Here is a 230,686-nt window from a genome sequence, read left to right on the forward strand (position 1 = left end):
GGTCTGGTACGCGTGGCACCCCGGTTCTGCCCGAGGATGATCGCGTATTCTGGCTGGAGGATGTTTGGAGGCGATGGGAGACGACGGCACGGCGATGATGGTATCGCTTGTTCGGAGCCACGAACAAAAAGACGCGGAAGCTGCGTCGCAGGAAACCTGAACCAGGAGGAAAACCATGCACGTTGTTGCACTCATCCCACATCCTAAAACAGCCCTTTCCAGCCTGCTCATCGCCGACGCTGCATCAGCGGTCGAACCGGGATCAACAATCACGGCGCTCCATGTTTGCGTCGATCCCGCCAAGATCGGAGGCAGTGTAGAGGAAGTCGACATGCAGGAAATGCGGATCCGCGATGAGGGCACGGCCTTTCAGCGACGGAACGAGGTCAGAAAGATCTTCGAGGAGTGGTCGGCAGGGCGTGAACCGTCGCCGGCTGGCGCCAAGGTCGAGTGGGTGGAAGCTGATGGTGGAGAAGAAGACGGTGTCCGCAAACATCTTGGATCAGCCGATCTTGTGACCATCGCCCACCCGCAATCGATGGACGGCGGCGATGCCCTGCATGCGGCGCTCTTCGATCACCATAGGCTGGTGGTTTTTACGCCGGATACTAACGGCACTCCGGTTTCTTTCGGCCGCTCAATCGCCATTTTCTGGAGGGACGATGACGGAATACGTTCTTGCCTTCAAAAGGCCAGAGCTTGGCTCCGCGCTGCTGATACGTTGATAATTATCGCAGCACACGAGAACGACATCTCAGAGGCGGTTGCGTTCTTTCAGACATTGCATGTCAGCGGGACAGGGCGGCTGCAGACCTCCGTGGCGAAAAACGCCGACGATTTTCTGGAGAAGGCCAATAGGGGCGGCGCGGATACGCTTTTGATGGGCGCCTACCGTCATGGCCTATTCCTCGAGACCGTCTTTGGCGGGGCCACGAAGACAGTGATGGATCACACAAGTTTGCCCGTGTTTCTCAGCCATTAGGCCTACGTACGACACATCCTCCTGTAGAACTTCGCCCTTGGAATCCGTTCTACCAGCCAAAGGGAGTTCAATATCCTTGAGCGCGGTGAGCGAGGAAAAAATTATTTTGCTGCCGGGTGGAATAACGCGTGATTGCCAGCGTCTCTCTCCTGTCATTTCAACAAGGAGATTATACTATGCGCAAAACAGCTCTGATGGCTCTGCCGCTCGCTTTTCTCATGTGCACCGGTGCAGCCTTTGCTGGTCCTGCCATGGACATGGCCAAAACCCGTATCGAAGCAATCGCCAAGGGCGATGTCGCGACAATCACCAAGGACTACGGTAAGGATCCTTCCCTTGCCTGGATTGGTGGTCCGCTCGACGGCACATATGCGTCGGAAAAGGCGATAGCTGAAGTCTGGACCAAATTCTCGACGGCACAGGGCGAACAGACCGCCACAGTCGGCGAAGTCTGGGAGGCAGCCAATCCTAAGGGCGCGACCGTTGCAGCAAATGTTGTCTTTGCCGGCAAGAACAAGGTTCCCGTTCTCTATATCATGACCTATCGTGACGGAAAACTTGTCGACGAAATCTGGCAGGTTAACCCGCCTGCAAAGTAAGCCGAATGGTGGCCATGCCAGCATCCCCGGTATGGCCACCGATCCGAAGGGCTGATGATGTCGACAATGGCGATGCGACTGGAGGCGGAAATACCGGCATTGCGACGCTATGCCTTCGCGCTTCTGCGCGATCACAACCGCGCCGACGATCTCGTGCAGGATTGCCTCGAGCGTGCGATATCACGCTGGTATCTGCGTCGGACCGATGGCGACCTGCGGGCATGGCTGTTTACCATCATGCGAAACCTGCACATTTCGGCTGGACGCCAATCCCAGCGACGGGGGCCACACCACGAGCTCGATACCGTCACGCTCCCCGGATCACCCGCCGAACAGGATCATGGTATCGCCGTACGCGATATACTCGAAGCGCTCGATAGGCTTTCCGACGATCAAAAATCGCTTCTGCTTCTGGTTGGCGTCGAGGATCTGTCCTATGAGCAGGCTGCCGCCGTCATTGGTGTTCCGGTCGGAACCGTGATGTCGCGGCTGTCGCGCGCCAGGCAGAAATTCCGATCCATTCTCGACAACAAGACGCCCGTGACCTTGCGAAGGGTAAAATGATGAACACCGGTTCGCCGATCGGCGAAGATGATCTTCAGGCTTACATCGACGGAAAGCTACCGCCTGACCGTCAGGCGCTTGTCGACGCCTATCTTGCTGGTCATCCTGAAGTGAGCGCAAGGGTCACGCAACAGCTTGCGGACCGGGAAGCCTTACGTGTGCGGCTGTCTGAAAAATTCGCAGAGCCCATTCCAGCGCGGCTGCGCATCGCCAACCTTCAGTCCAACGCAGCTTTGCGAAGACAAGTCTGGTATCGCTCCGCCATGACCGCTTGCATCTTCCTGGGAATAGGCCTGGCCGGTGGCTGGTGGCTAAAGCCTGAAGGCGTGCAAATCAACGCAGCGCGATTGTCCGAGGCGGGTTTTGCCGCGAATGCATCTGACGCCTATCGGACCTTCGTGGTCGAAGTAGCCCATCCGGTCGAAGTTGGAGCGGATGACGAGGCACATCTGGTCACATGGCTGTCGAAGCGATCCGGCCGGGCACTGACGCCACCGAACCTTTCGGCATTCGGGTATAAGCTGCTCGGCGGACGCGTCCTTCCGGGCGGTGGCGCTGCGGCTGCACAACTCATGTACGAGGATGACAAAGGCGAGAGGCTGGCCGTTTATCTACGCGCCGGCCAATCAGCGCAGACAGCGTTCACGTTTGAAGAGAAAAACGGCGTGTCCAGTTTTGTCTGGGTGGATCAGGGGTTCGATTTCGCGGTATCCGCCTCGGTCGATCGGGCAAAGCTCCTTCCGATCGCAACTGCGATCTATCAAGGAATGATTTGAATCCGGTCAATCTCAGTGCGGTGTCAAAAATGACTGCGGCATTGTAAGAACGCCGCAGTCAGCTTGGTTTGGGGTTGCCCATAACAGGTAGTCAAACTGTTAGTTGCTCTGCAAGACCGCATTTGCGGACGGTTCTGTTCCCTCAACGAGGATAACCTTAGGTGTCTTGGAGGCTTCGCCCGGTTTAACGATGGAGCGGGTCGGACTGGTGGCAGATGCCGTCGCGGCACCTTTGGCATCCGTCTTGAACGCCACGATCGGTTCCGGCTGACCTTCGAACAACAGGGCATAGGCCGTGTCCGGCTTCAATTTCGAAACGCTGAGATCTACGATATCGATCAGGCCAAGATTGCGCGAGACGACCATTCCGCCGCCTTGCGCATCTGCGGCAGGCTTCAGCATGAGTGTGATGTTCTCCGGCATGTCCTTGCGTGATTCAAGGTTTTGGCGGCCATCGCCTGTTGGGACCGCATCCGGAACGTAGATCAGCGCTTGTGGGGCCTGGCCGGAGGGGATATGGGCGATCTTCTCATTCTTCTGAGTGTCGATCACGTCCACCGCGTCGCCATTTTCGAGGCCAACAAAGACGCGGCTGCCGTCGCCCGAACCCCAGACACCGTGCGGCAAGGCGCCGACGGGAATGGTGGCTATCAGCTTAGCCTCGTCGTCCAGCGTGTAGACTTTCACGACGTTCTCGCCGCCGATGGTCACATAAGCCAGAGTTCCGGCGGATGTGTCGGCGAACGCCAGATGGTTGGTGATCGGACCGCTATCGATCACGCCCTTGACTTTCAATGTCTTGGTATCAATTCGCGTCACCTTGCCGACATCCTTGTGGGTTAGCCAGGCTTCCTTTCCATCTGGCGTCACCTGAATGAACGGCGAGAATGGCGATACCACCGGAATGGATGCAAGCAGCTTTTTCGACGCGACATCGAACACCTGAACGACCGGATTGAAGCTGTTGGCCACAAAGGCGCGCTTGCCGTCTAGCGTAAAGATCGTCATGCCGGGACCGCTCTCGGTCTTGATGCGATCGGTCTCCTTGAATGTCTTCGCATCAATGACCGAAAGGTAATCCTCGCCACGCACGGTTGCCCAGACGTGTTTGCCATCCGGCGTGAAGAAGGCCTCGTGCGGGTTGCGGCCGATATAGGCGACACCTTTGATCTTGTTTGTCGCGGTATCGATGAAGGTCACGGAATTGGTCACCGTCGAGACGGCGACGATGGTACGGTGATCCGGCGAGAAGCCAAGGCCGTGGACGTTGACCTCACCCTTGTAAAGCGGGCTCAAGACATTCGGGCGTGGGTCGCCGAGCTTGATCAGGCCGAGAAGCGTGTTGGTCGATGGATCGATGACAGATACGGTGTTGCTGTTCTGGTCAGCAGCATAGACCCGGTCCTTGGATTCGGGCAGGGCAAAGGCTGGCGTGCTCGCCATCAAGGCGATCAGCAGGGCTGCGGAACGTTTCATTTCGAAGTCTCCGGGTTGGCGGCGACGGAGCCGCGCTGTTGTGTGAGCATCGAATTCATCAACTGAATTTCGTAAGCCTGCTCTGTGATGATCGACTGGGCGAGGTTTCGGATTTGCGGATCTTGGGTGGTGAGCAACACTGCCTTGGCCATGTCGATGGCGCCTTGGTGATGCGGGATCATTTGCGCCAGAAAATCGTAGTCTGGATTGCCTGTTTCGGGTACCGCCATCATGCCGGTATGCATTTTGTCCATGGCCACTTTCATGCTTTTGGAGAACGCAGTTGAAGGGCCGCTATCCTCCATGCTCATCGCCGGTTGGTGGTCGTGGAACTGCTCAGCAGTTGCACTTCCCACAATGGCAAAACTGGCAACAAGTATGAAACTGTAAACGCGCATGGCGGAATCCTTTTGGCTTTAGTGGATAAGAACGCTGTGGGTCGCCGTTTATTCCACTGCTCATCCGTATTTGTTCTCACGTCGGCGTGAGCGGTTGGCACGCGCGGTGCTATGCCGGTCTGCGCGAAGAACGACGGAACGCGGATGGTGACTCGAGGCGTGCCGAAATACGGCTTGTTCATATGCCGCCAAGAGGATCACGCGCGTTGGATCCAATCTGCCTGTGAACGATGTCTGAAGGACGATACTCGCAGCGGATTGCGGTATGGAGAATGAACGGCCGGTTGGAACAGGGCGAAAAAGCAGACATTCTAAGCCGTTCGACGACGGCGCCCAGTCGTCTGTCTTTTCAGAGGAAAACCAGCCTGGTCGATCGTAGGAAAACTTCCTACAGGGAATTCCGCCACTCTCAGATTTTGGTTTCACTCCAGGCTGGCGGTGGCTTTCATGACTGCTTTGGCGACCTCGTTGAAACTCATTTTAATCCGAACCTGTTGGCCGTTGACGAAAAACGATGGCGTGCCGGCGACTCCGAATTTTTTGTTCGCTTCGGTTGTCGCAGCATTGAGCTTGTCGAGATAGGCCTGATCGGCGACAGCGCGATCGAAACCCGTGCGGTCGATGCCCATGCTACCGGCGATCTCGCGCAATGCATCCTCGGCATTGGCGGCGCCGGCAATCTCATCGAATTTCGTCATGAAGGACGATACCGTCTCGTCGAATTTGTCTCGGCCCCGCGCATTCGCCAGCATGAAGATGACGGCATCCACCGAGTTTCGCACGAAGGGCCGGTACGCGATCTTCAACTTACCCGATGCGACATATGTATCCAGCAGTTTCGGCAGGTCTCGTTCATGGAAGTCGACGCAGTGGCTGCAGGTTGGGGAGGAATAGACGACCAGCGTGACTGGAGCGGTCTTCTGCCCAACGAAGCTGTCCTGGAATACGGCCGGGGTCATCAAATCCTGCACGGGTTCGGCCTCGGCCGATGTCACGCATCCTAAGGCAATGCCGACGATCACGGCCATCATACGAAACGTCATGTCTTCTCCTGTTCGGTTACAAAAAAACACTCCGCCATGAGCACTGCCGGAGTGTTTCGATCATCAGTCGGCCTTGAGGCAGGGCGAGACGAAGAGCGAGCGGTCGAGAGTGCCCTTGATCGTCTTGGCCGCGACCAGCAGCCACATGCAGACAAGTGCTATAACAAGAACCGCGCCAAGGATTGCGATAGACGACATCGGCACCATCGTTGAGAGACGAAGCGTGGCGACGGCAAACACGCCAAGCGGGAAGGTATAGCCCCACCAGCCGATATTGAATGGCAGGCCCTCGCGAAGGTAGCGCAGGGTGATCAGGACAGCAGTCGCCAGCCACCAGATGCCGTAGCCCCACAGGAGGATCGCGCCGAGGAAGCTGGCGCCACCGAAGGCCGGAGCAACGCTCGCCAATCCATTCGCCGACAACACGGCGGGTCCGGTCTGGCTCATGACGAGAAGACCAAGGGCACCGGTTCCGATCGGGCCGAGAGCCAGCCAACTCGAGGCGGCCATGTTGACATGCGGAAGCTTGTGGACCGCCATGCGCAGGAAAAGGATCACAAGCACGCTCATGGCCAGCGGAACCGAGCAGGCCCATAGCACCAGGCTGGTCATCAGCACCGTCAACTGCGTTTGAGCGTCGGCGATGTGGGGCAAAAGCAGGCCACCGCTGACGGCCGCCACCTCGCTCGCCACGATCGGCAGCAGCCATACCGCCGTCATTTGGTCGATCGAGTGCGATTGGCGCGTGAACATCATGAACGGGATTGCAAGACCGCAGGCCAGCGACAGTGTGACGTCGATCCACCACAGCGTCGTTGCGATTGCCACCGCCGTGTCGCCGATATGCGGGATGCCATAGATCAGGAAGCCATTTATAATCGTGGCCAGTCCCATCGGGATGCAGCCAAAAAACATCGACACGACAGAATGCGAGAAGACGCGGCTTGCCTCATGAGAATAGAGCAGCCAGCGTGCAGTGTAGAGCGTTGTGCAGATGGCAAACAACAGGATATTGAAGAGCCAAAGCGCCTGACCGATCGCGAAAAGCCACGGATGCCCAGGAAACTGTGCGAGAGCGACCGAAAGGATGCCGGTGCCCATCGTGGTCGCGAACCAATTTGGCGTAAAGTTCCGTATGACATGGCCTTGCATAGGAACATCCGGAGCTGGCGCTACCGGCTTCTTGAAGGCAACAATCTTGTGCATCGAATTTCTCCTGATCGTTGAGGAGAAAATACGTGGGTACATCGATCAGTTCCAACGTATAGTTCAGGATATTTCGATCGCCGTTTTCGATCGATCGAGTTTTGCGGCGGCAACTTCGAAAGCCGCGTGAAGGCGGTCGCGCAGCGTCGGCGAGGTATTGATCAGCGTCGGACTCGGATGGGGGCAGAGGATCACCTCGAGGCCGGCATCCACCAATACCCCTTCAGCACCGCTCGCCACCGCGCCCGCCAGGATGGCGACACGTAGGTTCGGCAGCAGCGGCAGGAGGCCTGCAAGTCCCATGATGCCCTCGCGCCGCTCGCTGGCCACGATCGAGCTTCGGGTTGCGCGGACCCACGGGACCGTATTCCACAGAACGATGTCTCGGCGCGATATCCCTGCGCCAGTCAGTGCCTTGCGCAGGTTCTTCGCCGTGCCGGTCGGGTTATCGATCGAAACGAAACGCTGGCCGCGTTCAACCGGACTTAGTCCAGGCGTCTCCAAAAGGATCAGCAGTCTTGCGCTGATACCGCCATCGTAGGGATCGAAGTTCGGCATATCCCGGTCGGAGTTAAGCTGAAGGTGCTCCCGGAAGGCGTTCAATGGCTGCATATGCGCGCTGTCAAGCGCGGCCAACCGCTCCTCGCGTCGATGCTCGTGCCAGAGCGTATCAGGTCCGCGATAGGTCATCGTGTCTATTCCGACAACAGGGCTTCGAACGCATCGGCCGCCTTGGAGCGATACCGCTCCTTATGCCGGAGCAGGAAGAATGGGCGCGGAAGCGGAGAAGCATTGGCCTCGACCAGCAGGCCGCTGTTGAGTTCGGTCTGGGCAGCACTTCGCGATGTCAGTGTTGCCCCCATGCCGGCCTCGACTGCGCCGAGCACGGCCTCGTTTCCGGGCAGGACAATTGCAACGTTCAACGCCTGCAGCTTCAATTTCTCTTTCGTCATCATCGTCTCGAAGGCGAGCCGTGTTCCCGATCCGGGTTCGCGAAGAACCCATGTCGCGTCTTCAAAATCGGCCTTTCCGAGCTTTTTGCCTTTGGCCCATGGATGAGTTGGCGACACGACGAGGATCATCTCATCCGTGGCGATCATGCGCGACGACAAGGCCGGTCTGTCGACCGCGCCCTCTACAACGCCGAGCTCAACCCGCCCTGCCTCAACCGCGTCGCCTACCGCCTCGGTATTGCCGATCCCGACGTCGAGACCGAGACCAGGATAGCGTGTGTGAAACTTCGCTAGCCTGGAGGGCAGCCAATAGGCGCCAACAGTCTGGCTCGCCATAACCGACAATTCCCCGCGCAAAAGTCCCGCCAGGTCGCTTAGTGCAGACTCGGCGGCTTTCGCTTCGGCCAAGACCTGAAGTGCATGTTCGAGAAAGATCGTTCCGGTTTGGTTTAGGACGATAGAACGTCCGATCCGGTCGAACAAAGCCACGCCGTGGCGCTCCTCAAGCGCGATGACCGCAGCACTGACGGCCGACTGCGTCATGTTCATCGCTTTGGCAGCCTTGGTGATATGCTGTTGGCGGGCGACTTCGGCGAAGATGCGCAACTGGTCGAGGGTCATGAGGATAGCAGCCTTGAATTTGCTCCGAGTTATAATCGATTTTTCCGAATGTTCGTAGCAAAATTATGCGATGGAACTGATGCTGGATCCCGCTAGTTTCCTTCCAACCAGACACGGAGGAAATACCATGCTGAAATCCATCATCACCGGCGCGGCGATGCTTTTCGCCACGACAGCACCAACGCTTGCCGCCGATATCCACGTCTATGGTCCCGGTGGACCATTCCCTGCCATGAAGGAGGCGGCAGCCGCCTTCGAGAAAAGCTCCGGCAACAAGGTGATCGTCACCGCCGGCCCGACGCCGCAATGGATCAGCAACGCTAAAGACAACTCTGACCTGATCTTCAGCGGCTCCGAGACGATGATGTCGGATTTCGTGAAGGCGATGGACGGCCAGATCAAGGACGCTGATGTCGTGCCGCTCTACCTGCGCCCATCCGCGATCCTGGTGCGTCCGGGGAACCCGGAGAAGATCACCGGCCTCGCTGATCTCTTCAAACCCGGCCATAAGGTGCTTGTCGTCAATGGTGCCGGGCAGAACGGTCTTTGGGAAGACATGGCCGGCCGGACCGGTGACATCGAGAAGGTGAAGGCCCTTCGCGCCAACATCAGGACCTTTGCCGCCAACAGTGCCGAAGCCAAGAAGGCCTGGACCGAGGACAAGTCCTTCGATGCCTGGATCATCTGGAATATCTGGCAGGTCGCCAACCCAGAACTCGCAGACGTCGTAGAGGTCGAACCGGACTATCGCATCTACCGAGACACCGGGATCGTGCTGACCGAGCGCGGAGGCAAGAATGCCGACGCCAAGGCGTTTTCGCAATTCCTTCAGGGCACCGAGGCCAAGGCGATCTTTGCCAAGGCCGGCTGGACCACGCCCTCGAAATAACCCTATCCCGTCTCCGGAAAGATAATGACAATGCAATCCACTCCCAAAAAGATCGCCGTGACCGGTGCTGCCGGCCAGATCTGCTATTCCCTGCTGTTTCGATTGGCGAATGGCGACCTTTATGGCAAGTCGCAGCCGATCGAACTGCGGCTGCTCGATTTGCCTCAAGCCCAGGACGCCGTACGCGGCGTCGTCATGGAACTGGAAGACTGCGCCTTTCCGCTGCTGCACAACATCGTCACGACCGACGATCCTCGGCAAGCGTTTGACGGTGTCGACGCAGCGTTTTTGGTCGGGTCCCGGCCGCGGTCAAAGGGAATGGAACGGCGAGACCTGCTTGCAGCGAATGCAGAGATCTTTAAGGTGCAGGGGAGGGCGATCAACGAGGTCGCCGGACGACAAGCTAGAATTCTGGTCGTTGGCAATCCGGCCAACACCAACGCTTCCATCCTGATCGCCAATGCGCCAGACTTTAACCCAAGGCAGGTCAGCTCGATGATCCGGCTTGATCACAACAGGGCGTTGACCCAACTGGCGCGCAAGGCCGGCTGTGGCGTCGGCGACATCGACAGGCTCGTGGTCTGGGGCAATCACTCGCCGACCATGTTTGCCGACTGGACCTACGCAACGGCTGCCGGCAGGCCCTTATCCGAGACCATCGGCGACGACCATTGGTACAAGGAGGTGCTGATCCCTGAGGTCGCAAGGCGGGGCACTACGATCATAGAGGCGCGGGGCGCGTCCTCTGCAGCATCTGCCGCCAATGCAGCGATCGATCAGATGCGTGATTGGATGTGTGGTACAGATGGGCGCTGGACATCGATGGCTGTTATATCGCAGGGGCAGTATGGCATACCGGAAGGGCTGGTGTGTGGCGTACCTGTGATGTGCAAGGACGGTGACTATAGCGTCGTTGAAGGTCTCGATCTGGACGGGTTTCAGAAAAGTATGCTGGACAAAACGATAGAAGAGCTTGTCGGCGAGCGCGACGCTTTATCCTGATATCGCGGGATGCGGAGGCTGGCACAAAAGATGTGCGGAGATTGCACGCCTATTCTCCGCCTAATTTTGGAGAATAGGCGCCAGCCTCAGAAGAGGCGAATGCCACCACGACGATCAGCGAGCTGCAGTTTGACGGGCCGGTTCGATTTTATCTTTCATAATCCGCTTTGACCGCCGAATGGGAAGGACGAAGCCCTCATCCAGATAGGCGTCGTCGGGAATGAAGCGCTCGAACAAGCGTATCCGGCTGGAAACCGAGTCGGTAGAACTGCGATCAAATCTCGTCGCCAAGGCCATTTCGGCGGATTGTTCGTCGCAAGGATATTCGCCACTGTACCGATAGAACGATTGATTATCTGTTCAAAGTATTGCGCTTCAATTGTCACCGGCACCTTGGACGCCCGCCGCAGGTCATAAGCGCAAGAGGTGCAGACATGCTGGCCGACAAGCCGTGGCTGAGCGAAGGCAGTAATTCCGCGGTGGCACGTGGGCAACGGTCGCGTAATCCGCACCCGTGGATAAACCAGGAGATTCTAGTCGCGTGTCGCCATCGCCTCCGAAAATATGGGGCTGATCAGAACCGAGGCACGCAGGACAGAATTGCAGCCACGTCGAAGCAGCACGACGGGCTTTGATGACCATTGGTAGCGGCATGTGTCTGTAATCACATGGCTGCAAGGCCATTGACGACAATCGGTCTCTCGCAAATCCAATGAGGCGTGGCCGTAAACAGCCATATTTTCCTGGCGGCGAATCTCACATTAAGTGCCAAAGAGAAGCCAGAGTCTCAAATTAAATGCCAAGTCTCAAATTAAGTGCCGGGCTATCTTACTGAAACTGTTAGGACTGGAATCTCACGATTAAATGCAAAACGACACCTTCAACATCGTGCATTCCTCCCCCTTGAAGTTTTTTGACGGTCTTAAGCCCTGTAGGCGACGAGCACGGCTCCTCCCGCGATCATCACGACACCGAGCCAGTTCGGCAGGGTCAGACGTTCACCGAGGAACAGCACAGCGAAAATGGACACGAACACCACGGACAGCTTGTCGATCGGCGCGACGCGGGCGGCGTCACCAAGCTTCAGCGCCCGGAAGTAGCAAATCCAGGATGCGCCCGTGGCAAAACCGGAAAGTACAAGAAATAGCCAGCTTCTGGTCGAGACCGTCGACGGCTCCTGCCAATTTCCGGTGATATAGACCATCGCGCCAGCGGCCAGCAGGATGACGATGGTGCGAATGAAGGTGGCGAAGTCGGAATTGACGTTTTCGACGCCGATCTTGGCGAAGATCGCCGTCAGGGCTGCAAAGCCGGCCGAAAGGAGGGCCCAGAACGGCCAGCTTGTAAGGAAGATTTTCATGCGGCTTGTCCATGTCCGGCCATCCGGATCAGCATGAGGCCGACAAAAAGTCCCGCCATCGACAGGACCAGCGAAAGAGCGACATATCCGGCAGCAACATCCCATTGCCCGCGTTCCCACAGGGTAACGGCATCTAGCGAGAAAGTCGAAAAGGTGGTGAATCCGCCAAGTAGCCCGGTTGTCAGAAACAGGCGCAACTCCTGCGGCAGGCCAGAGCGAAACACGAAAAATTCCGTGAGCAGGCCCATGACGACGGAGCCGACAACATTGACGGTGAGTGTGCCGTAGGGAAAGCCGAAGCCGAACAGGCGCGCCGCTCCCATGTTGACGGCGTGCCGGAAAACACCACCGATACCTGCGCCAAGGAAAACGATCAGATAAACCAAGATCGCGCCTCCTTCAGGATGTCGTGACCTTGAGCGCTTCTGCCGCCTCAACGTCGTGATGGACGACATCCCACTGTTCCAGGTGCTTGTAGACGATCACCTTGTGTTTCAGCAGCGCGCCATGGGTCCGGCAGAATTCCTCAAGCTGGTCGCGTGATGCAATCATCTCGACGCACATAGTCAGATCCGGATTGGGGATCTCGAAGCCCTCGTCCTGAAGCTTACCGCTGTTCGAATAGCCAAAATGCGTATGGTGCGCGACGGCATTCATGATGCCGGCCGACTTCGCCTGCAGGACCAATTCCCGGTAAAGAGGCTTCGATCCGAACCAACCGCCCTTGCCGGGCGCCTTCTCACGCGGCTTCATGTAGATACGGACCATGCCGATTTCGGTAGAATGCAGCTTGTGTTGCGTCACGACGGCGGGCCTTTCATTGAGTGTTGCGGTGGTAGCAAGTGACCGTAGACGGACCTTTCCGACGAGATCGCCGAGGCTCTGAGTCTGCATGTCACGCATGTGGCGAACCGAGATGTCGGGAGGAATATCGTTGGCGGCAGCCGTTTTCGGAACGCCGACGCGCTGCGACAGGTAGATGCTGGAATGGCCACTGCACAGATAGGCAACGAAGCAGGCGACAGCGAGGTAGACCGAATAGGTGGCGCCGAAGAGCTCAATCCCCATGATCATGCAAGCCAGCGGCGTATTAGTGGCGCCGGCGAAGACGGCCACGAAGCCAAGCGCCGCAAAAAGATCGACCGGTGCGCCGAGAACACCGGCCAGCGCACTGCCGAGACCTGCGCCGATGAAGAACAGCGGTGTGACCTCGCCGCCCTTGAAACCGGCGCTTAATGTGACGATCGTGAACAGCGCCTTCCAGGCCCAGCTCCAGTAATCCACGTGATCGGGAAGGAAAAAGCCAAGGATCGTCGCATCGTCGGGATTGGGCGACCAGACACCCAGACCGAGATATTCCCGCGTACCGAGCATGTAGACAAGGCCCAGCAATATCGCGCTGGCGAGCACCGGACGCAGCGGCGCATAGGGCAAGATCGCCTTGTAAGCTGATGATGCCAAATGGGAAAGCTCGGCGAAGAAATGCGCGGCCAGACCAAAAGCCACGCCGGCAATGACCACCTTGAGCAGTAGGACCGCATCGAGGTGGAAGCCGACAGCTTCGCCAACGCCGCCGAGATAGGCGATGGCATAATGGGTGTGGCCGATCCCCCAGGCATGACAGGTCCAGTCGGCAACAATGGCGGCAAGCAAGGCGGGCAACAAAGCCTCGTACTGCATGCGTCCGATGGTCAGCACCTCCAGCGCAAAGATCGCGCCGGCGATCGGCGTGCCGAAGACAGCGCCGAAGCCTGCGGCAATCCCTGCCATCAAGAGGATACGCACGTCGCCGGGCGCCAGTTTGAAGACTTTGCCAAAGGCGCTGGCAAGGCTGCCGCCGAGCTGGACTGCCGTGCCCTCGCGACCGGCCGAGCCGCCGACCAAATGGGTGAGCACCGTGGTCACAAGGATGAAGGGCGCCATGCGCAGCGGCACACCACCGCCCGGCTCGTGGATCTGGTCTACAATCAGGTTGTTGCCGGCTTCAGCCGACTTGCCGAATTTCTGGTAGGCCCAGACCATCGCAAAGCCTGCGACCGGCATGCCGTAGATCAGCCAGGGAAATTCGAAGCGAAGCTCGGTTGCCCTGTCGAGGCTCCACAGAAACACGGCAACGAGCGACCCGACGGCAACAGCCATCGGGACGACGATCAGGATCCATTTCGCGAGGCCGCGAACCTGGGCGATACGAAGACCGAAAAATGCAGAAAACGCCATCAGATGGACGCTCCCGCAAGGTCACATTTCGTCTTGGAGGACAGGTACAGAATTCTAGGCACGACTCTACTCCTTCGCGTGTTGCGCGTTGAGTAGGAGTCATCAGCTTCATCGGGGAAGCGGTTCGGCGTAATGCCCGGCAGAATCCATTACCGTTGTCATTTCAATAGCCAATTGATCCGAATAATGTCAATCCCACTCACCATGGTGAGCGGGATTGCTTGGCACGCTGGCCACATCTTCGCCTGAACGCAGTTTTTTAAGTGATACCGATTTATCTCAGCACATATCCTTGCCCCGTTATCCGAGGATTAGGGCCGTTGGATTCGATCCATGACAAAAGACGTTATCACGGATAGTCAGCGTGATAGATATTTTAGGAATTGTAGGTTGCGGGTTCGTTTCCTTTCAAGAGCAATGAGAGGTCTGCAACTGTCTTGTAGATGGCTGCCGGATGGGTAAATAGCGGGCCCGTGCGGCCCGTTATTCATGACGAGATTGATGGCTAGAACTCTATCACCGAGCGGATCGATTTGCCTTCGTGCATCAGCTCGAAGGCCGTGTTGATTTCCTCAAGCGGCATCTTGTGGGTGATCAGGTCATCGATGTTGATCTTGCCATCCATGTACCAGTCGACGATCTTCGGCACGTCAGTGCGACCGCGCGCACCGCCAAAGGCCGAGCCCTTCCAGGTACGGCCGGTGACCAGCTGGAACGGTCGGGTGGAGATTTCCTTGCCGGCCTCGGCGACACCGATGATGATCGATTCACCCCAACCGCGATGGGCAGCTTCCAGAGCCTGGCGCATGACATTGACATTGCCGGTGGCATCGAAGGTGTAATCGGCGCCGCCGTCCGTCAGGTCCTGGATCGCCTGGACGACTTTGTCATTGCCGACCTCAGAAGGGTTGATGAAGTCAGTCATGCCGAACTTCTTTGCCATCGTCACTTTGGCGGGGTTGAGGTCGACACCAATGATCTTGTCGGCGCCGACCATGCGAGCGCCCTGGATCACGTTTAGGCCAATACCGCCGAGACCAAAGACGACGACCGTCGAGCCTGGACGAACCTTGGCAGTGTAGATAACCGCTCCAATGCCCGTGGTGACGCCGCAACCGATATAGCAGATCTTGTCGAAGGGCGCATCTTCGCGAATTTTCGCGAGCGCGATTTCTGGCAATACGGTGAAGTTCGAGAAGGTCGAACACCCCATATAGTGGAAGATCTCGCCACTATCGCAGGAGAAACGCGACGTGTTGTCAGGCATCAGACCCCGGCCTTGGGTCGAGCGGATCGACGTGCACAGGTTCGAGCGCTGTGACAGGCAGGTTTTGCATTGCCGGCATTCTGGCGTATAAAGCGGGATGACGTGATCTCCAACCTTGAGCGACGTGACGCCTGCGCCGACTTCCCGTACGATGCCAGCACCCTCGTGTCCGAGGATCGCAGGAAATTTGCCCTCGGAGTCGAGCCCGGACAGCGTATAGGCGTCGGTGTGGCAAACACCTGTTGCCATCACCTCAACCAGCACTTCGCCGGTTCTTGGACCGCCGATCTCGATGGTCTCGATCGTGAGAGGTTTGTTGGCCTCCCAAGCGACTGCGGCTCTGCTCTTCATTTTGCATATCCTCGTTCGGCTGCTGCCTATTTGAGATAGGCCCGCAGGATTTTCATGATGTCGTCCATCTGGTCGTCGGAGACCGATGGTTGGTGCGCTTGCTCGGGAGAGCCCATCGTTTCGCGCAGGTGGATCTCCAGGACCTCAGCCATCAGTCCGCCGGCAGCACCCCGCATCGCAGCGATCTGCTGTAGGAGAAGCCGGCATTCCGTCCCAGCCTCAACGGCGCGTTCCAGTGCTTCGACCTGGCCCTTGATCCGCCTCAGGCGGGTCGTTGCCTTCTTTTTGTCTTCCATCGAGTACGGCATGCGCTCTCCTTGAGCTGAACTCTCATACTGGGGGGAGTATGTCAACATACTGCTGGCAGTATGCCGGTGATAGCGAGCATACATGGGGTTACCCTTGAATGCAGGCTGTAATGGAGAAAGCCCCACAAGAACCAGCGCAAGGGCCAGCCAGTGTCGGAAAGATGAGCGCATTGTATCCTAACGTTACAGTGCCCCATGCCCATCATTCACTGTGACAGTGGCTATGCTGAGTAGGAGATTCCGTACGAGGAAAGGCGACATTGGCCACTGAACTAACCGAACTGTTAGCGTGAGTATTTACAGGTCGGCGGTTCAGCTCCCTTCAAGGCGAAGAACGATTGAGCGGCCCGGACTAAGCTCCTCATCTATATATGATGTAGGATATTATCACATATATTCAGCACCTTGGTGTCAATTATCCAAACTGGTCGTAGGTTCGAGTCCCTTCAAGTCGGTATAATGCCTTCTTCCGGGATCCTTACTCTGATCGCGAATGAGGTAACTCTGAGAAAAAACAAGTTGCCAGCCAGATACAGACGAACCGTAATAGTCGCTTTGAACGCAAGGACGCTATTGACGGTATCCTTCGCCTGGATCGATCTTTCCGGGAAAGACCCAGTGGGGCGTAGGGGCTAGTAGCAACGGACGGTAAAACCTACACAAAGTTCATCTTTTCCGTACCGAAGACGCGTCACACGACGAGAGATTGTTGAACAGGCGGCTACATCAGCTCGATGGATGATACCATCCGGGCCAGAGATATACGCGAGCATTGTTCCGCATCGGGGCCGGCTGGTATCAGCTGCGGCGAGCCCTTCACTTCCCACCCCGCCCTCTCAACCCGCGCTGACATGCTGTGATGCTTGGACGGTCAAGTGTTGTTGTTGATTGAATTATCGCGAATTTCAGGCATTATTGCCGCAAATAGGGAGGGATGCAAATTGCTGGAAAGTGCGCTGCTTTACGATGCGCAAGGCCAGCCGCTCCTAAGCGGAAAACTAAACTCTTCCAGGGAGTGGGCGGATGTAAATGCCTTCTGCCAGCGAGTCTATATGCCGCTTTCCACGCGGCCTTTGGTTGAAGGTTCCGATCCGAATGCCACTTTGCGCACACTGTCGGTTGGCCAGATCGTTCTGAGCCGGTTCTGCTTCGGAGTGCCGACGAAAGCAGATGAATTCGACCCGTCCTCAGGCAACATCATCGTGGTCAACACCATGCGCGGAAGTGTGTGTCATCCTCTGAGCGATGGCTCCAGGGTCGACACCAGACCCGGTGACAGTTATGTCGTCGACTGCAGCCGCACGGAGTATTGGAACGTGGCGGATGGTGACGATCTCCAGTTCAACCTGACCATACCCCACGCGATCATGGAGGAAACGGCGCAACGTTGGTACGGTTTCGTGCCCGAAGACGATCTTTGGAAAAAGCGTCTGATCTTTGGTCGCGGCCAGTCAGCCTGGCTTTCGCTTCTCGACTACGCGACCCGATCGGTGGACGCCCGGAGCGATAGCGTCGCCAACCCGTTGATCGAGAAACGGATCGAAGAAACCTTGTGCCTCGAGCTGCTGCGCGGCTGGGCTGAGTGTTCCGGTCTCAACCTTGAAACCGGCGCGCGCAGTGCTGCACCTAGATATGTGCGCGAGGCGGAGCGGTTGATGGAGGAACATGCCCATGAAGCGCCTTCAGTCATGGAAGTTGCTGCGCAACTCGGTATTTCGAGTCGCAGCCTTTCCGAGGGCTTCCGGCGGTTTCGTGGCATCACGCCGCATGACTACCTCACAGCCTGCCGTCTCGATGGCCTTCGTACGGCGCTCAAGGAGGCTGCGCCTGGACAGACCGTTTCCTCCATTGCGGCTGGGAGGGGATATGTCAACCTCACCGTGATGAGCGCCTGTTATCGACAGCGGTTCGGTGAAACACCCCATCAGACATTGCGCAGCCGACCCGGGCGCATGTGACGCCAATCCGTTCATGTGCAGTCTCCACAGACGCTTTTCGATCCGGAAGTGAGATGGCTGATCCGTTTCGGCAGCTGATCTGAGGATACAGGGCGATTTCTTCCGATTACGATCACCGACTTCCTGGAAGGATCACGCATCACCTAGCCGGTTCCCGCAATACTCGCTTAGACTGACGGCGGATGCCGATTAGCATCTCGCTATCCGGACAGGAGACGGGTTTGTGTGATCTCTGCAACAACATGCTCAGGGGTATGACCCCACGGGAGGATCTGATGAAGGCGCTTGTTTACTACGGACCGGGCAAGAAGGACTGGGTCGAAAAACCGAAACCGGTGGTCCAGGAGGCAACAGATGTCATCGTGAAAATTATGAAGACGACGATCTGTGGCAGCGACCTGCATATTCTGAAGGGCGATGTGCCGAGTGTCACCGAAGGACGTACACTCGGCCACGAAGGTGTCGGTATCGTTGACGATGTGGGCGGTGCGGTCCGCAACTTTTGCAAAGGTGATGCGGTGCTCATTTCGTGTATTACGTCCTGCGGTTCCTGCCCGAACTGCAAACGGCAGCTTTATTCCCATTGCGATGACGGCGGTTGGCAACTCGGCAACACGATCGACGGCACCCAGGCCGAATATGTCCGAATTCGCCATGGCGATAACTCCTTGTATCCGATCCCGCAAGGCGCGGATGAGGAAGCGCTGGTGATGCTATCGGACATCGTGCCAACTGGACTGGAAATCGGGGTACAGGCGGGTGGCGTTAAGCCGGGCGATACCATCGCTATCGTCGGTGCGGGACCTGTCGGCATGTCGGCGTTGCTGACGGCGCAGTTTTATTCGCCCGGCCAAATCATAATGATTGATATGGATCCGGCGCGTCTGGCCCTTGCCCGGCAATTCGGTGCAACCGACACGGTTCAGGTCGGCGAGGAGGACGCAGCGTCACGGGTCTTGGAGCTGACCAAAGGCCAAGGCGTCGATGTGGCGATCGAGGCTGTTGGTGTTCCAGCGACATTCGATATTTGCCAGAAGATCGTTTCGGCTGGCGGCAATATCGCCAATGTCGGCGTTCACGGAAAGCCGGTGGAGCTCCGTATCGAAGACCTCTGGATCAAGAATATCAAAATCTCGATGGGGCTGGTGAACACCAACACGACGCCGATGTTGCTGAAAACCGTAAAGACCGGCAAGTTCGACCCCAGCAAGCTCATCACGCATCGCTTCAGGCTCGATGAGATTCTCGACGCCTACGAAGTCTTCGGCAATGCCGCACGCGAAAAGGCAATGAAGGTTATTTTGGCCGCTTAAGAACTGGTAGGGTCCCCGCCCACGACATTTCGACGCCAGAATTACGAACATGCGGCCCGGCACGCGTCGGGTCGGAGAAAACGCGCCGCGTTGGTGGTGCCAATCACCTCACATACTTTCCACCGGTTTTTGGCTGTAATGATTAAAGCAGTTGTCTCAGTTGAAAAAAATCACTCCGACGATCTGAATAAGGCCTCAATCAACGAACTTTCGCGATATTCGGCACCAATTCCACTTGTTTCACTTTGACCTATCCTCAGCCCAGCCCGAAACGGTAAAAAGGTGACGCGACCATACTCAAGCGGACCAGATCGGAGCAGTTCGGTTTGGGCATGTTCATTGATTCCATCGATAGCGCGTGGCTCGCCAAATCCTTTTGACGCAGCAAAATTTTGCTCGACCGTCCCAAAAATGCCGAGACCCCGCATCCAGTGGCGAAACAGACATTACCACCATGACAGACGGTCGCGACGTCGGCCATCCCCTGCAGGAAAGTCAGCGCCTATTCGCTGACAACACGCCGGGCGCTCGCCGCGATCGGCTAAATGTTGCTGATCCGCACCCTCGTTCTTGACATCATGTCTGAAACACGTCGTTGGTCAGTATCATGACTTTTCCGCCGAGATTTCAGAACGCTCGTTATGGGTTATTTCTGCCCGAAACTACTTTTACCAATGACGATTTCCAAAAGCACCGGCAAGCCGCTAAATGACAGAAGTTGAGATCGGCATGGTTGTCATGAGCGGTCGAGGTTGTCTTTTTAGACATAAAACACATTCTGGCAAGCACATGAGCAGGTCACCTTGGTAGGGTGAAACCAGAAGGAGGAGGGTCAAGTAGTTATGCCTCTATTACGCTTAATATCCTCGCGCTTGGTCTCAGAGATTTACTGCGGCTTTTGATACCCGGTCTTTGCGGACACTTTGCGTCGTCTCTACATTCAAGCCATCCAAACCGAGAAGACATAGTTTGAGGCTACCGAAGAATGGGGTGAACCACTTGTGGAAGTGGCGCAAGAAGGTACTAGCTTCCGCGCTCCGATTTGGCCGCGTTGGCTAATGATACACAGCAGGTTATTTGGGGCAGATATTAGGTTTCGGACCCGCGCCGTCAGACAAGACGTGGGTTGTAATTCGAGCTATTTTTTGAGAAATCGATACGTACGACGAGACGGTGCTGAGTAAGATTCGCTCGACCCATAAAACGTCCCAACTGCTGAGGCTCCGATCACCTCAACAGTATCTGGTCACTGGTCGAAAATACCTGTCTGTACTGCGACTTGCCGATAGGCGGCGCCAGCGGTAAAGCCGCCATCGATGACGAAATCCTCGCCGGTGATGAAGCTGGATGCGTCGGACGCCAGAAACAGCACGAGTTCGGCAATCTCTTCCGGTTTTCCGCTGCGCTTCATCGGCGTCATCTCGATCATCGGTTTCAAATGCGGGCTGCTGGCGTTGAGGCCGGTGACCACGAGGCCCGGGCAGACGGCATTGACGCGGATGTTTTTCGAAACCAGCTCCATGGCCGCACTGCGGGTCAGGCCGCGCAGGCCCCATTTACTGGCGGTATAGGCGGGGTCGTAATGGCCGGAAAAGCCGCTGTTGGAGGAAATGTTGATGATGGAGCCGCCACCGCTTCCCGCCATGCAGTCGGTTACCGCCTGAATGCCGAGGAATGCGCCCGTCAGGTTCACCTTCAGCACGCGTTCCCATGCTTCCAGACCAGTTGTGGCAACTGTCGAACGATTGATAATACCCGCATTATTCACAAGAATGTCGATGCGGCCTTTCCACTCGGTAGCGAGAGCAACCACGCCCGCCCAGCTTGCGGGATCGGTCACATCCAGATGGACGAAGCGGGCTTCGAACCCGTCATCCTGCAAGGCCTGCGCCAAGGCGCGGCCTTCGTCGGCCAGAACATCGGCGATGATGACGGTAGCGCCTTTGGAAGCGAACAGCCGTGCTTCGGCTTCGCCCTGTCCGCGTGCACCGCCGGTCACGATGGCTAGACGGCCTTTGAGATTGCTCATGGTCAGTCCCTCGCTGCTATGGTCGTCTGGCGCTGCTCGCCCAGACCTTCGATTCCGAGCTTCATGACCTGACCGGCTTGCAGGAAGACGGGCGTTGGCTTGATGCCCATGCCGACGCCCGGCGGAGTGCCGGTGGCGATGACATCACCCGGCATCAGCGTCATGAACTGGCTGATATAGCTGACGAGATGGGCGACACCGAAGATCATGGTGGAGGTGTTGCCGGTCTGGCGGCGCTGGCCGTCCACATCGAGCCAAAGCGACAGGTTTTGTGGATCGGCAACCTCATCACGGGTGACCAGCCATGGGCCGATGGGGCCAAACGTATCGTGGCTTTTCCCTTTGGTCCATTGCCCGCCGCGCTCCGACTGGAAGGCGCGCTCGGACACATCATTGACCACGCAATAACCGGCGACATGGGATAGCGCATCGGCTTCGCTGACATATTTGGCGCGTTTGCCGATGACCACGCCAAGCTCGACCTCCCAGTCGGTCTTGGCGGAGCTGCGGGGTATCTCGACATCGTCATTCGGGCCGACAACGGCGGTCGTTGCCTTCATGAACAGGATCGGCTCTGGAGGCGGCTCCTTGCCGGTCTCCTTGGCGTGATCGGCATAGTTCAGGCCGACGCAGATGAACTTGCCGACATTGCCGACGCAGGCACCCACGCGGTCAGCCGATACGAGCGGCAGGCTTGCGGGATCGATGCTGCGGATGCGGTTTAGAGCCTCATCATCCAGCGTTTCGCCTGCAATGTCGGAGACGATGCCGGAAAGATCGCGCAATGTGCCGTCATCAGCCAGAAGTGCTGGCTTTTCAGCGCCAAGGGCGCCTAGTCTCAACAGTTTCATTCTGCTCTCCTGAAGCCAACCAGAGCACTGTCGTCAACGTCGGGCAGATTGACCACGATATTGTCGGGCGTGCGCGTCGTCAGCCAGACCAGTTCCTCTGTGGTGGACATGTTGACTTCGATATGCGGCCAGTTGGGCGGCACGAAGATGAAGTCGCCTTCTTCCATGTCAAGAAACTCCTGCCAGTTCTCGCCGAAATAAATGCGGGCCTTGCCCTTCAGCACGTATCCGCCGGTCTCGGCCTCTCCGTGGTGGTGGGGAAAGGAACGATAGCCGGGATCGTTCGAGACCTTGCCGAACCAGATTTTGGTGGCAGGCGTGTGCTGTGGGCTGACGCCGGATATGCGCACGCAACCGCCGGACTGGCCGGTTCCTGTGTCTTCCTGTCCCTTGCGGGTAATCACGGGCATGACTTTGCTGGTCATCGAATTCTCCTCCTCTTTGAACTTGAAATCAGTCGGGAACCACGGCGAGCGACTGGATCTCGATCTTGGCGCGATCTTCCATCAGCGCCACGACTTGTACGGCGGCCATGGGCGGAAAATGACGACCGATGATCTCGCGGTAGACGGCACCGATGTCCCGCATGCGGGATTTGTAGGCTTCACGATCGGTGAAGTACCATGTCATCTGAATGAGATGCTCGGGCTTGGCATTGGCGGCTTCCAGCACGCTGACGATGTTCAAAAGCGTCTGGCGGACCTGATCAACGAAGTCATCGGAATGGAACTGGCAATGCGCATCCCAACCAATCTGTCCGCCGACCTGAACGATGCGTCCACGGGCGCTGATGCCGTTCGAATAGCCGATGGGCTTTGCCCAACCGTCGGGTTGGATGATTTCATGCATCATGTCTTGGCTCCAGATAACGTGTCAGGCCTGCGCGAATATCGTCGGGCCAGGGATGGGATTTATGGTCGGTCAGTGAGGTCATCACGATGCGCTGGCGCACTGTCCAGATGATGTCGCCGCGCACCGTGACGAAAGTTTCCAGATCGAGCGAGGCGCGACCTATGGAGCGCACATGGACGGCGAAATCCAGCACATCGCCGTAGACGGCGGGTTTCTTGAATTCGAGGTTCATGGTCACGGTCGGCAAGCCCAGTTTGCGCTCGAACATGATTTCTTTCCATGTCACGTCGAAGGACGCGAACATGGCTTCGTTGACGTCGACCAGCATGGAGAGATAGGCCGGATGGTAGGCGATCCCGGTCAGATCGCAATCGCCAAAACGCATCGGCTTGGAATGGGTAAAGGGCATATGTCTTCTCGCTTCTTTCTCGCTCAACCAACCATGACTTCGCCGCCGGCAACCGCAATGGCCTGCCCGGTGATGGAACCTGCCCCAGGTGAGGCAAGCCAGAGCACGGTATCGGCCACTTCCTGCGGCTGGATGAGGCGGCCTTGCGGGTTCGACTTGGTGAACTCGGCCAAAGCCTCATCACGGCTGCGGCCGGTCTTTTCCATGATGGTTTCCAGCGAGTGCTGGATGATCGGGGTGTCGGTAAAACCGGGGCAGACGGCGTTGACCGTCACACCCTTCTTAGCCAGTTCCAGCGCCAATGCCCGCGTCATGCCGATGACGCCATGCTTGGCGGCGCAGTAGGCAGAGACATAGGCGTAACCCGTCAAACCCGCCGTGGAGGCGATGTTGATGATGCGGGCACCGGTGCCATGGCTTTTCAGATCGGCAAGCGCTGCCTGTGTTACGTTGAACACGCCGGTGAGATCGACAGAGAGCACATGGCTCCACATGTCGAGAGACGTCTTCTCGAAGGACGCACTCGGCGCTTCCCCAGCATTGTTGACAAGGATGGAAACAGGCCCGAATGTTGTGTGTGCTGTCTCCATGCCCTTGGCAATCGCGTCGGGCTGGGTGACATCGAAACCATCCAGCACCAGACTGTTACCGCCAATGGCAGCGGCCACATCCTCCAGCGGCTGACGACGACGACCGGCGAGTGTGACCTTGGCCCCCGCCTTGGCCAGCGTCATGGCAATGGCCGTGCCGATGCCGCTTCCGGCACCGGTGACGAGCGCGTGATGTCCTCTCAAGGGTTCAACACTCAACATCACGGCCTCATTTTGCAGTTGTTGCGCGGTCAAGATTGGCTTCGTACTGATATTTCGCTGACATATACTGTTTAGGCCAGGTCACGGATTTCAGACCAATTTTTGCCGCCTCGTGTAAAGCCCACGCGGGGTCTGCAAGGTGAGGTCGGGCTATTGCACAAAGGTCAGCTCGTCCTGCCGAAATGATTGAATTGGCATGATCTGCTTCTGAAATCGCCCCAACTGCGATTGTCGGAACGCCAATCTCATTGCGAATCTTGTCAGAGAACGGTGTCTGGAACAGACGACCGTAGACTGGCTTCTCTTCCTTGGAAACCTGACCGGATGAGCAGTCGATGAGGTCAGCGCCAGCATCCTTGAACATTCGGGCAAATATTGCCGCGTCTTCCGGCGTATTGCCGCCATCAGTCCAGTCGTGGCAGGATAGACGCACAGAGATCGGTTTGTCCTGCGGCCAAACCTCACGCACGGCAGCAAACACTTCCAATGGATAGCGTGCGCGGTTTTCATAGCTGCCACCATACTCGTCGTCACGCAGGTTTGTCAGTGGCGACAAGAAGCTGGACAGCAGATAACCGTGGGCACAATGGAGTTCCAGCCAGTCTGCGCCTGCTTCTGCGGCTCGTCTGGTGGTGGCAATGAAGTCGGCCTTGACACGATCCATATCTGCACGGTCCATCGCTTTCGGCACGACGCTGTGTTTCAGATAGGGCAGGGCGGAGGCAGAAAGCAGCGGCCATGCATTTTCCTCAAGTGGCTGGTCTATGCCTTCCCAGGCGAGTTTCGTCGCACCCTTGCGCCCCGCATGACCAATCTGAATTCCCACTTTTGCCGCACTGCTGGAATGGGCGAAATCCACAAGACGCTTCCAGCCCTTAGCCTGCTCATCGTTCCAAAGACCGAGGCAGCCCGGGGTTATGCGGGCGTCTGGCGAAACGCAGGTCATCTCGGCAAATACGAGGCCTGCACCACCCATGGCGCGAGCACCCAAATGCACCATATAGAAGTCATCCAGCATGCCATCCGTTGCTGAATACATCGCCATAGGCGAAACCACGATACGGTTGGCCAGAGTGGTGCCGCGAAGCGTATACGGCGTGAACATGGGCGGGAGGCACCGCTCGTCATCCTTGACTGTAAGGCCCGACTGTCGTGCGAACCAACGTTCATAGCCTTCGAGCCATTCTTTATCGCGAAGTCGCAAGTTCTCATGACTGATGCGTTGTGATCGTGTCAGCATGGAATACATGAATTGTTCCGGCGGCAAAGTATCGGCATAACGTTCGCCGACGACCTCGAACCATTCCATCGCATTACGGGCAGCATTCTGAATGCGTGCTACATCGACCCGGCGGATTTCCTCATATGTCTTGAGAACTCCGGGAATGCTCTCTTTACGATGGTCGGCCTTGTTGAACTGATTGGCAAGCTCTATGGCGTCGTCTATGGCAAGCTTCGTGCCTGAGCCGATGGCGAAGTGGGCAGTATGGGCAGCGTCGCCCATCAACACCACGTGGGAGTTGCCGTTAAAATGGCTCCATTTGCCACAGATCAGCCGGTTGAAGTTCAGCCAGGCGCTGCCACGCAGATGGCGGGCATTGGTCATCAGTTCTGAGCCTTCGAGAACCTCGGAGAAAAGGTTCTGGCAAAAATCGATGGATTCCTGCTGGTCCATCTGACCAAGCCCGTGTTCCTCATAGGCCTTTTCGGTGGTTTCCACGATGAAGGTGGACGTGTTCTCGTCGAACTTGTAAACATGAGCCTGAAACCAGCCGTGATCCGTTTTGCGGAAGTCGAAGGTGAAGGCGTCAAAAAGCTTGTTGGTGCCAAGCCAGATAAAACGGTTAGGGCGGGTGACGAGATCGGGTTCGAAAACTTCGGGATAGCGGTTGCGAACTTTTGAATTGAAACCGTCTGAAGCAATTACGAGGTCTGCATCGGGGAAATCCTGGTCGCCGCTCGCCTCTGTTTCAAAGACCAGTTCGACGCCAAGGGCTTCACAACGGCGCTGAAGGATATTCAGCAGCTTTTTACGACCGATGCCGACAAAGCCGTGACCGCTGGTGCGTTGGCGCGTGCCTTTGAACAAGACTTCGATGTCGTCCCAATGATTAAAGGCCTGCTGAATTTCGTCAGCACTTTCCTTGTCCCATGCCTGCATGGATGCCATCGTTTGGTCTGAAAAAACAACGCCCCAGCCAAAAGTGTCATAAGGCCGATTGCGTTCGACCACGCTGATGTGATGGTCGGGGTGAAGTTTTTTCATCAAAAGGCTGAAATAAAGGCCAGCCGGGCCTCCACCGATACAGACGATACGCATGTAACCCTCCGTGGTTATTTCATTTCCACAAGCGTGGATTTTTATTTGAAGGTTAAAGTAATTTTCAAAGTGCATGCTGTCAATCGAAAGACCGCCTTTTCTGAAAATATTTTATATTTAAAGCAAACTGTTGCGGGTATCGCCCGCGACGATAGAAATCAGTCGGCAAGCGCCTTCTACCGCCTCGCGATAGAGCGTCTAATTCCAGCCAGTTCTAGCCGCGGTGATACTGCGTCTCTGAAGTTGGGGGGATTCTTGGACGTAATCGACAAAGGACAAGGTGGTGCCTGAATGTCCGGCATCAGCGCTTTTTAGACAGATGTGGTTTAATCTTTCAAAGCCCCGAAAAGGCTCAAATCATTCGACCACGGACAGGAGCCGTGACCGCTTCGGATCATTGCTACACGCTCGATCCGTCCGGCTGCGCGGGTGAACGCCGAGAGCGTGCGTCGTCGTAACTGATCGGACCTGAGATCAAGACTTTCGGACATCCGAGGACACCGGCGAAAACTGCAATAGTTTCATCGAGGTTGGATACGGTGTGTCCTATATGATCGATGCCGACCAGGTCAGGCAGAGTTTTCGATGCGTTTGGTGTCATGCGTATTTTACCCTGCAGCCTGGCTTATTGGGTTTTCGGAAAGCCAGTCAGAATCGATTTCCGGCAGCGGTATCGCATCCAGCAAATGGCGGGTGTATTCGGAATGGGGATTGTCAAAGATGGTAGCGCAAGGACCTTCTTCCACCACTTTTCCAAAGCGTAAGACATAGACCCTGTCGCAGATTGCGCGAATGACGGATAGGTCATGGCTGATAAAGGCCATGGCAAGGCCCATTTCACGCGACAGTTCTTTCAAAAGATTGAGAACCATCGCCTGTGTTGAGACATCCAGTCCCGAAACGATTTCATCTGCCAATACGAAATCCGGTTTCAGCAAGGCTGCACGGGCAATCCCGATCCGCTGCCGCTGGCCTCCAGACAATTCATGTGGACTGCGCTCCAATACTGCTGAAGGTAAAGAGACACGATCCAGCATCGCCTTAACCTGTATCGTTGCATCATGCCTGTTTTCAGCAAGGCCGTGCAACAGCACAGGCCCGGACAATATTTTACCAATTGATTGGCGTGGATTGAGCGAGGCCATGGGGTCCTGGAAGATCATTTGCATTCGCCGTCTCAAGGGACGCATATGATGTGCCGGAAGCGTCGTAATATTCTGTCCGTCAAAGGTGATAGTTCCCGCTGAAGCGGGAACGAGACGTAACAACGCCCGACCGAGTGTCGTCTTGCCAGACCCGCTTTCGCCGACGATTCCGACGGCCTCGCCCCGGCGGATGGCAATGTCGACGCCGTGAAGGACACGCACACCACCACTTTTCGCGCCAAACAGACCCTTGCCCGCGCCATAGGTGACTTCAATGCCGCGGGCGTCCAGAAGAAAGGCGTCTTTCGTTTCACTCATGTCAGCCTCTTTCGGACATACCGATTTCACGGCGTAATTGACGGAAAATCTCTTCCGGAACGGGCTCAAGTCCTGCATTCGGTTTGTCGTATCGCGGACCAGCGGCGATCAGAGCGCGTGTATAGGAGTGTCTCGGATTTTGAAGAATGCTCGCTGTCGGGCCATCTTCGATCACTTTTCCCGCATAAAGCAGGGTTACGCTGTCACATATTTTTGCCACAACACCGAGATCGTGCGTAACGAAAATCACTGCGGTTCCATGTGCCTGCTGCATGCGCCGAATAAGGCGCAGAACTTCTTTTTGGACTGTTACATCAAGCGCTGTGGTTGGCTCATCGGCTACGACCAGTTTCGGGCCGAGTGAGAATGCCGCAGCAATGAGAATACGCTGCCGCATGCCGCCGGAAAGCTGATGCGGATAAGATCGCATCACCCGGTCTGGATCGCGTATCTGTACCTCATCCAACAACTCCAAAGCACGTTGATGTGCCTGCTTTTTGTTCATGCCCAACCGTAACCGTAAACCGTCCGTCAGTTGGGCTTCAATCTGACGGGCAGGGTTAAGAGCAGTTTGTGGATCCTGAGGAATAAGCGTGATGTCGCGGCCCATGATGTTACGCAGGTCACGAGGGGCGAGCGTCAGGAGATTGCGGTCTTCGAAACGTATCGAACCACCCGTGATCTTCACTGTTGCGGGAAGTATGCCAAGCAAGGCTTTGGCAATTGTGGATTTGCCCGCGCCGGATTCGCCGACGAGGCCCCGCACTTCGCCCGGTCTCAGATACAGCGTAACATTGCGCAAAACCGGCTGGTTCGCATCGCGAGTTGAAATGGCGTTGAGCGATTCAATGGAAAGAAGAGAGGTCGTCATCGGCGCATCACCGGATCAAGCGCTATTCGTAGGCCATTGCCAAGCTGGTTGAAGGCTAGCACGGTTGCGAACAGTGCAGAGAGAGGAAAGACCAGAACCCACCAGCCCTGATAGATGATCTGGCGACCCTGCGCAATCATGCCGCCCCATGTGGGCGTGTCTGAAGACAGGGACAGACCGACAAAGGACAGAATGGCCTCGACGGTTACCGCTATCCCCATTTCCAGACTGACAAGTGCCACAAGCACAGGAGCCACATTCGGAAGGATTTCCTTGAGCAAGATATAGATACGGGAAAAACCAAGCGTTTCCGCGGCAGTGACGTAATCGAGGCTGGCCTGCCGCATGGTTTCGGCGCGCACGACGCGGCAGAAGCGCGTCCAGTCGATGATGACGATGGCGGCGATGACCGAATGCAAGCCGGATCCAAACACCGCGACCAGCAACACGGACAAGAGGACAGGTGGAAATGCCATCCAGATATCGACCAGCCGCGACACGATCCTGTCCGTCCAGCCACCGTAGAAACCTGCGGCAAGACCGAGCGCGGTGCCGATCAGGGCAGAGAACGTGGCAGCGACGAAAGCCACAGTGAATGCGATGCGCGTACCGTAAATGATGCGGGAGAGCACATCACGGCCCAGATCGTCGGTGCCGAGCCAGTATCCGGGTTCTGCACCCTCAACAGTGATGGGCGGCAATGTGCCTAGCATCAGATCCTGCTCAAGCGGGTCTTTGGGGGCAATCATGGGGGCAAAAATAGCGATGAGAATTAGAAGCAAGATAAACCCACCGCCGATGACAACCCGCGGCTCGCGCAGCAGGCTGCGCACTGTTTTGGCAATGGGTGTTGTGTGAACAAGTGTAAGAGTTGTTTCAGCCATGAGACTGCCTCGGATCGAGAAGAGTGGCTATTTGGTCTGTGATAATGTTGATTGCGATGAAAAGCGTGCCGAATACCAGAACGATCCCCTGTATCAACGGCAGGTCACGATTGACGACCGAATCGATGGCCATATTGCCAAGGCCCGGATAGGAGAAAATCCGCTCCACGATCACCGTTCCGCCGATCATGAATGTGAACTGGACGCCTGTTAACGTCAGTGTTGGGCCGACGGCATTGCGCAATGCTTCCTGAAAAACGAGGCACAATGACGACATGCCTTTCAGCCGCGCCAGAAGAACATAGTCCTGAACCATCGTTTCCGTTAGCGATTCTTTCAATGTCCGCGCAATGACCGAAGCAAGCGGTAGCCCCAGTGCCAGAACAGGCATCGTCATATGTGCGACAAGGTCTGTGAAGGTATGGAGATCAAGCCTAAGTAGGCTTTCCACCAGATAAAATGAGGTGGTGAACTCAAGGGAACTTGATGGGTCAAGCCTTCCCGAAAGCGGCAGAATGGGAAAGAAAACGCCGAGCAAAAGAACAAGTGCCAAAGCCCACACAAAATCCGGTACGGCGAGAAACAGTCCGTTAAAGAACTCCAGAACCGGCTCCAGCCAGGTGCGGCGACAGAGTGTTGCTATAACCGCAATCGTACCACCTGAAATTGTGCCAAAAATCAGCGCTGCAAAAGCCAGTTCAAGCGTGGCAGGCAGGCGTTCTACGATCAGTTCCACCACATCACGACGCAATGAAATCGATGTGCCGAAATCTCCCTGTACGATGGATTGAAACCAGATGAGAAATTGCTGGAAGAGGCCCAGATCAAGACCATAAGTTGCACGCAGGGCCGCTATGTCGCCCGGCGTCGCACTTGGTGAGATCATCATCGCGATAGGGTCACCTGGAACAATGCGGAGCAGACAGAAAATGATAACACCGACGCCGAAAAGCGTGAATACCGCCGACAGTATCTTGTTGAGCAGACGAATTAAGGTCATTGGGCACCCGGCATGGCAGCACGCCACAGCCTTTTATGAATGGGAAAAAGTCCGGGACGGCAGAGCCGCCCCGGCAGCTGGGAAAATCAAGCCTTGCTGATCAGCACCGGTTGCAGGGCGCTAGACACATTGGGGGCAATTTTCAAACCGGATTTGAAAACGATAGGCTGAACATATTGCAGAAGCGGAATGACGTAACCCTCGTCAGCAATGTACTTGTCCACCGCCTTCCAGCCTTCGATCCGTTTCGCTTCATCCTTTTCACCCCACAGCGGACCGATCCTTGCGTCGACATCGTCGCTTTTCCACGCTGAGTGGGGAGACTTGGAGAACATGGCAAAGCCGGTCGAGGTCGTCGGATCGCCGATGGCATTTCCCCAATTGTAGAAGGCGGCTGGCGCGAGCTTGTGAGAGGCACGCAGCTCAAAATGCTTGGCCACCTCGTAAACTTCGATCTCGGCTTCAATTCCGATCTTGCGCCACATACCGACAATGGCCTGGACCATTTCATAATCCTTGGGCTTCAATCCGCGTGTGGTCTGTATCGTGAACTTTGCCGGTTTGTCCTTGGAATAGCCGGAAGCCGCGAGCAGTTCCGTGGCTTTCTTCGGGTCGTACTCGACTTTGATGGAAGGATCGTAAGCGGCGTATTGTGGCGCTTCCAGCGTGTTGATGGGGATGCCGTAACCGCGCAGCAGCCTCTTGATAATCGTTTCCTTGTCGATGGCATGATGCGCAGCAAGGCGAACGTTCTTGTCCAACATCACGCCCGAATTGGTGATGAAAATCATGCCAATGTCAGAGATGGGCGTGGAAACGCCAGAGAGGCCGGATTTTGATTTGAGCCTGTCGAATTCCTCGTAGGGAACTTCAAGGGTCACATCGGACGAGCCGGATTCGATTTCTGCAACGCGACTGGTAGCATCGGTGACGAATTTGAAGATAACCGTCTCAAAAGCCGGTTTGTCTCCCCAGTAGTCGGGATTTGCCTTGAGCCTGAGAAATGCGTTACCCTCATAAGCATCGATCATATATGGTCCGGTGCCGATCGGTTTCTTTTCAAAGCCCGATGCTCCGACCTTTTCGTAATAGGCTTTGGGCAGCACATAGCCGGTCAGGAATGCCATCCATTTGAATATGGTGGGATCGAAATTTTTGACATCGGCGGTGATACGTTGACCATCGATACCGAAATTATCCATGGAAGCCCATACGCTCGAAACCGGATTTCCCGTTTCCGGTTTGGCGGCCCGTTCCAGTGACCAAACGATATCGCCTGGCGTCAAAGGCGTGCCGTCATGCCATTTTACGCCGGAACGGACGTCCATCCAGACCTTCGTTTTGTCGTCATTCCAACCCCATGCTGTCAGCAACCCCGGCTGAAAGGAAAGATCTCGTGCCTGTCCAATATATTGGTCGAATATGGACCTGTAGATGGCCTGAATGGCCGGGTTTACAGCCGAAGGCCCGACGGTTCCATCAAATGAAGGTAGGTTAGAGTTGAATGCTATCGTCAAAGTCGTCGGGCTGGCCGCCTCGACCTTGAGATGCCCACCCAGAATAGCAGTCAATACGGTACCTGCACCGAGCCCGAGCGCCCCGCGGCGTGTGAAATCAATCATGTCAAGACTCCGTAGTTCCCCATGGTGAAGATGTCCGGGCATTGCCGGTTATAATGTTTGAAACTTAAAATGAAATTGTGGCGTTCGGCAAGTGCTTTTTCATTCGATATACCGAAAGATGCGCAGAAATCGAAACTTGCGCAATAAATATGCAAATGCACAAAGATGAGGGCGCTGAGTCGTGCAGAAAACGCAAGGCTTCGGGCAGGATTCTGCGCAAAGCAGTTTATTTTAGGCTTAAATCTTTAAGTGTTGACATCTACTCGAACTTATAAATATGGTTCTGCATATAATTTATCGTTCATTATAAAGGGGAACGATTATGGCAGAACGGTCATTTGCGCGTGAAGTTGAAGATCTGAAACTGGGTGAGGGTCAGATATTCAGCGGTGAGGGCATTTTGGCAATCACCAAAGCGCTGCTCCAATCCGGTGTATCTTACGTTGGCGGCTATCAGGGATCACCCATATCCCATCTGATGGACGTTCTGGCCGATGCCAAGGACGTTATGGCCGAGTTAGGTGTGCATTTCGAATCCTCCGCATCTGAGGCCGCAGCCGCGGCCATGTTGTCTGCTTCGGTGATGTACCCGGTGCGCGGGGCCGTAACCTGGAAGTCGACGGCCGGGACGAATGTTGCCTCTGATGCCCTTTCCAATCTGTCGTCCGGCGGCGTCACCGGCGGCGCTCTTATCATCATCGGCGAGGACTACGGTGAAGGTTCCTCAATCATGCAGGAGCGAAGTCACGCTTTTGCAATGAAGTCGCAGATGTGGCTTCTCACGCCTCGTCCTAACCTTCCTGCTATCGTCGATGCGGTGGAAAAAGGCTTTGAGCTTTCGGAAGCCTCAAACACGCCTGTCATGTTGCAAGTGGGCATTCGCAGCTGTCATGTCCATGGCCAGTTCACCGCAAAGGACAACAAACGGCCAACCTATACCCTTAAACAGGCTATGGAAAATCCGGTGCGGGATTTAAGCCGCATCGTGCTGCCGCCAGCATCTTTTCACCATGAAAAGGAAAAACTGGAGAAGCGCTGGCCTGCTGCTGTGGAGTATGTGAAAGAAAACCGTCTCAACGAGTTTTTCGGTCCTGAAGAGGGAGACGTTGGACTCATTCTTCAGGGCGGCCTTTACAACAGCACCATGCGTGCGCTCCAGCATCTTGGTCTAGCCGATGTTTACGGTAATAGCCGGGTTCCGATTTATGTGATGAATGTCTCTTATCCTTTGATCGATGACGAGATCGTTGCGTTCGCTGCCAACAAGAAGGCGGTATTGATGATTGAGGAGGGAGCGCCAGAATATATCGAGCAGGCACTGCACACGCTGATGCGCCGCCGCGATATCCAGACGAGAATATCTGGCAAAGATTTGCTGCCGATGGGCGGTGAGTATACGACGCAGGTCCTGATTAAAGGACTGGCTGGATTTCTTGATGCCAATGCAGCAAACCTGCTTGGAAATCGCCCTCCTGTTCCCGATCCATCGCATGTTCTCAATCACCCGAAAGTCAAGGCATTGGCTGAAGTCGTTCCTGCACGGCCTGCCGGCTTTTGTACGGGCTGCCCGGAACGTCCGATTTTCGCTGCCATGAAACTGGTAGAAAAGGAACTTGGACCGCATCATGTTTCGGCAGATATCGGCTGCCATTTGTTCTCTATCCTGCCGCCATTCAACCTCGGCGGAACGACCATGGGTTACGGCCTAGGCCCGGCGTCTGCATCCGCCTTTAATGTCGAGGCAGATAAACGTTCGATTTCCGTTATGGGAGATGGCGGCTTCTGGCACAACGGGCTGACCAGTTCGGTTGGAAATGCAGTCTTCAATAAGCACGATGGCGTTACCCTCATCGTCGACAACTTCTATTCCTCCGCAACGGGTGGTCAGGATGTTCTCTCGTCTCGGGCAACCAATCCTCGTCGCAAGACCAACAATTCTATCGTGGATGCCGTCAAGGGTATCGGTGCAACCTGGGTCCGCCAGATCGACCATACTTACGATGTAGCGAAAATGCGTGACATTCTAAGAGAAGCCCTGACAACGGATGAAAAAGGGCCGAAAATCATTGTGGCCTCTTCCGAATGTATGCTCAACAAACAGCGACGCATAAAACCGCAGATAGCCAAGGCAGTGAAAGACGGCAAGCGTGTTGTCAAGGAGCGGTTTGGTGTCGACGAGGATGTCTGCACGGGGGATCACGCCTGTATTCGTCTCTCCGGCTGTCCATCCCTTTCTGTGAAACATACCGATGATCCGCTCAGGGACGATCCGGTGGCAGCGATAGACAATTCCTGTGTTGGCTGCGGCAATTGCGGTGAGGTGTCGGAAGCAGCCGTTCTTTGTCCGTCCTTCTATCGAGCAGATGTCATTCACAACCCAACGCGTCTGGACAGGGCTCTTTACCGCCTCCGTTCTGCGGTCATTGGCTGGTTGCAAAAGCGCAGATCTGCGTCACGCATCGTTTTCACGGCATAAGAGGAGGATCGTTATGATGGATATTTTGCAGAACCATTTTTCCTCAACGCTTTCGCCAGACAAGCCGTTGTCCATCGCCATTCTGGCGATGGGTGGACAGGGCGGCGGCGTACTTGCTGACTGGATCGTGGGATTGGCCGAAGCACAGGGATGGGTCGCCCAAACAAGCTCCGTTCCTGGCGTCGCTCAACGTACTGGTGCAACGATCTATTACATAGAGCTTTTGAAAAGCCGAGAAGGCGAAACCCCGATCCTCTCACTGATGCCCACACCGGGCGATGTGGATATCGTCATAGCCGCAGAGTTGATGGAGGCCGGACGCTCCGTTATCCGCGGGCTGGTAACCCCCAATAAAACCCAGCTAATTGCCTCCACTCATCGCTCCTATGCCGTGGGTGAGAAAGAAAAGCCGGGGGATGGAATCGGAAATCCTGTCGTGGTGATTGACGCCACCGATTTTGCAGCAAAAAAGACTATTGCCTTCGATATGGACACCCTGGCCACCAAGAATGGCAGTGTTGTTTCTTCTGCTCTTTTTGGTGCCTTGGCCGCGTCCAACGCACTGCCTTTCTCAAAAGAAGCGTTCGAGGGAACGATCAAGTCCGGCGGCAAGGGTATCGAAGCCAGTTTACGCGCTTTCAACGCTGCGTATGAACGCACGAAGAAGGGCGACAATGACAAGCTGACGGCGCTTCCCGTCAAGAAACTTGAAGACTTACCAACGTCCGGCGGGCATCCGGCCTTGGACCGCCTTCTTGCGCGAATTCGTAATGAGTTTCCGGAAAACGCGCACTCCATGCTTTACGCCGGTGCGAAGAAACTCACCGAATTTCAGGATCCTGCCTATGCCGACGAATATCTTACCCGCGCAGCCGCGTTAAACAAGGCTGATATCGCTCATGGTGGCGCGGACAAGGGCTTCACTCTGACTGCTCAGGTTGCAAAATACCTTGCGGTGGCGATGGCCTATGATGACGTGGTCCGCGTCGCTGATCTAAAAACACGGGCTACTAGATTTGAACGGGTCCGCAAAGAGGTTGGTGTGAAAACCGATCAGCTTCTTTACACCACGGAATATATGCATCCGCGTTTGGAAGAAGTATGTGGAACGCTTCCGAAAGCAATCGGCAGTTGGATCGAAGCCAGTCCCAAACTCTCCGTTTTCCTCAATCGACGCATCGACAAAGGACGCCGGGTCAAAACTGGAACGATGTTCTGGTTTCTTGGGCTTTATGTGGTGTCCAGTCTTCGCCGTTTTCGCCGTTCGAGCCTGCGTTACCACATGGAAGTCACCCATCGTGACGCCTGGCTTGAAAAGGTGTTGGAGATCCTTCCGGTCAACTACGATCTGGCGGTTGAGGTTGTCGGCAACCGCCGTCTGGTCAAGGGCTATTCCGATACACATTCGCGAGGGCTTTCAAAATTCGATCGGGTGATGTCGGCCTTACCTCTGCTCAAAAATCGTGAAGATGGAGCAGCCTGGATGCGTCGTCTTCGCCAGGCCGCCCTGCTCGATGAGGAGGGTATTGCGCTGGATGGTGCTTTGAAAACCATTTCTACGCTTTAGAAAAGCGTGGCGTGGTGCGCCCAGCATCAATGGTCAATCTCGTGCAGTATGCGCAAACCGAGGTTTGCGCATCGAGGAGGTTTCTATCATGACGCACTCGATGAAAATTGAAACATTCACCGGGACGAACCCGCCTGAAGTATCCAGACGCAAAAGCCTGCTGGTTGTTGCGCTTTGCTGGTTGGCGATTTTCGCAGAAGGATACGATGTCGGTGTGTTGGGCGCTATATTGCCTTCTCTTGCAGCAGACCAGGTCTGGGCGCTAACTCCTCTGGAGCTGGGCGCAATGGGCAGTTACACGGTTGTCGGAATGATGCTTGGCGGCATCCTTGTGGGGACCATGAGCGAGCTTTATGGTCGCAAGCCACTGTTTATTGGCTGTCTTAGCCTGTTTGCAGCATGTATGGTTCTGACATCGCTTGCACCAACACCATTTTGGTTTGCGGTAAGTCGTTTTGTCGCGGGTCTTGGTTTGGGCGGCATCATTCCAGTGGCTGCGGCTCTGACCGTAGAATATTCGCCCAAAAGCCGTAAAAGCTTTAATTACGGACTGATGTATTCCGGTTATTCAATCGGCATTCTTGCTGCTGCGCTTTGCAGTCGCACATTTCTTGCCGACTATGGATGGCGCATGATCGTGCTGTTCGGCGCCGCCCCCTTGCTGGTTGTGCCTCTTTTCTACTTCCTGCTGCCTGAATCAGTCGAGACCCTTGTTTTGCAAGGTAAACATGAGCAGGCTGCCAAAACCGCCAAACGTATGGGCATTGGTGTTCCCCAAAATATAATAGGCAGTTCCAATGCTCCGGGCTGGAATGCCGTGTTGCGCGCTATCTTTTCTCGAGAGAAAGCATTCGAGACTGTCTGCTTCTGGGGTGGTCTCTTTCTGGGGCTACTTCTTGTCTACGGTCTTGCGCAATGGCTTCCGCAGATCATGCGCCAAAATGGATATGATCTCGGAGATAGCTTGCTTTTCCTCGCTGTTTTTAGCCTGAGTTCCGCTATCGGCGGTATCACATTAGGAACATGGGCGGATAAGTTTGGCGTGAAGCGGACTGTGGCGTTATCGTACTTGGTGGGTGCGGTCGGCATTGCCGCGCTTACCATCAAGAGTTCGATAGTGATGAACTATGTCTTTGTCGCAGTCGCGGGCTTCGGCACCGTTTCCGCATCATTGATCTTGACCGGGTTTCTCGCTCAGCGGCTTGATCCGACAATCCGCTCCGCCGGCATTGGCTTTGCGTTGAGTTTTTCGCGGATTGGTGCTTTGACGGGCCCGTTGCTCGGCGGCCTTATTGCCAGCACAAGCCTTGCTCCTGCATGGAATTTCTATATTTTTGCCGCTGTAGCGGCAGTGGCTGCTCTTGCTACAATGCTCATACCCTCAGCCAAACATTGACGGACACACGATCGGCGTCTGATTGAGCAGATGGCGACAACACGCTGTAACGCCTGGGTGATAGAACCGTAGCGAGGAACATCGCTATTTTTTGCCGATCAGCCGGGTGTGCTTTCGGCTCAGGCTCAGGTAATCAGCGCCAATATCCGATCTAAGAGCATTATTGAAAGTGATTTATTGAAAACGACTTTACTGATCCTGTTCCACCAAGACTACGCTCGTGGTTTCGGCGATAAGTCGCAGTACCCCTGTCAGTCACGATCGAGCAGCCACCATCATATGTCGTGCTTGCGTATACTCCGCAGGATCTTGTGCAAGGTCGTCACAAAAGCGCGATACTCGTCGTCTTCGATATCCTTGAACATTCTGCGCAAATCGCCATACATGATGGGCCAGAGATCCTCGAAGATCGCCCGCCCTTCTTCGGTAATCGAAACATCCCGTACACGCATGTCATCCGATCTGGTGGTTCTCCTGATCAATCCCTGCTCTTCAAGGGAATCGACAGTGCGACTCATGGTCGACTGCTCGGTAACTGCTAAAACGGAAAGTTCGTTGATCGTCAGTGAGGCCGAGACATTCAGCACTGCAAGAGTTCGCATCTTGACTGTCGTTATATCTCTCGCCTTCAGGTCCTCCGCAAGATTGGCATTCCACCGTGCCATGATCCGGTTCATCATATATGGTGCGAAATTGTGAAGCCCGATTTCGCCCATACTTGGAATACGGCCGTTCTGATCGTCAACATTCCCGATAACTTGGCCAGAAAAGCCGTCTTCCATCTGCAAGCGTCCTTACTCGTTACTTCAGGGAAGATGCCAGCAAAAAGCCGGACCCCCCTGCCAAGCCGGGTCCTGGATGGGTTGAAGCCCCGATGTGATGGAGCCCGGAAATATGTGTCTTGTGATTAACGGTGGTTTTGAAAGGACGCCAGAGGAAAAATTGATCAAGCCCGCAGAAGCCGCCGTAAGGATCGCCGCCAACGAGGTTAACATTCATCGTCTCAAGATCACTCGGTGCATAACAACGACGGGCAAGAACGATATCATCGAAATTTTCAATATGTGTTCGCAGCATCAACTCCACGCGGTCCGCGTAAGATTCACGCAGGTTGTCAGTCCAGCAACCATCAGCGGGGCATTCCAGCACGCCAGCTGCGTCACCCTTGATGTGGCGGGGCGTATCTGGCAATTGCAACCATAAGATTGCGCCACCATCGGGAGCACGGCTCGGATCCAGTGCCGTGGGTTGGCCCAGACACACGGTTGGTTCGGCAGGCAGAAGGCCACGTTCGGCTTCGTTTGCAGAGCGCGATACGCCATCCAGACCAGGTGTCAGATGCAAAAGGGCCACTTTGCCGAGATCATCGCCACCCCTCCATCGCGGAGGTGCCTTCAACGCATAATGGATTTGCATATTGCCTTTACCATAACGATACGAAGCAAGTCCCTCATGAATATCCTGTGCAAAGGTTTCACGGGACGAATGAAGCAGACGTTCATAAAGTTGGTGCGGAGTGACAGAAGCGATGACGCCCTGTGAGGCATTGAATTGCCGACCGTCTGAAAGGGTTATGCCCGTCGCCTTGTTCGAACCGTCGACATTTATACTGTGAACATCCGCACCCGTCATGATCTCGCCACCCTGGTCGCGGATCAGCTTCTCAAAGGCGCGCACGAGGTTGTCCGCACCGCCTTTGACAATAGGAGCGCCAGCCGCCTCAATTGCAAAGCCGATAACACGGGTCATCTCCGCAGAGTAGCTGCTTTCAGGACCCAGACCGCAGTGCAATGCCCAGGGTGCCCAAAGGGCCTTGATCTCTTCCGAACGATATGTCTTTTCAAGATAGCTTCTGGCCGGCGAGACAGCTTCACCGAACCAAGCCATCAGGCCTTTGATGCCTTTTTTCCACACTTGCCGAACAAGCAGTTTGGCTGTTGCGAAAGACAAGAGATGGCCACCTATCAATCCGAAGACAAAACCCGCATTGTCTGCGAATTTGGTCATGTCACGATCAAAGGCCGCGCCATCTCCAGCACCTTTTGCCTCGAAATGTGTGATGTTCCGCTGGCGATCCATGGAAAGTATGGCGTGGCTGCCATCAGGCCGAAGCGTCCCGGTTGGAAGCGAGGAATGGCAAAATTCCAATCCCCTCGCTTCGAGATCCTTGCCGAGGGCGGCATAGGCTGGGGATGTCAGGAATAGCACCATCGTAGTGGCCATAACATCATGCCTAAAGCCCGGCAGTGTGATCTCTTCCGTTCGGAGACATCCGCCGATCCGGTTGTTTCGCTCAAGTACCAAAACTCGCCTGCCTTTTTTCCCAAGCAAGGCTGCGGCGACGAGAGCATTTATACCGCTCCCAACGATGATGTAATCAGGGTCGGCCATAGGCACACTCCGTAAGATGCGCAGGCCTCGGCTTCATTAGCCGAGGCCGTGCGTCATTAGACAACCAGCGCCAACGCACGGACGGGTGAGCCGGTGCCTTTGACCAACTTTAGTGGTGCTGCAATCAGTATCGCACCCTTTGCTGGCAACTGATCCAGATGGCTGAGACTGGCAAGACCATACTTGTTGGCCTTATGCACGAGGTTGTGAGCAGGGAAAGGTGGGTTCATGCCGCCTGCCGATCCGGCATCGGTGCCAATCGTTTCCTGACCCCAGCCAATGATCCCCTTTGATAAAAGATACTCGATGGCTTCGGGAGTTGGACCTGGAGAATGTGGCCCAGTCTCATCCGCATTGAGGAAGGTATCAGTTGAGCCGTTGCGCTTGTACCAGTCGGTGCGCAAAAGGACCCAGGTGCCAGCTTCAATGTCGCCGTGCTCGGCTTCCCATTCTTTGATGCTTTCGACGGTCAGCAGGTAATCCGGATTTTCCGCAGCCTCGCTTGAGCGGTCGATGACATTGACGGGCGCTACGAAATTCTGGGGTGCTATTGTATCCGTTGTGTTCGAAGGATGGTCCTTGCCGGTAATCCAGTGGGCAGGCGCATCAAAATGCGTTCCCGTGTGTTCACCAAGTTCTAACCAGTTCCATGCCCAGAAGGGGCCATCCTGATCGTATGTAGAAATGGTGTGAACTTTGACCTGAGGAGTATTCTTGCCAAATTGAGGCGGAAGATAGAGCACTGGTGTGTCGGGTCCAAGCGGCGCGGTAAGGTCTACCACCTTCACTTTGCCCGAGAGCAACCCATTCGCAAGACCTGCGATGATCGAAGCGTCTGTCATTCGTAATTCCCCTTTTTTGCCGTTTATCCCGACGATTCTCATGCGCTAGAAAAAACCTATGCGGATAATGAAAGAAAGCCTATGACCAAAAAAATGATTGCGCAAGAATTTTGTTTAAGCTTAAATTATATTTGTATTGGCAGCAGAGAGTGCTCTTTATCAGCGTTGAAACCATGTGATTTTCACCAGGTGACATCGTTGCTCGGCACCTGTTAACCGATCATGGAAGAAGGTCAGCGGGAAATGAATCTGTAACTGCGTATGTCTGAAAACAATTTGGGGAACGAAATGCCGAAATATGATGCCGTGGTAATTGGGGCTGGTCACAATGGACTTGCTGCCGCAGTTCATCTTGCCTCAAAAGGCTGGCGCGTTGTTGTGGTCGAAGGCAATCTAGAGGCCGGTGGCGCGGTAAAGACCGGTGAGGTCACGGAGCCGGGGTTCCGGCATGATCTATGTGCAATGAACCTCTCTATGTTTGCAGGGTCGGCATTTCATGCTACTCATGGTGATGCGTTGGCCAGACATGGTTTGCGCTTTGTACCAGCCGACCATTGTTTCGCCAGTGTTTTTCCCGATAATACATATTTGGGCGTGGGGACAGATCGCGTCGAGACAACGAATGCGATCGCTTCGCTTTCTCAAAGTGATGCACGCCAATGGTCAGCGATGATTGAAGACTTCGGACAAAAAGCACCGCATCTATTTGCCTTGCTCGGTTCACCTATGCCATCGGTCCAAAGCGCGAAGGCGGTCTGGAAAGCTTGGCGTGCCGGCGGGTTTCCGATGCTTTACGATCTAGCCAGGCTTTTGCTGGCTTCACCTCGCAGCTTTCTCGACAGCAATTTTGAGAACGATAAACTCAAGGCCATGATGGCGGCATGGGGTCTGCATCTCGATTTCGCGCCCGATGTGTCCGGAGGAGCCGTGTTTCCCTATCTAGAATCCATGGCCAACCAGGTTTTTGGCATGGTCATCGGAGAAGGCGGTGCCGACACGATTATAAAATCGATGATATCCTTGTTGAAGGAGAAGGGCGGAGACGTTCTGTTGTCTGCGCCGGTCGAAAAGGTGCTTCTGGAGGGCGGCAAAGCAAAAGGTGTGATACTGGCGGATGGCCGCATCCTAAAAGCCTCACGGGCGGTGATATCCAACGTGCATCCCAAGCTTCTCTTCGGCTCTATGGTGCCGCCTGACCCCGCTCGCACCGGTTTTGACGAGGCGATTTCGAAATACAGGGCGGGTCCTGGGACGATGATGATCCATCTTGCTTTGGATGATCTGCCGAAGTGGACGGCATCCGACGTATTGCGACAGTTCGCTTATGTTCACATTGCACCGAACATGGCGATGATGAACCGCGCCTATTCAGAGGCGATGGATGGGTTGTTGCCCGCTGTGCCTGTGATTGTTGTCGGGCAGCCAACAGCGATCGATCCAGACAGGGCACCCAANGATTACGTTCTCAAAAGTAGACAATGCATCTCTCTACGCCTTTGCAAGGAAAATGTAAAATGCACTCTGGCGGCATGCAGGTTCGGCTATCGTACCCACAAATGCAAAGCTTAAGCGGGCATTGCGGATGAGCGTGAACTTGACGTTTTGCAGTGGGGATGGCTGCGGTGACACGACGTGCCATGTCGGCAGAAAACGCGGCGATAGAGGCCAGTGCTCTGTCGCTTTTGCGGCTCAACCGAGGTGTAAATCGCCAGCAGGCTGCGTAGGCCAGATCTCACAGTTTGATTGATGCAGGGTTAACGTTACAGTGCCCCATGCCCATCATTCACTGTGACAGTGGCTACTGAGTAGGAGATTCCGTACGAGGAAAGGCGACATTGGCCACTGAACTAACCGAACTGTTAGCGTGAGTATTTACAGGTCGGCGGTTCAGCTCCCTTCAAGGCGGTCGACTTGGAAATGCCCGGCCATCGGTTCGATGCTCATCAAGAACTACAATTGCGGCCTTACCGTCGGTTTGACAAACTTTGCCATCAGGGGGTATGTTGAGACATCAAGGAGAGTCAAATGGCGACGATGAATGTATCCCTGCCAGATCCCATGAAAGATTGGGTAGAAGCACAGGCCAAGACGGGTCGATACTCGAATGCGAGCGATTATGTTAGGGATTTGATACGCAGAGACCAAGCCCGCACGGACAAAATAGCCGAGATGCAGCGCTTTGTCGACGATGGGATTAGAAGCGGAATTGGGAGCCGTTCAAGGGACGAGTTGTTTGCTGCAGCCACCGCTCGAGCCGAGATTATCAGCGGGCGCGCTTGATGCCATTCAGCCTTTCGGTCCAAGCGGAAGAAGATATCGTTTCCATTGCGGAAGAAGGCATTCGCAACTTCGGAGGACTCGTTGCCAAACGATATAACGATGAGCTTTTTGCCTTGCTCGAGCTTATCGCCGCCAACCCAAGAATGGCGCGCGAACGACATGAGATTTCTCCACCTGTCAGGATTCATCCCTTCAAGGCTCACCTTGTCGTGTATCGCATCATTGAAGACGGGAGCATATTCGTGATCCGTATACGGCACTGCCATGAAGATTGGGCGGGAGATTCTTTCTAACCGCTGAATTCATAAGACACTGGTCGTGAGTGCGTTCCCGATCAGGCGTTGTGTTCGAATGCCAGACCCAAGGTCAGCCAACTCTATTTTTGGCATGATTCTTCTGCCAAGCCACACCCCATCAAAAGTTCTTTTGACCCCATCGCGAGCGGCATCGTGTAGGCAGCTAACAGGTACAAAGTAGTCCGAAATGGAGAGCTGCGGAGGCCTTGCTAAAATGCTGAGTGTGCTCATGGACCTGTCAAAGATCAAAATGCTGATAGATTTCGTCGGACGGACGAATGTCACCGAGCTGAATGTTTCGGAAAAGGACGTCTCGGTCTGTATTTTTCAAACGACAGAAAAGGCACGCGCAGAAATAGATGTGCCGAATACAGGTGTAGCAAACGATACATTCAACGACCCAACAACCGCTTTGACAGTTGCTATAAAAGCTCCGGTGTTCGGAGTTCTGCATCGCGCCTCCGCGCCCGGACAGGCGCCTTTCGTCCGAACCGGGGACATCGTTGAACAGGGGCAGACCCTTTTCATCATCGAGGCGATGAAGGTTTTCAACAAGATTGCGGCACCCAAGGGTGGGCGTATTGCCTATCTCACCGATATCGATGGCGGTGAAATAGAGACGGGTGATCTTCTGGCGGAGATCGCGTGATGACGGAACGCTTGAACGATCATGCCTTTGGTAAAAGACGCTTCGATACGGTGTTGATTGCCAATCGGGGAGAGATCGCCACACGTATTGTGCGTGGCTGTCGTGATCTCGGTTTGAGGACGGTGGCTATCTGCTCTGAAGCCGACATACAGGCATCTCATGGCGAAACTGCCGACAGTTTCCTGTGCATCGGTCCATCGAGTACCGCCAAGAGCTACCTTAACAAGGACGCGATCCTGCTTGCAGCAAAGTTGACCAATGCTGGCGCAATCCATCCCGGTTATGGCTTTCTATCTGAAAATGCCGAGTTTTCGGAAGCTATCGAGAAGGCTGGGCTCGTCTTCATCGGGCCTGATGCATCTTCTATTGCGACCATGGGCGACAAGATCGCCGCCAAACGCGCGATGATCGAAGCAGGCGTTCCCTGCGTTCCGGGACCGGATACAGTCCTTCCCGAAGAGCCAGAGATTATCGAGCATATAGCGCAGGAGATCGGATATCCCGTCATTATCAAGGCAGCCGGCGGTGGCGGCGGGCGCGGAATGCGGGTAGTGCCGAATGCAGATGCGCTTCATGAAGCGGTGGCCACGACACGCGAGGAAGCGCGTCAGGCTTTCGGCTCCGCCGCCCTCTATATGGAAAAGTTTCTTCAGCATCCAAGGCACATCGAAATACAGGTGCTGTGTGATATGCATGGCAATGCCGTTTGGCTTGGGCATCGCGATTGCTCGATGCAACGCCGCCACCAAAAGGTGGTGGAAGAAGCACCGGCACCGGGTATCCCGGATGACGTCATCAATGCTGTTGGCAGGGCTTGCGTCGAGGCATGTCAGCTGATCGGTTATCGCGGCGTTGGCACGTTCGAATTTCTTTATGAGAATGGCAATTTCTATTTTATCGAGATGAATACCCGCCTGCAGGTGGAGCATCCGGTCACGGAGATGACCAGCGGCACCGATATCGTTCAGGCCCAGGTCAGAGCCGCACTGGGCGAGGTTCTGGAACTCGTGCAGGAAGACATCCAGTGCGACGGCCATTCCTTTGAGTGCCGTATCAATGCCGAAGACCCGGAGAGTTTCATGCCGTCAGCCGGGACTGTGACTGCTCTCGCGCTGCCGCAAGGACTTGGCATTCGTGTCGATACCCATATTTATGAGGGGTACCGCATTTCTCCCTATTACGACTCCCTGATCGCCAAGCTCATCGTCCATGCCCCTACACGCACAGAGGCAATGGTGAAGATGCGGGACGCGCTTTCCGCGACGCGCATTGAGGGCATCTCGACCAACTTGCCGCTTCTGCGGGCGCTGTTCGAAGACGGCAATTTCGCCACGGGCGAGACGGATATTCACTATCTTGAACAATGGCTCAAACAGCGGATGACGGCATGAGCACGCTTGATTTAAGCGATCCGGTCACCATCGCAGCCCTGATGGATGCGTTGACGACAGCGGGTGTGGACGGCCTGGAAATCACAGGCCGCGACGGGCATCTGCGTATCGTCATCGCCACGAATAAGAGCGTAAATCTTGATCGGGTACCAGTGCAGAATGGCCATTCCGCAGTTCTGGTCAAAGCACCGATGGCAGGCATTTTCTGTCCTTCGAGTACTTCCTCGGACGAACCTATGCCCATCCCGCGAAAGGTTTCAGCCATGGATGTCATCGGCTTCCTGCGTATAGGTCCCGTGCTGCTGCCCGTTGCTGCTGGCCGCCTTGGCTTATTGAGGAAACAGCTTGCCGAGACCGATGCGCTGGTAGGCTTCGGCGATTCTCTGTTTGAAATAGAGCCCGCATTATGACTGCCACTTCAAACCTCATGGCGCAGCTGCGCGAAATCGTACCCGCCACCAAGGGGAAGGCTCGTATATCCTTCATCGGGTCTCGATCCTTTCTTCTGGAAGCGCCGGGCGAATTCGATCTGCCCGCCCAACGCTGGATTTGGGCTTTGGCACAGACGGTGAGTGCTTGGGCAGATGTCGCGGAAGTTATTCCCGGCATGACCAATATGCTGACGATTTTGCATGAAACGGCTGACGATCCAGAGATGATGGTAACCCGATTGCTTGACGCCTGGAATGATGCCCAGAGCCTTGACCTTGCGGGCAAGACGCTAGAGATCCCCGTTCAGTACGGCGGCGAGCATGCAACAGATCTTGCGGCTCTTTGTGATCTCTCAGGACTGAGTGACCGCGAAGTGGTGCGCATCCACCATGAAGCCACCTACCGCGTTTTCGCGCTGGGCAGCGCGCCGGGCTTTGGTTATCTCCATGGTCTCGATCAGCGGATCTACATGCCAAGAAAGACCGTTCCATCAATCAGAATGGAAAAAGGCTGCGTGACGATTGGCGGAATGCAGACCGGCGTGGCCATGCTGACGGGCCCGAACGGCTGGAACTCCATCGGTTATGCGGACATGCAGATGTTTGATCCCGCGTCCTCAACACCGGCGCTGATGGCACCGGGCGATATCGTCCGATTCGTGCCGGAGAGGATCGAGCTATGATCGAGATCATCGAAACAGGTCCCTTCAACACAGTTCAGGATCTCGGTCGGCCCGGCTATCGAGATATCGGCGTATCCGCCGGTGGCGCCATGGACCCCCTCGCCGTCAAAATCGGCAATATTCTCGTCGGCAACGCCGATGATGCGGCTGTGATCGAGGTTCAGACATTTCCCTTTAATCTGCGGTTTGACGCGAAGACGGCTTTTGCGGTCACGGGCTCCGATGGCAACCCCGTTCTGGATGGCAGGGACATTCTCGGGTGGTGTGCGCATATCGCAACCGAAGGCCAGGTGCTGGAGCTCACCCAGCCACCCAAACTGGCACGCGCCTATATCGTGGTGGCGGGCGGTATCGATGTGCCGGTGCTGATGGACTCGCGAAGCACGGCGCTGCGCGGTGGCTTTGGCGGCCATGCCGGGCGGCCTCTTGTGAAGGGTGACAACCTTTCGATTGGTTCATTGACAGACGCGCTGCCGCTACCTCAAAACGGCATTGCAGTCGTTGAGCCTGCCACAGCCCTGCGCGATGTCTTTGCCGCGCCCATTGATGGTGTATTGCCGATCCGCGCCATTGCCGCTGGTGAACACGGCTTGTTTGCACAAAACGGCGAAGCATTCTGGAGCCAGACGTGGCGGATATCGTCGCGCAGTGACCGAACGGGATATCGCCTGTCCGGTGACCCTATCAAACCGACGGAGACCATCGAAATGCGCTCCCACGGGGTCGTTCCGGGTGTCGTGCAGGTGCCGCCGGGTGGGGAGCCAATCATTCAGATGAGCGACGCCAATACCGCAGGCGGCTATCCCAAAATTGCCGGTGTCATAGAAGGCGACCTCTGGCGGCTGGGCCAAGCCCGTATCGGCAGCCGTTTGAAATTTGTGCGCTGCGACCACGCTGAGGCGCGAGCGGTCGAGCAGGCCGTCGCTGGCTATGTCGAGGACGTCAGGCAGACATCACAAATGGTCAAGCGTGCGCTGAAAGCGATGGCCTGACAGCATTGAGGCGAAAAGGAGGACGCGATGAAAATCGATCTGAATTCCGACATGGGCGAAGGGTTCGGCCCTTACCGGCTGTGTGACGACGAGGCGATGATGAAGATCGTTTCGTCTGCCAATATTGCCTGCGGCTTTCACGGTGGCGATCCCGATACGATGGCGCGCATGGTGCGTCTGGCGAAAGCCAACGGCGTTGGCATCGGCGCGCATCCCGGTCTGCCGGACAGAGCCGGCTTTGGGCGGCGTGAAATGCCGTTTCAGCCTGACGAGCTGCGCCAGCAGATGCTGTACCAACTGGGTGCGCTGACGGCGATTGCCAAAAGCGAAGGCACGACGGTCGGCCATTTCAGCTTTCATGCGGCCATGGGCAATATCGTCAATCGCGACCCCAGACTGGCCGATTTGATGATGAGCGCCATCTGCCTTGTCGATCCAAAGCTTGTCATGTTCGTGACGCCAGACAGCGAAATCGAAAAGGCCGCAAAGCGATCGGGCCTCAAGACGCTGGCGCTGTTTCTGGCCGACCGCGCCTATGACCGCGAAGGAAAGCTGGTGGCACGCGGGCGTGAAGGCGCGCTCGTCAGTGATGAAGTTTCGGTGCGCGCCCGCGTTCGCCGCTTCCTGACCGATGGCACCGTGGAGGCCATCGATGGTGCGATCCTCACCATGCCGGCGCGGTCTATTCTCGTGCACAGCGATACGCCGGGTTCTCTGGAGCTCGCCCGCATCATTCGCAGTGAAATCGAAGCCACTGGCGCAACGCTCACCCCTGCGGCGGAACTCGCTTCCTGAGCTAATTGCTGTTTGTTGTTTGTCCAATATCACCGAAAGAACATCTCATGCCCTCCACAGCCGACCGTCTAAAAAATGTCTCCATCTCGGCCTCCGCTGCCATGACCCAGCGCGCCAGAGAATTGGCCGCCAAAGGTGTGAAAGTTGTCAGCCTTTCGTCCGGCGAACCGGATTTTCCCACACCTGCACATGCCGTTGAGGCCGCGCACGCGGCGGCGCTGAATGGTGAAACAAAATATCCGCCGATGGACGGCACGCCTGCACTGAAGGCGGCAATCATCCGCAAGTTCAAGCGCGACAATAATCTCGATTATGATGCCAGCCAGATCGTGGTCTCCGCTGGCGGCAAACAGGTCATTTTCAACGCCATGCTGGCCACCTGCAATCCGGGTGACGAGGTTGTCATCCCGACGCCATCATGGGTCAGCTATGCCGATATCGTCAAATTTGCCGGCGGCGTTCCGATTTCTGTGCCGTGCTTTGAGCAGGCTGGCTTCAAACTGCGCCCGGAGGATCTTGAGGCAGCGATTACGCCCCGCACCAAGTGGCTCTTCCTCAACTTCCCAAGCAATCCGACTGGTGCGGCCTGCTCGCGCGCCGAGATGGCGGCAATTGCCGAGGTCATGTTGCGCCACCCCCACGTTTGGATATTGACCGACGATATCTATGAGCATCTTGTCTATGATGGGTTTGAATTCGGCACGATTGCTGATGTTGAGCCGCGCCTTTACGACCGAGTGCTGACCATGAATGGTGTTTCCAAGGCCTATGCGATGACGGGTTGGCGTCTAGGCTATTGCGCCAGCGGATCGAAAGAACTGATTTCTGCGATCAGCAATGTCAACGGCCAGAATGGCGGCGGTATCGCCACCGTCACACAGGCAGCAGCCATTGCAGCCCTTGATGGCCCGCAGGAGCTGCTTAAGGAGCGCGCTGCGATATATCGGGAAAGACGCGATTTCGTGCTCGACAAGCTGGCACAGATTGATGGCCTGCGGTGCCACAAGCCGGAAGGCGCTTTCTATATCTACCCAAATATTTCGGGAATGATTGGCAAAACGACGAAAGGCGGTCGCAAAATCGAAAGCGATGTCGATTTCGTCATGGCACTTGTAGAAGAACACCACGTCGCCACCGTACAGGGTTCCGCCTATGGCATAAGCCCGTATTTCCGCATTTCCTATGCCACCAGCATGGAAATGCTCAATGAAGGCTGCGCACGTATTGCTGAGTTCTGCAAAACAATGCGGTAAGTATGGTTCCTGACCGGCCCGTTTTTTGGGCCGATTACAGCTTCAGCGTCTCAGTCAGCTCCACCAGAATATCCTTCACCGCGAACGCCGGTTCCGAAAGCGTATTCTGGTCTGACGTGCATAGCGACAGGGTCTCTTCAATCCGCGGAGACAGAAGTCTGCAAACAAGCGGCTCACTCGATTCCGAAACGATACGGTCGGCAATGGCCTTCGGCATGATGGTCGCGCCCAAACCGGTTGCGACTGCCCGGGCAAGCGTTCTGACGATCTCGACCTCCGCTACTACCTTCAGATTGATGCGGCTGCGGGTGAATGCAGTCTCCACGGCCCGGCGCACAAAGTTGTAGGTTGGCGGCAAAAGCATCGGCAGCCCATCCAGCGCGCCGATGGGCACCGGCTTCACGTCTGCCTCAATTGCAAAATTGCGGTGGACGACCAGATAGAATTCTTCGCTGAGGACAGGTTCGAACCGCACGCCCTTGATCGGGCCGACACCGTGGATCAGCGCCATTTCGAGGCGGCCATTCATGATCATCTGGCTATAGGTCTGGCCCACGCTTTCAGTGAGATGGATCAATATTCCCGGATGCCGCTTTCTGGTTTCCGCAAGCAGTTCGACGGAGAGTGTCGCCGCGCTGCTGAATGGGACAAGCCCCACAGACACGCGTCCTGCAAGGGAGTTGCCAGCCGCTGCCGCATCCACTTGCGCCTGCTCCATCTGGCGCAAAATGATTTGTGAATGGCGATACACGGCGTGGCCGGCGTCCGTCATCGTCACGCCCTGCTGGCTGCGAATCAGCAATTTCTGGCCGAAATGCTCTTCAAGAGCCGCCAGTTGCTGGCTCAGCGCCGGTTGCGCCAGATGCAGAATATCGGCCGCACGCGTGATGCTGCCGCTATCAACGATAACGATGAAAGATCTAAGACGTCTGATATCCATTGCAGCAATAATGATTTCATATTTGGAAGGCGTGATTATTCACATCTTCTACCGGTAAAGGTTAGAGCCGGCACCGCAATCATGCAAGCGTGTGCACTTAGGATTTTCGCTGGTCTCACTACCAAAAACCTTTGCAGAGGGCATCCATAAAACTTCCTTATTACTCCAAAAGTAATCGGTCTTAGGCAAGCAGGAAAAGCTTCGTTAAGCTCCGTGACAACAATAAGGGGATCAGAATGCCATTCTCCGATTACAACACCGCATTGGTCACCGGCGCATCGTCCGGCATCGGCGCCGCAATTGTTGAGCGGTTTCGCCGCGAAAACATCGAAGTCCACGCCATTGCACGCAGCGCCGAAGCCTTGAAGCAGTTGGCACAGCGCACGGGCTGCATTGCCCACGTTATCGACGTGACGGATCGCGCCGCCATTGCCGATCTGGCCAGCCGCGTGCAGTTCGACATTCTGGTCAACAATGCCGGTGTGGATCGCCCGAAGAAATTTCTGCAAGCCGATGCAGACGATATCGATCTTCTGGTGGATGTGAACCTGCGTGCTGTCCTCCACATATGCCGTCTCATCGTGCCGGGCATGGTGGAACGAGACCGTGGACACGTTGTCAATATTTCCTCGATTGCCGGAAATTACAATTTCGGTGGCAACTCAACCTACCACGCCGTCAAGGCTGGCGTTGCCATGCTGTCCAACCAGCTACGCCTTGATGCGTTCGGCAAGCGGGTTCGGGTCACCGAAATTTGCCCGGGCCGTGTTGCAACCGATATTTTCAATCACGTTCATGGCAATGACCCGAGCATTCGCGAACGCTTTATCGATGGCTTTGAACTGCCGAAGGCCGAAGATATTGCAGAAGCTATCGCTTTTGCCATCGCCGCGCCGGTAGCCGTCAATATCGGGCACATGGAGATCACGCCGACGCTTCAGGTGATGGGTGGTCTGCAAACGGCCAGGCCGCAGGATGCCAACGAGGCTGGCGCATCGAAGGAGCAAAAGCCGTGAAGGGCTTCGACCTTTGGGCCATCCTGAGCAATCAGGAATATATTGCGATGCTTATCCATGGCATCGAGATGACATTCATCATCTTCCTTGGTTCATGGTCGCTGGCGATGTCGCTGGCACTCGTCCTGCTCTGCATCCGCTTCTCACCATCCCGCTTCGGCGACCGTCTAGTCGCTGCCTATGTTTCCTATCATCGTAACGTGCCGACGCTGGTGCAATTGATGCTCTGGTACTTCGGCATTTTCACCCTATTGCCGTCCGGTCTCACGAACTGGCTGACCGACCATAACGCCGAATCCATTTTCGCCATCGTGGGCCTGGGTCTTTGTCAGGCCGCCTATTTCAGCGAGGATTTGCGTTCGGGCCTTCGCTCTGTCAGCGCGGGCCAGATGGAAGCCGCCAAGGCGCTGGGGCATGGCTACATCTCGGCAATGCGCTTCATCATCATGCCGCAAGGCGTGCGAAACGCGCTGCCACCGCTCATCAATCACAGCGTTTCCCTGTTCAAGAACAGTAGCCTTGCTCTCGTTATCGGCGCGTCAGAATTGACCCATGCGATCAAGGAAATCGAGAATCTGAGCTTCCAGACGTTTGAAATCTATCTGGTCGGCACCGTTCTCTACCTCTGCTTCTCCCTGTTGATCATGGGAGCCGGTGCCTATCTTTCGATGCGCCTCGATCCGGTGTGGAGGGCGCGCGCATGATTGGCGAAATGATCACCATCGTTCAGGACAACTGGCTGCTGCTGTTGATCGGTCAGTATCCGAATGGCCCGCTCGGCGGTCTGGCAAACACCATTATTCTTTCAGCACTTGCCATCGTGCTCGCCTTCCCGATGAGCATTCTCATGGCGCTGGCACGCCTGTCCAAGTGGCGGCTTCTGCGCGTGCCGGCGACCGTCCTTGTCTATGTCACGCGCGGTGTTCCGCTGCTGATGCTCATTCTCTGGGCCTATTTCCTGATACCGCTCTGGACTGGCGCAGACGTTCCAAGCTTTGCAATCATGCTGGCAACTCTTGTTGTCTATCAGGGCGCGTTCCTTAGCGAAGTGGTCAGAGGCGGTATCGTTGCACTGGGTGCAGGACAGATGGATGCCGCACGGGCGCTCGGCCATGGCTACATGGGTGCGATGCGGTTCATCATTCTGCCGCAGGCGCTCTACAACATGATCCCCAGCATGATCTCCACCTTTGTCGCGACCATCAAGGATACGACGCTCGGTTATGTCATCAACGTGCCAGATCTGACCTTTGCGGCGAGCCAGGTGAACAACCAGCTTCTGACGCAGCCCTTCCAGGTGTTTCTCATTCTGGCAATCGTCTACTACGCCATTTGCTGGAGCCTGACCTATTTCGCCAATTCCTTCGAGCGTCGCATTTCACGTCGCCGCGCCGGTGTTGTCAGCCGAGCCCAACAGGCTGCGCTGACGCAGGCAAAAATCTTAACGGAGCAGCCATGACCACGAGAGCATCATCGACGCCCCAACAGACGATCCTTATCTCCAAGGTCTGCAAGAGCTATGGCGATTTTCAGGTGTTGAAGAACATCGATGCCGAGGTGACGCGTGGCGAAGTGATTGTCATCTGCGGCCCCTCCGGTTCTGGCAAATCCACACTGATCCGCACGGTGAATCGTCTGGAAGAAATCAACAGTGGCTCGATCACGCTGGATGGCCAGGATATCCATGCCGCGACGCGAACACGGGAACTCAACCTGCTGCGCAGCAGGGTTGGCTTCGTATTTCAAAGTTTCAATCTTTTCCCGCATCTTTCCGTCGTTGAAAACATTACGATTTCCCCCATTCGCGTCAAAGGCGAGGCGCCTGATGTCGCCAAGCGAAAGGCTCTTGCATTGCTGGATCGCGTTGGCCTTGCCGACAAGGCCGGAGCTTATCCGGGCCAACTATCCGGTGGCCAGCAACAGCGTGTGGCAATTGCCCGCGCGCTTGCCATGGAGCCTCCCGTCATGCTCTTCGATGAGCCAACTAGCGCGCTTGACCCGGAAATGGTTGGCGAAGTGCTGGCCGTGATGAAAGGACTGGCGGCGGAAGGCATGACCATGCTGTGCGTGACCCATGAAATGGGCTTTGCCCGTGAGGTGGCTGATCGCATCTGGTTTATCGACGCTGGTGAGATCCTGGAAAAAGCACCCCCGGAAGAGTTTTTCAAGGCACCCCGCCATCCGCGCGCGCAGCGGTTCCTCGCCGATCTGCGTCACTGATACCAACCAATAATATAAAAGGAGAACAGCAATGAACTGGAAATGCCTGACACTGACTGCCGTGCTTGCCGGTACTGCTGCTGCTTCGCCAGCAATGGCGGATCAGCTCGACACCATCATGGCCAACAAGACGCTGCGCTGCGCGACCTTCGCAGACGTCGTGCCATTTGCAGCACCAGATCCGAAAACTCGCGAAATGGCTGGTTTCGATGTCGATCTCTGCAGCGCAATCGCAAAGGAACTGGGCGTCAAGGCAGAGGTGAAGCCGGTTTCGGTCGAAGCCCGTGTGCCTGAAGTCAAGCTTGGCCGCGTCGACATCACCGTTGCGAACCTTGCCTATACGCAAAGCCGCGCCGAACAGATCCAGTTCAGCGACCCCTATTATCTGGCCAAGGAAATGTTGATCGTGCCGGTGGATGATGCCGGCACAAAGAAGTCCGACTTCGAAGGCCAGCGGGTTGCCTCCACCAAGGGTTCGACCTCTGAAATGTCGATCAAGCTCAACAAGTCCGATCCGCTGACATTCCAGGATACGGCTTCCGCTTACCTCGCCGTGCAGCAGGGCAAAGCCCGCGGCATGGTGGCCAACACCATGACGACCACGAAGTTCGTCAATGAATCCAAGACCAAGGGCAAGCCAATGCGCATGATCGAGGAGCCGATGCTGTATCAGCCAATCGGCATCGGCATGGCGAAGGACAATCCGCAGCTGACCGCAAAGATCAACGAAGTTCTGCGCAAGATAGATGCAGATGGCGAGATCAACAAGATCTGGAACAAATGGCTTGGTCCAGACACGGAATACAAGATGACACGCACCGACAAGGTGGTGCCGCTGTCTGAACTGAAGTTCGATCCAATCCCATAATTCCTGCGGGAATTTATTCACAAACACAAAAACATTGCGTCAATAGACGCCAGCGGCGGGTGCACCCCGCCGCTGTACTTACCGTGGGAGGTTTTTATGATCCACATTAAAGATATTGCAGAACGGCCAAGCAAAGCCGACATCGAGGCACTGGCAAAGTTTTCACCAGCCACCATCCACGAGGCGCAGGGCCGCAAGGGCGCTCTTTCCTCACGATTGAAGCCCGTCGATTACCGCATGAAACTGTGCGGTCCTGCCTTTACGGTCAAATGTGCACCGCGCGACAACATCATGTTGCAGCTTGCCATCAACTACGCCAAGCCGGGCGACATCATTGTCGTCTCCGCAGGAGAATATGAAGAAGCAGGCTCTTTCGGCGACGTGCTGGCCAATGCCTGCCTTGCAAAGGGCATCGGCGGACTGGTGACGGACACCGGCGTTCGCGACACGCTCCAGCTTCGGGACCTCGGCTTTCCGGTTTTCTCTCTCAGCGTCTGCATCAAGGGCACTGTCAAGGAAACCATTGCCGCCGTGAATGATTCCATCGTGGTAGGTGACGAAATCATTAATCCAGGCGATATCATCGTCGGGGACGCAGACGGGCTGGTCGTCGTGCGCCGTGCCGAAGCACAGGAGGCCGCCCGGCTTTCGCAAGCACGCGAAGATGCCGAAGCCGGTTTCATCGAGGCTTACAAGCAGGGCAAGTCGGTGATTGAAGTCAGCAATCTTGAGCCCGTGCTGAAAGCCAAAGGTCTCGTTGTCGATATGTAACCGTGCATGTCGAACCATCGGAGTTTGCTTCGATGTACAACCATGTAGGCTAAGAGCGCCCGCGCTCTGACCGACAAGCGCGTCCCGGTGGGGCGCGGGCCGATTGGCGTTCTCGCCATCATCGTCGCCCGCGCCCACGGTGCCCGTGAGATTCGACAGACATGATGGATGCTGTCTTCCACGAAGCGCTCGACACCGGTTTAGATCGCATCATCAACGTCGAAAACACGCCGAAAGGAAGAGTGGCCCACTTGGTGAAGGCTATTTCGACGTTCAGGTCGAAGCTGTCTGTAATCAAAGCGCGCTGGGAGCTGGGCTCGAGGTTTTAAAGCCGCGCAGGGTCTTGTGCGAACGGCGTTCGTAGAACCTGCTACAGCCGTTATGCGCTTCCTGTTTAGGACGCCACTGCCCAAAGACCCAAGAGTTGGTTCGCGCTATCGACAGCCATCACTGCCGGGGCAAAATGCGCCATCAAACGGAGTAAATTTTGGGACGTGAGTTCGACTTCTTTCAAGGCGTTCGGTACTTTGCTTCCATCCCATCAGGTCTTAAACCGCGCGAATAGGTCACGCTGTCCGTCCACCACTCGGACGATCTCGATGGTATCAATAGGGCCGTCATCGGCGTGGGGCCTTATCTCACAGAGAATCACACAAGTGGTGCCGCCGGCCAACGGTTTGCTCTTGATCGGCGAATTATCCTGTAATCAACAAACGGCAACAACCTCTCGCCTTTTAAGATCGTCTTCCGCGGACGAGCCGAGGTCTCGACGCTGATTGCAGGTCAAGACGCTTGGGTTAGTTGATGTGGATAACAACCAAAACTTAACCGTCTCCATTCCTTGAGGCTTAACCCAGATGATCTAGGTTCCCTCTGATGAAAAGGCAGATGTCGCATGATTAAGCAGTCACAGTGGTTCTTGAAATGGCTCATTCCGGCAGGTGTATCGGCCCTGGTCGGAGCGATGTTACTTGGCGCCCTGTACTGGGCTGCAGCCAAAACCGACGAGGTTGCCGCGGAGCGGCAGAAGGGTCTCGCCACCCTGATCGTAGCCAAAATTCAATCTTCCGTTGCTCATGATCAAGAGAGCGCCACCGTGTGGGATGACGCGGTCACCAAGACCAAGGACGATGATCACGATTGGCTTGACGTGAACCTCGGCCGCTGGATGAACACCTACTTCGGCCATGATGCCGCTGTCGTTTTATCGCCAGATGGACTGCCGATTTACCAGTTTCTAGCAAAATCATCCAGCGGGGTGTCACCTGAGGACCTTCGTCTGGCATATAGTCCGCTTGCGAAACGTCTGCGTGAACGGCTTGTCGCTGGAGACCAGGAAGGCATCTCGGACAAGGTCCTCTCAATCGGTGAGAGTGATCTGACCTATGTGGGGAAACGACCTGCTGTGGTCAGTGTCAAACCGATTATGTCTGACACGGGCGAGATCGAACAGCAGGCGGGAGAAGAAAATCAGCATGTGGCTGTACGGTTTCTAGATCAAGATTTTCCGGCCGAAATAGGTAGTGAATACCAATTCGCCGAGATGCAGTTCACGACTGAGATGCCTCGCGACCAGCGCCACTCCCATATCGCTCTTGCCTCGAAGTCCGGACAGACAATTGGTTACCTAAATTGGCATCCGTTCGAACCGGGAACGAGCGTGTTGCACGCAACAATCCCCGTCGTCGGACTGTCCATCATTGGCATATTCATCGCCGCAAGCTTGGCCGGGCATGCGATCTGGCAACGCTCCGTCAAGCTCAATTCCAATCGCCAGGAGCTTCAACATCTGGCACTGCGCGACAGTCTGACGGGTCTGGCTAACCGGGCTCATTTTAACAGTGAGCTCGCGGCACGGCTCAGGGAGGCATTGCCTGAGGATCTATTCAGTGTACTTTTAATTGACCTCGACCGGTTCAAGGCTGTCAACGATACCTATGGACATCCAACAGGGGACAAACTCATCGCCTTAGTTGCTGCGCGGATGCGGGACATTCTTCCGGACGCTCTCATTGGGCGTATCGGGGGTGATGAGTTTACGGTCTTGGTTGAAAGGATGAACCCGGACGACGTCGTCGCCATTGCAGAAAAAATCGTCGTGGGCCTGCGCGAGCCTTTTGAGATTGACGGGGCATATGGCGCTATTGGTGCGAGCATCGGTGTGGCGATTGCATCAGGTGCGAATGCAGATGCTGTCGAACTGACGAGGCAGGCGGATATCGCCCTATATCACGCAAAAGCTGCGGGACGGAATGCATATGCGGTGTTTGGCAATCACATGGACGAACTCCTCCGCACCCGCCGGAAACTAGAGCATGACCTGCGCGAGGCCTTGGCAACGGGGACGCAGATCGAGGTTGTCTACCAGCCGGTCTACTTTGCTGACAGCGCGGTCCCGTGCTCGCTCGAGGCTTTGGCGCGGTGGAAGCACCCGGAGCTAGGCTCTATTGGTCCAGATATGTTCATCCCGCTCGCGGAAGAGATCGGCGTCATTAACAGGATTGGAGCGCATGTTCTGGAAGACGCGTGCAGCCTGATCGCCGGGTTGCCTTCCATAAGTGTCGCCGTGAATGCTTCAGCGTCCGAACTCGCTTCCGCTGGCTACCCGCTACGGGTTCTTACCACGCTGGCCAAATGGGGGATTAAACCAGCACGATTGGAAATCGAGATTACAGAGAGCTTGGCCATCAGCGGTGAGGAGACTGAGCGAAACGTCACCATGCTGAGAGCGGCTGGCGTAAGGTTTGCAATCGACGACTTTGGCACCGGATACTCTTCTTTCTCAAGGGTTCAGAATGTCACTGTCGATAGGCTCAAGATCGACAAGTCGTTTATCGCTGGGATGGGAGAAGGCCAAAACAGCGCGATCGTCGGAGCGATCATCAACCTGGCTCGGGCGCAAGGGCTACAGACAACGGCTGAAGGGGTCGAAACCCAGGAGCAGAGAGATGCACTGAAGTCGTTGGGCTGCGATAACATCCAAGGGTTTTTGATGTCGCGCCCAATAGCTAGGGACGACATCATCGCGCTTCTGCAAGTAGGCCACTTTAATAAAGAGCACGGCTGACCAGCCGGCTGGGCTCATAACCTCCAACGCGGCGCGACGAACAATTTGTTTTTGCGCTAGAAACGGGTCGTCGACTAATGACCCAGTCACCTATGGCTATGGACGACTATGGCACCGGTTACTCTTCGATGTCTAACCTCAGGCGCTATCCGTTTGACAAGATAAGATAGACCCCAGTTTTGTCGCGGCAATTGGAGAAGATCCGGTGGTGGAGGTCATTATAGAGTGCGCCTTGGCATTAGAGAAAAGCCTTGGAATGACTGTGGTTGTCGATGGCATCGGGACCGAACAACAACGCGCACGGTTGGACTACAAGACACCAGACCTGTTGCAGGGCTTCCTCTTCGGCTACCCTGGAGTGATCACCGCACACCTTGCTGACCCGGTCAACGTAGTTCATCTTCCCAAGCATCAAAACCACAGCTTACAGTTCGTTAACCATATCTTGGTCAGGCCGACGCAAATCTCAACGTGCTTCGAATGTGACATCGTATCCTGCCTTTTCGTTGACAATCTATCATTGCGGCAGCGTCGGTCGCTCCAGCTCCAACACCTCGGCTTGATGTAGCAGCTGTCGGGCAAGTTCCCGGCATTGTTGCGCAGTAACCGAGACCTGGACTGAGACCGGGATCCCGTCTTCCTGCTGAAAGTCGAGCTTCACTACAGCCAAGACGCCAAGAATATTGACCACCTGAAAACCTATCAGTGGTGTGTTCTGGACCTTCCCAGTTTCGTCGCGTAGCAAGTCCATACAGGTCTCCTCGGAGTCAACATTGCGCAAGCCTAAATGGATCAACAGCCAGCCGATGCCATCTGACCTGAGACTCTGATGATCCTCCAGAATTGGGTCGTTATATCCGATCGCCGAGGACGTTCCTCATTGTACTATCGACGCCAAGTTTCCCACTTTTAGGGCGGAACCGCAAGGGTCAGGAACCAATGGGCGTTTAGGCATTCCAATCTGATCTTGCTTTTGAACGCTTCGATGAAGCCGTATCGGTCGCCTTGCCAGGCCGTCAGAAGTCCGGGGTGACGTTGCTGGCATAGCCTTACTGCACTCTCGTTTCGACAATCTCCTTGATTAGTCTTTCGAGATGGGCCTGTCTGGTGCGGCGGGATTTGTAAGGGTAGGTTGATGTGTCGACCCTCACGACCGATGCGAGTCCGCGTTGAATCGACGGGCTCTAAAACTCTTCCCAGCTTTCCTGAACCGCTGCAGCAGCCGAGGCGTTTGGCGTCCGGCGAGGGGCCGTAACGTAGGACGAACGTCGGACTGGGGCGTTCGCAACAAGTGATGGTGCAATTTTAGTCGTCGCCTGCCGTTTGGTCTCAACAGGGTTTGTCGATTGCGAGCGTTTCACAACTTCGAAACGGAACTGATCAAGTAATTCGAACAACGCAGCGGCCTCCTTGGCCAGTTCATGGCTGGCGGCTGTCTGTTCTTCCACCATGGCGGCGTTCTGCTGTGTGCCCTGGTCAACCGAATTAATGGCCCTGTTGATTTCGCTCAGCGCAGTCGACTGCTCACGGGAAGCTTCTACAATGGCTGTGATATCGCCATTAATGTTCTCGACGTGGGAGGCAATCTCCTGCAGAGCTGTCCCGGCTTTTGTCACCAGCGTTACGCCGTTGCTGACATATGAACCAGATGCGGTGATGAGGACTTTAATCTCTTTTGCCGCGGTCGCTGAACGCTGCGCAAGTTCGCGCACCTCTTGGGCAACCACAGCAAATCCTTTTCCAGCCTCCCCCGCGCGTGCCGCTTCGACACCTGCGTTGAGTGCCAGCAAATTCGTTTGAAATGCAATTTCGTCGATCACGCCGATGATGTTTGAAATTGCCTTGGAAGATGCGTCGATTTGATCCATAGCGCTGATGGCTTCACGCACGACATTGCCTGAGTGGTTGGCATGATCCTTGGTGCGAGCGACGAGACGGCCAGCCTCTTCAGCGCGCTGGCTGGAGTCTTTCACGGTCGTCGTAATTTGTTCCAAGGCGGCAGCCGTCTCTTCGACAGAGGCCGCTTGTTGTTCTGTACGCTTTGCCAGATCGTCTGCAGATATGCGAATTTCGTTGGAGCCAGAGGTGATGGCCTGTGCATTTTCGGCAACTGCGGCCATGGCGAGCTTTAGCTTCTGAGATGCAGAATTGAAGTCCGTTCTAAGTCTCTCCAGCGATGGAATAAAAGGGCGATCGATTTGCTGAGATAAGTCGCCATCGGCAAAGCGCGTTAACCCTAGCGCAAGCTGCTCGACATTTTCCACCCGCCCGGTGACATCAGTCGCAAACTTGACGATTTTGATGATCTTTCCGCTTGGATCGAAAACCGGATTGTAGGACGCCTGGATATGAACATGACGCCCACCCTTGCCGATGCGCAGGAATTCATCCGCGACGTATTCGCCCATGCGTAGCCGGGTCCAGAACTCCATATATCTTTGGGAGCTTGCCTCGGTAGGCTCCACAAACATGCGGTGATGCTGACCGACGATCTCGTTCAGCGAGTATCCCATCGCCTTTAAAAAGTTTTCGTTTGCGGTCAGAATCTTGCCTTCAGGCGTAAATTCGATTGTCGCCTGTGCGCGAGAAACCGCTGCGAGCTTTGCGCTGCTATCAAGTCCACCCATCTTGGTCTGAGTAATGTCGTTTGCAAATTTGATGATCTTGAGGACTTTGCCACTGCTGCTTTTGACAGGATTGTAATTGCCCCGGATCCAGATTTCGTCACCGTTTTTTGCGACGCGCTTGAACTCGCTGCACTCGAAAGTGCCGCCTTGAAGTTTTCGCCAGAAAGCGGTATATTCAGAAGAGCCGGCATATTCTTTATCGATGAAGATACGGTGATGCTGTCCGACGATCTCTTTCTCGGTGTACCCCATCAAATCGCAAAAGTTCTTGTTCGCTCTGAGGATAGTGCCGTCCGTTTCGAATTCGATGATGGCAAAGGAGAGATCAAGTGCGGAGAGGACCTGATTGGAGTTGGAAGCAAAAAAGTCGATCATAGCGCGCGCCTGGTTTGATGGGATTTGCTGCCACCACGATAATCTTAAATGATTAATATACTGACTATAGTAACCAAAGAACCGATGGCCATTTTCGACGCCGCGAGTGGCGTGCGAGCGCACTCAATGACTGCTAATACATTGTCTCGGAGATAGCTTCAGGTTTTTCAAATCATTGACGATGTCAGCGACACTGGCTTCGCATAACTAAAGCACACTGACTTTTTCGGCCTGCAATTTACCGGTATCGCGATCCTGGCCAATCTCAAAGCTCACTTTCTCTCCTTCTCGTAACGTGCTGCGTTGTTGCAAAGACGAAATGTGAACGAAGACATCGTGACCGCTTTTCTCAGACGTGATGAAGCCATACCCTTTCTCGTCATTGAAAAACTTAACTGTACCTGTTGCCATTATCGTTCCTCGGTACCTAGCAGCCGCTGCCCTTTTTCATTTTACAGCGTGGGGCGGGACGAATCAATCGCCGCTGAGGTGTGCCTGTAGAACGAGGGCGTGCGGAAGAGAAGGGCCATCATCTTCCTACAGTTTTTGCGGATTGCTTGTATCGTAGCAAAAGGTGTCGAGCTATCACAACGCTCACTGTCAGCGCACACAACGCCACTCCAATCATGACTGCATGAAGCAAATGGAAGGTAACAATGTCCTGGGTGCGGGAAGTGTTAGCGCTTTCGCCAAACGCGTAACCCTGCCAGATTTGGCTGGCAGTAAACGTCATTATGCACGGGCCGGCAATGACCACGGTCATTTCAGCCAAATGACGTTGAAACCTCATGAGCAGGTTAGATTTACGAGGCGACTCATCCATGCGTATAAAACTAACACCAGACCACGCCTGCCAACAATCTCCTATTCCGGGTCTGTCAGAAATCGCCACTGCATCCCCGTTATCGGACGCGACGACGCTGGTGTCGTTCCTTAAATGCAGGGACATAGCGTGCGTTGCAAGATTACCCGTTCTTCGGCTCCGGGTTCCCACAACGAGAAGCGCCGAACGACAGAGCATCGGCCACTACGGATATGCGGCCCGCGTCAAACGTAACGGCGTCTAAATGACGTCCTTTGAAATCCCGTATTGTCGGAACAGAGCAGGTTCTGCCGAGTTTGTTCTATTGAGGACTTGGAGGATATACAATGTCGGGAACTGGTAGCGGCCGCAGACAAGACGAAACACGTGTAGCAGATAGTCAGGATCAAGATGCTCTGTCTCGTCCCGTCCGGGAGATAGATAACATCTCCCGACTGTCTTAACATCACTTGACCCGCCAACTAAAGACTGAGGCGAGAGACCGGGAACATCTGACTTCAAGCCATATGGTGCGCTTTGCCGCAAGCCGGCTTCTCTCTTTCAAGCCGGTCAGTACAGAAGAAGATTTCAAGCTTTTGTTGGATCGGCTTGTAGCCGCTGAGAGAGCGGAATGAGCCTTTTAGCTTGGAGGAGGGGAACTTGCCCCTGTTCAATATTCGCATCACAATGGACACCCAGTCCTAGAACATATCTACGCACTGCTTTCCCTGGAGGCATCGACCCCACAATTCTTAGGGCCGCCCTTGCCTAGGCCCTTCTTTTCGCGGACTGTTTCTATGGGCGAGGCGACTTGCCACTGAGCGGTGACGGAGCGGTAAAGTTCTGCAGAAACTCGATTTCATCGCGTGTAAGGGGTGCTCCGATAAGTGTCGCAGCTTGATAGGCCTGCTCACCGCGCGAGGTGGGAAATAAGGTCCGTGTAAGTAGATAAGACGGTGCTGAGGCCGACAGATGGCTTCGGCCTTGCACACCGAATGCGAGAAGGCCAAAACCGCGCGATCATCAAACTGGCTCGGGCGCAAGGACTACAGACAGACGTTCTCTTGTCTGCGCCGGTCGAAAAGGTGCTTCTGGAGGGCGGAAAAGCAAAAGGTGTGATACTGGCGGATGGCCGCATCCTAAAAGCCTCACGGGCGGTGTATCCAACGTGCATCCCAAGCTTCTCTTCGGCTCTATGGTGCCGCCTGACCCCGCTCGCACCGGTTTTGACGAGGCGATTTCGAAATACAGGGCGGGTCCTGGGACGATGATGATCCATCTTGCTTTGGATGATCTGCCGAAGTGGACGGCATCCGACGTATTGCGACAGTTCGCTTATGTTCACATTGCACCGAACATGGCGATGATGAACCGCGCCGATTCAGAGGCGATGGATGGGTTGTTGCCCGCTGTGCCTGTGATTATTGTCGGGCAGCCAACAGCGATCGATCCAGACAGGGCACCCAATGGCAAGCATGTGCTTTGGGTCCAGGTGCGCGTTTTGCCAGCAGAAATCCTAGGAGATGCGAAAGGCGAAATCACCAGTACCGACTGGGATGAAATGAAATATGCTTACGCTGATCGTGCGCTTGAAATAATTGAAGACTATGCACCGGGTTTCAAAACAAAAGTCCGTAGTCATCATATTCTTTCGCCATTAGACCTTGAGCGAGGAAATCCCAATCTGATCGGCGGAGATAACCTCTCTGGTTCCCACCATTTAGATCAGAACTCTATGTTGCGCCCTGTTGCTGGCTATTCTCGTTACAAGACACCTGTGCAAGGATTGTATATATGTGGTGCCGCGACTTGGCCTGGTGCAGGAACTGGGGCAGGGTCAGGTTTTATGCTGGCGAAAATGCTGGCTGGCTAAAGCTCTACCGACTGTTCCTTGAAAGCCGAATGTCTTGACTTGAGATCTGCGAATGGTGTTTGAGACCTCAGAGTTTAAATAAGGGACCGTGAATGTCGGCGATTGATCTTGAAGTTGTCATCAGAGACACGCAAGAAGGTAAAAAGCAGGAGCTTCGCCTTTGGCTTCGGCTGCTTTCAACGACAAAGTTAATGTCCCAAGAAATACGTCGCCGGTTGCGACGCGAATTTGGTGCCACACTTCCTCAATTTGACCTTCTTTCGCAACTCGACCGTGAGAAAGATGGTTTGCGACTTGGCNGGCTTCGGCTGCTTTCAACGACAAAGTTGATGTCCCAGGAAATACGTCGCCGGTTGCGACGCGAATTTGGTGCCACACTTCCTCAATTTGACCATCTTTCGCAACTCGACCGTGAGAAAGATGGTTTGCGACTTGGCGAGCTATCCAGACGCACAATGGTGACGAACGGCAACATCACTGGGCTGGTAGAACGATTGGAAACGGATGGGCTTGTCGTCCGCGAGAAGCTGCCAGGTGACCGCCGTGTCGTCGTAGCCTGTTTGACGGCAAAAGGCCGCGCAACATTTAAAGCGATGGCCAAGGCCCATGAGGGATGGCTGAAGGACATGATGGCCGATATCGATCCGATAGTTCTCTCAGGACTGCTGACCCACGTTGGCCAGGTTAAGCAATCAGNGGCTCAAGGACATGATGGCCGATATCGATCCGATAGTCCTCTCAGGACTGCTGACCCACGTTGGCCAGGTTAAGCAATCAGCACGTAATCATCTCTCAGGCGATGAAATAGAGGAGGAATGATACGCACCCTGCATTCTCTTTTCCTTGCGAAGATGTCTAGAATACGCGGGTGATCCCTAAGTGGTAAGCGCCGCCCTTTAGCGGTGCTCACGGCGACAGGAAGAAAGACCATTAACGGGCCAGGCTTTCCTCAACGAGTGTGCCGATGGCTTTCAACGGCCTGACAGGCGACCTTGGTATCGTTGTCGAAGCGCCGGATCATTGCTGCGTCTGGCTCAGATTTAACTGACTTAGTCTGCAAAAGAAGCGTTGTTGTAGGACGCAGAAAAGTATGGTCCGATGGATTTGTTCAACGTCTAAGGACGTGCAAGTGCTCCGGCAGCCAGTACTTGATCTAACCATAGTTGTAACGGAGACAGTCCATGTCACTATCTCGNGACGTGCAAGTGCTACGGCAGCCGGTACTTGGTCTAACCATAGTTGTAACGGAGACAGTCCATGTCACTATCTCGCCGAGGTTTCATGACCTCTACGGTTTTTGCCGGAATGGTCGCTACCAGCAATCCCCAGCCAGCTTCTGCGGCAGCGCCATTCTCTACAGCCTTGGTGCCACGTGCGATCCGCCGCAAGGTCGGTGCAATTGAGGTGACGGCATTGCTGGACGGATTTTTCCAACTCGACACAAAACTTTTTATTGGTCTGCAAGAGGAAGAAGCTGCCAAGCTTGCCGAGGAGGCCTATCTGCCCACCGGCTTGCGACGTGCACCGGTGAGCGCGTATTTGATAAATCTTGGCAATAAGCTAATCCTCATCGACTCGGGCATGTCCGGGGCTATGGGAAATAATCTCGGCCACATCCCAGCGGCACTGGAAGCGACCGGTGTTCAACCGGGCCAAATCGATGCGATACTTGTGACGCATATGCACGCGGACCACATCAACGGTATGCTTGGATCAGATGGAGAAGCTTTGTTTTCAAATGCCGAGTTCGTCGTTTCTTTCAAGGAATTCGCGTTTTGGCACGACGATGCCAATATGAACCAAGCGGCCGAGGAGGCGAAAAAGACATTTATTGATGCTCGGCGTGCTGGCGCTGCCTATGCAGATCGAACCCGCTATATCAATGGGGTACAGGACGTTTTTCCATCGATACGTGCCGTTCCTTTACCGGGGCACACGCCCGGACACACAGGCTTTTTGGTCGAGTCTGAAGGAGAGAAGCTGCTAATTTGGGGTGATATTATACACATGGCCGCTTATCAGTTTTCGAACCCAGATATTAGTGTCGTCTTCGATTCAGATCCCAAGGAAGCAGTAGAAACCCGAAAACGAATACTTGCGCAAGTATCGCGGGATCGAACGATGGTCGCTGGCATGCACATGCCTTTCCCAGGCTTTGGACATGTTCGCCGCGAGAACAATTCCTACCGGTATGTTCCTGCTGAGTGGTCCTACGAACCTTGAACGGTCTTGCTTAAATATCGGTTTCGGAATCGTTCATGGAATGCGATTAGAGCGGCTGGGGAACCCGGTCAGCGCAGACCAGCCATCCGGCGTTTTTATTTTTTAACGGCGGATGAGGTTCGGGGGGTAATCGGTCGACACGAAATCGAGATGGTACGCATGAACAGATATTCGACTGTAGTTGGTGCAGGTGGCTAGCAAGCCGGAGTTGTGCATAAGGCGTATTTTTGTTCGCGGGAGTTGGGCTGCGGTGTCACTTGCTCCTGCGTGCTGATGACTATCCAGAACCGTAACCGCTGCGTTACGCACGTTGCCACCGGACCTCAACTAGCGCGAAATATCTATGATAGAAAAGGGTGTGTTATGGCGATACTTGTCGTTTTTGAATTCAAGTTTGATGGCCCGTGGGGCGAAGAGATGACCCGAGGACTGGGTGGAATGGCCCTCAGTATCGCAGAGGAACCCGGACTGGTCTGGAAGATGTGGACCGAGGCCCCAGAACGAAACGTCGCTGGCGGCGTTTACTTGTTCGAGACTAAAGACCATGCAAAGACCTACACCGAGAAGCACTCCGTACGCCTGAAACATTTAGGCGTTACCGACATAACCGTCCTGTCATACGCTGTGAATGAAGCACTTTCCGTCATCACACGTGGACGATGATCCACATCGACGGCACCCATCGCGCTTGATCCGTCCATAGGCTGTAATGTCTTAAATCATCCGATGGAAGTCTTCAGGTCTGTTAGCCGCTGCCTGCGTGGTTTGGCGGATAAGAGCTTGTGACCTTCTGTGGCTGCCTCATGAATCGGCTCCCTGTGGCGGTCCGCTGATTGCTTTTTGCTGTGAGCGTCAAAGGCGTCGAACACACGGGCTGAATAGGTCAGTGCCCCGCCAGCGTTGAGAGCAATTGCCGTTCCCAAGGCTTCAGCGATTTCTTCTCGAGTAACTCCGAGATCCAGGGCCAGCCTCTATGGCGCGCGATACATCCATCACAGCGCGTCGTGACAGCAACCGCCAAAGCAATCAACTCATGCGTTTTCGCGTCGAGCTTCCCGGATTTCTCCGCACTTATTTCGATAGCCTGAAGCCCGCGCATTGCATCCGGGTTGAGCTTGAAGAATTCGCCGACACGGTTGAGCAAGGCCATGCCATATGCCTGGGCCGTTCTTTTCACGAACGCGAGCCGCTACAGAGAGAGTTTCCGAGCGGCCTTTTCGGCGGCAGCCTTCGCATCGTCCATCGCGGGTTTGCGTATTTTCAGAAATGCCCTCGTTATTTCTGGTCCTGCTTTTTCCGGGCTGCCGGCGTCAAACGGCGGTTGCGGATCGTACTCGATAATAAGCTGAATGCGCTTCGCAGCATCTTCCCCTTTCAGTCTGGCCACAATCGAGAGCCCAAAATCGATGCCCGCGGTCGTTCCGCCTCCAGTGATGAGGTTACCGTCTTCAACGACACGATCATGAACCGGAACCGCCCCGAATGTCGGCAGGATATCGCGGACATTCCAAAGGGTGGTCGCCTTCTTGCCCTTCAGGAGGCCTGCAGCTCCGAGTATCAGCGATCCGGTGCAGACGGCGGTAACATACTTGGCTCTTCCTGCCATCTCCCTCACGAATAACAGGGTTTCCTCATCGTCCATGAGTTCCGTCGAGCCAACGAGCCCGCCGGGAATGAAAAAGACATCGACGTCGCGCGGGCAATCCTTGAACGTGGTAGTGGCGGCCAGTGGAACACCGACATCGGTCGAGACCGGTGTCTGGTCCTTCCAGACCAGATGGACCTTGCCCCTGGTCATGTTGAACACCGTCATTGGCCCCAGCAGATCAAGCAGGATCATTTTGGGGTAGATCAGCATTGCAAAAACAGGCCCGTCAGTGGACGGAGCCAGCGCCGATGCGGAACTATTAAGTGTGAGCAGCGTCGCTCCCGCAGACGCGGCGAGGACATTGAATTCTCGGCGGTTCATGGTCAAATCCTCACGACACTCAATTGCGATGCATGCTGTGGTCGTCGTGCTTCATCTCAGGCGCACCACCCGTCGCAGCCCCGACCTTGAATTCGACGTCTACCGGTCCGGCCTTTTCGAAAGTGAGCGTAGCCTTGATCATCTCGCCTTCCTTGAACGCCTGGCTCACATTCATGAACATCACGTGGTAGCCGCCGGGTTTCAGTTCGACCGTACTGTTTTCCGGCAGTGCGATCCCGTCCTTCAATTCGCGCATCACCATTGTGTCGCCATCCATCTTCATCTCGTGCAATTGAACGGTCGCGGCACGGTCGGATTTTGCGCTGACCAAACGGTCAGGCGTTCCACTGTTGGTCAGTTTGAGATAGCCACCGCCGACCTTGGCTCCCGGCAGCATCGCTCTTGCATAAGGGTGACCGATTTCGATCTCGCCCACTTTGAACTCGTGCGCATTTGCCGTTCCGAGAAGCGCACCGGCACACGACAGGCTAAGAGCTGCAATAACAGTCAGTTTTTTGAGTAGATTGTTTTTCATGATCATTCCATTCTAGGTTTTTTAGAAATCAGCTGAGTGCGCGCTTGAGAGGTTTCACATGCCTGATAGCCAGCATGTCGAGCGCCAGCACGGTGACGAGAACAATTCCTGTCAGCGGGAACAGCAAGGATACGCCGACCATGACGAACGCCCCGGTCTTCCAGATTGACATCTTCTCGGGGACGACTGGAGCGACGAGACGGCTTGCGCCGGCGGGTCGGCGTTTCCACCACATCACGAAGCCGCTGACAGATAGGAAGATGACTGACAGGCAGAAGATCGTGTTGAGAGCCACGTTCCAGCCGCCGGCAAGATCACCTTCATGCAGTGCGATGCCAACTGCCATAGCCTTTCCGGCCGGGCTGTAGTCTGCAAACTTGACATCGGCCAGAACCTTGCCGGTGTAACGGTCTATATGGACGGTCCGGTCAGAAAGCGGGTCGGCGCTGTCATTGCTCATTGTGTCGCGCGCAATCGTCCATACGCCTGTTTCGCCATTTGGAAAGGAAAGCTGGAAGCGGCCGTCGAAACCAAGAGTGCGTGCCTGCGCAACGATAGCATCCACGTCACCCGCACCGTTTTGCGTCATCGTCGCGCTGCCGTTGTGGGCAGCGTGAGGGTCGGAAGCGGGCATCGGCGTCTGCTCCAGTGCCCACGGCACCTCTTTTACGCCGCCGTGGTTCATGCTCGCATGGGTCAGATCGGAAAGCGGAACATTGTCCCATTTCTCAGCTGGGAACGTGCTCCAGGCCTGGGTCATTTTTTCGCCCCAGACACCCGCCCAGGTCAATCCGGAAATGAGGAAGAAGAGCAGGAGAACGGCCACGTAGATGCCGACAGTCTGATGGAGGGACTTCCACACCTGCCGACCCCGGCCAGACAGCTCAGGCTTCAGGGATTTAGCAAAGCCCCGGCCGTCACGAGGCCACCAGAGGTAGGTTCCGGTGATGATCAGCACGACCCCAAAACCAGCCGCGATCTCGATCAGACGGTCGCCCAGCGTGCCGATTAACAAAGCACCATGCATGAGGTTTGCCACGTCATAGACGGCGTTGCGACGTTCCCATGTCCCAAGGACCGTGCCGCGATACTGGTCGACCGCAACCATGGTCGACTGTTTGTTGATATCGACACGAAACACCGAGGGCTGAGTTTCAGTACGTGGAACGATGTACTGGACAAGCGAACTGCCCGGGACCGCAGCTACGGCGACGTCCGCCTGGGTGGAGACCGCAACGGTTTGTTGTGATGGCGCGACGGAATAGAACTTCTCGCCGTCGCGACCGACAAGAGTGGATGACCACAGCATGACAAGCCCTGTGAGGGCCAGCATGATCAGGAATGGCGCGACATAGAGCCCTGCGTAAAAGTGCCATCGCCATGCGGTGTTATAGAACGACCTTGCCAGAGTTTTATTGGTGTTGCGGGGCGACGATGTGTCTGCTGTTATTGTCATTGGTGGTCTCCGTGAAGACAGAAGGGTTGGTCAAAGGCGGCGATCTCCAGGCGTGGATGCCCCATCGGAACACGCCAAAAGCGCTTTCCGTTCGCGAGAAGAGCCGATCTGATTTGGGTAAGCGTCACTGTATGCCTGCGCTCTGGCACCTGCGCGCGAGAACTCGGGAATGCCTGACGTTCGAGATTGACGTCGCGCGTACGATTAAGAGCCACACATGAGGTGGCGGTATTTTCGATGATCATGAATGTCGATCCGGCACTGTACCGGATGATCTCCACTTATATGGAGCACCGGCTCGGACTGAAATTGCCGCTCATGGGAGCGGCGGTTCAGGCGATCCGGCCGGAAGGAGGTCCGCGTGGTGAGGTGTTCGGGGGAAAGAGCTGCCGATAGGTCGCCTCCTCACGAACAGGAACGAGGTCCTGGATTTCGCGAAGTATCGGTTGGCCGAACGTGTCGGCAGGATCTGGCAGAGTAATGGAAGCCGTCAGACGACACGCTTCGCAGCCTGAGCCTGCATCATGGTTGTCGTGCTTTGCCTTACCATCTTCGGACGGCAAACACAGGACCGCGAACGTTCCATCTGGAAGGACGTACTGGGCAAGTTCGCTTTGAGGTATCGGAATACTGGCAATGACGGGTGGCTTATGGGCAAATCCTACGAAAAGCAAAGCGAGTGCGCAAATCATGCGCACCGTATATTGCTTTGCAAATCCCCACTGACCGATCATCGATTCCCCCGGCAGCTTACCCCCACCGATGTGATCATACCCGGATCACACTTTAACCACAATGACGCAATCTCACCCCACCCCCACGGGGTCAGTTCTCAGTGAAAATCAACAGGCAGGCCATACTGCGTCGCTTTATCTGCAGTTGTAACGTTCAATCATTATCAGCATTCCCGACATGAAAAAACTCCCGGTCACAGTCCTCTCAGGCTTCCTCGGAGACGGCAAGACGACGCTGCTCATCCACATCCTTACCGACCGCGACTGCACAAACATGTGCGGTGCGTAAAGCTGCTGATCAGGCCATAGCCATTTGCTGGGAACTTCCTCGAAGCGGTAATTTCTGTCCCCAGATGACAAGGGCATCAATCAGGGGCTGTAACCCCATTCCCACTTCGGTGAGCGAATATTCGACCTTAGGTGGGACCTGAGCGTAGATCTTCCTGTGGATGATGCCACCGGCTTCTAATTCTCTCAGCTGCGCAGTCAGCATTTGCTGGGTGACGCCGGGGATAGCGCGGTGAAGTTGGCCGAAGCGCATGACATCGCCCATCAAATGATAAATGATGTGCAGCTTCCACTTGCCGCTAAGCGCCCCTACTGCACGTAGGACCGGACAATCCTCCCCAAGCGGAACACATTTACTTTCGTCGCTCGAGCTCTCGTGCCGACTTGCAGTCACATTTTCCATCGTTTCTATGCCTTTTATGCGTACTTATAAATAAACAACGCACGATCTATATCCTGCTTCAGGCTAAGAGGAGACGTTGGAATGAAAAATGTTCTGGTAGTCGGAGCGACTGGTCCGCAAGGGCGAGCGGTCGCTGAGAAGCTAATAGATGCAGGTGTGGCGGTGCGGGTCATGGCACGCGAACCAAGGAGGGCTGATGATCTGGCCACATTGGGCGCACAAGTCGTGCAAGGAGACCTGGATGATCCGATCAGCATCGCAGCTGCGATGGAGGGTCAGGACGGTGTTTTCCTGACGATACCCTTCTTCAACGGATCCCACGCTCAAGGCAGAAACGTCATCGACGCGGCGGCAAAGGAAGGCGTCCGGCGTATCGTGTGGAACGTTGCGGGTCGTGTTCAGGAGGAAGACATCGGTAACCCTGCAATCGACAAGTGGCGTCCGATTCTGACGGATATGAAGGCAAGTGGCGTTCCCTTCACCGTTCTCCAGCCAACGGTTTACATGGAAAATTTTCTGAATCCGGCCATTATACAGGAGGTGAGAGATCACGACACACTTGCTTATCCTATGCCGAGCGAGGCCCACACGCAGTGGATCAGCCATCAGGACGCGGCGGCTTATACCGCGTCGGCCTTTCAACATTCCGGCGATGACAGCATGGTGATCGACGTCAGTGGTCCGGAGGACCTCACGGGTGGCCAGATCGCCGAAAGGTTTAGCCAGGCGCTTGGCCGATCAATCACGTTCCGCCCCATGCCTCCCGAAGAGTTCGCCACGACGTTTCCGGACGGCATGGATCCTGAGCCGATCGTAAGGCACTACACGAATGTCTTCTCAAACCCGGAGATGATGACATCGCACGTCGATCACAAGGCAGCGCTCGCAATTCTGAAAATCGAACCCCTTTCGTTTGAGACATGGGTGCGGAACTACAGGGATGCGTTCACCCGGTCATGACCGGATAAGGGTGGCGTCATGCCAGATGCCACCATGCCAATCCACTGTCGGGCAGGTCGATGAATACGTCGCGGTATGCGATCGACCGCCTGATGCGTCCGTTGAATTTGGGCGAAATGCAACCGTCAAGGGTAGTGCTCCAATCGCCGCTGGCCGATGAGCGGGGGCCAGGAGAATGACGATGACCAATCCCTATCGGATGTTTGTCAGACCGGAAGGAGACGAAGGCGAACGAGGGGCAGACCTGATGGAACGGCATGGTGGCCCCATGGCACGTCGGGCTATAGAAGAATTGCGACTGCGTCCCTCGGACAAGGTGCTGGAAATTGGTTTTGGCCCAGGTCTCGCTCTTCAGCGCCTGACCGGGACTGTCATAGCGGGTCAGGTAATGGGGGTAGACCCTTCACCGCTGATGTATCGTCGCGCGAGTGTACGCAACGCAAGCGCGATAGCCGAAGGACGTCTCGTCCTGCTCGAAACTTCGGTCGAAACTCTCCCGGTCGAGGACCAATCCTTCGATGCGGCACTTGCTATCGACAACCTGCACTTTTGGAGGTCGCCTCTGGTCGGGTTACGGGAGATATATCGCACGCTGCGTTGCGGTTCACTTTTCCTGTGCGCCTTTACTCCGCCATCGGGCGGTCGAACGGCCGGTCTTCCAGACCTTCTCACTCGGGCTGGATTCAAGGAAGCACGAACCTTCGAGAGCGACGCAGGATCATTGGCAACGGCTCGCAAGCCGCTGGTATGAGATGATCATGGCAGGGCTCCTGCCCGTGGAACCAGGTTGCTTTGTCTGCATCAGCCCCAGCCAACGCGAAAAGCCAGCAACGGCACCTCAACCGCGCTCAAAGGGCTCTCCGCCCAGCGGGTTCGTGTAATTCCCCACTTCCAACCATTCCGCTGTCATAAAAGCAGTGACATTCGAGCTATCAAGATGTCAGCAATTCGGCGACTGAGAGAATATCGCCTGTCAAAGGACTTCGCCCAAAATTTTACCGGACAGTAGGTTTCGCTAAGCTGACATGCCGAAACCTCTCCTGCCTTACGACCCATCTAATTCTATGACGCTCAATTTCCATCCGCAGAGCGTCATCCCTTTTCGTACCGATGGGTCCCGCTTTACACGTGGTGGTCAGATCCCCTTTTTTTACTTCTGGTAAATGGAAAAGCCACCCTTGATTTCCCTCACCTTCAATGGCGAACTCGAGAGCATTAAAGTGAGCGCTTTGCGCGGGGTGAGCTTACCTTTCACGATAAAAGTCGGAATTTCGTGCACATCCGTATTTGCGACTTCGTCAGCATCGATCGAAACCGGGCAATGGGTCAGTTCCGTGAACCGAGCAACTGCCTTGCCCAGGGGCATAGATGGGATGCTCACTCGGATCGCTTTATTCTGGCAATTGTAAAAGCTTGGTTCCTGCGCGAGCGCGGTCTGAGAACTGGTCGCCAATGTTAGCAGTGCAACGGTAAGGCAGATATTTTTCAATTCATTCTCCAGGCGTGATCATCTGGTTCATCAATAACAACTACATTCAGGCTGATCGATGGCCCGAACGAGCGACCAGGCGTGCTGCCTGCTTTTTTTTAAGGGCGCGAAACTCAGGCGCTTTCCAAAGCTTTGGTGGTTTTTCCGTACTTTCTTCCAACCTTTTCCATTCGACAGCACGGGATCGGCACACCGTAAATCCTTCCCGCCCCAGAGGCAGTCTGTGACCTTTTTGCGATCGAACGATCACGGGGCTCACCTTCCGCTCCAGAGCAAGAGGTTCGGCAGGCTTCTTGTGAGCCCTAATATCATTTTCACTACGCTGGCGAGATTCATGGAAACTACGTCAGAATTCGGCGTTTTCATATTGCCTGCTGCGGCATACCAGGAACTCCCGCCTGTGCGGCGCGCTCAGTCGAGTCCGCGTTCGAATGGTTTTGCAAAGATTGCTTGCCCAAGTTCCGCGATGTCCCCAACTCGGTTAAGGTTCCTTTGGCTGGCCAAAGTTTTGAACCGGAGACCTTCAGCGCAGTATTGCCGGAGGATCAAGCAATCATCGCCTGCTCTTATGCATCGCTACTGGCCTTGAACATCATTCATCGCCTAGATGCTTTGGACAGCTTCGATGAAGCTATGCTTTACATCGACTACCGCGAGCCAGTCCTGAACCTGATCAGCCCAAAGGAGCTTACGATTGCGCGAAATGTGTTCGCTCTTGAAAAAGGCATGACTGACGAGGTTAGGGCCCGAAAATCGGCCATCCTAAACAACTTTACGAAGCTAAAGACGGGCGGTGGTAAAGGATTGAAGCCTGTCCAGGTGCTCCAGCGTGTTGCACTAAATGGCGCTAGGCCATGTCCCCATAAACCGGGTTCATCTTGGTGATGTTGTGTGATTCAATCTCTTTGGAAGGAGATTGGTATGCGCCGTCATGAATTAAGCGACGAGGAATGGGCGGTCATTGAGCCGCTTTTGCCGAACAAGAGCCGTGGAATTGAACGCGTTGACGATCGTCAAGTGATCAACGGCATCTTGTGGCGTTTCAGAAAGGGTTCGTCTGGCGAGATGTGCCAGAACGCTATGGTCCGCGCACAATGCTTTACAATCGGTTCTCGCGTTGGCACAAGGCTGGCGTTTGGGACCGCCTGTGTTTAAGCATGGAATGTTGATCCCTCTGGTGGGGGTGATACTTATCCAATATTGACCCCCTCTGGATTTCATCCGACCATCCAGCTTTTGGCAGCGGATGGAGCAGGGAGTTGAAGAGAGTGGATACAATTGCCTGTCCGACGAGCCTTCCATGTTCAGGGCTGGTCGGTGAAGAAGATCGCCAAAGAGCTGAATGTTTCTCGCAATACTGTGCGCAAAATTTTGCGCTCAGATGCAACTGATTTCGCGTACAAACGTGAGCATCAACCCTTGCCCGGATGGGAGCTTGGAAGGGTGATGTCGAGCGGTTTCTGATTGCTAACGAAGGCAAAGCATCGCGCGAAGGGTTAACGCTAATCCGGATTTACGAGGAGGTCCGGTCACTGGGTGATGATGGCAGTTACGACACCGTTCGCCGATATGTCAAGGCCTGGGCCAAGAGCCGTGGTGCGGTAACGACCGAAGCTTATGTCCCGCTATACTATGCGCCCTGCGAGGCCTACCAGTTTGACTGGAGCCACGAGATCATTCTGATCAACGGGGTGACGACGACGGTGAAGGTGGCACATGTCCGGCTTTGCCACAGCCATATGATGTTTGCCCGAGCCTATAGTCCACATCGCTGTCAAAAACAGAGGCAGGAATATCGGCTTTCGGATAGAGCATCAAAAGCTCAATCCAGACCTCGGCGAAGCTCGCGTCCGATTGCATCAATTCTTCGATGATCTTGGAGATGACCCGTGCCTCGCCGGCAGGATGATCCACCCAATTGGCCAATTGCGGTGGCCTGGACTCTACCAGCTCGATGATGCCCCGACCGAGAGCATGAAAAGTCGTGACCTTGCACTGCAGATCCGCCGGACGCCAAGCTGATGAGCTATTCGTTCCTTAGCTCTTCAGCGGCGGTCCTGTTGTAGGCGAGAACAAGGATTTCCTCTGCCTGATACAGTCCGTTGTCCAGCACATAGGCAACCTTGCCAACCATTGTCGCCGTCTTGCCTGACCCTGCAGACGCGATCAGGAGACCACTATCCTCCAACCGAATACAGGACTCCCTCTGTTGGCCGGACAACGATCGGCGATCAAGATCGTCGAAGGGGGCATATCTGGTGAGCTCGGTTGCAACAAATTCATTATTGTAAAGATAGCGCCTGTCGGGATCGGTCAGGAAAGAGAGGAACCGTGGAAGATTGGCTTCCATGGTCGCGGTTATGCCGTCGGCATCGAATAATGGATGAGAAAGTGCTTCGGCTGCCGGGCCAGAAACGCTCGCGATGGCTTGCGCCAGATCCGCCTGTGCCAGGTATTGCCGCTTTCCGTCTATCAATGGCTCGAGTTTCGCATCTACCTCTTTCAAAGCCTCCTGATCCGATCCGATCAGTTCGAGCAGGTAGCGATTGATGAACCTTTGAAGTTCGTTCGCGATCCGGCTTGCCACCTCCTCGCCGAGGCACGATAGACTTTCGACATGACTGCGCGTGCGGATTTCGACCGTGTGCCAAAGCAGGGCCTTTTTGATTCCGATCGCAGTAATGTCCAAGCACGGCAGCTCGACCCGTGTTCCGGTGTGCAGCTCGACGAACCCCGCGGTCGCGGTCGGTAGCCGGAGTTTCCACCTGCCGGAAGGAAGCAGACGGGCGAAAATGCTGTGCCGATAGGTGGTGTAGCGGTTGAAAATCACGGGTCGGCCATCGCGGAACTTGTCATTTCTGTTGGCTTCCCGCGATCGTGGTCGCTTTTCTCAGCGGCTGGCATTGGCCTTGTCTTGGATTTTCTCGCATCGTGCGAGGAGTTCGTCGAAGGTCTCTGCCTCATCGAGAATGAGGCCATCATCTAGCATTCGGGCGTAGTCCTGTTCGAGAGCCGCCCTTCCTTCGCCGGTAGGTGTCAGCTGCAGCCCTCCGCCCACGGCGGCTTCATAGTCGATCGGCGTTCTGTCAGCCGCTTTCTCGGCAAAAAACATCGATTTGTGTTGTGCTACCGACTTGGCCAGGTCGCAATCAGCGATTGCGCTGTCGGCGATGCCTATATCGTCGAGACGAACGATATCGTGCCAGTGGCGTGAAAAGCGCTCTCCGCGGAGGCGTTCCTGCAGACAGAAGACGTGGATTGCCGTCGCCTTTTCCCAGAACGTGCGTTCGGCATGCATGACCCGCGGCCTTGCTGTGGGAAACTCAATGCCATCTACAAGGCCTGCAGCGTCGCATGAAATCTCGCGAACGCTTGCCGGCTCTCCGGTCGATCGAGCTCCAAACTCCAGCATTACGCTTGGCGCGACATAGCCGGATCCTCCAGCAACTGCCTCGTAGTCGATGAATAGCTTGTCGGCGTTGATCCTTATGGTAGCCGGAAGCAACTGGGCGTCGATCGCATCGACAATGAGCGGGCCCACGGTCTCGGATACCCAGATCGGCAAGCGCTTGCGGACTTCGCTCGACCAACGCTTTTCCTCGCTTCTGGATTCGGGCAATGCCTCCTCATTCTCGCCCACGAAATCATTTGCGAGCTGACGGATATCGTAGGTCAGGTCGACATCCTCTGAAAATCTGCGGATGGCGTTGTATGCTTTCGAGAGGGACGTGCCGCCTTTGAAGACGAGGTGGTCACCGAGCGTCGTTCCGTAAAGGGTCTGCAGCGCCCAGACGACCCACGCGTCTTTTTCCAGGAGGTGGATCGGCCGTTTGGCTTTGTCCGCCGCGATCGCAAGGACTTCTTGTCGGTCTTCCCGAGACAATCGCAAAAACTGCTCAGCCATAAGCGGCCTTTCCGACACTGCGGGCAAGCCAGCTGGGAAACTGGGGGGCGGCGGCAACCAGTTCCCCGAATGCCTCGGCCGAAAGCTTCCGCTTGATACTCGGAAGTGCCTCTTCGACCTTTTCCGGACCAAGCCATGCCAGCGCGCGGACAGCCAGGCCGGCAGGCTTGTTTGCCAAGGCGAGTTGCCAGCGTGGCACGTGCTTCAGCTCGACTGTCTGGCTACCGACAGTCATGGTTCGGCTGCGGCCGGATGTGAAGTAGACGGACCGGATCGGAACCTGAGTGGATAGCCCCAGCGAGTTCGCAGCCGCAGCACCATTCGACACGATGACCTCGCCACGCTGGTGCGCGATGGCTTCGACAGCTTGCTCGACCGTTGGCGGGCGGCTTCCGAAGCGGCTCTTGATCGCCTTCAGATAGATCCCCCGGCCTGCCCGAACGAGCTCGCCGCGTTCATATAGACGTGACAGTGCCTGGTCTACCGCAGCACGGTTTCCCAAATGCAGTAAGGCCTTCGCAGACAGCGCCGTTCCTTCGGGCAGCTGTTCGGCATGGGCCATGATCTGTGTTGTCAGTCGTTGCATGGCAATTCTCCTGTCAGAAATATACGCAGTTTTCTGACATTTTGCAATGTGAGTCCGCTACTCATAGTGAGAAGCGCGCATGGTGCATGATTGATACTGGACCAGTGTAAGGTTCCCAGACGTCGTCGCCCATCGACGATATATGATTGCATATCGACAGGCTTCGAGTTCAGCCATAGCGTAGCCTAGCTGGGGAATGGTAGCCTTAACCCGCTTACCAAGCCTGATGTAAAGCTCAACGGCTGGAAATCTGTCGGGATATGAATACATCAACTACCTCCTGATGGTCCAAGTTTTCGTACGCACCCCCGAGTTGCCTTTGGTAAGTCTTTACAGTTGTGACTGTAGATATCGTGCAATCGAGATTTCCGCGCGCGATGTAAGGTTTTTCAAATGGCTTTTTTCACCGACGACCATTTTTCTCTATTGCGAGAGTGGGATGGCGTAAACATGGATAAAACGAACGAAACCCATCAGACTGCTCATGCCTCTCTCAAGTCGGCATATGAGCTCACGGGGCAGTGGGCCGAAAAGCTCGCTGGTCGATTAGGCCCAGCCGCCCGTGTGAAACTCAGAAAGAGCCCGACGAACCAGGCTGGAAACTTCGCTCGATACAATTGGGCAAAAATCTACCCCCGCAAAGATGCCCCCACCAACCTCGCTTATACGGTCGAATAGTTCTGCAGGCTCGGCAGACTCGCACACGATCTCGGACTCGACTGGTGGCACATCTCTCACGGAGTGCAGGCCCGTTTTGGTTGGAAGGAACCCCAAACCGATCGTGCAAACGCCGTTCTAGGCACTATCCAAGGCAAGACCCGTCGCACGCTTTCCCTCCGAAGAGGCCTCAACGCCATCGAAGCTTACCGCCGCCGTCCTCTGACCGACGAGCTTCTTTCCGAATTGGAGGAAGCGTTGTCAGAGGCCTCATTGGTCGCGGAGGGCTTGCTACCCGAGATCCCAAACCGTGTGGGCCGTTGGCCTGATCAGCTTCAAGCCGACAGAGACGTCATCCCGGATGAGGACAAGGATGCATCCGACACGGACTTGAAGTCGCGCGGTCCGTTAAACCGGATTTACTACGGACCTCCTGGCACAGGCAAAACTTACACCGTGTCCCGAACACGAAGCTGTGTCGGGTGTCCCTCTCAATTGGGTCAATTGAAAATCAAGATATGAGGATGTTTGGTCATTCCCTAAACGAGCGTTGCTAGCGAGGTCACATCCTCCACATCGCAGCACCAAGTGTTGGTGGTGTTTCATCACCGTTTGGTTTGATCGACAAGGTGATGCGACCAGACAGGCAACCACCATGCGGCAATATCCTCAAGCCTCTGTCCGTTCGATTCCGCTCAGACAGGGCAAGAACGCCCGCCGCCATGGAAACAGGCTCAATGCAGAGGTAGTTTTCCATCCGATGAACTGCAAGATGCCCGAACACCGGATCCGCCTTCAGAAGCAGCGATGCCTTGTCAAGCCGCACATTCGCTCTTGTCCAATCGGCAAAATGCAAGGTGTAGCCACTCGTCGCCGGAATGATGACCTCTGAACGGGGCTGGGGGAGATGAGAAGTCGGAACATTTAGGTCATCAAGCTGATATTCGAATTTCCCGTCCGTTTCCGCAGGAGAATGAAGTGGTGCAGCAATATAGGGATGCCAGCCGATACCGACTGGGGCGGTCCTACCGGACAGGTTGGTGATTGCCAGCTCCACCACCAGTTGGTTGGGCTCCAGCAGGAACTGCTGTTCCGCACGAAACGAGAATGGCCACTCGTCATCCGCGTCATAGTCCAGTTGAAGAAGAACGCGGTCGTTTGCTTGGGCCGCAACGCTCCAGGGACGGCGGTGAGCAGGTCCGTGAATGGCATCGGGCGCGAGCGCGGGATGTGGGCAAAGCGAGTACCATGCGCCCGCATGAGCGAACCGTGAATTGTAAATTCGGTTATGATAGGGGACGAGTGGATACCCTCCGGCACGAGGCCAACTGTCGGGCTCGAAACGATCCTCGTGCGTTGGAACGAGGATGTCGCCCCATTCTGCATGGGTAAGATGCGTCATGCGCCCACCCCACTCTGGACGGAAGCGGGCAGATAGCGGCCCGCTTGCAATGCTTACCTCGTCAGGCGAAGGCATAGGAGCCGTCGGGTCTTTTTGGAACGCGCCGCTGCCAGTGCACATAGCCATCTTCCTGCATGGCCTTTTCATCCATCTCCACGCCCCAGCCCGGACGATCCGGCCTCAGCTCGAGGTAGCCATCCTTTGGCAGATAGGGATCGACCACATAACGGGTCTCGTCCTCGCGCTTTTCGAGATCCGTGCCGCCATAGACATAGCATTGGCCCTTTGGCAGACGATATTCCAGAATACGGAAATTCTGCTGGGCAGCGGAAAAGTGCACATTAACCGCCGTTGCCAGCGGCCCCATGGGATTGTGCGGCGCGACGCTGACGAAATGCGCTTCAGCAAGCGTGGCGATGCGGCGCATCTCCGACATACCGCCCACGACACAGATATCAGGCTGGATGATATCGGCACCTTTGACTTGCAGCAGGCGCAGAAATTCATTGCGATGATAAAGGCTCTCGCCGGTTGCCAGCGTGCAGTTCAAACCCTGCTTCAAATCTCCCCACATCTCGATATTCTCCGGCCGCAACGGCTCTTCGAAAAACAGCGGATCGTAAGGGGCAAGCGCGTTGCCGAGCTGGCGCGCCGCTGCCGGTTCAAAAATCTTGGCGTGGGCATCGAAAGCGATATCGTAATCGGAGCGGACCGTTTCCCGCAGCGAGCGGAAATATTCCGCAGAACTGCGCACCACCTCGCCCCAGCGGTGGGCGTGGATATCGAGACGCCATGGGCTGAGCTTGAAGGCCGTGAAGCCCCATTCTTCATTCAACCGGTCGAATTCTTCCTTTGCGGCAGGCGCATCCGGTGCCGTGTAGACACCGGCATAGACCTTGACCCTGTCCCGCACCTCACCACCGAGCAACTTGTAGACCGGAACGCCGGCAGCCTTGGCGGCGAGATCCCAAAGGCAATGGTCGAGCGCCGACATGGCCGACAAGCCGAGCGCGCCGGGCGGAAAGCGGTTCTGCTGGAGCATGAGATTGTAGAGATACTCCACCCGCGTCGGGTCCTGCCCTGCAAGGAAATTATAGAGGTAATCCAGAATGGGCGGTAGAGCCAGATCCGGGCCGTGATTGTAGCACTCACCCCAGCCCGTCAGCCCGTCATCGGTATCCAATGCCGCGACGACACGTGGGCGGTCCTTGTCGCGGGTGACGAATACCCGCATGCGATCGATTTTCATGCTTTTGTGTTCCTCATGGATTTTGCCAATCTGCGCTCATCAACCAGCTTTGATAGCGGGCTCGATGTACCGGAAGCGCCGGGTGCGATCCCTGTCACGCGGATCAGGGCGCGGAATGGCCGACAGCAATGCCTGCGTATAGGCATGATCGGGTGCGTTGCAGACCTTTTCGGCATCACCCACTTCCACCAGCTTGCCGCGATACATGACGCCGACGCGGTCACACATGTAGCGGATGACGCCGATATCATGGCTGATGAAGATATAGGCGAGGCCAAGCTCGTCCTGAAGCCGCATGAGCAGATCCAGCACCTGGAAGCGAACCGACACATCCAGCGCCGATGTCGCCTCATCGGCAACAATGATGCGGGGTCTCAGCGTAATGGCGCGGGCAATGCCGATGCGCTGGCGCTGACCGCCGGAAAACGCATGCGGGTAACGTTCACGTCCCGCAGGGTCGAGGCCAACCTGTTCCATCAGTGCGCAGACCCGCTCATCCAGCTCCTTGCCCTTGGCGATACCGTTGACCAGAAGCGGCTCACCGATGACCTGCGCCACCGTCATGCGCGGATTGAGCGATCCGAACGGGTCCTGAAACACCATGCGCAGCTCACGCCGTGCAGCTTTCAATTCTTTACCTTCGATCTTGGCCAGATCGACCACCGTTCCATCCACCTTGCGGTAAAGCATTTCGCCGCCGGTCGGATCGTAAAGCCGCATGATGGAGCGGCCCATGGTCGTCTTGCCGGAACCGCTTTCCCCGACAATGCCAAGCGTTTCGCCGGGTAACAGCTTGATGGATACGCCGTCGAGCGCTTTCATCTCGCCGAAGTGCATCGACAGGTTTTTGACCTCGAGAATGGGCTGAGCGGTCAGATCGAGCGGCGGGCGGGCAAGCCGTATTTCCGCTTTCTGTTCGAGCTTGAGAACAGAGCCGATCAGCATGCGCGTATAGGGGTCCTGCGGGCTGTGGAAAATCTGCTCGACGGTGCCGTATTCCTTGGCAACACCGTGGTGCATGACCAGCACGTCATCGGCAATCTGCGCCACCACCCCCATATCATGGGTGATGAACAGAACGGCCATGCCGTGGGCCTTTTGCAGCCGTGCGATGAGGTCCAGAATCTCGGCCTGTGTGGTCACATCAAGCGCGGTTGTCGGCTCGTCGGCGATCAACAGTTGTGGTTTGCAGGCCAGCGCCATGGCAATCATGGCACGCTGGCGCATACCGCCGGAATACTGGAAGGCGTATTTGTCCAGCGCGGTTTCCGGGTTGGGGATTTCGACCTGCCGCAGCAACTCGATTGCTTCGGTACGGGCCTGCGCTTTGCTCATTTTCAGATGCAGCCGCAACACTTCGGTGATCTGGTCACCAACCGTGTGAACAGGCGACAGAGACGACATCGGTTCCTGAAAGATCATGGCGATAGCAGCACCGCGCACCGAACGGATGGCGCGGCTGCGCGGATCCAGCTTTGCCAGATCGAGCGACGTTCCGTCAGGACGGTTGAGAACGATCGAGCCCGAGGTGATGGAACCGGGGCTATCGATGATCTGCAGAATGGAACGGGCCGTGACGGACTTGCCCGAGCCGCTTTCTCCCACCACACACAGTGTCTTGCCGGGATCAATCGAAAACGAGAGATCGTTGACGGCACGGAACACGCCGTTGCGCACCGGAAATTCCGTGACCAGATTGCGGACTTCCAGAAGCGGGCGGGCAGGCTTGATCGAGTGGATATCGCTCATCGGTGGCCTCACTTGTTGTAGGGATCGGCTGCATCGCGCAGACCGTCACCCAGCAGGTTGAGCGCCATGACGGCGACGACGACGGCCACACCGGGGAAGAAGAGCCACGGAGCCGTTGCGATGGAGCGGATGTTCTGTGCCTCACGAAGCAGCACACCCCAGGAAATGGTGGGCGGTTGCAGGCCCAGACCGAGAAACGACAGGGATGTTTCGGCCAGAATCATCGCGGGAACGGCTAGCGTGACGGACGCGATGATGTGGCTGGAGAAACTGGGCAGCATGTGGCGGAAGATGATGCGGCTTTCCGGCACCCCATCCAGCCGGGCGGCTGCGACGAACTCCTCTGTTCGAAGCGACAGGAACCGGCCACGCACCACGCGGGCAAGCTGCGCCCACCCGGTCAGCGACAGGATGATGGTGATCATCATATATTGCAGCGTTGCGGGCCAACCCTGCGGCAAGGCGGCTGCCATGGCAAGCCAGATGGGAATGGTGGGCAGCGACAGCACGAAATCGATGACGCGCTGCATGACGAAATCGATGCGCCCGCCATAATAGCCGGAGATGCCCCCTAAGACGACGCCGAGAAGCAGCGAGAAGAAGACACCGACGAGACCGATGGAGAGCGAAATCTGCGAGCCCTGTATGACGCGGCTATAGACATCGCGGCCCAGCCGATCCGCCCCGAACAGAAAGAGAGGGCGCGTCTTGTCGGTGGAGGCCAGCAGGTGGATATTGGTGTTGAAGAGGCCAAGGACTGTGTATTCGTAACCGCGCCCGAACAGCTCAATCGAGATTTTCTTGCCCGTATCTTCCACGAAAATCGCCGCCAGCGTTTCAGGATCGCGCGTCAGCTTGAGCGGATAATAATGCAAGCCGATAGAAAATCCGTCCGTCGTATCCAGCAGATGCACCCGTTGCGGCGGATAGAAGGTTGTGCGCGCATTTTGCAGCACCGGATCATTGATGGCGAAGAAGCCGGGCACGAGTGCCACCATGTACATGGCAAGGGTGATGAACAGTGCCGCCATGGCAAGGCGGTGGCGTTTGAACGCCCACCAGATCAGCTGCCATTGCGAGGCAACGGCGGCGCGGTCTGGGCGAACAGCGGTGGTGATGGCAATGTCACTCATGACGCCCTCCTATTCGAGACGGATGCGCGGATCGACCAGCGCAAGGAGTATGTCGCTGATGAGCGATCCGATCAGCGTCAGCGCACAAATAAGGAGCACGAATGCGCCGGCGAGATACATGTCCTGCGCCATCAGCGACTGCAAAAGAAGCGGTGCTGCGGTGGGCAGGTTAAGCACGATGGCAACGACGACCGAGCCTGAAATGAGGTTGGGCAGAAGCCAGGCAATGGTGGAGATGAAGGGGTTGAGCGCAATTCTCAAAGGATATTTGGTCAGCAGCCGAAACTCCGACAGGCCCTTGGCGCGTGCCGTGGTGACATAGGGCTTGGGCAATTCATCCAGCATATTGGCGCGCATGACGCGGATGAGACTTGCGGTGGAAGACACGGCAAGAATGGCCACCGGCAGCCAGATATGGGCCATGAGATCGATCATTTTGCCGATGCTCCAGGCCTCCATTTCATATTCCGGCGAAAACAGCCCACCGACGTCGGCCCCGAATTCAACCGCCGCCACATACATAAGCACCAGCGCCAGAAGGAAGGACGGCACCGAAAGGCCGAAGAAGGAAAAGGCCGTGAAGAGATAATCGCCAATCGAATATTTGCGCACGGCGGAGAAGACGCCGATGGGAAGCGCGATGGCCCATGTGGCCAGAAGGCTTGCGACAGCCAGCACCAGCGTCAGCGCCATGCGTTCCCAGATGAGGCCGGAGACCGGCTGTTGCCACTCAAAGGAAATGCCGAAATCACCACGGCTGACGATGCCCCAAATCCATTTCAGATATTGCAGTATCAGCGGGTCATCGAGGCCGAAACGCTCACGCAATTGCGCCGCCGTGTTGTGGTCGATGACCTCATTGGAGGCGGCCAGCGTGGCGATGTAGGTTGTCACGTAGTCGCCGGGCGGCAACTGGATCAGCACGAAGGCCAGAAAACTGACGGCGAACAGGGACGGAATCATCCAAAGCAGCCGTTTGACGATGAAAAGCAGCATGTCGCTCTCGCAATCACAGGATACGCGATGCCTATCCTTCACGGTGGAGGCGAATCGCGGGTGTCGAACACGTTGAGAGGTGGCGCCGCCTCGAGACGGCGGCGCCCTTATGACGTCAGCTTGTGAAGGTAAACTGCTGCGGCAACGCCGGGCCGGGGTTTGGCCACGACCAGCTATCCGGTTCCTTTTCCGGAACATTGCGCAGATTGTTGCGGATGATGCCAAAACCGCCCACCGCAAGGCAAAGGCCGATTGTCTCGAACTCTTCCGCCGCAATGTCGAAGATCTTCTTCATCGCCTCGCCGCGCTTGGCAAGGTCAGCGGTTGAGCGGGCCTCATCAAACAGCTTGAAGCGCTGCTTCTGGCTTTCCGGCGGTTCCTCGCCCTTCTGGCCGTTGGATGTGTACCAGAGCGCCCACGGAATGGCATAGCGTGAGCCCTGCGGGTGAAAGGCAAAGAAATCGCGTGGATCGAGCATCGGATCGAGACCCCCGGGACCGGGCCAGACGGCAGCGTCATGGGCGTTGTCATCGCCGCGGGTGTAATAGAGCGCGCGCTCGATGGTGTTGACCTTGATATCGACGCCGATCTGCGCCCATTGCGCCTTCACCAGTTCCAGCGCATCGACCAGATCGGGGTAGAGCGTCGGGATGACATCGATGGAGAAGAACACCGGCTGACCATCCGGGCGCAGGCGCATGCCATTGCCGTTTTTCTTGTCGTAACCGGCCTTGTCCAGAAGCGCATTGGCCTTTTCGGCATCGTATTCGACGTTCTGGCGTGCCAGCTTCTCGTGATACCACGGGTGTGTCGGGCGCGGACCGGCCTGATAACCCTCGCTTTGTCCGAAATAGACAATATCGATGATTTCCTGGCGGTTGAGCGCAATCGACAGCGCCTGACGGAAGGACTTGTCGGCAAACATCTTGCGCATCGCCGGGTCTTTGTGGGTGATGTTGAGATAAATCTGGCACTGCTGAGCCGCCGATGGCACCAGCGTCAACAGGCGATAATCACCCTTCTTCATGTTTTGCGACAGCGTCGGCTTGTTGGCGAGAACGCTGATATGGCGTTCCTGAATGTCGATCTTGCCGGAGATGACGTTGAGCATCAGGGATTCGACATCCTGCGAGATGCCGAAATTGACCTCGTCAATATAGGGCAGCTGGTTGCCTTCGGTATCCACCTGCCAGAAGTAGGGATTGCGCGTCATGACGACACGGGTGGCCCCACCGGAATAGGGTTCCTTGACCACCCAGGGGTCCAGCGTCGGCTTATCGACATTCGACCAGCGCGAGGGGATTTCGATATCGCCGCATTTGGCGCGGAAAAGCTCGGTCCAGCTGGAAACGCCAGCGGCTTTGACCTCGGCATCAAGCCCCGTATTGTATTTCGGCAGAAACTTGCTGCAATAATGCTTGGCAAACATGGTGGGGTGCTGGCCAAGCGGCGTGGCAAGGTTTTCCAGATAGAGCGCGTTGGGTGCAGCAAAGGTGAACTTGACCGTGAAATCGTCAATCTTTTCAACGTCAACCGCCTTGCCTGCAACCGCAAGCTGGGCCGGCGTGGCGCTGTAAAGCTCCTTGTTCTTGATGCAGTCCTCGATTGCGAAAACCACGTCATCTGCGGTGAAGGGATGACCATCCGACCATCTGGCACCCTGCAACAGATGGAAGGTAAACTGGGTGGCGTTGTCGTTCACCTCCCATTTTGTGGCAAGGTTCGGCAGGACCTCCGTGAAGTCCATGTTCCAGCGCACGAGGCTCTGATTGCCGACCATGCGCAAGATGCCGTTATGATCCGATGAGCCGCGAAGTCCGCGACGCAGCGTTCCGCCATAGGTGCCGGTCTTTTCAAGCGGTGTCACCACCATCGGATTTTTCGGCAGTCGTTCGGCCAGTGGCGGCAGCTTGCCATCCTTGACCAATGCCGCAAGGGCTGGCGCTTCCTTGCCCGCTGCCGCAAGGGCTGAGCCGCCCATCAGCGACATGGCGGCGACGCCTCCAAGTCCGGCTACAAAGGTACGGCGTGTCACGCTTGGCGACAACAGTTCCCCATCGCTCATCGATTATCCTCCCATAAGTTGACCGGCAGCGATGCGGCTTTCACCCCATCGCAAAGGCCCTCCCGGCCAGCCAGCATGCCAATCCTCCATCGGCACCCGGACCATATGAGCGTTTTCAGATGATTACAAGTATTGACAGATTTTTACAGATTTTTTATTTATGGAGTTTGTATCAGAAATCTACGCGTAGCGAGCTTAAGGGTAATTCTTACCGTCCAAGGCCAACCGATAAGGCGCCAAAACAAGCTAGGGGATGAAAAGCTGCATAACGTCAATGGTAGACAGCAAGGTTGCTTCGATGAATAATCTGATAACGCCTGCGCCTTCTCGAAATGAGACCCGTTTGAGTGACATCGTCTACGAGAAGATCGTGGGGATGATCACAGATGGGCGCTTCGCCCTGAACGAGCGACTGCCTGCCGAACAAAGCCTCGCTTCAATGTTTGGCGCTTCCCGACCTGTTGTCAGAGAAGCATTGGAACGACTGCGCAACGACGATCTCATCGTTTCGCAAAAGGGCTCGGGTTCCTATGTGCGACAACGCCCTGATTCCTCCGTGTTGCAACAGGTTCCTGTGGGCTCCCTGGCCGACGTACAACGCTTCTTCGAGTTCAGATCCGGCCTGGAAGCATCCGCTGCGGAATTGGCAGCGCGCAACTGGCAACAGGTCGATAGAACGCGAATCGAGCAGGCAATTGCCGCCCTGGAACTGTGTCTCGATCGAGGCGACCTTGGCGCAGAGGAAGACTTCGCGCTGCATGAGGCCATTGCAAAGGCGAGCCACAACCAGTTCCACATCACGGTGCGTTCTTGGTTCAAACCCCATTTTTCCATCGGCCAATCCGTGACCCGCAGTCTCAGTCTCAAACGCACGCCCCAGCACGTTCGCGAGGTGCAGAACGAGCACACCGCCATCGTTGAAGCTATTTTCTCGCGCCGAGACCAGTCCGCTTACGACGCGATGAAGGACCACATCCTCAAGGCACGCGCGAGGATGTTTCAAGGTGTGGGAGGCTGATGCATGACCAGAAGTCCTGATAAACGACGCAACACGAATGACGGAGGAAAATTCTTGAACCAACCGCGCATAATCGAACCCAGCATCCGCACATTGATAGAAGCACCATTGCGCGTGGGTGAATCGCCCACATGGGACGAGCGGAGCGGCGATCTTTGGTTCGTAGATATTCTCGCTCCCGCAATGTTCCGTCTAACCTCTAATGGAAAACTCGACCGTTACGATATGCCAGCGCAGATTGGATGCCTGGGTCTGTGTGAGGGCGGCCTGATTGTCGCAGCTCTCAAGACCGGGGTTCATCTCTTCGATCCCAAGACCGGCACGCTCGATTTTTTTTGCGATCCGGACGGTGGGCGTGCAGATAGCAGGCTAAATGATGGGAAGGTCGGCCCGGATCGTCACTTCTGGGTTGGCACAAGAGATGAAGCCGAAACGCCAACGGGTAATGCTCGCCTCTACCGCGTTTCGTCAACCGGCAATGTTGAATGCGTCATCGACGGCGACATGCTGACATCGAACGGGTTAGCCTGGAGCCCGGATGGAAAGCGCATGTACCACTCCGACAGCAGCGGCCTGATGCTTCAAAGTTTCGACTTCGACGTGGAGACGGGCGCGCTCGGACCAGCGAAACGCCTTCATGACTTTCTGCCGGATGAAGGCAGGCCGGATGGAGCGGCGGTCGATAGCGAGGGGTGCTATTGGAGTGCCGGTGTTCAAGCTGGCAGGTTGAACCGGTTCTCACCTGATGGCGAATTGTTTGAAGTCTACGCCTTGCCGTTCAAGGGGCCGACAATGCCATGCTTCGGCGGCCCGGACCTTAAAACCCTCTACGTCACCAGCCTGGTGACGAACACGGATGGAATAACAACAAAGGGAACGTTGGTCGCCTTTGACGCACCCGTTTCGGGCGCCGTCGTTCACAAATTTTCAGTCTGACGACACGTTTTAACACCTCCGGAGATCAACCGATGACGACATTTGACTTTTGCGCGGCGCTGCACGGGGTCTCCGGCGTGCCAGTAACCGCTTACGATAGCGCTGGCGAGGTCATTCAACGTCACTGCCGAGGCTTGTGGTCGCGTGGCAAAGGCCGGTATCCACAACATCGTTGCCGCTGGTAATACCGCGAGTTCTACGCGTTGACACCTGTTGAAATCCTGAACGTTTATGAGGCTGTAATCAAGGGCGTTGGTGGCCTTGCACAGCGATCGGTCCTATGGCGAAGCCCTCAACCCGCAGCTTGCATTGATGATTGTCTTCGATACTGCCGATTGTTCCCATAAAGTCGATCCAGACAACGATGCCGTGACTGTTTTCCAGATGTCAATCTTGTTGGCCTTGGGTGGCGATAGCGAATGCCAAACCGAACCCATGGCCTCTTCCACCTTCGCCATCGGTATTTTTGCTTGTAATGCAGCCAGATCCACCGTCTCACCCGCCGCCATGCCTTGACCTTTATCCGCGATGGACAGGGCCAGGAGGGTGCCACCTACCAGAAGTTCCCTTTTTCGCATGAGCCTTGCCCACCCAAAAACCAAGCCGCGTGTCGCATCAATGCGTCGATCCACTCACGTCGGATAAAACTGCTGCTGCACAATTCACGACACCGTGTCCCGTGGCCTACGCGGAATAGAAAGACTTCTTAAAACCAGATGGAAATCAACAATCGTCATTGACCTTCGAACTGAAGTGTTACCGTAACGTTCAGCCATGGCGGAAAACGTCGGCGTTATCTTGCCGTTCTCGCAGCCCCTTATACGCGGCATGACGCAGCTTGCCATCGGCGGTCCACGCCCGAAACTCGATTTCCGCAATCAAGGTCGGATGAACCCAGACGATATCGCTCTTTCCAACGTCATCCACCGGTAGCGTTTTCTGTTTCCACCGGAGCTTGTCGAGCATCTTTCGAAGCTTGAGGGCCTCGGTTTCTTTGAAACCCGTGCCGACGTTGCCGACATAGACAAGTCCTTCACCGCTATATGCGGCGAGCGCCAGAGACGCGATGCCACCGGATGATCCTGTTGAGGTCTCATAGCCCGCGATGAAAAATGCTTCGCTCTGGACGCATTTGAGTTTCACCCAATCCCCGGTTCGGCCAGATCGGTAGGGCGCATCGAGATGCTTGCCGACAATGCCTTCGAGACCAAGGCTGCGCGTGTGCTCGAGCAGGGTGATGGGATCAGCGTCGATCGTTTCCGAGAGTTGGATGGCGCCGTTCTGGTCCTTCAGGGTATCCTCGAGCAGGTTCCGACGCGATCGGTATTCGATACCGCGCAGATCATGCCCATCGAGGTAAAGAAGATCGAACGCGTAGAGGATGGCATTCGAGGCACGATTTCCCGCGGCTTTGCCGGAGGCGCCGAGCGATTGCTGCAGCATCCCGAAATCCGAGCGACCTTCCGCGTCGAGTATGACGGCCTCGCCGTCGATGATCATCGTCGCCGGTCCAAGCGCGCGTGCCGCTTGTTCGATGGCTGGGAACCGGTGTGTCCAGTCATGGCCACCGCGGGTCAGAACTCGCACACCCTGCGGTTCGATATGAACAGCAAGACGGTATCCATCCCATTTTACCTCCCAGGACCATTCCGGCCCTTGGGGCGGCTTTGCCTTCAATAGCGCGAGTGTTGGCTCAACGCGGTCGGGCATGGGATCGAATAGCAGCTGCGGCTGAGCCGGGTTTCGCTTGCGGCGCGGCTTGGAGCGGATCGGGGCTTCGGTCTCACGGAGGAGCGGCTTTGATCTGGGAGGCTTCGTCATCCGAGTAGTTCATCAGAAAAACCTTAATAACATTGTGACGATGTGCATGTTGTCCTCGATACTCACCAATCAGAGTACAAGTTGGTATAAGCCGTCCAACTGCATAGAAGCCCTGCTTCTATCGAGGATATGAAAGTTTCCATCCGGCTTGGCCGCCTCGGCTCACCAAAAGACGTCGCCAACGCCTTCCTATTTCTGGCGTCAGATGATGCCAGCTACATAGCCGTCACGACAATGGTAGTCGATGGCGGGCAACTGTTGCTGGAAGGTGCGGATTTCCGGCTTCTGCCTCCCTAAAACGGCCCTTATTCGCTCCCCGGCGATGCGGTGTCTCGTATGGCTCTCATAATCTCGGGAACCCCTGTGACTTGCGCGGGTTATTTATGCACGACCCCAACGAGGAGTAGAACATGCCTAATAACAATGATCTCTCAACCGATCCAGGATCCTCACCACGAGGCCCGACATCAACTCCCGGAATTCCAGACCGTGTTCAGGAAAAGCCTCCGACACCTTCCGTTCAAGACCCGGCCGATAGCAAAAATCCAAACGATCCTACGCTTGATCCTGCTCTTTTGCCGATAGGTGACCCCGCTGGCGCGGCGTAAGCCAAAATACCTTAGATTCAAGGCGCTTGAAGAACGTTGCTCACGGAGCTGGTTTTCAGGCGCTTTTTCATTCGTGTTTGGAGGGGTTGGTCGAAGTATACGGTCAAAGCATATGAGATAAAGACCGTTGCCACTATCAGGGTCAGGCCAGCCGGGATTGTCCAGCCTGCGTCGCCGGCACGGGGCACGAGAACTACCGTCCACGCAAGCAGTGAGATGTGCAGCACGTAGACTGCGTAAGACGCTGTTCCCAGAAAGCTCGAGACCCGATCAAGCCAGCCGCCCGGTTCGATTTCTGACGCGACAGTTAAGAGGTTTGGCCAGACACGCAACACAATGACGACGTCGAATAGCGGGCGAATTTCGAAACATCGTCGGGAACAGAGCTGTGATTGCGTCGTGGCATTCCTCAACCGGCTAGGCGATCATTGCTCTTATCGTCAGCGCAAGCAGTGAGACCGCCGCCAACCCTCCAAGCCACAAAAGGACAAACCATCCGAGGCGATGAAGCCAGGTCATCAGTGGTACCCCTCTTCGGGATCGATCTTTCCTCGGAAAACCCAATAGGTATAGGCCGTATAGGTGAGGATGATTGGGATCAAAACAAGTGTTCCGACAAGCGTAAACTGCAGGCTTTTATCCGGCGCGGCGGCCTCGGCAATGGTCACGGACGGAGGTATTATGTATGGCCAAAAGCTGATGCCGAGACCGATGAAAGCAACCACGAACAGGCCAAGCGAGCAGAGAAACGGCGAGACGTCTCTGCGTAACGTGAGGCCGCGTTCCGCGCCCCAGACCAACGTGACGACAAGCATAGGAACAACGATTGTCCACAGGTTCATTGGCCAGCTAAACCACCTTTGAAGGTAGGTCGTGCTTTCATAGGGTGTCGAGAAGCTGACTGCCAACATGAAGGCCAAGGTCGCCAACCCGAATCTTCTGGCCAGTTTGCGCATTCTTTCCTGTAACATACCCGCCAGCTTCATATGCAGCCATGCTGCGCCCAGCAGTGCATAGCCCGTCGGCACAGCCAGTCCCACCAGCATGGAAAATGGCGTGAGCCAGTCCCAGGTTCCGCCGACGTAGGCGCGCTCCTGAACGTCAATGCCCTGAACAAGGGCGCCAAGAATGAGGCCCTGACAAAACCCAGCAGCAAGGGATCCCCCGAAAAATGCATGATCCCACAACCGTCTCCAACGAGAGGTTCGCCATCTGTATTCGAAGGAAACACCACGAAAGACCAGCGCGAGCAGCATCCCGATAACTGGAATATAAACAGCCGGCATGATAACGGCATAGGCAAGCGGGAAAACTGCAAAAAGGCCGCCGCCTCCAAGAACAAGCCAGGTTTCGTTGCCGTCCCAGATTGGCGCAACCGAATTCATCATCAGGTCACGCTCTTGTTCATCGCGCGAGAAGGGAAAGAGTATTCCTACGCCAAGATCAAAACCGTCCAATATGACATAGGTCAAAACTGCGAAGGCGATGATGCCGGCCCATATCGTTGATAGTTCTAAACCGAACATGTCAGTCCTCACGATTTTTAGGGTTCTCGGTCAGGCCAGGTGTGATGCCCGCCGTTCTGATCGGGCCGTCTCGCAGGCCGAGCCTTGGCGTACCTGGTGTTTTCCCTATCATGCGTAGAAGGTAGAAGGTCCCGGCGCCGAAGACGAAGAAGTAGACGATGATAAACGCGATAAGTGAGACCGCTACGGCGTGCACCTCAAGGCCCGAGTGGCTCTCCGATGTCCGCATCAGGCCGTAGATCGTAAAGGGCTGTCGGCCCACTTCTGTCGTGATCCAGCCTGCAAGAACGGCTAGGAATCCTGCAGGTCCCATCACGATTGCGACAGTATGCAGCCAACGGGAATTGTAAAGAACGCCCTTCCACCTGGCCCACAGCGAAAGCAGGCCAAGCGCGAGCATCGCAAATCCAAGTGCCACCATGACCCTGAAAGACCAGAAAACGACGGCAACAGGTGGTTGATCTTCACGCGGGATTGTTTCCAGCCCATCAAGGGGTGCATTCAGAGAATGTTTGAGGATCAGACTTGAGAGCTTGGGAATGGCGATCATATGGTCCATTCTTTGCTCCTCCTGGTTTGGAATTCCAAACAGGATCAAGGGAGCGCCGTTGGGGTGACTTTCGAAATGGCCTTCCATGGCCATAATCTTTGCTGGTTGATGCTCCAGCGTGTTGAGGCCGTGTAGATCCCCGGCAAATATTTGTATGGGGGCCACAAGGGCAAGCATCCACATCGCCATGGAAAACATGCGACGGGTGGCCATGTTTGTTGGCTCACGCCGCAGATGAAATGCTCCGGCCGCCCCAACCACCAGCGCTGTCGTTAAAAAAGCTGCAAGCGTCATGTGAACCAGACGATAGGGAAAGGAAGGGTTGAAGATGATGGCCCACCAGTCGTCAGGCATGAATTGCCCGTTCGGCGCAATCGAGTAGCCTGTCGGCGTTTGCATCCAGCTGTTGACAGACAAAATCCAGGTGGCGGAGATCAGCGTTCCAATTGCGACCATCGCGGTTGCAAACATGTGCAGCCCATTACCAACCCTCTTGCGCCCAAACAGCATAATTCCGAGAAATCCGGCTTCGAGGAAGAAAGCGGTCAGCACTTCATAGGCCATCAATGGCCCTATCACGGGTCCGGCCCGGTCAGAAAAAACCGACCAGTTCGTTCCGAACTGATAGGACATGACAATCCCAGAGACGACCCCCATGGCAAAGGCGACGGCGAAGATTTTTTTCCAGTGGTTGAACAGGATCAGATAGGTCTCATCGCCTGTGCGCAGCCATTGGGCGTTCAGGACGGCCAGAAAGCTTGCGAGCCCGATCGAGAATGACGGGAAAATAATATGGAACGAAACGGTGAAAGCGAATTGCAGTCGGGCGAGGAGCTCGGCGGTCATGTGTATTTCTCAGCGTTATCTAAGGCATTATTTGCGTGCGATAATTTAGACAATTGGGACACGCCCTGGCCAATCGGCATAATGTCCTAGGACAAAATGTCTCGGAAAGCGCCAACCTCTCAGCCGTGCGTTTCGGATGAAAGAACCGCGCGCTTATGTTCGCTGGACGTTGCCGTCACGACCAGTACGAGGACGCTTATTGGAGGGTAACTTTCGCCCGTTGGTCAGGCTGACCGATGTGGGGAATTACCTTCCAGGAGAACAGCCCAAGCGCTATAATGAGGACTATTGCTACCCCAATTGCGACCATTAGAAGTTGCCCGTCGCTCTTGATCATTTTCCCCCCTTGCGGAATTTTGATGAAATGACCGCGAGCCTTAGCGGACATCTGCTGGTGTATGGGGAGAATACTTAAGTCGCGTGAATTGGACACTGGGCATTTTGTCCTATCGGGCGGAGAGACGGCTTGTCGGAGGCGACGCAGATTTGGTGCAAAGTCCGCTCACACTTCTCATGGGCAGCTATCGGTATTCTGGAACTCAACTCCGGGACTAAGCTGCAACATCCTGCGCTTGGACAATTTGTCCGAGGGCATTGTGTCGCAGAGTAATATCTTCTTTTTGTCTCTATTCGGGTAGGGTACGCCCGACATGAACGGCGCTGTCAAACTCATGAACGGTCAAGAGCTATGCCATATAACAGCCAGCACGTTGATAATGATGATTTCTTGATCGACACCAATTTGAGTCTGATCGTCACCTTGCGGTGGGTGGCTATTACAATTCAGTTGATCGCGATCTTGCTGGCAGCGTCTGTGCTAGAGATCGACCTTCCCATCGCACAGATGTTGGCGATCGTGGTCGTTCTTGGCATCATCAATGCGATCACCTGGCTTCGGCTGCGTCGCGATAGTCATCTGCCGGAAGCTTCAATTCTCCGCGCGTTCGTCATCGATACTGTTGGGCTGTTTTGCCTTTTGTACCTCTCTGGCGGGGTAAACAATCCCTTCGTTTCGCTTTTTCTTGTTCAGGTCATCGTTGCCTCTGTTCTCTTGAAGGACTGGAGCATCTGGTTTCTGGTCGCGCTCACAACGTTATTTTACGTCTCTCTTGTCTTCTTTTACAGGCCACTCGATTTACCCCATCTGCACGGAAGTGGCTTATACGATCTGCATCTTCAAGGCATGTTCCTATCTCACGTGATCGCTGCGGTTCTGGTCGCCGTCTTTATCAGCAAAATTCACAGAAATGCCGTTGCAAAGGATCGGTTGATCTCGACACTGCATCTGCGTGCGGTCGAAGAAGAGCAGATCGTGCAGATGGGTTTGTTGGCTTCGAGCGCTGCCCATGATCTTGGAACTCCATTGATGACCATGGAAGTTGTTCTGTCCGACTGGGAAAAAATGCCAGACGTTGATAAACACCCGGATCTGCGTCAGGACATTGATGATATGCGCGCTCAGATTAAGCGATGCCGGAACGCCGTCACGGCAATCCTCTCTTCGTCCGGGACCCCACAAGCAAATGGAATCGTCAATGAAAATCTCAAAGATTTCGTCGACGACATCGTGCACGAATGGCAATCTTCCAAACGAGATGCAAAGCTCGACTATGCCAATCTTTTGCGCCCGGATCAAAAGGTCGTTTGCGATAAGGCTTTGCGCACAGCCGTCCGAACGCTTTTGGACAATGCCTACGACGTGTCTTCCAAATGGATCGGTGTTGCAGCAAGCGAGGTCGATCGTAACCTGACAATTTCAGTTAGTGACGCTGGACCTGGTTTTACAACCCAAATCCTCTCGGACGTGGGAAAGCCTTTTGCCACCACGAAAGACGGTACCACCAGAGGCATGGGTCTTTTCCTTGCGTCCAGAGTTGCGCAGGCCCTCGGGGGATTTCTTGAAGCGCGAAACGGCGCGTTTGGTGGGGCGAATGTCACGATCAGTATTCCGATCAACAGTCTGGAAAGGTTAAGATGAGCGAACTGTTGATTGTAGAGGATGACGTGACACTGGCGAAAACTTTGAAGCGGTCCTTCGAGCGGAAGGGGTATAGGGTTCGCCATGCCGCCTGCTTGGCGGAAATGTCGCAACTCCTTGATTTCGCCCTGCCTGATTTCGCAATTGTTGACCTCAAATTATCTAGTGAGTCCGGGTTAGCTTGCGTTGAAGAGCTTGTCAGGCGACAGCCACACGTCAGGGCGGTGGTACTGACCGGCTTTGCAAGCATAGCGACAGCGATTGAGGCAATCAAGCTGGGGGCGTGTCACTACCTACCAAAACCATCCCCGATGGATGAAATAGAGCGGGCATTCCACAAGACCAAAGGTGAGGTCGATGTACCCATAAGTGAAAGGCAGCTGTCTTTGAAAGGCCTGGAATGGGAAAAAATCCATCAAACGCTGATCGCAACTGAATTCAACATATCTGAGGCTGCCCGACGATTGGGGCTGCATCGACGCACCTTGGCGAGAAAATTAGATAAAAGACACACGCCATAACGCGCTGAGAGCAATACGAAGCTTCAAGCATTCGTATGACCAAAAGGAGAAGAAAGCAGCTATCCTGAAAATTTGGCGGCGACGTGACTATTGCAGCAAAACTTTCGAGTGAGAACTTGCCATCCACATCGATGTTTCTCTCGTCCTACGCAGAGGGCCGAAGATTGGATAATCTTGACGTGCAGAACAGTCTCTCTGCGGATCAGCAACACTAAAAATTGACATTAGCATATTAGTGCCTCCCGTCGTATCGATTGGAGTGGCTTGCCGGCTGCCCCAATGAATGCGCGTCTCATTCTCTCGGCATCACCAAACCCAGTCTTTTCTGCAAGATCTTCAATCCGCTCGTTGGATGTTTGAACGCGGTCTCGCGTGACTTCAAGTCTTAGCTTTTCGACAACCTTCGATGGCGTCGAACCCATTTCTAATTTGAATATCCTGACGAAGTGTCTCGAGCTGACGCCCGCTTTTTCGGCAAGGGTTTCAACAGTGAGGCACTTGTCGAGATTTTCCCTGATCCACGACAGAAGGCTGATGAAGCGGCCGTCGGATAATTTACGCACCCTCGTCTTCGACCAGCGCTGCCGTACCCTGGGCTCCGGCATTAGGCGTTAAGTCGACATTCCGAAAGAAGATCTTGTGGAACGCGTCTGGATCACAGCCGCCGCGCCGGGCGATGCTTTCGAGTGGTGTTGGCGGGGCGAGCGTTCAGATCTCGACAGCAAGGTCTAGTCTATTGACGTCGCGGTGATGTAGATGCCAGAGAACGTTCCATGATCCCCGTTGCGCTGCCCCCCGCCGAAGTTCTTCTTCTTTTTGCCTTTTGCCTCGCCGCGACGCTGTTCTGGTCCGTGTGGACGTTACGGCTGATGGTTCGATTTGCCACAGGTCGCTGGTGCCGCCCTGCGATCCTGCCTTACGCGCTTAACACCGCGTTTGCACTTCTAACCTTGTGGCAGTTTGTGGACTTCTATCTCCAAATGAGGACCTATGAACGGGAGAGAGCGGCAATCTATCGCCCGGAACTGTCGGAGGCGGTGCGCCTAGGTCAGATCGACATGCCCGTTGGCACGAAACTCGAATTGGCCGTTGCGGATCAGAGGGATTCCTTCAATCGAGCCGTGTTCCCGACCCCCGTGCGCGTAGCAGATATCGATGCCGTCGAGGTAGCACGTTATGTCTCGATTAAAACCAGCGAAAACTACGAAATTGTGGGCTTTAATTCAGAGAATATGCGGATAACCGGCCACGGCATGACGATGCAGGCCGGCTGGCGGTGCGATGCGACGCAACCCGTAGAGTTTGATCTCAAGCCTGATGGTGGCATAGCTGCTTTCAGCAAATGTACGCTTGATGATGGCAATGTCGTTGATGGTATCACCTTGCCCAAAGGTACTTCGCTCCGTGCTTCGACCGGCAATGTCTATACCGATGGGTTCGTCGATTCCGACCGGTGGGTTCTCGACCCGCCAGTAGGCTTGACCGTCCGTATCGATGGTTTGGATCTTGAGGATGCGAATCTTAGCCTCGACCGAGAGCGAAAGCTTTATGAGGTTAGAAATGCTGTTCTTTCAAAAATGGCAACACGCGGGGAGCACCCTTATGTGGCGACGAGCCATATAAGCTACAATCCGCGGCACTTCCGGGAATCCTATTCGAATGTTTGGTTGATAACCCCGCCTCAAGATCGCAAGGGTTCACAGCTGGTATCACCTGATACCATCGTGCAGGACAGAGCCGGAAGAGTATTAGCGAAAATTACTGACTAGACGCGTTGATGTATAGCGTGTTTTCCGCATGCGACTAGATGAGGCTCGCATTCAGCGCTTGAGAGTAGCGTTTTATGAGACACAAACAAGTGCGGCGAACCGGGTCGCGCGGCGACGGCCTGGGGAATATGACGTTGAGGAAGTTCTTGAGCTGCACCTCATTTCGACCGGACAGTCGTGGAAATACACGAACTACATCTTGGTGGTCTCAATGTTTTTCTGCGCCCAACGGCCCAGTTCCGCTTCAACACAGCCATCTCAATTCCTTCAAAGCCTGTCTTAAACTGAGCATTTTCCACGGCAGCCTGATCTGGTGCCCTGGCAATGGCTGCAGCCAGAAATTCTGTGACAATGACGCGGATGCTCAGCTAGTTGGATATGCTGTGGGCAACCTGCTTCCCGGAGGACTGGTTATTGATCTCCACAGCGCGTCGTCGCGCAGTACGGCAGACGATCAATGTGTATAGAGAAACCGGCAAAGCCCGAGACAGACAAGCGAGACGGCAATCAGTACGTGTCACAAGACCTGATTTACAACATGGAAAGCCCTTGGATGCGCAGCAGCGCCTGCTCATTGCCGGTAAGATAGCAGGAAATGCTCTGATTGGCGTCGCAATCTACACGCATTGTGCGCCTTCAGCATAGCCGATCAAAAACGAGCAGGAAGGTCAAAGGCGATGAGAGACGTGATCAACAGAAGCGCGCCGGTGAAAATCTTGCAGAAAGCGTGTTCGAAGGCTTCCCGGATATCTCGCCTGCCAGAACCTGTGCCGTTGAAGGCCCTAATGTGAAGCCGTGATGACCGTGGCCAAAGTTACACCAGATGCCGTCGGTGCCAGGCAACTTGCCGATGACGGGCAACATGTCAGGCATGCAGGGTCTCCAGCCTGCCCAAGGTTCATGTTCGACCGGGCTTCCCAGATCCAGTACTTCACGTGCCGACTTCTCACCCCGTTCCAGTTGCTTTGAGGTTTTGGGTGCATTCGGAAAACGCGCGATTTCTGCGCCGGTCGTCAGCCGCAAGCCCTGCGTCATCGGGCAGTAAAGGACCGCCGCCGCCAAGTCGAAAAGCGGGCGGGTGGGTAGGGAAGGGGCATCATAGTGACGGTGATAACCGCGCTTGTATATCATCGGGAAGACATGCCCGAAGCGGCGCAAAAAGTTTGGTGACCAGCTTCCAAGAGCGACCACTATATTTTCAGCCTTCACTACGCCACCATCGTTCAACTTCATCTGCCAGCCTGCTCCAGATGCGGCGAGCGTTGTGGCATCTCCTTGTAGCAGGCTGCCGCCTCGGCTCTGAAAGAGATCGGCATAAGAACGCACCAAAGCAGCGGGGTCGATGCAACTGCGGCTGGCAAGCCAATGAATGGCACCAGCGAAATCCCGTTGCAACACGGGCTCTTCTCTTCGCAAATCTGAGTTGTCGAGAATGTTCGCCTGTACTCCATACTCGCGCGCTAAACGCTCGGCGTTCTGTGCGTCCTTGTCGAATGCAGATGAACCCCGATGCATCTGGATATATCCGGTTCGTCTGATAAGCCCCTCGGCTCCGGACGCTTGGATGAGTTGATCGTGGGTTATGCCGGAGGGTTCGATGACTGTGCGGTAGACCGATGAAATCTCTCGATGCCGAAGAGGTGCCGAGTTCAGAAAATACGCTGCCAGCGAGCTGGCAGCGGCGGGAAGAGCAGCGAGCTGGTAGTTTACGGAGTTGTCCAGCCCGAACGCCATACGGACCAGGCTCACGGGATCGCGCGGAAAGCCATAGGGTTCGGTGGCCTCGACCTGGATAATACCTGCGTTCCCGTAGCTGGCCTCACTGGCTGAGGGATTACGGTCCACGATAGTCACGTGATGCCCGCATTCCTGCAAGGCCAACGCGGTCGTCACACCGACCATGCCCGCGCCGAGAACGATAAAATCAGTCATGTGCGATCACAATTCCTGCGTTTGGGCGATAACTGTAATTTCGATCAATGCGTCAAGCACCAGATCGGTGACGATCGTGGTTCTGACAGGAAGATCGCCTTCAGAGAAAAATGTCCGGTATGCCTGATTGAATCCTGCGAAATCATGCTTGCGCACCAAGTAGCAAGTGCAAGAAACAATATCATGGCGCGAGAGACCAATACCGGCCAGCGTAGCCTCTATCCGGTTCAGGGTCGTTTCAGTTTGCTGGGTAATGTCTCCGACGATCTGGCCAGCCGCGTCAAAGCCAAGCTCTCCAGACAGGTAAACAGTGTTGCCGATACGGCGGAGCGACGAAAATGGCAGTGTAGATGTTGTCATTACGATTTGTCTTTCTTGTCTATGTTTTCAAGAAATCTGGCGTTGCGGTAGCGTCCAGCCGCGCTCAGATGTCATTGCGTTCATGATAGCTGTGAAGAAACGCTTCCAGACGGGGGTCGGAAGGATTCCTGAAAATTTCGGACGGACTTCCCGTGGCAACCATTTTGCCGGACACCATGAAGGCCACCTGATCGGCCACATGCGAGGCGAAACCCATTTCATGGGTGACGACAACCATCGTCATACCTTCTGCGGCAAGCGTCTTCATCACCTGCAAAACCTCCCCGATCAGTTCAGGGTCAAGCGCGGAAGTCGGCTCATCGAACAGCATCAAACGGGGTTGGACTGCGATAGCGCGTGCGATTGCCACGCGCTGCTGCTGTCCACCGGACAGGCGGCTGGGATAGTTCTCCGCCTTGTCTGAAAGACCAACCTTGGTTAGTGCTTCCATCGCTTTTTCCTTCGCCTCGCGAGACGACAGACCGCGAACCTGGATAAGAGGCTCTGCAACATTCTGTAGAGCCGTCATATGTGGCCACAGGTTGAACTGCTGGAAGACCATTCCGATCTTGCGGCGCATTTCGCGCAGTCTCGCAGAACACATACGCCGGCCGCCGGGGCTATCATAGCCGACCAGTTCTCCGTCGATACGCACTTCACCGGAGTCATACTGCTCCAGAAAATTGATACAGCGAAGGAGCGTGGATTTGCCTGATCCAGAAGGACCGATAAGGCAGGTCACCTTGCCCGGCGGGACATGAAGCGAGACTTCATGCAGCGCCTTAAAGGTACCAAAGCTTTTTGAAACCTTCAAAAGGTCAGCCGAAGACATGGACATAACGGTTCTCACTTGATCAGGTAATGGGTGACACGCTTCTCGAGCATCCGCCCGAAAAGCGAGATGGCCTCAACGAAAATCCAGAAAAAGAGCGCGAGTGCGATATTCGCTTCAACGAAGGCAAAGGTTTCCGCCGACATGGTCTGCACCTGATACAGGAGTTCCGGCACGGTAACGACGGACAGGATGACGGTTTCCTTTGTGAGGATAATCGCGAAGTTGGTCAAAGCCGGTAGTGTCGAAACCAGCAAGATCGGGATCATGATGCGGCGAACGATGCTTGCTTCCGAAAAGCTCATTGCCCTGGCGGCTTCGATCTGTCCGTGAGGGACCGACTGGAAACCGGCACGGAATATTTCTGCGAAATAGGGGCTGCCATAGATGATCAGACCAACCAGACCGGCTTCAAGACTTCCCAGTCGCAAACCCAGATGTGGACCACCATAATACAACAGAAAGAGCTGTACGAGAAACGGCGTGCCTCGAACGATCTCGATATAGGTTTGCAAAATTGCCCGAATAAAGCCGTTCGAATAGCGTAGTATAATGGCAATCGTGAACCCGACAACTGCACCGCCTATGGTGCCGATTGCCCAACACAAAACCGTCATTGCGAAACCGGATAGGAGCGCCGGACCGTATTCAATGAAGAGGTTGATATCCATCAGATCGCGCTCCTTTTTTCAAGAAAACGCCCAAGCAGCGCGAGCGAAAGATTGATGATGAGGTAGACCGCAGCAGCCGAACTGAAGATTTCAAGCGGGCGATAGGTCGCCGAAGACAAGGCCTGGCTTGTTCTGGTCAACTCTGTGATGCCAACAAGCGAAACCAGTGACGAGGCCTTTACCAGCAAAATAAGTTCGTTGATCAGTGCAGGCAGCGAAATCCTGAAAGCCTGCGGCAGAATGATCCGTGTCCATATCCGTGTTGGAGCAAATCCGAGCGTCACCGCCGCTTCGCGCTGGCCTGGCGGGATAGCGTTGATAGCACCACGCAGATATTCAGCGACATAAGCTGACGAACACAAGCCGACGGTCCCAACGGCAGCCACCATGGCCGGAACGTTCAGACCGATGACGGGAAGCATGTAGTAGAACAGAAGAAGCTGTACGAGCAGCGGCACGCCACGGAAAAAGCTCGTATAGATGGCGCTGGCCGTGCGGATACTGCGAAGTGGCGATATTCTGGCCGCACAGAGTGCCGCACCAAGAACAAGCCCGATGGCCACTCCGAGGACCGACACCAGCAGTGTCAGTCTCGCAGCCCAGAGCAACTGGGGTATATTGTCAATAATGACCTGAAATGAGAACACTGTCGCCTCCCGACTGACGGGCAGCTATGAAGCTGCCCGTGACGAACTCTCTACTACTTGACGTCTGGAAAAGTCTTCGGCAGCTCGATAACCTGTCCGAACCACTTCTTCTGAATGTCGCCAAGTCGTCCGTCGTCCTGCAGTTTGACGAGGATCGTGTTGATTTCATTGACCAGAGCAGCGCTCTTCTCTCCCCTGCGTGCTGCCCAGGCGTAATAGGATTTTTCGCCGAATGGGGGGCTGACTGTCGAGAAGAGTTCGGGACGTTTCGAAGCGGCATAGGCGCCAAGCGGAGCGCCGTTGGCCACAGCATCGATGCGCCCTGCAGCGAGATCGGCATAGGCGTCTTCAGTAGATGCGTATTCCTTGACCGTGACGTCTTTGAGCTTGGCGGCGAAAGACTTCAATTCAGCCAGTTCTGCTGACCCCTTCTGTGCAGCGATTGTCTTGCCTGTGATGTCTTCAGGCTTTGCGATCGTGTCGTCGCCAGTGCGTTTGACCAGCCCGACGGTCGCATCGGAAATCGGCAGGGTGAATGTGTAGCGCTCCATACGCTCATGCGTGATCGTGACCGGAGCATTCGTCATGTCGAATTTGCCAGCTTCCAGACCTGGAAGCACAGCCGTCCACGGAAGGTCTTGATATTCCGGTTTCACACCCAGTTCTGAAGTCACGAGATCGCCCAGATCACGGCAGAAGCCTTCGTACTTCCCATTCACCAGCATATCGAAAGGCGGGTAAAGCATTTCTGTGGCGAAATGGATTTTACCGCTCGCCTTGATGTCTGCCAATTGGTCGGCATGCACCGATGAGAAACCGATGGTGACTCCGGCAAGGCAGACTGCCGCAGTTTTCACGAATGTTGAAATGCCCATTATGGCGCTCCTTATTGTTATCAGGGCACTGACGCATCACTTCGCGCGCCCCTATTCGCGAAATGGTCTTTCTCAAAAAAATCACTTTCCTTTTCCCAGAATGATTTTTTTGTTCACTGGCCAATTGATATTATGTATATACTTATTATTCTGTCAATGATGTATTTCGTACTTCGCAGTTATCCTCGGCACACGGCATGGATGAGAGCGTGGATGGCGAAACCAAATGGTGTGGCAGACAATGGTGCTGCTTCACATGGGAGTGCATCGGAATGAAGAACCGGAACGTCATCTTGTGGAAGGTACAGACATGTCACTAATCGAGGAAAATGCTCTCAAGTCCCGCTCGGAAGTCGCGGCACTTCCTGTCTACAATGCCGGAATAACGGCCTCGGTCGCCAGGCAGGTCAGCGGGAGGCAAGATATTGCAGCGCTTGCAAGTAACGAAAACCCCTATGGCGTTTCGCCTGCCGTGACCGCAGTCCTGACTTCGATAGATCCGTCTCGCTATAGTGATTCCGCCGCAGTCACGCTGCGTCATGCCTTGTCAGAGAAACTCGGCGTTGGAATTGAACGGATTACGTGCGGGAACGGGTCGGAGGAACTGATTGCAGCCCTCTGCCGCGCTTATCTGCAAAAAGGTGATGTCGTCCTGACGGTATCTCCCAGCTTCGGGCTTCACGAGATCGAGCCGATGGCGGCAGGTGCACAGGTCATCAAAGTGCCGATGACCGATAAGCTCGAATTTGATATCGATGCTCTGGAAGAGCAGCTTGCCCGGCGACCGAAGATCGCTTTCATCTCCTCGCCGTCAAATCCTGTTGGTGTAGCGCTTGCACTGCCTGTACTCGAACGACTTCTGGCCGCCACGCTTCCCGGAACACTTTTTGTTCTGGACGAGGCCTACTTCGAACTCATCGATTCTGACTATCCCGATGGTTTGAAGGTGCTGGAGAACCGACCGGGCCTGTCCTGGGTCGTTCTACGCACTTTTTCCAAGGCCTATGGTCTGGCGGGCCTGCGGGTAGGATATGGCATTGCTTCCGATGCCGGGATTGCCCGCGCCATGCGTTCCACCCTTACGCCATTTAACGTCAACTCCGTTGCACAGGCGGCGGCTACCGCTGCCTTGCAGGATGAAGACTGGATGCGCAACGCCACAGCAAGGATCAAGGCTGACCGGGTAGTTCTCACGGAACGCTTGCGTAAAATGGGCGTCCGCGTTGTGCCGTCCCAGACCAACTTCCTGTTTCTCGATCTCGGTAGAGAAGCGGCACCCGTAGCGAAAGCCTTGCTTCAAAAGGGAATAATCGTCAAACCTTGGATGGAGGCGAATTATACCAATTTTCTGCGAGTGAGCATTGGAACCGCAAAGAATAATGAGAGATTTGCACAGGAACTCGAGCCGATCCTCGCACGAACTTAGTCACAAGATATGACGATGCCGAAAAAGGATACTGCCTTGAAAAAACGTCCCCTTGGCCGCGCTGCGGCCATTGGATTGACCCGCGAGCGCATCGTTGAGGAAGCCATCGCCCTCATCGATGATGAGGGTTTGACCGGATTTTCGGTGCGTGCGCTTGCGCGCCGCCTGCACGTCTATCCAACGGCTTTGTATTGGCATGTCGGTGGCGCGAAGGCTGATCTTTTCGCTGAGATATCAGGGTCACTGACAGCAACCCTGGTCAAGCCGGATGAGGTTTCGGACGATTGGCGCGAAACGATCCGGATATTGTTCCGGCGCTTTCGCGCGCGCATTCATCAGCACCCACGGGCAGCACCTTTATTGGGGCCGCATATTCGCTCCAATGGAGCACCAAACGCTCCCTGGGTTGAAGTCATCCTGCACGCATTGACCAAAGCAGGTTTTGACGGACAGAGTCTGGTCAACGCCTTCAATGCCGTCGTCGGTGCGCTTGAAGGTTACGTCACCATCGAGCTTGCGGCAGACAGTGCAATTGCGGGGTCGGAGTGGGTAACAGCCTTTGATAAAGGGCTGGAAGACCTCGACCAGAAGGAATTTCCGCTTGTTACACAACATCTTCCCCAGATGTACAATCGGGCATTCGTCATGCGCTGGCAAAATGGCGAATCCGCCCCTCTGGATGATGGATATGACTTTCTGCTCGAAACGCTCATTCTGGGGCTCGACGCACAAGTCAAACATAACCGGGAACGGGAAACGAAACCACGGATCCGGAGTGTATGAGGTTCGAAGCAGGCCGATTCCGGCACTCAGACGGGGATGATGCGGATGAGGTAGGCATCGACCGTCATACTGGACGTGATTGTGACAGTGCTTTCCAATATGCCGCAATCGCGCGCGCCAAGCTCTTGTGCATGATCCCCATGGTCGATCCGCAGATGGCCGAGCGAAAGAAGCAGCGTGACGCCATTTTTGGCATGGATTTGGTGCTTGCCATCGAATGTCCGGCGCTCGACCTTATGCGTCCATTGTCCCCGCCGGGTCATGATGTTGAGATCAACGATGGCGCCTGAAACAAGACGTGCGGACGTCGAAGCATCAGCCGGAAAGGCCAATGGTTCCGATGCCCAGGTTAACACTATGGGTTCCCGTCCGGCAATGTCCAACTCCATCCCTTCGCCCTCAAGGATCGAAAGGGTGCGATCGATTCCGGAAAATACGGAGAAAGGCCCGTCGCTGGCGACCTTTGCCATGCTGACGCGCCAGCCAAATTCAGACAGATCGGCCTGCGGTGGAAACACTGCGATCTCTGTTGTTTCGCCGCCCCCGTTCTTCCACGGCATGCGTCGGTGGTCCTTGTTGCGCAATATCTTCACGGCAGCGCCTCACATGTTTTGAAATGGGCGGCCGGGCTTCGAACCATCGCTCGAAGCCCGGATTTTAACTCACTATTTTTGCGCATGTCGTGACGGCGAAATCGCTGCACACTTTTGCGCGACATGCTTTAGTTGTTTAGTTACCGAGAATACCCGGCAGACGCAGTCCCTTCTCCTTTGCGCAATCAAGCGCGATGTCATAGCCCGCATCGGCGTGACGCATGACGCCAGTGGCGGGATCGTTCCAGAGAACTCGGTCGAGACGGCGCGCTGCATCGTCTGTGCCATCGGCGCAGATGACGACGCCCGAATGCTGGGAAAAGCCCATGCCGACACCGCCGCCATGGTGCAACGAAACCCATGTTGCACCGGATGCGGTGTTCAGCAGCGCGTTGAGTAGCGGCCAATCCGAGACAGCATCCGAACCGTCCTTCATCGCTTCCGTTTCGCGGTTCGGCGAGGCGACGGAGCCTGAATCGAGATGGTCACGACCGATGACGACCGGAGCGGAGAGTTCGCCGCTTCTGACCATTTCGTTGAAAGCCAGACCCAGGCGGTGACGATCGCCGAGACCAACCCAGCAAATGCGCGCAGGAAGGCCCTGGAAGGCGATGCGTTCAGCTGCCATATCCAGCCAGTTGTGAAGGTGCTTGTTCCCCGGTGTCAGTTCCTTGACCTTGGCATCCGTCTTGCGGATATCTTCCGGATCGCCAGACAGGGCCGCCCAGCGGAACGGACCAATGCCACGGCAAAACAGCGGGCGGATATAGGCAGGCACGAAGCCCGGAAATGCGAAGGCGTTTTCCAGACCCTCTTCCTTGGCGACCTGACGGATGTTGTTGCCGTAGTCGAAGGTCGGAATGCCCATATCCTGAAAGGCGATCATGGCCTCGACATGTTCGCGCATCGAGGTGCGTGCGGCCTTTTCGACGGCCTTCGGATCACTTACGCGCTTCTCCTTCCACTGCGCCATCGTCCAGCCCTTCGGCAGATAGCCGTTGATTGGGTCGTGCGCGGAAGTCTGGTCAGTGACCATATCAGGGCGAATGCCACGGCGAACCATTTCGGGTAGAATTTCTGCGGCGTTGCCGAGCAGACCAACGGACTTGGCTTCACCAGCCTTGGTCCAGCGGTCAATCATTGCCAGCGCTTCATCGAGCGTTTCGGCCTTTTCGTCGATGTAGCGGGTACGCAGACGGAAATCGATCGAGTCCGGGTTGCACTCGATGGCAAGGCACGAGGCACCAGCCATGACGGCTGCGAGTGGCTGTGCGCCACCCATTCCGCCGAGGCCACCGGTCACGACCCATTTGCCCTTGAGGTCGCCATTATAATGTTGGCGGCCCGCTTCTACAAAGGTTTCATAAGTGCCCTGCACAATGCCCTGGCTGCCGATATAGATCCAGGATCCCGCAGTCATCTGGCCATACATTGCCAGACCCTTCTTATCCAGTTCATTGAAATAGTCCCAGGTCGCCCAGTGCGGCACGAGGTTGGAATTGGCGATCAGCACGCGTGGCGCATCCTTATGGGTGCGGAACACGCCCACAGGTTTACCGGACTGTACCATCAAGGTTTCGTCCTCGTTGAGGTCGCGCAGCGTTTCGACGATCTTGTCGAAATCCGCCCAAGTGCGGGCCGCACGACCGATGCCGCCGTAAACCACCAGCTCATGTGGGTTTTCTGCAACCTCTGGATCGAGATTGTTCATCAGCATGCGAAGCGGCGCTTCGGTCATCCAGGATTTTGCGGTTAGTTCAGTGCCGCGAGCGGCTCTGACGTCGCGGATATTGTGACGAGGATTGGTCATTTTGTTCCCCTTTTGGTGTGTGCCAATGTCAGCGCTGCGGTTTCGATGCGCGTGAGAATGTCTTTGAGGTGAATGCGAAGTTTGTTCGCTTTGCTTTTGTCATAGGCGAAAGGCGTCGTCTCGGTGATCAGATGGGTGGCTTGCGCCAGTTCCATCTGGATTGCGTGGATGCCGGTTTCCGGCTGGCCGTAATGCCGCGTTGTCCAGCCTCCCTTGAAGCGACCGTTGAGAATGCTGCTATAGCCCTGTGCATTCGAAACGACATCGACGGTTGCAGCCTGAAGTGTCTGATCGCAGGTCTTGCCCATATCGGTTCCGATGTTGAAATCGGGCAATGTGCCTTCGAACAGAAACGGAATGCCAGACCGGATCGAATGGCAGTCATAGAGCACGGCTATGCCGTGGATTGCCTTGACCCGCTCGATTTCGGAAGAAAGGGCAGCGTGGTAAGGCGCATGGAAATCCGCCAACCGGTCTGCAACATCCTCTTCACCCGGCTCCTCGCCATCCTTCCAGATTGGACGGCCATCGAAATCCGTACTAGGAACAAGCCCGGTCGTGTTCTGACCGGGATAAAGACTGTTCCCGGCCGGGTCACGATTGGCATCGATGACATAGCGATGGAATGTGGCGCGCACCGTCGTCACATCCGGCAACAGGCCATCGTAGAGATGATGGATATGCCAGTCGGTGTCGGCGAGAACCCGTCCGTTGTCGTTTAGCCGCTCCCATATCGCGGGCGGAACATCCGTACCGGTGTGGGGAAAGCCAAGAATAACGGGGGAGCTACCCTGTCTGACTTCAAACGCGCTCACCTCACGCCTCCAGAACCGGAAGAATACCGCCGGAAACCGCAGCGTTGAGCGCACCGGTCGCAACAAGCTCGCTTGCTGCCTTGAGGTCTGTTGCCATGTAGCGGTCGACGTCCAGTGTCGGAACAACCTTGCGAATTACCGCGATGGCATTGGTCAGTTCCGGGCTTGTGGCGAGGGGGCTGCGGAAATCGATACCCTGGGCGGCGGTCAGCGCCTCGATGCCGATGATTGCAAACAGGTTGTCGGTCATCTGCAACAGGCGACGCGCGCCGTGGCAGGCCATGGAAACGTGGTCTTCCTGGTTTGCCGAGGTCGGAGTGGAGTCAACCGATGCCGGATGCGACATCTGCTTGTTTTCAGACATCAGCGCTGCCGATGTCACTTCGGCAATCATCAGGCCGGAGTTGAGGCCGGGTGTTTTGGCAAGGAATGCCGGCAGGCCGTAGGAGAGTGCCGGATCGACCAGCAACGCGATACGCCGCTGGGCAATGGCACCGATTTCGCAGATGGCAAGCGCGATCTGGTCTGCCGCAAAGGCCACAGGCTCGGCATGGAAGTTGCCGCCGGAGACCACCGAGTTATCGGACAGAACCAGCGGATTGTCTGTCACCGCATTGGCTTCGATTTCGAGTGTGCGGGCAACAGAGCGCAGGAGATCAAGGCATGCGCCATCAACCTGTGGCTGGCAGCGGATGCAATAGGGGTCCTGAACCCGCTCGTCGCCTTCGATATGGCTATCGCGGATAACCGATCCTTTGAGCAGATCACGTAGCGCCGATGCCGCATCGATCTGACCCTTGTGGCCGCGCAGGGTGTGAATATCGGGGTGGAACGGCGCCGAAGAACCCATGGCGGCGTCCGTGGAAAGCGCACCAGTAACCAGCGCCGATTGTGCAGCACGATGAGCGCGGAACAGGCCAGCCAATGCGAGAGCTGTAGAGACCTGCGTGCCGTTGATCAGCGCAAGACCCTCCTTGGCTGCCAGCACGACAGGCTTCAGGCCAGCGCGTTCAAGTGCTGTGCTTCCGTCAAGCTGTTCCCCGTTGAAGAATGCTTCCCCTTCGCCCATCATGACCGCTGCCATATGAGCCAGTGGAGCGAGGTCGCCGGAAGCGCCGACGGAACCCTTTTCAGGTATAACCGGAATGACGCCCTTTTCGAGCATGCTTTCAATCAGCCGGACAAGTTCAAGACGTGTGCCAGATGCGCCACGACCGAGCGAAACAAGCTTCAGGGCCATGATCAGACGAACGATGTTCTCGGCAAGCGGCTGGCCCACGCCACAGCAATGCGAGAGAATAAGGTTACGCTGCAGAATAGCCACATCGGCGGCGTCGATCTTGATGCTCGCCAGTTTGCCGAAGCCCGTATTGATGCCATAGACGGGCGCGTTTCCGGCGGCGATCTCGGCGATGCGGGCCGCTGCCTTTTCGATACCCTTGTCGAACGCCGGGTCAAGCCGTGCCGGTTCTCCGGTCCAGTATATGGTCTCAAGGGTCGAAAGCGGGACAGAGCCCGGCTGAAGAATTAGTGTCAATTTTGACGTCCTCACCAATACACGGGATTTAGACCGTGTGCCTCAAATTCAGTGTCCGTTGCGTATGCGAGCATGCAGCGGGTTAAAGCCCATGCGGTAGACGAGTTCTGCCGGCCGCCCGATATTCCAGATGGCGAAATCGGCCCATTTTCCGCTCTCCAGCGTCCCAACTTCGTCAACAAGACCCAATGCGCGCGCCGCCTCCCGCGTCACGCCGGCAATACATTCAGTCACCGTCATGCCGAACAGTGTCGCTGCCATGTTCATGGTCAGGAGCAGCGAGGTCAGCGGCGAGGTGCCAGGATTGTTGTCGGTGGCGATTGCCATGGCAACGCCCGCCTTGCGGAACAGATCAATCGGCGGCTTCTTCGTCTCGCGAATGAAGTAGAAAGCGCCAGGCAGAATGACGGCAACTGTACCGCTCTTCGCCATTGCCTCTGCGCCCGCCTCATCTGTGTATTCCAGATGATCCGCCGACAGCGCACCATATTCTGCAGCAAGCGCTGCGCCATGCAGATTGGAAAGCTGGTCAGCATGCAGCTTCACCGGCAGACCGTGGACCTTTGCGGCGTCGAACACCAGCCGCATCTCATCGGTCGAAAAAGCGATGCCTTCACAGAAACCATCAACCGCATCGGCAAGGCCCTCTGCCGCAATGGCGGGCATCATCTCGTTGATGACTTTTGCGATATAACCTGCCTTGTTGTCCTTGAACTCCGGCGGCAAAGCGTGCGCACCGAGGAAGGTCGTGCGAACCCCAACGTTGCGCTCTTCACTCAATCGCCGTGCGGCACGCAGGGCCTTTGCTTCGTTCTCAAGGTTCAGGCCATAGCCGGATTTGACTTCTATAGTGGTCACACCCTCAGCGATCAGCGCGTCCACCCTTGGCAGCGCCTGCGCAACCAGTTCGTCCTCGCTGGCTTGGCGCAGTGAGCGGACGGAGGAAACGATACCACCTCCGGCGCGGGCCACCTCTTCATAGGTGGCGCCGGAAAGGCGCATTTCAAACTCGTTGGCACGATCGCCCGCATGGACGAGATGCGTATGGCAATCGATCAGGCCGGGCGTGATCCAGCGTCCGCCGCAATCGATGATTTCTGCCGCATGATCAATGGGGAAAGGCAGATTTTCTTCAGCGCCGACATAAAGAATGCGACCATCCTGAACGGCAATGACACCGTTTTCAACGAGACCAAGCCCCGGTAATACCGGGTTCAGCGTTGCAAGTCGGGCATTGCACCACAGGCGATCACAGGCTTTTGACGGCTGACTGTCCGGTGTCGATTTTGTCGAAGACATCGCTTTCTGGCCTTTCCTTTTCGTGTTATTATGTATAGACATAATAGGGGTGGGCGCAAGTAGTTTTTTAGCATAAGCGATCAGGAAGGGATGAGACCATGACGAGCATTCATGTGAAATCGGCTCTGATGCCAGCGGGATGGCAGAAGAATGTGCGGCTCGATATTAAGGATAGCCAGATCGTTTCCGTTGAGACGGACGCTGCGGCGCAGCCAGGTGACGAGCAGCATGATATCCTGGTGCCGGGCATGCCGAATTTGCACAGCCACGCATTTCAGCGCGGAATGGCAGGCCTTGCCGAAACCCGCGGTTCCGGTGCCGACAGCTTCTGGAGCTGGCGCAATGTGATGTACCGCTTTGCGCTATCGATGACGCCGGATCATGTCGAAGCTGTTGCTAGTCAGCTCTATATGGAAATGCTGGAAGCAGGCTTTTCGCGCGTCGGCGAATTCCATTATTTGCACCACGATATTGATGGCCGCCCTTATTCGGACATTTCTGAAATGGCGCAGCGGATCGCCGCGGCAGCCTCCCATACGGGGATCGGTCTGACGCTGCTTCCGGTTTTCTATGCCCATTCGACTTTCGGCGGCGCGGCGCCCAACGAAGGCCAACGGCGGTTTATCAACACTGTTGAAAGTTTTGAGCGACTGCTCGATGGTTGTCATAACGCGGTAAGGGCGCTGCCGGATGGTCGTGTCGGCGTAGCTCCGCATAGTCTGCGCGCGGTCACACCTGACGAGCTTGCTGCGGTCGTTGCAATGACGAAAGACGGGCCGATCCATATCCACGTCGCCGAGCAGGTCAAGGAAGTTGAGGATTGTATAGCCTGGTCCGGTGCACGGCCGGTGGAATGGCTGCTCGACAGTGTCGGACTGGATGGCCGCTGGTGCCTGATCCATGCGACCCATATGACCGATGACGAAACACGCCGGATGGCTGAGAGCAAGGCAATCGCTGGACTATGTCCGATCACTGAAGCCAATCTTGGCGATGGTACGTTCAACGCCCTTGTGTTTGGCGAAGCAGGTGGCAAGTTTGGAATTGGCTCGGATTCGAATGTCCTGATAGGTCTGCCAGAAGAACTGCGTCAGCTTGAATATTCCCAGCGTCTGGCCCATCGCTCCCGCAATGTTTTAGCGGCGCCCGGTCAATCGACCGGGCGTGCCCTGTTTGACGGCGCCGTTGACGGCGGCGGCATTGCGATGGCTGCCAAGACCGGGATCGCAGTCGGCCATTCGGCCGATTTTGTCAGCTTAGCGGTGCCGGATGGCGATGTTGTTAAGGATTTGGTACTGGACTCATGGCTCTTCGCCAGCGGCACAAAGCCCGACAGCGTCTGGGTCGGTGGGCGCAAGCAGGTTGAAGGAGGTCGCCACCACGATCGCGACGCGATATCGGCAAAATTTCGCAGAGCAATGCGCGAGCTTTTGGCCTAAGAGCCTGACTTCCCCGGCCTTCGTTTTCTGGCATGCGGTGCCGATAAGTTTCTGCTAGGACCACACAGGACTTATTTGAGGTGATATTGTGGTAAAATTGCAGGATACAGGCCGTGCTGTCGGTGTACCGATTGCGGAAAGTACTGGCGGGCTGTCGCTGTACCAGCGGATCCTCATCGATATTGAAGATCGGATTTTGTCCGGAGAATGGCAGCCAGGGTTCCGCATTCCTTTTGAGGTCGATTTGGCCGAGCAGTACAAATGCTCGCGAATGACCGTAAACAAGGCGCTGACACAGCTTGTAAAGAACAGGATGATTGAGCGCCGCCGCAAGTCGGGCAGCTATGTGATGCAGCCGCAGGCGCAATCTGCGGTGCTCGAGATTCGAGACATCAAGCAGGAGGTCCAGTCGCTTGGCTTTGCATATTGTTACCAGTTGTTGAGCCGGACCCGCCGTCGCAGCACCATTGACGACAAGCTGAAGCTCAGCCTAACTGCAATTGCTTCCATCCTGGAGGTGAGTTGCACGCATTTCGGCGGCACACGACCATTTTGCTTTGAACAACGTTTGATCAATCTGACGGCTGTGCCGGATGCAGCGGCGGAAAAATTCGAGGATGAAGCGCCCGGTCCATGGCTTTTGAATCGCGTGCCTTGGAGTGGAGCTGAGCACACGATCCGAGCAATTGCTGCCGATGAGACTATTGCAGCAGCTCTGGCCACCCCGATCGGCACTCCGTGTTTGACGGTCGACCGACGGACATGGAGCAATGGCTCCTATGTCACGCATGTCCGCCTGATCTACCCAGGCGAGCGGCATGCTCTAACTGCGAATTTCGCACCGTCACAGCCGAAATGACACGATACTGCGTTTGAAATCCGTTCAACTTGATTTTCTGTTGCCCCACGTGGCCCCTCAGGAGGTGCTAGCACGGGGATGTTGTACTCAAACGGGATTAGAAACACGCCCGTGATGATAACGCAGGTCATTCCGCTTGTGACAGGCATATTCCGCGCGTGTCCTCGTAGGTAGTCCAAAACCGATCGTCGTTACTTCAACGGCACTGAAAACAGATAGGTAGTCATTCCCCAAGAAAGGGCGTCGCGCGGGATTGAACGGAACCATCGCCAGGCCGATGATGATCGTCGTAACGACGGAGACATGGAGTACGTGTGATATCCGATCAAGGACGCGTGGCAGCCGATGGCTTCGATATAGTGAATAGCGACCATCAGGATGGTAAACACAACATCCTCGATATGAGAATCTACGTCACGCGGTACTGTCCGTTCACAGCGGTCTCACGGCTTTTGGGTGGTCGATTTTTTCTTCAGTTTCGCCCGGTCGGATGGAAGTGCCTTCCTGCACTGTTACAGATCGGTGAAACCCCAATTTCGCGATGGCGTCGACGAATCCGCTGAGGCGGGCAAAGCGATTTTTCTGGAGTCGGGCTAGGCGACTGTTTTGCTGTGCTGCCGACTGCGGCAAGGTTGGCAAACCGTGCTCATCAGCCGTGGCTATGACAGCTGTGGTCAGTCGGGGGAACGGGCTTCTTCAATTTTATTTTCCTGGAATATGGCTTGGATCAGGCGACATTGTCGGCACCGTTTCTGAGGCTGAACTTCGAACTTCCCGCGTGTCCGCCTTGTTGCCGATGCTGGCGTCGTTGCTGGTTCGGCAGTTACCTCGACCACTGGGGACGCCAAAGTAGGCCAGCCTGTAGCAGGGACTAGTGAAGCGACGGGGTGTCTTGCGCTCATAGGATCCTAGATGGAGAAAGCCTGTCGCACGAGACAATATTTTATTAAAACTATATTAGAAGATTCGGCATAGTTTTGAATATAGTGTGTCAAGAATTGATCTTGATAATCAGCCGGGGGGCTAAAATGCTGAATAGTATCGGGGCTAGAACTGCGGCCGCATTTGGATCAATTCTCGCAGTGGTTGCGGCAACTGGCATCCTGAATATATACGTTGTTCAAGAGCTTTCTTCTATTCCTAAAACGATATTTGATACTTCTTTGGTGTCCGTTTCGTCGGCCAAACAAATCAGCGCCAATATGATCGGAATTAATAGGAGCATGAAGGATGTATTGCTCGCATCGGATGCCCAAGGAGTGGATACAGCGAGGGCGGTCGTAGATGCACTTGATGCAGATGCAGTAAAGAATCTGGAAATGCTCTATCTAAGTATGCCCGAGAATAGAGATGCTATTGATATGTTGAGGGGCTCGATCGAATCTTGGCGTCCAATCCGAACGGACGTTATTGAACTTGTGAGGAGCGGGAAGATGGGTGCTGCCGTCGAGGTTGTTCGTCAGCAGGGCTCAGCGAAGGTAAAGGAAATCACGTCGGCAGCAAATACAATTGTTGAGAAGGCAAGTGATCAAGCAACTCGGACTACAGAGCTTGCCAATGAAAAGGGCCAGACCTCACTGTGGATTGTGTCATTGTCGATAGCCGGCGTTGTGGCCTTGTGTGCTGCCCTTGCTTACATCGCTATGAATAGCATCGTCAGCCCTCTGAAGAATATCGCAAATGTGATGAATAAGCTTTCGAATGGGGAACTAAACGTCGAAATCCCAGGTCTCGAACAAAGGGGTGAGATTGGTTCAATGGCGACTGCCGTCGATGTTTTTAGGCAAAATGCGCTAAAAATCCGCGACCTCGCGGCCAGCGAAGCAGTTTTGATGATGAAGAATGCTGACCTACAATCGAACATCGCAACTGTTGTTGACGCCGCCGTAGCTGGCGATTTCACCCGCCGTATCACTAAACGGTACGATGACCCGGATCTTGACCGCTTTGCATCTAACGTCAACTCCTTGGTGCAATCAGTTGACGCAGGCATTGCTAACACAAGCCGGGTTATCTCTGCGCTCGCCCGGGGAGATCTCACCGAAAGCATGGAAGGACTTTATCAAGGTGTGTTCGCCAGCCTCCAGCTTAACGTGAACGAAACTATGTTTACTCTGCGAACTCTAATGCAGGAGGTCCGACAGTCGGCTGACGCAATCAACGGGGGTGCTGACGAGATCCGCCAAGCGTCAGACGAGCTATCACGGCGTACCGAGACCCAAGCAGCATCGCTTGAGGAAACATCGGCGGCGCTCGAAGAGATTACGGTTGCGGTGAAGACTTCTACTGAACGGGCTCAGGAATCAAACAATATGGTTACTGAAGCAAGGCAATTTGCCGAGGCATCTGCGGACATCGTTAGTCAAGCCACATCGGCCATGAGTCGCATTGAGCAGGCATCGAGCGAAATCACACAAATTATTAATGTGATCGACGAGATCGCGTTCCAGACCAACCTGCTCGCGCTGAATGCGGGCGTCGAGGCAGCACGCGCAGGTGAGGCTGGCAAGGGTTTTGCCGTAGTAGCGCAAGAGGTCCGGGAACTCGCCCAGCGTTCTGCGACCGCTGCCAAAGATATCAAGACGCTGATCACCAAGTCTTCGCAGGGAGTGCTCTCTGGCGTGCAATTAGTCAACTCAACTGGACAAGCGTTGAGCGATATCCAGATGAAAGTAATCGGGATTGCAGGCCAGGTGTCTTCAATTGCAATTGCGGCCCGGGAGCAATCGGTGGGTCTGACGGAGGTGAATGTCGCTGTCACACACATGGACCAAATGACCCAGCAGAACGCCGCGATGGTGGAAGAGGCGGCAGCCAGCACTGCCAAGCTAGCCGAGGAAACCGCACATCTGAAGGTATTGATCTCTCGTTTTAAAATCAGCAGCGACGTGAGCATTATGCGACGAGTCGCGTGACAAAAGTTTGAATCAGTAGCAGAGATGTACGCGAACCAGGCGAGACGGTATAATTCACCGCTCGCTTGTATGGCGTTGGGCCCAATCTGTTCTAGCTGTGGCCGAGGCGTCTGAGCGATTGAGGTGCTGCAGCGGGTGGATTCTGACGACCTGGTTGTTATGCCGAAAGTAAAAAAAGGTGGAAATCGCTTCGGGGAACTGGGGCGCAACCTCGGCTGCAGACGATGGAGGCCCTTGAAGCCCTTCCCAAAGAATGTGTCATCTCGCCGTCCACAAGAGGCAAGCTCCTAGTACAATTTCGGCGAGATGAAGGGAGTTAATTTTTTTCTCTTCAATTTACGTGTGTCACTGCGCACAGTGGCAAGATGCGTTGTCAACGACGTCGGAGAATTCACGCTTGCAAGGATTGTTTCAACAAACGTCTGCAACCTCGACGAGTTCGACGAAGTGAGCCATCAGTTTGGGCTCGAACCTGATACACTCACGCAGCACCTGACCTTTTGCATGACGGAACTATCTTCGACGTCGTGTTAAGGCTCGCCAGGTCAACGCCGTTCATCGGCCATGCGAAATAAAACGGACACCCAATGATGCGTGTGAGATTGCCCAGCTGCTGGATTGGTTTGGTGGAGGTGAAGAGCATTGAAGGCCATATGTCCGCCCGCTTCTCACCAGCCGAGAGGCGATGCAGCGAAAATACCTTAACCTCGAAATTGAATTCGTCAACTGCTCGAGCTCTTAAGCGCCAAGCTGCTGATACGTTTAAGGATTGGTGCATTCGAGGAAGCGCCCTCGGCATGATCGAAATCGACACAGCGCTCTAGTCGGCGATTAACCATGTGATCAGCCATCAAAATCTAACGAAAGACCCACACTCAGTCGGTAAGTGCGTTCTTCTCCTATATTACGACCCACTGCGCGAGACCTATCAGAATCAGCGGTATCGCGCCCAGAGCGAGAACCGTCTGTGTCGCCGTGATTCCAGCCATCAAAGGCGCGTCGCCTCCGAGTTGTCGGGCCATGATGTAGGCTGAGGACGCCGTGGGCAGGGCCTGGAAAAGGAGCGCTGTCGTTAATGCTCGGCCTTCCAGTCCGACTACCGACGCCACGATGACAGTTGCGGCTGGCATCGTAAGGAATTTCATGGCGGATGACGACGCAACAGGGCCGATCCACTGTCGGGCCGCTTTAAAATCCAGGGCGGCTCCGACACATAGAAGACCCAGCGGCAAGGAGGCGGCACCCAATGAGCGCATCGACGCCTCGACACCGGGTGGAATACCGAGACCGAGCAGCTGAAATACAATTCCACCCAGGGAGGCTAGGACAAGGGGGTTCGTTATCAGCTGCTTGATGATGCCGCGGCCACTAAGCCGAGCGGTCCCATGCTTTGCGAATACGAGAACGCACAGGATGTTGACCGTTGGAACGATAGCCGCGTTGCAGATCGCCGCAAGTGCGATGCCTTCTGCTCCAAACAGACCACCCGCCAGCGTCACCCCGACGTAGTTGTTAAAACGCACGCTACCCTGAAATACGGAGGTGAAGGCCGGACCATCCACCTTCAGAAGAGGGCGCACGGCGATCACCAAGCCTGCGACGGCAATCGTCGAAACGATAAGTGTCAATGCTAGATCGCCAACGGGTAGAGACCCCAGATTGGCCGTCGCCAGACCGTGAAAGAAAAGGGAGGGGAGCAGGACATAGTAGCCGAGCTTCTCTGCCTGGGGCCAGAAACCCTCCTCAAGGAATCGACGGTTGCGCAGATACATGCCAAATGCGATCAGCAAGACTACAGGCAACAGAGAGAGAAAGACCTCGCTGGTCACTTTCTTTCTCCCAACGCGGCAACGATCCGTCTACAGCCCTCCTCGAGCGTTGCCTTGTCGGTCGCGAACGAAAGGCGCAAGTGGCCAGGCGCTCCAAAGGCACTGCCGGGAACGGTGGCGACCCCGGACTGAAGCAATGCTTCCGCCACGGCCACGTCGTCGTCGCGCCCGACAAGTTTCGGGAAGAGGTAAAAGGCACCATCCGGAACCGGCACGTCGAGAAATGGGCTTGCTGACAGCGCGGCGTAGCCTGCATCCCGGCGTTCGCGATATATAGCGCTACGCTCCTTCAATACGTACTGAGGTCCATCGAGTGCCGCGACAGCGCCAATCTGGCTGAGTGTTGCAGTCTGGGTGCAGTTTTGGCCCTCGATTGCCGTTATCCTTGCTATCAGATCCTTCGAGCCGAGGCCCCATCCTACGCGCCAGCCCGTCATCGCGTACGCTTTGGACACCCCGTCAATGAGCAGAATGCGTTCTCGCAGGTCAGGCGCGACCGAGGCAATGCTGACGTAGGTGGTGTCGGTGTATCTGATGTGGGCGTAGATCTCGTCGGACATGACGAGCACGCGCGGATGTTTTCGAAGAACTTCAGCTATCGCCTCCATCTCGGTGCGGCTGTAAAGCGCACCGGATGGATTGCCGGGCGCATTGATGACGACCCAACGCGTGTTAGCAGTTATTGCCGCGGAGAGTGCAGAGGGCGAAAGAAGAAAGCCCTGGTCGGCGGGGCACTGGACGGTCACAGGCGTTCCGCCACTAAAGCTAACCATGTCGGGATAGCTTGCCCAATAAGGGGTAGGGATGATGACCTCGTCGCCGCTCTTTATCGTCGCCAGAAACGCATTGAATATGACCTGCTTTGCACCGCATCCAACTGCGATTTCGCTGTCGGAATAGTCAAGACCACGATCTCTCGCTATGGCTCGGCGGACCGCGTTCCGCAGCGCCGGGATGCCGTTGGACGGTGTGTAGCCGAGGGGACGGCGAGCAGCTTCTATCGCCGCATCCGCGACATGCGACGGGGGAGCGAAATCCGGCTCGCCGAGTGTAAGGTCAACGATGTCTTTTCCATCGGCACGCAACTCAGCGGCGCGACGAGCCATCGCCAGAATAGGCGAGACTCTGATGGCTTTGGTATCGCTTGAAGATTTAGGGGACATGTGGACGATCTCTCCTGAAAAGGCTTTAGACGAGATCTACCAGTTTTGATGTAGAAGGAAAAATTGGTAATCCTTTTGTGTTCGATAATGTTTTTTTATTGGTCGGGCTCTGCTACGCTAAAACCTTCCTGGCCAGAGTAGCGACGTCCCAAATATTCCGAGCGTGTTTTATGAGAGGATTCCGCCTTGTCACTTCGTGCGCTTCGCACTTTACACGCCGTCGCGCGGCACGGTTCCTTCGCTGGCGCTGGCGAAGCCGTCGGACTGACGCAGCCAGCGGTCAGCCTGCAGATGAAGACGCTGGAGGATGAGTTCGGTGTCCAGCTTTTCGACCGTTCTCGTCGCCTGCCGGTTCTCACGGACGCAGGGCGGATCGTTCTTGAGCGATCGAAAGAGGTCCTGGCACTCTACGACACGATTTCCGGAGCATTGAGTGATGAGCAGTCCCTCGCTGGACGTCTGAAAGTCGGGGCCATACAGACCGCGCTCGCAGGAGCTCTTCCAGATGCATTGGTCGCTCTCAATACGGCTCATCCTCGGGTTCGAATTCATGTCGCTGCAGGGATGTCGGCAGAACTTGCATTGCAAGTCGTAGCCGGCGATCTGGATGCGGCGGTGACCACCGAACCTGTGCGCCCCTATCCTTCCGATCTGGTCTGGACACCCCTTTACGAGGATCGTTTCTGGTTGATAGCCCCTCCGCAATATGCGCAGCGCAGTGTTCGGGAGTTACTGTCGGATTTGCCTTTCATCCGCTTCGACAGCAGGGCGTGGGCAGGGCGGCTAATCGATCAGGAATTGCGCCGGATGAAAATGGAATTGCGCGAGGACATGGTGCTGGATAGTCAGGATGTCATCTTGCGGATGGTCGATAAGGGGCTGGGCGTCGCCGTTGTACCGCTGTCCAGCGGGGTGCAGAAAACTCTGGCTTTAACATGTGTTCCCTTCGGTGATCCGCAGATGGTACGGCGTGTGGTTTTGCTGGAGCGAAAAGGGCACCGTGGACGGTTGTCAATGGCGCTGGCGCAAGCAATCATTGGGGTACGCCGATAACCCTGGTCGGAGACAGGGCACGAGCCTTGCTCGTGCATCCAGCGTATTCCCATTCTCCCGAGCGGGAGGCGTTGGCGAACGGGCGCCAAATCAATTAGGGCAGTCCCACGCCGCCAATCACTGCCACAACGACGGAGACCCACGGCGGGAGCTTTCACGCCAACAGAGCACAAAGCACAGGAGCGCCAGCGTGAAATCACGCATTTTGCCGACTGCGCTGAAAAATCGGTAGAATAGAACGCTCGCGAGGATGCCGACGACTGCAGCGTTCGCACTTTGCGTTATGGTCGAGCGGAAGCGTTCCCAGAACGGCGGGAGTTCGATCAGAAGCAGAAAGCCAGGGACAAAGACAGACCGTAGCAGGCACTGTGCCGACGACGCCATTGGGCTGGGGACCGAGCAAGGCCCTACGATTGGCCGCAAAGGTTAACGGTGGCGAAGCTCCTTGTGTTGCCCATAGTCAGCTATTGATGCGTCAGCAGTCACACCGCAAGGCTGTTTCCACCCCGAGAAGGGGCAAGAGGAAATGACCTCTGACAAACACTGGCGCAGGTAGCGCTTGTTTGAACCCAATTCATCTCTTCCAGATCAGCCTTTCCATGCTTGCACAGTTTGCGCCACGCCGAATTTCGGACGACGATCAGACGGTAGCGCCATTCATGTCCGCGGAGCTGCGGTGAACCCGGCAGTCGCCTCTCGCTGTCTGGATCGAGCTACATAGCCGCGACTGCCATCCATCAGCGTGCGGGTGTAAGGATGCTGCACCGTATTTTCGAGCAACTGCTGCCTTGTCGCAATCTCGACGAAGCCGCCACTTTGCATCACTGCAACCCGGTCGCACAGATGGGCAACGACCGCGAGGTCGTGGCTGACGAGGATATAGGTCAGGTTTCCGCGTTCCCTCAGATCCTTAAGCAAGTTGAGAATCTCCGCCTGTATCGAGACGTCGAGCGCGGACGTCGGCTCGTCGAGAAGCAGGATACTCGGTTCGAGGATCAATGCGCGGGCAATCGCGACGCGTTGACGTTGTCCTCCCGACAACTGGTGCGGATATCGGTAGCGGAAATTGAGCGGTAGGCCGACATCTGTCAGGACCTTTTCGATGCGGTCTTGACGTCGGTCCTTGCCGTGGATTTCCAGTGGCTCGAGCAAGGTGCGACCAATCGTGTGTCGCGGGTGAATCGAGCCGAACGGATCCTGGAAAACCAGTTGCTGCTTGGCAAGCTGTCCGTGGGTTCGCTTTTGGGTGATCGTCTCTCCATCGATCTCTATGATACCCGTCCACTGTTTGTTGCGACCCGCGATCGCACCGAGCACGGTGGATTTTCCGCAGCCGCTCTCGCCAACCAGTCCGAAAGTCTCGCCTTTTGCGACCTCGAAAGAAACGTCCTTCACCACTTTGATGAGGGTGTCGCCGCTACCATATGATACGGCGAGTTGGTCAATTTTGATCATGGGCATATCAGTTCTCCAGCCAGGCGGGATCGCGACGCAGCACTTCCAGCCTGTCACGTGGATGGTCGAGGCTCGGCAATGCGTTGAGAAGGCCACGGGTGTAAGGGTGTTTGGCCTGGTCCAAATCGGCGGCGGCGATCGTTTCCACGATACGGCCCGCATACATGATGATCACTCTATCGCAGAAACTTCGGACAAGATTGAGGTCATGCGAGATGAAAATCAGACCTATGTTTCTCTCCGTTACGAGATCATCCAGGATCGACAGCACCTGCTGGCGAACCGTGACGTCAAGGGCTGAGGTCGGTTCGTCGGCAATGATCAGGGAAGGGGAGGCGATCAGCATCATGGAGATCATGATGCGCTGTCCCATGCCGCCAGAGACTTCATGCGGATAGAGATCAAAGACACGCTGCGGATCACGGATCTGAACACGTTCCAGCATGGAAAGTGTACGTTCGCGGGCTTCCTTTTTCGAGGCTCGTTCGTGCAGTATTACTGTTTCGGATATCTGCTCGCCGATGCTCATGACCGGATTGAGCGAATATTTCGGATCCTGAAGGATCATCGCGATGCGGCGACCGCGGATCGACAGCATCTCGCCTTCGGTGGCGCGAAGTAAGTCGATGTCCTCAAACTGGAGGCGATCCGCCCTGACTGAGGCATTCGGTGGTTGCAGTCGCATAATGGCGCGGCCTGTCGTGCTCTTGCCCGATCCGGATTCGCCGATAATGCCGATCTTCTCGCGACCGACCGTGAACGAGACTTCCTGGACAGCCCTGACGGCACCTGAAAGCGATGGAAATTCGACCGACATCTTCTCGACGGTCAGGATAGTGTCTGTCGATTTATGCATTGCGGGGATCCATGATGTCACGCAGCCCGTCGCCGAGCAGATTGAAGGCAAGGCTAACGACCAGAATGGCAATCCCCGGTACTGTCGTCAGCCACCAGGCATCGAGCAGATACTGGCGCCCGGAGGCGGCCATTGAGCCCCATTCTGGAAGGGGTGGCTGCGCGCCGAGGCCAAGGAAGCCAAGGCCGGCGGCTGTCAGGATGATGCTCGACATGTTGAGCGTCAGGCGCACGATGACTGACGGCGCACAGAGTGGCACGATGTGACGTAGTAGGATGCGGCCCATGCCAGCACCCTGCAATTCTGCCGCAACAACGAAGTCCGCATGGCGAAAAGTCAAGGTCTCTGCGCGGGCAAGGCGGGCAATCGGCGGCCACACCGTCAAAGCGATGGCGATCACCGCATTCTCAATGCCAGGACCGAGCGCTGCAGAGAATGCAAGTGCGAGAACGAGACTTGGGAAGGAGAGGAAGATGTCGGTGATACGCATCAGGACGACATCCGCCCAGCCACCGAGATAGCCGGCGGTGGCACCGATCACGAAGCCGATGGGCCCCACGATGACAGTCACGAGAATGGCGATGTAAAGTGTGGTACGACCGCCATAGACGAGCCGAGCGAAAACGTCGCGCCCAAATTCGTCGGTGCCGAACCAGTGCGCCGCAGACGGAGCCTGCAGTGCCTTCATGAAGTCCTGAGCGATCGGATCCTGAAGCGGCATGAAAGGTGCCAGCGATGCCATGATGATTAGGAAGATGATAACGACGAACCCTGCCAGAGCAAGCGGATTGGCAACCAAGCTAAGCCAGGCGATATAGATGTTGTGTAGGCGGGCCTGGCGCGAGGAGCTGAATTCCTCATTGATCAGCCAGGTGTGGAGATTTGAGAACGTTCCTGATTTTGTCATGGTCTCACCGGGTCCTTGGATCAATAAAGCGATAGGCGATGTCTGATAGGAAGTTGATGGCGATCGAAATCAGCCCGATCAAGAACACGCTTCCGAGGACAGCATTCATGTCAGCAAAAAACAGGGCGGAGGTCAGGTATTGTCCGAGCCCCGGCCATGCGAACACGGTCTCGATCAGCACGGTTCCGTCGAGCAAGCCGCAATAGGCGAGTGCGACGACGGTCAGAAGCTGCACACGGATGTTGCGGAAGGCGTGCCGCCAGATAATCGGTCGTTTGCCAAGACCCTTGGCGCGGGCCGTGAGGATATATTCCTGGTGAAGCTGTTCCAGCATGAAGCTGCGTGTCATGCGGCTGAGATAGGCCATCGCCGCGTAACCAAGGATCAGGGCCGGTGCGATGAGGTGGTGCAGCGCGCTCCAGAACACATCCCAATGCCCCCCCAACAGGCTGTCGATCAGTACGGAATTCGTCCGCGCCTCGACAATACCCTCGTTATAAACATAGATCCGGCCACCGGGCGGGATAACGCCAAGTTGCGCATAAAACAGCAGGATGACAATCGTGCCGAGCCAGAAGATGGGCGTCGAATATCCGAGCAGTCCCACGACGCGGGCAACATGGTCGACCCATGTTCCCTTGCGGACCGCAGCGATCACGCCGAGCGGAACACCAAGACCCGCGCCGATCAATGTCGCAAGTGTCGCCAGTTCTAGCGTGGCGGGAAACACTCGGGCAAGATCGTTAACCACGGGCTGCTTGGTGATATTCGACTGACCAAAATCGAGCTGTACGGCATTGCCGAGATAGTTCGCGAACTGCACGTATATCGGTCGGTCAAGGCCCATTTCCTTGTAGACGCGGTCATATGTCGCCTGGTCCGCTTGATCGCCAATGGCAGCGATCACGGGATCGGCAGGCACCATGCGTCCGACGACGAAGGTAATGACGAGCAGACCGAGCAATGTCGTCAAGATCACGATCGCCGAAGTGGCGACTTTGCGTGCTGCCTTGAAAAGCGAATGGCTCGGAACTGGAGTAGATGTGGTCTGTGAAATACTCATTGCACTGTCCTTGGTTCGCAGATCATTCGCTCTTGGAAACGGTGTCCCAGCGTGTCAGCCATGTCGGATGTCCGACGTAACCTTTCACTTCCATGCGGACGGCTTTGGGATCGGTACGTTGGAATGACGTGACAAGAGCTGGTGAGGCGCGCAGATAGGCGTCGTTAATCCGTACATACAATTCTTTGCGCTTTTCCGGATCGATCTCGTGGGCAGCCGCAATTACCATGTCCTGTATGTCTTTTGGGACGTCCCAGGCGGTGCGCCACGCGACGAGCCCTGCGAGTTTCGCCGCATCTGAATTGTCGGCATTCGTGGCATAAGATTGAAGAACCGCATGCGGGTCGGGAAGACGATCGCCAGTGCGTGATGAAAACAACTCGAATTGGCGTGACCTGAATTTTCCGATCTGGTCACCGATCTGCAGATCGAGTTTGATCCCAGCCTTGGCGGCATTGTTCTGAAGCGATATTCCGACTTCGGATTCCGGCGTTCCGGGTTGGGCGAAATAGACTTTTGAAAAGCCGTTGGGATAGCCCGCTTCGGTGAGTAGTTGTTTTGCCTTGTCGATGTCCAGTTTGTAAGGATTGTCACTCCTTGCGCCGGGCAGGCCGGCCGGGATGATCGATTGCTGCTTGGTACCGTAGTATTTCATGACGGTGCTGCTGAGGCCGTCATAATCGATGAGATAGCGAAAAGCCTCGCGGACCTTCGGGTTGGAAAGGATCTCGTCCTTCTGGTTCAAAGCCAGATAGTAAAAGCCGAATCCGGGTACCTTCTGGACCGACACCTTGCCATCGGCCTCAAGCCCTGAAAGGTCTGTCGAGGACAATCTTGTCGCGACGTCGACGTCACCCGCATCGATCTGAAGCCGCTGGGCTGAGGATTCAGGGATATGGCTCATGAACACCCGCCGCATGGCAGGCATGCCTTTCCAGTAGTCCTTAAATGCATCGGCGATCAGAAGCTGATTGGAGCGCCAAGTGGTCAGGGAATACGGGCCTGAGCCCGCGTCCTGGGTCTGGAGGTAGTTGCGCGCCCAGTCACCGTTTTTTTCCCTGCTTGCCAGAAAGGCGCTATCGACGATCGAGGTTGAGAAACTGGCCAGAGAATAGAGAATGAGGTTGGGGTTCCAGACCTCCGGTGTCTGCAGCACGAGCGTTTGGCCATCCGTCGCACGGATCAGAGCGTCGACGTTTTTTGCCGAAAACCCCCATTGGCGAAGGTCGGTCGACGGTGCGAGCCCCAGTTTCACTAGCCGGTGCAGAGACCACTCAACATCTTTCGCGGTCAGCGGATTGCCGGAGTGGAACCGCACTCCCTGCCGGATCTTGAAGGTGAATGTCTTCCCATCTTCAGACACCGTCCAGCTCTCGGCGAGCGACGGCTTTGGTACTGTAATGTTATCGACCGGCAGCTCGATAAGCCGATCGTAGAGATTGGCGACGACCTCGGCAGCCTCGAGCTGGTTGATTTCATGCGGATCAAGACCGCGCATCGTCGTCATCATGATAGCGATGACAAGTTGATCCGGTGGGGTTTTGGCAAATGCGGGCATACCGCTGGATGCGATCAGCGCAGAGCTTACGATCGCAACAAAATTACGTTTCAACATGGTTTTCTCCCAAGGCTCCTCAACCCCGTTTTTCGAAATTTGTTATCGACAAGGTCGTCAAATCTGATATACCAGATCTCATATTAACTTCGGCACGTCAACGGATTTTGGAAAATGATTAATCGCTCGGACACACCCGCCGGTGGCGCGGGATTTGAAAAGATCGACGCCAGCTTCAATGTGACCGTGCGGGATCACGTCCATCGGATGATGCGTGCAGCCATAATTTCCGGGCGTTTTGCAACTGGCGAAAAAGTCAACGAGCGAAGCCTTGCTGAACAGTTTGGAGTCAGTACGACGCCCATCAAGGAAGCCCTTCGGCAGTTGGAGACCGAAGGGTTGGTTGAAGCCCTGCCGCGGCGCGGCGTGATTATTCGGTTTGCAAGCAGTTGGGCAGAGGAAATGATCCTCGCGCGCGCTGCGCTGGAATCGATGATTGCCCATCTGGCTGCAAAGCGGATCGACAAGAAGGGGGGGATCGAACTCGTGGCGACCGCCAATCTGATGCGAGAGGCAACGACATCGGGCGACGCCGACGGTCTGATCGCGCTCAACGAGACCTTCCACGATCTTATCCATAGGAGTTCGCGGTGCAGCTATCTATCAAAGCTGATCGAACGTCAGCAATTTTATGATGCGAGCATCCGTCGCGTCATTCACCTCGATCCGTCGGAGCGCCAGAAGGCGCTCGAGGAGCATGTCGCCATCACCGACGCAATCGTCGCCGGGGATGCGGACAGGGCGGAGCGCTTAATGCGCGACCATGTCGTACGTTCGGGCGAAACCTACCAGTCCATCGTATTTGGAAAGCAGAAGGAGAGTGAGCGTGACTGACAAACTACAGGCCGTAAGAATGGCTCTTTCCGGGATCTCAGGCGTTCCCGTGACACCATACGCGAGCGACGGCTCGGTTGATGTGCAGAAGCTTGAGAAGCTTATCAAGGGGCTTGCCGCGGCCAAGGTCCACAACCTTATGGCGGCCGGCAATACCGGTGAGTTTTTTACGCTCACGATGGACGAGATCCGCCTCGTGCACCAGACGACGATCAGGGCTGCTGACGGCAAGGCTCTTGTCAGTGCGGCCGTCGGTCGTTCGCTGACCGATGCAAAGGCGCTGGCACGCGACGCCATTGCCGCAGGTGCCGATGCGATCATGGGGCATCATCCCATGGATCCCTTTGCCGGACCAGCTTATCAGGCTGCCTATTTCCTCGAGCTGGCGGAATCTTGCACGGTTCCAGTCATCGCCTATGTGCGCAGCGACGGCTTCTCCGTAGACGATTTCCGCAAACTAGCGCTACACCCCAATATTGCCGGTATCAAATTCGCCTCGCCCAATCTCATGCTACTGGCCGAAGTCATCCGCGCGACCCATGACGCACCGGCGATCTGGGTTTGCGGACTTGCGGAAGGTTGGGCACCGGCATTTTACGCGATGGGCGCACGCGGGTTCACCTCGGGTCTCGTCAACGTTTTTCCCGAGCGTTCGCACGCTATCCATACGGCTCTCGAGTCAGGAGATTATGCGGCGGCGCGCGGCCTAATCGATGGAATTGCTCAGTTCGAAGCGTTGCGCACGAAATACAATAATGGTGCCAACGTCACCGTCGTCAAGGAGGCGCTCGGCATGCTCGGGACAGACGTCGGCCCTGTGCGCGTACCAGGCGTGGTCGAACTGAACGTCGCTGAGCGTGAGATCCTGCGCGAAGTCGTGGACCGCGTTCGCTCCGACGCAAACGGTGCTTGAGGGAGAATTTTTAGTGCATATCACTGGCATCAAGACCTACATGCAGCGCGTGGACGAGCGGCCGCGACTGCTTCTCAAGATCGAGACGAGCGAGGGCATCAGCGGCTGGGGCGAATGTTACAATCACGGCCCTGACTGGTCGCTGCCGCCGCTTCTCGACTACCTGTTTCACCAGATCGAAGGCGAAGATCCGCGCCGGGTCGAATATCTCGTCCTCAAGCTCAATCAACAATGCCGGTTTCCTCCCGGAGCTCTGGGCCTTGCCGCGATTTCCGCGATCGACCATGCGTTGTGGGACATCGCTGGCAAGGCTGCGGGTCTGCCGGTATACATGTTGTTGGGTGGCAGCGTCCGTGACCGCGTACGCGTCTACTGTGGCGTCTATACTGCGCCGGATGCAGAACACGCGCTCGATCAGACGCTGAAGCTCAATGAAGACTACGGTTACACGGCGTTCAAACTCAGCCCGTATCGCCGTGATCTGCATACGGGCAGGTGGGGCGAATTGGTCAAGGAGACCGGCGACTGGTTTGGCAGGATCCGCGAGATCACCCCCTCGCATTTCGAATTTGCCTTCGACGCGCATGCCAAGATCTTTGAACCTTACAAAGCCGTTCAGCTTGCCGCGGCGATCGCCCCGAACGACCCACTTTTCTACGAGGAGCCTATTCGCCCGGAGCACATTCCGGCATGGCGAGAATTGAAGTCGAAGGTCAACGTGCCGCTGGCCACAGGTGAGTCTCTCTACAACCGCTTCGAATTCCTGTCGCTGCTGTCGGCACAGGGTGCCGATATCATCCAACCAGACATCTGCGTCGTGGGAGGCGTCTGCGAAATGCGACGAATCGCAACACTTGCTGAAGCGCATTATGTCACCGTCGCACCGCACAATCCGATGGGTCCGCTGGCAACCGCAGTCAATATTCATTTCTGTGCCGCACAGCCGAATTTCCAGATCCTTGAGTTCAAGCCGCATGTCCACGCGCCGTGGGCGCTTGATCCATATATGCCGGTCGATGGACACATGGAGTTGCGGCCCGACCGTCCAGGCTGGGGGATCGAGATCGACGAAAAAGCTTTGCTGACGGACGACTACATTCATTGGCAACGCAAAATCACCAACAAACCGGATGGGTCTACAGCCTATCCGTGAATATGACATGTGCGATATGCCATCGCTGGTACTAATCAAACAATCATGAGGTGCGAGCCGCATGATTGTTAGAAACCTCGCAACTTGCATGAGGAAGGGCGCGTCACCCATTTTGGGATGTTCCGAACGTACAGGCCTGGACACCACAAATCCCGCAGGAATTCGCCAGTTTAAGGTTGGGTCCGTCTGGAGGTTCTCGCTCGATTTCGTTCAAGGCGACTGACGTTCAGGTAAATGACTCCATGTATCGTCATATATCGTGTTGAGGTTGTCTATGAGCGTCTATTAATTCAATCTTTGTCTCTTGAGGCTAGTGTGGGGAAAATCTCACCCCGCGTGACTACGGCAGGAACGCCTTGGTCAAGTTGCAAAGTCTCGAGGACCGTCGAATGAGAATCTCCATCAAACAGATCTTGATTCTCGCCTTCGCAGGTTTGAGCTTGTCTGTTATCGGCCTTGTTGGCAAATTGTTGCAGCAAGAAGTGGCTATCTACCGAAGTTCCACCGAGCTCTCAAAGCTTTCGCAACTAGACGCGCGGCTGTTCGACGTGCTTCTAGGTCTTCGCGGCGAGCGCGGTGCTATTTCCTCGGCGGCTAAGCTGGAACCCGCTGATGTCCAGTCGAGCCTTGCAAACCTGGAGGAGGGCCGTAGGGCGGTCGATCCCGCCGTCGCCTCTGCCAAGACCTTGGCGGATGAAATCGGTTTGGCTACGCTCGACCAATCCATGGCGCCGCTCATGAACGGCTATACGCAGTGGCTTTCCACTCGTCCGCAAATCGACGCCGCTTTGAAACTGGCCGTCGCACAACGGGATCCGGCGCTAGCCAGGAACGCTCAGACACAAGCCGATCAGATGTTGGCGGATCTCGAAAAGGCTGCCAGCGCGGTCGAACTTGTCATCAATGATCGCAATCCGCAACTGACGATGTTCACACAGCTCAGGTCTCTGGGATGGTCGATGCGCACCTACGGCGGCTCGGCAAATTCGACCCTGGTCGGCGCGATTATCGCCAAGGAAGCCCTGAGCCCCGCCAAGATGACCGAGATCGCCGTGCAGGACGGTAAAACGTTGTTTGCCTGGAACCTGGTCAAGCAGATCGTCGCCAGCCCTGCAATTCCTGCGGATATCACCACGCAGTACAAGGTTGCCGAAGCCACTTATTTTGGCGGAGCTTATGCGGAGCGAAAGGCCGCGGCGCTAAAAGCGTTTGCAGCCGGCCTGCCTATGGAAATGGCCGTCGACGAATGGCGCAAACTTGCGGCTCCGGCGCAGGCGTCACTCGCCGATATCGCGGTTGCTTCGCTGAAGCAGATGACCGCGGTGACCGCAGAAAACGTTTCCACCGCATCACTCTCCATCGTCATCTACGGCTTCGCTATGGCTCTGACCTTGGCCCTGTCGATCGCCGGCATTCTGATGGTGATCTTCCGCATCGCAAATCCAATCGGCCAATTGACCTCCGTCATGCGCAAGCTGGCGGGCGGCGACCTGTCGGTGGTGATTGCCGGCTCCGGCCGAAGCGACGAAATCGGCGAGATGGCCAAGGCCGTCGAGATCTTCAAGGATGCCGCCTTGCACAATAAGGCGATGGAAGCCGAAACCGAAGCGTCGCGCAAGACGGCCGAAATCGAGCGCATCGCCTTCCAGGAACGCGCCGAGCGGGAAGCGGAAGAGCGCCTGACGCAGGCAACTTCGGGTCTCGCCCGCGGTCTCCAGGCGTTGGCATCCGGTAACCTCGCCTGCGAGATCGACGAAGTCTTCACCGCACAATTCGAAAGCCTGCGTCACGACTTCAACAGCTCCGTCCAGCAACTGCGCTCCACGCTAGAAAGCGTTAGTCACAGCGCGCTGAGAGTGCGCGGCGGCAGCGGTGAGATATCCTCTGCATCTGACCAGCTTGCCAAGCGAACTGAACAGCAGGCCGCCTCGTTGGAAGAGACGGCCGCTGCCCTCGAAGAAGTCACGACCAATGTCCGCCAGACTGCGGACCGCGCCAGCGAAGCGCGCGAAATGGTCCGTGATGCCAGCACCCGCGCCGGATCGTCCAGCACGGTGGTGTCCAATGCCATTGATGCGATGAACAAGATCGAGGCGGCCTCCAGACAGATCACCAGCATCATTAGCGTGATCGACGAAATCGCGTTCCAGACCAACCTTCTGGCGCTCAATGCCGGCGTCGAGGCCGCCCGGGCCGGGGATGCCGGCAGAGGCTTCGCTGTGGTCGCCCAAGAAGTTCGCGAGCTTGCCCAGCGCTCCGCCAAGGCCGCTAAGGAGATCAAGGGTCTGATCGGCAACTCCGAGACCGCTGTCACCCAGGGCGTCACCTTGGTCAGCGACACCGGCGCTGGCCTGAAGGAGATCGCAGATTTGGTCAACGCCATCCATCAACACATGGAGGCGATTGCCACCGCCGCCAAGGAACAGGCTCTGGGCCTGTCGGAGATCAACACCTCCGTCAACCACATGGACCAGGTCACGCAGCAGAACGCGGCAATGGTCGAGGAAATGAACGCTGCTGGTGCCGGCCTGGCCGAAGAGAGCGTCCAGCTTTCGGAGCTTCTTAATAGGTTCGAAATGGGAACCGCCATGTCTGCAGGCCGCCAACCACCCCACGCAAGCCACCGTCACGCCGCTTGATTCTCGACCACAGGCCCGCGACTGCGGGCCTTTCCTTCCGGCCCCTTGCTTACTGCAAATGGCACCATTCGCATCAGCATGGACAACACCTTTTTGGTGACCGACTGGCTTTCCGCCAGCAGACATCGGCGGTGCCTCCCACACGCCGTTCCGCGCCCACCAGAACAGCACGGCGTCCCTTTTAGGTTGTTTTGTTATCGCGTTCCCCGCAGAGGGGCAGCTTCGACCTCTGCGTTGTAACGGGTCAATTGTGCGTCGCCGCGGGCCAGCGCTGGCTCAGGCGGAGAGGTCGCTGATTGCAGAGCCTGCGATAACATCGCGAATCTCTGGTAAGGCGGGATTACTATTCTCAGCGCTCCAGATGGCATGCAGCTCTGCAACGCATTGCTGCCTGAGGTCGAGCGGGCGGAATACGACGTTGTCAAAACAGGCGTTGCGGGTTGCCGCAGGCACGATCGCGAGGCCTATACCGGCGCTGACCAGAGACAGGATGGCCTGAGAATGGGTGATGCTCTGGACGATGCGAGGCATGATGCCATGTTCTGCCATCAATGCGGTGACCTTATCGTGCAAATAGCGCGCTTGGGGTGAGAACATAATTATCGGCATATTGTTCAAGGCGTCCAGTCCAGGCCTGCGCCTTGCCGCAAGCGGATGCGCTCTTGGTATGGCTAACATCATGAGCTCACGCACAACGCTGAGACTTTCCAGTTGGTGTGCGCCTGAAAGCGGGCGGGACAGGCCCATATCTATCTCCCCACGATTGATCGACTGCAGCTGTTCGGCTGTTTCCATCTGCACCAGTTCGAGTTCGATCCGGGGGGCAAGTGCTCGCGCTGCACTGATAAAGTTTGGCAAGAAGCCGTATGTCGCTGCGCCGACGAAGGCGATGCGGATCGAGCCTACGCTGTCTCGAGCAGCACGGCGAGCAGCGGTTTTCGCCGCGTCACCCTGGGCCAGAAGTTTTTGAGCTTCTACGAGAAAGGCATGTCCCGCTGCCGTCAAAGCCACACGTCGACTCGTGCGCTCAAAAAGGGCAACATCCAGCTCCTCTTCGAGCAGTCTGATCTGACGGCTAAGGGGTGGCTGGGTCATGTTCAGACGACGCGCTGCTCGGCTGAAATTCAGTTCGGATGCCACCATAACGAAGGATCTGACCTGTCCCATATCCAGCATCAATTCAATTCCTGTATCGATATCTGTCAATATTCGATTTGGACTTAAATCGATCGGGCGGATATTGGTCAAGAGAAACGCACTCTGTGGAGGGCGAAGGCTAAAATAAGGTGGAGACATGAACGCGCAAAAGGCACCAACGAACCTATCCCCAAATGTGATGAATGCCGACAGCATTGCCTGGATCAGGCTTTCGTCGATCTTCTTGCCGCTGAAGACGCCGATCAGCGACGCCAAGGTTTTGACCGGGCGACAGAAACCGCTCACCGAGGTGGCGTTCCTGTTTGCCGAGATCGAGACCAAAGATGGCCACAGCGGCATTGGCTTTAGCTATTCCAAGCGCGCGGGCGGGCCAGGTCAATACGAACACGCCAAGGAAATAGCCCATGTTCTCATCGGCGAAGATCCGAACGATATTGGGAAGCTTTGGAACAAGTTGTGCTGGGCTGGTGCGTCCGTTGGGCGTAGCGGACTTGCAGTGCAGGCGATCGCAGCGTTCGACGTCGCGCTTTGGGACCTCAAAGCCAAACGCGCCGGTTTGCCGCTTGCAAAGCTACTTGGAGCCCATCGTGACAGCGTCCGGTGCTACAACACATCAGGCGGGTTTCTTTCCTCGCCGATCGAAGAAGTTCTCGACAATGTCGAGCAGTCAATTGCGGCAGGCATTGGCGGCATCAAGATCAAGGTCGGGCAGCCAGACATGAATATTGACCTCAAGCGTGTTGCGGCGGTTCACGAGCAAATTGACGACCGCTCGGCGATGATGGTCGATGCAAACCAGCAATGGGATCGTCCAACTGCAATGCGCTTTGGGCGGCTGATGGAGCCTTATCATCTGACGTGGATCGAAGAGCCACTGGATGCCTACGATATCGATGGACATGCTGCGCTCGCAGCCCAGCTCGATACGCCAATTGCAACCGGCGAAATGCTGGCAAGCGTCCCGGAACATGTGGCCCTTATCCAAAACAATTCCGTGGACTTCATTCAGCCAGACGCGCCGCGCGTGGGCGGCATCACGCAGTTTTTAAAGATCTGTGCGCTTGCAGAAGCGAAGAAGCTGCAGCTAGCCCCGCATTTTGCGATGGAAATCCACCTGCATCTTGCCGCCGCTTATGAGCTTGAGCCATGGGTAGAGCATTTCGATTGGCTTGATCCCTTGTTCAACGAGCGTTTGGAGATCAAAGACGGCAGGATGCTGGTGCCGAACCGGCCGGGTCTGGGTATCACGCTGTCGCAACAGGCCGGACAGTGGACGCGTGGAGTGGCAGAGTTCGGCAAGCGACCATAAGCTAACCATACTTCAGGCTGTCCCTCGGGCGACGATATGGAAATCGATGGTAATCATCGTTTCGACATTTGGGTCACCTTTGATTTTCCTGAGGATAGACCGTGCCGCCTGGGTGCCGATATCGCGGCGGTCGATCCGTATTGTGGTGAGCGGCGGATGTGTATGGGGTGCGAAGTCGAAGTCACCGAAGCCGATAATGGCGAGCTTATCGGGCATGCGGCATCCTCGTGCGTGCGCTTCTGCAAGGGCACCATGGGCAACAACATCTGACGAGCAAAAGACGCCCAGCGTATCTTCGCCGCGAGTGAGGAGTTGCGCCATCGCAAGGCGTCCATCACGGAAGGTCGACGGGGAGCTCATGTCCAGCTCCGGAAGCTCGACATTCGCAATGCCCTTGAGGCGATTAACGAAGCCATCGCGACGTTGGACTGCGCGTGGGTCGTTGGCGCCGATCTGTGCATAGCGATCATAGCCACGGATGAGTAGATGCTCGGCGGCCATTGCGCCGACGCCATCGTGTGAAAAGCCAACCGCTGTATCGAGTGGCGAGGGTGTTGAATCCCAAATTTCAACGATCGGGAGGCCAGCACCTGTGAGCATGGCTCGGGTTTCCTTGAGATGGGTGATGCCGGTCAGGATAATGCCGTCGGGACGCCGGGCAAGGATGGCGCGGGTGAGCTCCAGCTCACGCTTGGCATCGTACCCGGATAAACCGAGTAGAAGCTGGTAACCGGCAGAGACCAGTTCGGCATTAAGGCCTTCAATGGTTTCGGCAAATATCGTGCTGGCGACGGACGGAACAATTGCTGCGATCAGTCGAGTTTTTCTGGAGGCAAGGCCGCCAGCCAGAAGGTTCGGCACATACCCTGTTCGAGCGATGACCTTCTCGATCGCTTCCAAGGTTCGCGGTTTGACCAGTGCCGGGGTATTAATGGCGCGCGATACGGTAACGGGCGAGACGCCGGCTAGTTTGGCGATATCAGCCAGCGTTACCGGGCCACTGGTCGTGATGTGCCTTCGCTTGTCATAGTCAGCCATGATCATCGCTCCTGTTAAAATGAGTTACGCTTTCATTCCTGTCGAAATCAAGGGCTTCGATTATTGAAATGCCGTTAAAATCATTAACATATTGAATTACAATTACAATTATTTCGCGCTTCAAGGTTGCAGCCGAGGATTTTCACAGTAGAATGAAAGCGCTTCCATTTTACCGGTAGGAGGATGCCGGGGGGTGGTCTAGTGGGGCCGGCCAGACGCCGGACAAGTGGAGGAATTACAATGAACCTCAAACGTTTAACGACGTTTGCGGCCGCTATGGCCGTAATATGTGCATCCGGCCTCCAGCCGAGCCATGCGCAGGACTATCCAACCAAGACCGTAACCGTGGTCGTTCCATTCGCGGCGGGTGGCAATACGGACACTTTCGGCCGCCTCGTCGCGGAAGAACTCGACAAGCGGCTGGGACAGCGTTTCATCGTTGAAAACAAGCCGGGCGCTGGTGGGAACATCGGTCTTGGCGATCTCGCCCGTTCCAAGCCCGATGGCTATACCATAGGCATGGGCACGGTGAGCTCGAATGCCATCAACCAGACTCTTTACAAAAAACTGCCTTATGACAAGGAAAAGGGCTTCGCGCCAATTTCTCTTATCGCCAGCCTGCCCAACGTTCTGGTCGTCAACCCCGACAAGATCAAGGCCAACAATGTCGAGGAACTGATTGCGTTCCTGAAGACGGAGCCGGGTAAGCACACATACGCATCTTCGGGCGTGGGCACGTCGATCCACCTGGCGGGCGAGTTGCTGGCGACGAAGGCCGACATCAAGATCACTCATGTACCCTACAAGGGCAGTAGCCAGGCCATCCTCGATGTCGTCGCGGGACACGTTGATATGATGTTCGACAACATTCCCACGGCCGCCCAGCAGGTGAAGGCCGGCAAGGTCAAGGCGTTGGCCGTCACCAGCCTGGAAAAGGCCGCTCTCCTGCCCGACGTACCAACCATGGCGAGCGTCATTCCCGGCTTCGACGCGACCTCGTGGCACGGCCTCTTCGCGCCTCCCGGCACGCCACCGGAAATCGTGGAAAAGCTTAGCAAGGAAGTGCAGGCGATCATCGCCGAGCCGGCAATGCAGGAAAAGCTCAAGGCGATGGGCGTGACGCCGGTTGGCAATACGTCTGCCGAATTCCAAGTCTTCATCGACAAGGAAACAGCAAAGTGGGCCGACGTAATCAAGGCGGCCAACGTGCCGCTGCAGTAAGGCAATCTGTCGGCTGGGGACTAGTCGTCGGCCGGCACGTCTTTCACACGCGAGTATCATGCCATGCTGAAAATTAGAAATGGCCGCGACTTTGTTGGCGGTGTGACAATGATCTGTGTCGGACTGCCTTTTTTATGGTTCGGTCGGGAACTGGAAGTCGGAGACTCCTTTCGCATGGGTCCAGGCTATTTTCCGACGATGCTGAGCCTCATTCTGTTGGCGATCGGCGCGATGATCATCGTTCAGTCGCTTATGGTTGATGCTGAAGACAGCGAGCCGGATGTGTGGAACTGGAAGGCGTACAGCTTGGTAATCGCAGCGCCGGTGGGCTTCGGGCTGCTATTGTCCGGTCTCGGTCTCGCTCCCACCATCGTGCTGCTAATAGCCGGGGTAGGGGCGGCGAGCCGTTATGCCAACTGGCGTCATTCGATCCTGCTCGGCCTCTTTCTGGCCGTCTGTTCTGTGCTGGTGTTCACGAAACTTCTGTCGCTTCCTGTTAGCGCCTTCGGACCGTGGGTGCCATTCATCGGCGACCTCACTTAACGCTCGCAGCCAGCCGACGAAACCGGATTGGATTGCTTATGGATATCTTCTCTAACCTCTGGCTGGGTGCCTCGACAGCATTCATGCCGATGAACCTGTTCTACGGCTTTGTTGGCTGCCTTTTGGGCACCGCGATCGGCGTTCTGCCGGGGCTGGGACCGACCGCGACCATCGCCATGCTTTTACCTATCACCTTCGGTCTGCCGCCGGAATCCGCACTCATCATGCTGGCCGGCATCTTCTATGGGGCCCAGTATGGAGGCTCGACCACAGCCATTCTCATCAACCTGCCGGGTGAGAGCTCATCCGTCGTCACCGCGATCGACGGTTACCAGATGGCGCGCAATGGCCGAGCGGGCGCGGCGCTTGCGACAGCGGCTCTCGGTTCCTTCTTCGCCGGAACGGTGGCGACCATCCTGCTCGCCGTCGCAGCCCCGCCACTTGCCGCGGTGGCACTTAATTTTGGGCCGGCGGAATATTTCTCGCTCATGGTCCTCGGCCTTGTGGCATCGGTGGCGCTTGCCAGCGGATCGTTGCTAAAGGCGTTTGCGATGATTGTTTTCGGACTTGTGCTGGGGACGATTGGGACGGATGTCGAAAGTGGTACGCCCCGTTATGTGTTCGACATCCCGGAACTCTACGATGGTTTAAACTTCGTCGCAGTCAGCATGGGCATATTCGGGGTATGCGAGATCCTGCGCAATCTGGAGAACGAGCAGGAGCGTTCGGTCGGGGTCAAGAAGGTGACCGGCTTGATGCTGACGAAAGAGGATTTGAAGCGGATCATCGCGCCTGTTCTGCGCGGCACTGCGCTTGGCTCGTTCCTGGGCGTATTGCCGGGGGGCGGGGCGATGCTTGCCTCATTCGCCTCCTATGCGATGGAAAAGCGGATATCCCCGAACCGAGCCGAATTCGGCAAGGGAGCTATAGAGGGCGTTGCCGCACCGGAATCAGCGAACAATGCCGGGGCGCAGACGTCATTTATTCCGATGCTGACACTCGGTATTCCCGGCAATCCAGTCATGGCACTGATGGTAGGGGCGATGATCATCCAGGGTATCACACCCGGACCAAACGTCATTTCCGACGAGCCGGAACTGTTCTGGGGCATGATCGTCTCAATGTGGTCGGGCAATCTGATGCTCGTGATCCTCAACCTCCCGCTTATCGGACTTTGGGTGCGCATGCTGACCGTACCCTACCATTTGCTGTTTCCGGCGATCATCGCCTTCTGCTGCATCGGTGCCTACAGCATCAACAACAGCGTCTTCGACGTCTTCGTCATGGCAGGCTTCAGCATTGTTGGTTTCGCGCTCACGAAGATGCGCTTCGAGCCCGCGCCGCTTTTGCTTGGGTTCATTCTCGGGCCAATGCTGGAAGAGAACCTGCGCCGCGCGATGCTCATTAGCCAGGGCGATCCGTCAATCTTTCTGCGTAGCCCCCTCAGCCTATCATTGCTGGTGTTCGCCGTCGTGGTGCTAGCACTCGTGCTGGCACCGAGTATCCGCCGGAAACGTGAGGAGGCTTTCACAGAATAACTAATTTTGGCACTGTAAGCTTAAATCCGTGACACCATTCTAAGCGCGTGAGGTTCTGGCTTACGCGGCGTGAAGGCGTCCGACTTGCCGCAATGCTAGCGTGGCTGCTGATCGCAGATCGCGGTGTTGCGCAGATGGCATGGCGGGAACGTTGAGAGTTTGGTGATCTAGTCGTGGTTAGAAACGAAACGCTGAAGCTGTCGAGCTGACTTGAAGCGCTTCATGATCCTCTCCCGTATTCAGACGGGTTGATGGGAGCCCCCCGCTCGATTGTTCAGTCCCCTGACAACGGTGGTCGACGCCAGCCAAATTTGCCCGCTTCGCTGCATTCTACGACCGCGACTTGTCGGTTATCTTATACTCGGCGCGCGGCCTTGCGCTTTCAGGAGCTTGTGCATCAAACGCTTTGCCGTCTTGGCATTGCGGTGGGCACCTCCCAATTATACGCGGACCTGATGGCCAGCGCCCGAGCATCCGGAAAGGCGATCGGGAAGGCCGATCGATACATTGCTGCTACGGCTGCAGAAAACCATCTCGCGGTCGCAACGCGAGATACAAGCCCATTTTGAAGTAGCCGGATTGAGAGTTATCAATCCCTGGGCCGCCTAAGCCTTTAGAATTGCAGGTCACTGGTTCGATTCTCATCAAGAACTTGACGCCACGAATGTTCGCATCGTTTTCGGTCAGACAATCGTCGATGCAAATACCCACCGCCTTTATCCTTAGAGCCTGGCGATACATGTTTCGGTTCGTGGTTGGTTTCTAATGGAATCCATCCACGTAATAAAGCTGATGCATTCAGGTTCGTCGATTTGGATGTGGCCGCTTAGGATTTTTGCGTCATATCACGTTCAGTTTTCCAGACGCTCCTCATGAGATTGTCCAACGTCTGGCGTTCGGCGAGGCCCTTTGCGCTTTGACAGCAGTGAGGCTTGCTCAGTCAGATAAAAACCGCAAAGTCCATTCTAGGTGGATCGCTAGCTCAGCGATCAGCCAACGCTTTTATAGGGTGAGATGCAGGCGCGTAACGTTTGCCTAATGGAGAGTGAGGATGAGGCGGTTTGACTTCACGATAAGACTGGTCTCGGCGTTTGCAGTTCTGGCTATCCTTATCGTGTCCCAAGGTCTTCTTAACAGACACATCGCCACAGAGGCAGAACAGCAGGTCGTTCGCGGACGATATGCGGGAGATATTCTTTCCGGTCTGCTGGAGCTGTCGGCAACCAAACAGCGGCTGCGCGCGTGGTCTTTGCGGGCGCTGATTGGCGCAGATCATGCTCCGAGCGACGGCGAAATTCTGCGCAATCATATGGCTGCGACCATCGAACAGCTTCAGCGTATCAGCCAAGAAACGCGTAGGATGGATCATCTGGCCGGTGCACCCGCCGATGATGACGATGCGCGCGATGAAGCCTTGCAGCTGATCTCCGGCAGTGTCATTGCACTGAAACCTGCCATCGAAGACATAAGGTCTCATACGGGAGCAGATGATGTGCGAACGGCCTGGGCGTCCATCGAGAAAGTTTTCGATCAGGGAGCCGGGCGGGATCTTCGCGAAGTCCTCAACGACACCATCGCCAAGGAACGGTCGCAACTCGACATCACGCGCGCCAATGCGGATGCCGCTCTCCTGCAGCTCAATCGCGTCCTTGCGGTCTTGACGTTCATCATCGCCGTCATTGGCATGGGATTGGCTTACGCCATCGCCAATGCCATCCGCCGCCCGCTCCAGCAAATGTCGGAAGGGGCAAGGGCTTTTGAAGCCGGCCGGCTCGAACATCGTATCCCCGTGACGACCACCGACGAATTTGGCCGATTTGCTGCCAGCATCAACCGAATGGCGTCCGAGCTTTNGGCTCGAGCATCGTATCCCCGTGACGACCACCGACGAATTCGGCCGATTTGCTGCCAGCATCAACCGAATGGCGTCCGAGCTTTTGCTAAGACGAAATGAAGAAGCCAACCACCGCACCGTGCTCGAGCAACAGGTCAGAGAGCGAACGTGTGCCCTTGAGAACGCCTTGTCGCGATTGCGTGCGTCTGAAGGTCGCCGGCGCAGTTTGCTGGCCGATATCAGCCACGAATTGCGCACGCCGACGACAGCAATNGTCGGCGTAGTCTGTTGGCCGATATCAGCCACGAATTGCGCACGCCGACGACAGCAATCCGGGGTGAAGCGGAGATTGCGTTGCGCGGGCAAAAGGAGGATGACGACTATCGCGGATCGCTCGCGCGCATCGGCCAGGCGGCGAGCCAGATGGGAAGCCTGATTGATGATCTCCTGATGATGTCGCGTGGCGAAGATGAGACATTGGCGCTGAACAGGGAGCCGATCGATATTGCAGGTCCGCTTGAGGAAGCGCTGTTGAGTGCTGCCGCCTTGGCCAATCAGCGCAGTGTCACGATCACAACGGATATCGAGGATGCAGAGACGATTGTGGCCGGCGACGCGTTTCGTTTGAGGCAGGTCATCGCTATCCTGTTGGATAATGCCATCCGCTATTCACCTCACGATGGTCACGTCGAAGTGGCGTCCAGCGTTATCGGAAACACCTGGGAATTGATCGTTCGCGACCATGGGATTGGCATCGAGCCTGACGCCATCGACCACGTTTTCGACCGAAATTTCCGCGGCAACAATGCAAGGCTTCATCGCCCGGAAGGCACGGGTCTCGGGTTGTCCATCGCCAAACATCTGATATCGGCACATGAGGGAACGATCACCCTTTCCAGCGATAGTGACGAAGGGACGACGGCCATGCTTCGGTTGCCATTGTTCAGAAACGCTGCCGTTCTTGAATCCGTCGCGGAGACGAAGAAGTGAACATACTCATCATAGAAGACGATCCGAGGGTGGCAGATTTTCTGGAGCGCGGATTACGCGCGGAGGGCTACGGCGTCACCGTCGCACGCGATGGCCCGACCGGTATCGAACGCGCCCATGAGCTATGGAAGGAATGGCGCTCCACAGGCACAAACGGTGCTATCCTGCTCGATCTCATGCTGCCAATCATCAACGGTTCCGATGTTTGCCAGACACTCCGCGCCAGCGGAATATCGGCACCGATTTTGATGCTGACGGCCCTTGGTTCCGTGAATGATCGCATCTCGGGATTGCGCATGGGCGCTGACGATTATCTGGTCAAGCCATTTTCGTTCGAAGAACTGCTGGCACGGATCGAGGCGCTCATGCGCCGCCCCATCGATCTACGCCCGCTTGGGCCAAAGATTTTGTCCGTCGGACTGCTGGAACTGGACCGGGAGTCCATGCGGGTTACCGTGGAGGGCGACGAAATTTCGTTGACAGCAAAGGAACTCGCCCTTCTGGAACTCTTCATGTCCACCCCCGGCAGAGTGCTGAGCCGGGAACGGATTTTGGCGAATATCTGGGGCGCGGGCGAGGACCCGCTGACCAATGTCGTCGATGTCTATGTGCGTCGGTTGCGTGCAAAGATCGACCGCTCGTCGGAGGGTCGATCCTGCATCACAACTGTTCGGGGCATCGGCTACCGTCTTGAAACAGATCGGTAGTCGCTTCCTGCTTCAGGCCGATATTACTTGACGGCGTAAGGCAGTGAGGAGTGATGCTGAACGATACGGATCGTTCCCTCATCATCCTTCTTGAACGTCCACGACTTGTCAACGGTCGTCACCTTGCCGTCCTTGTCGGTGAAGGATACCTTGCCCAGGGTCGTCGCGTATTCGCCATCCAGAAGGATGGCAGCATTCTTGACGTCGACTTCACGCCATCCTTTCAGCGCAAAGCCCGTATCGGCAGGGTATTTCGGGTTTTGAGCGACAAAATAGGAGAGCGCGCCCTCGCGGTCGGTACGGAACGTCTGTGGCTCCTGCGTCAGCGTCGGCTTGAAGAGCACCGGCCCCAGCTGGTAGCCGTAGGCCGCATCGATCACCTTCCCGGCCATTTCCTGTGCCGATTTTACACCCTTTTCTTCATATTCGCGTGAAATCGCAACGAGAGCCTTGCCCCAGGCTTCCTGGGTCTTGATGACTTCAGCCTCGGTGATTGTTCCGTTGTGAATCTCGACGGCGTTCACGCCACCGGCCGTAATGAGCAGAGCAGTTCCGGTCACGGCAGTTGCCTTGGCTATCCAGCGCATCTGTATCTCCTGTTAGATTGCTCGTTGTGAGCGACAACAGGAATATGGATATCTTCTCTGAAGCTTGCGTGGCTGCTTTATGAATGGATGATGGACAGAAGATTACGTTCACAGCACTAGACCACACATCAAGCATAATGGCAGTTAGGCTATCATAACCGCGAACGCTAAGCTTAGCAGGCGTTGCGGGTCAGCATGAACTTGAGATTTTGCGTTGGGATAGTTGCGGATTATCAGATTGGGGCCGTCATGCATGGGTACGCCAGAGAAGCTGCGAGCGCTTCCCGCACATCACTGGTCAACTAGGTTGAGTAGCTACGTTGGCTGTTTGGGAATGTAAAACTCGGCGCAATATGCAAGAATTGAACGTCTGGAAGACAAAAAGTAGCTGGATCCAGCCGCGCAGCAGTCGCATAGTCTCTCCGCATGTGGGCCAGATTGGCGTGAGCGGTAGGGTTTGGTGCCGTGAATTGCCGAGAGTGGAGAAGTTCTGACTGACCCAAGATACGGGTGAGTGTCAACTTCCGATGCCCGTCTACCACACAGCCACTTGCCTCTCCATCAACGAGGGGGAGTCTGCTTTGGGTTCAGACAATTGCAGGCATGACGTATCGCCTTTCCAAATATCACTGCGGTTTTACGCTGTGCTCTGTCGTTTTACGGCTCAACCCAGGGTCCAAATCGCAGACAGGTACAGGACTTTAGTCAGAGTTAACGACACTTACCTTTTATATCTGTCATGCTTCGGAGACGGCATCCAATGCTGAAGAATTGACTGCTCACGGCTCACGAGGCCTCTGGGGCCGCCGGAAATTTCCCGCTCAACCCATTGACGGATTCATCAAAGAGCATCTGGGAATAGGGATGATGCGTCACACCGCGTTGCAGGTCTTCCTTCGTCAGTTCATCGACAAAACTGCCGTCCTTCATAACCAGCACGCGGTCGCACATGTGGGCGATCACAGAAAGATCGTGACTGACGAGCACATAGGTCAATGTTCGCTGATCCCTCAAGTCGCACAGAAGGTTGAGAACTTCTGCCTGTACTGAAACATCAAGCGCAGATGTCGGCTCATCCAAAAGCAGAATGGCGGGTTCCAACATCAAAGCTCTGGCAATCGCGACACGCTGGCGCTGCCCTCCAGAAAGCTGATGCGGGAAGCGCTCAGCGAAGCTGGTTGGGAGGCCAACCTGCTCCAAAGCACCGGAAACCCGATCCCAGCCAGCGCCTTTTTTCATGGCGCGAATGGGTTCTGCCAACACTCTTTCAATGCGGTGACGGGGATGGATGGAGCCGTAGGGGTCCTGAAACACCATTTGCGCCAGCAGCAATTGTTCCTTGCTACGGTCCCGATCGACCGGCGTTCCCGCAAGGGTAATTGTTCCCTGCCAGTGCCGGTCCAAGCCCGCTAAAGAGCGAAGTACAGTGGACTTTCCGCAGCCCGATTCTCCAACGATGCCCAGTGTCTCGCCCTTTTTTACGGAGAAGGAAACCGATTTAACAACTTGCTTGCGAGCTTCGCCCTGAGCGAAAGACACCGACAGGTCCTTGACCTCGATCATGAGAGGCTCCCTGCTGCATTGATGGCTTGGCGATCCAGAACCTGCAAACGAGAAACAGGATGTTTGGGATCTGGCATAGCGGCAATCAGCCCACGCGTGTAGGGATGCTTCGCTTCGTCAATGTTTCTCAGCGTTTCTATGACCTGGCCCTGATACATGACGAGAATTCTCTCGCAAAAGGATGCGACCATGCGAATGTCGTGGCTGATGAGTAGAAGTGCCGAATTATTCTCCCGCACCAACTCGTCGAGAAGCCTCAGGACATCTCCTCTGACGCTGACATCCAACGCCGATGTTGGCTCGTCGGCGACAACAAGACGCGGCTTGGCCAGCAGCATCATTGCAATCATGACCCGTTGACCCATGCCACCGGAAATCTGGTGCGGGTACAGTTCCATAGTACGGTCAACATCTGCGATGCGAACTTTTCCGAGCATTTCAGCAGCAAGGTCAAAAGCGCGTTTCTTGCCAATTTTCTGGTGCAGAAGAGCAGCCTCCGCTACCTGTTTGCCTACTTTAAGTACCGGATTGAGGGAGTAACGCGGGTCCTGCATAATCAATGCTAGGCGGTTGCCACGAAGGCCGCGCATTGCTTTTTCACTGCGGCTGAGAAGTGGCGCAGCTTCAAAATCGAGCGTCGTGGCCTCTACGCGGGCAGAAGGCGGCAAAAGTCGCATAATTGCGCGCCCAAGCGTGGATTTGCCGGAGCCAGATTCGCCGACAATGCCGACCCGCTCTGCGCCGAGATCAAAGCTCAGGTTTCGGACAGCCGGAATGTCGGCCCGCCCGAAACGGACCGACAAATCTCTGACTTTAAGAATAGTTTCATTATCGGGCATGGCGTGGATCCAGAATATCGCGAAGCGTATCGCCAACAAGGTTGAACGCAAGGCTGGTGACGAGAATGGCGATACCCGGCATGACGGCAACCCACCAGTTATCGAGCATAAATTTGCGTCCGTTGGAGATCATCGCGCCCCACTCCGGTTCCGGTGGTTGTGCTCCCAAACCGAGAAAACCAAGCGCTGCCGCCGTAAGAATGACGCCAGCCATGCTGAGAGTCAGGCGCACCACAACGGACGGAATGCACATCGGTGCGATGTAGAGCAGCAGTAATCTGGTGCCCGACGCCCCGTAAAGTCTGGCAGCAGCCACGTAGTCCGTGTTGCGTACAATCAGGGTTTCGGCGCGAGCCAATCGCGCAATCGGAGGCCATCCCGTCAAAGAAATGGCGATGATGGCGGTGTTGAGGCCAGCGCCAAGGGCTGCGGCGAAGGCCAGTGCAAGGATCAATGAGGGAAAGCTAAGGACAATGTCTGTCGCTCTCATCAAAAATGCATCGGTTCGTCCCCCCACGAAGCCAGCCACAATGCCAATCAAAAGGCCAATGGGGCCGACGATCAGCGAGACGGCGAGGACCGTTTGGATGGTAATGCGCGTACCATAGATCAAGCGAGAAAGAATATCGCGTCCGAACTCATCCGTTCCCGCCCAATGGGCGAAGCTCGGCGGTTGCAGCGCCTGCGAAAGATTTTGAGAGGTCGCACTGTAAGGCGCAATCCACGGCGCAAGAATGGCGACAATGACCAGCAAGAGCAGGACAGCAAAACCGAACATGCCCAAAGGTTCATCTGCCAGCTTTTTGAAAAAGCTCTTGAAGCTGCCAGTGGCCCGGTCAAGAGCCCCCGATGCTTGGGGACGGGCTGGCAGGGTTTGACTCGTGTTCATGTCGTGGCCTCTCTCGTGCGAGGATCGAAAACCAGATATGCCAGATCTGAAAGGAAATTCAGCATCATGAAGATCAGTCCAATGATAAGTGTGCCTGCCAAAACGGCGTTCATGTCGCCGTTCATCAGGGCGTTGGTCATGTATTGACCGATGCCGGGCCATGAAAACACGATCTCGGTCACAACCGCACCTTCAAGCAATCCGCCATAGGAAATCGCCAAAACGGTTATGAGTTGCACGGCGATGTTCGGAAGAAGATGGCGCGTTACGATGCGCATGCTAGATGCGCCTTTGGCGCGTGCGGCCACGACATAGTCCTGGTTTAACTGCTCCAGAGTGAAGCTGCGTGTCATGCGAGTGATGTACGCCATCGCCGAATAAGCAAGAATACAGGCGGGGAGAATGATATGGTGAACTGCATTCCAGAACACCTCCGTGTCGCCAGCCATGAGGCTGTCGATCAAAAGTAGACCGGTCTTGGGCTCGACAAGGCCTTCCAGGTAGACATCCACGCGTCCCGGACTGCCCGCCCATTGAAGACCTGCATAAAATATCACCAAACCCACGATGCCGAACCAGAACACTGGAATAGAATGGCCAACGAGCGAGATGACCCGCGTAAATTTGTCGAACCAGCTATCCCGAAAGAAAGCTGCCGTCATCCCAAGCGGGACACCTAGCAGCGTCGAAATGACAACTGCCAACGTTGCGAGTTCCAAGGTTGCTGGAAAAGCATTCTTGAGATCCTCAGTGACGGGGTTGCCCGTCAGGATCGCCGTACCGAGATCTCCTTGGAACAGGGATGTCATGTACAACCAGAACTGATGATAAAGCGGCAGGTCAAGACCCAGCCGCTCCCGCATTGCCTGATAGGCTTTAGGATCGGCAAGTTCGCCAACGATTGCACCGACTGGATCGGTCGGCAAAATCCGACCGATCACGAAGGTGACGACAAGCAGAACGAACAGGCTCAAAAGCAGATGCCCGAACCTTCTAGCAAGCTCTATGAGTGTAAACTCTTTCATGTGCGCAATGGCCCGGTTATGGAGCGTCGGATTTCGTAACGCCTTCAATGCGGGTCAGAGACCATGGATGGCCGCTGTAACCCTTCAATCGGTTGCTCAAGACGATAGGTTCGAACCGTTCGAACATCGGCAAGACGGCAGGCTTGAGTTCGGTGAACTTTTCTTGAATCAGTTTCACGAGCTCCATGCGTTTGGCATCGTCCCTTTCGCTGTTTGCCTGCTCGCGTAAGGCATTTAGCTCAGGAATGTCCCAGGCAGAGCGCCAGACAAAGTTGCCAGCATTGTTGGCTTCTTTGGAATTGTTGGGATTAGACGCAAAGTTATCCAGGGACCCCAGTGCAGTCGGCATGAACGAACCGGTTTGAGGAATAAGCAGATCAAAATTGCGCGCGCGGTGCGCGGCGACGATGTCTGCACCATTGCCCTGTTGGATATTTACCTTGATGCCGATGTCGGCAAGATTGGCCTGAATGGCAGTGGCCATATCCACCCGGGGCGTTTGCGAAATGGTTTTAAGCGTCACCGTGAAGCCATCCGGGTATCCGGCATCTGCAAGGAGTTTCTTGGCTTTTTCGGGCTGAAAAGACCAGTCGGGGTTGGCAATGGCACCTGCCCAGTCCTCTGGGACTGGAACGTTGCGGACGCGGCCGTATGATCCCAGGATCGTATCCGCTATGCCTTTGTAATCGATGCCGTAGGCAATCGCTTCACGCACCTGTGGCTTGGAAAAAGGCTCTGTGCCCGCATTCATAGCGAGCACGTAGTAGCCACCTGTCTTGACCTTATCGATAACAAAACTTGTGTTGGTTTCGAACGTCTTCACATCGGCTGCGGTCAACGCACTTGCGATATCTATATCGCCGCGCTCAAGCATCAAACGGGCTGCCTGACTTTCGGGAACGTGGCGCATGATGATACGGCGCATGGTCGGTTTCCCGTCGCGATAATCGTCATTTGCTTCCAGAAGAACGATGTCATTGGGTGTCCAGCGACGCAGGACGTAGGGACCTGAGCCTGCGGTCTTGGTACGCAGCCATTCATTGCCGTAGTCGTTGTTGGTGACGTGCTTTTGGACTTCAGCGCTGTCAACGACGGACGATACACCCATGGCGAGACGATAAAGGAGTGCTTCAGGGATAACTTTGTCGGTCAGCTCGATCCGAAACGTCTTTTCGTCGGGAGCGGAAACAAGGCTTTCAATGTTGGCGGCGGTATAACCAGCCGTCTTGTAGTTGGTTGCTGCAGATTGATCGAGCTTCAAAAGCCGGACGATAGAAAACAGGACGTCCTTGGATGTTACGGGATTGCCCGACGAGAATTGTGCGTCCTTCAGCTTGAAGGTGATACCCTTGTCGTCAACCTGCCAGCTTTCCGCAAGTTGCGGTTTGATTTTGTTACCGTCCGTTTGATCGGCGAAGACAAGCCGGTCGTAGGTGTTTGCCAATATTTCCTGGGTCTTCACTTCGGTGCCTTGCTGGGGGTCAAGTGAAAGCACTTGCGCCAGTGAGGTGCCGATAACCAACTGATCGTTTGGTGTTGCTGCAATGGCTGCCGTGGAACTTGTAAGCGCGACTGAAAACGCCGCTGCAAAAACACGATTTGAACAAACTACATTCATGGGCTTCTCCTCCAAGATAATCCATTTCGGCACGGGACAAGTCGTACGATGATTGCGTTCTTTTTGTGAGCTGTACCGTACATCTGATATGATGTCTCAGTTATTAACCCCGTCTTTAAACCGAAGTGAACCTGAATATTGCTCGGCGCGCAAGTCACGTTTGCACCAATCCGCGGGTTGCTCCCCGCATTGCGAAACGTCAAACGTTACTTCCCGTTAAAAGTCGATACAAGCAAAAAGAAAGTTTGAGATCGCTTTATAAACCTAGGGTAACATTAGGTTTTTGCGAATTTTTCCACGTTTACAATGACAAGGCAACATCTCAAGGAAGGTGGTCGGTACCATGTGCAAACCGGAGTTCGATTGCAACAATGAGGCGGGACATGCCTATGGGGGAATTCCCGGTCCTCAAAAATATTCAACCTCGACAATCGACAAAAGAGGTATTATCTCTTCACGCCAGCCAGGAGAAATGACATGTATGTTGGGACGCAGCTAGCTGCCCGCGATGATGATGATTATCGGATTTGGTCGCAGCTTGGAGTTAATAACATTTGCGCGGACCCAGACAGTCCATTGGACAGTTGGGGTATCGACGATCTTAAACGTTTGCGAGAAAAAGTAGAAAGCTTTGGTCTCACGCTGGATATGATCCAGCTTCCGTTGCCGTCAAGCCCGATCGAAACCGCTACATATCCAGATATTTTGCTGGCCGGTCCAAACCGCGATCGGCAGATCGATGCGATCTGCAAACTCATTGAAAACCTTGCCGAAGCGGGTATTCCTGCAGCCAAATACAATCTCAACCTTATCGGCATTCCCCGAACCCCCGATGAGTTGGGAAGGGGCGGCTCAAAAAATGCCTCCTTCCGTTGGGAAAAGACCGATCAGGACGCGGCTCCCGGCCAAGCTGGCGTTCTTTCGGAAGATGAAAACTGGGAACGGATCGACTATTTCCTTGAGCGGGTCGTGCCTGTCGCGGAAGCGAACCGCATTCGCCTGGCCTGCCATCCGCACGATCCCTACACGCCACCGGGCTATAAGGGCGTAACCCGGGTCCTGGGAACCGTGGATGGGCTAAAGAAATTTGTCACAATGCGCGAAAGCGCTTATCACGGACTGAATTTCTGCCAGGGAACGGTCGGTGAAATGCTCGATAATCCCCGTGAGGAGATCGATGACGTCATTCGCTGGTTCGGCAGCCGGAACAAAATTTTCAATCTTCACTTCCGCAATATTCGCGGCAAAAAGCTGTCGTTCATGGAAACCTTTCCCGATGAAGGCGACATGGACATGGCCCGGTCGCTGAAGGTCTATCGTGAGGTGGGTTACAAATACATGATCATGCCGGACCACGTCCCCACCATCTCCGGTCGTGATCCACAAGGTGTCGCCTTTGCTTATTGCTATGGTTACACAGCGGCCCTGCTTCAAGCGCTTGATGCCTACGGGGCCTAAGTCGAGCTCTGTCCCGCATCAGACACTGTGCGGGAAGAGATCGCTTGTAGCGCTGTGTATGGTGCTCGGGGCGTGACAATCAAAATGTAACCGGCCGCACCTGGCCTTCAGGAATGACGCAATGTTCTCACACAAACGTGCCGATTTTGGACCAGACTTTGTTTTTGGCGTTGCAATGGCTGCTCATCAGATTGAGGGTGGGCAGACAGATGGACGCGGCTCATCGATCTGGGATACATTTTCTGCAACACCCGGAAATATCAAAAACGCGGATAACGGAACAATCGCCTGTAACCACTATAATCGGTGGGCAGAAGATCTCGATCTAATCCGGGATGGCGGATTTGATGCATACCGCTTTTCCTTCGCCTGGTCTCGGCTCATTCCAGAAGGCACGGGTGCGCTCAACCGCGCCGGATTCGATTTTTATGACCGCCTGATTGATGGCATGCTGGATCGTGGCATCAAGCCCTTCGCCACGCTGTACCACTGGGATTTGCCAAGCGCGTTACAGGATCGTGGTGGATGGATGAACCGTGATACTACCAAGGCTTTTGCTGACTACGCGGCGCAGGTCAGCCGTCATTTCGGCGACAGGCTGGAGAGTATCGCGACTTTCAATGAACCGTGGTGCATCACTGTTCTAAGCCATTTTCTTGGCATTCATGCGCCAGGTTATCGCGACGTGCGGGCAACTGCCAGAGCGATGCACCATGTTGTGCTCGCTCACGGCCTCGGCATCACCGCAATGCGTGAAGAGGGCATCAAGGACAAACTAGGAATCGTCGTAAATATGGAGAAGGCGGAGCCCTTCAGCCAGAGTCCTCAAGACATCGAAGCAGCTGCTTTGGGAGACGATATTTTCAATCGCTTCTTCCTTGATGGTGCTGTGAAGGGGACTTACCCCGAACGTGTTACGACTATTCTTGAGCCCTATCTTCCTGCCAGGTGGCAAGACGACATGAAAGCAATGTGCCCGACAATCGACTGGATCGGCATAAATTATTACACGCGCTCGCTCTACAAGCATGACGAAAGCGTGCCGATTTTCCCATTCACGCAGTCCCGTGGCGACCTTGAAAAGAGCAGTGTGGGTTGGGAAGTTTACCCACAGGCGCTGACCGAGTTTCTCGTGCGTGCATCAAATGATTATCCGGGTCTGCCGATCTATGTGACCGAAAACGGCATGTCGGAAACCGATGAAGGCAAACGCATTGCTTTCTTCGACAAGCATTTTGGCGCCATCCGCGATGCGCAGACTCAAGGTGCAGACGTACGTGGCCACATTGCATGGACACTGATCGACAATTTTGAATGGGCAGAAGGCTATGAGCCAAAATTTGGGATCGTCGGCATGGATCCCGTAACGCGAGATCGATTGCCAAAAGAAAGTTATCGTGCGTTTCAGCAAATGTTGACGACACACCGCGCATAGTGTCCGCTCGTGTGATGTCGCCATGGCATATTGGCGGTTATCTCAAGTGGATTGAGTTTCGGACGTTCTGAAATCGGTTGAAAAGCCGATGCTTTATAAGCAACCATTTGAACGGGAGGATCAATGCATAAAGTTATAGCAATGGCGACGGCCTGCCTTACGATTGCAGGCACCAAGTCTGCTACGGCGACAGCATCGTTCTCCAAAACGATAGGCTACGATTCTGCTGCGACAGAGGGTGAGATTAACACATATCTACGGATGAAATATCGGGTTCTTTGACGCCGACGGGTAACGTCGAAGACGGCAGTGCTGTTATGCCGATGGCCGTCAGCCCCGATGCAAAGCATCTCTATGCGGTGATCCGATCGCAGCCTTACCGCGTGCTGTCTTATGAAATCGACGCCCGAACAGGGATACTGAGGTAAAAGGCTGCCGCCGCTTTGCCGATAACATGCCTTATATTTCGGTCGAGAAACTTGGCCGACTTTTTTTTCGCCTCTTACGGGGGCAACACAATCACATCTTTGCGGATGGACGAAGATGGTCTGGTTAAAGATAGCCAAGCATTCGTGACCGGGTGGAATGCTCACCCAATTGTTAGCGATAGAACCGGAAAATACGTGTTTGTCTCTAACCTCGGTCCCGGTGTCGTTCTTCAATACATTCTGAACGCCGAAACTGGCATGTCTGCGGAAGAGAAGGGTTATCATCTTCCGACCGCTTTTGAGGATTGCGTATGTCGTAGCAACGGTGTCGAGCTATCAAAGCGCTCACGGTCAGCGCACCACTGAGGGAACGAAATGAACTTCATATTTTGCCGGAGGGAAAACTTGCGCTGGTTCCACATTCGCATCATCATGGACAGGCAGTCCTAGAACATATCTGCGCACGGTTTTCCTCTGAAGGCATCGACCTCAAAATTTTGAGGGCAGCGCTCACACAGGCCCTTTTTGCAGGCTGTTTCGATTGGCGAGACGACTTGCGCGCTGGCGCCCTAGCTAAAACGAAGGTTTTTTGGTTATATCAGCCCTCAATCACTAGTGCTTTGCATCATCTCATTAAGCCTGCCGTCGAAATTCTAACGGCGTCTTTCCAACTACATCTCTAAAAGCTCTTCCGAACTGGCTGGCCCCGCTGAATCCACAGGCAATGGCAACATCTCCAATGGCAATTCGTGTTTCGACAAGCATCCGTTGTCCACGTTCAACCCGCCTGATGTTCAGATATCGGTAGGGCGGCTGACCAAAGGTGGCCTTAAAAGCCCGGGAAAAGTGAAACCGCGTGAGATTGCAAACAGCAGCAAGATCATCGAGACCAATGTCGCGTGCCAGGTTCTCGTTAATATAGTCCCGTACCGATCTGGCTTGCTGCGAAGACAAGGCACCTGAAGTCTTGATGTGCCTCGCGTCTGCTTGTGTGAACTGGAATATTTCTAACGCAGCTGTCAGAGCAATTGTTTCGGTGTAAAACCCGGCTAATTGCTGGTTTGCGGCCATGACTTTACCGAGCTTGCGCATGGTTGCGCCCAATTCGTTGTCATTGAAGTAGATGTGCGCGTGCGGATCGATGTTGCTAAACTCCGATTGCAATTCCTCTTCCATGACAATTGGGTCGAAGTAGACTACCGTAAAACTGTTCAGTCTGACAGCCGGTTTTGACCATCCGACAATGGTCTGGCCAACTGGGACAAAGGTCATCAGGTCGCGCAGATCACCACCGGCAATCGGTTTTTCACCTAGCACCTGCATTTCACCATCCAACAGCACCAGATCGTGGTGGGCAAGATAGTGGCTATGTCCATCCCACTTGAAATCATACTCGGCAGGCATTTTTAGACGTGAAAACTGTGCCGAAACGCCCCGCCAACTCCTTGTCGTGTGAACTTCCGCTTTGGCTTCGGGCTGCTGAAAGCGTAGATGTAACTCATTGGGCATTTCAAAAAAATCCACTGAATATAGCGTATTGGAGCCGTGGTTTTGGCGCACGCTCCAGCAGCGAAAGCTGTTGTTCTGGAAGCTGGTTCGTATCCTGTCGCATCGGTTCTACTGGAATAGTCTCATGCTCCTGACGCAATGAGGTCGAGGGAAGAATATGCTAGACCAAGGTGCCATGCACATAGACGATACGCGGTATCACTCGCTTAGGCCCTTGACAGTTCTACCAATAGTGTGTGCGCACAGGGTACAGTAGACATTGTTCGCTCAGGTTTTTGCCAAGCGCTTGACCCGAATCAGCTGTGCCTCGGTACCCGTTTGCCGAGGGTTGCGTAAATAACGCGATTCTCGAGTCAGCTGTCAAATTCCTTTTTTGGATGACGGAAAGCCCACCACTTGATTGCAGCCCAGGCAGCGGCTCCGCAGTAATTTAGACGCGTCGCGACAGGAAAATATGAAGAAGCATGGTTACATAAAACCGTCCGGTCTCAGCTTGTGTTCTCTGCTTCATATTGCCTTCCATCTGCAGTTCATAGATCGTCCATGAAGTCGGCTGATGGAGACGATATTGGCCATAACGCAACGAACGTCCCGCATATTTGCAACTGACGGGTAAGTCGATTGCGCCTGCCTTAAAGATGACGACTGTTTCCGGCGTCGCAGCCATCGGGCTGCGAGGCAATGTCTACTACGGCTGATGGCGGCGAGTGCGCCGGTTTCAAGTCGAGGAAAGGATGGCTTTTTTGCTGCGTTGCGTTAGATAGAAAGAGTCCACCCTTACAGCCAGATGTGGACAAGGCCTGAATCAAGTTTTCGAGTGCACGGCTTCCCGCTGACATGGGCCTGTGACGCTTGAAAGCTGAATAGTGGAAGATGGCTACCGAATGAAATCTACTCGCGCGAAGCTTGCATCAAAAAGAGCGTCGCTTCGGGACGTTGCCGAGGTCGCGGGCGTCTCGGCAGCGGCTGTTTCCTACGTGATAAACGGCAAGACAAATGAGGTAAGCGTAGAAACACTTGTCCGAATCCGCGAAGCGATCGAGTTACTTAACTATCAGCCACATCGACGTGGATTGAGCCTCCGCTACAATCGCGAGTTTGCGATTGGTCTCGTGGTCGTTGATCCAGATCCGGGTTTTCTAGCCGATCCGTTCACGACTTATGTTGCTACTGGCCTCAGTAACAGGCTGCTTGAGCCTGGTTATGCCGTAACTGTAACCGGGTGCCGGAATCAGGAAGATCTGGCGCGGTATCTTTCGAGGCCGATTGGCGTGGATGGACATGTTGTTGTTGCATCAGGACCTAGAGAGGAGAGACACGCCGTATACGCACGCCTGAGTTCGAGTGGCGTGCCCTTTGTCATCATTCAGGAAGAGGTCCCACTAGAGCTATCTGACGGATGTGCCGTCTTGCAAGAAGATGCAACTGGCTCGGCCGAATTGACGCGCCTTTTGCTCGAACGCGGCGCAAGCCGGTTTGTCTTCGTCGGACCTGACAGGCCTTGGCCTGCCATAGAACAGCGGCTTTCGGGTGTGGAGCAAGTTCTTGATGGCGAATATGAACTCACAATTGCGGCGTGCAATGAACTAGACTTCAAAGCCAGCTTAGCTGCAGTCGATCGCCTTTTCGAGGAGGGTGCTGATTTTGATGCTATCATTGGCGGGAATGACCAGATCGCCATCGCAGCGTTGAGCGTGATGAAAAGCCGGGGCATTCGAGTGCCGGAAGACCTACAGCTAACTGGTTACAATGACTTCCCGTTCAGACAATACGTATCACCATCAATTACGACTGTCTCCTCCAACGCGCTTGAAATAGGGCGGCGATGCGCCGAGATTTTGTTAAATCGCCTAGAGACTGGTGAGTTTGCTGAACGTTGTGTTCTCATAAATGTTCAACTTCGTATCGGACAAACGACAAGATAGAACTGCCCCTGCCGTTGACTCGCATCTTTTGCTGTGGTACTTAAACGTTAAAGTTAAGTCAGGTTTGTAGAGATCGGGCCACGGCAAAGTCAAATTCAATTAACATATCGGTCACTCCAAGGAGTAGATTCGAGTTGATCGTTCGTCGCACCTTAAGCGCTTTGGCGTTTCTATTCCGGGTGCGTTAGGTGGAGGGCGCAAGACAACCTCTAATGAATCCGCGCTAACGGGATGGGGCGATGCGGAGAGTTCAGATCAGCCCAGTTCTGAATCAAGTGGACGGAAGGCTTCACAAAAGGAACGAGCTTAAACGTTAAAGAACAGGTGGGTCTTTCTATCGAAATGAGAGCAATGGATTTAAAATGACAATTCAGCAAGAATACTTTGGCTCTTTCGGAGGCAAGCCTGTAGACGCCTTTACATTGACGAGCTGCAACGGCCTAACGGCCAAGCTAATCACCTTTGGTGCACGGCTTGTTCAGTTGCACACGCCTGATCGCGCTGGAAAGTTGGCTGACATCGTGCTGGGCTTCGATTGTTTGCAGGATTACGAGACCACCGATACATATTTTGGCTCCACGTGCGGAGCCTATGCCAATCGAATTCAAGGCGCAGCGTTCGACCTTGACGGCAGTAGGATCAAGGTTACCGAAAATGAGGGTGGCAACCACATCCACGGTGGGAGTCGCGGCTTCGACAAATTTATTTGGGCGGCATTTCCCAATGAAAGAGAAAACTCGGTCACTTTCACTCACTTTTCCTCGGATGGTCATGAAGGTTATCCTGGAAACCTTCTGCTAAAAGTGAAATATACCCTGGGCGACGACGAGAGGTTACTAATTGAGATGACTGGTCTCAGTGATAAGATCACAATCCTCAATATGGTCAATCATTCATACTGGAACCTAGCTGGCCACACGTCCGGAGATATCCTCGGTCAGATTCTCGTGGTTGACGCAGACTTCTACACGCCCGTCGATGAGAATTTGTTGGCAACGGGTGAGGTTTGTCGGGTCGATAATACCCCGTTCGATTTCCGTGCACCTAAGAGAATTGGTGCTGATATAATGAAAATTGCAAATACCGGGGTCGGCCAATTGAGTGGCGGAGGTTACGATCACAATTGGGTCGTGCGCGGGAATGGCTTGCGGCCCGTCGCTAGGTTGGAAGATCCAGTCAGTGGAAGACGCCTTGCACTGCGCTCAACTGAGCCGGGCGTCCAGATCTACACTGGTGGATATATCGAGAGCAGTGTCGTTGGAAAAGGTGATCACCCCTATCAGGCCTATTCGGGCCTGACTTTTGAAACGCAGAAGTTTCCCGGATCTCCGACATTCGGTCATTTCCCAACAGCAAGAGTGATGGCGGGCGAAGTCTACCACCACATCATGGAGTTTCAGTTCTCTAACGGCTGAACGAAATGCGTCAAGGCCAACCCGGGTCAACTCGACGGAACGATCCACAGTGCGTGACCATGCGCTCCTATTTGCAGAATGTCGCGTGCAGGAATCAGCGGCGTTGTTCTGACCGCTAGTGCTGTCATCCACGTTGACTGTGCTATTGGCAGCCAATCACTTCGCCAGGTCGGAACACGCTGAGGGGGAAATCTCCGTCGGCAGTCTAGTGGCTAATGCTGGCGGAACGTGTCCTTCAAAGTATGCAAGTTACAAGGTCGCTATGGCGGACTTATTTGCAAACCTAAACGCTGAAATAAGGATTCTCAGCATGACCGTATCTCTAGAAACTGGGGTAGTGGAAGGAAGCGCCCGTTACCCAAGCCTGCGTGACAAGGTAGTTTTTGTCACTGGGGGCGCGTCCGGAATTGGGCGCAGCGTCGTTGAGCATTTCCACGATCAGGGCAGTAAAGTGGTTTTCGTTGATATCGCCGAGAACGCTGGCTTTTCGCTTTGCGACGAACTCGAACGAAAGGCCGGCCACCGTCCGGTTTTCAAGCGTTGCGATCTGAAAAATGTCGGCGACCTGCAGAATGTAATCGAGCAGGTCGGACGCGACGTCGGGCCGATCACAGTGCTAGTCAACAATGCGGGGAATGACGATCGTCACAAGCTTGAGGATGTTACATCGGAATATTTTGATGATCGGGTTGCGGTAAACCTCAAACATCAGCTGTTCACAGCGAAAGCTGTCCGGCCACAAATGAAGGCGGCGGGAGGTGGCTCTATTATCAACTTTAGCTCGATCACCTGGACCGTCGCCGACGGCGATTGCGTGGTTTACGTAACGTCCAAGGCCGCTGTTGTAGGCTTGACGCGCGCCCTATCAACAGAACTTGGCGGCGAAAACATTCGCGTCAACGCTATCGCGCCTGGCTGGGTCATGACGGAGCGACAGGTTTCGCTATGGCTCAATGAGGACGGTGAGCGTCAAATAGGCGAGCGACAGGCCCTCAAGGGTCGGCTCCATTCTCCAGACATTGCACGCATGTGCTTGTGGCTGGGGGCTAGTGACAGCTGCATGGTCTCAAAACAAACGTTTGTTGTCGATGCAGGTTGGATCTAACAGCAAATATCGGACACACCAACATTAACAAGGATAGCAGAATGTTCGACTTCAAACAGCTTACGAAAGAACTCTACTCAGCCGTTCTTAGTGACGTATTGGACGAATGCGGATTCAAGAACCAGGCTTTGCGCCCGTTCATTCGCCCGGTCGATGACACGCTCACATTCATGGGTCGGGCCAGAACCGGTCTGTTCGTTGACACCTACTCTGTGAAGGAGGGTGAAAATCCCTATGAGATCGAAATTAAGCTGCTTGATGATCTGAAGCCATGTGACGTCCCGGTGCTTGCTTGCAACGGCCCCACAGATCGCATTGCCCCGTGGGGTGAGCTCCTCACAACGGCGTCTATGGCGCGCGGTGCGGTCGGATGCGTGACCGACGGCCTAGTCCGCGATTTGCGCCAGATTCGGGAACTTAAATTTCCGGTATTTCACGGAGGGATTGGCCCACTCGATAGCCGAGGAAGGGCTCGAATGGTTGAGATGGACACCGTAGTCGAGTGTGCCGGTGTGACCGTGATTTCCGGCGATCTTGTTTTCGGCGACATTGATGGGGTCGTTATTATCCCGCAACAGCACGCTGAAACGATTATCAAGCGGGCTCGTCAGAAAGTAGCTGCAGAAGATCACACACGTGATGAACTTCGTCAGGGTAGTCTTCTTGGAGAAGTTTACGATAAATACGGGGTTCTTTGATTATTTGGCGACCGCGAGGACGGCCTTCCGCTCTAGAGAGGGAGGCCTAAGTGCGAAATGTCCACATTCGTTTTTTCGCTGATCGCCGTTAGGCTCGGTACGCTGGTATAACTTATCCTGCCATTGCCGCAAAGTGACTTTGGACAGCCGATCCTAAAAGTCTCTGTTGCTCATTTTGGAGGGTCTGCCAATCCTACCGTCAACGTTACCTTAAGACGATCAGCCGGATGCCATACGCCGCCATCGTCAGGACGATCATGCTCGCAAGCCAGATGCCGACGAACCACAACAACCGTCTGAAGACAGGCTGCTGCGTAATCATTCGGCGAAGGCCACAGGTCAGGCTGCGTGAGCATTCATCGTCTTGTGCGTCCAGTTCGATATGTGGACGGCTCCACTTGCAAGTGATTTTTACAGATATTTTGATCGGATCGCTTGCTTCCATATGTGCGGCCTTTTCGTGTGATCGCACATGACCACTGACCAAGATGGTTTCCGCAACGCATGTTCCTTACACGGCAACGGCCTTGAAGGCCATTATAACTAACGGAGTATCACGCGTCTTGGATCGATCAATCGTACCACCTGCTTTTCTTTTTCGAGTTCACAGCATCAGCTCAACACGGTAGCGTTCTATTCTGCTCGCCGTGGCCAATTCCTATGTTGCTTGCGTTTGCTCTTCTGGCCGCCGATACGGCTCGCCACTCACCATGAACTTCCAGTCGACACGGGCAATCTTGTTGGCGAGCGCCACCGCACCCACTTTCGGTTTCTTCCTTTGCAGTAATTCGGTGAGCCATCGGGAAGCATGCCTGCTTCGACCTGTTCTGACGTGCTGAAGAATAGCAGTGGCACCGACCACCAATATGCTCCTCAGTATTTCGTCACTAGCACGTCTAATCACCGCTGATCTGATCTTGCCTGCGGTCGAATGGTCTTTGGGCGTGAGCCCTATCCAAGCGGCAAAATCGCGACCCGACTTCAACATTCGGGGGTCTGGTGTCTTCATCATCAATAGCGATGCGCCGACCGGCCCGACACCCGGAATTTCAGCCAGGCGCCTGCCGCATTCAACGGGACGATGCAACGCGATCCGCTTCTCGTCGACGGCTTTCGTTTCGGCAAGTAAGTCTCGGTACTCGACGCCATGCATGGCAAAAAGCTCGCGGGCCAATTCAGGCAGTGATTGATCCGCAGCGATCCGCTCCAGCAAAGGTTCAATGCGGCACATGCCAGTGGCTGCCACGGACAAGATCCACGTTGCGGAAATGAGAGTGCCGACCGCCACCATGCCGACCGCAAACATGTGAAGGCGATCGCCTACACGTTTACGTCCAAACAAGGCGATACCCAGAAATCCGGTCTCAAGGAAAAAGCCGGTCAGAACTTCATAGCCCATGAGCGGCCCGATGACCGGGCCGACCTTGTTGGAAAATACGGCCCAGTTTGTACCGAACTGGTAGCTCATGAGGATACCGGAAACAACGCCCATGCCAGAAGTGATGGCGATTATGGGTTTCCAATACTCGAAAAGCTTCAACTAAACGGGATCGCGCTTCCACAGCCAGAGCGCGTTGAGAACGGCGAGCTAACTGGCGGTGCCAATTGAGAAGGCCGGGAAGATGAAGTGGAATGAAACTGTAAACGCGCGTGCCAAAATACCGCACACCAAAACATCACATGCGGCACTCCGCCACCAATAACACCGGTCCGCAGCGTTACCTTTCTGGCGTTCATTGAAATTCTCGCAGCGACTAAAGGCGAGGGCTTATTGGCTATGAGGGGAATTTAACGGCTCACCCACTGAGTGACATGGGCTTTGCACCACCAGGTGGCAAACCAAAAAGTTTTCTAATCAGATTCAGAAACGCCCCGTATGGGCGACCGAGGACAAGCATCATAACAGCTGCGCTCAACACGCCCCACACCAAACCATATCCCGACGCACCGCTAAACGCTATGATTGCAGCATAAATCGGCACCTGAAAGCTCACTAACGCCATGCTGTCCCGCAGCAATCGTGACGTCTGCTTTTCGCTTGCCCCAGCCATCAACCAGTCACGCCACAAACCGTAGGGTCTCGCAACAGGTACCATGAGAGCCGCCCCAAGAAGACGAGCATGAAACACTTGCTCCCATGTCATGCCGGCGACGAAGCGTTCATTAATCGTGCCGGTTGTCGTGAAGAAGAGGATCAATGCAGTCGTATCGGCCAAAAATGCCGTCCGCCGTGGCGGGTGGGTGTTGAGCTCTGTCACATTACAGTCCTTTTAGATTTCAGTGTGGGTGCACATTCCGGCGTAGAAGGAGGCCCTTATATTGCCAACTAACGTCCGTTGCGACGTATAGGTCCGCCTTAGTCATGCCAGAAGACGGAAATTGGACGCTGTTGTTTGGCGCATCATTCATTTCTTGCATATGACGAACCGAACCAACTGCTTTGGTTTCCTGGTCAAGACCAATGCTGAGCCAGGTGAAGTAGCAATTATGTCGCCGACAATAGTTCGGGTAGAGCGCTTGATGCTGCAAGGTGACGGTTTGTCGCATTGCGGAATAAAAATATTTCCCGTAAGAATTTAATATCGCAACGAGGGTAGGCTTAGCGAACTCCTGTATTAATTCCGCTGAAGCTGCCCGCTAACATGGAGACTACGATGCCGAAGGTTAATCGCCGATCATTTGGGGCCTTAGCCGCGAGCTCAATCGCATTGGCTGCGTCGGACGCGGTGGCCAAGAGGAATGCCCAGCTCGCTTTGCAGGGGGAAAAGTATCACGTAGATCGCCCGAGCGCGGCCCCGCGCCCTAAAGTGGCCATGCTGCTTTTTCCGGGTGTGACGCCACTAGACTTGATTGGTCCGCAGACGGTCCTCAATGCACACTGTGACGTTCATCTCGTTTGGAAGAACACTGATGTGATGATGAGTGACAGTGGCGTAGTGTTGCAGGCAGACACTTTGGTCGAAGATTGCCCTCAAGATCTGGACGTCCTGTTTGTTCCTGGCGGTCCTGGTCAGGTTGATATTATGCATGATGACATGCTGCTAAGGTTGCTCGCAGATCGCGGGGCGAGGGCGAAATACGTGACATCTGTGTGCTCCGGCGCACTTGTCTTGGGCGCGGCAGGACTGCTTAAAGGGTACGATGCAGCGACACATTGGGCGGCAATGGGTCTCTTGCCGCTGTTTGGTGCCAACCCTGTTGAAAAACGAGTCGTTAAGGATCGAAACCGGATCACCGGCGGCGGCGTGACCGCGGGGTTGGATTTTGGGCTTGCACTGCTCGCGGAGGTCACCGACGAACACACTGCTAAAGTCCAGCAGCTCGCCATGCAGTATGATCCAGAGCCTCCATTCGATGTGGGTGTACCTGCTAAAGCCGGTCCAGAGATAACCAACGCGGCGATCTCCTGGATGGTTTCTGCTGGCATCGACATGGCTGAGGTTTCACGGAAAGCCGCGGAAGTCATGGACAAGTATCATTGAGGCAAAGGGTTGGGCAGTGGCCAACATCTGTCAGCCATATCTGGAGTTCCGGCTGACACGCAGCGAAGGGCAACCTCCCGCTACCGTATACACCTCTATGAAAGACCGTCTCATGAAGACATCCGACAAAATGCTGCTGTCGATACAAGCACTGGCACATCCCGCGCGGCTCTGGATCGTCGCGCACCTTTCCGATGGCAGGCGCGCCTATGTCAGTGAGCTTGCGCGGGAAGCCCAAATCAGTCGACCACTCATGAAAATGCACTTACGCAAACTCGAGGCCGCGGAATTGGTCGTCAGCCAATTCGACACGGCGGAAAGCGGGAAAGCCGCCAATTTCTACGAGATTGTGCCTTTTGCGCTCGCTGTCGATCCCCAATCTATCGCACAGGCAGGACCGTTTCCGACGCCTGGCACACTTCATAGCACCGGAGAATCTGATGACTGAAACGTCCGCGAATTTCTATCCCATATCAATCCTACTCCTTACCGCGATGCTTGCTGTTTTCGCCATGAAATATGCTGCAGCAGCTTATCGGAGTAGGCTTGAAATTAAACGAGTGACGAATGCTGACGCGGCGATTGCGGGACTTCAAACGGAAGTAACAGAACTGAAAGCGAGACTAGAGGCGATTGAGAAAATCTTGCGGGAAGTCGAATGATGCTTTCGGCGTCATGTGCCTGTTCCAATGGGCACAATCCTTCTAACGCTGTGGCATTGCTGGTCCGCCACAGGCAAATGAGGAGGGTGGGTGGCCGCGTTAACGAGGGAAATCCACCACAAATTTCTCGGCCATGAGGATGCCCATGATTGAGGACATCATCGGTGGGTGGTCTGGATTCGGCATCCCCTTCTTCTTTTGCATATCGTCTCGGGCTATCGGAATATGCGGTGGTATTGTTCCGCTGTTCACAACAAAAGGCGGCTCCTCACACCGCAGGTGGGGCCGCGTTTTCGTTTGGGGGATGGGAATAGTTTCGGTAACATCGTTCCCGCTTGCTCTTTGGCACAAAGATATCTTCTAGGCAGCGATCGGCCTACTTACGGCTATCTGACGATTATGACATTACGCAGCCTTCGACACGGGAACGATCCTCACCACAATGTTCAATGGTGTTCAATCTCATGATAGGTGCTGGGATTGCTTAACTTGCCATAGTGCAGTCACCGGACGCGCGAGCCGCTATTGTCTTCGGGATACTCGGTTTGCTCGTGTCCGTTCGAAGCCTACATGCGTTACCTCGAGCAACACGTCTTTGGCAGCGCGTGATAAAATCCGGTTGTTGCATTCCGTTGAGGTGAGCTTTCCTCAGTACGTCACCGTGACGACAACGGTATCTGTGTAGGTTCCAGCCGGAGGGGTAATCTGTGGTGGCACGCGACCGTAGACCGTCAGGTTTTGGATGAGCCCGTTACCCGTTCCCCCCGCCAGGAGGTTCGAGACGGCGCCCCAGAGTTGAGATCTGGCGGCATCTCTGAACAAACCATAGGTAATCGAATGGCTACCATTGGTCATCTTGCGTGCAACTGGGGCAGCGTTGGCCAAGCCCCCATTGAGACTGATGGAAAAAGGAAGACCTGCTGTGCAGTTAACGGCGATTTGGCTGGCAGAGTCGATCTGGCTTTTAAGCAAGCCGTGGCTCCCAAAGCTCAGGGTCTGAGCTGAGACACTGCATGTCCGATCCACGAAGCTCAGTATATTGAACGCGGCACTGCTTGGATTTTCAGTGATCGATGCGCAGGACGGGGCGATCAAAGTGTAAGGTGCCCAGGTGACCCGGGCATGGGCGCTAGAAAAGGCGGAAGAGTAAGCTCCCCCGGGAACCGTCTGCTGGTTAGGAAGGACGCGAGCGTAAACGGTCCTAGTCGTCGCCAGCGTTGTCAATGGTAGCAACAGGAAGTCAAGTGGCCGAGGCGCTCCGAGCAAGTTATGATTGGCTGTGCCCCAAGGTATGGTTCGCGATGCATCCTGATAAAGCTGATACTGAAGCATGTTAGAGCCACCAGCCATGGTTCGAACGCCACCAGTCATTCCTCCCGCGCCGCTGTCGATACTGAGGCAAATTCTGACATTTGTGCTGATATTGAGAAGATTGGCGCAGTTGATGCTCGCCGTACCTGTGTTATCGACAGCCGCTCCACTCAGGAGGTTGACGGCGCCGAAGTTAATATTCGACATGCTGACATTGCAGACCTGTGCTTGCGCAGGCGCGACGAGAAAATAGCTCCAAAGAACCATAACGGTGATAACGATGCTCGTCCTGATCATGGGCTATCTCCGCATATGACATCTTGAGTCTTCCTTGGGGTAGACGTCGTTGACCCCAGCTCCACCGTCATTTCGCATGCGGCTCTCCCTGGCACTTCCACAATCAGCGTTTGACGACCTCGCAGCCCGGTGATGTAGGTAAGTCCATCATAACCGACGACGAACTCTGCGTTTTGAGACTTGACCAGTGCGCCCGGTTCAACGAAGGACCCATCCATACGATACAGGACGAGAGCAACCGCTGCTTCCTGCGCTTCGACCTTGAAGCGGACGACGACACCGCTGTTGAAATGCGGCACGATTTTTTGAGCGGTCGCATCGATCGAAGCATCCATGGGTATCGTTGCCGGATCGATGCTGATCGCGTTCGTTTCATAAGAGCGGAGGTCTGAAACAAGCAGCTTACCGTTGCGGTTCGTCTTACCGATCGGCCTGTTCTCGAACTCAATGCCCACCTGGGGTGCACCCGTGTCGATGATCGCGAAAGCATCGTCTATCGTGTCGCTGAGGAAAATGTCGCCGCCAGCGATCACCAGTGACCCATCAACCTGAGCGTGGGCATAGATCGCTTTCTCCACCTGCTCGATCCGACCTTCGATCCTTCCTGTAGAGCCGCGATAAGCAGCACTGGCGGCGCGGCTGCGTTTTGCACCCTCTGTGTCGCTCAGCCGAACGTCGAGATCTCCCTCCGTTAATTGTCTCCGGCTGCCGAATTCAGAAACTAGCGAAGACCCGTTGGCGTCATGGGTAACTCCTGATGATGCGGTTGTGCCGTTTCCGAAGGACCAGCTTATCCCAGCGAAGATCCCGAAAGCATCCCTCTGCTCAAGATCGGCATAAGCGGAGATGAATGCGTTACCTCTTTCTCCCATCGACCGGCTGGCAGTAACTCCAACAATACGCGACCTCTCTTGATCCACGGTCTCGATCTGGGTGAAGTTGAGATTGAGCGTGGTCGGATCGAAGCCGAGTGGCATCGACACGCTGATCTGATCGAGTGCACGCGGCGGCGCGGCACCGCGCAGAGAGGTTTGTGAAGGGCGTCCGCTCGGATTAGCCGTGACAGTCGCGATATCGCTATAGTCGCCGAAGGTGCGTTGCGTACTCACCCGCCATTGCATTCCCCAAAACTCCGTCTCCAGGCTTGCTGATGCAAGAAAGCCCGTACCCTTGTCCTGGCTTATCGCACCTGAGGCTGTTCCTATACCAAAGCTGCCAAGACCAATTGTCGAACCAAAGCCAGCATTCCAGAACCCGGAACCCGCCTCTCCATGAGATTCCAATGTGAGCCAATCGGCAACACCATAGCGGCCCGTGGCGGTTCCCATCAAACGCTCGTCATAGGAGAAGGATTCGATACCAAAGGCTCGGCGGGCGTATCCCATCTCGACCGAATAGTCGAACAAGCCCTCTGCCAGCAATGAAGACGATGCGTAGAGCGGCGTCTCTGTGATAGTCTCGCGCCCAAGCCCATCTCGAACCACGAGCCGGGCTGTAGCGTTTCCGGTAAACACGGGAACATCCGATATTGAGAATGGCCCTGCCGGAACTTCCTGAGAAAGGCGGCGCGCATTGTCGACGTAGATATCGACCGTCGACGGAACGGCCGCGGTTCCGGAAAGCTCTGGAAGCGGCATTGTGACCAGGTCTGGACGTAAACCAAAATTGCGTTGGATCTGCACTCCTGCGAGCCGAACCGGCCTCGTCCAGTTCAGTCCGCCAGTGATGGTGTCGCCGATACGGTAGCTCATCATGTTGTCCGGATTATTATAAGACCAGGCTGTATCCAGCCTAGCCCCCGTGTAGAGCTCGTTTGGTGAAAGACTGACGATCTGCGACGATGTAACAAGACCCAGTGGAGAGAAGAGCCGGCCCTCAAACGAGCCGGAGACCCCACTAAACGCCCAAGGGTCACGGAACTCCTGAGACTCCGACGATGCGTAAACGGAAAAGTTGATCAGCCCGCCCGTATTGCTGACCGCAGCGATCGGGTTTTCTTTCTCCGCTCGTGCACCGGACCTGATTTTGTGAGCAGCTAGAGACGTCAGTGCGGCTGCAAAGGCAATTGTCTGGTTCGCTTCGTCATATTCGAACGAAACTCCTGGGAGTTTTGAAACATCAATCCATCCATCGCCGACGAGCGCATCATCTGCGGGCGATAAGCCGCAGTTGCGTAGTTGTTCAGGCTCAATTGTCAGCCGTCCATCCGGCCCTTGCCGTAGAGCGGCAATCAGTCCAGTCGATGTTCCGTTGACGAATACCTCGAGCTGGAGATCCCTCTGTCTTTCTAACGTAGAGACACCTGGGATTGATGTGGTGTTGTCGTGTCCAAAACCTTGGCCACTGAAGGAAAGCAATACAAGGCCCACAGTAGAAGCAAGGCGAACACTAGCCGCCTTTGAGTTTCGCCGTGGCATGGAAGCTTCCGCCCTCCTTCTCGCCTTGGACAGTGATGGCACCGCCAGAAAACTTCTTACCCTCAACAAACCAGTTTACGCTGGACCGTCCCAGCACGTAACCGACGAGGCCGTTTCGCCGTCCCAGCAAGGCGTTGCCCGCTTTGACCGAAAGATTGGCGACCTTTAACCGTTTGTCGCCTTTGTTAATTGCCGTGACACGATAACCGCCTACAGCCGGAGCAACCGACCAGTCGACCGAGGCGTCGGAGGTGGAGTTCTGCTCGAAGAAAACCGGGATAGAGTGACGCACCACCATGACGACTGTCGATCCTTGCCGACCTGCAGCGGGAAGTTCGTCAACAACCAGCCTGTAGCTTTCCTCACGTGCAACGGGTGATTTGGCCGTTCGGACAATCCGCACCAAGGTCTGCCCGCCAGGTTTGACACTTGTGATTGGCGGACTTGCAACAACGTCTGTGGCGGGAGTGAGAACATCGCTGCCGTTCTCCTGGCTCCAGCGGAAAACTCTGACCTGCACGTTCATCGGTTTCTGCGCATCATTCCATAGGTTGATATGAGACGTTGCGGTGGGAGCCTTGAGATCAATGAGGACCGGTGCCACCCGCAAAGAAGCGGCAGAGGCAGGTTGTGTAAGGCAAAGTGCGGCCGTCAGCGTGACAGCGAAGTGGTTCAATCGCATTGCTTACATCCGTTCAGTAGGTAAGGGTGACGGTGACGGTATCTGTATAGGTCCCTGCCGCCGGTGTGGTCTGCGGAGGTACGCGGCCATACACCGTATAGGTTTGCGTAGAGCCATTGCCGCTGGCGGCCATCGTGTTGGTGTTGATCGTATTGCCCCAAGGTGCAGTCCGCCCCGCATCCGTGTAGAGTGAGTAGTTGATCTTGGTAGAACTTGGACCTGTCATAACGCGCGATGCGACGGTTGCGCCCGATCCATGCCCCTCATCCAAACCCAGATTGTAAGCTGTGCCGCTGGTGCATTGGACGACAATAGAGCTCGTCGAATCGCGATTTGCGCTGATAACGCCAGTGGAGCCAAAGTCTAGATTTCCGGCGGAAGTGACTTGGCAATCGGAGGTGATGGTCATCTGGACGTTGAACTGAGACGTCGCCGTTTGCGACAAAGCCGACTGAGCCGTGACGATAGCAGCAGAGAATGCCAGATAGAACATGGAGGATGTTAGCTTCATAGGGGTTCACCTGTTGTTGTCAGGCATTCCTCATGACGCCCATTAGCAAATTCTAACTCAACCTTTATTAAAATTTGTAAAACAACTGCTGAGCGAAAATTCGCCCCTGCATTTTGATAGTTGCGAACCTGTCAATTCCCATTGGCGATTCGTACGCTGGCGTACGGTAGGCGGGTTTGTTGGATCAGCAGTCTAAGCCTGTCTTAAACATTTTGCCCACTCGGGAGGGGACGCCACGGCCGCCTCGCCCTAGACCTATATGAGCTATGACGGTGAAAAGGCTTGTTGAAACGTCGGCCGGACGGTTCATTCGGGTCATGACGGCTTTTAAGAAGACTTCCGGATCGGGCCGTGGAGCCTGGCAGAATCAATGTTGATGCCACGACTCTGGCCGCGGCTGGAAGGTGTCACGGGGCGCAGAAGAAACTTACGTAAGATTCGCCTGCTAGGCCGTAAAACCATTTTCAGAGGATGGACAGCACACTTGCCCCTGGCCGCGATCGACGACCTGTCATAATAGCTCTTAGGCTAAAAATCGAGCGCCCGCTCCTTGGAAACTCATTCCTGAAATGAACCAGCAAGCCGGTTCCTAGAGCCGATCTGCCCGCTGGGCTCGGCTTGTTGAGCGCTATGCTTACCGGGGCGACCGGCTTCTAGTGGTTCAGTCCGAAGGAGAATGTGTAAGGCCGTCTGCGCGCACAGGTTAATTGTGCCTGCAGATTTGGCAATGTCGCGCGAAATCGATCAATATTGCAAGCGAAAATGAAGGTAGGGGGTTTAGATGAGACCGTACTTGCCTGACAGTGGGCGGGCTGTTAGCTCGCTCATCTGTGTGTGGGGCCAGCCCTGGAGGGTGTCATTTAGTGACGATAGTTTCATCGGGGAAAGGTGGTGCTACTAGCACAAACATCGGCCAAAAGATTTTGAGCGCCAGCTAGTTATATCAAGGAAGCAGCCAATCCGTGAGCCAGAATAAACAATGTCGCGTATCGGTGCTCAGGGATAGCCATGGCCGTTGTCAGGCCGGCAGGCGGCGTTTTCAACGCGCTTTGCCGGGAAGGACGCCGCTACTGCACCCTCCGGCAAAGGTGTAAAGGAATCTGATGTCCTGCTTTACCCATCTCGGGGCAATTACCCGTGGAGTTCCATTTGGATGTTGCAGAGGTTCCATCATCCTTTACTGGATGATTGCGTGAGGAGCGTCGTTGGTGTTGGACAGCTCCCCGGATTTAAAGGTGCCGAGCTCACATAAGCGTTTGCCGTACGCCTTGGCCGCTCGGTCGAATTAGTCTCGCAGACACCTGGCACCCACCGTTCAAAAATAGCTGAACGACAGATGGTCATGGCGCAGACCTGAAGTATGCGCGCCTGACAGGTGCTTGTCAGACTAAAATCATCTCACCATCGCCGGGTGTACGCAGTCTCTCGATGAACCCATTGGCATGAGCAAAAGCCCGAAGATCTGCCCGGCTGACAGTGCAGTGGTTTACTGCTTCCATGTGGCTTGCAATCAGAAGCGTTGTCGGGGCGGCCTTGTGAACGGAAAACACGTCCTGCGTTCCCATGATGATGCCGCCCTCAATGCCGACGACCATCGCATAGCCGGCATTCAGAACCGCAACGTCTGGACGATGCGTTTCTAAAGCCGCCGCAACATCTTCCTGCCAAATCGTGTCTCCGGCGAGATAGATGGTTTTGGTCCCGGGTTTCTTAAAGACGACACCGCATGCTTCACCCAAAAGCTTACCGATGGCGGCAAAGTGCGCCTCGGTTCCGTGCCGACCGCCTGTTTTGATCAGTTCTACACCTCTGAAGCTCGACGTCGCCGACAGGACGTGCACTTCAGTGAACCCCTGTCCTCTGATGATCTTCGCATCCGCTTCGTTCTGCGCAAAAACCGGCATCGACTTCGGAAGGATCTTACGGGCCTCTTCGTCCCAATGATCTTCATGCAGGTGCGTGACAATGATCGCATTCACGTCAATGATTTCTTCTTTCGTCATCGGTAGATGAACGAGAGGATTGCTTTCCTCGCTGTTCACCGAGCCCGCAAAGCCCGGCCAAGCATGACGGTCGGACAGCATTGGATCAACGAGGAAGCGAACGCCGCTGTAGACGATATGAAGAGTAGCGTTGCGTATCTGGGTGATTTGCACGCTTTCCGGGACGGTTGCTGTTTGCGCATTTGCAGGAAGGGTGCTGGCGGCGAAGGCAGCGCCTGACAGTGCAAAAAGTTCTCTGCGTGTGGTCATGATCTATTCCTCTGAAAGATTATATCAGCGAGCGAGAAAGGCCTCAGTCGAAATCACTTCGCCATAGCCGAAGGCCAAAGCCGCCATGAGCGTGGCGTGGACCTGTTTTGCCGGAGTAGAAACCCCCTCAAAATTTAGATCAAGCGTGGCGCAGGCATCGTGGATAGTTATTGTTTTATATCCAAAGTCATTGGCGGCACGTACAGTCGCGTCAACGCACATATGGCTCATAGCGCCGACGATGACGACTTCTTCGATACCCTTAAGCTTGAGTAGCTCTTGTAGCCGCGTGTCGCGGAACGAGTTCGGGAAGTTCTTAGTTATGACTGGCTCCCCCGGCGCCGGGCGGACGATATCGTTGATCTCTGCCCCGACAGTATTGGGAACGAAGAGTGGACCTTCTGGCATCTCATGACGAATATTGACTACGAAATCGCCCTTTCCACGAGCGTATTCCATAACACGGGCGGAATTCGCTGCGGCTGTTTCGATTCCATCTAGGGCTAAGCTTCCCGATGGCCAGTATTCGTTCTGCAGGTCAACGACGAGTATTGCGCGGTTTGACATGATCTATCCTTTCAAAAGGTGTAATGCATGCGACCAATATCGTTCCGCGCGACGCTCAACGCCACTGGCGTAACTGACAGAAGTAGGGCTAATATCGTCAGATGAAGATCGCTCACATTGGAATTGTTCTGTATCCAGGCGCACAGCTTTCGGCAGTGCTGGGGTTAACTGACCTGTTAACGGTGGCAGGTCGAATTGCAGATGCCGAAGGGCACGAAACGACGCGATTACGTGTAAGGCATCTGCGGATTGATCAACACGCCGCGGAGCCGACTGTCGCATTTGACAGCGATCCCGTGGCTGTCGGAGACGGCCTCGGACCCTGCGATATGCTGATCGTTCCACCATCGCTCGCACCCCCCATTTCAGCGGAGGCCGCCGCGCCGGTGGCCAATTGGCTGCGAGCGCGTCATAGTGAGGGTTCCGTCTTGGCTTCTGTGTGCGCAGGCGCATTCCTTTTGGCGGAAACAGGTCTTATCGCCAACCGTACGGTGACCACCCATTGGGGCTCTGCCGATGCCTTCCGGGATCGCTTTCCGGATGTTGCTCTCGATACAGATCGGCTGATGATCGACGGCGGCGATATCATCTCGGTGGGAGGATTGATGGCATGGACCGATCTTGGCCTAAAGCTCGTGGAGCGCTTCCTCGGCCCGGTAGTGATGGCCCAGACAGCACGGATGTTACTCGTCGATCCCCCGGGGCGCGAGCAACGCTACTACAGTGGCTTTGCCCCTCGTCTGACCCACGGAGACGCAGCAATTGTCAAGGCTCAGCATTATCTTCAAGCCAACGGCGGCAAAGACCTTAGACTTGCGGACCTGGCGAAACACACAGGTCTGGAGGAGCGCACCTTCAGCAGGCGTTTTCAGAAAGCAACAGGCATGACCGCGACGGGCTACGCTCAGCGGATACGCGTCGCCAAGGCGCAGGAGCTACTACAGTTCGGGCTTTTGGCCGTCGAACGCATTGCCTGGGAAGTTGGGTATGCCGACCCGGGGGCGTTTCGAAAAATCTTTCTCCGGATTGTCGGCCTTACACCAGGAGAATACCGACAGAGATTTCGTGCTTAGACACTTTGCGGACGAACAAGAGGCAGCACAGAGAAAAGGCGACGCTGCTTAGTCTTTGAATTCGCGTTCAAGCCGTGACCGACTAACACTAGTATCGCAGATCCCCCTGAATTTAAGGTATTCCGATTTCGTTGTAATGGTGTAACAAAAGGATCTCACTGAGACATCAACCGATTGGTCGCAGGCTGGGATCACCATTTCAACTGAATCGAGAGCCGTATGGACCAAACGTTTTTCTTTGCCGACTGGCTTGGAAAGCCACTATGGATGTGGTTTTCATTCATTGGCCTGGTGATGGCGATCCTGTCTTTTGATCTTGGAATTCTGCACAAGGATAACAAGGAGATAGAAATATCCGAAAGTATCAAGCTTTCGTCTTTCTATATCATTCTCGGGCTGGGATTTGGACTTTGGGTTTGGTGGTATCTGGGCTCCGAAGCTGGTCTGGATTACATGACCGGGTTTGTTGTCGAGAAAACCCTAGCGCTCGACAACGTGTTTATCATCGCACTGATTTTCGCGTTTTTCGCGGTTCCGAGGCTTTACCAGCACCGCGTTTTGTTTTGGGGTATCCTCGGCGTTATCGTCCTGAGGGCGATAATGATTGGTCTTGGGGCAACACTTGTCGCCCAGTACTCATGGATCCTCTATTTCTTTGCTCTGTTTCTGGTTGTGACCGGCATAAAGATGCTTGTGCTAAAAGAAGCAGAGCCGGATGTTTCGAAAAACGTACTAGTTCGCTTCATGCGAAGCCGTTTTAACGTCACCGACCAGCATCACGGCGAACGCTTTTTCGTGAAGCAGCAGCATCCTGAAACCGGCAAACTCGTCTGGTTCATGACGCCGCTTTTCATGGCGCTCATCATGGTCGAGGTTGCTGATCTCGTTTTTGCAGTCGATTCGGTTCCAGCAATCTTCGCAATTACGACAGATCCGTTTATTGTCTATACCTCCAATATCTTCGCCATACTCGGACTTCGCGCTTTGTATTTTGCTCTGGCAGCCATGATACACCGGTTCCGCTACCTCAAACCCGCCTTGGCAATTGTCTTGATCTTTATCGGCTCGAAGATTTTCATCGCCGATCTGCTGGGGCTGGAAAAATTCCCTGCGGCAATTTCCCTTGCGGTCACTTTCGCGATTATCGCTTCGGGCGTGGTTTGGAGCCTCGTCAAAACGCGTCAAGATGTGACCCCAAAGGAAAGTGATAAGGGTTTTCACTGACGATCTCAGTTACTCAGCATCCCGGTCAGCCGGGCTTCACCTAATGGCCAAGGCGGGATTTTAACATTCCAAAGGAGCTTTTCTTGACTGATAACGACACTGGAGACCGAATACCATCCTCTGGTGTGGCGTCCGCTGCACTTTTCTCCATCGCCGATCTTGCGCGCGCGCGTGGAGGCTTGTCGCTTGGGGAAGTCATGGCAACGATGGGTCCTGCCGGGATGGCGTTTGCAATCCTGATCCTAGCCCTTCCAGCTTTGACCCCGGTACCTGGCCCGATAGGACTTATCTTCGGAACAGCGTTGGCAGTGGTTGCCGTTCAAATCGCCATTGGTAGGAGTACTGTATGGCTTCCCCGGTTTCTGAAGGATCGCAGGCTCTCTGCAAAGGTTCTTGAGCTCATCGTTCGGCATACCGCGCCGCATGTCTCTCGGGTAGAACGTTTGGTGCGCGCAGACCGGCTGAAGGTCCTGACCGGCCCATTCGCGCAGATGTTAATCGGTCTTCCGATTTTGATGATGGCAGTCGCGATCGCCCTGCCAATTCCACTTGGCAATTTCCTGCCTGTCATATCGCTGGTCGTCCTCGCGATAGGCCTCATGGAAAAAGACGGCCTTATCACGTTGGTAGGTGTTCTTTTCAGCGTCATGGCAGCCGCGGTAACTGGCTTCCTGATCTACGGGGCAGCATCCGTCCTTAGCGGGGTCGCACGTTAAGAGGTCGCCCTTGCTACTACCAACCATAGGGGGACGAAAGGAACGCGATTTGAATGCAGGCGTATCGTCGCAATCCAATACAAACGCGGGTGGGAGTTGGATCATTAAAAAAGCGTCCTTTCTCAATGCAGGCTGCGATCGCCGATGACGCGATTGGCTTAGGAATGGAGAATAACCGGCCAGCAAAGCGGTCAGAAAACTTGTCCATGGCCAGCAAATGCTCGGACACAATGACGACCAGCGTGGTGGGTGCAGAGTTGAGTGAAGCCTCGGCGATATCCCATCCGGCAGGCTCTCAAGCAAGTGAAGGTCGGTAAGGACGAGATCGAAGGGTTCCTCTATACTGTGGTCAATCGAACAGACACGTCGCCCTCTCGCAGTCCGGACGCGAAGAAAATACCGTTCAGTTGCAGCGTTCGAAAAACGGACTGAAAAATTTGGGTGTGGACCGTGTGGCCTCCGTGCGCTTCTATCCGGCGAACTGACGATACTGAGACCTCGGACCTAAACGCGAGTTCGTCGATCGTTCAAGCAACGCACGAGAGGCACGGATGTGAGATGCTTTCAGCGGAGTTGTGTCAAGGTCCTCATGATTGATTCCCAGGCTCTCTTCCGGTATTTCGATGTAAGCGCCGGTCCATTCAGTCTCGCGTTCACAACGGGCTGGACCGGGCTTGTACATGTCCCCGGGGCTACGAAACACCTCCAATTGTGAGATCTTTTAATGGACAAAGCGTACAGTACTACTGCGACAACACGTACTAATTTATCTTCCGTCGATCAGGTCGAGCGGGCCTCACTGATTCCGTTCCATAGCAGGTAAATGGCGACGGTCGCGACAACCACGGAGAAAACTCTCCCCAAGATTGTCCCGTGGCTAGACAATCTTTTTGCCAGCAAGACCGAAATAGCCCCGCCGATGATACCGCCAGCGATGAACTGAAGAGATATTTTCAAATCCACAAGCCCGGATGCCGCATAACTTGCCGTCGTAGTGAGTGCCAATGCTCCCACGACAAACAGAGAGGTCGCGATGGCGTTCAGGGTTGGCATTCCGGTGACGAAAATGAGCGCTGGGACGATAAGAAAACCGCCGCCTATGCCAAAGAAGCCGCAAGCAAATCCCGTACATAAGGCCGCACCACCGCTCTTTATGATCGTTAATCGGTCCAAGGGCTTTACATCTGGCACAACAGTCTTGCGTTCTCGGAACATCAAGACAGATACCACAAGCATGAGAAGGCCAAACAGAACGAGGAGATGTCTTCCGTCGGTCGCCTTTCCGACGACTGAGCCCGCAATTGCGCCCGCAACACCAAATAAGGCAAAGATGATGGCGTATTGCCACCAGACATGTCCGCGGCGTGCGTAGGATAGGAGGTTGACGAACGCGTTAAATGCAACCGCGAGCGCACCCGTTCCAACAGCCAGGTGCGGCTGGCTCATTCCCACGCCGTAGATCAACAGGGGCGTCGCAAGTATGGACCCGCCACCACCGACCAAGGCCAGCATGAAGCCGACCAAGGCGCCGCACAGAAGTGTCACAATCATGTTGGTCCAACCGTATCCGTTCCAGAGATGCCACCAAGCGGTATTCTCAGATAGCTTTTGCCGTTGCCTTCAGGCTCCGGCAGGCGACCGCCGCGAATGTTAACTTGCAGCGCATGGAGCATGAGCCGCGGCATCGGGAGCATCGCGTCACGCTTCTCCCTCAACTCTATGAACTCTGCCTCAGGGACTTTCCGGACATGCGCGTTGAGGGATAACTGTTCAGCGACCGTGCTTTCCCATCGTGGTTCGCGACCGCCAGGCTGGTAGTCATGTCCCGTGAACAGGCGCGTTGCCGCAGGTAAGGACAGGATCGCCTGAATGCTATGCCATAGGCTCCGGGCGTGGGCACCTGGAAAGTCCGCACGCGCGCTGCCGCTGTCTGGCATGAAAAGCGTATCGTGAATGAATGCGGTATCGCCAATCAGGTAAGTGATCGAGGCCATCGTGTGTCCGGGCGAGAGCATGACGCGTGCCTCTAGGTTGCCGATGGAAAACCTTTCGCCATCCTTGAAGAGATAGTCCCAGTCGCTTCCATCTGCCGTGAGTTCCTGCATGTTGTAGATCGTTCGCCATAGTTTCTGCATCTCGATGACCTTTTCACCGATTGCCGTGCGAACGCCTGTTTTTTCGCGGATATAGTGGGCAGCGGAAAAATGATCGGCGTGCGGATGTGTGTCGAGAACCCATTCAAGCGCCAAACCCTGTTCCGCGATGAATGCCAGCAGGCGATCGGCGCTTGTTGTTGATACTTGTCCAGACTTTTCGTCAAAGTCGAGAACGGGATCAATGATCGCACATCCGCGTGTCACGGTGTCTTCGACCACGTACTGGATCGACGAGGTATAGCTTTCGTAGAAGGCATGGACTTTAGGTTGGGCGGAGGCCGGTAAGGTACTGTCTTTGTTCTGGAGGCTCATTTCGGGACCTTCTTCAAGCTACGAGGCGGGCAGTGACCTGATCACCGTCCCGTTGGACCATGACGAGGCTCCCGTCGGAGTTTGTCTCGATCTGCCATGCGGCATCTCGCCTGATCGCGCCCTCGACGATAACCGGAGCCGACCGTGTTTTCAGCCGGATAACAGGGGGGCGATGGTGATAATGCGTCGCAACACCTCCGGTTACCTGCGCCGCTATGGTTGCCGCCTGGTGGCTGATAGGTTCGATGAAACGGCATGCCGTTCCCCCGATACTGATACAATCGCCTAGTGCGAATACGCAGTCTGAGTTTGTCTGCAGTGTCGATGCGTCGACGACGATGCCGCCATTGAAGGCGATACCTGCGGATCTGATCATCCGAGACTGGGTAGCGAGCCCCACTGCCGATACAATATGGTCGAAGACAGCACGCCGACCGCCGGAAAGAGTCACGGATATGGCTCCGGAGGCCAGCCGGCTCATCTCTTCCGCCGTTTCACCGCCGATGACGGTGACGCCGAGGCCTTCAAGCCCCCTGCGAACCTTTCCGCCGACCTGAACGGGCATCAATCCCTCAAGCGGTTCCGGGGTCATGCTGATCAGGCTCACCGCATGACCAGCCCGGGCGAAGTCTTCGGCAAGCTCACAGCCAACCATGCCCGCTCCGATGACAGCAATGCGTCTACTGCCATGCTGAAGCTGGCTATGAAGCAAGGACCATGTCTCGAGGGTGTTGATGCGCCAACAGAGTTTGGGATCGAATGAGGGCGGGATGATCGGCTTTGCGCCAAGTGCCAGCACGAGACTATCGAAGTGAATTGGGCCGCGGGTCGTCCGGACCCGACGGGTTTTGGCCGAGATCCCGACGGCGATAGTCTCGCTCAATAGTTGGAGATTCAGCCGCGCTGCCGCTTCAGTTCCGGTTTCCCGTACCATTCGATCGGGAGACATGCCTCGCTGCAGCGCGACGGCCAGTTCGGGTTTGTTGTAGACAGTGCCGCGGCAGGACGTGACGATCGTGATTGCAACTGCGGGATCGGCTGCGCGTATGGCCTCGGCCGCGCTCCAGCCAGCGGTTCCCGCGCCTAGAATGACGACCCCGCCGCGAACCCGGCGGGCGACAGGTGCGACTTGACGGCCGCTCGCTTTGGCTCTCACATATGGTTCGAAATCCCGCTTTCGGACGCCGCAAATTGGACAACTCCAGTCTTCTGGAATGTCCTCGAAGCGCGTACCAGGCAAAATGCCGCTATCGGGATCGCCATCGCGTTCGTTGTAAATCATCCCGCAGGCGCGGCAGAGAAATTCCTTCCAGTCGCCGCGTCCGTCAGTCGGCTCCATCGTGATCTGGCTCATGCCACGTCCTCCATTGTTGGAACGATATCTCGCTCCAACTCAGCCATTGCCCACCGCAGATGCTTGATGGCCGGAGTGACGATCGCCACGAAGTGCGCTTCACGGACCCTTCGTTGCGGCGCCGACGTCATCAGGTATCCTCGCGCACCCTGATGCAAAAGCGCCGACTGCGTGGTGCGCAGGCTGAGTTCGGATGCTTCGGTGCGGATATCGAGAACGTTAAGCAGGTAGTCCTTTGACGTATCGTAGGGGGTGGCAGCGAGTGCCAGAATGCGATCCCGAAGATCATCCAGCTCTTGTGCCATGGCATCCGGGCCATCTTCAAGATACTGGTTCACATGACCGAGATGGCCTTCCACCTGGCGCATGTCAGCTATCGCACCCCTGATCACACCAAGTGCCATTCCTGTCTGGAGCAGTATGAAAGCGGCCCTGATTCGCAGGATGAAAGGTTGCGCTGGATCTGCGATAACGTCGGAGGATGGCACGAACAGTTCGCTAACAGTAATGCCAAACGTGCTCGTGCCTTCCATTCCCGAAAATTTGGGGCAGTGTCGTAACTTGGCCCTTCCGTCGAGTGGCAGCACGAACATCAGATGCCGATCCTGCTCTACGGTTGCAATCGCTGCACAATACTGACCCTCGGCGATATGGCTGACCCAAGGCAGGCTTCCAGAAACGCTCCAGCCACCTTCGACGGCACTCGCCTTGAGCAGCATCGGCTCGATGCCGGCAAGCGCTTTCATGGGGTTCGACAGAGCCGTGCCCCCGAAGCTTTCCCCTTGCGTATGGGCGGCAAGCATACGCTCGCGCAGCTCGATGTTCGGTGTCTGATCAAGATAGAGCCCCATCACATCATGAGACCACGTTAAAAAACCGGTCGAACCGCACGCGTGGCTTATTTCCTCCATTGCGCGGATGGCGAGGTCGAACCTGATGCCCTCTGCCGTAAGGTGAAACCCAAAGCTTCCGGCATCGGCAAGGTCCTTCATCACCTCCAGAGGATAGTGACCTTCATCGATCTCGACGGCCTTGGTCGTCAAATTGTCTCTTGCAATGGTTTCGATTAACCGCAAACGCGTAGTCGCGTCCTCGGTGGGTTGCGGATCCTGGGTGCAGGTCGGGAATGCTTCCGATAGCGAAGCGACGGCATTCATGGCGTTCTCCTGATGCGCGAGAGGTAAGCATGCCCACGTTGCGGGGGGGCACGCCCGGGGGGTCATTCCGATATGGAGATTTCGAATGGGACAGGATTGCGAAGCGTATTAGCGACCGGCGAGAAGTAGTTCGCCTGAAGGATGATCTCATTGAGCTCTTCACGCGTTGCATCGCCTTCAATGTCGACCTTCACCCGGATTGCCTTGAAGCCCATCTGTGAAGGTTCACGCGGTGCGCCACCAGCGCCCCAGGCGGCGGAGTTGCCGATATCGCCCTCAATGTGGATCTCAAGATGCGAAAGCTTGACGTTTTTGAACGATGCAACTGCGGTAATGCCGACGGCAAGGCAACCACCGAGGCCGGACAGCACGATCTCACCCGGGGCGGGTGCAGTGTTCTGGCCGAACAGATGCAATGGTTCGTCTACGACGACCGGAGCATGATCGCCGACATAGCTCAAGGTGCGGTACTGGCCTTCGCAAACAGTGTGCACGACGTTGGTACCGTGGTTATTCGGGTTCTGGCGTCCGCGTTCTGCGAATGCCATCAGACCGTCACGGTCAATCGGACGAAGGTAGGATTTAACGGTCTGTGCAGCGTTGTTCTGGGACATGGATGTATCCTGTACTTTGTTGAAGGTTGGCGTTGACCGCCAACTCAACCAGCTTTGCAAGCCACGTGCCAGATCGATCCTTCGCTTAGAAGGTGGACTTTTGTGCCTGAATTTATTGGATAATTTAGACAAAAGCCTACCGGCTCTTCAGAGAGCAGCCGCATTGGAATGACGACAATGTCGACAATGTCAGTTCTCGACAATTAATCCGCGCCGCCCCTTTTCCAACGATAGGAAAACTGGCGTTCGGTCAGGCCGAGACGTTGAGCTGCCCGTGTCTTGTTGCCTCCTGCTTCCATCAAGGCACGTTCCAAATCATTGCGGCTATGGGAACCGATTTTCATATATGGGCGGAAGGCCGAATTGATGTCTGCCTCATTCAACACACGCTCCATCGACGGGATCGTAACGTTAGGGGAGGGTTGTTGTGGGCTGTAGTCGTTGAGGAAATACTCGACGTCTCGACGATCCAGCATCGTCTTCCCAGCGAGCAGGATCATTCTCTCAAGAAAATTGGATAACTGGCGGATATTTCCGGGCCATTTCTGGGATGCAAGATAGTTGATCGCCTCTTTGGAAAGGCTGACATTGCGCTGGTTTTCCCTGTTGACCTTGTCGATGAAAAAGAGGGCTACCTCTTGAATATCAGATTGCCGTTCATTGAGAGAAGGTAGGCGAATGGGAATGACGTTAAGCCGGTAGAAAAGATCTTCCCGGAAATTCTTCCGGGAGACCTCCGCTGCGAGATCGCGATTTGTCGCTGCCACCAGACGCGCGTTGACTCTCGTTTCTTTCTTGGCACCAAGCCTCGTCACCGTACCCTCCTGAAGCGTACGCAGAAGCTTGGTCTGCATGTTCAGTGGTAGTTCGCCAATTTCGTCGAGGAAGATGGTGCCGTCCCCCGCCTGTTCGAACCATCCGGCACGTGCGTTTACGGCACCTGTAAACGCACCTTTCTCGTGGCCAAAGAGCTCGGATTCGAAGAGACTTTCTGGAATGGCGGCGCAATTGACCTTGATGAAGGGCTTGTCACGCCGTGGTCCGGCGAGATGTAGGGCCCGGGCAAAGAGTTCCTTGCCCGTCCCGGACTCCCCAAGCAAGAGAACATTCGCAGTGGCCGAAGCTACCTTTTCGATCTGCCCGATAGCTTGAAGAAGAGGAAGCGAGGTTCCGATGATCCCATACCGAGCGCGACCTGCTTTCAGGGCTTCTTCGAGCATAGCATTATACTCACGCAACTCACGGGTCTTGCGCTCTACGCGCTCGTGCAAAGTCAGCAACTGCCCAATCAACGTCGCCATGATTTTCATCAAAGTGAGTTCATCTGACAGCGGGCGGTCACGATTAAGGATTCGGTGGCAGGCGAGAGCACCCGTGACCAGGCCATCCACTCTGATGGGCGCCGCGATGAAGGATATCGCACCGGCCGGCAGATCCTCTATATGCACCGAGCGTCCAAGGAATGTCGTGTCTTTTTTGATGTCGCGGGCGAGGATAAGCTGACCCGTTGCGATGACTTGTCCGGTTATCCCCTCGCCACGTGCATAGCGGCCACGGGCGGCCTCTTCACGGGTGAGCCCATAGCTGTGGGCGATGTAGTAGTCGTCTTGCGCGGGATCACACAACACGACACGACCGCGATTGAGGCCCAGCATTTCCGACATGAGGTGCAGAATTTCTCTGAGAACCTTATCAAGGGGAAGGTCCTTGCCGATGAGGTTCATGATCTCCTGGATGAGGAACATTTCTTGTGTGCGCCACCACGATCCGCTCTGGCCCTGCATCCTCTCGGACGTTGGTTCGGTTGAATCGTCTGTCAAAATATGGTCCTCAATATCGAAACTTGCCGAAAACTATTTCGGCAAGCCTGCGTTGATATCCGCCTGGATACTTTATCCTTGATCTTTGGCGATAATATATAACATTTTGGTGGCCTGTTAGCCTTCTTTGATAGCAAACGACGCCAGATAGGCTTCCGGCTCATTTGGATCGAACGACTTGCCCATGACCGTGAAGTCCTTGGTTGCACCGGACATCGGCACGAGACCCTGCTCTTTCATCAGCCTGGCGGCGTCGGTCTCAAGGTAGACGCTTTTGGCGACCGCCTGGAAATCGATATCCTGCTTGATCTGCCCCCAACGCTTCATCTGCGTCAGAGTCCACACTGCATAGCTCTGCCAAGGAAAGGGATCGAAGGTGACGCGGTCGGGATCCGTTATGATGTTTCCGAGGCCATCGGCGTAAGTTCCGGTCAAGACCTGCTCCACAACGGTAAGCGGTTGGTTCAGGTAGTTTGCGGGCGCGATCGCGGCTGCAATTTCCTTGCGATTTTCCTGCTTGGAAGCATATGCGGTCGCCTCGAGGATCGCTCTCATCATTGCGGCAGATGTGTTGGGCATTTCTGTGAGCACGGACTTCGAAAGCGAAAACGAACAGCAGGGATGACCATTCCATATTTCCTTGGAAAGGATATGTATGAAGCCGATCTGGTCATAGACCGCCCTCTGGACGACGTTGTCGGGCGCGAGAAACCCGTCAATATTACCCGCCCGCAGGTTTGCGACCATGTCAGGAGGCGCGATGACCCTGAGCTCAACGTCGGTTTTCGGGTCAATGCCATGCTCGGCTAGGTAGTAGCGAAGCAGATAATTATGGTTTGAGAACTCGAAGGGGATGGCGAAGCGGAATCCCTTCCACTTCTTCGGGTTCCGATTGTCCTTGTGCTTGAGGGCAAGGCAGATCGCCTGCCCGTTGACGTTCTCAATCGCGGGAACGACGAATGGATTGGGGTCCGAACCAAGGCCGAGAGTGAGTGCCAGGGGCATCGGCGCCAGCATATGTGCGGCATCGTATTCCCGGTTGATCGTCTTGTCGCGCATAACCGCCCAGCCAGCTGTCTTGACGACCTGTGCATCTAGGCCCTGCTTTTTGAAGAAGCCCATGGGTTCGGCCATGATGATGGGCGTGGCGCAAGTGATCGGAATAAAGCCTATCTTTACGTCTGTCTTTTCAAGAGGCGCTGTGTCCGCGAAGGCTTGCGTTGCCCAGTTGACCGGAAGGATTGAGTTCAGTGCCGCAAGTGCGCTTGCCTTCCCCACTGCCTGAAGAAACGCACGTCGTTCCAACGTCTTGGGAAAAGCGGCCTTCAGCAGCGCGTTTTCCGTGACCTCTTTCAGGTGTCGGTTGCCGCTGATCGCCTTGTCGTGGCTTCCTTGATCGGCGTGTTTCCCGCAGTCGCAGCGGGTAGATAAAATGCGACCTTTGTAATTTAGCGTCTCCATTTTCTATAGCCTCTCGGTTGTGATCATTTTCTATAAAGGCGAGGCAAATTTCGTGCCATCCAAAGAAATAATTGTTAAACATTTGAATTGTCTAGTAAAAAAACTGAACGATTCTTTCTGGGCAAATCATTTCTCACAAAGATCGACAATTACCGACATTGTCGATCTTTGTTGACATGTCTCAGCTTCGTTGGCCCGATTGCAGCGAGGGTCCAACGACGAACCAAGCAAAGATTGGTCGGATCCGTGCTCCCAGCATTAAAAATCGAGTTTGGCACGCCGCTTGCTTAGTGAAGCACTATGACCAATCAAACGGTTGAAGGAATTCGCATGAAGCACACGAGCAAACTCGCTCCGATCTTACTATCTCTTGCCATTTTATGCGCATTGCTGATGGTCTGGACGGTGATGACCAATAGAGGTCCGGTCAAAGGCAACAGTTCCGTTGATCCGGCCTATGCCGCATTGATGGCCCCGTCCGAAACGACGCAGTCTTCTGGTCTCCCGACACCTTTGGAAGTAGGGGAGGCGCTATTGGACCATCTGTCCGACCCATTCTACGATGCGGGGCCCAACGACAAGGGGCTCGGCCTCCAACTGGCCTATTCGCTGGGGCGTGTCATGATCGGCTTTCTGCTAGCAATGGCCGTTGGCATCCCGGTTGGCTTTGTGATCGGCATGTCACCCTTGATTTCCAAGGCTTTGAGTCCCTTTATCCAGATACTCAAGCCTGTGTCGCCATTGGCTTGGATGCCGTTGGCGCTTTACACCATCAAGGACTCAGGCCTCTCGGCGATCTTCGTTATCTTCATCTGCTCGATTTGGCCCATGCTGGTAAATACCGCATTTGGCGTTGCCGGCGTCCGTCAAGAGTGGCTCAACGTTGGGCGAACTCTCGAAATTGCTCCGTTGAAGCGCGCTTTCACAATCATTCTACCTGCGGCCGCTCCGACTATCCTGACTGGCATGCGTATTTCTGTCGGCATAGCCTGGTTGGTTATCGTGGCCGCTGAAATGTTGGTCGGAGGAACGGGCATTGGCTACTTCATCTGGAACGAGTGGAACAATCTTTCGATCGTCAACGTCGTTGTCGCCATCCTCTTGATCGGCGTGGTTGGCATGATTCTCGACCAACTCCTTGCCGGCGTCACACGGCTTGTGACCTTTCAGGAGTGATAGACATGACTTCCAATGTGCGTTTGATCCAACAGAATTCCCCTCCCGCAAAGCCGCAACTTTCCGGCGAGCGCAGTGGGTCTAAAATGATATCCATCGAGGGCCTGGCGAAGCGCTATCTTCAACGGGGCGGTGAGCCGGTCACGATCTTCGAAGACCTGTGGCTACCCATCAGAAAGGGTGAATTCGTCTGTATTCTCGGTCACTCAGGGTGTGGCAAGACGACAGTACTGAATATTCTCGCCGGGCTTGCTGATGCCAGTGAGGGAACAATCATCGCCGCAAGCAAGGAGGTCAAAGGCCCGTCATTGGATCGCGCGGTCATTTTTCAGGGGCATGCGCTGCTGCCTTGGATGACCGTGCTCGGCAACGTCTCTTACGCCGTCAAGGCACGGCATCCAGAATGGTCGAAGCCGCAGGTGCGTGAACATGCCCTCAAATTCATTGGGAAGGTCGGCCTTGGCCTCGCTGCGCACAAGCGCCCCAATGAACTCTCCGGAGGGATGAAACAGCGCGTTGGTATTGCGCGTGCACTTTCCATCGAACCGAGCATGTTGTTGATGGATGAGCCGTTCTCGGCCTTGGACGCGCTGACGCGTGGAAAGCTTCAGGACGAGGTCCGCAGCATTTGCGCGGCGACCCAACAGACCGTTCTGATGATCACACACGATGTCGATGAAGCGATCTACCTTGCTGACAAGATCGTCCTGATGACAAATGGGCCGAACGCACGTGTTGCGGAGATCGTCCGCAACACGCTCTCGCATGACAGACACCGCAATGATCTGCACCGGGTGGATGGTTACTACGACATCAGAAACCACCTGATGGACTTTCTTGTGACACGATCTGCAAACTTCGACATTGAGGTCGAGACGGCTCGAGGCTGGTCCGCGCGCACGCCGCCGGTCGTTGAGGTCAGGCCAAGTCCCTGAATCTGGCACATAAATCCGCAGGTAACAACATTTTCAAAACCAACCGCAAAGGAAATGACACGTGAAACGTGAGCAACTCGTTGAAAAGATCCGTGATGCGAAGCGCGATAAGGACCTGACTTGGGAAGCGATCGCAGAGCAAGTAGGTGGTTATTCCAAGCTGTTCCTCATCACCGCGCTGCTTGGGCAAATGCCGCTGCCGCGTCGCGAGGCGGAAAACGCCGCGAAACTGTTCGAGCTTTCCGAAAGCGAAACCAAGATGCTGATGGAGGTGCCCTATCGCGGAGAGACGTCACTAACGCCCCCGACTGATCCCACGCTGTACCGTTTCTTCGAGGCCATGATGGTATTTGGTCCAAGCATGAAGGAGGCCATCCACGAGGAATTCGGTGACGGTATCATGTCTGCCATCGATTTTGATCTGAAACTCGAGCGTGAGGCCAACGACGCCGGCGACAGGGTCAAGATCACGATGAACGGAAAATTCCTGCCCTATCGCTATCACGGGCCCAAGGATGGCGCCGCGCCACTGGGCTTTAAATCAAAAGCTTGACCCCACACCAAAAAGGAACGCGAATGACATTTCACCCACACATGCAAATCGGATGTCTCGATGCCATCGAACCGGATGTTTATGGTCTTATCAAAAAGCAGACCGTAGATCTTGAAGGCGTATCTGTGACACGCGTCACATTTAGCGTCGGCGCGAAGTGGTCTAATGATCTCAAAGCTGTGCACGGCACTGAAAGTTGTATCTTGCCGCACGTGGGGCTGGTGCTTTCCGGGGTGCTTCGCGTTCGCATGAATGACGGCCAGGAAATGGACTTTGGAAAGAACGACGTCATGCTTCTTCCTCCGGGTCATGACGCCTGGACCGTTGGCGACGAACCATGTGTATTTGTCGAATTCTCACGTGGTAATGATTATTATGGTGGCGAGAGCCACAGCCACAGCCACTGACCCTGCTACGCTGCACCTCGTTTTGGCTGCAGCGTGCTACCCGGGCTACGAGCCGGTTGCTGCGGCAACTCGCGCTACCCACTCCCTTTCTCATCGCTGGCCCGGGGGGCTGTGGATTCGGAAAGTTTCATGTAAATGGCTTCCCAACCGAGGTTATGGTTCCTGTCGTTTGGAACCTTTTTGCGACGCGAGGCCCCGGGCGTTTTCCACGGAGCATCTATTTGGGTTGCAACTGTTGCCGAATCATTTGTCGAGCGGTTGTCGGTGTTGTGCTTAGTCGAATCCGTGCAGATGCATGCAGTGTGATCGCCAACATTCTTCCTGGACCGCTCTGACCGCCAGGGCCTCCTGCCTAACTTCGATTATTGGCCTGAAGGCCAACGCTATGTCATAGGGGTGATGTGGTGGATGCACCCCGTGGAGCTAAGTGTGATCGTTTTGAAACGCTCCTATGAGGAGAGCCGTCCATGGAGCCGATTGTTACGATAGGGCTTGATTTGGCGACGAGCGTTTTTAAGGTGCACCGGACGGGTGGTGTCGGGAATGTCGTCATTACACGTCGGCTCCGGCGAAGTGAGGTCGTGAGTATATCACCAAGGTTCCGGCATCTCGGTTGGTATCGAGCACAGGAGGCGCTTACCATTATTTTGGCCTGGGCTTTCTAAGCTAGGTGAAGATCATGACGCCTGCCTATGTTACACTGTGTCGAATGCGCCAAAACAGATGCAGTTGATGCGGAGGCTACCACGGAAGCAGTGCCGCGCTCAATGATGCGGTTAGATCCGTTGAGCAACAAGCTGGTCTGATGCTCAATAGGTCCGCGACCTGTTGGTGCGCCAGAGAGGACGCGCTATCAATGCTTTGCGAACCCGTGATATGGAAGCTATCCTACGCGGCGGCGGTTGCGTAACACCTGTCCAGATTCGAGGCAAACCCTTTCGAAGTGGTTTGCATCAAGGCTGAGTATGAATGACGAGCCGGCCGAAAGCTTCGGAGAAAATACCAAAACACGCATTTAACCACTCAACATCCCAAGTGATCATTGCAGGTTGTAAGAGCGCAGCTGAGATTTGGAGCATGCATGCTGCCGCGCTCACTGATAAGACTGGCACAGAAATTCATCAAGTTGGACTGAACCCACTCGCCACATACACTTGTTAACTGGCTTGAGCCATGGGCAATCTCAGGTTAGCCCCAATCATGATCATCCTCACAGCATCTTCTGCGGCGCGGGCAAGAAGTTTTGGGGCCGAAGAAATCGCATCCTCCAGCGTGCATGGGCGGGTCAGGATCGAGGCAAATGCGTCTATGCCGCAATTGAGATTGAGCCTCACACCCTTGCCGATCGTACCTGCCAGCGCGACCACCGGAACGCCTGCCTGCTTGGCGCGGCGGGCAACCTCGGCCGGAACCTTACCAAATGGCGTCTGGCCGTCCAGACTACCTTCCGCGGTGATCACAAGGTCGGCGTGGCGGATGTATTCGTCAATTTCCAGATATTGCATGACGATATCATAGCGCGGGTGAAGCTTGCCGCAGAGCAGACCGAGAACGGCAGCACCCAATCCGCCAGATGCGCCAGCCCCCGGAGCCGAGCCAACATCGCAACCGGTGGCATTTTCGATGCAGGTCGCATAGGTTTCCATGGCCGCAGCCAATTGCTCGACCTGTTCCAGTGTTGCCCCTTTCTGCGGGCCAAAAACGCGCGCCACACCGCGCTCGCCGAGAAGCTGGTTATGCCAGTTCACGGCAGCGTCGATACGAACCTGGGACAGGCGCGGGTCGCGGCCACTGATGTCGATGTGTCTCAGGTTCACCAATGCGGCACCACCACGGTCGAGTTCTTTGCCTTCGGCGTCCGTCAGCCGGACACCCAACGCCTGTGCCATGCCAGCACCGCCATCATTAATACCGCTGTCGCCACAGCCTAAGAGAATCCGCTTCGCGCCAAGATCGAGTGCGACGCGAACCAGTTCACCAACGCCGTAACTTGTCGTTAGGCACGGGTTACGGCGTTCACGCGGAACGAGACTGAGGCCAGCCGCGGCGGCCATCTCGATCACTGCGGTAGACTCGGCGCTTCCGCCAAGCAGCCCGACAAAGGCAGCGACAGGCTGCCCGAGTGGGCCAGTTACAATGGCAGGATGGATTGTGCCTTTGGTGGCATCGACTAGCGCGCGGGTAAACCCTTCACCGCCGTCAGCCATGGGTGCCTTGATAACAACCGCGTTTGGGAAAGCGCGCAGCACGCCTTTTTCGATGCAGTCGGCAGCCTGTTCTGCGGATAGGCTTTCCTTGAAACCCGATGGGGCTACGACGACGCGGAATGGCATGGGATGTTCCTTTCGTGACAGATGAGTGACACGGGAGGAACGTGGTGGCTCGACACTTATTCCGCGCCTGAAGATATTTATTCGGCTAAATAAAAAAAGGGCCGCATCATGCGGCCCTTTTGGGTTCTTAACTGATTGAATAGGATGAATATTTCATCGGAATTCCTTGGCCGGGCCACAGGATCGTTGCGAGTAAAATGAGAAGAATGATGAAGGGCGGTGCCACATAATAGCCGAGCTTTCGCAGATCACCCTGAGTGAAGGCAGCAGGCTCGATGCCCCCGAACAGCGCCACCGGTTTCGCCGATACCATGGTCGTTTGGCAGAACCCGCTTGCGAGCGTCACGACCATGACGAGGGCAGCTGGATTGACGCCCAGCGCCGACAGGGGCAGGGCGAAAGCCGGAATGAGAACCGTAACCCGTGCCGTACGCGACGTAATCACCAAATGGGAAAAGGTGGCGACGATCGCGGCAAATGCGATGATGAGGACCGGGGAGGAAACCATTCCCTGCCGAAAAACATTCACCAGCCTGTCCGCCAGCATTTGGGCCGTCCCTGTCTCGATCAGCGCTTCGCCGATGACCAGAGTGCCCGCCATGAATAAGAGCAGGTTCCACTCGACGGTTCTCAACGCGTCCTTCAGGTTTGTGCCAGAGAGCTTGGGGACGCAAAGGACAAGCATTGCGGCTACGCCGACAAGCGCCATGCCGATACCATGAAGGGACTGCGTGGCAAACAAAACAATGGTGCAGCAGACCACACCGGCGACCGCTATCTGCTGACGGGAAAAAGCAACCGGACGCTTCAGGGCCGGGCTGCTGTTTATCGTTATGTCGCGCTCCTCTTTTGTCAGAAACACCTGAAGCAGGATCGCGCAAGTTGTAAGGCAGATGACCAGCGAAAAAGGACCTGCCAACACCAGCCAGTCGATAAAATCGGGACGGCTCCCGGTAAGATTGGAAAGGAAACCTGCAGCGACGAGATGCGCGCCTGCGCCGATGAGAGAAGCGCCTGCCGAAAGAAGGATCACCGACGGAAAGAGGAGACCGAGAGCTCGCGAAATCCTCACATTATCGATAGCGGCAGACAGCCCAAGATAAACCGGCATGAGAATGGCGGCCCTGGCGGATGTGGATGGGATAATGAACGCGGTGGCGAATGTCAGAAGCGTTAGCATCCAGAACATCGAACCTATACTGCGCATTCGCGGCATCAGGCGTGCGGTTATCTGTTCGATAAGACCAACATGGCGCAGCACACCTGCAATCACAAATGCCGATAGAAGAAGCCAGATGATGTCATTGCCCAGCGACCGATAGACCAGTTCCTCCGGAATGGCCCCCACAATCGCAAGGGCAAGGGCTCCAGCCAACGCAACAGGGGTCTCCGGCAGTTCGAGGATCGTCCAGGCCGTGATTGCGCAGACGAAGATAAAGAGTGTCGCCCGCATCGGCGTCGTGAGGCCATCTGTGGCAAGAAAGATCAGGATGCCCGCAAAGACTACTAACAATGCCGCGACCACTCGCCTGAGTTGTTGCACGGATACATGTGCCACTGGAACCGTGCCGTCAGTCTGTTCTTTTTGCGGATTTGCCGCGGGCAAAGACATCAGATGTGCCACCGGTTGTTCTCCTTCGGGTTACGCCCTGACCAGGGGGCAAATGCCAGAACGGGAGTACCAAATCCCGCGGTCCCATTGTGAACGTTCCGTGATGGAGAATATTCCCGCCCGACTCCATTTTTTGAAAGGCCCGATCTCAGGCGGAAAACAGCGGCCCTCAGCGGAATAAGCTGGCCTCTGCAGCGTTCATCCATCGCAACAGATACAAAGATGAAGGAGAATAGCGATGAACCGGTTTCTTGCCAGCAACGCCAAGGCGCTGCTGGCCGCCACCGCCCTGACGGTCACGGTGCCTGCAGCGAATGCCATGCCATATCTGTCACCGCAGTTGGCTGCATCCTCGCAACTCATTCTGGTCGATCATGATGATGATGATCGTAGGTCTAGCGGCCGGTATCGTGGTGGGGACGATGGATGGTCATGGTTTCGCGGTGATCCCCGCGACAACGACAATGATGACGATGACGATGACGATGACGATGACGATTGATGCCATCGGCATCGAAGTCTGACAATGATGCCCGGCCTCGTGCCGGGCATTTCATTTGCGCTCTCAGCTGTGGCACAGGGCGCGTGCGTTCAGCAAACCCCAGCCGAAGGTCGTATCCTTGCCAGGTGCGCCCATGTCGCTGGCAGAACGCGTCAGGGCGTCGGCCACGTCGTCAGGACCCATTTGGGGGTTTGCTCCGAGAAGCAAAGACGCAGCAGCCGTTACGAAGGGCGCGGCGAAAGAGGTGCCAGTCTTCTGTCTGCCGCCGGAAACGGATGCAGCCGTCCAGACGCCGACGCCGGGTGCGGCGATATCGATATGATCGCCACGAACGGCGCGCCGGTAGGGCTTCATATTTCTGTCCACGGCAGTGACAGCGATGACCTCGGGGTAGGCTGCGGGATAAACGGGTTTGGCGTTTGGACCGTCATTGCCCGCTGCGGCGATCAGGATCGTGCCTTTTGAAATCGTTGCGCGCACAACTTGCTTAAACAATATGTTGGGCGGGCCGCTCAGGCTTAGGTTCACAATCCGGATGTTTCGCGTCGACATCACGTCAAGCGCCCTGACAAGATCGTATATGTCCGCGATATCGGTCGCCTTGCGATAGCGCTGGAACGCATCTATCGCCACCAGCTCAGCTCCAGGGACAAGGCCTGGTGCTCGGCTGTCTGCTGCTCCGACCAGCAGGGCCGCGACGGCCGTACCGTGCTGCTCACCAGACGTCGGCTCCGCACCACCTTCCAACTGCACCACCTCGATCCTGCTTTTGGAAAGAGAAGGATGTCCGGCGTTGATAGCCGTATCGATCAGGCCGATCGGCATTGGTGCAGAACAGCTTGTCGCTTGAGTTTGCCCCCTTCCAGAAGGCCAGCCAACCACGTGCCTGACAAGTTCACAGCTGGTACCGGTGCATGACGGCGGCTCCTGCTGTTCTGGCTGATAGAAATGGTTGAAATCGACCGATGCGGAGGGGTCCGCGGTCACAGCGACCTGCCGGGCAGCATCGAGTGTCATCCCCCGCGGTATCGTCAGTTTGACCAACTCGCTGCCCGTGAGTGCAATTGTCGTCCGCTGTTTGACTGCAAAGCCAGCCTGCGTCAGTTCTAGGATAGAATTTTCGTTGAGGCCCAGCGTAACGATTTCGTATGGTGCGCGATCTGGAACAGATACCGCACGTCGTGGTGGGTTGCGCTCTGTCCGCTGGAACGGCCATCTCAAAAAGGACCCTAAGTTTCCGCCTGAACGACGGCCGTCATCGCTGCCGCCATTCTGGCCTCCCGATGAACTGTTAGCGCCGCCATCATCATCATCGCCGCCATCGTCGTCGTCATCGGCAATTGCGGCAGACAACCCACGCAGCATGTGAGCCGATTGCATCAGCGGCAGCGCTGTTACCACGCTTGAGGCAATGAGAATCACAATGGTAAGCCTGAACCGCAGTGAAATGATTTTTGACACGTCGCTATCTTTCGTTGAAAACTGGGGCCGAATTGTTCGGACACAGGTATTAATGTCACCTCAGGTAGACGTTTGTCTCGACAAAATATTCCAAACCGTGCCAAACAACGGCATGATGAATGACACTCCGACAGTAGCGCAGCGGTTGGTGGATTTTCTGCCCAACATGCGACGGTTTGCGATTTCGCTCTGCCATTCGCGCGAATTGGCTGATGATCTCGTGCAGGCCGCCTGCGAGCGGGCGATCATGGCTGCCGACAGTTTTGCCGCCGATACCCGCTTCGATGCCTGGATGTTCCGCATTCTCCGCAACCTGTGGATCGACCATCTTCGCAGGCTCCGCACCGCTGGCCCCCAGGAGGATATCGAAAAAGCCCACGATGTGTCGGTCCCTTCCGGCGAGGCAGCCACCCATGCACGCATGGAACTGATGGAGGTTGCCACAGCCCTCCAGAAGCTGCCAGTTGAGCAACGCGAAGTGCTGGTGTTGGTCTGCGTCGAGGAGTTGAGCTACCGCGACACAGCTGATGTTCTTTCCATTCCTATCGGCACGGTCATGAGCCGGCTGGCCCGCGCACGCAAAAATCTTGCGGAACTAACGGGAATAAACCTTGGCGAAAAACGTTCGTCCGATAGGAAAGGCGGCGTGGCATGAATATGAAACATTTTGACGACGAAACACTGATGGCTTTCGCCGATGGTGAACTCGATGACGCAACGAGCCGCCGGGTGGAAGCAGCGCTCGAGACCGACGAGGCCCTCGCGGAACGACTTGCCGTTTTTCTGGATACACGGCTGGCAGTCGCGGACGCGATGAAGCCGTTGATTAACGAACACGTCCCCGATGTATTGGCCGCATCTGTCCACCGCATGGTCGAAGCCGCCCGCAAGAACGCATCTGAAGTGGAACAAAGCAAAGTCGTTTCAGGCAATTTCATCAAGAAACGCCAACGCTCAGGTCGGACTTGGCTGATTCCGCTAGCGGCCTCAATTCTTGCCGTGATCACAGGTGTTGGCGGTTTTGTTGCCGGTCAAAGTGGCCTTTATGTCGTTCCGTCTTCTAAAGACTCCTTAATTGCTGCACTGAGCCGACAGCCTTCAGGCAGTGATGTAGTGCTTGGCGAAACTGAAACGCTGCACATCGTGTCTAGCTTCTTCGACGGTCAAGGCGAACTATGCCGTGAGTACGAACTGAGGCGCAAGACGGAAGTAACAGGGACGGTCGCCTGTCGGATGAATGGTGCCTGGGTAACACGTGTTGCTCTCACGTCACCACGCTCCGCAGGCTATGTGGCGGCCTCGTCACAGGAAACGATGGACGCTTATCTAGCTTCAGTCAATGCGGGCGAACCGCTAAGCAATGACGAGGAAAAAAGAGCTTTAGCAAAATGAATTAGATGTTTCGGGAGCCTTTTCAGATGCAGAAATCAACAATGATGCACGACATCAACAAACCCTTCGTCAATGATGTCGGCTCTGCCCCGCATGTTGTACGTAACCTGGAGGAGTTTTTGTAAATACGGCGCAACTTCTCCATTAGTCTCTGATCAAAATTTGCATGTGACGGAGCAGGTTCCACGGTTACGGCACCCTAGTCACGGACCTAAATCGTAATCCAGCCCGAAGACCGCCTTCAGTTCTATTTTGAAGAGTGATCTCTACGTCTAGGCGTTCCGCAGCGAGATAGGCGATCGCGAGACCCAGCCCACTTCCCATCGTCGTCTTATTGCGTCCCCGAAAGAAACGATCACAGACTTTGGAGAATTCTTCCTCGGGGATCCCGGGTCCTGAATCGTCGATGAAGACACCGACGACACCTTGAGCGGTCCACACCCCACACTGAACGGATTGGTCAGCGAGCGAATGCAACACGGCATTCTCAAGCAGGTTCCGCGCGCAAAGCATAAAAAGCGACACATCCATGACGATGGTGACCGCAAAAAGCTGCGGCGAGATATCGATCACAGCCGCAGTCGGGTAGTGCTGCTTTATGTCGGCGGCAAGCGTCTTCAGGATTTCACCAAGGTTGACCTTGTCATCCTGACTGCCGGCCTGTCCGCTTTCAGCATTGGTAAGGTCTGTGAGTTGCCGCACGAGGCGCGCTGTCCGGTCCACGCCAACGACAATCTGCCGTAGAGCATTCTTGCGGATGTCTTCGTTATCGCTGCCAAGCGCTATCTGCGCCTGGGTCCTTAATCCAGCGATAGGGGTGCGCAGTTCATGTGCCGCAAACGCTGTGAAATCGCGCTCGTGCTCCCGCGCCGCCGTGACACGCGCGAACAGGCCGTTGAGGGAACGGATCACCGGCTTGATCTCTGAGGGGCTATTATCATCCGGCAAGGCGCTGAGATCGGATGCGGGGCGGGTCCCCAGCTTTTCGGCCATGGAACTTAGCGGGGCCAGCCCCTTGCGGACGCTCAGCCATATCAAGCCGGCCAGCACAGGTAGGATCAATAGTGCAGGCAGGGCCAAGCCTTGAATAACATCTGTTACAAGGCGGTTGCGGACGCGCATGTTGTCACCGACCAGAACACGCATTCCCAATGTCTCGTTCACAACCGCGTAAACCCGCCAGGTTTCTCCGTCGACCAGTGTTTCCGAGAAGCCCGACCTGTTTTCTGTTAGCGGTTGCCCGGGAGCTGCGTCGGAGCGCCCGATCAGCGTGCCATCCAGCGCCCAGATCTGGCAGGAAAGCTGCCGCTCATAGGGTGTGTGCATGGTCGCAATTTCCGATGGAATATCGGTCTTTTTTGCGGGGTTTATCTCTTGGCTTGTGATGAGCGAACTGACCATGCGCGCCGCTTCTGTCAGCCTCGCATCCAGCACGCGTTCCACTTCTGAACGGGTGCTGTGATAGATCCAGGCAGTCGCTGACAACCAGACAATGCCGGTGGTGATCAGCAGGATGAAAAACAGACGGGTGCGGATTGAGGTCATGTGCGAATGTCCTGCAGACGATAGCCGACCCCGCGTACGGTCTCGATAACGCCCTGGCCAAGTTTGGCCCGCAGATTGTGGATATGAACCTCAATGGTGTTGCTTTCGACATCCTCCTGCCAGCCATATAGCCGATCCTCAAGCTGCGATCTGGAGTGAATCTGACCAGGCCGTTCGATGAGAGCGTGCAGGATGGAGAACTCCCGGCGCGAAAGGCGCAATGGCTCTCCATCGCGCGTCACAGCCATGCTGGAGGGATCGAGAACAAGTTTGCGCCATTGAAGGTGGGCGCTTGCATGTCCGGTAGTCCGTCTGATCAGGGCTCGCAGTCGCGCCGCAACTTCGTCCAGATCGAATGGTTTTCCGAGATAATCGTCGGCGCCCGCGTCAAGGCCTGCAATACGATCGGCTATAGCATCGCGCGCCGTCAGCAACAGCACCGGCACCTTGGCCTGACGGTCACGCAAATCAGCCAGCACATCAAGACCTGATCCGTCCGGCAGCATCAAGTCCAGAACGACTGCATCAAAGGTCGACATACGCAGTGCCAATATTGCATCCCCACAACGCGAAACCGCATCGACGGTAAAGCCCGCAAGGCCAAGCCCGACTTGCAGGCCGTTCATCAACACCGCGTCGTCCTCGACCACAAGGATCCTCATTCTGTTACGTCCGATCTGCAAACAAAGTGCTATGTGTCAGTGCCGACCTTAAGCCAGCCTTAAGGTGGCGGGAGGAATTGCCATGCAGCTAACGCTCAGTTGCCAGGCGCTTTGCCCATGAAAGGAACTCTCCATGTCGCTCTTGTCTCGCCGAAACGCAATCCTTTCCATAGGCGGTGCTGTTTTCGCAAACTTGGTTGCAGGCCGCGTCGCTTTCGGTCAGGAGGCTGTCTCCAAGGAGATGATACTCAACGATCCGGCGGCACCCGTCGGCGGCAATCCAAAGGGTGATCTGACGATCGTGAATTTCACGGACTACAATTGCCCCTATTGCAAAAAGGTAGCGCCTGTTCTGCAACAGATCATCAAGGAAGACGGCAATATTCGTCACGTCTACAAGGACTGGCCAGTGATCCGCCCAACCTCCATCGACGGGGCGGAGCTGGCGATTGCCGCGAAATATCAAAACAAATATGAAGTCGCCCATGATGCGCTGATGACTATTCCCGGCTCCGGCCTGACCAGAGACCAGATGCGCAAGAAGCTTCAGTCCGCCGGGATCGACATGAAGCGTCTCGATGCGGATTTGACATCGCACCGGGCAGACATCGATGCGCTCATCAAACGCAACATGGCCCAGGCGGATGCGATCGGGCTTACGGGGACCCCGTCTTTTCTGATCGGCTCGTTTCGCACGTCAACGCTGGATTATGCTGGTTTCAAGCAAGTTATCGCCGACGCACGGGCCAAGCAGACCGCGGCGCGGTAGGGCGATTACGCCTTCACCCGCTATGACCGCCGTATCCTTTACCGGAACAATCAATATTACGGTCATTGAACGCGGCTGGTCAAGCCTGCCTCAAGTTGCGGCATAACAGCTGACGCAACGATTGCATGAAGCCTGGAGTGCCTGTCTTTGCCTGGAAAAGCCGTCTGGTCTGCCTTCATCGCCATTACCCTGGCAATATTGAGCATTATTCTCGTGCCGTCTGCTTTAGCACAAGCACCGACAACGATTGCCGCCCCGCTTTCGCCCGACAAGGCGTTCGAACTCTCGGCCACCGCGCGGGGCGACGGCCGCATCATGCTCGAATGGATAATAGCACCGGGTCATTATCTCTATCAGGACAAATTCGGCTTTACGCAGGCGGGGATGGATATTCCGGCCCCCTTGCTTGAGGGTGATGGCCAGACCAAAAACGACCCGACCTTCGGTGTAACTGCTGTTTTTTACGAGAAAGTTGCCGCAGTATTGCCCCTTGCAGGATCCTCTGACCCTGTCGAGGTTCAGTATCAGGGTTGTCAGGAAGACAGGATCTGCTATCCGCCACTGACCCGTTACGTCGATATGAAGACGCTTGCTATCACTGATCCGCAAGACCGTGCCGCTGCGTCCCTTGCCAATGAATGGTCCACTCCGGGCACCGTTGCTTCGGAAAGTGTGATCGCCGTTGCAACGGATAATGGCACGATAGTCGGTTTGCTCCTCAAAGACGGCGGCGTGCCGATGGTGCTTGGCAGCTTTTTGCTATTCGGTTTCCTGCTGGCCTTCACACCTTGCGTGTTTCCAATGTATCCGATCCTTGCGGGGACAATCGCGCGGCAGGGAGAATCTGTTACGCCCTTGCGGGGCTTCACTCTTTCGCTTGCTTATGTCGCTGCCATGGCAACGGCTTTCGGTCTGCTTGGCGTCGTCGCAGCCTGGTCGGGCCAAAACCTGCAAATGGCGCTTCAATCGCCGTTTGTGGTTGGTACCGTTTCACTCCTTTTCGTCTTGCTGGCGGTTTCCATGTTCGGCGTGTTCGAGCTTCAATTGCCGTCTGCCCTGGTCAACCTGATCGGCAGACCCGGCAATAGACGTCGTGGTTCGGTGGCCTCCGCAGGATTGATGGGATTTACCTCCGCGCTCATTGTCGGCCCGTGCGTTACTGCACCGCTGGCGGGTGCGTTGCTCTACATCGCCCAGACAGGTGATGTCAGGCTTGGGGCGGCGTCGCTTTTCGCCCTTGGTCTTGGAAAAGGCATCCCACTGATTGCGTTCGGCACGCTTGGCCCGCGGGCCTTGCCAAAAGCCGGTTCATGGATGACTGCCGTTCGGCAGGCATTCGGCTTTGTCTTTTTGGCCACCGCTATCCTGATGGTTTCGCGTTTGATTGTGGCAGAGGCGGCGCTGGCGCTTTGGGCTGTATTGGCTATCGGTCTGGGGGCGTGGCTCGGCGCTTTCGATGTGCTTGGCCCCGATGCGACCGCAAGGCAGCGCGTGGCCAAAGCTGCGGGTATTTCGGCCGCGCTCTACGGTATTTTCCTTGCCGTTGGCGCAGCCAGTGGGGGCACCGATCCCTTCCGTCCGCTTGGCAATCTGGTGGCGCAGCGTGCGGTCAAGCAAGACGACACCCGAACGCTGGCTTTTCGGACAGCAGGCACGCCGGCTGAACTTGATGCAGCGGTCGCTGCCGGGCAGGGCAAGCCGGTTCTTATCTATGTGGCCGCCGACTGGTGCGTTACATGCTCGATAATCGAGCGGAGCGTTTTGTCTGATCCGGCTGTTGAGGCTCATCTTACCCGCTTTAATCTGATCAAGCTCGATGTCAGTGACAATACCACCGGGCAACGTCAGGTGATGAAGGACCTGCAGGTTTTTGGGCCGCCAACCATGATCTTCGTCGATCCGCAAGGACGGGAAAAAATTGGAACACGTCTGATCGGCGAGGTCACCAGCGCCACACTGCAAGCTTCTGCAATTGCGACCGGAAACCCCCGATAAATACCATCGACACGCGCGAAATTCCGCCGTTTTCCTCAATCCCCGCTCAATTGGCACACCGCTGCGGTTGTGCAGCAACCGTTCGAGAGTTCTCCATGAATAAAAGCATAGTTTTTTCTGTCGTACTTCTAGGCGTTGCCGTGGCCGGCTGCGCCACTACGGCTCCGAGACCAACCGTCCGGCCTGCGCACGATCAAAAGCCGATGGTGACGGCCAGTTATGCGGCGCAAACGGATGGCCTGTTCCCTGTTGCAGCAATCGACACGTCGAAGATCAACCCCAGGAATATTCGCCAACAGGTCGATTATCAGACTGGCGAAAAGCCGGGAACGATTGTTGTCGATACCGGGCAGCGCTTCGTATACCTCGTTCAGGAGGGCGGCAAGGCGATGCGTTATGGTGTCGGCGTCGGCCGGGAGGGACTGGAATTCAACGGCAGTGCCACGATCGGTTTTAAGCGTGAATGGCCTCGCTGGACGCCAACACCCAATATGATTGAGCGTCAACCTGACAGATATGCGCAGTGGAGCGGTGGTATGGAAGGTGGTCCCGCCAATCCACTTGGTGCGCGCGCACTCTATCTTGTTAAGGATGGGAAAGACACGTTGTACCGCATTCATGGCACCAACCAGCCGGACAGCATAGGTCAAGCGGTTTCGTCAGGATGCATCCGGATGATAAATCAGGACGTAATCGATCTCTATCGCCGCGTTCCGGCGGGAAGCAGGGTCGTCGTGATATAACAAGACGAAGCTGCTTCATCGTTGACGACTAGAATGAACTTTGTCGGCGGACTGGATGCGTGTGAGTGGTTACGGTGGCCACCGGCCGGTCGTGCAGACAATAGCGCGTATTCTCGACTGGAGAATCGAAGCTAAAAGCCCCGATTACGGAATTTAACAGGTTCTTCCAGGGAGAACAGATTTTATAAGGCAATCGCCTGCGGACATATCCCGATCGCGACGGCTCCATCTATGCAGAGGCCAATTGCTATCGGAATTGGTTATGCAACGCATCATGCTGGTCTGATCTTGATCAGCTATCTGGGATTTCGTCGATCCGAAGGATGCTCCGTAACAAGAGGTTCGCGCCGTCTCTGCATTGCAGTGGCGAGGAGTATTCGCGTTCGTTATGTGACAAGCCATCTCGCGAAGGAATGAAAATCATTGCCGTGGGCACCTTGCCTGCCAGATGAGCCGCATCGTGACCGGCACCCGAAACCATATGCAGCGCCGAAAGTCCGAGGCTCTCCGCCTCCTCCCGGATTATCTCGCTTAACCGCGCGTCAAACCGGACAGGAGACTTACGCCAAACTAGCGAGACTTCCGCTTGCGGCACAAGCCGCGCGATATCGGCTAACAACTCGTCCCCCATTGCGGCAAGGCCGGTTTCCTCGGGATGCCGCAGGTCTATTTCGAGACAAACTTCCCCAGGCACCACGTTGCGTGAGTTCGGCACTGCAGCGATGTAGCCCACCGTGGCGACGCCAGGAGGATTTCTGAGCGCGACAGCCTCCGTGGCAAGCACGACCTTCGCTGCTGAAACCAGTGCATCCTCGCGCAACGTCATCGGGAATGCGCCGGCATGTGCCTCCGTGCCACGAACGCGGACATCCAACCAACGAAGCCCTTGCACGCCGCTGACAATACCAACCGCGCTTCCATCGGCCTCCAGTACCGGCCCTTGCTCGATATGCAATTCCAAATAAGCCGCCATTGGAAGGTGGCCCGGAACATGCTCGCCGCGATAACCGGTCTTGTCCAGCGCCTCGCCCACTGTCACGCCCTCTTTATCGACTAGGGCATGAATGGTCCCGATATCGTGTACGCCACAGAAGACGCCTGACCCCATCATTGCTGGTGAGAACCTGGACCCCTCCTCGTTGGTCCAGTTGACGACGGTGAAAGGATGCCTCAACTTTCGACCCGAGACATAAAGCGCCCGCAGAACCTCCACTCCGGCCAGCACACCGAGAATGCCGTCAAAGCGCCCGCCCGCGGGCTGGGTGTCGAGATGACTGCCAACGGCAATGGTGGCCAGGCCCGTTTCTGAGCCAGGCAAGATCGCGAACATGTTGCCGATGCTGTCGACCTCAACAGTGCAACCAAGCGACTGGCATTCAGCTTTGAACCAGTCTCGAACTTCTCCGTCAGACGCGCTCAGCGCTAGTCGGTTCATGCCGGTCTTGCCATGCGCACCGATGCGGGCGGTCGAGAGAAGATCGGACCATAGTCGGTCAACATCGAGCGAAAGGTGAGACGGCATGTCGGATGGTCTCCCGGCATTCGTCATTCGACGCTCTCCTGCGCGGTGTCGTGGAAACGATACCTAAAATCGCAATGTGAGGCACCTTCCATGACTGTCTGCGTGCGCTCCAGCGTGATACGCGGATCGTAGCCGACACAGAAAACACCGTCGCGGTTGCACGAAAGGAGGTGGCCGATATGGCCAAGGCCCATCTCCTGGTAGGTCTCTGCATAGCGACAGCGCTTTACATTGTAATGAAATTCCTGTTCGGTCGCTTTTGTCACCTCGATCACGAGCGCATCGTCTTGCGTCCAGAGGTCCTGCAACTCCTGGAAGGTGCGCAACGTCGTGCCTCCGGGCGTCTTTTCGGCAAAATCCGCGCCCGCTTTTATTGCCGCCTTTCGGATGGCGGTGTCGAGAATGGATTGCGCCTTCTTCTCACCGATCTGATTGCGCATCTCTTCATAGATCGGTGCGATGATCCCGGCCTCGATCCTGCGACGGGCGAGGATGCCGATTTCGCCATGCATCGCAGACAGGGATGGTTGGCCTTCTCTACTCGTCACGATTGCTCTCCTGAACGGGCGGAAACCTCCGCTACGACTTAAGAACGCGCCTTGTGTAGAGCGCGAATTGATTCATACCTTGCGACGCCGACCGCGAACAAATGCCTTGGCTACTTGGTCGAGCCGGCTTTGCCAATAGCCGCAATTTCGGCTTTGCTGGTGGCTTACCAGTGGCCTTTTCGCCAGCCTCAACCCTTAAATTTGTTTGCGTGATGCGGGCAATATCGCGGGTCTTGCGCCAATACGATATAATCAGCGTGCACAATAGTCCAATCAGATATTTCGGCTCCAATCTTTAACATTGGTCACCACATCAGAGTGCAAGAACTTTCTCTCGTTCAGAGGGGAGGACCATGCCAGAATTTCGGTTTCTCGCAGTTCGCCACACTCGAGAATGGTTGTCTAGCGACCCATACGGTACTGAGCTAAGCTAAGATTTTGCAAGCAAAGGGAAATGAGAACCATAACGCCACGCCGGAAGAACCAGCGTCGGTCTCCGCAACTCGCCGAAAGGTCTTCGACCGACGCTGGCGCGATTTAAGTCGTCCCGGCCTTTGCCGAGACGACCCTTTGAGTTGTGACGCCGAAAGCAGTCAAGCGGAAACGTCGTCCAGCCATTCTCCAACACTTCGAGGTGTGAGGCCGAGGAGTTGTTGCGCGCTCGTGTCTTCAGCAATCACATTTTCATCCAGCGTTGAGAGCGCTTGATAGAAAGCCGCAACATTGGCAGCCGCAGGACCTAACATCGGCTCCAGCAATTTTCGGAATTCTTCCGGCGATTGTGCTTCGAACTGGACTTGCTTCTTGAACCGCTCCGAGAAGCCATCGGCCAGTGCAGGACCTTTCATTCCGGGCATGTGTCCCACCCCGACGATACCCGTTACCGTATGGTCCATTAACAACCTTTCGGCGACCTCGGCGATATCGAGATGGGAGCTCCAGGAAACAGGGAGATCCGCGCGGATCGGATATAGTAGAACGCCGTCTTGTTTCACCCCGTCGACCACCATGGGCAAAAGCAGATTTTCTAGGTAAAGGCGGGGCGCCACGATAGCATGAGATGTGTTGGTGCTGCCGATGCCGCGAATGAGCATTCCCATGGCACTGTCTTCAGGCACCTGAACAGTTGACCCGGGCCGATCAATCACGGCCCCGCTGGTCGAAATCACCACACGTTTGGGCTTTGCTGTCTCAATCGCTTCCAGGAAGTTTCGCGCATATTCGATGCGCAAAGGTTCAGGAGCCTGGGGCAGATGGAAGAAGATTCCATTCGCATCCATATATGCAGACACAAGTGACTCCACGGAACTGTTGTCGACAGTGACACACGGCTTCCCCTGTGAATTAGCTGGATCGCGAACCGCGGCAAATACGGGTTCGCCTTTAGAGAGGAGGAGGTCAAAAAGCGGACCGCCTTGGGCTCCTGTCGCGCCGTGAATGATGAAAGACATCGCTTACTCCGTTATCGTTGCTGACTGGAGTTTATTGGTGTATTATGTGCATCAGTTACGTCAAATGCACTAATGAAAGAAAAGTCGATGGGTGCAAAAAAAATACCGTGCTGTGGCGTTGAGCGATTTCTGCTTCTTCTAGATGGTCCCTGGGCTACCTTGATAATCCGTGAGCTATTGAGTGGTCCTCGCCGCTTTACCGAATTGCGCGGCATGCTCCCGGGGATCAGCGCGCACACGCTGACCCATCGCCTCCGGCGATTTGAAGAACATGGTCTGGTGACGCGGATGGCGTACGCCGAAACTCCGCCGCGCGTGGTCTACGAGCTGACCGAACTCGGGACGTCGTTGCACGATATCCTCTATGCCATGAAGGACTGGGGTGATGCGCTTCCGGGCAAGATTTTCGATCGCGCCACAATTTCACCCACCAAGCAGCAGCGTGGAGAGCTTAGCCACGAAGCTGAAGAGTGAAACCCGGCATGCGGGTTGCGGATTGATTGGCGAAGGAGCCATTCTTCATCTGCATAGCTGTAGTTGCGGCCCAGATTGCTGGCGGGGCTCCCGCTACGTCAGGCCGACAACCCGAAAGAAGATAATGCAGAACACTCCAGGATCAGCATAGCTGACCTTCGAAGAAATGCGTTTGATCGGCAAAACCGAAACTGTAAAGTTTTGCGCCTTTGGCGGCTGAAGCCGATGAACGCAATCTCTCGCAGCCATGCCTGTGGCTTTTTGACAGCGACGCAGCAAGGTTTGTTCTTGCAGCCCTATTTGCTCGCCCACGTCGCAAGTCCGGCATCTGTCTCTCCGTTAGCTCGGAGAACATGCCGACCCTTGACAATGGCCACTATTGGTTTGACGTGGATCGGATATCCCGAAAGCGTTTTGGGCGACCAGCAGCTTTCGTGCCGTCTGGGCCATGACCACAGGCCCGAAGAAGAACTCAACCAGGTTCCAGTCGAGATCGGTCAATTCCAACAGTCCCCACCGAGATGAGATCGCCGCTGCCAATGCTCAGACGATCAATGTTGAGCGCCACATGAGCAAAGCGCTTACGCAGTCGTCGGCAGATCTAGAGTGGGTTGTAATCGAACGGCCGTCGAGCAGGCCCGTTTCCGCCAGAAGAAGCGCCTGTGAGGAAACCGAAGCCACTACAGAGCCCCACCATAATGCACACACAGTCATCGTCACTCACCTGCACGAAGACCACTGGGACAGGAGGCGCTAGATGCTGCCGATCTTCGCAAAGCGACGCGGACGTTGCGACTATTCGCGAATAGTGTTTCCCTAACGCCCGCGTTCTGTCAGCGACGTCAAGTTCTACGGGGATTCGGGTCGTCAGAGCGAGGCCCGACGATCTGACAAAGAGATGTTGCGGCAGTGCTAGGAGGCCACGGACAAAATTTGACGATCCTCAACACCCCGTATGCGAAGATCGTCAAGATTGAGAGGGGGATCAACAAGAAACGCAGGACGGCTTTCGTAACACAAGGCGGCCCCTGACATAAATCTCATCTGCAGCTACATGGAAGCAGTGGACCACTGCGGCAAGTCGGTACCTTGAGTACCGGAGAAGATGGGTTGCCATGTGCCCGCCAAGTTCGCCGCCCTCAGGTTTGATCTAGTTGAGGATATTTTCGTTGACTGCGGCGTTTTGCAACGTGCGAAATGCTAAGGCAGCCTGATCTGCTGAGGCTGTGAAAACCGCTTTACCGAGTGATTTAACCTCCTCCGTAAGTTCAGGACCCGCTAGCCGCGCCGAACCGACTCCAAACACCGGTTGGGGATGATATTCGATATTGAGTTCCTGCAACTTTGCGGCATGTACACCTCGGATTTTTGAAAGCGCCGTTATTGATGCCTCGAAGCCCCCAGTCGCTGGACCTGCGGTGAACAGCTTGCCATCCTCGACAACAGAGCCACCTTCTACGACGTCGCAGCCAAACTCTGAAAGTCGATCTATGCACTGTAAGTTGGTGGTTGCACGTCTATTTCTAAGAAGACCCGCGGCACCAAACAGAAGAACGCCTGCGCAGATACCTATCAGGTAAGGATCATGCCGGGCCTGAGAACGAACAAATGAGAGAGTTTCGGGATCGGAATACACATAAGGCGCCATTGCTCCCACGGCCAAGACGTCAAGTGCGGGGCATTCGTCGTAGGTGGTGGAAGCAGCCACCCTGAGTCCGCCCCAGGCAAGAACCTCGGCCTTCGTTTTCCCCACATGGTGGAGTTCGACATTTGGATTCAGACCAAACACTGACTGAACTCCAACAATGTCCATCATTTGCACGAACGGCTCGATTAAGATGCCCACCTTCAAAGGCCGACCAACATTTTCTGTCATTTTGATTTCCTGTCATACGTTAACAGAGACAATAGTATGAATTCCGCTGACTGGAATGACATTAGATTGATGATTTCTGCCAGACTGCCTCATCAGGATCGTAACGACATGTAGCTCGCCAGCCGCTGTCTGTGTCGCAATGTGGATAACCGTTGAACAAGGGCATCATCTTTGCGTGGTAACCCTCACAAGGATTCGGTAAGGGGATTGCACGAGCAACAGCTCCAATTTCAGTTTGTTACGTTTGCGGTGTTATTTGTCCTGGCGCATCCCGAAATGCATCCGATATTGACCGGGGCTCGTTCCGAAGGTGTTGGAGAACCGCCGAATAAAGGTTTCTTCGGTGGTATAACCGCACTGCCGAGCTACTTCCTTGATGGAGCGACGGGTGTTTATTATAAGTTCGCGCGACGCCTCAAGTCGAAGCTTTTCAACAGCTTTGCTGGGTGTATGATCCAGTTGCGCACGGTACTGCCTCATGAACGTCCTTTCACTCATCCCAACCTTTCTCGCAAGGACTGGCACCGACAGATCGTGAGCCAGGTTGTCACTTATCCAAGCATGCAGATCAGAGAAGCGGCCGCTTTTTGACTGAAGTTTCAAAGGCTCACTAAATTGTGCCTGATCACCTGGACGCCTGAGAAACATGACGAGCTGGCGCGCAACTTTTAAAGCTGTCGCTTTACCGAGGTCTTGCTCAACGAGCGCAAGAGCTAGGTCAATTCCCGCAGTTACACCAGCAGAGGTCCAAACCGGACCGTCGTTTATGTAAATCGGTCCCCGCTCAACGATTACTCTGGGGAACTGGCGCTCTAATTCGTCATAGTGTGACCAGTGTGTTGTGGCTCGTCGTCCATCAAGTTGCCCAGTGGCAGCCAGCACAAAAGCCCCGCTACAAACCGTTGCCACTCTGCTTGCCTTGCGAGCATGGGATGAGAAGGCCGACCGAAATTCGAAAGCGTCGACGTCGTGGGGGATAGCCGGGCCACCTGGTATGATAAGGGTATTTGGGACAGATAACGTGCGTTCTACCGGGAGCGTACGCAGAGACATCCCAAGAGATAATTCGACTTCTCCGTCCATTGAGACCACACTGATATCATACGGTTTTGTCTCATCGCTGCTCAAGTGATTGGCAGTCTGAAACACATCGAGCGGTCCGGAAAAGTCAAGTAAGCTCATGCCCGTATATGCAAAAAGTTGAATGGGAATCTGCTTCGTCATCTTGTCCTCATAGTAGAGCCGACGCAGGCCGGCATTTTGCAGGAAACGTGAAACCGTAAGCCTGTGAGAAATCGAGTATGTGACCGCGGGCGGGGGCGGAACACGGAAACGATCTTGAAAAGCTCGCGTGTTCCTTCTGTCCCGCTCCGCTGTGATCTACCGTGCTCGTGGATCCATGGACGACTTCGTCAAAGCCGGCCCGAGAGCTGGGTTGCGTACCGCATCGTGTCGAGCCTCGAACGTCAGCAATCCGAGCCGAAGCCTGGTTCGCTAATGCCGGAAAGGATGATCATCTGCACCAACTCACCGCAGAGGTGAATCAAGGCGTAGCAGCATGGCAATGGTTCATTTCGGAAGCGCCACCAGATGCAGGACCAATCTCGAATTCCACATCGACGGAACCGGCCTTTTCAAAGATAAGCGTCGCTTCCACCATCTCACCTTCCTTGAAGGGTTGAGGGACCTTCATGAACATAACGTGCAGACCACCCGGTTTGAGCTCCACCGTCGCGCCTGCGGGAATGGCGATACCGGTGGAAACTTCACGCATCTTCATTACATCGTTTTCTATCGTCATTTCGTGGAGTTGCATGACCCCCGCGCGGCTCGATCTAGCTGAAACCAGCCGGTCGTCAGTTTTGCCGCGATTGATAATCTTGAGATAGCCTCCGCCAACGGGAGCGCCCGCAACCATTGCGCGGGAGTTGGGGTGAACGATTTCCAGATCTGCAATCTTGAAGTCGTGTGCAAGCAGTGGCGATGCAAAGAGTACGAAGCCGAGAGAGATTGCTTTAAGACGTTTCTTCATGGTCTTCTCCGTTTTATGGGTTGGCAAGTTGAAACTGGCTATTCTTTTACGCAGCTTCAAAATTATCGGCAGGCCGTAACCGGCAGGATAACTGAGTGTCCGGTGCTGGACGCGAGCAGTTCGGCTTCGATCCCGTAGACTTCCCTGAGTGAGCGTGCATGGATGACGTGGGAAAAAGTACCGCAACCGGCGACCTTGCCGCGATCAAGTAAAACGATCTTGTCAGTGTGACGGGCGGCAAGATTGAGATCGTGAATAGCGACAACTACGAGGGCACCACTTCGCTCGACATAGCTGCGAAGTCGCTCAAAAACTTTTAGTTGGTGTCGGATGTCCAGCGCACTTGTTGCCTCGTCGAGAAGCAGCAGTTGGGGTGCCCTTAACAGACGCTGAGCCAAAAGCACCAGCTGCTGTTGACCACCGGACAACGTTCGCATGTTGCGGTTATGTAGCTCCACGATCCCGAAGTCACCAAGCACGGCCAGCGCCTCCTCGAGATGGGTCATCGAGACGCGCCAGCCGAGTTGTTCGTGCCGTCCTAACAGGACGGTTTCGATCACACTTAGGTCAGCACGTACGTGGGTGTGTTGCGGCATGTAGCCAATCTGACGCAGATCGACAGGCTTTGCTTGCCAAGTGATACTCCCCGAAAAAGGCATAAGATTTGCTATGGCATCAATAAGGGTCGATTTCCCTGTACCATTCGGCCCGACAACACCAATGATCTGCCCCGGTGACAATTCGGCATTTATATCGTGCAGGATCGCTGCTTTCCCGCGAGCGACGACAACATGTTCGAGTTTAAGTGTCATCGTAGAAGCTAACCCTTCCCACCGCGTCGGGCGATGATCGCAAAGAGAATAGGAACGCCTGCCACCGCGGTGATGATCCCGACCGGAATGACGGCACCGGGCGAGATGAATTTGCCGAAGACGGACGCGCTGAGCAGGATGATGCCACCGGTCACCGCCGACAGTGGCAAGGCAAAACGGTGGTCCTCTCCCACCAAAGACCGTGCCGCATGTGGTGCGATCAGGCCAACAAAGCCGACGGTTCCGACAAAAGACACGGCCGCGGCGGTCAAAACTGCGACAATCAGGAAGCTGCGCCGCCGTACGGCTTCGACGGAAAGGCCAAGGCTCAACGCATTGGCGTCTCCAAGCCTCAGCGTCGTCAAAGACCATGCGTCGCGAAGAACGAACGGAATGCACAAAAGCACGAGAAGTCCTGTTACCGTCACACTGGTCCAAGTTGATTTTAGCAGGCTGCCGAACAGCCAGAACACGATCTGCTGAAGCATTTCAGGCGACGCCAGAAACTGCAAAAGTGATTGTACGGACTGGAAGAAGAACAATACGGCGATGCCACCCAGCACCAGGACCTCTGGTGTGGCGCTTCTTAAACGCGCAATCACATAGACGAGACCGCAAGCCGCAAGCGTCATTACGAAGGCGCAAACGGGCGTAACGATATAGGCTGGCAGGGGTACAAGCTCCCCGTACATGATGGCAAGCGCTGCTCCAAAGCCGGCTGCTGCGGAAAAGCCCAGCGTAAAGGGACTGGCCAGCGGATTGTCCAGGATGGTCTGCATCTGGAGACCTGCAAGCCCCAGGCAGGCACCCACCAACGTCCCCATCAATGTTTGTGGCATGCGCAATTGCCACAGGATGGTTGCCACGGCACGGTCCCCACCATAAGGACCTGCCAGAAGGCCGTTCCAGACGTCGCTAAGGGGCATGCCTGACGGACCGGTTGTGAGATCCAAGACCATCAACATCGCCAGAAAAACGCAGGCAAGGACGATGGTTGCTGTGCGGCGGCTCGACTCGGTACGGTAACCTTTATGGCTCCCATCCACAGATGTGCTGGCTCTCGTCATTGGGCCTGGGCCTCGTACGGCAGTACGAAGACGCCATCTGCCTTTACGGGGAGCCATTTTTCATAATAATCAAGGATGTTGCGTGCCGGATCGACGTCCTTGAAAGCGTCCGGATAAAGTTGCTTGGCGATATATTGCGCATAGACATAGTCGGAGAGCGTGCGAGCTCCACCGTGGTAAATTGCGTATATGTCGGCATTCTTGACCGCTGGTAGGTCGCTCCAACCTGGTCGGGCCACGTAGGCCGCCATGCGGGCCCTTGCTACAGCGGGATCAGCGCCAAAGCCAACGGTTACCGCCTGCGGCTTGCTCAGCCACTCTGAACCCGCAAGAAAGATAAGATCCGGCTTCTTTGCGAGAACGTATTCCGGGCTGAGTGGCCCCCAGTTGCCGATCTGTCCCTTGGCGATGTTTTGACCGCCAAGTTGATCAATGAGCGCACCCCACATACTTGATCCGTAGGAGTTTCCGACTTCGGACGGCCCCTTCTGAGCGAGTTCGACATAGACCTTCTTCGTTGTTGGGCCGGCCTTTTTGATACGGGCATCAATATCTTCGAACGCATGCTTGTAGTTATCCGCGAGTTTTTCCGCGCGATCTTCCGTGCCAAGAAGTTTTCCGAGCGCCAATGTGGAAGCGACATGTTTTTCGACGGTCTGGGCATTGTAATCCAGGGTGACGATTGGAATGCCGGCAGCTTCGATCTGCTTGATACCTTCTCCCAACGCATCATAACTCCACGCAGCCAGGATCAGAAGATCCGGTTTTGCGGCGATGACTTTTTCGATAGAGAATGTGCTGTCTTCTGTATTTCCGACGTCAGGGATGGAGGCAAGCTTCGGCAACGCTTTCTCGTAGGCTGCGAACTGGTTCGGGCGCCAGTCCTTCCAGGTCGAAAGCGATAGCGCGACCACCTTGTCCAAAGAGCCTGGACCAGCGATTGCAAGATAGTCCTCATAATAGAAGCCCAATACTATGCGTTCTGGAATTTTGGGAACTGTAACCGTCCGGCCTTTGACATCTGTAACGGTAATGTCGGCAAAAGCTTGGGAACCAAAGGCAAGAAAACCGATGAATGTTGATAGCACCAATTTTTTCATTTCATCTTCCTAAATTTGAAGCTCGGTTGTTTTACTTTCGCATAGATCACTGATGTGGCTGGAGCGTCTTGAGATATTCGACGATGTCGCCGACGCTGCTGTCGTCCTTCACGCCGGCAAATCCCATCGACGTGCCTTTCACAAGATCGCGCGGTTTTCGCAGAAATTGCTGAAGCTTCTCTGCCTCCCAGGCTTTTCCATCAGCGGCAAATTCCTGCATTGCCTTGGAATATCTGAAGCCCTCGACACTTGCGACTTTGCGCCCGACAATCCCCGGCAGGTGTGGTCCGACTTTATTTTTGGGTTCGCTAGCCACATGACATGCTGAGCACTGTTTTTTGAATAGTGCAGCGCCTCGTTCGGCGTCAGCGCTGACTGCGATACCGGGGATGGCTGAAAGCGCTGACAGGAGCAGAAAAGTCGTTTTCATCTTTTTCTCCTAGTTCTTGCCCAAAAGATCGCGGATTTTTGCTACTGCCGTCTCCTGTGTCGAGCCGTAAGAGATTGTCCCCTTCAGGTCACCTTTTTCGGTCAGCAGCAAGACGGAAGCGGTGTGATCCATCGTGTAGTCGCCATCGTCCGTCGGCACTTTTTTCGCATATATGTTCCAACTCTTGATGACGTCTTGCATTTCAGAGGGATCGCCCGTCACGCCAGTAATTCTGTCGGTGAATGCGGACGTGTAGTTGTGCATCAATTCCGGCGTATCTCGCTCAGGATCTACCGAGAAGAAGAAAGCTTTTAGACCGTCCGCTTCCGATCCAAGCGACTTGAACCAGCCTGCCATCTCGTAAAGAGTCGTGGGGCAGACCTCAGGGCAATGGGTGAACCCGAAGAAAAGCAGTGTCGGCTGCCCCTTCAGTGCGGCCTCCGTTATCGGTTGGCCGCGGTCGTCGGTAAGCCGGAAGGCGGTACCGAGTTGCATGGTTTCCATTTTGGGCGTGTTCACCACGATCAAGGTGACTAGGCCCCCAAAGAGACTCACTGTGAGGCAAAAAATCATGATGGCAATGCGCGTATGTTTCGGTTGCATGACGCAATCTTCCTTTTATTTAAGGTTTACCCGACCAACATCGGGACATCGGGAATGGCGGCGAGGCAGCTCAAGGCACGCCTGATGGGTTGAGATTGCGAATGACCAGACAATCGACTGCAAGGACACCGACCGGTACGAGCCGGGTAAGAGGAAACAAAAATGAGACGGCCAGCATGATGTTGTCTCTGTTGTTCCCAAGGTGCGATGTTGAGAGGTATTGCCGAAACTGTCATGCTGTCACTCTGACGTTGTAAGAGCCAAGGCAGGACGGATGGTGCTCGGAGAAAAGCCGGCTGCAAGTCGTTCAAGCGCTGCCCTGTCAAGAATTGTCACGATTTCGGGGCGGACGAAGGAAATCAGCTTCTCCCGCTTCAGTCGACTAAGGTTGCGACTTACCGTTTCAAGGGTAAGGCCGAGGTAGTCGGCAATTTCTGCGCGCGTCAGATGAAGCGCAAATGTGGTTTTTCGGGAGGCTCGTCCGCCAATTCCTCGTGCGAACTGTGTAGCCAAATCAAGTAAGAAACAGGCGATCCTCTCCGTAACGGTCTTTCGTCCAAGCGAGACGGCGTGCGCCTGGATCCGTTGGAAAGAGAGATAGAGCGCTGCTTGAATCTCCATAGGCGACACGGCGGAGTTGACAAGCCTTTCCACTTTCGTCGGTACAACCGCTTGTGCCTCGCAGTTCTCAAGGCTCGCCATCGCATAGGAGAAGATGCGCCCTGGGCCTAAAATATCAAGGATTTGCCTACGGTCACCGTTTAGCTCCTGATAGATGACAACACACCCATCAACGATGCGAAAAGCGTCCCGGCGTATTTGCTGGAGGAAAATCGGTCTTCTAGGGACGAGCGTCATCGCCTGCGCTCTGACTAAAAATCCGGCATCCTCAGCGTCCTGAGACGTGTCTTGCGGTGGTTCGGAAATATGTGATTGGGATAACATCTGTTTCCATCCGGTTGCGTACCCTAAAAGTCACCGGAGGACATCAGATCCTTCTGGCAACGATGATACGAAGCTGAAAAAAACCACCACCGGGATCCGATAGTGGTTGCTCAGGCGGACTGAAACTTAGGGGGAGCGCGCGCAGCGGTATTAGGAGGAAAGAGCTGACGATAAGACGCTTCGTGGCGTGCGGGAAGGACCGCAGCGTTTCGCTGAGGAACCAACGAGCCGCAATTGTCTGCCTGCGGCGGCAGCAATATTGCGGTCGTCAGACGGCAAGCTTCGCAACCCGTTCCCAATCCATGATTGGCATCGCCAGAGTTGCCGTCGTCAGATGGAAGGCACAAGACTGGCGAAGTACCGTCAGGAAGAGTGTAAAGTGTGACTTCGGAAGGGGAGAGCGTCTGCGCATATACATGAGGTGACTTATGCGCAAAACCAATGCATACGAAGGCGACGGCGCATAAGATGCACAGCAGCTTTCCGAACTTGCTATTTGCCTTATACATTGGACCACCCCTCGGACAAAACAACTAGCGATACTTAGCGACGGTGGCAATGCGACAAATTCGCAGGGGAAATACAATCGCCGCCTAGGTGGGCGGACGTCGTCAAGGCGGCCAACGTTCCTGCAATAAGCTACTGCCAGTTGGGCAGTAATTTCCGGACGGCTCTTCAATTTGCACCTTCGATTGGAAAGCGGTGCTGAAAACAGAGAAATGGTCAAGATTTTGTCGGCGCCGCTACAAGGACCTGTGGCGGACTACTGTTTATCTGGTTCGGGCGCGGGCTGTACGTTTGGCATTCCCTCAGATGGGGCTAGGCTATTTCCCGATATTGCTAACCGTTCTTCTGATCGCAATCGGCGCGGCGAGCATGGCTCAGTCACTCGTTGCCGATGGTGACTGCAGCGAGCCGGAAATCCGGAACTGGAACGCATACAGCCTCGTGATTGCATGGCCGATAGGCTTTGGGTTTCTGCTTGCGGATCTCGTACTTGCACCAACCATGTTTCCGTTGATCATTGGAACCGCAGCCGGTACACCAACTGGCGGCAATCGGCGTTCTACCCGGGTTGGGGCCGACAGCAACGATCGCGACGCTCTTGCCCATCACCTTTGGCTTGCCGCCGAAATCAGCACTTTTCATGCTGGCAGGTATTTTTTATTGGGCACAATCCGGCGGCTCGACGACAGCCATTCTCATCAATTTGCCCGGCGGAAACTCATCCGTTGTCGCGATGGAGAAGCGGATTTCGCCCAACCGGGCAGAATTCGGTAAGGAAGCAATCTAGGGGCGCGCGGCACCTGAAGCAGCCAATAAAGCCGGAGCGCAGACCCCATTCATTCCGATGCTAACACTCGGCATCCCGGCAATCCAGTGATGGAACTCATGGTTGGCGCGATGATCAATTAGGGAATCACGCTCGAATTGCTTGTTCGCTTTTCGTTCATCAACTGATGAATTTGATCCGCGTGTCCTTGAAGTCCGAAATAATAGGTTGGACTCAACCGCGGATATCGAGACCGTGGAAGCGTGCGATGTCTGAATTCCGCCGATTTACGTCCTTTACGACTTTTGGAGGTTCCTGGATAAGTATGTGCAGTAAGCAGGAATAAGAAGGATTTCCGATGCAGTATCTGACACGACGGACAGCAATCGTTTCCGGGATCGTCGCGATTGGCGGACTGGCTCTTGGGACGAAGGTGTCGGCTGCGCAGCAAGCCGAGAATGGATCGCCAACCTTTGATGCTTCCAAAAATCCGACCCTGGAGAAGATCGCTCCATACAAAGCCCGGTTCGGTCGCGCCAGGCCACTGGTGGCCGTCGTCGCCCTCAACGAGGGCACAGTTATAAGCGACTTTTGTATCCCGTTCGGCGTGATGGCGCGTGCGGATGTGGCCGACGTTGTGTCTGTTTCGGTAAAGCCCGGTCCTGTCAAGATGCACCCTCTGACCTTTGAACTGCAATCAACTATTGACGATTTCGACAAGCGCTTTCCCGAGGGCGCCGACTATCTATTTGTACCGGCAGTTTCGAACTTTAAAGACGCTAGTCTTTCAAAATGGGTCAAGGCGCAGAGCGAAAAGGGCGGCACAATTATCAGCATTTGTTACGGAGCGTTGCCCGTGGCCAACGCAGGTCTGTTTGATGGCCGTCGGGCAACCTCTCACTACAGCACTGAGGAGATGCGCGTTGAGCTTTTCCCGAAAGTGAACTGGCAGAAGAATATCCGTTATGTCGCTGACGGCAAGTTCGTTTCAAGCGCAGGCGTCACCGCTTCCATGCCGACCTCAATCGCGCTGATCGAAGCAATCGCAGGTCCTGAAAAGGCCGCCGAGGTCGCCCATGATGTTGGCATTGATAACTGGGACTCAAGGCACAATAGCGACGTCTTCAAATCCGATCCCGACAATGCCGACATGCCAGATGCTAATACAAAGCCTGAAATCACGATTGGCATTCCAGTCAAGGCAGGCGACGACGAGATTGCGCTCTCGCTGACCGCGGAAGCCTATAGCACGACGGGCATTACGACGGCCCTTGCCGTCGCAGAATCCAAGGCTCGTTTTACGTTGGCACACGGCTTAGTTGTTATCCCCGACGTCGTCACAGGTGGATCGAAGTCAGTTGACCGCATGCTTGCACCGCTCGATGCACAGCATGCTACTCGCGCGCTGGACATCGCACTAACCGACATTCATAAAACCTATGGTCGGAAAGCGGCGCGACATGTCGCACTCTTCATGGAGTATCCGGGCTTCGCAGGGTAACGCCGGCGCTTCACCGAATGTCCGTTTTCTTAGGCCTCGTCAGCGGATCATTAGGCGAGGCTGGAACGGGTTGACCAAAGGTCCCGGGGAGTGGCTTGGTGAAGTTTGGAATCTCAATACTCATTCAGGTCCGGCTATGACGCGTCACATAGGATTTCTGGTATTCCCCGGTTTCAATCTTCTTGATCTAAGCGGGCCGCTTGAGGTGTTTCAGTGGGCCGAAAGACACAATCAAGGCGCTTACCAACTGACGGTGATGTCGTTAAATGGCAGGGAGGTCGTAAGCGAGTCTGCCCTGACCATCTTTGCCAATCCTCTGGTCAAAGACCCGCTTGATACTCTACTTGTCGTCGGCGGAACTTTGGTTGAAGGTGCGCTGGGGCCAGACACTATCGACTATGTCCGCCATGCCTCCGCGCTTGCCCGGCGCACGACAAGTGTGTGTACCGGCGCGTTTGTCTTGGCGGCTTCCGGCGTCTTAGATGGGATCAGCGCCACCACTCACTGGATGGATGCCGCGAAACTGCAGGCTATGCATCCCGCCGTGCGCGTTGAGGCGGACCGGATTTTTATAAAGGCTGGCAATGTCTGGACATCTGCTGGTGTCACCGCCGGTATTGATATGGCCTTGGCACTCGTTGAGGAGGATCTCGGGCGGGAAGCGTCCTTGGCAGTCGCCCGAATGCTGGTGGTTTACCATCGCCGCGCAGGCGGTCAACAGCAGTACTCCTCGCTACTTCACTTAAATCCGGACTCCGACAGGATCCGCTTGGTGCTTGCCTACATGCGCGCACATCTGGGCGACCCTCTGCCGGTGGAGCGGCTCGCGGACGTCGCCCACCTGAGTGCGCGGCAATTCGGACGGGTTTTTCATGCTGCAACGGGTGTTACCCCCGCCAAGGCTATCGAACGACTGAGGGCCGAAGCCGCGCGACCGCGAATTGAAGAAGGTCGAGAGTCGCTCGAGGAAGTTGCTCGCGCAGTTGGGTTTAGCGATGCGAGCAGAATGCGCCAGAGCTTTATCCGTATTTTTGGACATCCGCCCCAAGCCATTCGACGCGCCTCCCGATCAGGGTAAATAGACATACAAGGAGCGTTCAGCGCTTCTCAATCACTTCGTTCAACACTTGGCAAAAATCAGTTTGCGACAATTTCTCGTCCCAACCGTACTTGCCATCTACATTATGTTGTGTGGCGCAATCTCAAACGAAAAGTGCGCGCAGTGGTGATTGACAGCGGTGACGAGAAGGTGTCGTGAAGGCCATTTGAGTTCCCAGGTATAATGAGGCAACTGTCTGTCATCTTTGATTGGTGGTCGTTGCAAGGCCTAGTGGTTTACGTGACGCAGGGTATGATTGCTCTCACAGAAGATTGAGCAAATCGCGTTTGAAATTCTTCCAGTTGGAAGGCTGCCGCCGCACACGCTACCCGCGGACTTAAGGGACTGCACGGGTTCGCCTCCATCTTCAAGATTGAGATCGCCGGCGTCGAGGTGGGAGTTGAACCCGAGCCTGGTCTCGCAGATAGCGGGCAGCTCCAATACGGTCTACCGGATTTGTTCGAGGTGATTGGTCGTGCCGCAAAGCAGCGGGTAGGGGATGGATTATTCTTTTAGACGAGGTCCAATACCTCTCGGAAGCGGATCTCTCTGCGCTAATTGTTTCCATTCATCGTATGTCCCAGGAAGGCACTTCCAGTGCTGCTTGTTGGAGCTGGCTTGCCGCAGGCTGCTCGTCTGGCCGGAGAAGCGAAGTCCTATGCCGAGCGGCTTTTCCTATACCCGGGGTTGGTGCTCTTGACCCTGGTTCGGCGGCTCAAGCTGTGGAAAAGCCCATAAACGACGAGGATGCCACGATTGTACGAGAAGCGCTGAATGCCATCTTTAATCGAACACAAGGCTATCCATTTTTTCTGCAAGAGTGGGCCTCAGTTGCTTGGAACAACACACATGGGCCAGCAATGATGTTCGAGGACGTCGACCACTCATATGCTGAAACATCAGCATTGCTTGATGAGGGGTTCTTCCGAGTCCGGGTCGACCGCTTGACAAAATCAGAGATCCAATTCGTGAAAACGACGTCGAGCCTGGGTGATGAGCCCTACGCGATGGCAGATATTGCTCGCGCTATGAACCGATCGCTGTCATCGCTCGGTCCAAGCAGGGCTGATTTCATGTGGAGGCAGGATTAATTCTTTAGAATGGTAACTTGTCCGCACAAAGAAAGGCTGACAATTATACCCACTGCGAAGATGCGCTCTCTGCTAACAACACCTAGTACGGGCATAAGGGCGATACGTTGTTGAGGGTTGTTGGGTACGTTTCTTGAACCCGACACCGTCGTCTTCTCTCTCGCGAAACGTTTGTTAGGCCCTAATAATTGGCCTGCCGAAGCGAAAGCGGTGATCTTGGCTGCTAAGCAAACGCTATCCACGGGCGCCGACCGCGTAACGCACACGCTTTGCCTCATAGTTTTGGCGTCAGGAAGCTCTTCTTGATTTCGCCGAATACGAAATTCGTCTCCCAGGATCCGATACCCGGCAGCTCTGAAAGCTTGTTGCGTACGAATTCTTCATAGCTTTCCAACGAGGCGGTGAACACTTGAAGTAGGTAGTCATGGCGCCCTGACATGAGATAGCAGGCGGTGATTTCTGAGGTCCGGGTAATACCCCCTTCGAACTCTGCCATAGCTATTTTACTCTGTGCAGCTAGGCGAACTAGGATGAACGCAATAATGGGCATTCCGAGAGCTTTATGGCTGAGCCGAGCGCCGTATCCCTCTATTATGCCAGCTTGCTCTAGAAGCCTGATGCGCCTGTGGCATGGGGACGGTGAGAGATTGACCCGCTCGCTCAGCTCGTGGTTAGTCAATCGTCCATTTTTCTGTAGCTCTGTAAGGATCTTGAGATCAATTTCGTCCATGTTGCCGTTCCTTGGTAGATTCTGCTAACATTCGTCAGCGAAAGTGAGAAAAATAGCGATTTTTAGGTCCTATTTTAGGCTATATTGGCACCAGAACAATAGTTTTAATCGTCGCTTCTGCAGCCTGAAGGTTGGCCCCAATGCATCCTGATTTTGACCGGTTCATCTCGCGAGAAAATAGCAACGCAAGTGCAGCTGAAGGCTATGAAAGATATCTCTTCGCTCAGGAGGTCGAGCCGGTCACTCTGGGTCGGCAAAAGGAGGACATCGTACAGATGTGGGTCGCCGACATGCAGTTCGCCGCTCCCCAAGCCGCTCTAGATGCGATGTCGGACAGGTTGAGGCATCCGATTTTCGGCTACACTATGAACTACGATGACCAACTCTATGATGTGTTCAACGCTTGGTGCCAAAGGCGTTACAGCTGGAGTTTTCCGCGCGAGCAACTGGTCTTGTCGCTCGGCGTCATTCCTGCACTGTTCGGTCTTGTTAATTATCTCTGCGGACCGACTGACAAAGTGCTAACATTGAGCCCCTCCTACGGCTACTTCAAGCACGCTACAGTGAAGAACGGGAGGACATTGGTAACGTCCCCCCTGATTGACAATGATGGACACTACGAAATTGACTTTAAAGATTTTGAAGAAAAAGCTGCAGACTCGTTAGTCAAAGTCTTCCTCCTGTGCCACCCGCATAATCCAACCGGTCGGCTATGGAGCGAGTTAGAGTTACGGCGCCTGGCTGAAATTTGCTTTAGACATAGCGTGAAGATCATTTCCGACGAAATTCATTGCGACCTCCTTCGAAACGGCCTCAAACACACCCCCCTCGCCAAGCTATTTCCTGAAAGCCAGAACATCGTCACGTGCATGGCGGTGAGCAAGACCTTTAATCTTGCAGGCATGATGATTGCCACAATCATCATCCCCGATGAGACGCTTAGAGCTGTTTGGAACGAATTTCACTATCCATTCATCAATCCACTCAGCCTTGCGGCCGCAATCGGATCATATCGCGCTGGCGAGCAATGGCTGGATGAACTGAGGGTATATCTGGATGGTAACTTTGCGCTTGCCGACCAATTTGTGCGGCAAAATCTCCCGGAAGCGCGACTGCGCATCCCTGAGTCGACCTATTTGGCTTGGATCGACATGCGTGCGTATTTCCCGAGTTCGATGAACCTGACCCGGTTCTTCCTCGAGCGAGCGGGTGTTGTTATCGAAGGTGGCGAAATGTTCGTTGAGAACGGACAAGGCCATATCAGGTTGAACCTTGCTTGCCCTCGTTCCGTACTGCAAAAGGGGCTCGATCGGATCCAAAAAGCTACGTTAGAGAATCTCGCAAACGACATCCCCACAGACTAAGCACCTTAGCTTCCAACCGTTGTCACTCGATGCTATCGGTGTTTGTGAGGGGGTTGCCAGTCGTGGCAGGTTCGATCGACGCTGCATCGCACGCCTGCGGCTGTCGCTAGGGGTAACGAACGAAGCGCAGCGTCGAGCCCTTTCTGTACGGCCTCATACCGCATGAAGCCCCGCGCTATTGTCTCGTAATGCGTATCGGTTTGCTCCAAGAGCAGTGCCGGAAAGCCCTGCACGCCAAGCTGGTTTACCCAAGCCAAATCTCTTGAGACCGCTGACAAAGTCGCCCTGTCTGTTAACAGAGATTCGAACTGTTTAAAGTCGACCGCTTTCATGCAATCTAGTCTTCGGTAGTTTTCGGGGGAAAGGAGGTCGATTCCGTCTTTATAATAAGCAGACAGAATCTGGGAATAAATGCTTATTTTATCTGTCACGCCCAGTTTATGCATCGCAGCGACTGCGCGCGCGGGAGCCAGCGAATTTAGCTTGCGTTTCGAGGTAGTATACGCGCGAATATGCTCCAGATAGGGCTCACCAAAAACCTCGCCAGACGTATCTGAAACACGCTGATGGATGGCTAACGGATCTGGAAAACGACCGAAGAATTCTCCAAGAGACACCTCTTGTGAGATCATGCAGCCGTTGACAATCCGTAGTTCAACGCGGCCGGCGTATTCAGAGGCAATACGATCGATTGTTTTTCTGAAGCCGTAGCACCAAACACAATAGACGTCGGTCACGTAGTAGAGGTTGAGTTTCATGGATAAACCCGAAGAACTGAGTTGCTTGGCGACGGTGAGCCGGTGAGTAACGTCTATTCACCGGCCGACGCCGTTAGACCAAACGCGCTGAAATCTTAACCGGATTTGCTAGCGTATCGTGGATAGGGGAATTGTTTGGCAAGTCGCGAACCAGCGCCTCGAGTTGTTCGCGGTTTGCAGTATCGCTTGACAATGCGATATCGACATTGATCGCCTGCGCACCTTTGCGCACCTTCTCATCAAGACCTAGAAAGCCATTGAGATCGATGTCGAAGTTAAGATCGAGTTCAAGGCCGTTAAGATCGATTCCTTTCGCGGCGGCCATAGATGCAAGCGTCACGGTATAGCAGCCTGCAAGTGCCTGAAGGACATATTCAGCTGGGCTAACTCCAGTGTCGGTGCCCAAAAGGGCGACGGGCTCGTCGCTAATGAGGCAAAACTTGCCGTCCCGCGTATTATCTGCCTGTCCGTTCTGCACGAGGGGGCCGGTTTGCGATGCGATTGAGAGACCGCCGTTAGCTTTGCCTTTAAGTTTGAAAGTGACTTTTCCGAGTTCTGGCCGCTTTCGGACAATATCCTGCGTATCGCGGATCGCGTTAATGTCGGCGTAGGGCTTTTTAGTTGGGGTCAATTTGGCCTCCCTAAAGTGATTCATCTATATTCCGCAGATGCTGGTCTGGGACGCAGCACATCTATCATCCTACTAGTAGGTATGCAACTGCGAGCCGATCGTAGCTTTGCACAACGATCCAGCTCCTCAAAGAACTGTATACGGCGTTCTCCAAGGCTCTGTGCAGGGACAAGCGCCGGCTGCTGGCTGCGTTTGCGCGTCTAAATTCTACGCATTGAGCTATCTATTTGTAGGTAGAGAATATACAATGGGGGCTTGTTGAGGGGCGGAGGGTAAGCACGTGTCTCAGATGCGATCAGAGCTTTTAAGTAGCGCCGAGGACTTAATTCGTCGGAGAGGGTATTCGGGCTTCAGTTATGCGGACGTCTCCAAACAGGTAGGCATTCGTAAAGCAAGCATTCATTATCATTTCCCAACGAAGGAAGGGCTTGTCGCATCAGTTTTACAATCCTACCGCGATCGCTACATAGTTGCTCTTCATGGAATAGAAAACAACACCGGTAATGCACTGGATCGAATTGAGGCCTACGGTCGGCTCTACCTAACAGGAGTAGACAAAGGACTTGGATGTTTGTGCGCGGCGTTGTCATCCGAGCTTGAAATACTGCCCATCGAGTTGAGAGAGGGAACCATTACCTTTTTTCGGGAACATCTGACCTGGATCGAAAAGATCTACCAAACGGGCAGACAGAACGCAGAGGTCAACGCAAGTCTCGAAGATCGCCAGGCGGCACGCGTTGTTGTGTCTTCGCTCGAAGGAGCGCTAATGATGGAACGTCTCCTTGACGGTAGCGCAGGGTTCGAAGTTACTCTGAAAGCAATCCGTATCAGCCTGTCGCCCGCGACATGAGCTTGGGGATATTACACCGAGACATCCTCTCAGGTTGCTAAGGCTAATCCGACCTCGCCGTGTTAGTTCCCTGGCCTGCTCCCAATTTTCGAAAAAACCAAATTCTATTCAACGAAACTGGAGCGCATGAACGCAAAGAGGAAGTGCAGCCGCAAGGACAAGGTGGGGGCGTCCGACCAAGTCATTTCGCGAAAAGGGCCATTTAGGCGATGCGTTAGGCCAGCATTAATGCTGGTACTACATCGGGATCGTAGAGGTTGGCATGGCACGCATGAAGATTATTTCAGGCATTGAACGCGGGCGGCGCTGGCCGTTGGCGGTGAGCTGAGCATCCTGACGGAAGAGGCTCAGCCTGGCGCACGGGTCTGCGATATGGCACGTCGGCATGACGTTCACCATCGCAAATTCGCGTCTGGGTGTCAGCGGCAAGCTGAGACCGTTCGGCGCGCCGTTGCATGATGGCCGACTGAATGGGGCGTGCATCGGCTTTGCTCTGCCCCCCATTCTTGCTGATCAGAGCGCATATCGCGTCGGTCGATCGAATTTATATCGACGACACTACGGTCAATGTTCTCGACCCCGGACGAGGAAAGACTGGGACCGGGGAGGGTCTGCGTCTGCGATGGGCGCAGCTATCAAGATCCCAGGCCCGGAGCGATCGCTGATCACTACAGCCCCGACCGTATGGGTGTGCACCCGGCCCAACATCTTTCCAACTTCAGTGGCGTGATGCACGCGGACGGTCATGCTGTCTACAACAAGCTGTACCCAACGTGCTCGCGCGCAACTGCAGTAATGGCGACGTCGCTTCTTTTACCTGCTCCAACCAATTTGCGGTCTCGAGAGCTCAGCGGCATCTGAGCTTTCCAGGCGATGTCAATAATCGCCTGTGGAATAATGACCTGGTCTTGGAGCCCACGTCGATCACTATTGATGAGACAACCGCGATTGGGTTTTCGATTTTGGGAGAATTTGCTGCCGGTGTTTGCACGACATGCGGAGAAAACATCTCGTCATCAGACGACGGCCCAAGTCGATGGGTGTTTAACAAACCGAGCGGCCGTCAGAAATTAGCGCGAGCTTTATAAGTCTCCGATCATACAAATAACGCAATGCCATACTGGCAGCGCAAAACAACGAACCCAATTCGAAATAATTTATATTTTGTAAACCAATGCGGAGCTTCTCTTGCAAAAAGTAATCGGTCAAAAATAATAGGGCTCTGAAACAGTGTAGCGGCCGAACTGGGTCAGATAGTGTTGTTGAGAAGATTACCTCGCGGAATGAAACCGTGTCCCCGCGCACCTTCGGCAGAATGATTTTGCTTCCGGTCATCGCATCCATTTAAGCAGGGGTTCCTGCTGGGAGCTACAGATGAAACGACCTCAAATCAAAACTGCACTTATTTCTGCGCTTGCACTCATAGCAGTTTCCGTTCTCGGATTTGCCGCTATGGCAATTTTCAGCATGGGTGCCCTTAATCAAAGCACTCAGGTGATTACGTCGACATGGTTGCCTAAGGTCAGCCTGTCAAAAGACATGAGCATTGAACTTGGCAATGCGCGGCGCGGGTATCTTAACCACATCGTTGCTCTGGACGCCGCTGCGATCACTTCTGCCGAGGAGAGCATTTCGGTAGCGAACGCGGCGTTTTTCGACGCGGTTGCGAAGTACGAGACCCATATCGCCGACGATTCTGGACGCCAGCGCATTGCCAAGGTGAAAGCCTCGTTCGAGGAACTCTCCAAACTTGGGACTGCGATGATCGAACTATCGCGAGCGCGAAAGAACGCGGAGGCAACAAAATTTCAGCAGGAGCTAATGCGACCGAAAGCCAATCAGATCAATCAGCTGCTTGATGAAATCGTCGTATTCAACACAGACGGCGCAACGACCGCGCAGGTGGCAAGCAACGAAACCTACAATTCGACGATGATGCTCACCTATTTGATCGTCACGCTGTGCCTTGCCATCATTCTGGCCTCAATCTGGTTCGCGGTTTCCGGCATTGCCAAACCAATTCAGACGATCACAACGTCCATGAAAAAGCTGGCCGACGGCGACAGTGCGACGGCTGTCCCCTATGAAGGCCGCGCCGACGAAATCGGCGAAATGGCAGCCGCCGTGGAGGTATTCCGTGCCAATGCTGTCGCCAACCTTCGTCTCGAGCAAGAGGCAGCCGCCAACCGCAGCCTTTCGGAAGAGGAGCGTCAGCGCAAAGCAGAAGCCGACCGCGTTCGTGCCGAGGAGATGGCGCAGGCAACGCTTGGTTTGGGCGAAGGTTTGAAGCATCTGGCGAGCGGCGACCTGACCTTCCAACTGGCCGACCCATTCGCGCCGGACTTCGAAACCTTGCGTTCCGACTTCAACGCTGCCGTGGCGCAACTATCACAGACCCTGCGGGCTGTGGCCGACGCGACCGGCGCGATTGACAATGGTAGCCGCGAGGTCAGTGCCAGCGCAGATGATCTCTCCAAGCGCACCGAACAGCAGGCTGCAGCCCTTGAGGAAACAGCCGCAGCCCTCGACCAGATTACCGTCAATGTCGCCAATTCCTCCAAGCGTGCCGAGGAAGCCCGCAAGATAGCTGTGCAGGCCAATGAAAGTGCGGCGCAGTCCGGTCGGGTGGTTGCCAATGCCGTCGATGCCATGCAGAAGATCGAGGCCTCTTCCAACCAGGTCTCCAACATCATCGGCGTCATCGATGAGATCGCCTTCCAGACCAACCTTCTGGCGCTGAACGCGGGCGTTGAGGCGGCACGTGCTGGAGATGCCGGCAAGGGCTTTGCGGTTGTCGCCCAGGAAGTGCGTGAACTGGCGCAACGCTCGGCACAGGCTGCCAAAGAGATCAAAGATCTCATTCGCAACTCTTCGGTCGAGGTGCAGAGTGGCGTCAAGCTGGTAAGCGAAACCGGTGACGCGCTGAAGACCATCGAAGGCTATATTGTTACGGTCAATCAGCACATGGACTCGATTGCCACATCCGCTAAGGAGCAGTCTGTTGGTCTGGCTGAGGTGAACACCGCCGTAAACCAGATGGATCAGGTGACCCAGCAGAATGCTGCCATGGTCGAGGAGACCAGCGCGGCTGGCGCCACTCTTGCCAACGAGAGCGGTAGGTTGCGCGAACTGATCTCGCAATTCCAGCTCGGCGGTGTTCTGCGTCAGACCGCGTCTGTCATGGCAGCAGGTCCGACCCATTCCCCGGTTCGTAAGCTGGCAGGCAAGGTTGCCAGAGCATTCTCCGGCAATGCAGCCGTCAAGGATACCTGGGAGGACTTTTAATGGTTGGTTCACGACACTCCGCGAGCGGCACCAGCGAGATGCTCGAGATCATCGCGTTTAGGCTGCACGATCAGGAGTTTCGTGTGCGCACGACAACCATCCGCGAGATTCGCGGATGGGGGCCAGCCACGCCGATCCCGCATGCACCCAAAGAAGTCATCGGGGTCATGAACCCGCGCGGCATGGTGATCCCGATCATCGACCTTGCCAACAAGCTGGGCATGAGAAGCACGGACCCGAGCGAGCGTAGTGCCATAGTCGTCGCCGAAGTTTTCGATATGGCCATGGGTCTCGTCGTTGACAGGGTCTCGGACATATTGACGATCCCTGCATCCCTGCATCCCTGCATCCCTGCATCCCTGCATCCCTGCATCCCTGCATCCCTGCATCCCTGCTCCAGCCGGTTCCGGAGATCGGCATGTCTGCGGGCATGCGATACGCTGATGGGATGATCGCCCAATCCGGCGGAATGATCTGCTTCCTTAATCTGGAGCGGATGTTCGAGAAGTTCGAAACCACGGGTATGATCGCGGCGTAGCGGTCTCGCACAAACGGGGAGCCAAAATGTGATTCCCCAACTGGTTCGCACAGTTGCCAACAAGCGAGACTGAATTCCCGTTCTAAGCGTGTGCTCATACACTACGGGACAGTCGGTCCATGATCGAACCCCACCTTTAAAGTGAAAGTTCCGCGATATGCTCAAGCATATAAAACCAGAGCATGTGCGTTTGGGAATGTTCATCGAGTCGGTTGACGGTGATTGGAATGGCCATCGTTTCTGGAAAAGTCGCTTCTTGCTGGACTGCCCCAAAGACGTGGAAGCTCTGGGAAGCAGCGATGCTGCCGACATTGTCATCAACACGGACGAGGGTGCCGATGTCGTTTTCTCTCCCCCCCGGAGAAATAGCGGCGCCCGTCGTGCCGCCCAACTGGCGCGGGCCCTCCAGACGATCGAACACTCGAAGCCCCTCATTAAGATGATGTTCGAAGATGCGAGAATGGGTAAGAGCGTGCTTGTGGGCAACGCTACGCATGTTGTCGACGAAATTGCAGCGTGCATGAAAGATAGCGCGCGCGCGTTGGTCGCGGTAAGTCGACTGAAAACGAAAGACGAACATACATTCCTTCATTCCGTCGCCGTGACTGCATTGATGGTCCATCTGGGCCGTTCGATCAGAGCCGACGAAAATACTATACAGCTCTTAGGAATGGGAGGTCTGCTGCACGACGTCGGGAAAGTAAAAACGCCACTCAGTATCCTGAACAAGGCCAGTCGGCTTACCGGCCCGGAGATGGCACTTGTTCGTCAACATCCGGTCCAGGGCTATGAGCTGTTGTCACGTCAGGGAGATATCCCCGACGTCGTTCTGGATATATGTATGCATCATCACGAGAGACTGGACGGAAAGGGGTACCCCAAAGGCTTGTCGGGAGGAGAGATCACTCTGCCAGTTCGTATCGCATCCATTTGTGATGTCTATGATGCTCTCACATCAACGCGACCCTACAAGCAAGCCTGGGCGCCGCGTGATGCAGCCGAATTCATGTTCAAGCAGAAAGATCAATTCGATCAAACACTGCTTCGGTGTTTCTTTCGTAGCTTGAGAGCGATTGGTTTGCACTAGCCGCCGCCTTGGCAAAATTTGGCGGCGTTGGGAAAAGCATCATACCTTCGGGCTTCGTACAGAAAGGACGCGCATCCATCGTTCTGAAGCGAGAATTCGAGTCCCAGGCTATGGAACGACGGGGGATATGCTAAGCGGTTTACGATCTACGTTGAGGGACAGGCAGAAATATTTGCTTTTTGTTCGTATCCGGCCTCGACAACCACATTCCCGCCCTGCACGTTTTGGTTTGTATAGCGAGGGATCGGCCAGTCTGGAGATCTTCACCTGTGAAAACGCCAGGGTGTGTTGAAACTGCGACCCCGATGCGAACGATTTGATTTTTAATGCACGTGCAAGATGAGACAGATCTCTCATTTGGACGTTGACCTTCAGCTTTTGAGCAATCAATGCGGCCAACGTTGGCTGGCAGTTGGATAGCACCACAGCCAAGTCTTCGCTGCCATATCGTCCGCCGATTGCTCCGGTTGATGAATCCGTCTGCTTCAGGCAATCAGCGATCGGGTTGTGCGGGTGCCTCGAAATCGCTCCTTAGTATCACTTAAGAGGTGTCAATTTATCGATATTCTGTTCAGAGGCTTCCCATCGCTGCGCCTTGCGAATCGCCAGTGGATTTCGTCCGTACTTCTGTCGAATTTGGGCTGAGAATTTGCCTGGATTGGTGAACCCCCAGCGCCTGGCAATATCATCGATTGTCAAAGTATCAGCGCCGGCCAGTAGATCATTGTATGCGCACTCCAGCCGGAACTTAAGTAAATATCCCATAGGGCTCAGCCCCACAAAATTTCGGAATCCAAGTTGTAGCGTTCGAACGCTAACTCCAGAGGCGGCGGCAAGATTCTCTAGGTTGACTTTTTGCGTAGCATTGGAGTGCATATATTCGATGGCGCGCTTTACGTAAAACGGCCGGGCAACTTGATTGTTTCTGTGACCGTCTCGCCGAGGCCAACTTTCAATGAACATCGCGTAAATTGCTTCGCTCAACACACACGGTCCAAGCGATTTGCCCCCCGATGCGCGCTCGTTGCTGCTGACGGAAATCAGGAGTTTGGCCACCTCCTTTAAACACTGTAACTTTGATTCGCTGCTACTCGCCATGCAATGCATGTTGGGGATGTCTTGCAGCGGATCACCAGACATACTTGCATACAGACGCATATAGCGCGCAGACGGCATAGTGACGCAGATTTGGGATGTCCCTGGTTCGCTCATCATGTCGTGCTTAATCGTGTCACGCAGCAGATACGCGGTCCCAGCACTGGCATCAATGACCGAGTTGTTCGTCCTCGAGAAACAGCGTCCCTGTTCTACAAAATGCAGCTCAATCCTGGGGTGCTGTGTGACCTCCGAAGCCATTAAGTACCCTGTTGATGAGGATGATTCCGACACACCGATCTCGCCCACGAACGCATGCCGGATCGCCATCTGGAAGGGCGCTTCGGGCTCGAGCGCAGAGTAAATAGCAGCCGTCGAAATCTTCGGAACAGTGCTGTTCACTATCTTAGGGTTATCGCTAGCACATTCAACAAATTGAATTTGGCACTTCGAATTTTGCATAATATGCACTTTTGTCAGACTGCGGATTGCTCAACTTGAGAAACAATTGTTTTATGCAGTTACTGAACGGCGAAAAGGTCAGATGGTTGACGATTTCTGCCAAGTGAATGTTGACGTGTATTGGAGGCCTCCATGGCTGAGGCCATCGCAGTTCAAATATTCGCCTACACCGGAATGAATCTTCTCGATTTCTCGGGGCCATTCGAGGTTTTTCAGATGGCGAACTATTTGAACAAAGGCGGAACGCGTTTCTATGACGTAACTGTCGTCTCGCGTGAGGGAAAGATTGGGCTTCCATCTGGCCTAAAGTTGCAAACTCTGGCGATAGGCGTTGACGCGCCATCGCTCCACACTTTGATAGTACCCGGAGGACCGAACCCCAGAGTGTTTCTAGACGACAAAGATCTCGGATCCTGCCTTTCCCGTCAGTGTGAGAAAGCGGTAAGGCTTGCCGCAGTGTGCAGCGGCACGTTCGCACTCGCAGTGACTGGCCACCTTCGTGGACGCCGGGCAACGACCCATTGGGAACACTATGATGAACTGGAACGGTGTTTTCCCGACATCATTGTGGAGCGTGGACCCATCTTCATCAGCGATGGTGACGTTTGGACGTCCGCGGGCGTGACCGCGGGCATAGACTTGGCTCTCGCGCTGGTAGAAGAAGACATGGGGAGGTCGGTCTCACTCGCAGTTGCACGGCACCTCGTCACGTTCCTGACACGCCCCGGGGATCAAGCACAATTCAGCGCTCCTTTGAACCTGCAGTCCAAGAGCCATCGCTTTTCAGAGTTACATGCTTGGATGTCTGAAAACTTGGCTAACGATTTGTCCGTACCTGCCCTGGCCAAGCGCATGAACATGACTGAAAGGACATTCATGCGACACTACCGGGCCCAACTTGGCAACACGCCCAGTAAGGTGGTCGAGTCGCTGCGACTTGAAGCCTCACGCGATCTTCTGCTTAACACCTCGTTGTCGGTCAAGGACATCGCAGTGAAGTGTGGATTCTCTAACGAGGAAACATTCAGTCGCCGAT

207 protein-coding genes, 17 pseudogenes and 1 riboswitch (1 of these 225 only partly in view) are annotated in these 230,686 nt (G+C 55.3%); of the genes and pseudogenes, 103 read left to right on the forward strand and 121 right to left on the reverse strand.

The annotated features are described in order from the left end of the window. Positions 1 to 175: 175 nt before the first annotated feature. The 4 genes from IFT53_RS16940 (at position 176) to IFT53_RS16955 (ending at position 2,921) form a co-directional block, all read left to right on the forward strand. On the forward strand, positions 176 to 982 hold the full coding sequence (locus tag IFT53_RS16940) for a universal stress protein (RefSeq protein WP_062450610.1): 807 nt from the start codon (positions 176 to 178) through the stop codon (positions 980 to 982). A gap of 176 nt (positions 983 to 1,158) precedes the next feature. Then, positions 1,159 to 1,581 (forward strand): hypothetical protein, encoded by a 423-nt coding sequence (locus IFT53_RS16945; RefSeq protein WP_062450611.1) that lies wholly within the window; start codon positions 1,159 to 1,161, stop codon positions 1,579 to 1,581. Positions 1,582 to 1,638: 57 nt separating this feature from the next. Continuing rightward, positions 1,639 to 2,145: a sigma-70 family RNA polymerase sigma factor gene (locus tag IFT53_RS16950; protein WP_062450659.1), complete on the forward strand. Its 507-nt coding sequence runs from the start codon at positions 1,639 to 1,641 to the stop codon at positions 2,143 to 2,145. Then, positions 2,142 to 2,921, forward strand: coding sequence for an anti-sigma factor family protein (locus IFT53_RS16955; RefSeq protein ID WP_062450612.1), 780 nt, complete (start codon positions 2,142 to 2,144; stop codon positions 2,919 to 2,921). The genes IFT53_RS16950 and IFT53_RS16955 overlap by 4 nt, the downstream gene beginning before the upstream one ends. A gap of 99 nt (positions 2,922 to 3,020) precedes the next feature. Here IFT53_RS16955 and IFT53_RS16960 read toward each other — a convergent pair whose 3' ends face one another. The 6 genes from IFT53_RS16960 to IFT53_RS16985 form a co-directional block, all read right to left on the reverse strand. After that, entirely contained in the window at positions 3,021 to 4,397 is a 1,377-nt protein-coding gene (locus IFT53_RS16960; protein ID WP_062450613.1) for a YncE family protein, read from the reverse strand. After that, a complete protein-coding gene (locus IFT53_RS16965) occupies positions 4,394 to 4,795 on the reverse strand; it encodes a DUF305 domain-containing protein (protein ID WP_062450614.1) in 402 nt (133 codons plus the stop codon). Before IFT53_RS16965 ends, IFT53_RS16960 begins: the two co-directional genes overlap by 4 nt. Positions 4,796 to 5,217: 422 nt before the next feature. Further along, positions 5,218 to 5,838 (reverse strand): DsbA family protein, encoded by a 621-nt coding sequence (locus IFT53_RS16970; protein ID WP_062450615.1) that lies wholly within the window; start codon positions 5,836 to 5,838, stop codon positions 5,218 to 5,220. Between the two features lie 63 nt (positions 5,839 to 5,901). After that, on the reverse strand, positions 5,902 to 7,044 hold the full coding sequence (locus IFT53_RS16975) for a TDT family transporter (protein ID WP_082453455.1): 1,143 nt from the start codon (positions 7,042 to 7,044) through the stop codon (positions 5,902 to 5,904). 63 nt (positions 7,045 to 7,107) lie between these two features. Continuing rightward, complete coding sequence (locus tag IFT53_RS16980) at positions 7,108 to 7,734, reverse strand: uracil-DNA glycosylase family protein (RefSeq protein WP_192067698.1); 627 nt, start codon at positions 7,732 to 7,734, stop codon at positions 7,108 to 7,110. Between the two features lie 5 nt (positions 7,735 to 7,739). Beyond that, a complete protein-coding gene (locus IFT53_RS16985; RefSeq protein ID WP_062450617.1) occupies positions 7,740 to 8,618 on the reverse strand; it encodes a LysR family transcriptional regulator in 879 nt (292 codons plus the stop codon). Positions 8,619 to 8,745: 127 nt separating this feature from the next. On the opposite strand from IFT53_RS16985, the gene IFT53_RS16990 reads away from it, so the two are divergent. Beyond that, on the forward strand, positions 8,746 to 9,507 hold the full coding sequence (locus IFT53_RS16990) for a substrate-binding domain-containing protein (RefSeq protein WP_082453456.1): 762 nt from the start codon (positions 8,746 to 8,748) through the stop codon (positions 9,505 to 9,507). 24 nt (positions 9,508 to 9,531) lie between these two features. Next, positions 9,532 to 10,509: a malate dehydrogenase gene (locus IFT53_RS16995; protein WP_234791237.1), complete on the forward strand. Its 978-nt coding sequence runs from the start codon at positions 9,532 to 9,534 to the stop codon at positions 10,507 to 10,509. A gap of 922 nt (positions 10,510 to 11,431) precedes the next feature. Here the strand turns inward: IFT53_RS16995 and IFT53_RS17000 are convergent. The 5 genes from IFT53_RS17000 to IFT53_RS17020 form a co-directional block, all read right to left on the reverse strand. Continuing rightward, the gene (locus IFT53_RS17000) at positions 11,432 to 11,869 is read right to left on the reverse strand and encodes an EamA family transporter (protein WP_062450618.1); all 438 of its coding nucleotides are present in this window, start codon (positions 11,867 to 11,869) and stop codon (positions 11,432 to 11,434) included. Further along, positions 11,866 to 12,255 carry a fluoride efflux transporter CrcB gene (gene crcB / locus IFT53_RS17005; RefSeq protein WP_062450619.1) on the reverse strand — a complete coding sequence of 130 codons (390 nt, stop codon included), beginning with the start codon at positions 12,253 to 12,255 and terminating at the stop codon, positions 11,866 to 11,868. Before crcB ends, IFT53_RS17000 begins: the two co-directional genes overlap by 4 nt. A 13-nt stretch (positions 12,256 to 12,268) precedes the next feature. Beyond that, positions 12,269 to 14,086: a voltage-gated chloride channel family protein gene (locus IFT53_RS17010; RefSeq protein ID WP_062450620.1), complete on the reverse strand. Its 1,818-nt coding sequence runs from the start codon at positions 14,084 to 14,086 to the stop codon at positions 12,269 to 12,271. Positions 14,087 to 14,172: 86 nt separating this feature from the next. Further along, positions 14,173 to 14,249: riboswitch (Fluoride riboswitch) on the reverse strand. 342 nt (positions 14,250 to 14,591) lie between these two features. Then, positions 14,592 to 15,704, reverse strand: coding sequence for an S-(hydroxymethyl)glutathione dehydrogenase/class III alcohol dehydrogenase (locus IFT53_RS17015; RefSeq protein WP_192067699.1), 1,113 nt, complete (start codon positions 15,702 to 15,704; stop codon positions 14,592 to 14,594). Between the two features lie 26 nt (positions 15,705 to 15,730). After that, on the reverse strand, positions 15,731 to 16,012 hold the full coding sequence (locus tag IFT53_RS17020) for a metal/formaldehyde-sensitive transcriptional repressor (RefSeq protein ID WP_192067701.1): 282 nt from the start codon (positions 16,010 to 16,012) through the stop codon (positions 15,731 to 15,733). A gap of 1,052 nt (positions 16,013 to 17,064) precedes the next feature. Between IFT53_RS17020 and IFT53_RS17025 the strand changes: the two genes are divergently transcribed. After that, a complete protein-coding gene (locus tag IFT53_RS17025) occupies positions 17,065 to 17,970 on the forward strand; it encodes a helix-turn-helix domain-containing protein (RefSeq protein WP_197980283.1) in 906 nt (301 codons plus the stop codon). Positions 17,971 to 18,245: 275 nt separating this feature from the next. After that, positions 18,246 to 19,283 (forward strand): zinc-dependent alcohol dehydrogenase family protein, encoded by a 1,038-nt coding sequence (locus tag IFT53_RS17030; protein ID WP_192067705.1) that lies wholly within the window; start codon positions 18,246 to 18,248, stop codon positions 19,281 to 19,283. A 1,246-nt stretch (positions 19,284 to 20,529) separates the two neighbouring features. Here IFT53_RS17030 and IFT53_RS17035 read toward each other — a convergent pair. Genes IFT53_RS17035 through IFT53_RS17065 form a run of 7 tightly spaced genes read right to left on the reverse strand, consistent with a single transcriptional unit; the run spans position 20,530 to position 26,556 of the window. Further along, on the reverse strand, positions 20,530 to 21,312 hold the full coding sequence (locus IFT53_RS17035; protein ID WP_192067706.1) for an SDR family NAD(P)-dependent oxidoreductase: 783 nt from the start codon (positions 21,310 to 21,312) through the stop codon (positions 20,530 to 20,532). 2 nt (positions 21,313 to 21,314) lie between these two features. Next, entirely contained in the window at positions 21,315 to 22,163 is an 849-nt protein-coding gene (locus IFT53_RS17040) for a fumarylacetoacetate hydrolase family protein (protein WP_192067708.1), read from the reverse strand. After that, positions 22,160 to 22,588, reverse strand: coding sequence for a cupin domain-containing protein (locus IFT53_RS17045; RefSeq protein WP_192067710.1), 429 nt, complete (start codon positions 22,586 to 22,588; stop codon positions 22,160 to 22,162). Before IFT53_RS17045 ends, IFT53_RS17040 begins: the two co-directional genes overlap by 4 nt. Positions 22,589 to 22,616: 28 nt before the next feature. Next, positions 22,617 to 23,012, reverse strand: coding sequence for a RidA family protein (locus IFT53_RS17050; protein WP_192067752.1), 396 nt, complete (start codon positions 23,010 to 23,012; stop codon positions 22,617 to 22,619). Beyond that, positions 23,005 to 23,424 (reverse strand): acyl-CoA thioesterase, encoded by a 420-nt coding sequence (locus IFT53_RS17055; protein WP_192067711.1) that lies wholly within the window; start codon positions 23,422 to 23,424, stop codon positions 23,005 to 23,007. The genes IFT53_RS17050 and IFT53_RS17055 overlap by 8 nt, the downstream gene beginning before the upstream one ends. Before the next feature lie 23 nt (positions 23,425 to 23,447). Next, positions 23,448 to 24,236, reverse strand: a complete 789-nt coding sequence (locus IFT53_RS17060) for an SDR family NAD(P)-dependent oxidoreductase (protein ID WP_192067713.1) — start codon at positions 24,234 to 24,236, stop codon at positions 23,448 to 23,450. A gap of 7 nt (positions 24,237 to 24,243) precedes the next feature. Then, positions 24,244 to 26,556: a bifunctional salicylyl-CoA 5-hydroxylase/oxidoreductase gene (locus tag IFT53_RS17065; protein ID WP_192067715.1), complete on the reverse strand. Its 2,313-nt coding sequence runs from the start codon at positions 26,554 to 26,556 to the stop codon at positions 24,244 to 24,246. Between IFT53_RS17065 and IFT53_RS17070 the strand changes: the two genes are divergently transcribed. Then, on the forward strand, positions 26,488 to 26,847 hold the full coding sequence (locus IFT53_RS17070; protein ID WP_192067758.1) for a hypothetical protein: 360 nt from the start codon (positions 26,488 to 26,490) through the stop codon (positions 26,845 to 26,847). The two genes, IFT53_RS17065 and IFT53_RS17070, sit on opposite strands and share 69 nt — an antisense overlap. A gap of 317 nt (positions 26,848 to 27,164) precedes the next feature. Here the strand turns inward: IFT53_RS17070 and IFT53_RS17075 are convergent, their stop codons facing one another. The 5 genes from IFT53_RS17075 to IFT53_RS17095 all read right to left on the reverse strand — a co-directional run bounded on the left by IFT53_RS17075 (position 27,165) and on the right by IFT53_RS17095 (position 32,396). Next, positions 27,165 to 28,019, reverse strand: coding sequence for an ATP-binding cassette domain-containing protein (locus tag IFT53_RS17075; protein WP_192067716.1), 855 nt, complete (start codon positions 28,017 to 28,019; stop codon positions 27,165 to 27,167). A gap of 1 nt (position 28,020) precedes the next feature. After that, positions 28,021 to 28,890 (reverse strand): ABC transporter ATP-binding protein, encoded by an 870-nt coding sequence (locus IFT53_RS17080; RefSeq protein WP_192067718.1) that lies wholly within the window; start codon positions 28,888 to 28,890, stop codon positions 28,021 to 28,023. Further along, entirely contained in the window at positions 28,887 to 29,774 is an 888-nt protein-coding gene (locus IFT53_RS17085) for an ABC transporter permease (protein WP_192067720.1), read from the reverse strand. The genes IFT53_RS17080 and IFT53_RS17085 overlap by 4 nt, the downstream gene beginning before the upstream one ends. Next, positions 29,767 to 30,774 (reverse strand): ABC transporter permease, encoded by a 1,008-nt coding sequence (locus IFT53_RS17090; RefSeq protein WP_192067722.1) that lies wholly within the window; start codon positions 30,772 to 30,774, stop codon positions 29,767 to 29,769. The genes IFT53_RS17085 and IFT53_RS17090 overlap by 8 nt, the downstream gene beginning before the upstream one ends. Positions 30,775 to 30,860: 86 nt before the next feature. Further along, a complete protein-coding gene (locus IFT53_RS17095; RefSeq protein ID WP_192067724.1) occupies positions 30,861 to 32,396 on the reverse strand; it encodes an ABC transporter substrate-binding protein in 1,536 nt (511 codons plus the stop codon). Between the two features lie 322 nt (positions 32,397 to 32,718). Here IFT53_RS17095 and IFT53_RS17100 point away from each other — a divergent pair, with 322 nt between their 5' ends. The 3 genes from IFT53_RS17100 (at position 32,719) to IFT53_RS17110 (ending at position 37,835) form a co-directional block, all read left to right on the forward strand. After that, positions 32,719 to 34,872 carry an indolepyruvate ferredoxin oxidoreductase subunit alpha gene (locus IFT53_RS17100; protein WP_192067725.1) on the forward strand — a complete coding sequence of 718 codons (2,154 nt, stop codon included), beginning with the start codon at positions 32,719 to 32,721 and terminating at the stop codon, positions 34,870 to 34,872. A 16-nt stretch (positions 34,873 to 34,888) separates the two neighbouring features. Next, positions 34,889 to 36,439 carry an indolepyruvate oxidoreductase subunit beta family protein gene (locus IFT53_RS17105; protein WP_192067754.1) on the forward strand — a complete coding sequence of 517 codons (1,551 nt, stop codon included), beginning with the start codon at positions 34,889 to 34,891 and terminating at the stop codon, positions 36,437 to 36,439. Between the two features lie 100 nt (positions 36,440 to 36,539). Next, on the forward strand, positions 36,540 to 37,835 hold the full coding sequence (locus IFT53_RS17110; RefSeq protein WP_192067727.1) for an MFS transporter: 1,296 nt from the start codon (positions 36,540 to 36,542) through the stop codon (positions 37,833 to 37,835). 275 nt (positions 37,836 to 38,110) lie between these two features. Here IFT53_RS17110 and IFT53_RS17115 read toward each other — a convergent pair whose 3' ends face one another. Genes IFT53_RS17115 through IFT53_RS17125 form a run of 3 tightly spaced genes read right to left on the reverse strand, consistent with a single transcriptional unit; the run spans position 38,111 to position 41,068 of the window. Then, positions 38,111 to 38,617: a MarR family winged helix-turn-helix transcriptional regulator gene (locus IFT53_RS17115; RefSeq protein WP_192067729.1), complete on the reverse strand. Its 507-nt coding sequence runs from the start codon at positions 38,615 to 38,617 to the stop codon at positions 38,111 to 38,113. Between the two features lie 19 nt (positions 38,618 to 38,636). Further along, positions 38,637 to 40,226, reverse strand: coding sequence for a phytoene desaturase family protein (locus tag IFT53_RS17120; RefSeq protein ID WP_192067731.1), 1,590 nt, complete (start codon positions 40,224 to 40,226; stop codon positions 38,637 to 38,639). Positions 40,227 to 40,282: 56 nt separating this feature from the next. After that, on the reverse strand, positions 40,283 to 41,068 hold the full coding sequence (locus tag IFT53_RS17125; RefSeq protein WP_192067733.1) for a cyclase family protein: 786 nt from the start codon (positions 41,066 to 41,068) through the stop codon (positions 40,283 to 40,285). Between the two features lie 288 nt (positions 41,069 to 41,356). Here IFT53_RS17125 and IFT53_RS17130 point away from each other — a divergent pair. The 10 genes from IFT53_RS17130 to IFT53_RS17175 all read left to right on the forward strand — a co-directional run. Beyond that, the coding region (locus IFT53_RS17130; protein ID WP_192096949.1) for a phytoene desaturase family protein at positions 41,357 to 42,522 on the forward strand (1,166 nt) is incomplete at its 3' end. A 571-nt stretch (positions 42,523 to 43,093) separates the two neighbouring features. Then, positions 43,094 to 43,348, forward strand: coding sequence for a type II toxin-antitoxin system ParD family antitoxin (locus IFT53_RS17135; protein WP_192067585.1), 255 nt, complete (start codon positions 43,094 to 43,096; stop codon positions 43,346 to 43,348). Next, entirely contained in the window at positions 43,348 to 43,641 is a 294-nt protein-coding gene (locus tag IFT53_RS17140; RefSeq protein ID WP_192067587.1) for a type II toxin-antitoxin system RelE/ParE family toxin, read from the forward strand. Before IFT53_RS17135 ends, IFT53_RS17140 begins: the two co-directional genes overlap by 1 nt. A 232-nt stretch (positions 43,642 to 43,873) precedes the next feature. Continuing rightward, positions 43,874 to 44,293 (forward strand): acetyl-CoA carboxylase biotin carboxyl carrier protein, encoded by a 420-nt coding sequence (locus IFT53_RS17145; RefSeq protein ID WP_192067736.1) that lies wholly within the window; start codon positions 43,874 to 43,876, stop codon positions 44,291 to 44,293. Continuing rightward, positions 44,293 to 45,684 carry an acetyl-CoA carboxylase biotin carboxylase subunit gene (accC, locus tag IFT53_RS17150; protein WP_192067589.1) on the forward strand — a complete coding sequence of 464 codons (1,392 nt, stop codon included), beginning with the start codon at positions 44,293 to 44,295 and terminating at the stop codon, positions 45,682 to 45,684. Before IFT53_RS17145 ends, accC begins: the two co-directional genes overlap by 1 nt. After that, complete coding sequence (locus IFT53_RS17155) at positions 45,681 to 46,094, forward strand: acetyl-CoA carboxylase (RefSeq protein WP_192067591.1); 414 nt, start codon at positions 45,681 to 45,683, stop codon at positions 46,092 to 46,094. Before accC ends, IFT53_RS17155 begins: the two co-directional genes overlap by 4 nt. Next, the gene (gene pxpB, locus IFT53_RS17160) at positions 46,091 to 46,798 is read left to right on the forward strand and encodes a 5-oxoprolinase subunit PxpB (RefSeq protein ID WP_192067593.1); all 708 of its coding nucleotides are present in this window, start codon (positions 46,091 to 46,093) and stop codon (positions 46,796 to 46,798) included. Before IFT53_RS17155 ends, pxpB begins: the two co-directional genes overlap by 4 nt. Beyond that, the gene (locus IFT53_RS17165; protein ID WP_192067594.1) at positions 46,795 to 47,790 is read left to right on the forward strand and encodes a 5-oxoprolinase subunit C family protein; all 996 of its coding nucleotides are present in this window, start codon (positions 46,795 to 46,797) and stop codon (positions 47,788 to 47,790) included. The genes pxpB and IFT53_RS17165 overlap by 4 nt, the downstream gene beginning before the upstream one ends. Positions 47,791 to 47,817: 27 nt before the next feature. After that, positions 47,818 to 48,585: a 5-oxoprolinase subunit PxpA gene (locus IFT53_RS17170; RefSeq protein WP_192067596.1), complete on the forward strand. Its 768-nt coding sequence runs from the start codon at positions 47,818 to 47,820 to the stop codon at positions 48,583 to 48,585. A 47-nt stretch (positions 48,586 to 48,632) separates the two neighbouring features. Continuing rightward, complete coding sequence (locus IFT53_RS17175) at positions 48,633 to 49,838, forward strand: pyridoxal phosphate-dependent aminotransferase (RefSeq protein ID WP_192067598.1); 1,206 nt, start codon at positions 48,633 to 48,635, stop codon at positions 49,836 to 49,838. Between the two features lie 34 nt (positions 49,839 to 49,872). On the opposite strand, the gene nac is transcribed toward IFT53_RS17175, so the two are convergent. Next, a complete protein-coding gene (gene nac / locus IFT53_RS17180; protein ID WP_192067600.1) occupies positions 49,873 to 50,778 on the reverse strand; it encodes a nitrogen assimilation transcriptional regulator NAC in 906 nt (301 codons plus the stop codon). 236 nt (positions 50,779 to 51,014) lie between these two features. Between nac and IFT53_RS17185 the strand changes: the two genes are divergently transcribed. The 8 genes from IFT53_RS17185 (at position 51,015) to IFT53_RS17220 (ending at position 58,720) form a co-directional block, all read left to right on the forward strand. Continuing rightward, entirely contained in the window at positions 51,015 to 51,794 is a 780-nt protein-coding gene (locus tag IFT53_RS17185; RefSeq protein WP_192067602.1) for an SDR family oxidoreductase, read from the forward strand. Next, the gene (locus IFT53_RS17190; RefSeq protein WP_192067604.1) at positions 51,791 to 52,498 is read left to right on the forward strand and encodes an amino acid ABC transporter permease; all 708 of its coding nucleotides are present in this window, start codon (positions 51,791 to 51,793) and stop codon (positions 52,496 to 52,498) included. The genes IFT53_RS17185 and IFT53_RS17190 overlap by 4 nt, the downstream gene beginning before the upstream one ends. Next, on the forward strand, positions 52,495 to 53,253 hold the full coding sequence (locus IFT53_RS17195; RefSeq protein ID WP_192067605.1) for an amino acid ABC transporter permease: 759 nt from the start codon (positions 52,495 to 52,497) through the stop codon (positions 53,251 to 53,253). Before IFT53_RS17190 ends, IFT53_RS17195 begins: the two co-directional genes overlap by 4 nt. Then, positions 53,250 to 54,014: an amino acid ABC transporter ATP-binding protein gene (locus tag IFT53_RS17200; protein ID WP_192067607.1), complete on the forward strand. Its 765-nt coding sequence runs from the start codon at positions 53,250 to 53,252 to the stop codon at positions 54,012 to 54,014. Before IFT53_RS17195 ends, IFT53_RS17200 begins: the two co-directional genes overlap by 4 nt. Before the next feature lie 31 nt (positions 54,015 to 54,045). Then, positions 54,046 to 54,882, forward strand: a complete 837-nt coding sequence (locus tag IFT53_RS17205) for an ABC transporter substrate-binding protein (RefSeq protein WP_192067609.1) — start codon at positions 54,046 to 54,048, stop codon at positions 54,880 to 54,882. 96 nt (positions 54,883 to 54,978) lie between these two features. After that, entirely contained in the window at positions 54,979 to 55,653 is a 675-nt protein-coding gene (locus IFT53_RS17210; RefSeq protein WP_192067610.1) for a 4-carboxy-4-hydroxy-2-oxoadipate aldolase/oxaloacetate decarboxylase, read from the forward strand. A gap of 161 nt (positions 55,654 to 55,814) precedes the next feature. Beyond that, complete coding sequence (locus IFT53_RS17215) at positions 55,815 to 55,982, forward strand: hypothetical protein (protein ID WP_192067612.1); 168 nt, start codon at positions 55,815 to 55,817, stop codon at positions 55,980 to 55,982. Positions 55,983 to 56,548: 566 nt separating this feature from the next. Then, complete coding sequence (locus IFT53_RS17220) at positions 56,549 to 58,720, forward strand: bifunctional diguanylate cyclase/phosphodiesterase (protein ID WP_192067614.1); 2,172 nt, start codon at positions 56,549 to 56,551, stop codon at positions 58,718 to 58,720. A gap of 517 nt (positions 58,721 to 59,237) precedes the next feature. Here the strand turns inward: IFT53_RS17220 and IFT53_RS17230 are convergent. The 4 genes and pseudogenes from IFT53_RS17230 to IFT53_RS17245 all read right to left on the reverse strand — a co-directional run bounded on the left by IFT53_RS17230 (position 59,238) and on the right by IFT53_RS17245 (position 62,133). Continuing rightward, entirely contained in the window at positions 59,238 to 59,471 is a 234-nt protein-coding gene (locus IFT53_RS17230; protein ID WP_042618629.1) for a hypothetical protein, read from the reverse strand. A 161-nt stretch (positions 59,472 to 59,632) separates the two neighbouring features. Then, positions 59,633 to 59,766, reverse strand: a pseudogene (locus tag IFT53_RS23770) (integrase core domain-containing protein); the annotation flags it as partial. 138 nt (positions 59,767 to 59,904) lie between these two features. Next, the gene (locus IFT53_RS17240; RefSeq protein ID WP_192067616.1) at positions 59,905 to 61,722 is read right to left on the reverse strand and encodes a methyl-accepting chemotaxis protein; all 1,818 of its coding nucleotides are present in this window, start codon (positions 61,720 to 61,722) and stop codon (positions 59,905 to 59,907) included. A 207-nt stretch (positions 61,723 to 61,929) separates the two neighbouring features. Beyond that, positions 61,930 to 62,133 (reverse strand): cold-shock protein, encoded by a 204-nt coding sequence (locus IFT53_RS17245; RefSeq protein ID WP_042619860.1) that lies wholly within the window; start codon positions 62,131 to 62,133, stop codon positions 61,930 to 61,932. Between the two features lie 1,559 nt (positions 62,134 to 63,692). On the opposite strand from IFT53_RS17245, the gene IFT53_RS17250 reads away from it, so the two are divergent. The 5 genes and pseudogenes from IFT53_RS17250 (at position 63,693) to IFT53_RS17265 (ending at position 67,283) form a co-directional block, all read left to right on the forward strand. Then, on the forward strand, positions 63,693 to 64,397 hold the full coding sequence (locus IFT53_RS17250) for a phytoene desaturase family protein (protein ID WP_206758581.1): 705 nt from the start codon (positions 63,693 to 63,695) through the stop codon (positions 64,395 to 64,397). Between the two features lie 92 nt (positions 64,398 to 64,489). Further along, positions 64,490 to 64,696: pseudogene (locus IFT53_RS23605) on the forward strand (MarR family winged helix-turn-helix transcriptional regulator); the annotation flags it as partial. 1 nt (position 64,697) lies between these two features. After that, positions 64,698 to 65,093, forward strand: a pseudogene (locus IFT53_RS17255) (MarR family winged helix-turn-helix transcriptional regulator); the annotation flags it as partial. A gap of 561 nt (positions 65,094 to 65,654) precedes the next feature. Next, positions 65,655 to 66,620 (forward strand): MBL fold metallo-hydrolase, encoded by a 966-nt coding sequence (locus IFT53_RS17260; RefSeq protein ID WP_192067621.1) that lies wholly within the window; start codon positions 65,655 to 65,657, stop codon positions 66,618 to 66,620. 363 nt (positions 66,621 to 66,983) lie between these two features. Continuing rightward, positions 66,984 to 67,283, forward strand: a complete 300-nt coding sequence (locus IFT53_RS17265) for a monooxygenase (protein ID WP_192067622.1) — start codon at positions 66,984 to 66,986, stop codon at positions 67,281 to 67,283. A gap of 220 nt (positions 67,284 to 67,503) precedes the next feature. Here IFT53_RS17265 and IFT53_RS17270 read toward each other — a convergent pair whose 3' ends face one another. From IFT53_RS17270 to IFT53_RS17290, 5 genes are all read right to left on the reverse strand, one after another. Then, a complete protein-coding gene (locus IFT53_RS17270; RefSeq protein WP_446737686.1) occupies positions 67,504 to 67,770 on the reverse strand; it encodes a carboxymuconolactone decarboxylase family protein in 267 nt (88 codons plus the stop codon). 39 nt (positions 67,771 to 67,809) lie between these two features. Beyond that, entirely contained in the window at positions 67,810 to 68,589 is a 780-nt protein-coding gene (locus IFT53_RS17275; protein WP_192068123.1) for a DJ-1/PfpI family protein, read from the reverse strand. 19 nt (positions 68,590 to 68,608) lie between these two features. Further along, positions 68,609 to 69,124 (reverse strand): copper chaperone PCu(A)C, encoded by a 516-nt coding sequence (locus IFT53_RS17280; RefSeq protein WP_192068125.1) that lies wholly within the window; start codon positions 69,122 to 69,124, stop codon positions 68,609 to 68,611. A 28-nt stretch (positions 69,125 to 69,152) separates the two neighbouring features. Further along, entirely contained in the window at positions 69,153 to 70,580 is a 1,428-nt protein-coding gene (locus tag IFT53_RS17285; RefSeq protein WP_192068126.1) for a PepSY-associated TM helix domain-containing protein, read from the reverse strand. 332 nt (positions 70,581 to 70,912) lie between these two features. Further along, complete coding sequence (locus IFT53_RS17290; protein ID WP_192068128.1) at positions 70,913 to 71,314, reverse strand: hypothetical protein; 402 nt, start codon at positions 71,312 to 71,314, stop codon at positions 70,913 to 70,915. Between the two features lie 178 nt (positions 71,315 to 71,492). Here IFT53_RS17290 and IFT53_RS17295 point away from each other — a divergent pair. Then, positions 71,493 to 71,579 (forward strand): annotated as a pseudogene (locus tag IFT53_RS17295) (GTP-binding protein); the annotation flags it as partial. Positions 71,580 to 71,612: 33 nt separating this feature from the next. On the opposite strand, the gene IFT53_RS17300 reads toward IFT53_RS17295, so the two are convergent. Continuing rightward, entirely contained in the window at positions 71,613 to 72,005 is a 393-nt protein-coding gene (locus IFT53_RS17300) for a winged helix-turn-helix transcriptional regulator (RefSeq protein WP_192068130.1), read from the reverse strand. Between the two features lie 81 nt (positions 72,006 to 72,086). Between IFT53_RS17300 and IFT53_RS17305 the strand changes: the two genes are divergently transcribed. Both IFT53_RS17305 and IFT53_RS17310 read left to right on the forward strand, forming a co-directional pair. Continuing rightward, positions 72,087 to 72,965: an SDR family oxidoreductase gene (locus IFT53_RS17305; protein ID WP_192068132.1), complete on the forward strand. Its 879-nt coding sequence runs from the start codon at positions 72,087 to 72,089 to the stop codon at positions 72,963 to 72,965. Between the two features lie 181 nt (positions 72,966 to 73,146). After that, on the forward strand, positions 73,147 to 73,716 hold the full coding sequence (locus IFT53_RS17310) for a class I SAM-dependent methyltransferase (RefSeq protein WP_192068133.1): 570 nt from the start codon (positions 73,147 to 73,149) through the stop codon (positions 73,714 to 73,716). A gap of 399 nt (positions 73,717 to 74,115) precedes the next feature. Here IFT53_RS17310 and IFT53_RS17315 read toward each other — a convergent pair whose 3' ends face one another. Next, on the reverse strand, positions 74,116 to 74,454 hold the full coding sequence (locus IFT53_RS17315) for a hypothetical protein (RefSeq protein WP_192068135.1): 339 nt from the start codon (positions 74,452 to 74,454) through the stop codon (positions 74,116 to 74,118). Between the two features lie 450 nt (positions 74,455 to 74,904). Here IFT53_RS17315 and IFT53_RS17320 point away from each other — a divergent pair, with 450 nt between their 5' ends. The 3 genes and pseudogenes from IFT53_RS17320 (at position 74,905) to IFT53_RS24165 (ending at position 75,918) form a co-directional block, all read left to right on the forward strand. Then, positions 74,905 to 75,339, forward strand: coding sequence for a hypothetical protein (locus tag IFT53_RS17320; RefSeq protein ID WP_244656445.1), 435 nt, complete (start codon positions 74,905 to 74,907; stop codon positions 75,337 to 75,339). A 36-nt stretch (positions 75,340 to 75,375) separates the two neighbouring features. Beyond that, positions 75,376 to 75,623: pseudogene (locus IFT53_RS17325) on the forward strand (transposase). Between the two features lie 109 nt (positions 75,624 to 75,732). Next, positions 75,733 to 75,918 carry a helix-turn-helix domain-containing protein gene (locus tag IFT53_RS24165; RefSeq protein ID WP_446737687.1) on the forward strand — a complete coding sequence of 62 codons (186 nt, stop codon included), beginning with the start codon at positions 75,733 to 75,735 and terminating at the stop codon, positions 75,916 to 75,918. A gap of 219 nt (positions 75,919 to 76,137) precedes the next feature. Here the strand turns inward: IFT53_RS24165 and IFT53_RS23780 are convergent, their stop codons facing one another. The 4 genes from IFT53_RS23780 to IFT53_RS17345 all read right to left on the reverse strand — a co-directional run bounded on the left by IFT53_RS23780 (position 76,138) and on the right by IFT53_RS17345 (position 78,944). After that, positions 76,138 to 76,368, reverse strand: coding sequence for a hypothetical protein (locus IFT53_RS23780; protein WP_244656450.1), 231 nt, complete (start codon positions 76,366 to 76,368; stop codon positions 76,138 to 76,140). Positions 76,369 to 76,480: 112 nt separating this feature from the next. Then, entirely contained in the window at positions 76,481 to 77,284 is an 804-nt protein-coding gene (locus tag IFT53_RS24065) for a UvrD-helicase domain-containing protein (protein ID WP_342365865.1), read from the reverse strand. A 60-nt stretch (positions 77,285 to 77,344) separates the two neighbouring features. Further along, positions 77,345 to 78,358 (reverse strand): nucleotidyl transferase AbiEii/AbiGii toxin family protein, encoded by a 1,014-nt coding sequence (locus IFT53_RS17340; RefSeq protein ID WP_192068137.1) that lies wholly within the window; start codon positions 78,356 to 78,358, stop codon positions 77,345 to 77,347. After that, a complete protein-coding gene (locus IFT53_RS17345) occupies positions 78,351 to 78,944 on the reverse strand; it encodes a DUF6088 family protein (RefSeq protein WP_192068139.1) in 594 nt (197 codons plus the stop codon). Before IFT53_RS17345 ends, IFT53_RS17340 begins: the two co-directional genes overlap by 8 nt. Positions 78,945 to 79,337: 393 nt before the next feature. Between IFT53_RS17345 and IFT53_RS17350 the strand changes: the two genes are divergently transcribed. Further along, the gene (locus IFT53_RS17350; RefSeq protein WP_192068140.1) at positions 79,338 to 79,622 is read left to right on the forward strand and encodes a hypothetical protein; all 285 of its coding nucleotides are present in this window, start codon (positions 79,338 to 79,340) and stop codon (positions 79,620 to 79,622) included. A 541-nt stretch (positions 79,623 to 80,163) separates the two neighbouring features. On the opposite strand, the gene IFT53_RS17355 is transcribed toward IFT53_RS17350, so the two are convergent. The 6 genes from IFT53_RS17355 to IFT53_RS17380 all read right to left on the reverse strand — a co-directional run bounded on the left by IFT53_RS17355 (position 80,164) and on the right by IFT53_RS17380 (position 88,195). Then, on the reverse strand, positions 80,164 to 81,129 hold the full coding sequence (locus tag IFT53_RS17355) for an aldose epimerase family protein (protein WP_446737688.1): 966 nt from the start codon (positions 81,127 to 81,129) through the stop codon (positions 80,164 to 80,166). Then, entirely contained in the window at positions 81,065 to 82,252 is a 1,188-nt protein-coding gene (locus tag IFT53_RS17360; protein WP_192068144.1) for a galactarate dehydratase, read from the reverse strand. Before IFT53_RS17360 ends, IFT53_RS17355 begins: the two co-directional genes overlap by 65 nt. Before the next feature lie 39 nt (positions 82,253 to 82,291). After that, positions 82,292 to 84,001 carry an ABC transporter ATP-binding protein gene (locus IFT53_RS17365; RefSeq protein ID WP_192068145.1) on the reverse strand — a complete coding sequence of 570 codons (1,710 nt, stop codon included), beginning with the start codon at positions 83,999 to 84,001 and terminating at the stop codon, positions 82,292 to 82,294. 8 nt (positions 84,002 to 84,009) lie between these two features. Then, positions 84,010 to 85,134, reverse strand: a complete 1,125-nt coding sequence (locus IFT53_RS17370) for an ABC transporter permease (RefSeq protein ID WP_192068147.1) — start codon at positions 85,132 to 85,134, stop codon at positions 84,010 to 84,012. A 9-nt stretch (positions 85,135 to 85,143) separates the two neighbouring features. Continuing rightward, the gene (locus IFT53_RS17375; protein WP_192068149.1) at positions 85,144 to 86,130 is read right to left on the reverse strand and encodes an ABC transporter permease; all 987 of its coding nucleotides are present in this window, start codon (positions 86,128 to 86,130) and stop codon (positions 85,144 to 85,146) included. Between the two features lie 115 nt (positions 86,131 to 86,245). Continuing rightward, positions 86,246 to 88,195, reverse strand: coding sequence for an ABC transporter substrate-binding protein (locus IFT53_RS17380; RefSeq protein WP_192068150.1), 1,950 nt, complete (start codon positions 88,193 to 88,195; stop codon positions 86,246 to 86,248). Between the two features lie 298 nt (positions 88,196 to 88,493). Here IFT53_RS17380 and IFT53_RS17385 point away from each other — a divergent pair, with 298 nt between their 5' ends. The 3 genes and pseudogenes from IFT53_RS17385 to IFT53_RS17395 all read left to right on the forward strand — a co-directional run. Next, positions 88,494 to 89,213: a FadR/GntR family transcriptional regulator gene (locus IFT53_RS17385; protein ID WP_192068152.1), complete on the forward strand. Its 720-nt coding sequence runs from the start codon at positions 88,494 to 88,496 to the stop codon at positions 89,211 to 89,213. A 54-nt stretch (positions 89,214 to 89,267) separates the two neighbouring features. Next, the gene (locus tag IFT53_RS17390) at positions 89,268 to 90,149 is read left to right on the forward strand and encodes an SMP-30/gluconolactonase/LRE family protein (RefSeq protein ID WP_192068154.1); all 882 of its coding nucleotides are present in this window, start codon (positions 89,268 to 89,270) and stop codon (positions 90,147 to 90,149) included. 32 nt (positions 90,150 to 90,181) lie between these two features. Further along, positions 90,182 to 90,415, forward strand: a pseudogene (locus IFT53_RS17395) (dihydrodipicolinate synthase family protein); the annotation flags it as partial. 12 nt (positions 90,416 to 90,427) lie between these two features. Here IFT53_RS17395 and IFT53_RS17400 read toward each other — a convergent pair. Together IFT53_RS17400 and ligD are read right to left on the reverse strand one after the other, a co-directional pair. Then, the gene (locus IFT53_RS17400) at positions 90,428 to 90,727 is read right to left on the reverse strand and encodes a hypothetical protein (protein ID WP_192068218.1); all 300 of its coding nucleotides are present in this window, start codon (positions 90,725 to 90,727) and stop codon (positions 90,428 to 90,430) included. 190 nt (positions 90,728 to 90,917) lie between these two features. Continuing rightward, positions 90,918 to 91,970, reverse strand: coding sequence for a non-homologous end-joining DNA ligase (gene ligD / locus IFT53_RS17405; protein WP_192068156.1), 1,053 nt, complete (start codon positions 91,968 to 91,970; stop codon positions 90,918 to 90,920). A gap of 90 nt (positions 91,971 to 92,060) precedes the next feature. Here ligD and IFT53_RS17410 point away from each other — a divergent pair. Both IFT53_RS17410 and IFT53_RS24070 read left to right on the forward strand, forming a co-directional pair. After that, positions 92,061 to 92,267: pseudogene (locus tag IFT53_RS17410) on the forward strand (SDR family oxidoreductase); the annotation flags it as partial. A gap of 113 nt (positions 92,268 to 92,380) precedes the next feature. After that, complete coding sequence (locus tag IFT53_RS24070; RefSeq protein WP_342365866.1) at positions 92,381 to 92,578, forward strand: hypothetical protein; 198 nt, start codon at positions 92,381 to 92,383, stop codon at positions 92,576 to 92,578. Positions 92,579 to 93,096: 518 nt separating this feature from the next. On the opposite strand, the gene cydB is transcribed toward IFT53_RS24070, so the two are convergent. After that, on the reverse strand, positions 93,097 to 94,104 hold the full coding sequence (gene cydB, locus IFT53_RS17415) for a cytochrome d ubiquinol oxidase subunit II (RefSeq protein ID WP_192068159.1): 1,008 nt from the start codon (positions 94,102 to 94,104) through the stop codon (positions 93,097 to 93,099). A 1-nt stretch (position 94,105) separates the two neighbouring features. Then, positions 94,106 to 95,500 carry a cytochrome ubiquinol oxidase subunit I gene (locus IFT53_RS17420; protein ID WP_192068160.1) on the reverse strand — a complete coding sequence of 465 codons (1,395 nt, stop codon included), beginning with the start codon at positions 95,498 to 95,500 and terminating at the stop codon, positions 94,106 to 94,108. 688 nt (positions 95,501 to 96,188) lie between these two features. On the opposite strand from IFT53_RS17420, the gene IFT53_RS17425 reads away from it, so the two are divergent. Beyond that, the gene (locus IFT53_RS17425; RefSeq protein ID WP_192068162.1) at positions 96,189 to 97,478 is read left to right on the forward strand and encodes an ATP-binding protein; all 1,290 of its coding nucleotides are present in this window, start codon (positions 96,189 to 96,191) and stop codon (positions 97,476 to 97,478) included. Continuing rightward, entirely contained in the window at positions 97,475 to 97,999 is a 525-nt protein-coding gene (locus IFT53_RS17430) for a response regulator transcription factor (RefSeq protein WP_192068164.1), read from the forward strand. Before IFT53_RS17425 ends, IFT53_RS17430 begins: the two co-directional genes overlap by 4 nt. Before the next feature lie 224 nt (positions 98,000 to 98,223). Here the strand turns inward: IFT53_RS17430 and IFT53_RS17435 are convergent. Continuing rightward, positions 98,224 to 98,556, reverse strand: a pseudogene (locus IFT53_RS17435) (helix-turn-helix domain-containing protein); the annotation flags it as partial. Positions 98,557 to 98,772: 216 nt separating this feature from the next. Here IFT53_RS17435 and IFT53_RS17440 point away from each other — a divergent pair. Further along, positions 98,773 to 99,768: a hypothetical protein gene (locus IFT53_RS17440; RefSeq protein WP_192068167.1), complete on the forward strand. Its 996-nt coding sequence runs from the start codon at positions 98,773 to 98,775 to the stop codon at positions 99,766 to 99,768. Positions 99,769 to 100,458: 690 nt separating this feature from the next. Here IFT53_RS17440 and IFT53_RS17445 read toward each other — a convergent pair. From IFT53_RS17445 to IFT53_RS17470, 6 genes are all read right to left on the reverse strand, one after another. Further along, positions 100,459 to 101,700 carry an NAD(P)/FAD-dependent oxidoreductase gene (locus tag IFT53_RS17445; RefSeq protein ID WP_192068169.1) on the reverse strand — a complete coding sequence of 414 codons (1,242 nt, stop codon included), beginning with the start codon at positions 101,698 to 101,700 and terminating at the stop codon, positions 100,459 to 100,461. 6 nt (positions 101,701 to 101,706) lie between these two features. Next, entirely contained in the window at positions 101,707 to 102,060 is a 354-nt protein-coding gene (locus tag IFT53_RS17450; RefSeq protein ID WP_192068171.1) for a RidA family protein, read from the reverse strand. A gap of 64 nt (positions 102,061 to 102,124) precedes the next feature. Continuing rightward, positions 102,125 to 102,898: an amino acid ABC transporter ATP-binding protein gene (locus tag IFT53_RS17455; protein ID WP_192068172.1), complete on the reverse strand. Its 774-nt coding sequence runs from the start codon at positions 102,896 to 102,898 to the stop codon at positions 102,125 to 102,127. An 8-nt stretch (positions 102,899 to 102,906) separates the two neighbouring features. After that, entirely contained in the window at positions 102,907 to 103,563 is a 657-nt protein-coding gene (locus IFT53_RS17460; protein ID WP_192068174.1) for an amino acid ABC transporter permease, read from the reverse strand. Beyond that, positions 103,563 to 104,210, reverse strand: a complete 648-nt coding sequence (locus tag IFT53_RS17465; protein ID WP_192068176.1) for an amino acid ABC transporter permease — start codon at positions 104,208 to 104,210, stop codon at positions 103,563 to 103,565. Before IFT53_RS17465 ends, IFT53_RS17460 begins: the two co-directional genes overlap by 1 nt. 53 nt (positions 104,211 to 104,263) lie before the next feature. Beyond that, positions 104,264 to 105,085 (reverse strand): transporter substrate-binding domain-containing protein, encoded by an 822-nt coding sequence (locus IFT53_RS17470; RefSeq protein ID WP_192068178.1) that lies wholly within the window; start codon positions 105,083 to 105,085, stop codon positions 104,264 to 104,266. A 226-nt stretch (positions 105,086 to 105,311) separates the two neighbouring features. Here IFT53_RS17470 and hisC point away from each other — a divergent pair, with 226 nt between their 5' ends. Together hisC and IFT53_RS17480 are read left to right on the forward strand one after the other, a co-directional pair. Next, the gene (hisC, locus tag IFT53_RS17475) at positions 105,312 to 106,511 is read left to right on the forward strand and encodes a histidinol-phosphate transaminase (protein ID WP_244656548.1); all 1,200 of its coding nucleotides are present in this window, start codon (positions 105,312 to 105,314) and stop codon (positions 106,509 to 106,511) included. Between the two features lie 36 nt (positions 106,512 to 106,547). Next, a complete protein-coding gene (locus tag IFT53_RS17480) occupies positions 106,548 to 107,294 on the forward strand; it encodes a TetR/AcrR family transcriptional regulator (RefSeq protein ID WP_197980286.1) in 747 nt (248 codons plus the stop codon). 26 nt (positions 107,295 to 107,320) lie between these two features. On the opposite strand, the gene IFT53_RS17485 is transcribed toward IFT53_RS17480, so the two are convergent. The 5 genes from IFT53_RS17485 to hutI all read right to left on the reverse strand — a co-directional run bounded on the left by IFT53_RS17485 (position 107,321) and on the right by hutI (position 113,348). Then, positions 107,321 to 107,887 carry a HutD family protein gene (locus tag IFT53_RS17485; protein WP_192068183.1) on the reverse strand — a complete coding sequence of 189 codons (567 nt, stop codon included), beginning with the start codon at positions 107,885 to 107,887 and terminating at the stop codon, positions 107,321 to 107,323. Positions 107,888 to 108,023: 136 nt separating this feature from the next. Next, positions 108,024 to 109,697: a urocanate hydratase gene (gene hutU, locus IFT53_RS17490; RefSeq protein WP_192068184.1), complete on the reverse strand. Its 1,674-nt coding sequence runs from the start codon at positions 109,695 to 109,697 to the stop codon at positions 108,024 to 108,026. Further along, positions 109,694 to 110,512: an N-formylglutamate deformylase gene (gene hutG / locus IFT53_RS17495; RefSeq protein WP_192068186.1), complete on the reverse strand. Its 819-nt coding sequence runs from the start codon at positions 110,510 to 110,512 to the stop codon at positions 109,694 to 109,696. Before hutG ends, hutU begins: the two co-directional genes overlap by 4 nt. A gap of 1 nt (position 110,513) precedes the next feature. Then, positions 110,514 to 112,049: a histidine ammonia-lyase gene (gene hutH / locus IFT53_RS17500; RefSeq protein WP_192068188.1), complete on the reverse strand. Its 1,536-nt coding sequence runs from the start codon at positions 112,047 to 112,049 to the stop codon at positions 110,514 to 110,516. Between the two features lie 48 nt (positions 112,050 to 112,097). Beyond that, positions 112,098 to 113,348 carry an imidazolonepropionase gene (gene hutI, locus IFT53_RS17505; protein ID WP_192068189.1) on the reverse strand — a complete coding sequence of 417 codons (1,251 nt, stop codon included), beginning with the start codon at positions 113,346 to 113,348 and terminating at the stop codon, positions 112,098 to 112,100. Positions 113,349 to 113,446: 98 nt separating this feature from the next. Between hutI and IFT53_RS17510 the strand changes: the two genes are divergently transcribed. From IFT53_RS17510 to IFT53_RS17520, 3 genes are all read left to right on the forward strand, one after another. Beyond that, positions 113,447 to 114,787, forward strand: coding sequence for a formimidoylglutamate deiminase (locus IFT53_RS17510; protein WP_192068191.1), 1,341 nt, complete (start codon positions 113,447 to 113,449; stop codon positions 114,785 to 114,787). Positions 114,788 to 114,875: 88 nt separating this feature from the next. Further along, positions 114,876 to 115,646 carry a histidine utilization repressor gene (gene hutC / locus IFT53_RS17515; protein WP_446737689.1) on the forward strand — a complete coding sequence of 257 codons (771 nt, stop codon included), beginning with the start codon at positions 114,876 to 114,878 and terminating at the stop codon, positions 115,644 to 115,646. Positions 115,647 to 116,674: 1,028 nt separating this feature from the next. Then, the gene (locus IFT53_RS17520) at positions 116,675 to 118,561 is read left to right on the forward strand and encodes a HAMP domain-containing methyl-accepting chemotaxis protein (RefSeq protein WP_192068193.1); all 1,887 of its coding nucleotides are present in this window, start codon (positions 116,675 to 116,677) and stop codon (positions 118,559 to 118,561) included. An 899-nt stretch (positions 118,562 to 119,460) separates the two neighbouring features. Here IFT53_RS17520 and IFT53_RS17525 read toward each other — a convergent pair. Then, entirely contained in the window at positions 119,461 to 120,390 is a 930-nt protein-coding gene (locus IFT53_RS17525; RefSeq protein ID WP_192068195.1) for an AEC family transporter, read from the reverse strand. Next, positions 120,387 to 121,553 (reverse strand): pyridoxal phosphate-dependent aminotransferase, encoded by a 1,167-nt coding sequence (locus IFT53_RS17530; protein WP_192068196.1) that lies wholly within the window; start codon positions 121,551 to 121,553, stop codon positions 120,387 to 120,389. The genes IFT53_RS17525 and IFT53_RS17530 overlap by 4 nt, the downstream gene beginning before the upstream one ends. Positions 121,554 to 121,739: 186 nt before the next feature. Between IFT53_RS17530 and IFT53_RS17535 the strand changes: the two genes are divergently transcribed. Beyond that, positions 121,740 to 122,606, forward strand: a complete 867-nt coding sequence (locus tag IFT53_RS17535) for a LysR family transcriptional regulator (protein ID WP_192068198.1) — start codon at positions 121,740 to 121,742, stop codon at positions 122,604 to 122,606. 657 nt (positions 122,607 to 123,263) lie between these two features. Here IFT53_RS17535 and IFT53_RS17540 read toward each other — a convergent pair. Genes IFT53_RS17540 through IFT53_RS17560 form a run of 5 tightly spaced genes read right to left on the reverse strand, consistent with a single transcriptional unit; the run spans position 123,264 to position 128,502 of the window. Then, positions 123,264 to 124,067, reverse strand: coding sequence for an ABC transporter ATP-binding protein (locus IFT53_RS17540; RefSeq protein ID WP_192068200.1), 804 nt, complete (start codon positions 124,065 to 124,067; stop codon positions 123,264 to 123,266). 1 nt (position 124,068) lies between these two features. Beyond that, positions 124,069 to 124,878 carry an ABC transporter ATP-binding protein gene (locus IFT53_RS17545; RefSeq protein WP_243258648.1) on the reverse strand — a complete coding sequence of 270 codons (810 nt, stop codon included), beginning with the start codon at positions 124,876 to 124,878 and terminating at the stop codon, positions 124,069 to 124,071. 31 nt (positions 124,879 to 124,909) lie between these two features. Continuing rightward, positions 124,910 to 125,824 carry an ABC transporter permease gene (locus IFT53_RS17550; protein ID WP_192068202.1) on the reverse strand — a complete coding sequence of 305 codons (915 nt, stop codon included), beginning with the start codon at positions 125,822 to 125,824 and terminating at the stop codon, positions 124,910 to 124,912. Between the two features lie 4 nt (positions 125,825 to 125,828). Further along, entirely contained in the window at positions 125,829 to 126,887 is a 1,059-nt protein-coding gene (locus IFT53_RS17555; protein WP_042615811.1) for an ABC transporter permease, read from the reverse strand. 22 nt (positions 126,888 to 126,909) lie between these two features. Continuing rightward, positions 126,910 to 128,502, reverse strand: a complete 1,593-nt coding sequence (locus tag IFT53_RS17560) for an ABC transporter substrate-binding protein (RefSeq protein ID WP_192068203.1) — start codon at positions 128,500 to 128,502, stop codon at positions 126,910 to 126,912. A 114-nt stretch (positions 128,503 to 128,616) separates the two neighbouring features. On the opposite strand from IFT53_RS17560, the gene IFT53_RS17565 reads away from it, so the two are divergent. The 4 genes from IFT53_RS17565 (at position 128,617) to IFT53_RS17580 (ending at position 134,041) form a co-directional block, all read left to right on the forward strand. Further along, on the forward strand, positions 128,617 to 129,336 hold the full coding sequence (locus IFT53_RS17565; RefSeq protein ID WP_042615813.1) for a GntR family transcriptional regulator: 720 nt from the start codon (positions 128,617 to 128,619) through the stop codon (positions 129,334 to 129,336). A gap of 19 nt (positions 129,337 to 129,355) precedes the next feature. Then, the gene (locus tag IFT53_RS17570; protein WP_243258649.1) at positions 129,356 to 130,249 is read left to right on the forward strand and encodes a dihydrodipicolinate synthase family protein; all 894 of its coding nucleotides are present in this window, start codon (positions 129,356 to 129,358) and stop codon (positions 130,247 to 130,249) included. A 13-nt stretch (positions 130,250 to 130,262) separates the two neighbouring features. Further along, complete coding sequence (locus tag IFT53_RS17575; RefSeq protein ID WP_077105514.1) at positions 130,263 to 131,402, forward strand: mandelate racemase/muconate lactonizing enzyme family protein; 1,140 nt, start codon at positions 130,263 to 130,265, stop codon at positions 131,400 to 131,402. 389 nt (positions 131,403 to 131,791) lie between these two features. Beyond that, positions 131,792 to 134,041, forward strand: coding sequence for a methyl-accepting chemotaxis protein (locus tag IFT53_RS17580; protein ID WP_192068215.1), 2,250 nt, complete (start codon positions 131,792 to 131,794; stop codon positions 134,039 to 134,041). A gap of 276 nt (positions 134,042 to 134,317) precedes the next feature. On the opposite strand, the gene IFT53_RS17585 is transcribed toward IFT53_RS17580, so the two are convergent. Next, complete coding sequence (locus IFT53_RS17585) at positions 134,318 to 135,217, reverse strand: LysR family transcriptional regulator (protein ID WP_192068207.1); 900 nt, start codon at positions 135,215 to 135,217, stop codon at positions 134,318 to 134,320. Between the two features lie 118 nt (positions 135,218 to 135,335). On the opposite strand from IFT53_RS17585, the gene IFT53_RS17590 reads away from it, so the two are divergent. Further along, positions 135,336 to 136,508: an L-talarate/galactarate dehydratase gene (locus IFT53_RS17590; protein WP_274604112.1), complete on the forward strand. Its 1,173-nt coding sequence runs from the start codon at positions 135,336 to 135,338 to the stop codon at positions 136,506 to 136,508. A gap of 12 nt (positions 136,509 to 136,520) precedes the next feature. Here the strand turns inward: IFT53_RS17590 and IFT53_RS17595 are convergent, their stop codons facing one another. Next, positions 136,521 to 137,546 carry a LacI family DNA-binding transcriptional regulator gene (locus IFT53_RS17595; protein ID WP_192068208.1) on the reverse strand — a complete coding sequence of 342 codons (1,026 nt, stop codon included), beginning with the start codon at positions 137,544 to 137,546 and terminating at the stop codon, positions 136,521 to 136,523. A gap of 240 nt (positions 137,547 to 137,786) precedes the next feature. Between IFT53_RS17595 and IFT53_RS17600 the strand changes: the two genes are divergently transcribed. From IFT53_RS17600 to IFT53_RS17610, 3 genes are all read left to right on the forward strand, one after another. Continuing rightward, positions 137,787 to 138,767, forward strand: coding sequence for a Bug family tripartite tricarboxylate transporter substrate binding protein (locus IFT53_RS17600; RefSeq protein WP_042615818.1), 981 nt, complete (start codon positions 137,787 to 137,789; stop codon positions 138,765 to 138,767). A 63-nt stretch (positions 138,768 to 138,830) separates the two neighbouring features. Beyond that, a complete protein-coding gene (locus IFT53_RS17605) occupies positions 138,831 to 139,310 on the forward strand; it encodes a tripartite tricarboxylate transporter TctB family protein (RefSeq protein WP_192068210.1) in 480 nt (159 codons plus the stop codon). Between the two features lie 38 nt (positions 139,311 to 139,348). After that, positions 139,349 to 140,848 carry a tripartite tricarboxylate transporter permease gene (locus tag IFT53_RS17610; protein ID WP_192068211.1) on the forward strand — a complete coding sequence of 500 codons (1,500 nt, stop codon included), beginning with the start codon at positions 139,349 to 139,351 and terminating at the stop codon, positions 140,846 to 140,848. Positions 140,849 to 140,908: 60 nt separating this feature from the next. Here the strand turns inward: IFT53_RS17610 and IFT53_RS23790 are convergent. Then, a pseudogene (locus IFT53_RS23790) lies at positions 140,909 to 141,279 on the reverse strand (DDE-type integrase/transposase/recombinase); the annotation flags it as partial. A gap of 3 nt (positions 141,280 to 141,282) precedes the next feature. On the opposite strand from IFT53_RS23790, the pseudogene IFT53_RS23795 reads away from it, so the two are divergent. The 4 genes and pseudogenes from IFT53_RS23795 to IFT53_RS24075 form a co-directional block, all read left to right on the forward strand. After that, a pseudogene (locus IFT53_RS23795) lies at positions 141,283 to 141,457 on the forward strand (VapC toxin family PIN domain ribonuclease); the annotation flags it as partial. Between the two features lie 1,075 nt (positions 141,458 to 142,532). Beyond that, positions 142,533 to 142,701, forward strand: a 169-nt coding sequence (locus tag IFT53_RS24170; RefSeq protein WP_446737691.1) for a HAMP domain-containing protein, incomplete at its 3' end; no start/stop codon positions are given. A gap of 269 nt (positions 142,702 to 142,970) precedes the next feature. Beyond that, entirely contained in the window at positions 142,971 to 143,672 is a 702-nt protein-coding gene (locus IFT53_RS24175) for a sensor histidine kinase (protein ID WP_197980288.1), read from the forward strand. Next, a complete protein-coding gene (locus IFT53_RS24075) occupies positions 143,669 to 144,379 on the forward strand; it encodes a winged helix-turn-helix domain-containing protein (protein WP_192068456.1) in 711 nt (236 codons plus the stop codon). Before IFT53_RS24175 ends, IFT53_RS24075 begins: the two co-directional genes overlap by 4 nt. A 23-nt stretch (positions 144,380 to 144,402) precedes the next feature. On the opposite strand, the gene IFT53_RS17625 is transcribed toward IFT53_RS24075, so the two are convergent. The 6 genes from IFT53_RS17625 to IFT53_RS17650 form a co-directional block, all read right to left on the reverse strand. Further along, on the reverse strand, positions 144,403 to 144,966 hold the full coding sequence (locus tag IFT53_RS17625) for a hypothetical protein (RefSeq protein ID WP_192068458.1): 564 nt from the start codon (positions 144,964 to 144,966) through the stop codon (positions 144,403 to 144,405). A 786-nt stretch (positions 144,967 to 145,752) separates the two neighbouring features. After that, complete coding sequence (locus tag IFT53_RS17630) at positions 145,753 to 146,529, reverse strand: ABC transporter ATP-binding protein (protein ID WP_192067882.1); 777 nt, start codon at positions 146,527 to 146,529, stop codon at positions 145,753 to 145,755. Continuing rightward, complete coding sequence (locus IFT53_RS17635; RefSeq protein WP_192067880.1) at positions 146,526 to 147,368, reverse strand: ABC transporter ATP-binding protein; 843 nt, start codon at positions 147,366 to 147,368, stop codon at positions 146,526 to 146,528. The genes IFT53_RS17630 and IFT53_RS17635 overlap by 4 nt, the downstream gene beginning before the upstream one ends. Further along, positions 147,358 to 148,239: an ABC transporter permease gene (locus tag IFT53_RS17640; protein ID WP_431768260.1), complete on the reverse strand. Its 882-nt coding sequence runs from the start codon at positions 148,237 to 148,239 to the stop codon at positions 147,358 to 147,360. Before IFT53_RS17640 ends, IFT53_RS17635 begins: the two co-directional genes overlap by 11 nt. 14 nt (positions 148,240 to 148,253) lie before the next feature. After that, the gene (locus IFT53_RS17645) at positions 148,254 to 149,282 is read right to left on the reverse strand and encodes an ABC transporter permease (protein ID WP_192067876.1); all 1,029 of its coding nucleotides are present in this window, start codon (positions 149,280 to 149,282) and stop codon (positions 148,254 to 148,256) included. Between the two features lie 16 nt (positions 149,283 to 149,298). Then, positions 149,299 to 150,900: an ABC transporter substrate-binding protein gene (locus tag IFT53_RS17650; RefSeq protein WP_192067874.1), complete on the reverse strand. Its 1,602-nt coding sequence runs from the start codon at positions 150,898 to 150,900 to the stop codon at positions 149,299 to 149,301. 477 nt (positions 150,901 to 151,377) lie between these two features. On the opposite strand from IFT53_RS17650, the gene IFT53_RS17655 reads away from it, so the two are divergent. The 3 genes and pseudogenes from IFT53_RS17655 to IFT53_RS24180 all read left to right on the forward strand — a co-directional run bounded on the left by IFT53_RS17655 (position 151,378) and on the right by IFT53_RS24180 (position 154,587). Next, positions 151,378 to 152,358 (forward strand): mannonate dehydratase, encoded by a 981-nt coding sequence (locus tag IFT53_RS17655; protein WP_192067872.1) that lies wholly within the window; start codon positions 151,378 to 151,380, stop codon positions 152,356 to 152,358. Between the two features lie 121 nt (positions 152,359 to 152,479). Continuing rightward, positions 152,480 to 153,793, forward strand: a complete 1,314-nt coding sequence (locus IFT53_RS17660) for a GH1 family beta-glucosidase (RefSeq protein ID WP_192067870.1) — start codon at positions 152,480 to 152,482, stop codon at positions 153,791 to 153,793. A gap of 266 nt (positions 153,794 to 154,059) precedes the next feature. Further along, a pseudogene (locus IFT53_RS24180) lies at positions 154,060 to 154,587 on the forward strand (lactonase family protein). A 267-nt stretch (positions 154,588 to 154,854) separates the two neighbouring features. Here the strand turns inward: IFT53_RS24180 and IFT53_RS24080 are convergent. Further along, positions 154,855 to 155,745 carry a helix-turn-helix domain-containing protein gene (locus IFT53_RS24080; protein ID WP_192067865.1) on the reverse strand — a complete coding sequence of 297 codons (891 nt, stop codon included), beginning with the start codon at positions 155,743 to 155,745 and terminating at the stop codon, positions 154,855 to 154,857. An 869-nt stretch (positions 155,746 to 156,614) separates the two neighbouring features. On the opposite strand from IFT53_RS24080, the gene IFT53_RS17680 reads away from it, so the two are divergent. The 4 genes from IFT53_RS17680 (at position 156,615) to IFT53_RS17695 (ending at position 160,873) form a co-directional block, all read left to right on the forward strand. Continuing rightward, the gene (locus tag IFT53_RS17680) at positions 156,615 to 157,655 is read left to right on the forward strand and encodes a LacI family DNA-binding transcriptional regulator (RefSeq protein WP_192067863.1); all 1,041 of its coding nucleotides are present in this window, start codon (positions 156,615 to 156,617) and stop codon (positions 157,653 to 157,655) included. A gap of 362 nt (positions 157,656 to 158,017) precedes the next feature. Further along, entirely contained in the window at positions 158,018 to 159,070 is a 1,053-nt protein-coding gene (locus IFT53_RS17685) for an aldose epimerase family protein (protein WP_192067862.1), read from the forward strand. A gap of 310 nt (positions 159,071 to 159,380) precedes the next feature. After that, positions 159,381 to 160,175 carry an SDR family NAD(P)-dependent oxidoreductase gene (locus IFT53_RS17690; protein ID WP_192067860.1) on the forward strand — a complete coding sequence of 265 codons (795 nt, stop codon included), beginning with the start codon at positions 159,381 to 159,383 and terminating at the stop codon, positions 160,173 to 160,175. Positions 160,176 to 160,216: 41 nt separating this feature from the next. Next, positions 160,217 to 160,873: an RraA family protein gene (locus IFT53_RS17695; RefSeq protein ID WP_192067858.1), complete on the forward strand. Its 657-nt coding sequence runs from the start codon at positions 160,217 to 160,219 to the stop codon at positions 160,871 to 160,873. A gap of 205 nt (positions 160,874 to 161,078) precedes the next feature. Here the strand turns inward: IFT53_RS17695 and IFT53_RS17700 are convergent, their stop codons facing one another. The 4 genes and pseudogenes from IFT53_RS17700 to alaE all read right to left on the reverse strand — a co-directional run bounded on the left by IFT53_RS17700 (position 161,079) and on the right by alaE (position 163,131). Beyond that, positions 161,079 to 161,360, reverse strand: a complete 282-nt coding sequence (locus IFT53_RS17700) for a DUF2474 family protein (protein ID WP_192067857.1) — start codon at positions 161,358 to 161,360, stop codon at positions 161,079 to 161,081. A gap of 171 nt (positions 161,361 to 161,531) precedes the next feature. Beyond that, positions 161,532 to 162,119: pseudogene (locus IFT53_RS17705) on the reverse strand (transposase); the annotation flags it as partial. After that, a pseudogene (locus IFT53_RS17710) lies at positions 162,117 to 162,545 on the reverse strand (cytochrome ubiquinol oxidase subunit I); the annotation flags it as partial. The pseudogenes IFT53_RS17710 and IFT53_RS17705, both read right to left, overlap by 3 nt. Before the next feature lie 124 nt (positions 162,546 to 162,669). Beyond that, positions 162,670 to 163,131, reverse strand: coding sequence for an L-alanine exporter AlaE (gene alaE, locus IFT53_RS17715; protein ID WP_192067855.1), 462 nt, complete (start codon positions 163,129 to 163,131; stop codon positions 162,670 to 162,672). Positions 163,132 to 163,527: 396 nt separating this feature from the next. Here alaE and IFT53_RS17720 point away from each other — a divergent pair, with 396 nt between their 5' ends. From IFT53_RS17720 to IFT53_RS17730, 3 genes are all read left to right on the forward strand, one after another. After that, positions 163,528 to 164,355 (forward strand): DJ-1/PfpI family protein, encoded by an 828-nt coding sequence (locus IFT53_RS17720; protein ID WP_192067853.1) that lies wholly within the window; start codon positions 163,528 to 163,530, stop codon positions 164,353 to 164,355. Positions 164,356 to 164,467: 112 nt separating this feature from the next. Continuing rightward, entirely contained in the window at positions 164,468 to 164,803 is a 336-nt protein-coding gene (locus tag IFT53_RS17725) for an ArsR/SmtB family transcription factor (protein WP_197980300.1), read from the forward strand. Beyond that, positions 164,796 to 165,017 (forward strand): hypothetical protein, encoded by a 222-nt coding sequence (locus IFT53_RS17730; RefSeq protein WP_192067852.1) that lies wholly within the window; start codon positions 164,796 to 164,798, stop codon positions 165,015 to 165,017. Before IFT53_RS17725 ends, IFT53_RS17730 begins: the two co-directional genes overlap by 8 nt. 648 nt (positions 165,018 to 165,665) lie before the next feature. On the opposite strand, the gene IFT53_RS17735 is transcribed toward IFT53_RS17730, so the two are convergent. The 6 genes from IFT53_RS17735 to IFT53_RS17760 form a co-directional block, all read right to left on the reverse strand. Continuing rightward, entirely contained in the window at positions 165,666 to 166,625 is a 960-nt protein-coding gene (locus IFT53_RS17735; protein ID WP_192067850.1) for a Csu type fimbrial protein, read from the reverse strand. After that, on the reverse strand, positions 166,622 to 169,042 hold the full coding sequence (locus tag IFT53_RS17740; RefSeq protein ID WP_192067848.1) for a fimbria/pilus outer membrane usher protein: 2,421 nt from the start codon (positions 169,040 to 169,042) through the stop codon (positions 166,622 to 166,624). Before IFT53_RS17740 ends, IFT53_RS17735 begins: the two co-directional genes overlap by 4 nt. After that, positions 169,014 to 169,724 carry a fimbrial biogenesis chaperone gene (locus tag IFT53_RS17745; protein ID WP_192067847.1) on the reverse strand — a complete coding sequence of 237 codons (711 nt, stop codon included), beginning with the start codon at positions 169,722 to 169,724 and terminating at the stop codon, positions 169,014 to 169,016. The genes IFT53_RS17740 and IFT53_RS17745 overlap by 29 nt, the downstream gene beginning before the upstream one ends. Positions 169,725 to 169,737: 13 nt before the next feature. Beyond that, a complete protein-coding gene (locus tag IFT53_RS17750) occupies positions 169,738 to 170,235 on the reverse strand; it encodes a Csu type fimbrial protein (RefSeq protein WP_192067845.1) in 498 nt (165 codons plus the stop codon). Between the two features lie 1,382 nt (positions 170,236 to 171,617). After that, positions 171,618 to 172,487 (reverse strand): MBL fold metallo-hydrolase, encoded by an 870-nt coding sequence (locus IFT53_RS17755; RefSeq protein WP_197980289.1) that lies wholly within the window; start codon positions 172,485 to 172,487, stop codon positions 171,618 to 171,620. 24 nt (positions 172,488 to 172,511) lie between these two features. Beyond that, a complete protein-coding gene (locus tag IFT53_RS17760; protein ID WP_192067843.1) occupies positions 172,512 to 173,054 on the reverse strand; it encodes a cysteine hydrolase family protein in 543 nt (180 codons plus the stop codon). Positions 173,055 to 173,155: 101 nt separating this feature from the next. Here IFT53_RS17760 and IFT53_RS17765 point away from each other — a divergent pair, with 101 nt between their 5' ends. The 3 genes from IFT53_RS17765 (at position 173,156) to IFT53_RS17775 (ending at position 176,067) form a co-directional block, all read left to right on the forward strand. Further along, positions 173,156 to 174,127, forward strand: coding sequence for a GlxA family transcriptional regulator (locus tag IFT53_RS17765; RefSeq protein WP_192067842.1), 972 nt, complete (start codon positions 173,156 to 173,158; stop codon positions 174,125 to 174,127). A gap of 219 nt (positions 174,128 to 174,346) precedes the next feature. After that, positions 174,347 to 175,351: a TerC family protein gene (locus IFT53_RS17770; RefSeq protein WP_192067840.1), complete on the forward strand. Its 1,005-nt coding sequence runs from the start codon at positions 174,347 to 174,349 to the stop codon at positions 175,349 to 175,351. A gap of 83 nt (positions 175,352 to 175,434) precedes the next feature. Beyond that, positions 175,435 to 176,067, forward strand: coding sequence for an exopolysaccharide biosynthesis protein (locus IFT53_RS17775; protein ID WP_192067839.1), 633 nt, complete (start codon positions 175,435 to 175,437; stop codon positions 176,065 to 176,067). A gap of 780 nt (positions 176,068 to 176,847) precedes the next feature. Here the strand turns inward: IFT53_RS17775 and IFT53_RS17780 are convergent. From IFT53_RS17780 to IFT53_RS17815, 7 genes and pseudogenes are all read right to left on the reverse strand, one after another. Beyond that, the gene (locus IFT53_RS17780; protein ID WP_192067837.1) at positions 176,848 to 177,618 is read right to left on the reverse strand and encodes a sulfite exporter TauE/SafE family protein; all 771 of its coding nucleotides are present in this window, start codon (positions 177,616 to 177,618) and stop codon (positions 176,848 to 176,850) included. After that, a pseudogene (locus IFT53_RS17785) lies at positions 177,615 to 178,502 on the reverse strand (MBL fold metallo-hydrolase); the annotation flags it as partial. The gene IFT53_RS17780 and the pseudogene IFT53_RS17785, both read right to left, overlap by 4 nt. A 46-nt stretch (positions 178,503 to 178,548) precedes the next feature. Further along, entirely contained in the window at positions 178,549 to 179,889 is a 1,341-nt protein-coding gene (locus IFT53_RS17790) for an FAD-dependent oxidoreductase (RefSeq protein ID WP_192067834.1), read from the reverse strand. Then, positions 179,886 to 181,046 (reverse strand): acyl-CoA dehydrogenase family protein, encoded by a 1,161-nt coding sequence (locus IFT53_RS23805; RefSeq protein ID WP_243258382.1) that lies wholly within the window; start codon positions 181,044 to 181,046, stop codon positions 179,886 to 179,888. Before IFT53_RS23805 ends, IFT53_RS17790 begins: the two co-directional genes overlap by 4 nt. A 62-nt stretch (positions 181,047 to 181,108) precedes the next feature. After that, on the reverse strand, positions 181,109 to 181,660 hold the full coding sequence (locus IFT53_RS17805; protein WP_192067828.1) for an OsmC family protein: 552 nt from the start codon (positions 181,658 to 181,660) through the stop codon (positions 181,109 to 181,111). Between the two features lie 203 nt (positions 181,661 to 181,863). Next, positions 181,864 to 183,444 (reverse strand): sigma-54 interaction domain-containing protein, encoded by a 1,581-nt coding sequence (locus IFT53_RS17810; protein ID WP_192067891.1) that lies wholly within the window; start codon positions 183,442 to 183,444, stop codon positions 181,864 to 181,866. A 153-nt stretch (positions 183,445 to 183,597) separates the two neighbouring features. After that, positions 183,598 to 184,941, reverse strand: coding sequence for a CmpA/NrtA family ABC transporter substrate-binding protein (locus tag IFT53_RS17815; RefSeq protein ID WP_192067827.1), 1,344 nt, complete (start codon positions 184,939 to 184,941; stop codon positions 183,598 to 183,600). Positions 184,942 to 185,271: 330 nt separating this feature from the next. Between IFT53_RS17815 and ntrB the strand changes: the two genes are divergently transcribed. From ntrB to IFT53_RS17835, 4 genes are all read left to right on the forward strand, one after another. Further along, on the forward strand, positions 185,272 to 186,117 hold the full coding sequence (gene ntrB / locus IFT53_RS17820) for a nitrate ABC transporter permease (protein WP_192067825.1): 846 nt from the start codon (positions 185,272 to 185,274) through the stop codon (positions 186,115 to 186,117). An 86-nt stretch (positions 186,118 to 186,203) separates the two neighbouring features. Continuing rightward, a complete protein-coding gene (locus IFT53_RS17825; protein ID WP_243258481.1) occupies positions 186,204 to 187,052 on the forward strand; it encodes an ABC transporter ATP-binding protein in 849 nt (282 codons plus the stop codon). Between the two features lie 61 nt (positions 187,053 to 187,113). Beyond that, positions 187,114 to 187,605, forward strand: coding sequence for a cyanase (gene cynS, locus IFT53_RS17830; protein WP_192067821.1), 492 nt, complete (start codon positions 187,114 to 187,116; stop codon positions 187,603 to 187,605). 23 nt (positions 187,606 to 187,628) lie between these two features. Beyond that, positions 187,629 to 188,012 (forward strand): cupin domain-containing protein, encoded by a 384-nt coding sequence (locus IFT53_RS17835; RefSeq protein ID WP_192067820.1) that lies wholly within the window; start codon positions 187,629 to 187,631, stop codon positions 188,010 to 188,012. Between the two features lie 1,157 nt (positions 188,013 to 189,169). Here IFT53_RS17835 and IFT53_RS17840 read toward each other — a convergent pair. Both IFT53_RS17840 and IFT53_RS17845 read right to left on the reverse strand, forming a co-directional pair. Further along, positions 189,170 to 190,345 carry a glycerate kinase family protein gene (locus IFT53_RS17840; protein ID WP_192067818.1) on the reverse strand — a complete coding sequence of 392 codons (1,176 nt, stop codon included), beginning with the start codon at positions 190,343 to 190,345 and terminating at the stop codon, positions 189,170 to 189,172. A gap of 127 nt (positions 190,346 to 190,472) precedes the next feature. Continuing rightward, positions 190,473 to 191,969, reverse strand: coding sequence for an SLC13 family permease (locus tag IFT53_RS17845; protein WP_342365857.1), 1,497 nt, complete (start codon positions 191,967 to 191,969; stop codon positions 190,473 to 190,475). 226 nt (positions 191,970 to 192,195) lie between these two features. Here IFT53_RS17845 and IFT53_RS17850 point away from each other — a divergent pair, with 226 nt between their 5' ends. Beyond that, positions 192,196 to 192,459, forward strand: coding sequence for a hypothetical protein (locus IFT53_RS17850; RefSeq protein ID WP_192067816.1), 264 nt, complete (start codon positions 192,196 to 192,198; stop codon positions 192,457 to 192,459). Positions 192,460 to 192,522: 63 nt separating this feature from the next. On the opposite strand, the gene IFT53_RS17855 is transcribed toward IFT53_RS17850, so the two are convergent. Then, a complete protein-coding gene (locus IFT53_RS17855; RefSeq protein WP_342365856.1) occupies positions 192,523 to 193,920 on the reverse strand; it encodes a S8 family serine peptidase in 1,398 nt (465 codons plus the stop codon). Positions 193,921 to 194,032: 112 nt separating this feature from the next. Between IFT53_RS17855 and IFT53_RS17860 the strand changes: the two genes are divergently transcribed. Together IFT53_RS17860 and IFT53_RS17865 are read left to right on the forward strand one after the other, a co-directional pair. Continuing rightward, positions 194,033 to 194,575, forward strand: coding sequence for an RNA polymerase sigma factor (locus IFT53_RS17860; protein WP_192067814.1), 543 nt, complete (start codon positions 194,033 to 194,035; stop codon positions 194,573 to 194,575). Further along, positions 194,572 to 195,312 carry an anti-sigma factor family protein gene (locus IFT53_RS17865; protein ID WP_192067812.1) on the forward strand — a complete coding sequence of 247 codons (741 nt, stop codon included), beginning with the start codon at positions 194,572 to 194,574 and terminating at the stop codon, positions 195,310 to 195,312. The genes IFT53_RS17860 and IFT53_RS17865 overlap by 4 nt, the downstream gene beginning before the upstream one ends. Positions 195,313 to 195,501: 189 nt before the next feature. Here the strand turns inward: IFT53_RS17865 and IFT53_RS17870 are convergent, their stop codons facing one another. Beyond that, on the reverse strand, positions 195,502 to 196,857 hold the full coding sequence (locus tag IFT53_RS17870) for an ATP-binding protein (protein ID WP_192067811.1): 1,356 nt from the start codon (positions 196,855 to 196,857) through the stop codon (positions 195,502 to 195,504). Further along, a complete protein-coding gene (locus IFT53_RS17875; protein ID WP_192067809.1) occupies positions 196,854 to 197,519 on the reverse strand; it encodes a response regulator in 666 nt (221 codons plus the stop codon). Before IFT53_RS17875 ends, IFT53_RS17870 begins: the two co-directional genes overlap by 4 nt. Positions 197,520 to 197,652: 133 nt before the next feature. Here IFT53_RS17875 and IFT53_RS17880 point away from each other — a divergent pair, with 133 nt between their 5' ends. The 3 genes from IFT53_RS17880 (at position 197,653) to IFT53_RS17890 (ending at position 201,026) form a co-directional block, all read left to right on the forward strand. Next, entirely contained in the window at positions 197,653 to 198,288 is a 636-nt protein-coding gene (locus tag IFT53_RS17880) for a DsbA family protein (protein ID WP_192067808.1), read from the forward strand. 147 nt (positions 198,289 to 198,435) lie between these two features. Further along, a complete protein-coding gene (dsbD, locus tag IFT53_RS17885; protein ID WP_192067806.1) occupies positions 198,436 to 200,283 on the forward strand; it encodes a protein-disulfide reductase DsbD in 1,848 nt (615 codons plus the stop codon). Between the two features lie 95 nt (positions 200,284 to 200,378). Beyond that, complete coding sequence (locus IFT53_RS17890; RefSeq protein WP_192067804.1) at positions 200,379 to 201,026, forward strand: L,D-transpeptidase; 648 nt, start codon at positions 200,379 to 200,381, stop codon at positions 201,024 to 201,026. A 292-nt stretch (positions 201,027 to 201,318) separates the two neighbouring features. On the opposite strand, the gene IFT53_RS17895 is transcribed toward IFT53_RS17890, so the two are convergent. The 3 genes from IFT53_RS17895 to IFT53_RS17905 all read right to left on the reverse strand — a co-directional run bounded on the left by IFT53_RS17895 (position 201,319) and on the right by IFT53_RS17905 (position 204,547). Next, positions 201,319 to 202,575, reverse strand: coding sequence for a M20 family metallo-hydrolase (locus IFT53_RS17895; RefSeq protein ID WP_192067802.1), 1,257 nt, complete (start codon positions 202,573 to 202,575; stop codon positions 201,319 to 201,321). Then, the gene (locus IFT53_RS17900) at positions 202,572 to 203,060 is read right to left on the reverse strand and encodes an L-2-amino-thiazoline-4-carboxylic acid hydrolase (RefSeq protein ID WP_192067885.1); all 489 of its coding nucleotides are present in this window, start codon (positions 203,058 to 203,060) and stop codon (positions 202,572 to 202,574) included. Before IFT53_RS17900 ends, IFT53_RS17895 begins: the two co-directional genes overlap by 4 nt. A gap of 629 nt (positions 203,061 to 203,689) precedes the next feature. Then, complete coding sequence (locus tag IFT53_RS17905) at positions 203,690 to 204,547, reverse strand: NmrA family NAD(P)-binding protein (RefSeq protein WP_192067800.1); 858 nt, start codon at positions 204,545 to 204,547, stop codon at positions 203,690 to 203,692. An 87-nt stretch (positions 204,548 to 204,634) separates the two neighbouring features. Here IFT53_RS17905 and IFT53_RS17910 point away from each other — a divergent pair, with 87 nt between their 5' ends. Then, complete coding sequence (locus IFT53_RS17910) at positions 204,635 to 205,021, forward strand: winged helix-turn-helix transcriptional regulator (protein WP_192067799.1); 387 nt, start codon at positions 204,635 to 204,637, stop codon at positions 205,019 to 205,021. Positions 205,022 to 206,171: 1,150 nt separating this feature from the next. On the opposite strand, the gene IFT53_RS17915 is transcribed toward IFT53_RS17910, so the two are convergent. The 9 genes from IFT53_RS17915 to IFT53_RS17955 all read right to left on the reverse strand — a co-directional run bounded on the left by IFT53_RS17915 (position 206,172) and on the right by IFT53_RS17955 (position 213,886). Then, complete coding sequence (locus IFT53_RS17915) at positions 206,172 to 206,897, reverse strand: DJ-1/PfpI family protein (protein ID WP_192067797.1); 726 nt, start codon at positions 206,895 to 206,897, stop codon at positions 206,172 to 206,174. 252 nt (positions 206,898 to 207,149) lie between these two features. Then, the gene (locus IFT53_RS17920; RefSeq protein WP_192067795.1) at positions 207,150 to 208,121 is read right to left on the reverse strand and encodes a GlxA family transcriptional regulator; all 972 of its coding nucleotides are present in this window, start codon (positions 208,119 to 208,121) and stop codon (positions 207,150 to 207,152) included. A gap of 319 nt (positions 208,122 to 208,440) precedes the next feature. Continuing rightward, positions 208,441 to 208,929: a copper chaperone PCu(A)C gene (locus tag IFT53_RS17925; RefSeq protein WP_192067794.1), complete on the reverse strand. Its 489-nt coding sequence runs from the start codon at positions 208,927 to 208,929 to the stop codon at positions 208,441 to 208,443. Between the two features lie 62 nt (positions 208,930 to 208,991). Next, positions 208,992 to 209,741, reverse strand: a complete 750-nt coding sequence (locus IFT53_RS17930; RefSeq protein ID WP_192067792.1) for an ABC transporter ATP-binding protein — start codon at positions 209,739 to 209,741, stop codon at positions 208,992 to 208,994. 8 nt (positions 209,742 to 209,749) lie between these two features. After that, positions 209,750 to 210,808, reverse strand: coding sequence for a FecCD family ABC transporter permease (locus IFT53_RS17935; RefSeq protein ID WP_192067790.1), 1,059 nt, complete (start codon positions 210,806 to 210,808; stop codon positions 209,750 to 209,752). After that, on the reverse strand, positions 210,805 to 211,908 hold the full coding sequence (locus IFT53_RS17940) for an ABC transporter substrate-binding protein (protein WP_192067788.1): 1,104 nt from the start codon (positions 211,906 to 211,908) through the stop codon (positions 210,805 to 210,807). Before IFT53_RS17940 ends, IFT53_RS17935 begins: the two co-directional genes overlap by 4 nt. A gap of 46 nt (positions 211,909 to 211,954) precedes the next feature. Then, a complete protein-coding gene (locus tag IFT53_RS17945; RefSeq protein ID WP_192067786.1) occupies positions 211,955 to 212,338 on the reverse strand; it encodes a c-type cytochrome in 384 nt (127 codons plus the stop codon). A 9-nt stretch (positions 212,339 to 212,347) separates the two neighbouring features. Further along, a complete protein-coding gene (locus IFT53_RS17950; RefSeq protein ID WP_192067784.1) occupies positions 212,348 to 212,941 on the reverse strand; it encodes an SCO family protein in 594 nt (197 codons plus the stop codon). Positions 212,942 to 213,181: 240 nt separating this feature from the next. Continuing rightward, positions 213,182 to 213,886 (reverse strand): Crp/Fnr family transcriptional regulator, encoded by a 705-nt coding sequence (locus IFT53_RS17955; RefSeq protein WP_192067783.1) that lies wholly within the window; start codon positions 213,884 to 213,886, stop codon positions 213,182 to 213,184. A gap of 1,057 nt (positions 213,887 to 214,943) precedes the next feature. Between IFT53_RS17955 and IFT53_RS17960 the strand changes: the two are divergent. The 4 genes and pseudogenes from IFT53_RS17960 to IFT53_RS23585 form a co-directional block, all read left to right on the forward strand. Further along, positions 214,944 to 215,123: pseudogene (locus IFT53_RS17960) on the forward strand (tripartite tricarboxylate transporter permease); the annotation flags it as partial. A gap of 469 nt (positions 215,124 to 215,592) precedes the next feature. Next, the gene (locus tag IFT53_RS17965; RefSeq protein WP_192067781.1) at positions 215,593 to 216,660 is read left to right on the forward strand and encodes a DJ-1/PfpI family protein; all 1,068 of its coding nucleotides are present in this window, start codon (positions 215,593 to 215,595) and stop codon (positions 216,658 to 216,660) included. A gap of 136 nt (positions 216,661 to 216,796) precedes the next feature. After that, the gene (locus IFT53_RS17970; RefSeq protein ID WP_192067779.1) at positions 216,797 to 217,738 is read left to right on the forward strand and encodes a GlxA family transcriptional regulator; all 942 of its coding nucleotides are present in this window, start codon (positions 216,797 to 216,799) and stop codon (positions 217,736 to 217,738) included. Positions 217,739 to 218,481: 743 nt separating this feature from the next. After that, entirely contained in the window at positions 218,482 to 218,850 is a 369-nt protein-coding gene (locus IFT53_RS23585) for a hypothetical protein (protein ID WP_197980290.1), read from the forward strand. A 274-nt stretch (positions 218,851 to 219,124) separates the two neighbouring features. Here the strand turns inward: IFT53_RS23585 and IFT53_RS17980 are convergent, their stop codons facing one another. Further along, complete coding sequence (locus IFT53_RS17980; protein ID WP_192067777.1) at positions 219,125 to 219,580, reverse strand: Lrp/AsnC family transcriptional regulator; 456 nt, start codon at positions 219,578 to 219,580, stop codon at positions 219,125 to 219,127. A gap of 140 nt (positions 219,581 to 219,720) precedes the next feature. On the opposite strand from IFT53_RS17980, the gene IFT53_RS17985 reads away from it, so the two are divergent. Next, positions 219,721 to 220,944: a MalY/PatB family protein gene (locus tag IFT53_RS17985; RefSeq protein WP_192067775.1), complete on the forward strand. Its 1,224-nt coding sequence runs from the start codon at positions 219,721 to 219,723 to the stop codon at positions 220,942 to 220,944. 32 nt (positions 220,945 to 220,976) lie between these two features. Here IFT53_RS17985 and IFT53_RS17990 read toward each other — a convergent pair whose 3' ends face one another. Both IFT53_RS17990 and IFT53_RS17995 read right to left on the reverse strand, forming a co-directional pair. After that, the gene (locus IFT53_RS17990; RefSeq protein ID WP_192067773.1) at positions 220,977 to 221,702 is read right to left on the reverse strand and encodes a hypothetical protein; all 726 of its coding nucleotides are present in this window, start codon (positions 221,700 to 221,702) and stop codon (positions 220,977 to 220,979) included. Between the two features lie 73 nt (positions 221,703 to 221,775). Then, a complete protein-coding gene (locus tag IFT53_RS17995; RefSeq protein ID WP_192067771.1) occupies positions 221,776 to 222,333 on the reverse strand; it encodes an OsmC family protein in 558 nt (185 codons plus the stop codon). Positions 222,334 to 222,622: 289 nt separating this feature from the next. On the opposite strand from IFT53_RS17995, the gene IFT53_RS18000 reads away from it, so the two are divergent. After that, the gene (locus tag IFT53_RS18000; protein ID WP_192067769.1) at positions 222,623 to 223,183 is read left to right on the forward strand and encodes a TetR/AcrR family transcriptional regulator; all 561 of its coding nucleotides are present in this window, start codon (positions 222,623 to 222,625) and stop codon (positions 223,181 to 223,183) included. Between the two features lie 470 nt (positions 223,184 to 223,653). Next, positions 223,654 to 223,984: pseudogene (locus tag IFT53_RS23810) on the forward strand (IS66 family transposase); the annotation flags it as partial. Here IFT53_RS23810 and IFT53_RS23815 read toward each other — a convergent pair. After that, positions 223,936 to 224,061: pseudogene (locus IFT53_RS23815) on the reverse strand (IS110 family transposase); the annotation flags it as partial. The pseudogenes IFT53_RS23810 and IFT53_RS23815 sit on opposite strands and share 49 nt — an antisense overlap. Before the next feature lie 496 nt (positions 224,062 to 224,557). Here IFT53_RS23815 and IFT53_RS18010 point away from each other — a divergent pair. The 3 genes from IFT53_RS18010 to IFT53_RS18020 all read left to right on the forward strand — a co-directional run bounded on the left by IFT53_RS18010 (position 224,558) and on the right by IFT53_RS18020 (position 228,093). Further along, positions 224,558 to 226,468, forward strand: a complete 1,911-nt coding sequence (locus IFT53_RS18010) for a methyl-accepting chemotaxis protein (protein WP_192067765.1) — start codon at positions 224,558 to 224,560, stop codon at positions 226,466 to 226,468. Then, positions 226,468 to 226,920, forward strand: coding sequence for a chemotaxis protein CheW (locus IFT53_RS18015; RefSeq protein ID WP_446737690.1), 453 nt, complete (start codon positions 226,468 to 226,470; stop codon positions 226,918 to 226,920). Before IFT53_RS18010 ends, IFT53_RS18015 begins: the two co-directional genes overlap by 1 nt. A 243-nt stretch (positions 226,921 to 227,163) precedes the next feature. Continuing rightward, on the forward strand, positions 227,164 to 228,093 hold the full coding sequence (locus IFT53_RS18020; protein WP_192067764.1) for an HD-GYP domain-containing protein: 930 nt from the start codon (positions 227,164 to 227,166) through the stop codon (positions 228,091 to 228,093). A 108-nt stretch (positions 228,094 to 228,201) separates the two neighbouring features. Here the strand turns inward: IFT53_RS18020 and IFT53_RS24185 are convergent, their stop codons facing one another. Then, positions 228,202 to 228,618: a diguanylate cyclase domain-containing protein gene (locus IFT53_RS24185; protein WP_192067883.1), complete on the reverse strand. Its 417-nt coding sequence runs from the start codon at positions 228,616 to 228,618 to the stop codon at positions 228,202 to 228,204. 12 nt (positions 228,619 to 228,630) lie between these two features. Continuing rightward, positions 228,631 to 229,650: an AraC family transcriptional regulator gene (locus tag IFT53_RS18030; protein ID WP_192067762.1), complete on the reverse strand. Its 1,020-nt coding sequence runs from the start codon at positions 229,648 to 229,650 to the stop codon at positions 228,631 to 228,633. A gap of 132 nt (positions 229,651 to 229,782) precedes the next feature. Between IFT53_RS18030 and IFT53_RS18035 the strand changes: the two genes are divergently transcribed. Further along, positions 229,783 to 230,686: the 5' portion of a GlxA family transcriptional regulator gene (locus tag IFT53_RS18035; RefSeq protein WP_192067760.1), read on the forward strand. The gene runs 59 nt beyond the window's last position; 904 of the gene's 963 nt are visible here — the first part of the coding sequence; it begins with the start codon at positions 229,783 to 229,785; its stop codon lies beyond the right edge, outside the window.

Origin of the sequence: Rhizobium sp. CFBP 13644 (genome assembly GCF_014842165.1) — a bacterium.
Taxonomy (GTDB): Bacteria; Pseudomonadota; Alphaproteobacteria; order Rhizobiales; family Rhizobiaceae; genus Agrobacterium; species Agrobacterium tumefaciens_C.

Bases quoted from the DNA above. Each gene is read 5' to 3' on its own strand.
- IFT53_RS16940 (WP_062450610.1), top strand. From the start codon at position 176: ATGCACGTTGTTGCACTCATCCCACATCCTAAAACAGCCCTTTCCAGC.
- IFT53_RS16945 (WP_062450611.1), top strand. From the start codon at position 1,159: ATGCGCAAAACAGCTCTGATGGCTCTGCCGCTCGCTTTTCTCATGTGC.
- IFT53_RS16950 (WP_062450659.1), top strand. From the start codon at position 1,639: ATGTCGACAATGGCGATGCGACTGGAGGCGGAAATACCGGCATTGCGA.
- IFT53_RS16955 (WP_062450612.1), top strand. From the start codon at position 2,142: ATGATGAACACCGGTTCGCCGATCGGCGAAGATGATCTTCAGGCTTAC.
- IFT53_RS16960 (WP_062450613.1), bottom strand. From the start codon at position 4,397: ATGAAACGTTCCGCAGCCCTGCTGATCGCCTTGATGGCGAGCACGCCA.
- IFT53_RS16965 (WP_062450614.1), bottom strand. From the start codon at position 4,795: ATGCGCGTTTACAGTTTCATACTTGTTGCCAGTTTTGCCATTGTGGGA.
- IFT53_RS16970 (WP_062450615.1), bottom strand. From the start codon at position 5,838: ATGACGTTTCGTATGATGGCCGTGATCGTCGGCATTGCCTTAGGATGC.
- IFT53_RS16975 (WP_082453455.1), bottom strand. From the start codon at position 7,044: ATGCACAAGATTGTTGCCTTCAAGAAGCCGGTAGCGCCAGCTCCGGAT.
- IFT53_RS16980 (WP_192067698.1), bottom strand. From the start codon at position 7,734: ATGACCTATCGCGGACCTGATACGCTCTGGCACGAGCATCGACGCGAG.
- IFT53_RS16985 (WP_062450617.1), bottom strand. From the start codon at position 8,618: ATGACCCTCGACCAGTTGCGCATCTTCGCCGAAGTCGCCCGCCAACAG.
- IFT53_RS16990 (WP_082453456.1), top strand. From the start codon at position 8,746: ATGCTGAAATCCATCATCACCGGCGCGGCGATGCTTTTCGCCACGACA.
- IFT53_RS16995 (WP_234791237.1), top strand. From the start codon at position 9,532: ATGACAATGCAATCCACTCCCAAAAAGATCGCCGTGACCGGTGCTGCC.
- IFT53_RS17000 (WP_062450618.1), bottom strand. From the start codon at position 11,869: ATGAAAATCTTCCTTACAAGCTGGCCGTTCTGGGCCCTCCTTTCGGCC.
- IFT53_RS17010 (WP_062450620.1), bottom strand. From the start codon at position 14,086: ATGGCGTTTTCTGCATTTTTCGGTCTTCGTATCGCCCAGGTTCGCGGC.
- IFT53_RS17015 (WP_192067699.1), bottom strand. From the start codon at position 15,704: ATGAAGAGCAGAGCCGCAGTCGCTTGGGAGGCCAACAAACCTCTCACG.
- IFT53_RS17020 (WP_192067701.1), bottom strand. From the start codon at position 16,012: ATGCCGTACTCGATGGAAGACAAAAAGAAGGCAACGACCCGCCTGAGG.
- IFT53_RS17025 (WP_197980283.1), top strand. From the start codon at position 17,065: ATGCCGCTTTCCACGCGGCCTTTGGTTGAAGGTTCCGATCCGAATGCC.
- IFT53_RS17030 (WP_192067705.1), top strand. From the start codon at position 18,246: ATGAAGGCGCTTGTTTACTACGGACCGGGCAAGAAGGACTGGGTCGAA.
- IFT53_RS17035 (WP_192067706.1), bottom strand. From the start codon at position 21,312: ATGAGCAATCTCAAAGGCCGTCTAGCCATCGTGACCGGCGGTGCACGC.
- IFT53_RS17040 (WP_192067708.1), bottom strand. From the start codon at position 22,163: ATGAAACTGTTGAGACTAGGCGCCCTTGGCGCTGAAAAGCCAGCACTT.
- IFT53_RS17045 (WP_192067710.1), bottom strand. From the start codon at position 22,588: ATGACCAGCAAAGTCATGCCCGTGATTACCCGCAAGGGACAGGAAGAC.
- IFT53_RS17050 (WP_192067752.1), bottom strand. From the start codon at position 23,012: ATGCATGAAATCATCCAACCCGACGGTTGGGCAAAGCCCATCGGCTAT.
- IFT53_RS17055 (WP_192067711.1), bottom strand. From the start codon at position 23,424: ATGCCCTTTACCCATTCCAAGCCGATGCGTTTTGGCGATTGCGATCTG.
- IFT53_RS17060 (WP_192067713.1), bottom strand. From the start codon at position 24,236: ATGTTGAGTGTTGAACCCTTGAGAGGACATCACGCGCTCGTCACCGGT.
- IFT53_RS17065 (WP_192067715.1), bottom strand. From the start codon at position 26,556: ATGCGTATCGTCTGTATCGGTGGAGGCCCGGCTGGCCTTTATTTCAGC.
- IFT53_RS17075 (WP_192067716.1), bottom strand. From the start codon at position 28,019: ATGAGTGAAACGAAAGACGCCTTTCTTCTGGACGCCCGCGGCATTGAA.
- IFT53_RS17080 (WP_192067718.1), bottom strand. From the start codon at position 28,890: ATGACGACCTCTCTTCTTTCCATTGAATCGCTCAACGCCATTTCAACT.
- IFT53_RS17085 (WP_192067720.1), bottom strand. From the start codon at position 29,774: ATGGCTGAAACAACTCTTACACTTGTTCACACAACACCCATTGCCAAA.
- IFT53_RS17090 (WP_192067722.1), bottom strand. From the start codon at position 30,774: ATGACCTTAATTCGTCTGCTCAACAAGATACTGTCGGCGGTATTCACG.
- IFT53_RS17095 (WP_192067724.1), bottom strand. From the start codon at position 32,396: ATGATTGATTTCACACGCCGCGGGGCGCTCGGGCTCGGTGCAGGTACC.
- IFT53_RS17100 (WP_192067725.1), top strand. From the start codon at position 32,719: ATGGCAGAACGGTCATTTGCGCGTGAAGTTGAAGATCTGAAACTGGGT.
- IFT53_RS17105 (WP_192067754.1), top strand. From the start codon at position 34,889: ATGGATATTTTGCAGAACCATTTTTCCTCAACGCTTTCGCCAGACAAG.
- IFT53_RS17110 (WP_192067727.1), top strand. From the start codon at position 36,540: ATGAAAATTGAAACATTCACCGGGACGAACCCGCCTGAAGTATCCAGA.
- IFT53_RS17115 (WP_192067729.1), bottom strand. From the start codon at position 38,617: ATGGAAGACGGCTTTTCTGGCCAAGTTATCGGGAATGTTGACGATCAG.
- IFT53_RS17120 (WP_192067731.1), bottom strand. From the start codon at position 40,226: ATGGCCGACCCTGATTACATCATCGTTGGGAGCGGTATAAATGCTCTC.
- IFT53_RS17125 (WP_192067733.1), bottom strand. From the start codon at position 41,068: ATGACAGACGCTTCGATCATCGCAGGTCTTGCGAATGGGTTGCTCTCG.
- IFT53_RS17135 (WP_192067585.1), top strand. From the start codon at position 43,094: ATGGCGACGATGAATGTATCCCTGCCAGATCCCATGAAAGATTGGGTA.
- IFT53_RS17140 (WP_192067587.1), top strand. From the start codon at position 43,348: ATGCCATTCAGCCTTTCGGTCCAAGCGGAAGAAGATATCGTTTCCATT.
- IFT53_RS17145 (WP_192067736.1), top strand. From the start codon at position 43,874: ATGGACCTGTCAAAGATCAAAATGCTGATAGATTTCGTCGGACGGACG.
- accC (WP_192067589.1), top strand. From the start codon at position 44,293: ATGACGGAACGCTTGAACGATCATGCCTTTGGTAAAAGACGCTTCGAT.
- IFT53_RS17155 (WP_192067591.1), top strand. From the start codon at position 45,681: ATGAGCACGCTTGATTTAAGCGATCCGGTCACCATCGCAGCCCTGATG.
- pxpB (WP_192067593.1), top strand. From the start codon at position 46,091: ATGACTGCCACTTCAAACCTCATGGCGCAGCTGCGCGAAATCGTACCC.
- IFT53_RS17165 (WP_192067594.1), top strand. From the start codon at position 46,795: ATGATCGAGATCATCGAAACAGGTCCCTTCAACACAGTTCAGGATCTC.
- IFT53_RS17170 (WP_192067596.1), top strand. From the start codon at position 47,818: ATGAAAATCGATCTGAATTCCGACATGGGCGAAGGGTTCGGCCCTTAC.
- IFT53_RS17175 (WP_192067598.1), top strand. From the start codon at position 48,633: ATGCCCTCCACAGCCGACCGTCTAAAAAATGTCTCCATCTCGGCCTCC.
- nac (WP_192067600.1), bottom strand. From the start codon at position 50,778: ATGGATATCAGACGTCTTAGATCTTTCATCGTTATCGTTGATAGCGGC.
- IFT53_RS17185 (WP_192067602.1), top strand. From the start codon at position 51,015: ATGCCATTCTCCGATTACAACACCGCATTGGTCACCGGCGCATCGTCC.
- IFT53_RS17195 (WP_192067605.1), top strand. From the start codon at position 52,495: ATGATTGGCGAAATGATCACCATCGTTCAGGACAACTGGCTGCTGCTG.
- IFT53_RS17200 (WP_192067607.1), top strand. From the start codon at position 53,250: ATGACCACGAGAGCATCATCGACGCCCCAACAGACGATCCTTATCTCC.
- IFT53_RS17205 (WP_192067609.1), top strand. From the start codon at position 54,046: ATGAACTGGAAATGCCTGACACTGACTGCCGTGCTTGCCGGTACTGCT.
- IFT53_RS17210 (WP_192067610.1), top strand. From the start codon at position 54,979: ATGATCCACATTAAAGATATTGCAGAACGGCCAAGCAAAGCCGACATC.
- IFT53_RS17215 (WP_192067612.1), top strand. From the start codon at position 55,815: ATGATGGATGCTGTCTTCCACGAAGCGCTCGACACCGGTTTAGATCGC.
- IFT53_RS17220 (WP_192067614.1), top strand. From the start codon at position 56,549: ATGATTAAGCAGTCACAGTGGTTCTTGAAATGGCTCATTCCGGCAGGT.
- IFT53_RS17230 (WP_042618629.1), bottom strand. From the start codon at position 59,471: ATGGACTTGCTACGCGACGAAACTGGGAAGGTCCAGAACACACCACTG.
- IFT53_RS17240 (WP_192067616.1), bottom strand. From the start codon at position 61,722: ATGATCGACTTTTTTGCTTCCAACTCCAATCAGGTCCTCTCCGCACTT.
- IFT53_RS17245 (WP_042619860.1), bottom strand. From the start codon at position 62,133: ATGGCAACAGGTACAGTTAAGTTTTTCAATGACGAGAAAGGGTATGGC.
- IFT53_RS17260 (WP_192067621.1), top strand. From the start codon at position 65,655: ATGTCACTATCTCGCCGAGGTTTCATGACCTCTACGGTTTTTGCCGGA.
- IFT53_RS17265 (WP_192067622.1), top strand. From the start codon at position 66,984: ATGGCGATACTTGTCGTTTTTGAATTCAAGTTTGATGGCCCGTGGGGC.
- IFT53_RS17270 (WP_446737686.1), bottom strand. From the start codon at position 67,770: ATGGCCTTGCTCAACCGTGTCGGCGAATTCTTCAAGCTCAACCCGGAT.
- IFT53_RS17275 (WP_192068123.1), bottom strand. From the start codon at position 68,589: ATGAACCGCCGAGAATTCAATGTCCTCGCCGCGTCTGCGGGAGCGACG.
- IFT53_RS17280 (WP_192068125.1), bottom strand. From the start codon at position 69,124: ATGAAAAACAATCTACTCAAAAAACTGACTGTTATTGCAGCTCTTAGC.
- IFT53_RS17285 (WP_192068126.1), bottom strand. From the start codon at position 70,580: ATGACAATAACAGCAGACACATCGTCGCCCCGCAACACCAATAAAACT.
- IFT53_RS17290 (WP_192068128.1), bottom strand. From the start codon at position 71,314: ATGATCGGTCAGTGGGGATTTGCAAAGCAATATACGGTGCGCATGATT.
- IFT53_RS17300 (WP_192068130.1), bottom strand. From the start codon at position 72,005: ATGGAAAATGTGACTGCAAGTCGGCACGAGAGCTCGAGCGACGAAAGT.
- IFT53_RS17305 (WP_192068132.1), top strand. From the start codon at position 72,087: ATGAAAAATGTTCTGGTAGTCGGAGCGACTGGTCCGCAAGGGCGAGCG.
- IFT53_RS17310 (WP_192068133.1), top strand. From the start codon at position 73,147: ATGACCAATCCCTATCGGATGTTTGTCAGACCGGAAGGAGACGAAGGC.
- IFT53_RS17340 (WP_192068137.1), bottom strand. From the start codon at position 78,358: ATGGCTGAGCAGTTTTTGCGATTGTCTCGGGAAGACCGACAAGAAGTC.
- IFT53_RS17345 (WP_192068139.1), bottom strand. From the start codon at position 78,944: ATGCAACGACTGACAACACAGATCATGGCCCATGCCGAACAGCTGCCC.
- IFT53_RS17350 (WP_192068140.1), top strand. From the start codon at position 79,338: ATGGCTTTTTTCACCGACGACCATTTTTCTCTATTGCGAGAGTGGGAT.
- IFT53_RS17355 (WP_446737688.1), bottom strand. From the start codon at position 81,129: ATGGCTATGTGCACTGGCAGCGGCGCGTTCCAAAAAGACCCGACGGCT.
- IFT53_RS17360 (WP_192068144.1), bottom strand. From the start codon at position 82,252: ATGAAAATCGATCGCATGCGGGTATTCGTCACCCGCGACAAGGACCGC.
- IFT53_RS17365 (WP_192068145.1), bottom strand. From the start codon at position 84,001: ATGAGCGATATCCACTCGATCAAGCCTGCCCGCCCGCTTCTGGAAGTC.
- IFT53_RS17370 (WP_192068147.1), bottom strand. From the start codon at position 85,134: ATGAGTGACATTGCCATCACCACCGCTGTTCGCCCAGACCGCGCCGCC.
- IFT53_RS17375 (WP_192068149.1), bottom strand. From the start codon at position 86,130: ATGCTGCTTTTCATCGTCAAACGGCTGCTTTGGATGATTCCGTCCCTG.
- IFT53_RS17380 (WP_192068150.1), bottom strand. From the start codon at position 88,195: ATGAGCGATGGGGAACTGTTGTCGCCAAGCGTGACACGCCGTACCTTT.
- IFT53_RS17385 (WP_192068152.1), top strand. From the start codon at position 88,494: ATGAATAATCTGATAACGCCTGCGCCTTCTCGAAATGAGACCCGTTTG.
- IFT53_RS17400 (WP_192068218.1), bottom strand. From the start codon at position 90,727: ATGCGAAAAAGGGAACTTCTGGTAGGTGGCACCCTCCTGGCCCTGTCC.
- ligD (WP_192068156.1), bottom strand. From the start codon at position 91,970: ATGACGAAGCCTCCCAGATCAAAGCCGCTCCTCCGTGAGACCGAAGCC.
- IFT53_RS24070 (WP_342365866.1), top strand. From the start codon at position 92,381: ATGCCTAATAACAATGATCTCTCAACCGATCCAGGATCCTCACCACGA.
- cydB (WP_192068159.1), bottom strand. From the start codon at position 94,104: ATGTTCGGTTTAGAACTATCAACGATATGGGCCGGCATCATCGCCTTC.
- IFT53_RS17420 (WP_192068160.1), bottom strand. From the start codon at position 95,500: ATGACCGCCGAGCTCCTCGCCCGACTGCAATTCGCTTTCACCGTTTCG.
- IFT53_RS17425 (WP_192068162.1), top strand. From the start codon at position 96,189: ATGCCATATAACAGCCAGCACGTTGATAATGATGATTTCTTGATCGAC.
- IFT53_RS17430 (WP_192068164.1), top strand. From the start codon at position 97,475: ATGAGCGAACTGTTGATTGTAGAGGATGACGTGACACTGGCGAAAACT.
- IFT53_RS17440 (WP_192068167.1), top strand. From the start codon at position 98,773: ATGATCCCCGTTGCGCTGCCCCCCGCCGAAGTTCTTCTTCTTTTTGCC.
- IFT53_RS17445 (WP_192068169.1), bottom strand. From the start codon at position 101,700: ATGACTGATTTTATCGTTCTCGGCGCGGGCATGGTCGGTGTGACGACC.
- IFT53_RS17450 (WP_192068171.1), bottom strand. From the start codon at position 102,060: ATGACAACATCTACACTGCCATTTTCGTCGCTCCGCCGTATCGGCAAC.
- IFT53_RS17455 (WP_192068172.1), bottom strand. From the start codon at position 102,898: ATGTCCATGTCTTCGGCTGACCTTTTGAAGGTTTCAAAAAGCTTTGGT.
- IFT53_RS17460 (WP_192068174.1), bottom strand. From the start codon at position 103,563: ATGGATATCAACCTCTTCATTGAATACGGTCCGGCGCTCCTATCCGGT.
- IFT53_RS17470 (WP_192068178.1), bottom strand. From the start codon at position 105,085: ATGGGCATTTCAACATTCGTGAAAACTGCGGCAGTCTGCCTTGCCGGA.
- hisC (WP_244656548.1), top strand. From the start codon at position 105,312: ATGGTGTGGCAGACAATGGTGCTGCTTCACATGGGAGTGCATCGGAAT.
- hutU (WP_192068184.1), bottom strand. From the start codon at position 109,697: ATGACCAATCCTCGTCACAATATCCGCGACGTCAGAGCCGCTCGCGGC.
- hutI (WP_192068189.1), bottom strand. From the start codon at position 113,348: ATGTCTTCGACAAAATCGACACCGGACAGTCAGCCGTCAAAAGCCTGT.
- IFT53_RS17510 (WP_192068191.1), top strand. From the start codon at position 113,447: ATGACGAGCATTCATGTGAAATCGGCTCTGATGCCAGCGGGATGGCAG.
- IFT53_RS17520 (WP_192068193.1), top strand. From the start codon at position 116,675: ATGCTGAATAGTATCGGGGCTAGAACTGCGGCCGCATTTGGATCAATT.
- IFT53_RS17530 (WP_192068196.1), bottom strand. From the start codon at position 121,553: ATGTCCCCTAAATCTTCAAGCGATACCAAAGCCATCAGAGTCTCGCCT.
- IFT53_RS17540 (WP_192068200.1), bottom strand. From the start codon at position 124,067: ATGCCCATGATCAAAATTGACCAACTCGCCGTATCATATGGTAGCGGC.
- IFT53_RS17545 (WP_243258648.1), bottom strand. From the start codon at position 124,878: ATGTCGGTCGAATTTCCATCGCTTTCAGGTGCCGTCAGGGCTGTCCAG.
- IFT53_RS17550 (WP_192068202.1), bottom strand. From the start codon at position 125,824: ATGACAAAATCAGGAACGTTCTCAAATCTCCACACCTGGCTGATCAAT.
- IFT53_RS17555 (WP_042615811.1), bottom strand. From the start codon at position 126,887: ATGAGTATTTCACAGACCACATCTACTCCAGTTCCGAGCCATTCGCTT.
- IFT53_RS17560 (WP_192068203.1), bottom strand. From the start codon at position 128,502: ATGTTGAAACGTAATTTTGTTGCGATCGTAAGCTCTGCGCTGATCGCA.
- IFT53_RS17565 (WP_042615813.1), top strand. From the start codon at position 128,617: ATGATTAATCGCTCGGACACACCCGCCGGTGGCGCGGGATTTGAAAAG.
- IFT53_RS17570 (WP_243258649.1), top strand. From the start codon at position 129,356: ATGGCTCTTTCCGGGATCTCAGGCGTTCCCGTGACACCATACGCGAGC.
- IFT53_RS17580 (WP_192068215.1), top strand. From the start codon at position 131,792: ATGAGAATCTCCATCAAACAGATCTTGATTCTCGCCTTCGCAGGTTTG.
- IFT53_RS17585 (WP_192068207.1), bottom strand. From the start codon at position 135,217: ATGCTGGATATGGGACAGGTCAGATCCTTCGTTATGGTGGCATCCGAA.
- IFT53_RS17590 (WP_274604112.1), top strand. From the start codon at position 135,336: ATGAACGCGCAAAAGGCACCAACGAACCTATCCCCAAATGTGATGAAT.
- IFT53_RS17595 (WP_192068208.1), bottom strand. From the start codon at position 137,546: ATGGCTGACTATGACAAGCGAAGGCACATCACGACCAGTGGCCCGGTA.
- IFT53_RS17600 (WP_042615818.1), top strand. From the start codon at position 137,787: ATGAACCTCAAACGTTTAACGACGTTTGCGGCCGCTATGGCCGTAATA.
- IFT53_RS17605 (WP_192068210.1), top strand. From the start codon at position 138,831: ATGCTGAAAATTAGAAATGGCCGCGACTTTGTTGGCGGTGTGACAATG.
- IFT53_RS17610 (WP_192068211.1), top strand. From the start codon at position 139,349: ATGGATATCTTCTCTAACCTCTGGCTGGGTGCCTCGACAGCATTCATG.
- IFT53_RS17625 (WP_192068458.1), bottom strand. From the start codon at position 144,966: ATGCGCTGGATAGCCAAGGCAACTGCCGTGACCGGAACTGCTCTGCTC.
- IFT53_RS17630 (WP_192067882.1), bottom strand. From the start codon at position 146,529: ATGATCGAGGTCAAGGACCTGTCGGTGTCTTTCGCTCAGGGCGAAGCT.
- IFT53_RS17635 (WP_192067880.1), bottom strand. From the start codon at position 147,368: ATGCCCGATAATGAAACTATTCTTAAAGTCAGAGATTTGTCGGTCCGT.
- IFT53_RS17645 (WP_192067876.1), bottom strand. From the start codon at position 149,282: ATGAAAGAGTTTACACTCATAGAGCTTGCTAGAAGGTTCGGGCATCTG.
- IFT53_RS17650 (WP_192067874.1), bottom strand. From the start codon at position 150,900: ATGAATGTAGTTTGTTCAAATCGTGTTTTTGCAGCGGCGTTTTCAGTC.
- IFT53_RS17655 (WP_192067872.1), top strand. From the start codon at position 151,378: ATGTATGTTGGGACGCAGCTAGCTGCCCGCGATGATGATGATTATCGG.
- IFT53_RS17660 (WP_192067870.1), top strand. From the start codon at position 152,480: ATGTTCTCACACAAACGTGCCGATTTTGGACCAGACTTTGTTTTTGGC.
- IFT53_RS17680 (WP_192067863.1), top strand. From the start codon at position 156,615: ATGAAATCTACTCGCGCGAAGCTTGCATCAAAAAGAGCGTCGCTTCGG.
- IFT53_RS17685 (WP_192067862.1), top strand. From the start codon at position 158,018: ATGACAATTCAGCAAGAATACTTTGGCTCTTTCGGAGGCAAGCCTGTA.
- IFT53_RS17690 (WP_192067860.1), top strand. From the start codon at position 159,381: ATGACCGTATCTCTAGAAACTGGGGTAGTGGAAGGAAGCGCCCGTTAC.
- IFT53_RS17695 (WP_192067858.1), top strand. From the start codon at position 160,217: ATGTTCGACTTCAAACAGCTTACGAAAGAACTCTACTCAGCCGTTCTT.
- IFT53_RS17720 (WP_192067853.1), top strand. From the start codon at position 163,528: ATGCCGAAGGTTAATCGCCGATCATTTGGGGCCTTAGCCGCGAGCTCA.
- IFT53_RS17725 (WP_197980300.1), top strand. From the start codon at position 164,468: ATGAAGACATCCGACAAAATGCTGCTGTCGATACAAGCACTGGCACAT.
- IFT53_RS17730 (WP_192067852.1), top strand. From the start codon at position 164,796: ATGACTGAAACGTCCGCGAATTTCTATCCCATATCAATCCTACTCCTT.
- IFT53_RS17735 (WP_192067850.1), bottom strand. From the start codon at position 166,625: ATGATCAGGACGAGCATCGTTATCACCGTTATGGTTCTTTGGAGCTAT.
- IFT53_RS17740 (WP_192067848.1), bottom strand. From the start codon at position 169,042: ATGCCACGGCGAAACTCAAAGGCGGCTAGTGTTCGCCTTGCTTCTACT.
- IFT53_RS17745 (WP_192067847.1), bottom strand. From the start codon at position 169,724: ATGCGATTGAACCACTTCGCTGTCACGCTGACGGCCGCACTTTGCCTT.
- IFT53_RS17750 (WP_192067845.1), bottom strand. From the start codon at position 170,235: ATGAAGCTAACATCCTCCATGTTCTATCTGGCATTCTCTGCTGCTATC.
- IFT53_RS17755 (WP_197980289.1), bottom strand. From the start codon at position 172,487: ATGACCACACGCAGAGAACTTTTTGCACTGTCAGGCGCTGCCTTCGCC.
- IFT53_RS17760 (WP_192067843.1), bottom strand. From the start codon at position 173,054: ATGTCAAACCGCGCAATACTCGTCGTTGACCTGCAGAACGAATACTGG.
- IFT53_RS17765 (WP_192067842.1), top strand. From the start codon at position 173,156: ATGAAGATCGCTCACATTGGAATTGTTCTGTATCCAGGCGCACAGCTT.
- IFT53_RS17770 (WP_192067840.1), top strand. From the start codon at position 174,347: ATGGACCAAACGTTTTTCTTTGCCGACTGGCTTGGAAAGCCACTATGG.
- IFT53_RS17780 (WP_192067837.1), bottom strand. From the start codon at position 177,618: ATGATTGTGACACTTCTGTGCGGCGCCTTGGTCGGCTTCATGCTGGCC.
- IFT53_RS17790 (WP_192067834.1), bottom strand. From the start codon at position 179,889: ATGAGCCAGATCACGATGGAGCCGACTGACGGACGCGGCGACTGGAAG.
- IFT53_RS23805 (WP_243258382.1), bottom strand. From the start codon at position 181,046: ATGAATGCCGTCGCTTCGCTATCGGAAGCATTCCCGACCTGCACCCAG.
- IFT53_RS17805 (WP_192067828.1), bottom strand. From the start codon at position 181,660: ATGTCCCAGAACAACGCTGCACAGACCGTTAAATCCTACCTTCGTCCG.
- IFT53_RS17810 (WP_192067891.1), bottom strand. From the start codon at position 183,444: ATGCAGGGCCAGAGCGGATCGTGGTGGCGCACACAAGAAATGTTCCTC.
- IFT53_RS17815 (WP_192067827.1), bottom strand. From the start codon at position 184,941: ATGGAGACGCTAAATTACAAAGGTCGCATTTTATCTACCCGCTGCGAC.
- ntrB (WP_192067825.1), top strand. From the start codon at position 185,272: ATGAAGCACACGAGCAAACTCGCTCCGATCTTACTATCTCTTGCCATT.
- IFT53_RS17825 (WP_243258481.1), top strand. From the start codon at position 186,204: ATGATATCCATCGAGGGCCTGGCGAAGCGCTATCTTCAACGGGGCGGT.
- IFT53_RS17835 (WP_192067820.1), top strand. From the start codon at position 187,629: ATGACATTTCACCCACACATGCAAATCGGATGTCTCGATGCCATCGAA.
- IFT53_RS17840 (WP_192067818.1), bottom strand. From the start codon at position 190,345: ATGCCATTCCGCGTCGTCGTAGCCCCATCGGGTTTCAAGGAAAGCCTA.
- IFT53_RS17850 (WP_192067816.1), top strand. From the start codon at position 192,196: ATGAACCGGTTTCTTGCCAGCAACGCCAAGGCGCTGCTGGCCGCCACC.
- IFT53_RS17860 (WP_192067814.1), top strand. From the start codon at position 194,033: ATGATGAATGACACTCCGACAGTAGCGCAGCGGTTGGTGGATTTTCTG.
- IFT53_RS17865 (WP_192067812.1), top strand. From the start codon at position 194,572: ATGAATATGAAACATTTTGACGACGAAACACTGATGGCTTTCGCCGAT.
- IFT53_RS17870 (WP_192067811.1), bottom strand. From the start codon at position 196,857: ATGACCTCAATCCGCACCCGTCTGTTTTTCATCCTGCTGATCACCACC.
- IFT53_RS17875 (WP_192067809.1), bottom strand. From the start codon at position 197,519: ATGAGGATCCTTGTGGTCGAGGACGACGCGGTGTTGATGAACGGCCTG.
- IFT53_RS17880 (WP_192067808.1), top strand. From the start codon at position 197,653: ATGTCGCTCTTGTCTCGCCGAAACGCAATCCTTTCCATAGGCGGTGCT.
- IFT53_RS17890 (WP_192067804.1), top strand. From the start codon at position 200,379: ATGAATAAAAGCATAGTTTTTTCTGTCGTACTTCTAGGCGTTGCCGTG.
- IFT53_RS17895 (WP_192067802.1), bottom strand. From the start codon at position 202,575: ATGACGAATGCCGGGAGACCATCCGACATGCCGTCTCACCTTTCGCTC.
- IFT53_RS17900 (WP_192067885.1), bottom strand. From the start codon at position 203,060: ATGCATGGCGAAATCGGCATCCTCGCCCGTCGCAGGATCGAGGCCGGG.
- IFT53_RS17905 (WP_192067800.1), bottom strand. From the start codon at position 204,547: ATGTCTTTCATCATTCACGGCGCGACAGGAGCCCAAGGCGGTCCGCTT.
- IFT53_RS17910 (WP_192067799.1), top strand. From the start codon at position 204,635: ATGGGTGCAAAAAAAATACCGTGCTGTGGCGTTGAGCGATTTCTGCTT.
- IFT53_RS17915 (WP_192067797.1), bottom strand. From the start codon at position 206,897: ATGACAGAAAATGTTGGTCGGCCTTTGAAGGTGGGCATCTTAATCGAG.
- IFT53_RS17920 (WP_192067795.1), bottom strand. From the start codon at position 208,121: ATGACGAAGCAGATTCCCATTCAACTTTTTGCATATACGGGCATGAGC.
- IFT53_RS17925 (WP_192067794.1), bottom strand. From the start codon at position 208,929: ATGAAGAAACGTCTTAAAGCAATCTCTCTCGGCTTCGTACTCTTTGCA.
- IFT53_RS17930 (WP_192067792.1), bottom strand. From the start codon at position 209,741: ATGACACTTAAACTCGAACATGTTGTCGTCGCTCGCGGGAAAGCAGCG.
- IFT53_RS17935 (WP_192067790.1), bottom strand. From the start codon at position 210,808: ATGACGAGAGCCAGCACATCTGTGGATGGGAGCCATAAAGGTTACCGT.
- IFT53_RS17940 (WP_192067788.1), bottom strand. From the start codon at position 211,908: ATGAAAAAATTGGTGCTATCAACATTCATCGGTTTTCTTGCCTTTGGT.
- IFT53_RS17945 (WP_192067786.1), bottom strand. From the start codon at position 212,338: ATGAAAACGACTTTTCTGCTCCTGTCAGCGCTTTCAGCCATCCCCGGT.
- IFT53_RS17950 (WP_192067784.1), bottom strand. From the start codon at position 212,941: ATGCAACCGAAACATACGCGCATTGCCATCATGATTTTTTGCCTCACA.
- IFT53_RS17955 (WP_192067783.1), bottom strand. From the start codon at position 213,886: ATGTTATCCCAATCACATATTTCCGAACCACCGCAAGACACGTCTCAG.
- IFT53_RS17970 (WP_192067779.1), top strand. From the start codon at position 216,797: ATGACGCGTCACATAGGATTTCTGGTATTCCCCGGTTTCAATCTTCTT.
- IFT53_RS17980 (WP_192067777.1), bottom strand. From the start codon at position 219,580: ATGGACGAAATTGATCTCAAGATCCTTACAGAGCTACAGAAAAATGGA.
- IFT53_RS17985 (WP_192067775.1), top strand. From the start codon at position 219,721: ATGCATCCTGATTTTGACCGGTTCATCTCGCGAGAAAATAGCAACGCA.
- IFT53_RS17990 (WP_192067773.1), bottom strand. From the start codon at position 221,702: ATGAAACTCAACCTCTACTACGTGACCGACGTCTATTGTGTTTGGTGC.
- IFT53_RS18000 (WP_192067769.1), top strand. From the start codon at position 222,623: ATGCGATCAGAGCTTTTAAGTAGCGCCGAGGACTTAATTCGTCGGAGA.
- IFT53_RS18010 (WP_192067765.1), top strand. From the start codon at position 224,558: ATGAAACGACCTCAAATCAAAACTGCACTTATTTCTGCGCTTGCACTC.
- IFT53_RS18015 (WP_446737690.1), top strand. From the start codon at position 226,468: ATGGTTGGTTCACGACACTCCGCGAGCGGCACCAGCGAGATGCTCGAG.
- IFT53_RS18020 (WP_192067764.1), top strand. From the start codon at position 227,164: ATGCTCAAGCATATAAAACCAGAGCATGTGCGTTTGGGAATGTTCATC.
- IFT53_RS18030 (WP_192067762.1), bottom strand. From the start codon at position 229,650: ATGCAAAATTCGAAGTGCCAAATTCAATTTGTTGAATGTGCTAGCGAT.